At 49.6% G+C, this 230686-nt stretch carries 107 protein-coding genes and 7 pseudogenes (2 of these 114 running past the window's edge); 52 read left to right on the forward strand and 62 right to left on the reverse strand.

Annotation, left to right across the window (positions count from 1 at the left end; genetic code table 11):
• The 6 genes from Pan161_RS07010 to Pan161_RS07035 all read left to right on the forward strand — a co-directional run.
• Window positions 1-548: the 3' portion of a serine/threonine-protein kinase gene (locus Pan161_RS07010; RefSeq protein ID WP_145225376.1), read on the forward strand. It extends 2614 nt beyond the left edge of the window; 548 of the gene's 3162 nt are visible here — the last part of the coding sequence; the start codon falls outside the window, past its left edge; its stop codon occupies window positions 546-548.
• 374 nt (window positions 549-922) lie between these two features.
• A complete protein-coding gene (locus Pan161_RS07015; protein WP_145225377.1) occupies window positions 923-1219 on the forward strand; it encodes an LEPR-XLL domain-containing protein in 297 nt (98 codons plus the stop codon).
• 48 nt (window positions 1220-1267) lie between these two features.
• The gene (istA, locus tag Pan161_RS07020) at window positions 1268-2971 is read left to right on the forward strand and encodes an IS21 family transposase (RefSeq protein WP_145223926.1); all 1704 of its coding nucleotides are present in this window, start codon (window positions 1268-1270) and stop codon (window positions 2969-2971) included.
• Window positions 2889-3599 carry an IS21-like element helper ATPase IstB gene (istB, locus tag Pan161_RS07025; protein ID WP_145223927.1) on the forward strand — a complete coding sequence of 237 codons (711 nt, stop codon included), beginning with the start codon at window positions 2889-2891 and terminating at the stop codon, window positions 3597-3599. The genes istA (Pan161_RS07020) and istB (Pan161_RS07025) overlap by 83 nt, the downstream gene beginning before the upstream one ends.
• A gap of 43 nt (window positions 3600-3642) precedes the next feature.
• Window positions 3643-15639: a PKD domain-containing protein gene (locus tag Pan161_RS07030; protein ID WP_145225379.1), complete on the forward strand. Its 11997-nt coding sequence runs from the start codon at window positions 3643-3645 to the stop codon at window positions 15637-15639.
• Window positions 15640-16085: 446 nt separating this feature from the next.
• Entirely contained in the window at window positions 16086-16331 is a 246-nt protein-coding gene (locus tag Pan161_RS07035; RefSeq protein WP_390620732.1) for an integrase core domain-containing protein, read from the forward strand.
• Window positions 16332-16477: 146 nt separating this feature from the next.
• On the opposite strand, the gene Pan161_RS07040 is transcribed toward Pan161_RS07035, so the two are convergent.
• From Pan161_RS07040 to Pan161_RS31275, 4 genes and pseudogenes are all read right to left on the reverse strand, one after another.
• Entirely contained in the window at window positions 16478-17866 is a 1389-nt protein-coding gene (locus Pan161_RS07040) for an arylsulfotransferase family protein (protein WP_145225381.1), read from the reverse strand.
• On the reverse strand, window positions 17856-19328 hold the full coding sequence (locus tag Pan161_RS07045; protein ID WP_232103647.1) for a hypothetical protein: 1473 nt from the start codon (window positions 19326-19328) through the stop codon (window positions 17856-17858). The genes Pan161_RS07040 and Pan161_RS07045 overlap by 11 nt, the downstream gene beginning before the upstream one ends.
• Window positions 19329-19905: 577 nt before the next feature.
• A complete protein-coding gene (locus Pan161_RS31340; RefSeq protein WP_145232532.1) occupies window positions 19906-20055 on the reverse strand; it encodes a helix-turn-helix domain-containing protein in 150 nt (49 codons plus the stop codon).
• Between the two features lie 21 nt (window positions 20056-20076).
• Window positions 20077-20220 (reverse strand): annotated as a pseudogene (locus Pan161_RS31275) (recombinase family protein); the annotation flags it as partial.
• Between the two features lie 204 nt (window positions 20221-20424).
• Between Pan161_RS31275 and Pan161_RS30450 the strand changes: the two are divergent.
• A complete protein-coding gene (locus tag Pan161_RS30450; protein ID WP_197995741.1) occupies window positions 20425-20859 on the forward strand; it encodes a DUF1501 domain-containing protein in 435 nt (144 codons plus the stop codon).
• Here Pan161_RS30450 and Pan161_RS07065 read toward each other — a convergent pair.
• Entirely contained in the window at window positions 20796-21293 is a 498-nt protein-coding gene (locus Pan161_RS07065; RefSeq protein WP_145225385.1) for a MarR family winged helix-turn-helix transcriptional regulator, read from the reverse strand. The genes Pan161_RS30450 and Pan161_RS07065 overlap by 64 nt on opposite strands.
• Before the next feature lie 129 nt (window positions 21294-21422).
• On the opposite strand from Pan161_RS07065, the gene Pan161_RS07070 reads away from it, so the two are divergent.
• The 7 genes from Pan161_RS07070 (at window position 21423) to Pan161_RS07100 (ending at window position 31066) form a co-directional block, all read left to right on the forward strand.
• The gene (locus Pan161_RS07070; protein ID WP_145225388.1) at window positions 21423-22667 is read left to right on the forward strand and encodes an NAD(P)/FAD-dependent oxidoreductase; all 1245 of its coding nucleotides are present in this window, start codon (window positions 21423-21425) and stop codon (window positions 22665-22667) included.
• A gap of 259 nt (window positions 22668-22926) precedes the next feature.
• Complete coding sequence (locus Pan161_RS30455; RefSeq protein ID WP_197995742.1) at window positions 22927-23874, forward strand: heme-binding protein; 948 nt, start codon at window positions 22927-22929, stop codon at window positions 23872-23874.
• Window positions 23875-24117: 243 nt separating this feature from the next.
• Window positions 24118-24321, forward strand: coding sequence for a winged helix-turn-helix transcriptional regulator (locus Pan161_RS07080; RefSeq protein ID WP_232103649.1), 204 nt, complete (start codon window positions 24118-24120; stop codon window positions 24319-24321).
• Between the two features lie 241 nt (window positions 24322-24562).
• A complete protein-coding gene (locus Pan161_RS07085; protein ID WP_145225390.1) occupies window positions 24563-25090 on the forward strand; it encodes a sigma-70 family RNA polymerase sigma factor in 528 nt (175 codons plus the stop codon).
• Window positions 25083-26747 carry a LamG-like jellyroll fold domain-containing protein gene (locus Pan161_RS07090; RefSeq protein WP_145225392.1) on the forward strand — a complete coding sequence of 555 codons (1665 nt, stop codon included), beginning with the start codon at window positions 25083-25085 and terminating at the stop codon, window positions 26745-26747. The genes Pan161_RS07085 and Pan161_RS07090 overlap by 8 nt, the downstream gene beginning before the upstream one ends.
• Window positions 26734-29646 carry a PSD1 and planctomycete cytochrome C domain-containing protein gene (locus Pan161_RS07095; protein ID WP_232103650.1) on the forward strand — a complete coding sequence of 971 codons (2913 nt, stop codon included), beginning with the start codon at window positions 26734-26736 and terminating at the stop codon, window positions 29644-29646. Before Pan161_RS07090 ends, Pan161_RS07095 begins: the two co-directional genes overlap by 14 nt.
• Before the next feature lie 10 nt (window positions 29647-29656).
• Complete coding sequence (locus Pan161_RS07100) at window positions 29657-31066, forward strand: DUF1501 domain-containing protein (protein WP_145225394.1); 1410 nt, start codon at window positions 29657-29659, stop codon at window positions 31064-31066.
• A 1558-nt stretch (window positions 31067-32624) separates the two neighbouring features.
• Here the strand turns inward: Pan161_RS07100 and Pan161_RS07105 are convergent.
• From Pan161_RS07105 to Pan161_RS07165, 12 genes and pseudogenes are all read right to left on the reverse strand, one after another.
• A pseudogene (locus Pan161_RS07105) lies at window positions 32625-32942 on the reverse strand (type I restriction enzyme endonuclease domain-containing protein); the annotation flags it as partial.
• Window positions 32943-33031: 89 nt separating this feature from the next.
• Complete coding sequence (locus tag Pan161_RS07110; RefSeq protein WP_145225396.1) at window positions 33032-36130, reverse strand: HsdR family type I site-specific deoxyribonuclease; 3099 nt, start codon at window positions 36128-36130, stop codon at window positions 33032-33034.
• Window positions 36123-37343 carry an AAA family ATPase gene (locus tag Pan161_RS07115; protein ID WP_390620744.1) on the reverse strand — a complete coding sequence of 407 codons (1221 nt, stop codon included), beginning with the start codon at window positions 37341-37343 and terminating at the stop codon, window positions 36123-36125. The genes Pan161_RS07110 and Pan161_RS07115 overlap by 8 nt, the downstream gene beginning before the upstream one ends.
• A gap of 389 nt (window positions 37344-37732) precedes the next feature.
• Window positions 37733-38944 carry a restriction endonuclease subunit S gene (locus Pan161_RS07120; protein ID WP_145225398.1) on the reverse strand — a complete coding sequence of 404 codons (1212 nt, stop codon included), beginning with the start codon at window positions 38942-38944 and terminating at the stop codon, window positions 37733-37735.
• Between the two features lie 5 nt (window positions 38945-38949).
• Window positions 38950-40512: a type I restriction-modification system subunit M gene (locus Pan161_RS07125; RefSeq protein WP_145225399.1), complete on the reverse strand. Its 1563-nt coding sequence runs from the start codon at window positions 40510-40512 to the stop codon at window positions 38950-38952.
• 385 nt (window positions 40513-40897) lie between these two features.
• Window positions 40898-41302: pseudogene (locus tag Pan161_RS07135) on the reverse strand (type I restriction-modification system subunit M N-terminal domain-containing protein); the annotation flags it as partial.
• A 98-nt stretch (window positions 41303-41400) separates the two neighbouring features.
• Window positions 41401-42552, reverse strand: coding sequence for a DUF4268 domain-containing protein (locus tag Pan161_RS07140; RefSeq protein ID WP_145225400.1), 1152 nt, complete (start codon window positions 42550-42552; stop codon window positions 41401-41403).
• Window positions 42553-42851: 299 nt separating this feature from the next.
• Window positions 42852-43343, reverse strand: a complete 492-nt coding sequence (locus Pan161_RS07145; protein WP_197995746.1) for a DUF1501 domain-containing protein — start codon at window positions 43341-43343, stop codon at window positions 42852-42854.
• Complete coding sequence (locus tag Pan161_RS07150; RefSeq protein WP_145225405.1) at window positions 43321-44418, reverse strand: M56 family metallopeptidase; 1098 nt, start codon at window positions 44416-44418, stop codon at window positions 43321-43323. The genes Pan161_RS07145 and Pan161_RS07150 overlap by 23 nt, the downstream gene beginning before the upstream one ends.
• Window positions 44415-44804 carry a BlaI/MecI/CopY family transcriptional regulator gene (locus Pan161_RS07155; RefSeq protein ID WP_145225407.1) on the reverse strand — a complete coding sequence of 130 codons (390 nt, stop codon included), beginning with the start codon at window positions 44802-44804 and terminating at the stop codon, window positions 44415-44417. Before Pan161_RS07155 ends, Pan161_RS07150 begins: the two co-directional genes overlap by 4 nt.
• Window positions 44805-45468: 664 nt before the next feature.
• On the reverse strand, window positions 45469-46551 hold the full coding sequence (locus Pan161_RS07160; RefSeq protein ID WP_145225409.1) for a DUF6807 family protein: 1083 nt from the start codon (window positions 46549-46551) through the stop codon (window positions 45469-45471).
• A 481-nt stretch (window positions 46552-47032) separates the two neighbouring features.
• A complete protein-coding gene (locus Pan161_RS07165; RefSeq protein ID WP_145225411.1) occupies window positions 47033-48463 on the reverse strand; it encodes a DUF1559 family PulG-like putative transporter in 1431 nt (476 codons plus the stop codon).
• A gap of 1329 nt (window positions 48464-49792) precedes the next feature.
• Here Pan161_RS07165 and Pan161_RS07170 point away from each other — a divergent pair.
• On the forward strand, window positions 49793-50779 hold the full coding sequence (locus Pan161_RS07170) for a hypothetical protein (RefSeq protein ID WP_145225413.1): 987 nt from the start codon (window positions 49793-49795) through the stop codon (window positions 50777-50779).
• Between the two features lie 130 nt (window positions 50780-50909).
• Window positions 50910-51221, forward strand: a complete 312-nt coding sequence (locus Pan161_RS07175; protein ID WP_145225415.1) for a hypothetical protein — start codon at window positions 50910-50912, stop codon at window positions 51219-51221.
• A gap of 386 nt (window positions 51222-51607) precedes the next feature.
• On the opposite strand, the gene Pan161_RS07180 is transcribed toward Pan161_RS07175, so the two are convergent.
• Both Pan161_RS07180 and Pan161_RS07185 read right to left on the reverse strand, forming a co-directional pair.
• The gene (locus Pan161_RS07180; RefSeq protein ID WP_145225417.1) at window positions 51608-52267 is read right to left on the reverse strand and encodes a hypothetical protein; all 660 of its coding nucleotides are present in this window, start codon (window positions 52265-52267) and stop codon (window positions 51608-51610) included.
• Window positions 52268-52324: 57 nt separating this feature from the next.
• Window positions 52325-52945 carry a hypothetical protein gene (locus Pan161_RS07185; RefSeq protein WP_145225419.1) on the reverse strand — a complete coding sequence of 207 codons (621 nt, stop codon included), beginning with the start codon at window positions 52943-52945 and terminating at the stop codon, window positions 52325-52327.
• Between the two features lie 181 nt (window positions 52946-53126).
• Between Pan161_RS07185 and Pan161_RS07190 the strand changes: the two genes are divergently transcribed.
• On the forward strand, window positions 53127-53411 hold the full coding sequence (locus tag Pan161_RS07190; RefSeq protein WP_145225421.1) for a hypothetical protein: 285 nt from the start codon (window positions 53127-53129) through the stop codon (window positions 53409-53411).
• Between the two features lie 114 nt (window positions 53412-53525).
• Here the strand turns inward: Pan161_RS07190 and Pan161_RS07195 are convergent, their stop codons facing one another.
• The 10 genes and pseudogenes from Pan161_RS07195 to Pan161_RS30925 all read right to left on the reverse strand — a co-directional run bounded on the left by Pan161_RS07195 (window position 53526) and on the right by Pan161_RS30925 (window position 70006).
• Complete coding sequence (locus Pan161_RS07195) at window positions 53526-53768, reverse strand: hypothetical protein (protein WP_145225423.1); 243 nt, start codon at window positions 53766-53768, stop codon at window positions 53526-53528.
• A 20-nt stretch (window positions 53769-53788) separates the two neighbouring features.
• Window positions 53789-54196: a retropepsin-like aspartic protease gene (locus tag Pan161_RS31345; RefSeq protein ID WP_145225425.1), complete on the reverse strand. Its 408-nt coding sequence runs from the start codon at window positions 54194-54196 to the stop codon at window positions 53789-53791.
• Between the two features lie 530 nt (window positions 54197-54726).
• Window positions 54727-56502 carry a hypothetical protein gene (locus tag Pan161_RS07205; RefSeq protein WP_145225428.1) on the reverse strand — a complete coding sequence of 592 codons (1776 nt, stop codon included), beginning with the start codon at window positions 56500-56502 and terminating at the stop codon, window positions 54727-54729.
• A complete protein-coding gene (locus Pan161_RS07210) occupies window positions 56499-60092 on the reverse strand; it encodes a DUF5682 family protein (RefSeq protein WP_145225430.1) in 3594 nt (1197 codons plus the stop codon). The genes Pan161_RS07205 and Pan161_RS07210 overlap by 4 nt, the downstream gene beginning before the upstream one ends.
• A 131-nt stretch (window positions 60093-60223) precedes the next feature.
• Complete coding sequence (locus tag Pan161_RS07215) at window positions 60224-61447, reverse strand: ATP-binding protein (protein ID WP_145225431.1); 1224 nt, start codon at window positions 61445-61447, stop codon at window positions 60224-60226.
• A 9-nt stretch (window positions 61448-61456) separates the two neighbouring features.
• A complete protein-coding gene (locus Pan161_RS07220) occupies window positions 61457-66529 on the reverse strand; it encodes a hypothetical protein (protein WP_145225433.1) in 5073 nt (1690 codons plus the stop codon).
• Window positions 66526-67446, reverse strand: coding sequence for a DUF4132 domain-containing protein (locus Pan161_RS07225; RefSeq protein WP_145225436.1), 921 nt, complete (start codon window positions 67444-67446; stop codon window positions 66526-66528). Before Pan161_RS07225 ends, Pan161_RS07220 begins: the two co-directional genes overlap by 4 nt.
• 250 nt (window positions 67447-67696) lie before the next feature.
• Window positions 67697-67816, reverse strand: a pseudogene (locus Pan161_RS30920) (IS3-like element ISBlma5 family transposase); the annotation flags it as partial.
• Window positions 67817-68022: 206 nt separating this feature from the next.
• Entirely contained in the window at window positions 68023-68937 is a 915-nt protein-coding gene (locus Pan161_RS07235) for an Imm26 family immunity protein (RefSeq protein ID WP_197995747.1), read from the reverse strand.
• Between the two features lie 10 nt (window positions 68938-68947).
• Window positions 68948-70006, reverse strand: a complete 1059-nt coding sequence (locus tag Pan161_RS30925) for a polymorphic toxin-type HINT domain-containing protein (protein ID WP_232103763.1) — start codon at window positions 70004-70006, stop codon at window positions 68948-68950.
• A gap of 123 nt (window positions 70007-70129) precedes the next feature.
• Between Pan161_RS30925 and istA (Pan161_RS07245) the strand changes: the two genes are divergently transcribed.
• Both istA (Pan161_RS07245) and istB (Pan161_RS07250) read left to right on the forward strand, forming a co-directional pair.
• The gene (istA, locus tag Pan161_RS07245; RefSeq protein WP_145223926.1) at window positions 70130-71833 is read left to right on the forward strand and encodes an IS21 family transposase; all 1704 of its coding nucleotides are present in this window, start codon (window positions 70130-70132) and stop codon (window positions 71831-71833) included.
• Window positions 71751-72461 (forward strand): IS21-like element helper ATPase IstB, encoded by a 711-nt coding sequence (istB, locus tag Pan161_RS07250; protein ID WP_145223927.1) that lies wholly within the window; start codon window positions 71751-71753, stop codon window positions 72459-72461. Before istA (Pan161_RS07245) ends, istB (Pan161_RS07250) begins: the two co-directional genes overlap by 83 nt.
• 112 nt (window positions 72462-72573) lie before the next feature.
• On the opposite strand, the pseudogene Pan161_RS07255 reads toward istB (Pan161_RS07250), so the two are convergent.
• From Pan161_RS07255 to Pan161_RS07265, 3 genes and pseudogenes are all read right to left on the reverse strand, one after another.
• Window positions 72574-72765, reverse strand: a pseudogene (locus Pan161_RS07255) (hypothetical protein); the annotation flags it as partial.
• A 695-nt stretch (window positions 72766-73460) separates the two neighbouring features.
• Window positions 73461-74777, reverse strand: coding sequence for a polymorphic toxin-type HINT domain-containing protein (locus Pan161_RS30930; RefSeq protein ID WP_232103651.1), 1317 nt, complete (start codon window positions 74775-74777; stop codon window positions 73461-73463).
• Window positions 74777-103219, reverse strand: coding sequence for a Calx-beta domain-containing protein (locus Pan161_RS07265; RefSeq protein ID WP_145225442.1), 28443 nt, complete (start codon window positions 103217-103219; stop codon window positions 74777-74779). The genes Pan161_RS30930 and Pan161_RS07265 overlap by 1 nt, the downstream gene beginning before the upstream one ends.
• 1705 nt (window positions 103220-104924) lie before the next feature.
• On the opposite strand from Pan161_RS07265, the gene Pan161_RS07270 reads away from it, so the two are divergent.
• Window positions 104925-121175, forward strand: a complete 16251-nt coding sequence (locus Pan161_RS07270) for a Calx-beta domain-containing protein (protein WP_145225444.1) — start codon at window positions 104925-104927, stop codon at window positions 121173-121175.
• A gap of 34 nt (window positions 121176-121209) precedes the next feature.
• Here Pan161_RS07270 and istB (Pan161_RS07275) read toward each other — a convergent pair whose 3' ends face one another.
• The gene (istB, locus tag Pan161_RS07275) at window positions 121210-121920 is read right to left on the reverse strand and encodes an IS21-like element helper ATPase IstB (protein WP_145223927.1); all 711 of its coding nucleotides are present in this window, start codon (window positions 121918-121920) and stop codon (window positions 121210-121212) included.
• Window positions 121838-123541: an IS21 family transposase gene (istA, locus tag Pan161_RS07280; protein ID WP_145223926.1), complete on the reverse strand. Its 1704-nt coding sequence runs from the start codon at window positions 123539-123541 to the stop codon at window positions 121838-121840. The genes istB (Pan161_RS07275) and istA (Pan161_RS07280) overlap by 83 nt, the downstream gene beginning before the upstream one ends.
• Window positions 123542-123757: 216 nt before the next feature.
• Here istA (Pan161_RS07280) and Pan161_RS07285 point away from each other — a divergent pair, with 216 nt between their 5' ends.
• From Pan161_RS07285 to Pan161_RS07325, 9 genes are all read left to right on the forward strand, one after another.
• The gene (locus Pan161_RS07285; protein WP_145225446.1) at window positions 123758-128122 is read left to right on the forward strand and encodes a Calx-beta domain-containing protein; all 4365 of its coding nucleotides are present in this window, start codon (window positions 123758-123760) and stop codon (window positions 128120-128122) included.
• A gap of 153 nt (window positions 128123-128275) precedes the next feature.
• The gene (locus Pan161_RS07290; RefSeq protein ID WP_145225448.1) at window positions 128276-128476 is read left to right on the forward strand and encodes a transposase; all 201 of its coding nucleotides are present in this window, start codon (window positions 128276-128278) and stop codon (window positions 128474-128476) included.
• A 641-nt stretch (window positions 128477-129117) separates the two neighbouring features.
• Window positions 129118-130245, forward strand: coding sequence for an SGNH/GDSL hydrolase family protein (locus Pan161_RS07295; protein ID WP_197995748.1), 1128 nt, complete (start codon window positions 129118-129120; stop codon window positions 130243-130245).
• 377 nt (window positions 130246-130622) lie between these two features.
• Complete coding sequence (locus Pan161_RS07300) at window positions 130623-130961, forward strand: ArsR/SmtB family transcription factor (protein WP_232103652.1); 339 nt, start codon at window positions 130623-130625, stop codon at window positions 130959-130961.
• Window positions 130962-131065: 104 nt separating this feature from the next.
• A complete protein-coding gene (gene arsD / locus Pan161_RS07305) occupies window positions 131066-132358 on the forward strand; it encodes an arsenite efflux transporter metallochaperone ArsD (protein WP_232103653.1) in 1293 nt (430 codons plus the stop codon).
• Between the two features lie 82 nt (window positions 132359-132440).
• Window positions 132441-134222 carry an arsenical pump-driving ATPase gene (arsA, locus tag Pan161_RS07310; protein ID WP_145225450.1) on the forward strand — a complete coding sequence of 594 codons (1782 nt, stop codon included), beginning with the start codon at window positions 132441-132443 and terminating at the stop codon, window positions 134220-134222.
• A 762-nt stretch (window positions 134223-134984) separates the two neighbouring features.
• Window positions 134985-137240 (forward strand): protein kinase domain-containing protein, encoded by a 2256-nt coding sequence (locus tag Pan161_RS07315; RefSeq protein ID WP_145225453.1) that lies wholly within the window; start codon window positions 134985-134987, stop codon window positions 137238-137240.
• A 161-nt stretch (window positions 137241-137401) separates the two neighbouring features.
• Window positions 137402-141208 carry a DUF1553 domain-containing protein gene (locus Pan161_RS07320; protein ID WP_145225455.1) on the forward strand — a complete coding sequence of 1269 codons (3807 nt, stop codon included), beginning with the start codon at window positions 137402-137404 and terminating at the stop codon, window positions 141206-141208.
• A gap of 92 nt (window positions 141209-141300) precedes the next feature.
• Window positions 141301-142605 (forward strand): DUF1501 domain-containing protein, encoded by a 1305-nt coding sequence (locus Pan161_RS07325; RefSeq protein WP_145225457.1) that lies wholly within the window; start codon window positions 141301-141303, stop codon window positions 142603-142605.
• A 278-nt stretch (window positions 142606-142883) separates the two neighbouring features.
• Here the strand turns inward: Pan161_RS07325 and Pan161_RS07330 are convergent, their stop codons facing one another.
• From Pan161_RS07330 to Pan161_RS07385, 11 genes are all read right to left on the reverse strand, one after another.
• Window positions 142884-144311 (reverse strand): DUF1501 domain-containing protein, encoded by a 1428-nt coding sequence (locus Pan161_RS07330; protein WP_145225459.1) that lies wholly within the window; start codon window positions 144309-144311, stop codon window positions 142884-142886.
• A gap of 9 nt (window positions 144312-144320) precedes the next feature.
• Window positions 144321-147536, reverse strand: coding sequence for a DUF1549 domain-containing protein (locus Pan161_RS07335; RefSeq protein ID WP_145225461.1), 3216 nt, complete (start codon window positions 147534-147536; stop codon window positions 144321-144323).
• A gap of 20 nt (window positions 147537-147556) precedes the next feature.
• Window positions 147557-149197, reverse strand: coding sequence for a FecR family protein (locus Pan161_RS07340; protein WP_145225463.1), 1641 nt, complete (start codon window positions 149195-149197; stop codon window positions 147557-147559).
• Window positions 149190-149717 carry a sigma-70 family RNA polymerase sigma factor gene (locus Pan161_RS07345; protein ID WP_145225464.1) on the reverse strand — a complete coding sequence of 176 codons (528 nt, stop codon included), beginning with the start codon at window positions 149715-149717 and terminating at the stop codon, window positions 149190-149192. Before Pan161_RS07345 ends, Pan161_RS07340 begins: the two co-directional genes overlap by 8 nt.
• Before the next feature lie 1721 nt (window positions 149718-151438).
• Entirely contained in the window at window positions 151439-155401 is a 3963-nt protein-coding gene (locus Pan161_RS07355) for a hypothetical protein (RefSeq protein ID WP_145225467.1), read from the reverse strand.
• Between the two features lie 83 nt (window positions 155402-155484).
• The gene (locus Pan161_RS07360) at window positions 155485-156216 is read right to left on the reverse strand and encodes a hypothetical protein (RefSeq protein WP_145225469.1); all 732 of its coding nucleotides are present in this window, start codon (window positions 156214-156216) and stop codon (window positions 155485-155487) included.
• A 74-nt stretch (window positions 156217-156290) separates the two neighbouring features.
• On the reverse strand, window positions 156291-157328 hold the full coding sequence (locus Pan161_RS07365) for a vWA domain-containing protein (RefSeq protein WP_145225471.1): 1038 nt from the start codon (window positions 157326-157328) through the stop codon (window positions 156291-156293).
• Window positions 157322-158242, reverse strand: a complete 921-nt coding sequence (locus Pan161_RS07370; RefSeq protein ID WP_145225473.1) for a vWA domain-containing protein — start codon at window positions 158240-158242, stop codon at window positions 157322-157324. The genes Pan161_RS07365 and Pan161_RS07370 overlap by 7 nt, the downstream gene beginning before the upstream one ends.
• A 149-nt stretch (window positions 158243-158391) precedes the next feature.
• Complete coding sequence (locus tag Pan161_RS07375; protein ID WP_145225475.1) at window positions 158392-159228, reverse strand: hypothetical protein; 837 nt, start codon at window positions 159226-159228, stop codon at window positions 158392-158394.
• 41 nt (window positions 159229-159269) lie between these two features.
• Window positions 159270-160130, reverse strand: coding sequence for a DUF58 domain-containing protein (locus Pan161_RS07380; protein ID WP_145225477.1), 861 nt, complete (start codon window positions 160128-160130; stop codon window positions 159270-159272).
• Between the two features lie 61 nt (window positions 160131-160191).
• Window positions 160192-161232 (reverse strand): AAA family ATPase, encoded by a 1041-nt coding sequence (locus tag Pan161_RS07385; protein ID WP_145225479.1) that lies wholly within the window; start codon window positions 161230-161232, stop codon window positions 160192-160194.
• A 337-nt stretch (window positions 161233-161569) separates the two neighbouring features.
• Between Pan161_RS07385 and Pan161_RS07390 the strand changes: the two genes are divergently transcribed.
• Window positions 161570-161941 (forward strand): hypothetical protein, encoded by a 372-nt coding sequence (locus tag Pan161_RS07390; RefSeq protein WP_145225481.1) that lies wholly within the window; start codon window positions 161570-161572, stop codon window positions 161939-161941.
• Window positions 161942-162593: 652 nt separating this feature from the next.
• Complete coding sequence (locus Pan161_RS07395) at window positions 162594-163940, forward strand: DUF1501 domain-containing protein (protein ID WP_145225483.1); 1347 nt, start codon at window positions 162594-162596, stop codon at window positions 163938-163940.
• A gap of 318 nt (window positions 163941-164258) precedes the next feature.
• On the opposite strand, the gene Pan161_RS07400 is transcribed toward Pan161_RS07395, so the two are convergent.
• Both Pan161_RS07400 and Pan161_RS07405 read right to left on the reverse strand, forming a co-directional pair.
• The gene (locus Pan161_RS07400) at window positions 164259-165008 is read right to left on the reverse strand and encodes a ZIP family metal transporter (RefSeq protein WP_261342945.1); all 750 of its coding nucleotides are present in this window, start codon (window positions 165006-165008) and stop codon (window positions 164259-164261) included.
• Between the two features lie 373 nt (window positions 165009-165381).
• The gene (locus Pan161_RS07405) at window positions 165382-166038 is read right to left on the reverse strand and encodes a class I SAM-dependent methyltransferase (protein ID WP_145232540.1); all 657 of its coding nucleotides are present in this window, start codon (window positions 166036-166038) and stop codon (window positions 165382-165384) included.
• Window positions 166039-166549: 511 nt separating this feature from the next.
• Between Pan161_RS07405 and Pan161_RS07410 the strand changes: the two genes are divergently transcribed.
• The 3 genes and pseudogenes from Pan161_RS07410 to Pan161_RS07420 all read left to right on the forward strand — a co-directional run bounded on the left by Pan161_RS07410 (window position 166550) and on the right by Pan161_RS07420 (window position 168470).
• Complete coding sequence (locus Pan161_RS07410; RefSeq protein ID WP_145225485.1) at window positions 166550-167305, forward strand: acetolactate decarboxylase; 756 nt, start codon at window positions 166550-166552, stop codon at window positions 167303-167305.
• Between the two features lie 140 nt (window positions 167306-167445).
• Window positions 167446-167727: pseudogene (locus Pan161_RS07415) on the forward strand (transposase); the annotation flags it as partial.
• A gap of 233 nt (window positions 167728-167960) precedes the next feature.
• Window positions 167961-168470, forward strand: coding sequence for a hypothetical protein (locus Pan161_RS07420; protein ID WP_145225489.1), 510 nt, complete (start codon window positions 167961-167963; stop codon window positions 168468-168470).
• Window positions 168471-168788: 318 nt separating this feature from the next.
• Here Pan161_RS07420 and Pan161_RS07425 read toward each other — a convergent pair whose 3' ends face one another.
• The 3 genes from Pan161_RS07425 to Pan161_RS07435 all read right to left on the reverse strand — a co-directional run bounded on the left by Pan161_RS07425 (window position 168789) and on the right by Pan161_RS07435 (window position 172867).
• Complete coding sequence (locus Pan161_RS07425) at window positions 168789-170108, reverse strand: hypothetical protein (protein ID WP_145225491.1); 1320 nt, start codon at window positions 170106-170108, stop codon at window positions 168789-168791.
• A complete protein-coding gene (locus Pan161_RS07430; RefSeq protein ID WP_145225493.1) occupies window positions 170105-171766 on the reverse strand; it encodes a PQQ-like beta-propeller repeat protein in 1662 nt (553 codons plus the stop codon). Before Pan161_RS07430 ends, Pan161_RS07425 begins: the two co-directional genes overlap by 4 nt.
• A gap of 99 nt (window positions 171767-171865) precedes the next feature.
• Window positions 171866-172867: a DUF1559 domain-containing protein gene (locus tag Pan161_RS07435; protein ID WP_145225495.1), complete on the reverse strand. Its 1002-nt coding sequence runs from the start codon at window positions 172865-172867 to the stop codon at window positions 171866-171868.
• Between the two features lie 125 nt (window positions 172868-172992).
• On the opposite strand from Pan161_RS07435, the gene Pan161_RS07440 reads away from it, so the two are divergent.
• Window positions 172993-173232: a hypothetical protein gene (locus Pan161_RS07440; RefSeq protein ID WP_145225497.1), complete on the forward strand. Its 240-nt coding sequence runs from the start codon at window positions 172993-172995 to the stop codon at window positions 173230-173232.
• Here Pan161_RS07440 and Pan161_RS07445 read toward each other — a convergent pair.
• From Pan161_RS07445 to Pan161_RS30935, 6 genes and pseudogenes are all read right to left on the reverse strand, one after another.
• The gene (locus Pan161_RS07445; protein ID WP_145225499.1) at window positions 173189-173866 is read right to left on the reverse strand and encodes a hypothetical protein; all 678 of its coding nucleotides are present in this window, start codon (window positions 173864-173866) and stop codon (window positions 173189-173191) included. The two genes, Pan161_RS07440 and Pan161_RS07445, sit on opposite strands and share 44 nt — an antisense overlap.
• 532 nt (window positions 173867-174398) lie before the next feature.
• Window positions 174399-176882, reverse strand: coding sequence for a DUF1588 domain-containing protein (locus Pan161_RS07450; RefSeq protein ID WP_145225502.1), 2484 nt, complete (start codon window positions 176880-176882; stop codon window positions 174399-174401).
• Window positions 176879-178198, reverse strand: coding sequence for a DUF1552 domain-containing protein (locus Pan161_RS07455; protein WP_145225504.1), 1320 nt, complete (start codon window positions 178196-178198; stop codon window positions 176879-176881). Before Pan161_RS07455 ends, Pan161_RS07450 begins: the two co-directional genes overlap by 4 nt.
• 826 nt (window positions 178199-179024) lie before the next feature.
• Window positions 179025-179222 carry a hypothetical protein gene (locus Pan161_RS07460; RefSeq protein ID WP_145225506.1) on the reverse strand — a complete coding sequence of 66 codons (198 nt, stop codon included), beginning with the start codon at window positions 179220-179222 and terminating at the stop codon, window positions 179025-179027.
• Between the two features lie 340 nt (window positions 179223-179562).
• Window positions 179563-182607, reverse strand: a complete 3045-nt coding sequence (locus Pan161_RS07465; protein WP_145225508.1) for a beta-galactosidase trimerization domain-containing protein — start codon at window positions 182605-182607, stop codon at window positions 179563-179565.
• 40 nt (window positions 182608-182647) lie between these two features.
• A pseudogene (locus Pan161_RS30935) lies at window positions 182648-182777 on the reverse strand (IS3 family transposase); the annotation flags it as partial.
• A 289-nt stretch (window positions 182778-183066) separates the two neighbouring features.
• Between Pan161_RS30935 and Pan161_RS07470 the strand changes: the two are divergent.
• The 3 genes from Pan161_RS07470 to Pan161_RS07480 all read left to right on the forward strand — a co-directional run bounded on the left by Pan161_RS07470 (window position 183067) and on the right by Pan161_RS07480 (window position 189024).
• On the forward strand, window positions 183067-184608 hold the full coding sequence (locus Pan161_RS07470; RefSeq protein ID WP_145225510.1) for a hypothetical protein: 1542 nt from the start codon (window positions 183067-183069) through the stop codon (window positions 184606-184608).
• A 319-nt stretch (window positions 184609-184927) separates the two neighbouring features.
• A complete protein-coding gene (locus Pan161_RS07475) occupies window positions 184928-185974 on the forward strand; it encodes a nucleoside monophosphate kinase (RefSeq protein ID WP_145225512.1) in 1047 nt (348 codons plus the stop codon).
• Window positions 185975-186366: 392 nt separating this feature from the next.
• Window positions 186367-189024, forward strand: coding sequence for a hypothetical protein (locus Pan161_RS07480; RefSeq protein ID WP_145225514.1), 2658 nt, complete (start codon window positions 186367-186369; stop codon window positions 189022-189024).
• 522 nt (window positions 189025-189546) lie between these two features.
• On the opposite strand, the gene Pan161_RS07485 is transcribed toward Pan161_RS07480, so the two are convergent.
• A protein-coding gene (locus Pan161_RS07485; RefSeq protein WP_390620745.1) for an IS5 family transposase occupies window positions 189547-190376 on the reverse strand; the annotation gives its coding sequence in 2 pieces (ribosomal slippage) (window positions 189547-189986 and window positions 189986-190376; 831 coding nt in all).
• Window positions 190377-190732: 356 nt separating this feature from the next.
• On the opposite strand from Pan161_RS07485, the gene Pan161_RS07490 reads away from it, so the two are divergent.
• The 8 genes from Pan161_RS07490 (at window position 190733) to Pan161_RS07525 (ending at window position 204205) form a co-directional block, all read left to right on the forward strand.
• Complete coding sequence (locus Pan161_RS07490; protein WP_145225516.1) at window positions 190733-191974, forward strand: hypothetical protein; 1242 nt, start codon at window positions 190733-190735, stop codon at window positions 191972-191974.
• A gap of 647 nt (window positions 191975-192621) precedes the next feature.
• Window positions 192622-193122 (forward strand): GNAT family N-acetyltransferase, encoded by a 501-nt coding sequence (locus Pan161_RS07495; RefSeq protein ID WP_261342974.1) that lies wholly within the window; start codon window positions 192622-192624, stop codon window positions 193120-193122.
• A 497-nt stretch (window positions 193123-193619) separates the two neighbouring features.
• Window positions 193620-194000: a BlaI/MecI/CopY family transcriptional regulator gene (locus Pan161_RS07500; protein WP_145225520.1), complete on the forward strand. Its 381-nt coding sequence runs from the start codon at window positions 193620-193622 to the stop codon at window positions 193998-194000.
• A gap of 84 nt (window positions 194001-194084) precedes the next feature.
• A complete protein-coding gene (locus tag Pan161_RS07505; RefSeq protein WP_145225522.1) occupies window positions 194085-196298 on the forward strand; it encodes a M56 family metallopeptidase in 2214 nt (737 codons plus the stop codon).
• A gap of 64 nt (window positions 196299-196362) precedes the next feature.
• Window positions 196363-197130, forward strand: coding sequence for a hypothetical protein (locus tag Pan161_RS07510; RefSeq protein WP_145225524.1), 768 nt, complete (start codon window positions 196363-196365; stop codon window positions 197128-197130).
• Window positions 197131-197422: 292 nt separating this feature from the next.
• Window positions 197423-198118, forward strand: a complete 696-nt coding sequence (locus tag Pan161_RS07515; RefSeq protein ID WP_145225526.1) for a spermidine synthase family protein — start codon at window positions 197423-197425, stop codon at window positions 198116-198118.
• A gap of 92 nt (window positions 198119-198210) precedes the next feature.
• A complete protein-coding gene (locus tag Pan161_RS07520) occupies window positions 198211-198855 on the forward strand; it encodes a class I SAM-dependent methyltransferase (protein ID WP_145225528.1) in 645 nt (214 codons plus the stop codon).
• Between the two features lie 514 nt (window positions 198856-199369).
• The gene (locus Pan161_RS07525; protein WP_145225530.1) at window positions 199370-204205 is read left to right on the forward strand and encodes a tetratricopeptide repeat protein; all 4836 of its coding nucleotides are present in this window, start codon (window positions 199370-199372) and stop codon (window positions 204203-204205) included.
• Between the two features lie 153 nt (window positions 204206-204358).
• Here Pan161_RS07525 and Pan161_RS07530 read toward each other — a convergent pair whose 3' ends face one another.
• On the reverse strand, window positions 204359-206212 hold the full coding sequence (locus Pan161_RS07530) for a hypothetical protein (protein WP_145225532.1): 1854 nt from the start codon (window positions 206210-206212) through the stop codon (window positions 204359-204361).
• A gap of 70 nt (window positions 206213-206282) precedes the next feature.
• A complete protein-coding gene (locus Pan161_RS07535) occupies window positions 206283-208955 on the reverse strand; it encodes a RyR domain-containing protein (protein ID WP_145225534.1) in 2673 nt (890 codons plus the stop codon).
• Between the two features lie 704 nt (window positions 208956-209659).
• Between Pan161_RS07535 and Pan161_RS07540 the strand changes: the two genes are divergently transcribed.
• Genes Pan161_RS07540 through Pan161_RS07555 form a run of 4 tightly spaced genes read left to right on the forward strand, consistent with a single transcriptional unit; the run spans window position 209660 to window position 215879 of the window.
• The gene (locus tag Pan161_RS07540; RefSeq protein ID WP_145225536.1) at window positions 209660-210052 is read left to right on the forward strand and encodes a BlaI/MecI/CopY family transcriptional regulator; all 393 of its coding nucleotides are present in this window, start codon (window positions 209660-209662) and stop codon (window positions 210050-210052) included.
• 10 nt (window positions 210053-210062) lie between these two features.
• Window positions 210063-213164, forward strand: a complete 3102-nt coding sequence (locus tag Pan161_RS07545; RefSeq protein WP_145225538.1) for a M56 family metallopeptidase — start codon at window positions 210063-210065, stop codon at window positions 213162-213164.
• Between the two features lie 51 nt (window positions 213165-213215).
• Window positions 213216-214607 carry a DUF1800 domain-containing protein gene (locus Pan161_RS07550; protein WP_145225540.1) on the forward strand — a complete coding sequence of 464 codons (1392 nt, stop codon included), beginning with the start codon at window positions 213216-213218 and terminating at the stop codon, window positions 214605-214607.
• 9 nt (window positions 214608-214616) lie between these two features.
• On the forward strand, window positions 214617-215879 hold the full coding sequence (locus Pan161_RS07555) for a DUF1501 domain-containing protein (RefSeq protein ID WP_145225542.1): 1263 nt from the start codon (window positions 214617-214619) through the stop codon (window positions 215877-215879).
• A 298-nt stretch (window positions 215880-216177) separates the two neighbouring features.
• Here Pan161_RS07555 and Pan161_RS07560 read toward each other — a convergent pair whose 3' ends face one another.
• The 3 genes from Pan161_RS07560 to Pan161_RS07570 all read right to left on the reverse strand — a co-directional run bounded on the left by Pan161_RS07560 (window position 216178) and on the right by Pan161_RS07570 (window position 225126).
• Complete coding sequence (locus tag Pan161_RS07560) at window positions 216178-216759, reverse strand: hypothetical protein (RefSeq protein ID WP_145225544.1); 582 nt, start codon at window positions 216757-216759, stop codon at window positions 216178-216180.
• Between the two features lie 359 nt (window positions 216760-217118).
• A complete protein-coding gene (locus Pan161_RS07565; RefSeq protein ID WP_197995751.1) occupies window positions 217119-218537 on the reverse strand; it encodes a TadE/TadG family type IV pilus assembly protein in 1419 nt (472 codons plus the stop codon).
• A gap of 205 nt (window positions 218538-218742) precedes the next feature.
• Entirely contained in the window at window positions 218743-225126 is a 6384-nt protein-coding gene (locus Pan161_RS07570; RefSeq protein ID WP_145225548.1) for a hypothetical protein, read from the reverse strand.
• Window positions 225127-226650: 1524 nt separating this feature from the next.
• Between Pan161_RS07570 and Pan161_RS07575 the strand changes: the two genes are divergently transcribed.
• Both Pan161_RS07575 and Pan161_RS07580 read left to right on the forward strand, forming a co-directional pair.
• Window positions 226651-227211, forward strand: coding sequence for an RNA polymerase sigma factor (locus Pan161_RS07575; RefSeq protein WP_145225550.1), 561 nt, complete (start codon window positions 226651-226653; stop codon window positions 227209-227211).
• 150 nt (window positions 227212-227361) lie between these two features.
• Window positions 227362-230686, forward strand: the 5' portion of a protein-coding gene (locus tag Pan161_RS07580; RefSeq protein ID WP_261342975.1) for a protein kinase domain-containing protein. The gene runs 755 nt beyond the window's last position; the window shows 3325 of its 4080 coding nt (coding positions 1-3325); the start codon lies at window positions 227362-227364; the stop codon falls past the right edge of the window.

Raw genomic sequence — 230686 nt, forward strand, 5'->3', positions numbered from 1 at the left:
GATTTAAGTATCTCTCTGCAATGCAAGGACTACAGAGCCTTGATTGTTCCGGGTCTCTGGTGACAAACCAAAGTCTTTCCATAGTAAAAAAATTACACGACCTGGTGTATCTCAATCTTCATAGTACCAGAGTCACCGACGAGGGAATACAATCAATTCTCCCAATGAAGAAGCTGCTGTATTTGAATCTCAGTGGGGTCAGCGATACCGGGGTGCGCCATCTGACTAAGATGACTCAACTCCAATTCCTTGTGATAGAAAGTAGAAATGTCACAGACGACGGGTTGAAGCACCTTGGCACGATGAAAAACCTGGTTAATCTTGCACTTACACAAGCTCAACTTACCGATCAAGGATTAGTGCACCTGACAGATTGTCACAATCTCAGAATGCTTGATCTTTCACAAACGCCGATTTCCGATTTAGGATTAAAACAACTCTCTAAATTAAAGTCTCTCACTAAACTCAGACTTCTAAGCACAAAAGTAACGGCCAAGGGAGTCGCTGAGCTGAAGAAATCCGTGCCTCAATGCACCATCGTTTACTAATTCTCCCAGTTGAGTGTTTTGATGTTCTACTCGACACAAATCACTTCTGAAGGTGCTAAGAAACTGGCCGATGGCCTTCCCAATTGCAAAATCTATCTTTCTGGTATCGCACAATTGGCAAGTCACTGACGCTACTGCTTTCTACACTCTGCCTCCCCCCTTGTCTCACTCTGTTGTGTTTCTGCAACGTGTTTTTGTGAAACGGTTTATGGATGATTTGATTGCATTAATCCGGATTTCATTGCAAATCTCGTAAACATGCGTTAGGCGCATTCGTTCTTGGAATTAAGAGAACCGCTTCGGCTGAATATTCTGCCGATTTCCCCCAGTTGCTCTTATTGACAGCCTGACTCCACACAACTCAGAGAATCATAATGACACACAAAAATTTCATGAAGAATCTCCGTAAACGTAGCCGCCGACATGCCAACAAACGTAACCGCAGGAATGCTGGCAGACAGCAGGTTCAGATTGAACAGCTTGAACCAAGGTTGTTACTGACGGCCGACTTATCGGCCAATCGGCTTGAAATGCTTCTAGATCAACATAGCCCGGAAGATTTCACTGAGGGGCTCAACGCATTTATTGGCGGCCTTGAGAACTTGGAGATTGGCGTGCAAAGCGGACCCACTTTGGGGGAGTTATTGGCGCGTAAAATGGACCCATCGTAGCAAGTTCCTGATACTGGAGGCTTTTGACCTTCAGTTTCGGGGTGAAGGATGCTTACGGTGGACGATTACGGACGTATACGGCGTGCTCATCGCGACGGGATGAGCATCCGGGAAATCGCTCGGACATTTCATCATTCACGGCGAAAGATCCGCGAAGTATTACACGGTGCAGGGCAACCGCAACAATATTCGCAGCGCCAGACTCAGGCGGCTCCCCGACTGGGCCCCTTCCATGAGACCATCCGACAGATTCTCGCCGATGATGAATCGCAACCACCCAAACAGCGGCACACAGCACAACGAATCTTTGAGCGACTGCGGGACGAGCACGGCTATCTCGGCGGTTACGATGCAGTTTGTCGATTCGTGCGGAAGCACCGAACCAATAAACGTGAAACATTCATCCCGCTTGATCACCAACCGGGCCAACGGCTGGAAGCCGACTTCGGCAAGATTTATGTCGATTTTCCCGACGGACGACGACGGGTTTCAGTGTTGATTCTGGTCTGGTCGTATTCCAACGCCCCCTTTGTGATCGCTCTACCGACGGAACGGACCGAAGCGATTCTGGAAGGCATGGTGCAGGCGTTCGAGTATTTTGATCGCGTTCCCAAAGAAGTCTGGTGGGACAACCCGAAAACGGTAGCCGACGCGGTGCTCAGCGGGCGGAGTCGCAAAATCAACCAACGTTATGCAGCCCTGGCAAGTCATTATGTCTTTGAACCACTGTTCTGCCTGCCGGCCAGCGGGAACGAAAAACCGGTCGTTGAGAATCGCGTGAAGACGTTGCAGCGGAAATGGTCGACTCCGGTTCCCAAGATGGAAGATTTCGAGGAACTCAACAACTATCTTCGGCAATGCTGCCTCCAGGAACAGCAGCGTCTCAGTAGTGGTAAGACAGAAACCATCGGCACACGATTGGAACAGGACAAACAAAACGCCGCCGGGTTGCCCAGGCACCGCTTTGATCCGTGCATCCGCCGGGAAGTAAAGGTCAACAAGTATCAGTTCGCCCGGTTTGAGAACGTGGATTACAGCGTGCCGCGACAGTGTGCGTTTCAGACGGTGAGCGTCAAAGGTTACGTTGACCGTGTGGAAATGGTCTTTAAGGGAACTGTGGTGGCAACCCATCAAAGAAGCTATGAGAAAGGGTGTCAGATTCTTAACCCGTTGCATTACCTCGCAGCTTTGGGGCGGCGACCGGCTGCGTTAGATCATTCCAACGTCTACCGTCAGTGGAAGCTACCGCCGGTGTTTGACGAACTTCGCGAACGGCTGGAAAACCGGCATGGCTTATGTGCGGGAGCAAAACAATATGTACGAGTGCTACAGCTATTGTCCGCACATCCAGTCCAGCGCGTCCAGAAAACCATCGAACAGTTGCGTGGCCCCGAAGGAGCGGATGCCGACCGGATCATTCGCCGGGTCAAACGCAGTACCGCGCATGCCCGCAATCAGCCTGATTTCTCTCCGGCAACTCTGAGCAAAGAAGAATTGAGTCGTCCGGAGGTCTTGTCGGTACAGGTTCCCTGTCCGAGCCTGAACCATTTTGATTTGTTTCTTTCTACGTCAACACAAGGAGATCATCGTGCCCCCACAAACAATACAGAAGAAAAACGATCCGAATCTACTGCTGCAGAGCAATCTCAAGCAGTTAAGGTTACCGGCCATGAATGCGGAGTTCGAGAAGTTGGCCCACGAAGCGGCCAACTCAAATCAGACGTTCGAGCAATATCTGCTGCAGTTGACTGAACTGGAAGTGGCGGCACGGTCCACGAATGCGCTGACCAGCCGGATCAAACAGGCTCAGTTCCCAGTGGAAAAAGGGCTGGAAGATTACGACTTCGCGGCCATGAAATCAGTCAACAAACAGAAGGTGTTGGAGCTGGCCCGTGGTGAATGGGTCCGGCAACATACCAATCTCTGTCTGCTTGGTCAGCCGGGAACGGGCAAAACCCATCTGGCGATTGCACTGGGCCTGGCCGCCTGTCGTGAAGGAATCCGAACGAAATTCTTCACCGCTGCGGCACTCGTCAATCAACTGGAAACCGCGCAACAGCAATACAGTCTGGAGCGTCTCCTGAACAGGCTCGACAAGCTCGATCTGCTGATTGTCGACGAGCTGGGTTATCTGTCTTTCAGCCGTGCTGGTGCGGAACTACTGTTCCAGGTGTTTGCTGATCGTTATGAAAGACGAAGTCTGCTGATCACCAGCAACCTCGCCTTCAGCGACTGGGGCCAGATCTTTCAGGGCGAACGGATGACGGCAGCACTTTTGGATCGATTAACGCACCATTGTGAAATATTTGAGATGAATGGTGAAAGCTATCGGTTCAAAGAGTCGATGAAACAAAAGAAGCCACCTCGCAAAAAAGCCTGAGTCGCTTCCACACTTTGGCATACTGACCACCACGTTACCCCACGTGGTTAACCCAACCCCAGGTGGGTCCCATTTCCGCGCCAAAGTGGGTCCGCTTTACACGCCAATCTCCAAGAACTCTTTGGATGCTGTCATCGACAATGTCAGCGAATTGCCTTTGATTGGTGACCGCCTGGCTGACACCTTTGATCCTTTATTTGTCACGTTAAGCAATTTACAAGAAGAACTACAGACCCAAATCAGTAATGCATTTAGCGATTCTGAATTAGATCCGACTTCCAGTCTGCTGGAGTTGTACGAATCGAGCTTATTTCGCGTGCTTGGTCCAGATGGGTTAGACATCCTGCAGGATGGTTCGGACCCGGATAATAAAATTGAAGTTTCTGATATCGTCCGTACCTCCGGTGTTGATACCACCGACGAGGGATTGGAACTTGAAACTACAGATTGGGTCCAATGGGATGTGCATCTGGGGCAAGAGTTCTCGGTTGATCTGCCTTTTGAGATTGGTTTTGATGTCGGGAATTTGCTCAATTCCGATTTGTTCTCTAACCTTGGGCTGCAAATTGATGCCAGTGAAGGAGTGCGTGCAGATGTTTTTTGGGATCTGCGTCTAGGGTTTGGGGTCACTTTGGGAAATGTGACAACGGAAGTTGATACCGGCTTTTTTGTCAATAGTGGCGCCGTTGATCTGTTTGGAGATGGTGTAGAAGAATTCCGAGCCGGAATCGACGTGTATTCGGCGCCCCCGAAAGACGCGTTTGGACAAGACATCCTTTCAGATGAAGCTGGGATTTCCGGTGATATTGCCTTGGGGCTGGTCAATGGACATGTTGAAGACGGCACTGTCGCCCGGGCACAGGTTTCGGCAGGTGGTGAAGCCGTTCTCGCCACTGATACGATCAGTTCATTGAACTATGACACAGAGTTCACGCTCACTCTCCAAAAAGAAAATGGAACCACCGAATCAAAGCTCATACAACATGCTGTTAACGGTGGTGAAACTTTTGCCGAATTTCTGGCCAATTTAAATCTCGATCTACTTGGTGCGTTTGGCCCGTTGCCTGAAGTCATTGCCTCGGCAGATTTCTCAGGTATCAACGGATTATTTGATCAGGAAGAAGGACAAGGCGGGCCTTCGCTAATCTTCACAGCCACGTCACCAGAGATTCAATCGATGACGATTGAATTTGCCACTCCACCGAACGACGTGGAAATTGGCACTCCCAGCAACACACTCGGATTTCTGCAAACGCAGTTTGAAGACGGTCGGTCGCAGGCCATTGGATTTACCGGCAACGAATCCATGTCAGGCAACGTGTTAAGCGCAGAAACCTTGGCCCCGGCTGATGGCATGATCGCTGAGGACATTGACTTTACATTGCTCGTGAACGGCACAAAAGTTCCGATCATCCTCCGCACGACCCTTGCGGAAGGAGAAGTAGAGAGTCTCGAAGATTTGCAGGCGTCGCTGGCTGAAAGGTTGAGCGATTCACTCTCGCAAGCGGGAATCCTTCCCCAGGACTTTGGACTCCCTCCAGACAGTGAAGTTATCGAACTCAGGCTGACCGGCGATACATTCGAATTCGTCTCCAATGCTCCTGGAGTGACTCTCTCTGTTCACGCAGACGGGCTCGAGAAATCGCGGCTTTCTGTGGTCTTCACTGTTGATATCGTAAATCCGGATGAAAACTTTGATCCGGACCCCGATCCTGTTGACGGTGATCAGTCGACACGGGACCGACTGACGTTTCAGCAGATAAACGAAAAAATCAACGATAACAGAGTCTTCGACGTGTTTACACCTGAATTGAAGGCAACGGGAGAAGCTCGATTTCATGTCAGTACCGATACCGATGATCTCAGCGGTTACGCAGAGCAGTCACTAGGCCTGACTGGTGGTTCGCTCGGATTGCCGGAAGTCGCATTCGACCTCAAAGTGGATGCATCTACCAGCCTGACATACGACCAGGATTCGGGCTTCGAAAGCGATGCGAGCATCGAAAGCCTGATCTTTGACAACATCACCCTTGACATTGGCTCCTTATTAGCGACTGTGGCTGCTCCCGTTGCCAACGTGGCGGGAACGACACTGGGGCCGGTCTTCGGTGTGTTGGGTGATGGTGTCGGAGCGGCGGGTGGATTTCTCAATTCACCGATTCCGCTGCTGAATATCATCGGCCCCGCCATGGGATTTGGCACACCGAGTATTCTTGACCTTTCGGGTAACACAGAGAATCTGAACAAGTTCTTCAACGCGACCGAAGGCCTGTTCAATTTCGGTAGTCAGATGAGTTCCTTCCTTTCCACTTACGATGGTCGCCCTATCAGTTTTGGCGGGCTAGAGTACGATTTCGATCTCGAAATACTCGTCCCTACCGAATTAGCGAGCATGGTCGATTCGATTGACGTGGATGAATTTCTGGCATTGCCCGATGCTGATTATGACCAGGGCGGATTTTCATACGATATTTTTGAGCCAGAATCAATCACCAACATGATTCTAGGAAACCCATTCGATATCGTCAGCTTCGTCCTGCCGAGTGCTGATTTGAGTCTGGGGGGAGATTTCGGTTTTGACTTCAAGGCACTGAATTTCAATCTCCATGCGAATGCAAATCTGCATTTGGGGGAACTGGCATTTGTTTACGATTCCACAGGACTCGAACAAATAGTAAGCGCAGCACGCGCTGGGGTGAATCCTGACTATCGCGATCTCCTGGATGGATTTTATATCGGCAATGAGGAAGGCGATGGTAAAGAACTTTCACTGACGATTGACGTTGGCGGAGGTGGTGGGGTGGATATTGAAGTATTCTTCGCCAACGCGTTAGCAAATCTGGGCGGCGAGGTCTTCTTTGATCTACAAGACCCCAACAATGACGGCCAATTACGGCTCAACGAGATTTTCGAAGTCACAGATGGATTCTCGAATCCACAGAAGATCATCAATTTATTCGATGCGGGTGTCGACATCGAAGGCAACTTTGATTTTGCGGGTGGCTTTCGCATCTTTTTGCTACTTAAGACAATCACACAGAGTGTTTCGCTCGGTGGAGTGGGAATTCCAGACAACTTTGACATCAGTTTGTCTCTCAGCGATATCCTGGGATATTCCGTTGATGAAACTCAAACTGCCGAGCCCCCTGCCCTGGCGACCGAAGTCATTGAAAATGGCGAACGTGTGTTGCGAATCAACACTGGCTCATTTGCTACCGACCGTATTTACGGTGACACAGATGACTCTGGTGGCATCACGGTTAGCGGCAACGATGGCAGTATTATCGTCACGGTTAACGTGCCAGGCGAAGGGGAAGTGGTCGAGACTTTCTCGAACAACTTTGATCGTGTTTTGATTGTCGGAACAGAAGCCGACGACAACATAGATTTTTCGGGTCTGAGTAACGTAGCCGTCGAAGTACATGCGCTCGGTGGTAACGACACGATCAAAACCGGCGGTGGAAATGATCTCATCTTCACTGGTACGGGAAATGACACCGTCTACGCGGGCACAGGGGATGACATCGTCCTGGGTGAAGATGGTGACGACACAATTTTTGGCGAAACAGGCGCTGATGTTATCGATGGTGGTCACGGTAATGACACGATTAATAGCGGCTCGGGTAACGACTTCATCACCGGCGGGTGGGATGACGACCTGTTGATCAGCGTCGCGGGGATTGACCAGGTTTTTGGAGATCGGGGTGAGGATACCATTCAAATTGACCACCGGTCTCAAGCCACTATTGATGGTGGACGTGGCTTCAACACATTATTGATCAATGATGCTCAGAACGATTTCAATAGCGATCGTCCACTTACCGCGACTCTCACTGCGAATACATTCGACGTCATCGGTGGCAGCACATCGACTTATTCAGATATCGACTTCGTTGACGTTTCGCTCGGATCTCTCGCTGACGTCTTGACGATTCATTCTACCTCATCATCGGTCCGAGTCGATGGAATTGTCGGCCTCACCGAATCCGATTCCCTGATCATCGATCGCACACACGACACAGTCGATAGAAATGGCGTACTCACAGGCGATACGATCACTGGCCTGGGACTCCATGATATCACTTATACCAACATTGAAAACCTCGCGATCAACCTTGGTAGCGGTTCTGACCATTTTACTGTCGAAAGTACTTCCGAATTAACGGCTACCACAATCAATAGCGGTTCAGGCGATGATACGATCACACTCAAATCAGTCGGCAGCACAAAGCTAACTCAGATCATCGGTAATGATGGAAGCGATGAAGCGATTCTACTCATTCCAGATAATCCATCAGAATTTGGGCAACTCGGCGTCGGCGTCGAACGGCTGGTGATTGACAATTCCACTGCGGGTGACTCGGTCTCTTGGGAATACAGCGATGGTCGAATTCAGGCAAATGGTAATCCCATTGTTGACGCCCTTGGGGCGGAGCTGGTTGTTTTCACTGCTGGCCTGGGCGGAGCCGATTCGCTGGTCGTGGAAGACAACGTTGACAATCCGCAGTTCATCACAATCAAAAACGATCAGGTTCAAATTCTGGAAGGGATCAACCTGCTTCAACAAAACGCAGCTCAGAATTTTTCGTTTGACACCACACAATTTCCAACTTCCGCACAAGGTATTGCAGGAGCCCGGGGGATCATCGATAGCCCAGATGGAAATCACGTCTATGTTACAGGTGGTTCACACATCGCAGTTTATCGACGGCAACTGGATGTCAACGGTAACAGAACTCAAAACCTGGAGTTCATCCAGGTTCTCGTCGACGGGATTAACGGTGTTGATGGACTCCATGGGGCGCAGGATGTGGTCGTCAGCCCGGACGGACGCCACGTCTATGTTGCAAGTTTCAACGACCAGAAGATTGCCATTTTTGAACGCGTTTCAGAAACCGGTCGGCTGATGTATAGAAGTCGGCTACACATGCCCGGTCAATCATTTACCGGCATTACCATGGGACTCAATTCGCGGGTTTATGCGATTGCTGGCGGGTTCTTGACTTGGTTCGAACGCGACCCCACAGACGGTCAGATCAGGGTTGGGGGGCTCCAAGTCCCCGGGGGCACGCTTACTGACATTACCGTCACGCCTGACGGTGGCGAAGTGTACGTGACGACACAAAATGGTATTCACCGTTACGACGTCCACTTGAACGGCCATATCCTCGTCGATTCACAATTAACCCCCGGCGAGAGCTTATTCCTGGGTCAGTCAATTTACTCTCCGAACGGTGCTGTACGGCTTACTCTGCAACATGATGGAAACCTGGTGCTGCATGACGTGAGTTTCCCTGCTCCCCGGTTACTATGGCAGCTCGTCACGCAAAATACGGGTGTTGTGCGCGCCACGATGCAGACAGACGGGAACTTTGTGCTCTATAGAGCCGATGGTTTCGCCGTCTGGGATTCCCAAACGGCGGGTCATAATGGACTTCGTGCGGTTGTCGAAGACGATGGAATCTTCAAGTTTCGTAACCCAGCCAATGTGGAGATCGTATCTGCTCGTGGTCGTTTAGGCCAGGAGTATTCATTTGCCGACAGGGCCGACAGTTTTCCTTACAAATCGGTGACTGCAACAAACCAATATGTGTATGTCGGAACGTCCACAGGAATTCGCCGCTACGATCGCAATTTGAATTTAATCAATACTAAATTTAGCGTACGAGGAACAGACGTTAGCACACTTGATATTCACGAGCCTTCCGGAACCCTGGTAGCCGGTTTCGACACTCGAACGACGCGGCCAATTGGAACTGATCAATTGATTGGCAACCAGGATTTACATCTGGGGCAGTCGATCTACTCTCCGAACGGTGCTGTGCGACTCACCTTGCAACCCGATGGGAACCTGGTGATCTATAATCTGAGAGACACCACTGGAAACCCGTTAATCTGGAGTCTCGGAACACAGGGCAGCGGCGCTGCTTTCCTCAGGATGCAGACGGACGGGAACCTTGTCCTCTATAGAGCTGGCGGCGCCTCCGTAGTTTGGAATGCCGGTACTTTCAATAGTGGTGCGGTACGTGCAAACATACAAGACGACGGAAACTTCGTACTGTATCGATCGAACAATACGATAGCCTGGGTAACGAATAGCGTGATTCCCCCAGCACCATATGAACCTCTCATTCCTGCTGAGATTCAAGTGTTCGACGGGGCGCTCAACCCAAGCATATTCAATCGTTCTGATCCTGGGGGAATTAACGGACCGACCACAATTCAAGACATCACTATGACAAGCGACGGCGTCAGCTACAGCATCGATCCTTCTCTCGCTTCGCTCTATGTGAATCACGCTCCTAACTCTGGTGACACTCTTAGAGAGGGACAGCCCCAAAATCAAAGTCTGTATAAAGCAGGCGAAGCGGACGCCAAAACTGTCGTTTTTGGAAACACGGCTTACACGCTCAGTTCAAAATTGGGCACGCTAACGATTACTGATGCCAACACCGGTGCGAACAGAGGACGTGTGATTATTTCCGGCATTCTGACCGCGGGATCAATTGCAGTCTCCGATAACGGGCAATTTCTCTACATCACGAATCCCACCGAAGACTCGTTGCTGATCTATAACCTGGATTCCGCCGGTAACGTCAGCGGGGCTCCGCGTATCCTGGCTGATGGTGTCAGTGGTGTCGACGGTTTGGACGGCGTGAACCAAATCGAAATCGTCGGCGATCGTCTCTTCGTTTCCAGTCCGGTGGAAAATACACTGGCGATCTATTCTGGTGCCAATAGTGGCGCGCTAACATTTCACTCGAAAACATCCACTGGTCTAAACGGACCGACTCATATAACAACCTCAGCCGATGGCTTACATGTTTATGTTTCCAGTGAGCACAATCACATTTTGGCAATGTTCCAAGTCGCAGGCAACTCGCTAGTGCCCGTGCAGTTCATCACCAACGGCGTCGATGACATTGTCAACATGGGTAGCCCGCAAACTTCCATTTTGACCCATGACGAGCGGTTCCTGTACGTAGGTAGTGGAGACGACTCGATCGCAATTTTTGCACGAGATACGGCCACCGGTCAGCTGACGTTCGTCGATTCGATTCGCAACGGCGTGAAGGGCATTCAAGGTCTCGACGGTTTGAGTTCGCTGGCACTGAGTGGTGACGACGACTATCTGTTTGCTGCAGGTGCTGACGCAGACACAATCGCAGTTTTCACCCGCGATACCGGTACCGGTAAAATTCGTTTTGTGCAGCGCGTACGTAATGGATCAGCGGGCGTCATTGGTCTCAATAATCCGACGGATCTGAGCATAGTCGGTAACCAGCTTCTGATAACGACTGGAGGAGAAGCCGGTCCTCTCAATGAAAATGGTGGTCTGGCCTATCTTCAGATTGACACTTCGCTTCCCAAACCAAACGCATATAGAGCCACATACACGGGTGTTGAAAGCTTGACTGTTCGCTCAGCCGATGCTCCTGATCAGGTAAGTATTCGTGATATCGTGATCGAAACCACCGTCGAAACCAAAGGAGGCAACGACGATGTCGTGATTCACCATGCCCCGGCAGGACTGAGCACGACCGTGAACCTAGGTGCCGATAAAGACAGCGTTGTTCTTCGAGAGAGCGGCGACGGGGCTCAAGTCTATCTCAACGGAGAATCAGGCGACGACACACTGACAGTCTTCTCCGTTGGTAGCGGCACCACAACGGTTTTAGATTCGGGAACAGGAACGAACCTGTTTGTGGTCGATGGTACAACTCTCGGAGCAGCCCTTCAGCTTGATGGGCATGAAAGTGGTATCGATACTCTACAGCTCGACACCAAAGGAATCACTCCCCCCTCAAATCCGAATCGTGTGGACGGTCCTACCAGCGACGATGGTATCCACTTCGAACCGAATGGATCAATCGTCGTGACAGGTGAAAGCTTCGGTATTAACTATACATCCATAAACGAAATAAGTCGGGTCGCTGCACCAACGGCTGCAGTGGATGGTCCCTACTCCATCGTTGAAGGAAATGGACTTTCTCTCGACGCGAGCGGTACGATTGCCCCCGCCCTGGGTGGTTCCGTCTCTTATAGCTGGGACATTAATGGTGATGGTCAGTTTGGTGACGTGATCGGACTTAGTCCTGTAATCAACTGGGCGACACTGATCGAATTTGGAATTGACGACAATGAAACTTATCAGATCGCCGTACAGGCAACCAACTCGGAAGGTTCTGATGAAGCGTTCACAACACTCATAGTGCATAACACCGATCCCATACTTAATTTAGTGGGTGGCAGCTCATCAACGCAGTACGTCTCCTATGTATTAGACCTTTCTGCAACTGACCCTGGCGATGACACAATCAGCGAGTATATGGTTGACTGGGGAGACGGCTCAAGCACCACTTTAACAAACGAAGCAACAACCAGATTGTTACACACCTATACGACAAGTGGAAACTTCACAATCACCGTCAACGCCATCGACGAAGACGGGGGCCCTTACACGGCAACGAACGATGTCAACGTGATCGCCGGACCGCCACCAACACGGACATTGAGCGGTGCTGCCAGCTTGAATGAAAGTGAATCCTTTGCGTTAACATTAACCTCCGCGGGACCAGGTACTGTGGCAAGTTGGCGGGTGAACTGGGGTGATGGAACCACATCCACGCTGAATAGCGCAAGCGGCTTACTCAACCATCTTTATGCCGATGACGGAGTTTACCAGGTTTCGGCGATTGTCACCGATAGCAATGGCGCCACAGCACTGGCTACGAATTCTCTGAGCGTTCGCGTGGAGAACATCGCGCCAACAGTAACCTATAGCGGCACCAGTTCTGCTGTTGAAGGTTCGCAATACTCGATCCAAAACATTTCAGCGACCGATCCCGGAGTAGACACCATTAATCAATGGATCGTTGAATGGGGCGATGGTCAGATAAGTCTGGTGAATCCCAATGAAACGAATGTGGCTCATATCTATCTTGATAATGGCAGCTATACCGTACGAGTGGGTGCCCGAGACGAGGATGGCATTTTTGTCAGCACAAATGAAGTCACGGTCACAGTCAATAATGTGACACCAACTTTGACACTGAGTGGAGACAGTCTGGTAGATGAAGGCTCGGTCTATACACTGAATCTCTCGGATATCGACCCCGGCAATGATACCATTAATGAATGGCACATCGATTGGGGTGATGGCACCTCGACCAACGGAGTGCCTGGTGAAATCGTTTCCGGTAACCCCGCCTCAATCACACATGTGTATGCCGATGGCGATAACCAGTATACGATTACGGCAACCGCAGTTGATGAAGATGGCACACATACCGCCGGCAATACCGTGACTGTGAACGTTCAAGATGTGTCTCCGACACCAACGGTCAATGGTAACACATGGATTACGGAAGGGTCTCAAATCGAGATTAACCTGACATCCAATGACCCCGGGCCCGATCTGATCAACTCCTGGACGATTGATTGGGGCGACGGCACCACGGCAGACGTGTTATCTGGTGATGCACTTTCAGCCGTCCATACTTATGCGGACGACGGCGAGTACAACATCGTGGCAACGGTCAACAACAACGATGGTTCGTTTGCTTCTGATCCACATGTTGTGACGGTCTTTAACGTCGCTCCCACAATCACAATCGCGGGTGAAGTGCAGAGCGACTCGACTCTACCATTCATGCTGACTCTGGGTAATGTCGTCGATCCTGGTGATGATACCGTGCTCGAATACCGCGTTGATTGGGACGATGGTTCGATCTTCCCCGACAGCGACGGCGATGGCGACGACGATACATTTGAAACCTTTATCACAAACGGCGTCATCGAGCACACGTTTGAAGATGGCAATGGCGCTCACTTGATTGTCGTTACGCTGGTTGACGAAGATGGAACGTTTCCGGTTGCGGCAACTTTGCTGACTGTCAATGAAGGCAGCCCGGCACCACTGCGGTTAAGTGCGTTGACTGCCCCAGAGAATCCAGGCGACCCTGAGAGCAGCTACATCATCGAATGGGGCGATGGCACTTCTAACACATACACAAACGCTGACGCCCTTCCGAACGGAGACGGTCTCCTGCTGATTGATGTGGACCATATTTTTGACAATAACGGTATCTATAGCGCAAAGGTCTTTATCAAGCATCCCAATAGTAGTGATCCCATTTTGGTGCATGAACTTCCTGTGGTAGTCAACAACGTTAACCCGGTAATAGATAATGTAATTATTGTCACGAGTACCCCTCAAGAAGGAGCTCCTGTTCAACTGGAAGTTAATGCTTCGGTCCAGGGAAGTCTGGACGTGCTAACTTATGAGTTTGATTTTGATAATGATGGTGTATTTGAAATCAGTGCCAGTGCCAACACAGCAAGCCACATTTTTGCAGACAATGGGTCGTTTCCCGTTGGAGTCCGCGTTGTTGATTCAAGCGGAGGTAGTAGTTCCCAAGTCATTTCGATTGATGTCGCCAATGTTGATCCCAAAATCAACTTGATCACGGAAAGCCCGCAAATCAATGAGAGTGCTTCGTTTTCCGTAACGGTTCAAGCAACTGATGCTGCCGGTGTTTTCGATCCGCTGACTTACGAATTCGATTTCGACAACGACGGCACTTTTGAAACCAGCAACACCAGTGGACTTGCCGAACATACCTATGCCGATGATGGACTGTTTATCGTCGGAATCAGAGTCTCTGACTATGACGGGGGTAGCGTGACAACAACGAAAGAAATCTCCATAGAGAATGTCGCTCCCATAATTGTATTCACGGGAAATTCCACAGCAACAGAAGGGACTGATTACAATCTCCAGCTGGGAGACATTGTCGATCCCGGAAATGATACTGTGATTGCCTATACCGTACTCTGGGGAGACGGTCAAACAGATCAGTTCCTGGGTTCTCCTGTATCCGGTAGTTTCGTCACTCACACTTACCTTGAGGGGCCCAATAATCACACGATTCAGATCATGCTCGAAGATGAAGACGGGACGCATCTGGTACCGACTGAAGTCAATGTGTCAGTTCAAAATATCTCTCCCGTGATTACACGACTCGAGACCAACGCGTTTGAATTGGGAGAAGTTGTTCTGACTGAGCAAACTACGATTTCCGCTGATTTCACAGACCTCGGGATTCTAGACGCCCATTCCGCCAGCATTGACTGGGGCGATGGCTCAGATCCGGAACTGGTTCCTGTTAATGGACTAGACGGGGCCGGCACACTGAATGGAAATCATGTCTATGCTCTTCCTGGTACATACACGATTACCCTCACGCTTACCGATGATGATGGTGGTACAACACAGGCGGAAGTCACTGCAATCATCGCTGGCACAGGTCTTTTCAATGGTACTTTGAGCCTGGTTGGTACTAACGGCAATGATAACATTCATGTGTTTCGTTTTTTCCATAAATATGTGGTGATTGGCAATATCTTCTCCGGGTTCCCAGTACGATTTTTCAATGTATCTGACGTTCAGAAAATCAGTGTCGTGGCCAGGGATGGCAATGATCATGTTCATATCAGCAATAATGTCTCAGTACCTGCCATTCTCAGGGGCGGCAATGGCCACGATTCCCTGATTGGTGGCTCTGGTAATGACACTTTGTTAGGAGAGAACGGCAACGATTATTTATCGGGTGAAAATGGGGACAACATTTTGGTGGGAGGTGATGGCAACGACTGGATCCGAAGTGGACGTGGTCGGGATATACTGATTGGTGGTCAAGGCAGGGATGATATCAAAGGTGGTTCAGAAGACGATATCCTCATCGGTGGATTCACCAGTTTCGATACGAACCTGGATGCCCTCAATGCTATTTCCACTGAATGGAATTCGGGAGCCAGCTATCAGTCGCGTATTAACAATCTACAAACTGGCGTCGGATCAAATTTCATCGCATTAAAAGCCAACGGTCCCGATGCCACCGTTTTCGACGATGGTGAGCGCGACACGCTCAAAGGAGAAAGAGGACGCGATTGGTTCCTGGGTGATAGTAACGATGATCGAATTAGAAACAGACGGGATGAAGTTTTCACTCACATTGATATCTTGGACCTCATTTGACGTTCAGAACAGATTCGTGTACTTCGCAGGCTATTTTGAGAACGTCCGTTACTGAAGTCATGAAGATATGCGGTCAGGATTTAATTCGGTAGTGTTAAACGCTAAATCGCGTAAGGTCAATATATTCAGCCAAGCGATACACGCTATAATGATTTGATTTCATACTCAGTATGAAAATTGAAACCACTTCCCAATAAGCGCTCGGGTGGCACTGTTGGCTCGCTGTAAATACTCGCCCAACAGTCATGGTGTGACTATCACATCTCACGTTTCACGAAGCATTCTAAATGATGTGCTTCTCCCCCCGCAGATGAAAATCCCGAACCCCTAAACACAGATCACGGGTAGCCCTGGATGCAATCCGGGGTGAGCGCAGCGAACAGGAAACCGTCAGGGCAAACGCACATTTCAGAGCCCCCCACCTGTTCAATGCAAAGGAACCGCGGGTGCGTGACTGGCTCCGTTGGGTCGAAGTGAAGACCATGTCCATTGAATCCTGCAACGGAAAGCTGAGAGTTGAATTGTTCAACGGGGAAATCTTCGATACGTTATGGGAAGCCAAAGTACTGATCGAATGCTGGAAAAGAGACTACAACTCCATCAGGCCACACAGTTCACCGGGCTACAGAGCCCCGGTGCCGGAAGCGAACAGAACAGCTATTGAAACAACAGAATACGAAGCGGCTGCGTAACAGTCAGGCGTTAAGAGAGCAGGTAGCGTCACAGATGACTATGGTTCAATCCAGTCTGGATCAGTTACTGGTGGACCGTTTCCGATAGGTCCACCTCACAGTGACCGGAAGTTAATCTGAAGGTTGCCGATTCTCCAGAGAGTCGTTTACTCCTGCAATACAAACTCTGACCCACTCTTGAGATATAAACGCGCCCAGTTTGGACTCATGGCGTTTGAAGGTTCGTTGTGGTACGGGATATAGAATTGGCAGCGAACGGTGCCAAAAGAATCTATGAAGAGGTATCTTCCCTTATTTGTCTCTTCGACCAGAATCCAATCGTCTACAGTTTGCGTTTGCCGCCCCTCTGTTTTCGAAGCGAAGAGACCTTTGCCGAAGTACTCTGTGGTCTTATCAGAGAAGTTAAAAAAGGCAATATTACTACCCCCTCCTTGAATGTCCGACCAGTCCCAGGACGTAAAGCTCACATTATTATTGAAAACCGAAATGGTCGACTCGTTCACGATGTTGATATCATGTTGTGCAAGCCACGGCCCCTGTTGGTACCACACAATCGAGCCATCTTGGGGCCGAAACTGAACGATCGCACTCTTATCGCGAAGACTTAAAAACAAATCTCCCTTCCTCCAAAACTTGCCATCACTCTTGACGGGCAACACATTATTCAGATGGTACGGATCCCGGTAGGGACCGTCTGGCATTATCGTCGCCGGCGTCGCCTCCAACAGCGTCTGAAGCAAACCGTTGTTTGAAAACATGTCGCTCAGTGAGTAGAAATGGAGCCTCTTGCCCTCCGCATCAAGGCATAACACTGCGTCCTCACGAAATCGCAAGTCTTTGGCGAGTGAGTGCCTCAAATCAACTGAGCAAGTCCAGATATTGCCGTCGTCGTCCAGTTCAATCGAATGATGAACAAGCTCCTCACTTTTCCAGAGCAGGTCTGATTTCTTGTCAAGCTTGTACATGTACCCCAGTACTCCGCAGTGGAATATCAGGGACAAGTCATCTCCGATAATCGGCGAAAGAATTCGAATCGCGGCGAGATTGTTCGGTAACCGCTTATGTAAGGAGACTGAGATTTCCTGTGCTTCGAAATCGGCCTTCACATCTTGTTTTAACCCCTGTATGTCTTCGAAGATCTTCCGTAGCGGAACGTGCCAGGTATGTGCCACTTCACCGGTCTTGATGTTCTGCAGATAAACGCTACCTTTATCGGTCCCTTCGTAGCGGTAGTAAAGCAGGTAGAGGTGGTTGTTCAGGTATTGAATATCAGAGAGTTCCCCCAGCCTGGCAAGACCAGGTTCTGTATTCATCACGAATTCCTGATGCTCCAGACCGGTCGATTTTACAGAGAACCAGAGTTTCACAGTTTCAGGGACGCTTGCGGCGGCCAGCAAGCCTTTATCCAGGACGTTTCGGTCGTTTGGCTGTTTTTCGACAGCTCTTATACTCAGCCAGACAAGCCCCCAAAGACAAAAGAACAGAGCCAGAAGGCGTCGAAGAACTCTGATTGCCTGGTCGCGATTAAACTTCATGATTGATGGCCACCTTTACCAGCTTGTCATAGAGTTGTCTGGAGTCTGAAAGAACAGTGGATTCATCCTGGTCGGAGCGAGTGCGTCGCCATTCCTTGACTTCAATAGTTTCGAATCGTTTGGCATCAATATCGAGAAACGGGCACAGACTCAACAACGACTCGCATGGATTTGCTAAATATTTCTCATAGCAAAAGAAACAGAAGTCGGGTTCGCCCGCGTAGAGATCGAATGCGTCGCGGTAGAAAACGTGCCAGATACGAAGCCAATTCTCAAGGCAACTCGGGTCAGAGGCTGTAAGCGATTCGTCATCACATTCGCCGAGTATCAGAGTTTTCGAATGGAGTCCGAACTCGTGGTGGACAAGGAGATCCATGTAGTCGAGGGCGAAATCGTCTTCCTTCTGCAATTTGGATAAAATATTGTGCTGCTCAAGTAGTGATTTTGCTTGAGCATACGGTTCTCTAAATGGGATCACGGTCCTCGTGGTCAGCCCGTTCCCTGCATCAAGTCGATGGAGTGACTTGGCACGCAGGAGATGATTGTTGTTCTTCATCAGATAGGTTTTGCCACCTGCAACCATGCTCCGAAACTTCTGATATTCAGCGTGGGTGTCTTCGGCAACGTGATGTTGAATCAAGCGTTCCTCTTGAATAAAGTCGGGCCCGGCGAAGTGTAGCCAAAATGGCTCCTCTAACGCTTCATAGGTGCTGAGGCGATGCAGCATTCCGTCCTTATGTGACCGCTCCCTCTCCTTGTCTGTCTTGCGTGAGATCAGTTTTGGGCCAGTACGAGGCATCAACACAAATGGCATGTTTCGATAGGAAAGGCTCACAAATTCTGGCAACTGACCCAGGTGCTGCATCAACGAGGTAGAGCCAGACCGTGCCAGCCCGGCGATGTAGACGTGTTGCAAAGGCGGAACGAGTTCCTTCCTGTTCATTATGCACTCGAACCGCCATTGGAGTCTCACAAACCCTCTGTTGCCGAGGAAGAGGTAGTGAAGAAATTTGTCCAGGGCAGAGTATTCCCAGCTACCAGATGTTTTCGGAAGAAAGGGCAATAAGATGAGTGGTAGCAAAGTCCCGGCGATGAAAGGCCAGTGCAGCAAGTATTGCGGGAAGGCCGACTCTCTCCAGAGCTCAGGAGAAAAAAAAGATTTTTGGTTTTCCCCTCTGGCCGACTCCAAAGTAATGGCCAATAGAGCGATCGTCGCGCTGACAAGCAGGACGATCAATACAATCCTGAAAAGCACCTGCAAAAAAGAGAGGACCACCGGTTTGTATGCCTGCTTAGCAAGTCTAAACCGTTGATCATCGTCAAACAGGGGATGACCGCTATGGTAGGCGAATTTCGCAATCGAAAGAATCCAACGGTCGACGGAACGACGGATCTTGAGCCCCTTGAGCACAATCAATAGAATCAGGGAGACCACAACGCCGAAAAGGAATTCATAAATCATGAATTCCTTTTCTCCGAGATCCGCTTCAGCAATCGTTTCATCGGGAACCACAGGAATGTGAATAGTGTAATTGCAATGAGTGAGAAAACTCCGATTACCACCAGTAGCGCTCCTGCGCCGAGACCAGGTCCGAGATATGCGAAGATCATTTTCAACAAGTCCTTTGTTTGGTTCCCGCGATGACAAAGAGTCAAAGCTGTGAAAAACGAACGCGATTCTTCGACTTCAATTCAGATGCGAATCAAGTCTTTCACATCCCATTCGACGCCTGCAGGTCTGCCATCGCAGAGTTTATCGAGTCAATCCTAGACAGATACTTAAAATACAATGGCTGAATCGACCTTTAAGGTTGGTAGATTTAGGAGATTTATAATATCTCATGTCAACGATGGGAGTCAAGAAAAGTCAGGGCACTTGCCCTGCTGAGAGTCGCCTTTTTTATGTGAAATAAGATTTCAGGAGCGAAAGCTGATGGCAAAGTCGGTGAACGGATCGTCGCTGGCGGCGTCGTATCCCGTTCAAGTCAGTTTCAATGCGTTCCTGCCATTGAAGAACCCCGACAGTTTGGTTGCATGGTTTATCCCTGCTCTCGAAACTCTTGTTTGATCCGTCTAATCCACGATTCACTGCATTGAACTTGCAATGCAATCTCACGGGTTGTTAAACCGGCTGCATACGCTTTCAAAACTTTGAGACGCCTTCTTTTGAATACATCAGTATGTGAAATCCTCCCTGAATTGAGATTTCACTAATTTACCTGCTCTCGAGCTCGAGCTGCGACCAAGCTTGCTTTAGTTCTTTCTTGTATAAGCCGTCGCTCGAATTGGGAGGGAGCAGAGAAGACGTGAAAGTTTAGTTCTCCTCAAGGTGTTGTAGTATCGATGACTCTATCGCAATCGTCCTCTGCACTTGCATGGGTTCACGTTAGATGGTTACACAATTCGATAAAATGATAGAATTCCAAATACGATACTGGCGAATATCTGAATAAGACATCGGTATGAGAAATACGTGATCTGATCTCTGAGATTGTAGACTGGAATTTCTTCATCTGCCTGACTTGCTCCCAGCAGGGATCAGACTGAAAAGGACGCCAATGTTCTTTGGGTTCTGCTTCATTTTCTCCAGACAGCAAATACGTCAGGTTGGGAAGCCCATTCCCCGACAGCGTTTCCCCGAAAAATACAGGAGCCAGACCGGCCTGGCGCTATACGGGATCAACGAAGATCCTACCGATGGCTTTGGACATCAGTGCCTCCTCGCTCGACAATTCGCGGAAGCTGGTATGCGGTTCATCGAACCGGGCCATGGTAGCTGGGATCAGTACAGCAATATTCAAACTGCACTCGCCAATAACTGTGCCGAATCTGACAAGCCGATCGCTGGACTGTTTGCCGATCTCAAACGTCACGATCTACTCAAAGATACGCTATTCCTCTGGGGATGCGAATTCGGCCGCACACCTTACTATGATTCCAGCCAGTCACAACTCGAATCTTCATGCGGTTTGCGTGCTTTTTTGAGTAGTTGAATCAGACTATTGTGTTCTTTTTTACTCAGATGTCCCAGTTGCCGACGATGCATTTCAACGACAGCCTTTTCCATTTTCTTGAGCAATGCCAGCCCCTGCTTTGTGATGGCAATTTCGACCACACGGCGGTTTTCAGGAAGCCGACTGCGTTTCACAAGTAATCGTTTCTCTAACCGGTCCAGCATCCTGGTGGTATCAGGGCAGCGGGAAATCAACCGACGCCCCAGTTCCATGGTCTGCAGGGTTTTCGGAGAATACATTTGCAGCAGTCGCAGGACATTATACTGCTGCGGGGAGAGTTCGAATTGCAGAAAAAGCGAGTCTTCCAACACCTTCAGGCAATCATATGTACGCCACAAGTGTAAAAAGGACTCCTGTTCCTTTGAGTCGAAATTCATTGGTTGAGAATCGGTAATTTTGTTTGATAATTCCATATTGCCAACTATGTGCGTTTAAACAATACTTGTAAAGACATATATTGTCTTGACATTTATTTAGATATTATATTAAGGTTTATGGCGGTTACTACTGATTCAAACTCTCCTCTGCATCGTGAGTCGAAAATGAATTCTACAAATCACAGTGATGTTATTGTTATCGGAGGCGGACCGGGTGGGACTACTGCCTCTACGCTAATCGCACAGCGGGGTTTTTCCGTTACATTATTGGAACGTGAGCTTACGCCACAATACAGGGTCGGTGAATCATTGATCCCCGAAACTTATTGGACGTTTAAACGACTTAAAATGTTGGATATTTTAAAGTCCAGTCACTTCGTGAAAAAGCATGGTGTTCAGTTTGTGAATTCATCCGGGCAGCTTTCAGCCCCATTTTATTTCCATGAACATAAACCAGGTGAATGTTCCCAGACATGGCAAATTCGTCGAATCGAGTTTGATTCAATGATGATACAAAATGCCAGAGAGCAAGGAGTCGCCGTCAATCAGGGAATACGAGTTCTGGATATTCTTTTTAATGGTGATCGGGCGGTGGGAGTCCTGGTGAAAGATGCTGATGGTAATCGAAAAGAATTATTTGCAGACGTGATCGTTGATGCCAGCGGACAAAGCTCCATGATCATCAACAAGTTTAAATTACGAGAACCGGACCCGTCTCTAAATAAGGGAGCCATCTGGACATACTACGAGGGCGCATTCCGAGATGAAGGAAAGAATGAAGGAGCAACAATTGTACTCAGCTTAAAAAACTCAAATGGATGGTTTTGGTATATTCCATTGCACGATGATATCGTAAGCGTTGGAGTGGTTGCTGACTTCGACTATTTATTCAAAGGGAGGCAGGATCATGAAACAACCTTTCATGAAGAATTACAAAATTGTCCTGTCGTTAAAAAACGAATTGCAACCGGAAAACAGGTAGCGACGATGAGAGCAACGAAAGACTTTACATACCGAACTAAACAGGCAGCAGGAAATGGTTGGGTCTTAGTTGGTGACGCATTAGGGTTCCTTGATCCACTTTATTCTTCAGGAATCCTGTTAGCTCTCAAGTCGGGAGAACTGGCTGCAGATGCGATCATCGATGGTCTCAACAGAAATGACACTTCGGAGAAACAGCTCGGAATATGGGCAAAAGAGTATTTCGAGGGAATGGACCGGATGCGGCGATTGGTCGTTGAATTCTATAATGGTTTTAATTTTGGAGATTTTGTGAGACGTTTCCCACATCATAAAGGCAATATCACAGATTTGCTGATTGGTGATTTATTCAAAGCTGATCTTGATCAAGTGTTTTTAGATATTGATCAAATGAAATCTGAGGAAAAATCAACCGCAAACAAACACTGACAGATAAGGGAGTAATTTCGACTTCCCTCTTGAAGATAATGTGGATGTTGCTGGAAGTTAAAATATGTACGTTATAAAAGATAAACAGGCATGAATGAAACACATCTGCCACGCTCCGGCGACAGGCGTTTTACTCAACGTCTGTTGCCGAACATGATTATTATAGGATCTCTGATTTCTAAGATTCTATTTGAAATCAGAAACCCAGAGATTCAGGTAGTATCGTTCAAATATTGACTGAAATTTAAAGGAACACCTGATGTTAAAAAATGCCCTACAGAGCTATCCCGTTTCCCCTTGGCCCCTCGTTTTGACTCTTCTGATTGGAGTCAACATGGCATCGGCACAACCGGACCAGGCAAAGGTCTTATTCGAAAATGAGCAGCCACTCCCACTCGTGCGAACCAATCGCGCACAATTGACGCTGGCGGGAGCTGAGCGGGCAATTGTTGCGAGTCGCAAACAAGCGGATGCGATGAGTATTCAGGTCAACATTGCTGTCGTCGATGATGGCGGACATCTATTGGCATTCGCACGCATGGATGGGGCCAGACCGGGAAGCGTTTACACGTCGATCACGAAAGCGACATCGGCGGCTACCAAACGAGGGCCGACTGGACCATTGCCAAACGCAGATGCAGTGAATACGCAGTTGAGTCTGGCTGTGGAGAACGCGGCAGCAGTCAGCGGCGGAAAGTTTACGACGCTAAAGGGTGGCCTTCCAATCATTTACGACGGACAAGTCATTGGCGCGATCGGCGTGGGCGGCGCCACTGGAGAACAAGACGCAGAAGTGGCAGCAGTTGGTGTGAAGGAATTGTCAAACGCTTTAGAGAGTGTCGAAAACTCGCAAGCACCGACGGAAGAAAAAGCAATCTTTGGGAAATGGCTGATCGAAGATATTGAAGGTCATGGTGTGATCGACAATGCTCAAACAACAATTCAGATAGCTGAAGATCGTTCTGTAACCGGCAACACTGGAGTGAATCGGTATATGGCTAAGGCGAAGCTTGACGGCCAGAACATTGAAATAGAGCCAGGACCAAGAACAACGCGCGCCGCCGGCCCGCCAGCGCTGATGGATCAGGAATCCAGGTTCCTGACAACGTTACAGAAAGTGAAAAAGTTTCACATCGACGTCAAAGGCTTGCTGTATCTGGTCGATGACAAAGAGAAAATACTTCTGCGCGCATCCAGAATAAAGTAATTTCTCGTGGTTGATGCGAATCGGGCTCTGCAACAGTTTTCCAGCTTGTTAATAAAGCCGAATCCGGTCGGGTTGGAAGACTTGCCCATACAAACAGTAATTCAGAAATCACAATGCGCGTCGGGGAATCCTACCTCAGATAATTCGAAAGCAGTTATTTCATCCGAGGCATCACAGAGGCTTCAATCTATTATGGTGGTAAGAGATTATCAACATATCATTTTACGCGGGTATTGAGAACTTGTGCGAATCTGCCTGAAAAATATGGCAGGACCTGATCTGGTGAAATGCACTGTCTATGCGGAAGTTCCTCCCCACGTGGAATATGGACTGACAGAAGCAGAGGAATCACTCAATCCCCTCTTGGTGGCTCTTAAGAACTGGGAAGAAACCTACACAATTATATTACGGGAAACGCGGGCAGTTAATCCCGGGAATGAAACCTGAGAATATCACTTTGATATATGAGGTTTGTTGCTCTCCTTCGAATTTCTATTAAAACATCGAGAAAGAAATAGGAACCATCCGTCAATTAGAACCATTGCAAAATCCAATTAGTACTGCCTGTCCCTCTCCCGGAACAGAGTCTTTGCCACCGGATTTCCGATTTTCTATCAAAATTTCAGATGTCTGCCAGTTTTTTTGTAACCAACTGCATACTCGCGGTAAGTACCTCTGGAGAGTATTTATGGACCAGACTCAAAACACCGAATTTTTTGTCAAACTCCTGACCGAGCATCAGAACCGACTTTACGGATACATCTATTCATTACTTGGAGATCGCAGCCGGACAGCGGACGTCGTACAGGAAACGAATCTGGTGCTTTGGAGAAAGTTCGCTGAATTCGATCCAGAGCGTCCTTTTCTGCCTTGGGCTTTCTCGATTGCCCGTTTCCAGGTACTGGCGCATCTACGCGATCACAAACGGGATCGCATGCTGTTGAACGAAGAACTGATTCAGACGCTCGCCGAAGAAACAGAAAAAGAAGCCGAACGACTCGGTTCCTTTCAGGCTGCCCTTCGCCAATGTCTGCAACAGCTACCCGAGTCTCACCAAAGCCTGATCGAACAACGTTACTTAAAGTCGCAACCAGTAAACTCGATTGCAGAGACATTAAACCGGTCGGCAGGAACCATCAAAGTTTCGTTATTACGTATTCGCAGACAGCTGGCTGAGTGCGTCGAAAAGCGACTGGTGGAGGGCTCAAATGGTTGATGTCAACGAGATCGACTCACTGTTGCTCGAATGGGAATGTGGTACGCTTGACGACCACGGAATCGAGTGTTTGCGCACCTTGCTCAAAACGAGCTCCGCTGCCCGCACCCGCTTTATCCAGATGCAGTTGTTGACGACGGCCCTGCATCTGGAGGCTGATACTGGAGCTGCAGAAATCGACACAAACATCGCTCCGGTTGGATCTACTGTAATTCCTGCAGCCCAGCCACGTTTCCGACAGAAGCGTGGCTGGAATCAACTGGCTTTATCCCTGCTGCTGATCGTCGTCTGCCTGTTGACAGGTTGGATTTTCTATCGGGAGACAGGCAGTCGGTTAACACGAAAAACACAACCAGTGTCCCCCTCGATGCCGAGCCAGCGTGACCCGGCTGCAGAAGCAACTTCTGAAGGCGTCGCACTGTTGACACGACTGGTCGATGTGCGCTGGTCTGACTCGCAGGCTCCAATCGAAGTGGGACAGGCACTCCCGCGCGGTTCGTTTCAGTTTGATCAGGGACACGCCCAGATTGAGTTTCTCTGTGGTGCCACCCTGATTGTAGAAGGACCGGCGCAGCTTGAGCTGGAATCGCCGACACAGGCGCGTGTTCATCAGGGACGACTCAGGGCTCATGTTCCTCCAGCTGCTCGCGGCTTTACACTGCAGATGGATGACCTGACGGTGGTGGATCTCGGAACTGAATTCGGGCTTTCCGTGACTGACGAGGGCACCGATGTGGAAGTCTTTGACGGCGAAGTCGAACTGCACGATCCTTCTAGCAGAATACAACGCTTAACGACTGGGCAGGCACTGCTCCTGACTGACGGAGGAGAATATCGAGAGAAGAAACCGGAACCGGAGAAATTTCTCGATATCTCTTCTCTGGAAGTCAAAGATCAACAGCTTCAGTCTGCCCGCTATGAAAGGTGGCACGCCTGGTCAAAGTCGCTGCGTAACGATTCGCGACTAATCGCTTATTACTCGTTTGCAGAACCGGGGGACTGGGAACGGCGGCTCGTCTGCAGCAAACTTCCTCTTGAAACGGACCTCGACGGCGCCATTGTTGGAGCACGCGAAGTCCCCGGACGCTGGGATGCCAAACGGGCACTGGAGTTCAAACAGCCTGCAGATCGTGTCCGCGTTCAGATCCCCGGAGAGTACGAGTCACTCACCTTTGCGGCCTGGGTTAAGATCGACAGCCTCGACCGCTGGTACAATTCTCTGTTCCTGACAGACAGCTACGACAAGGGAGAGCCCCATTGGCAGATTCTGGATACCGGTCAGCTTTACTTCTCTATTCGCCCGGTCGATCGTGGAGAAAAAGGACCTACCGATTTCAAAGCCTTGTCCCCCACGTTCTGGAACCCGTCACTGAACGGGAAATGGATTCATCTGGCCGTAACCTGTGATCTCGCGACCAGCACCATTACTCACTATCTGAACGGCACCATCCTGAGCAGACACAAAGTACCGCCGGAACAACTACCTGAAACAACCCGCTTCGGAGCAGCCTCTATCGGGAACTGGTCTTCGCCAACACTCCCCGGTCAGCGTTTCGCGATCCGCAATCTGAATGGTGCGCTGGATGAGTTAATCCTCTTCGCGAGCGCATTATCACCGGAAGAGATTAAGGAGATGTACGAACATGGAAAGCCTTAGGCAATGCCTGCAGATGAATACTGTGAGCCTCAGGGGAATCTCAAAATTCCTGAAGCCTTTGATCTGCCTCTTCGTACTCCTGTCGGCAGCATATTTAACAGCTGGTGAGACTCCCGATGCAGTAGACAAACACTTTACACTCAAGGTCCTGCCCCTGCTGCAGACAAAATGCTTCGGTTGCCATGGAAAAGATCCTCAGGACATTAGTGGTGAATACAACATGTTATCCCGCGCGGGGCTACTCACAGGAGGCGAATCGGGAGAGACATCGCTGATTCCAGGTAAACCTCAGCAGAGCTCGCTGTACCAGGCTGTCCTGTGGGAAGGCCTGGAGATGCCCCCTAAGGAAAATGATCGTCTGACGGCCGTGGAAACGGAACAGATCCGCAAGTGGATCGCAGCCGGAGCCCCGTGGCCCAGTCTCGAGAGACAGAACCAGATTCGTAAAGCAGCAGCGGCTGTTGTCAGTAATGCAGAAGGGCGAATTATCTCTACCAGCGGGGGAACCTCCGCGGAATGGACCAATCGACGCTATCAACCGGAGGACTTATGGGCCTTTGAAAAAGTCAGACCCGTCTCTGAGCTGCTGCCTGCAGAACTCACAGCAAATCAGGCCATTGATTATTTCATTAAACAGAAACTGGCAGAGGCAGATCTTCCCCCTGCAGCGGAAGCGTCACCGCGTCAGCTGATCATCCGCGCTGCTTATGATCTGACCGGCTTGCCCCCTGCTCCTTCTGAAATCGATGACTTTATCGCCGCTTACTCCCAGGATGCAGAGCACGCCTGGGAAGCGCTCATCGACCGCCTGCTGGCAAGTCCGCGTTACGGAGAACATTGGGGGCGTCATTGGCTGGATGTGACCCGCTATGCTGACACGGGGGGAATGTCGAACGACTTTGAACGCTCCAATATGTGGCGTTATCGGGATTACGTCATCCGTGCCTTCAATAATGATAAACCATATCACGACTTCATTATCGAACAACTGGCCGGCGACGAACTGGCAGACAGGTCCGTGGCAACGCGAACCGCTGGAGACCGGAAGACGGTGCATCAAACCCAGCTCTCGGGTAAGTATACGGTTCAGGAAGCTGAGTGGATTATCGCAACCGGGTTTCTACGGCTGGGGCCCTGGGATAATGCGATGGTCGAACCGGAAGAAGCCCGGCAGATGTATCTTGACGATCTTGTGAATAACACCGGACAGACATTCCTGGCACAGACCCTTCGCTGCTGTAAGTGTCACGATCACAAGTTTGATCCGATTCCCACCCGCGATTATTACCGGATTTATGCCGCCTTCTCCACAACACACATGGCGGAGCGTCCCGTCCCTCTGCTCTCCTGCGAAAACCGAGAAGGCTTTGAAAATGGGAAAGCGCATGTGGAGCGTATGCTTCAGTTCGCTGTTCAGGAGAAGAACCGGCTCATCCAAAAACGGGAAAACGCAGCACGTGCCTGGTTCAGGGAGCATGACCTGCCATACAAAAATGAAGCAGAACGACATAGTCTCTCCGACGACGCCAAACCGCCTCGGCACGTTGGCCTGGATCACGTCGAGCAGGGACAGCTCAAGGTGCGCGAACAGGATGAGTGGATCTGGACCCGCCGACTCGAACGGTATCAGCCTATTGCACAGAGTGTCTTTAATGCAGAGCATTATACCATGCCCTGGAACGGTGCTCGTAAGCTGCGTATCAAACGCAAGCCAGTAAAACAGCAGGTCGTCAATCATATTCTGACAGGTGGTACTCTGGATGCTCGCGGCGATGTCGTGCAGCCGGGAGTCCTCAGTGCCGTTTCTATTCCGGCAGGCAGTTCCAGTTCAGACCCCGGTCTGGTGACGGCAGCTACGGAAGGTCGGCGGACGGAACTCGCCCGCTGGATCGCTCACCCCGATAATGGCTTGACGACACGTGCCATTGTGAATCGGATCTGGCAATATCATTTCGGAAGCGGCCTGGCTGCGAATGCGAACAACTTTGGTGCCAAGGGAGCCAAACCGACTCACCCCGAATTGCTGGACTGGCTCGCTGACGATTTTGTAACGAATGGCTGGCGCATCAAACGCCTCCATCGCCTGATCATGCTGTCCGATGCCTATCGGCGGAGCTCCATCCCGGCTGATTCACAGCAACTGACACAGGCAGACCCGAATAATCGACTCCTCTCCTGCTTTCCGCGCCGGCGTCTGAGTGCAGAAGAACTGCGAGACGGAATCCTGAAAATCACTGGCGAACTGGTGCACTCAGCGGGAGGTGTCCCCGTCATGCCAGAAATCAACATGGAAGTCGCGCTGCAACCGCGGATGATTCAGTTCTCACTGGCACCCGCGTATCAGCCATCACCCACACCGGCAGAACGAAATCGACGCACAATTTACTCCTACCACGTTCGTGGCCAGGCCGATCCGTTTACGGAACTGTTCAATCAACCGAATCCCAACGAGTCCTGCGAACTGCGTGAATCAGCGGCGGTCACTCCCCAGGTATTTACCCTGCTCAACAGTGACCAGATGATTGATCGTTCCATCGCATTCGCCCTGAGGCTGCAGCTGGAACGCCCGACTCTGACCGAACAGATTAACCGGGCCTTTCGCCTGACACTGGGTCGATCTGCTTCGAAGCAGGAACTGAGTCGACTCCAGCAGTATGTCACAGACATGAGGGAATATCATGCGGATGTGGTTCCTGAACCAAACCGTTACCCCCAGACAATTACACGATCGCTGGTCGAAGAGTTTTCGGGTCAGCCTTTCGAATATCAGGAAATCCTGCCTGTCTTCACCCACTACCAGTCAGACAAAAAACCGGCAGATGTTTCCACAGAGACACGGGCGCTGGCAGATCTCTGCCTGTTATTGTTCAATTCTAACGAGTTCATGTACGTAGAATAGAATTCAGATCATGCACACGATACCACACCAGACACGTCGGGAAGCACTCTTCAGCCTGGGTGCCTCACTGGGGAGCCTCGCTTTCACTTCACTACTGGGCGCAGAACAGACTGCGGCTGCCAGCGATGTGGGACCGTTGACTCAGAAAACGCCCCAGCGCCGCGCCCGGGCTAAAAACGTGATCATGCTCTTCATGGAAGGAGGACCCGGGCAGATGGATACATTCGATCCCAAGCCCGAACTGACCCGGCTGCACAAACAGGAATCCAAACTGACCGGCGGCCTGGAAAAAGGCTTCAAGTTTTTCGTCGGCAGCCCATTTGGATTTCAAAAGCCCGCTGAGACGGGAATCGAAATGTGTGATCAATGGAAATACCTGTCCGATCCATTCGTCGCCAATGAACTCTGTAATTTCCGTGGTTGTCAGGCCGAATCGCTGAACCATCCGGAAGCCCTGTTTCACATGAATACCGGCAGTCGACTGGGCGGCGATCCTGCTCTCGGCTCCTGGGCGACTTACGGACTGGGAACCGAGAACCAAAATCTGCCCGGTTACGTCGTGATGACCGAACTCGCACTGCCTCAGGGTGGCCCCACCAACTGGAGTAACGGATTTCTGCCTCCCCATTTCCAGGGTACGCGTCTGCGTCCGGAAGGTTCTCCAATTCTCGACCTCGCCGCTCCGGGATATAAATCGCGACAACACCAGCTCCGCGCACTGGAGGAACTATCGCGTCTGAACGCAGACCATCTGCAATCGCTCGGCGTGCAGGATCAGAAACTACAGGCCCGTATGGAGAGCTATGAACTTGCCTTTCGCATGCAAACTGAAGTCCCGGATGTCCTGAATCTTTCACGCGAAACAGCCCGGACACAGGAAATGTACGGGTTAACTGAACCAGAAACCAGTGGCTTTGGGCGCCAATGCCTGATGGCGCGACGACTGGTCGAAAACGGGGTTCGCTTCGTGCAGATCTTCAGTGGCGGCTGGGACAGTCATGACTACCTGGAACGGGGCCACTCCGCGCGGATTAAAAGTGTCGACAAACCGATGGCTGCCTTGATCCGCGATCTGAAAAGCCGTGGCATGCTCGACGATACACTCGTCATCTGGACGGGAGAATTTGGTCGAACCCCGGACAATAATAAACGGGGCGGCGTCTATTCCCTGGGACGCGGACACAACAATCAGGCGATGACCATGCTGCTCGCTGGCGGAGGAGTGAAACCGGGAGTCGTCGGGGCCACCGATGAACTCGGCGCCCGCGCAGTGGAATGCGTACACCCAATTCGTGATCTCCACGTCACGCTACTGCATCTCCTCGGCCTGGATGACAATAAGCTGACCTATTTCCACGCAGGTCGCTTCAAACAGCTCAGCCAGTTTGGCGGCCAGATGATTCAGGAAATGATTGCCTGATGACTCAATCTTGATCTTTCTTCATGGCAGCTGTCTCAGCCCAAATGTCGAATTCAATGGAACTTACTGTGATATTTATCAGCCCGTAAAACTGCCTCAAGAGCGACACCCGCCGCCTCCACTTTCAGGCTGCTTATCTGTCACGGTAAGCAGCCTGTTTTCATTTCCGGTTCTCAGTGTTCACACTCTACCTCCCCTGCTCTTGCTCTGTTCCTGAAATGAACGCTTCTCTCATAGAGATCACCCACTGAAAAAATTCGACTTGACTCCCCCCTGCACCCAAACAGAATAAGCGTCTAAATGAGTCGCGCGCGTGACCAGTTTACAGTGCACCGAAACACACGCCACTTGTTCCCGATCTTCACCGCAAAACAGCCTGTTTTTTCCCGATTTGCACTGCCTGAAACCACACCTGTTCGTGATGTATGCCTGCGGGTCGCCGCACTTCGCAGTCTTTCGTCTCGGCATCGCCACTGCTCACCCCAGCATCGTGCCCGTATCAACATACATCGCCATATCGTTCTGAAATCCCCCTTGCTCCCCTCACGCCACTCCCTAAGATGATCCTCGAACATGACAAACCATCTGAATCCCAAATATTCCAACATCACAACCCTCGGCAATTAATCAGTAAAACGAGTTCCATCTCAAGGTGTCCCAGTTTGATACAACAACCGATTCCCTGTTCGTGTCCTTGCGTGTTTTTCATGGTAGCAATATTCAACGATGCGCGACGCACCAGCCCCCAATGAGCGCTCGGGTGGCACTGTTGGCTCGCCCAACAGTCATGGTGTGACGATCACATCTCACGTTTCACGAAACATTATAAATGATGTGCCTCTATCCCCGCAGATGAAAATCATGAACCACTAAACACAGATCACGGGTAGCCCCGGATGCAATCCGGGGTGAACACAGCGAACAGGAAACCGTCAGGGCAAACGCTCAAGCCATCTTTCATGTCACCAACCTGCCCCGCCGGAATGGCAGTCCTCAACTGTCCGCTCGACGCGCGATGATCGAACCAGTATCACACAGCATCGGAAACCAGTGACATACGTAATCGAGAATTTTCTACCACGAAAGACACGAAACCGCACGAATGCAAAAAATGGGTAGCCCCGGATGCAATCCGGGGTGAGCGCAGCGAACAGGAAACTGTCAGAGCAATCGCACAATAAAATCTAATCTTCCGACCACACTTGCGGTAGGGGCGGTCTTATGTGTCCGCCCGCCTGGCGAATATCAAACCCATTTCGCATCACATCGCAAACCGATCAAACTCTCGAACTGGAATTATCTACCGCGAAAAGCACGAAGTGACACGAAAGTAAAATCAGCCGCACGGCGTTAGCCGCGGTTAACTGTGATTCAAAGAAAATCGCCAGTTACCACAGTTCGCTCACCCCAATATGCCCGAGCAACCAGCCCCCAGAAAGGGTAAGCCCGGATGCAATCCGGGCCGAGCGCAGCGAGCAGGAGGTCGCAGTTACCCCGTTCAATCCAATACCAGGCAGCCCACTCACCCGGCTCAATCCAAAACCGATCCGCGAAATAATCAGTCCTCGTCGCGGTCTCCCTGGTACTTCTTGAAATTCTCCGCCTGTTCGAAGATTTCTTTGTAGACCTCGTCCCGGTCGATCGGCGGGTAGCCGTTACCAGCCAGTAGAATGATCTGATCCACCTTCAGCTCGGCTTTGATGTCGCTCCACTGGCTCCAGTCGGTGAACCGGGCCTTGTCGTCGACGATGATTTTTACCTTCTTCGCCAAATCGAGCAGCTTCTCTTCGGGGTATTCGAAATCATACTTCACCGTCAGGGATTTCAGGATGTCGTAAAACGCCTTCTCTTCGAAATCGATGCCCAGGTCGGGGGCGCCCCCCTTCATCAATTTGAAGCTGATCGAATGGATCAATGGTATCTAAATTGCCCTGAGTTTTCAGCAGCGAGTTATATTTGAGATCCTCAGACCTTGTCACCAACTTCTTTATACTTTTCTACAAACACAGCGATCTTCTGAAAAACGCTTTGCTTCTTCGTCAGGTACTGAGGATTGAGCGGGCTCATTTTAGGGAGAACGGCGTTGAGCTCGGTACCATTTTCGCTGGCATACCTTCGTTTTAGCGAGGCACTGATATATCGCCTGGCCGCTTCTAAGTTCAGGTTTTCGTCAGCAATCAGTTCCCCAACCTCGCGCTGTTGCTCTGCCCGTGCAAAGCTGTAAAAGGCATCCATCACGCTGGATTTATCGGGAAGTTCATCCAGATCCGCCTGGTTAATAAAATCAACTACCAGACTTTCCGTGGCGCGTATGTCAAAACTGGCACGAATCAAGCGACGCATTTCATCAACCAAATCCGCTTTGTTCTTAGTTTTCTTATTGTGCTCGAAAATCAGTTCCAGAATATAATCCAGATTGATCTCCTGTGACTTCAGCAGGTCGATCTCAAATACCACGTCAGTCCAATCAATCTTGGACTGCTCATTTTCACTGCCCGCCTTTTCACGCCGCAGCCAGTCCCGGATGTCGTTGTAAGTGGAGCGGTAATCCTGAATTTTACGATCGGCAGGTAGCGTAATACTCTGCAATGTGGCCAGATCATCATCGCTCAAGTGATGCTCAGCTTTGAATTCTTCGACTTGCTCTGGGCTATCCCAGTCGATGCTTTGCAACGCTTTCAGGCTGGCAAATTCGTCGTAATTTTGCAGGATATTTTCAACCCGCAAATACTGGCCAAACAGCTTCACGAATTCCTTCTTGTCTTTCTCTTTAACGATTTCTTCCGGGGCGGGAAACCGTTGTTCCAACTCCGCGACGACCTCCTTAAAACCACGCCGCGCTTCGCCGGTTACCAGATCGGTGAAGCCCTCCATGTATTCCTTGTAGCTTTTTTCAAGCACCACGTTCTTTGTGTTGCTGTCTCCAAACATAGTGATCGCGTCGATGGTGGCCGTTTCCAAATCGCGAAAGGTAACAATATTGCCAAACGTTTTGGTGGCGTTATAAATCCGGTTCGTTCGCGAATAAGCTTGAATCAAACCGTGATAACGGAGGTTTTTATCGACGAATAGAGTGTTCAGTGTCGGTGCGTCGAAACCGGTCAGGAACATGCCCACTACAATCAGCAAATCAATGTCCTGGGATTTCACCCGTTTGGCCAAATCACGGTAGTAATTCTGAAAGCCCTTGCTGTCCACACTGAAGCTGGTTTTGAAGTGGTTGTTGTAATCATTAATCGCCGCATTCAGGAACTCCTTAAAGCTGCTGTTCATTGCCGATACTTCAAAGCTCTCATCCTCAATATCGCCTACCGCATCCTGCTCTTCGTTAGCAGCAAACGAAAAGATAGTGGCAATTTTCAGACGTCTATCGCTGCCTGCTTGCAGATCGTTCAACTTTTCGTAATACAGCTTCGCCGCGTCCACGCTGCTGACCGCAAACATCGCATTGAACCCAGTCCCGTTCGCCCCTAAACGGTGCGTTTTCTGTCGGAAGTGGGTCAGGATGTATTGTGAGATCTCTCGAATGCGTTCCGGGTGCAGGAGTGCCTCACGGTTCTCTGCCGCGGTTAGCTTCTTCTCGTCCTGTTCGGTTTCAATCGACTTGAACTGTGGACGGACATCGTTGTAGTCCACTTTGAACTTGAGTACCTTTTCATCCCGAATTGCGTCGGTGATCACATATGTATGTAACTGTTGGCCAAACACGCTGGCAGTGGTATCAGCACCTGACGCGTTTTCCGGAAAAATTGGGGTGCCGGTAAAGCCGAACTGATAATACCGTTTGAATTTTTTCTGGAGATTCTTTTGGGCTTCACCAAATTGGCTGCGATGGCATTCGTCAAAAATAAAGACGACTTGCTTCTGGTATATCGGCAGCTCAGATTCGCTCTTCATCAGGTTGTTGAGCTTTTGGATCGTGGTAACAACGATCTTGTTGTCGTCCTTGTCCAGGTTGCGTTTAAGGCCAGCGGTACTGTCTGAACCGTTGACACTGTCGGGTGAAAAACGCTGGTACTCCTTCATCGTCTGATAGTCCAGGTCTTTACGGTCGACGACGAAAAACACCTTGTCGATAAAATCCAACTCGGTTGCCAGGCGGGCTGCTTTGAAACTGGTCAAGGTCTTGCCCGAGCCAGTAGTGTGCCAGACATAACCGCCGCTTTCCGGTTTGCTCCAGGTTTTAGCAACATAGGAGCTTTTGATTTTCCACATGATCCGCTCGGTAGCGGCAATCTGATAGGGCCGCATCACCAGCAGGGTGTTGCTGGCATCAAATACCGAGTAGTTAAGTAGCACTTCGAACAAGGTCTTCTTTTCAAAGAAAGTCGCGGTGAAATCCTTTAGATCCTTGAGCAGACTATTATCCGACTTTGCCCAGTTCATGGTGAAGTCAAAACTGTTCTTATCCCGCTGGGTGGTGTTAGCGAAGTAGCGGGTATCGGTTCCGTTCGAAATGACAAACAGTTGCAGATATTTAAATAGAGAGTTCTCGCTGTTAAAGCTTTCCTTACTATAGCGATGCACTTGATTAAAGGCCTCGCGAATCGCCACGCCTCGTCTTTTCAGCTCCACCTGTACCATCGGTAGTCCGTTTACCAGAATCGTGACATCGTAGCGGTTGGCATGGCTGCCGGTCTGCTCGAATTGCCCGATTACCTGCAGCTTGTTACGAGTCAGTTTTTTTTTGTCCAGCAGGTAAATGTTCTGGATGTGTCCATCATCAAAGACAAAATCGAGGATATGGTCATCGTGGATCTTGCGGGTCTTATCGACGATGCTCTCGCTGGGTTTATCGAGATAAGTCTCGACAAACCGCAGCCATTCCCCATCAGCAAATTCCACGTTGTTCAACTTCTGTAAGTGCGTGCGTACATTAGCAAGCAATGCCTCTTGAGAATTCAAGTCGGTCCGGTACTCATAGCCTTGGTTCCCCAGATCCTGAATGAGTTCCCGTTCCAGATCAGCTTCGCTTTGGTAGCTTTCGGGAACAATCCTTTCCCGATCGTATTTCTCCAGTATGATGAAATTTTTCGATTCGGCTATGGGGTTGTAATCAATCATCTGATTCTTGCTCCTGCCAGAACCGGTGTGTACTAACAATATGGTCTATTAACTGCTTCAGCACTTTTTGATCCTGTGGCTCAAGATCAGGTACTTCTTCTGCAGAATGTTTGGAATGACTTGAGAAATTCAAGATCCGCTTGGCATACGGATTGGGCCGACCATCTTCAGAGGACGGGAGTAGATGCTCCCACCGTTTATGTCCAAGAAATGTCGCCGTTTTTTCGAGGATATTCCTCAACAAACTGAAGTGATACTTTTCGACCTGTCCTGAATCAATCACTGCCTTGAGTTTTGCTAAAAGATGAAGATGGTATGAAAACGGAGAATCATTTGGTTGTGGAACAAGTAGATACCCACCTTCTTCTGATCGTTCCAGTCTTGATTTGCCAAACCACTTGCCTCGCCAGTAAGGTCGCCTCGACTTGTCATCACTTACAAGTTCATTGCAGAGTACGTTGTAGAAAACAGGATTGTGGGTTGATATGATAAACTTGACGCTTGATTCGTTCAATCGGATAAGCTCGGCAAGGTCAACGGCCAATTCAATCACATGGTTGTCATCTAATGAGCTGACCGGATCGTCGATAAAAATGTACTCCAGCTTATCAAAAACATTTGTCTCTCGCTCGTCTGGTTCGGGTACGTTAAGAATGGATACGACTTGCTCCAGCAGAGTATAAAAGACACTCCAGATAAAATTGCTTTCTTCACCCTTTGACAGTTTCAGATTACCTGAATCAACATTGTCACCAGTCTCAATGCTGAAGGTTACCTCTACGATTGATTGGACGACAATCTTCTTGCCGTTTTGGTGTCGCTCTCTGGATTCGGAATGAAATCGCGGTGTGAGTTTGTCAGAAGTGTAACGCTGAAAGTTGGCGATGACGTTTTGATCTTGCCCCTGGTCAACGAGAATCCAATCCGTGAACGAGTTCGGCTGAATCTTCAATTTGGGCTCGGCATCGAGGGTCAAATCGTTGTCCCAATAGAACAAGTCTTCGGTAAACGCGTTGTAGTAGAGAATCTTATCCCGCGACAACACTGTTTCGTCAACGTCATTCTTAGGTGAAATGAGTTGTTTGAACTCCCGAGACAAGCGGGTTTTTCCTGTGCCATTGAAGGCGTAAATCAGCTGCACCTTTTGGTCGGCACCTTTTAGTTGATGGACAATGCCTGTGAGGGTTTTTAAATACGCTTTATAAAAATTCAGGATATCACATTCTTTAATAGCCCAGTGGGTTCTATAAAATTCAAAATCAGACTCGTTAATGTTCAATTCCTGCCAATTCTTTTGTAGAACCCCTTTAGTAAGAGGATAATTCTCTTCACTGAGTTTGAAATAAATTCGCAATCTATTTGGCTGAACCTCAATGTTCGTGATTTTTCCTATTCTGGTGTCAGCATTTTCATGCTCAACAGAGAAAAGTGTTGGTAGTGTTTTTAGCTTATTACGAGCATCTTGATCTAATGTCTGGAATTGTTCTTTGAGATGATCTTCCGTGTATTCAAGAAATCTGTCTCTCGGGAAGTCCACATAACCACTATCGCCTGACCAAAATTTAGGGTCGCTATGCATAATGAGATTGTATAGTTTCTGGCTCATACCTCTGCCACCTTCACCGGTTTCTGGAAACTCAGCAGTAGATCACGATAGTATTCGTATTGCTGTTGACGCAATTCAATTTCACTCGGCAAGTCTTCGCTGATCGAGTTGGTCAGGGCGTCGAATTTGTCAAGGATATTAACGATGCGATTTTGTTCTGCAATTGATTTCTTAGGATTATTGGGATGCGGTATTGGTATTCGCACCTTAGACATCCCGTCCATTAGAAGTCTTTTAACTTTTCCTCTTGATACATGCTTTGCTTTCTCTGAAATGAACGTTTCTGTTTGCATGCAGTAAGATACAAATTTCGGGTTCAATGAGTGACGGAAAGCATAGCTATCATCGTGAATGGCAACGTTCTTATTTCCTAGCCACGCGACTGCCTTGCCGACGTCTTCGACCGTTTCACCCACACCTGCAATAACTACGTCCTCTGGATGAGCATAGCTCAATGAATCAGCCAATTCAGAGCGAACCTGGGACAGTGCTCTTTCGGCTGAAACACCGTAGTGTGTGTAGATCTCACCATAATGGATCACGTCAATTCCATCATGATCCACATAGTCGCGTTTGGTAAACCGTTTCCCACGTATGAATTCTCCTAGCTCCCCCAGCGGTTTCCATTCGACTTCGCCATCTTCAAAACTCAACAGATGATCGCGATAGTAGTTGTATTGTTTCTTGCGGGCGGTCAACTCGGCGGTCAGTTCGGCGGTCAGTTCGGCGGTCAACTCGGTAAACGTGTCCAGAATGCGGACAATTTCGGCCTGGATCTCAAGCGATTTTGTTTGATTTGACGGGCACGGGACTGGGATTGGTGTCTCTCGCGCCGTTGACCAGTGCCGTTTATAACTCAATTCTTTTTTGTAGAAATTTTGAAAAGCGTAATAGACGTACTTGGCGTTAGCGGAAATTGGCCTGAGCACCTTCAATCCATCGGCACCTTGGATGAATGGAAAATCTACGTACTTTATATGCTCAGAATGGTCGCCAAAGATTACATATTTACCAGTTTCAATTGGGGTTAAGTTTTCATCGGTGTAGCCAGCAATATATTCCACGCCCTGGTCAACGATTGGAAGTTTTCCTGTGTCGCGATAGGCATCTCGTTTAACCTTTGAAGGCGCTGTTATAGTTTTAATCAACTCCCCTAGCGGCTTCCATTCCACTGGTGCCCCATTCAGTAGCTTGTCCATAAAACTCATGTTTCTCAAGCCTCGACCTCCACTCCATCAATCTCCGCGACAATTGAATCGATCTCCGCACGCAATTGATCGATCCTGGCCATGGTTGTTTTGAGCTCGGCGTTGAGTTGAACAATATCCACCTTCTCGCGTGTATCATTGGGTTCGACATAGCTGCTGACCGACAGGTTATAATCGTTTCCAGCAATGGTTTCGAAAGAGACCGATTGGGCAAAGTGATCGATGTTCTCCTTGCTATCGAAGGCCTGCATGATGGCTTCGATGTGCTCGTCGGTCAGGATGTTGGTGTTGGTGGCTTTTTTAAAATAGTCCTCTCCACTCGCATCAATGAACTGAATGTTCGAATCGGTTTTGTGTTTGGATAACACCAGAATATTGACCGCGATGGTGGTGCCATAAAACAGGTTCGGAGCCAGTGAGATCACCGTTTCCACGTAATCGTTATCCACCAGATACTTTCTGATTTTCTGCTCGGCTCCCCCGCGGTAAAAAATGCCGGGGAAGCAGACAATGGCCGCGCGACCTTTGCTGGACAGGTAACTGAGGGCGTGCAGCACAAAGGCGAAGTCGGCTTTGGATTTGGGAGCCAGTACACCGGCAGGAGCAAAGCGATCGTCGTTGATCAGGGTGGGGTCGTCGCTTCCCTTCCATTTCACTGAGTAGGGAGGATTAGAGACGATGGCGTCAAAGGGTTTCTCGTCGCCGAAATGCGGTTCGGTCAGGGTATTTCCCAGTTGGATGTTGAACTTGTCATAGTTGATATTGTGCAAGAACATGTTCATCCGGGCCAGGTTGTAGGTCGTGTGGTTGATCTCCTGGCCGAAAAAGCCCTCTTCAATGACATGGTCGTCAAAATGTTTTTTGGATTGCAGCAACAGCGAACCGGAACCACAGGCAGGATCGTAGATCTTATTAACGCTGTCCTGTTTATGCATGGCCAGCCTGGCAATCAGTTTAGACACATGCTGCGGCGTAAAGAATTCACCCCCTGATTTGCCCGCGTTGGCCGCGTAGTTGGAGATCAGGAACTCGTAGGCATCGCCGAATAAATCGATCTGGTTACTCTGAAAGTCACCAAAATCCAGACCAGCCACTCCTTTCAGTACGTCCGCCAATCGGGAGTTTTTGTCCTTCACTGTGTTGCCCAGGCGGTTACTGGTAGTATCAAAATCGGCAAACAGGCCTTTGATATCCCCTTCAGACGGGTAGCCGTGGGCCGAAGCTTCAATGGCGGCAAAGATGGATGCTAAGTCTGTGTTCAAACTTTCGTTAGTGTTGGCAGCTTTGGCAATGTTCACGAAGAGCTGGCTGGGGTAGATGAAGTATCCCTTGGTTTTGATGGCATCGTCTTTGATCTCGGGGGTGATCACTGTATCGGGAAGTTCAGCATAATGAATGCTCTCATCGTCGGCTTCGATGTAAAGGGCAAAGTTCTCACTGATAAAGCGGTAAAACAGTGTGCCCAGGACATACTGTTTGAAGTCCCATCCATCCACGGCACCACGTACGTCATTGGCAATTTGCCAGATCTGGCGTTGCAGGGCGGCACGTTGTTGGGAAGCGTTCATACGATTGTTGTTCCTTCTTAATTATCTGACCTGTCACATGGGACATGGCTTACGTTTTGGGCTTGGCTGCCTTCTTCAAAAAAACGTCGAGGTCGCTCCGTTTGAACAGTCGATAGCCGTACGCCGGATTCCGATGCATCGGAAAGTCTCTATGAACCGCCCAGCATTTCGGCTGTCTTCATGTAATCGCTCAATTTTGGCATTTCAGTTTCCTGGGTTAATTCCAGTTGGTTAAATGCGACCGCTCATAGTCTACAAAAGCCTGCACGCCTGCGATACGCATTGAGTCTGATTTAACTGATGAAAAACCACTGCTGGAGAAAGGAAGTTCACTTCGACAATCAAGTTCCCAATGTTGATGCCACCGCGTGCACGAAGTAAACGCTGCAAAGTCGAGGCCCAGACGCGAGAAGTAGTTGTCCGGCAGGGCACCTTTGAGCGAGGCGTTGCTCTTTTCGACGGCGGTCAGAGCCGAGTCGATCTTGATGGCGATATCCCCCTGCTTGGCCTGCTGCTGGATATAGCTCCAGCGGGAGGTCTCGGGCAGGAAGAAGACGTTTTTCATGGCGTAGAATTCGACGAGGTCGGTGTATTGCGCTTTCCCCTCCGCGATGAGTTCCGCACGGCGTTCTTCGAATTGATCGGACACGAACTTGAGGAAGATCAGGCTGAGGACGACGTGTTTGTATTCGGAAGACTCCACACTGCCCCGCAGCCGATTCGCGGAATCCCAGAGGGACTCCTCAAACCCTTTATCACTCTTCTTGGGGGCTGCTTTTTTCTTCGCCATGGGGGTTCCTTGATGTTGCTCTCTGTAACTACTGCGAAAGGTTCAAAACGATTTCTACCACGAAATTCACGAAAAGACACGAAAGGCTGGCTGACTTATCAGACGGTGTTGACTGGTTCCTGCAGGGTTTTCTTCATCTGTTCTGCGGCTTCGAGCAGTGGCTGTTTAAAGGTTTTTTCCAGTCGGCTCATATGCTTGATCATCCAGTCAATCAGTTCCGGCCAGTTTTCTTTGTCGTAGCCATCAATCTCGAGCGGGTACTGGATACGCGAGACTTTTTTATCATCATTGCGATACCAGGTTAACGGATACCCGAACTTATCTTCCAGGATTTCTTTTTGCGAGGCTAACGCATCAAAGATCAATTTGTTTTCTTTCAAATCAGAACGTCCCATGATAACTTCAACGCGTGATTCCGATTTTCCAAAGATCAGGGTAAAGGTGCAACCACTGACACCTGAGCCGGCACTGATCCATTGGTCTTTACTGGGGCTGACATTTTCGAACAGGTGGCAATCACTTTTGTGTAAGGCATTGACTGCCTGCTCCCAGTATTGGAGACGAATACGATAGCGACTGTGCTGTTTACCGACCGTCTCTTTTTCCTCCTTGGCTTTCGCGTTGATGCTGATCATCAACTCTTCGGCTTCCGGCGTGGGGATGATCTGTTCGACGTTGAGGTACAGGTCGTTGTCATGGCGATAAGGAGTGACTTTCATGCACTGCAGCGAGATACCGTTACCCAGCAGCCAGAGTGCCGTGCTGGTGACCTCTTTACGGAAATTCGCGGCGACAAACATCAGCCGCTGTGTATTCGTGCTGTTGAGCACTACTTCTTCCAAATCGGAGAACTCCAGAAATTCGACGACATTTGCGGCGGCGTCTTCGTTGCTGCGGCCGCTTTTGCTTAAGTATTCCTGGTAGGCCTTGATGATTTGTTCTTTGGTGAAGGTGGAACAGTAGCTGGCGTATTTGAGGGCCTGCCAGACGACGTCGCGGCCGGAATCGTCCAGTTTGTTTTCGATGATGACCAGGTTGCCGTCTTTGTCGAGTGCCAGCAGATCCAGACGTTCTTTGGTGTCGTCGAAGCCGTCAAACTCTTTCTGGATGATCAGCAACTCTTCCCCCAACGCGGCGGGCGTGTGGGCCAGCCATTCCTGCAGGTGGTGCCGTTCGGTAAAACCGAGTTCTGAGAATTTGGGGGAGTCGACTTCAATAATCCGGTTCGCTGCCTGGTCGATCTTATACATGGGCCATCTCTGCTACTGCATCTACGAAAAATTCATCGGAGAGCCAATGAGGAGTCAAAGGTTGTGTGCACGAATCCCCAGTGTAGCAAATGGTTACCTGATAGCAAGTTAGCGGTTGTAAAGTGGTCGGTAGTGAGTACCACAGACAACGAGTTTCGCGAACAGAATTAAGAGTAAGATCCGCTCAGAGGACGTTTCAAAGTTGAGCGGAGATCTGAGTTGTCTTCACAAGAATTTCAATTGGACAAACGACCTAAAGTAATTGTTCCAAAGCGTCACAAGCTATTGACGTGCTCCCTTTAAACGAGATCCAACAGGACATGTCCCTTCCGGAACACCGGCAAGGGGCGGCCGGAACTCGTATATAACAGAGTGTCCGGGGCAATGCCCAGCTGGTTCAGAATTGTTGCATTCACATCGGCAGGCGAACACACTGCAGAGACAGGTTCCGAACCAGTCTGATCCGTCGCCCCGTAGACAGCCCCCTGTCGAAAGCCCCCACCGGCAACCAGGACACTCATCGTCCGCGCCCAGTGATCGCGTCCCCCCTGGCAGTTGACCACCGGAGTCCGACCGAACTCGCCGGCGCAGTACACAATCGTTTCCGACAACAGTCCGCGCGTCTTCAGATCCGAAATCAAAGCAGCTAACGCCCGGTCAAGCTGTGGCAGTAGCGATTCACGCAACTGGGCAAAGTAGGGATTCTGTTCCGATACCAGCCAGTCGTAAAACTGTTTCCGCAGATCCTCCTGCGGGTTGAAAGCATCGCTACCCAGTGCGCGTGGCGGCACGGACGTCCCCGCTGCCTGCCAGCACTGCGAGCACAATCCGTATTCGGCAGCGGCCAGAAATCTGAAATGAATCATTCAGCAGCATTTCCACCCTTCGATACAGACTCGATCGGGTTTCCGCCATCGTGAGTGCTCCCATGGATAGTTTGACTTTCTGTTGTGAGAAAGCCACCAAAGTCGCCGCGTATTCCGCAGGCTGGTCTGTCTGACAGGCGGCAAACTGATCTGCTATCTGGTCCTGGCTGAGCCGCAGCTCCCGTTTCAGTTTCCAGAAGAAAGGTTGTGGCCACAATAGAATCTGGCACAGACTGGCCAGCTGCCAGGTCATCAGGTCACGTCTCTGAATATGTGACCATTCATATGCCAGGCTGTGCTGGAGTACCAGCTCATCAGGGCCTTCGACCACGCTTCGCGGCAGCAGAATGGTGGGGCGGAAGACACCGCAGACCAGGGGCACCTGGATCCGGTCCGACATGCTAAAGCGAATATCGATACGCGATAAGAACGCGGCAAACAATGTCCGGACACGTGTACTGCTCGATCCTGTCAGCGGTGTTGACTGAGAGAGCAGTCGCCAGGTCAGAGCCAGACCTGTCAGGAGGTAAACCAGTTGCACTGCAGAAATGAAAACGAATCCCGCGACCGTCCATAGCTGGACCGTCTGCCACACTCCCCGGGCTGACTTCACTCGAGGAACGCTGGCCTGAGCAGTGCTGGCCGGCAGTGAAGCCCCCTCGTTCACATCAGCAATTGTGGTTTCAGCAGTAACAGCAGGAGGTATGTTATGTGCAATATGGACTCCCTCAGGTTCGATGCTGCTGACATCCGGTGCGGGAGTTTTGAGAGTTTCCACAGTCGTCTCAGCCGGCAAGATCGGCACCAGGATAGCTGGTAGCCAGCTGAAGTTGATCAGCAGCAGCACGGCCAACAGAATCGAAAGCGACAGCTGAATCAGCCGCACACGTTCCAGTGGCTGCGTTATCCGCTGGAGCAGCAGCAGGCTCACCCCCAGCAGACAGAATGCAGGCAGTGAGAATCGTACAATCAAATCAAACAGAAACTCGACCGATATCATGAGTCTTTCTCCCTGTTTTCCTGCTTGGCCTTACGGGCTTTTGCGATCAGTTTTTCCAGATCACGCATTTCTTCAGGCGAGACATTCTCTGCCGAAAGCATGCTGAGTACGAATTTATCGAGGGCACCATCAAACACTTTTTCCACAAACCGGCTGGTCGCCTTCTCCAGCGTATACACTGGAGTGTAGTAGTCTGTGCGTCCTTCACTCCGCTTTTTGACGAAGCCTTTTCTGCACATGATGCGCACCAACGTCTGCACCGTTGTAAACGCACATTCTCCCCCCGGGCAAAGAGCCTCGTGAATGTCGCGGACCTTAGCTTCGCCCAGATTCCACATCACTTTCAGCAGATCGAGCTCACGATCACTTGGCGTGAGGGTTGTCATCAGGAACCTCCATTTGAAATCTCCACACACAACTAAACTAATAGTTTAGTTTAGCAAGACCAGGTACTCTGTCAATACGGCATTTTGAGAAAATCTCAAAGACATCAGCAACAAATACCATCTCAGATACGAAGATGCGTGTGTCGCTTTGGACTTTGTATTGTCCGTCAGCAATCCACAGAACTTGCAGTTGAAATCCTGGGAGAAGAGGAAACCAAAATACAAGACAAGGGTCAGCCCGCGAATATGTGTGAGTTTCACTAGCGCATAGGGAGTCCACGAATTTGGTCGTATTAAGACACGTACCGGAATACATATGAGTTGACAGGATTACAAAAGCGACCGGGATAACGGGGGGCGAGGAGAGGAGCATGACTTCAGGACCGACTGCGCCGAGCCATCCCGTTGATCCCATTGTTATGTGCCGTTTCGAAACAGTTCAGGCTCGCATACAGCAATAAGCAGGGTACGAGGAGAGTGAGGAAATCACCAATGCGATCACAGTCCCTGCAGCTCAACTGAGTTTGGGATGTTCTATGAGTTCCGTGAGCAAGAGACTTTATTGATTTTACTCCGCAGAGAGACGCAGATGTTTCAGATGGTTTTCAATATAGAATATTTAATATGAATTGCCCCTGCATCGACATAACTGGTTTGTAAAGCGCTACTTCTCCGTCTCAAACATCTTCCGATAATCTACCGCCGCAAACTCATCAGACAACTCATCAGCAGTCTTCCCTGCTAACGCACCGTCATGAGCAACGAAGCGTGCAGCAAATTGTAATGGTTTGTCTTTGGTAACACGCACGTCGTGACCGAGTGTCGGTGAGAGAATCATCAGTCCCCAGCCGCGGCTGTAGAATTCATTGCGGGTATTGTTGGGGTGGCTAAACAGAGCGATCCCCGCTGTCTGATTGCCGATGCGTCCAGTGCAGTCGATCCAGCGAGGGGCTTTACGATTACCTGAGATATCCCAATAATTGCCATCAGGATTCTTACGTTTTTCAGAATCGTGCATCATGCCACCATCATCGGGATCGATTAAATCGTTCACGCGCACCCCCATTAGCGAATGTCGATCTGCTTTCAATGTGAGTGATTGTGAATGCGGGCTGAGTTGAGTGAATTGATCAATAATTGTATAGGGACCACGTTGGAACAGTTTGTACCGGCGTTGTTCGCTGATGACGGACTTGCCTCCAGAACTTTCTTTATCGCGTAATTGCCAATCAAGTATCAAACGCAGTTGAATTTGGTCTGTCACCTTCCAGTCTGCTTTTACAATCTTCTGAATGCCCGAAGGGCCCATCTGGAACAGGTTGTGTGTCTTGTGAAATTTGTCTATGCGTTCTGTATTGGGATAGGGCAATTGTCGATAAAAATCGACAGCATGATCAGTTCCGTCAACATGCACCTTGCCGTGACCGGTCATGATCGACTGATGGTGAATGAAGCAATACTGGTGCGTATCGGTCACTGGAACTCCTGATGGTGTGCAGACAGGATACAGTTCCGGTTTCAATCGAAAGTGCGTGGGATAATCGGTGGGGAAAATCAATGCAGCCATGTAGCGGTCACCCTGCATCAGTTTCAATCGACGCGTCTGCCCACGGAAGGCAACCTCATCAACTACGGCATATTTTTTCTCACTAACAGGTGCATCACCCCGCGTAAGTGATGTGAGCATCGCAGTCGAAACACCCGCTGCCCCCTGAGAAAGAAAATTGCGTCGTGATAGTTCAAACATGTAATCTCCTTAAACTGTGTTCTGGACCACGGATTACACGGATTGTATTTAGCCACAGAGATCACAGACCATACTCACGCTGTTCGCAGGATTTGCTGAACGCGTTGTTGGGGGTCACCATGCCAATGTGCTATGAGCTTACAATTTCAAACTACGTTCAACCATGAACGTCGTCGAGTACAAATAGACTGTCGAACCTTGAGTCTAACAGTCAATTGATCTTTGACAACAAAAATCAGGTAAAATAAGTAACGCGGATCGCGCGACTTTTTTACGAACAGAGTTGGGAATGGGGAGCCTTAAATTTGGGTGCGGAATAACATTGGGTTGAACGGGAACGCCGACAGGGATTCTGATCGACATCTTCGCGTGCCCCCTGATTCCGCGAAAAGGAATGGGTTCAGTTATCGCGTTGGGAGTCCGCGAATTGGGTATTTTTTCCGGAATCCAGTAATCGTATGAGTTTCACGAACAGAATCGCTCACTTCGTCCCGTCCCAGTCAATCTTGCAGTTCGGCAACGCTCGCTGGAGTTTATTGATACCTTCGTCGGCAACCGCTGAGCCGCGGAGGTCCAGCTTCCGGAGGCTGGCAAGCCCGGCCAGGTGCTTCAGGCCGGCGCTGGAAATCTGCGTGTTGGAAATCCGTAGCGTTCGCAAATCTTCGAACCCCCCGAGGTTCGCCAGGCCTTCGTCCATCAATGCGATTCCGTCCAGATCTAAGTAAGCCGGAGCCCGAACGGTTCCGAAGAGTTGAAACAGATCTCCTGTAATCGCAGAACTGCTCAGCTTCAACTGAAACCCGTGCGAGTTTTCGAGCTTCCACCCCCACCCTCCGGGGAACACAATCTGCATAGAATCTGACGAGGCGATCAATTCCAGCACACCACGAGGGGAAACTTGTGTGCCGCGGAGATTGACGGAATGCAGCTCAGGCAGCCCCTTTAGGTGCTCCAGGGCTGCGTCGGTCACTTCGGTACCGCTCAGGTTCAGCGAATAGAGATGTGTTGCCCCCCGCAGGTACTTGATGCCTGCATCCGTGACCTTGGAGCGACTGAGCCAGAGACCGCTAACCTTGTTCCAGTAGCTGAAGTCTCGCAGAATCTGATCGGTGACCGCACTGTGACCAAGACTCTCAAATCCGGTGTCGAGAAACTCCACCATGGAAATCTCATCGCCCGCCGCAATTGTGGTGAACGCCCTGAGTGTCTCGGGGGCGAGATTCCGACTCAAGGAATGAGAAGTGATGGGACCGGCCGTGTTCACACGCGGCCCTCGGCGGCGCGCACTGGAAATGCTCGGCAGCGATTCGTGGTTGACGGTAGAGCTCATGGTGTCGGCCGCGAGGTCGCGGGGCTCGGTCCAGAGGATATCTGAGTCGGCGATCTCAGCCACAAGAATGGTGTTTTCACGCCCGTCACGAAAGTCCTCAGATGACGTCGGCTGGTCGAACGGGAACGCCGTGTCCTTCCCAACAATGACAACGTAGCTCGTCACCGAGTCCGATTCTGGCTCGCTGGGACAATGATAGGTCTCGGGCATCTTGTGGGCCAGGCGGATGTTGTTCGGCCCATTCCATGGCTCGTCGAAACTGTAAGCATCGTAGAGCTGTTGTTCATCCATATACGGTAGGAGGAGGACCCGCCAGCTGTGAATGGGTGTGCCATCCTCGTCAGCCAAGTAGGCGGGTGGAAAGTGGCCGTGGACTGCATGATAGTTGTGCATCGCGAGGTGCAACTTGCCCACGGGCCAACTGCAACTGGAGTGAAGTGCCGCTTGGCGCGCGATGTCAACAGAGTGCCACAGGACGCCGACAAGCACTGCGAGTCCTATGCCGCTGACGACGATCACGATCCAATGCACACGCCGGGAAGCCTCACGGCCGGTCTTCTTGGTTCGTTTCGGTGCGGCCACGTCAGTAGATCCTCTCTTAGTTTCGTTCTGCTCGCAGGCTGAACTGATACCAACGGCATCTGGCTCTCGGTTCTGCCATGATTTCTCTCATGGGGCAAATCAGTTTCTCTGGAAGGCTGTTTCTTGAAAAGGTTCCGTTGTATTTATACAGCTCAAATTTCACGACTCTTCGACACATTGTACCATCAAGACAGCACTTGCAATATCTGGATGGCAAATTCTCAGGGCGGCTCAGAAAAGCCGTTTCCCGAGTTGTGCGAACAATGGTCGCCTTGGCAAAACGGTTACGCGGAAAGTTTTAATAGTCGTTTCCGGGATGAATGACGTTTCGTGGGCGTATTCGCCTCCTTTTTAATTATCCAGAAACCTGAATTGTTTATCAATTTCTGGATTCGGTTAAAGGGAGCATATCAGCGAACGTTTTCACGAACAGAATCACTCTAGACGGTTAGTCCTGGGCACCAATTGTTATCTATGGCCTGCTCTTTCCGCGGCCAGTTGTGGAGCAAGAAAAGGTCTTCATCGGCAAAGTAGTAAGGACCAGCCCGGGTTGAACAGCGTCAAATGTCGAAGTTCTCCGACAGTCGTTTCAGCCCGATAATGGCGACAGATCACTTTCCGCGAAGAACAAACCTCTGACCGAAAAAAGTCTGTCAATCGGGATCGTTCATGGCCATCCCAAACTTCGATGACTGACTAATCCAGTAAGGATTTCTCTATTTCTTCGATCTGCTGCGTTGTGATGTGTTGAACCTGACATGCCGGCAATGCCGTCTGCAATTGCGTAAGAAGCTCGTCAGACAGATCACAGTCGATGAACGTTAACAGAGACAATTTTGGAATGGCCTTGAATGACGTCAAGCTTTTCTTGGAAAGCTGTGTATTGCGAAGCGTGAGGAATTTCAGTCCCGGCAACCGGTGCAGCTGTGCAACGTTGTCAGCGTTCGCGTCATACAAATTCACTATCTCAAGCTTCGGACACTTTGCAAGATGCGCTATACCAGTTTGGGTTGGCTACTGAAAAATAATACGCTCGGCTGCGATTCCCGGGTCTCAACAACAGAGGTACAAAAAAAGTGATGAAAAATCACTTTGTTTTAGACACGGAAACCGCAGCGGTTACAATTAACGGTGATCCATACCTGGAGCGGTTCCAGGCTGATTCATATGGGAAATCTCAGTCTGGCTCAGCTTTCCAGAAAATTGATTGAATTGAGTATACAGGAGCTATGAATGTCTGATCTCACTGACTCGGATTCAGAAAATAAGTCGACGACAAAGGGTACCCGATCCCGAACTTTCTGGTATGCAGGGCTCTGCTGTACTCTCTTGATTTCGGCCTGTTATATTAACCGCCATCGATGGCCATTTTTTGTTTTTCACGTAGCGATATCTCCATCTGGAGAACAACTACTCGTCTTCCACAATACAAATTTCTTCATTCCCACTCTTGTTCCTTCCAAGCATCAGGTGTCCCTCTGCAACATCCGCAACCAGGAGGTACTATGGACAGCGACCATTCAAAGACGTTTTGTTTATCGACTGATGTTCTCACCCGAAGGGGCTCCGGTTGTCCTGCATCAGTCAGGGTATTACTCCGTCTATAATCAGGATGGTCAGGAAACAACGAAAAAGCTTGAAATAGGAGGAGCCATGCGTGATGCCATTATGGTCGGCAATGAAGTCTTTGCAATTAATCGACATGGCAAATGGTGTATTGGTAATCGGGTGGGGATATTTGAACCACAGTCACTGTTTGACTCAGAACGGGTGACCGCCTCTATCGCCCCGGGGGGTGAAATGATCGCGGCAATGGACCCATATTCTCGGCAATTGCACATCCAACTGATGGAGACCAACAAGACTCAAATGGTAGACTTTCCGGACAAGATAGAAGATATCGCTTCAATTGAGCATCGCCAAATTCTGGTCCTGACAGTATCTGGAGACTGTTTCCTGGTCGCCCTTGGAGAGGATGGGGAAGCAGCCGAAGTGACAAAGCTGATTTCCATTGATGACTATAACCCGGTCGGAACAGAAGGAATAAAAAGGATTGACAGTGTAAATGACGGCTCTCTATTCATACTTTATACATTACGTCAAAAGCCGATATTAAACATCTTTGAAAAAGAAGGGGGAAAGTATAAAGTGACGCGCGTCGACTGCCGTCCACAGCTTGACAGAGATGAGCACTCTGGGTTCAGTGAAGTAGTCTGTTCTGAAACGAAAGACTTATGTGCCTGGGCATCTTCTTTCAGAAAATTGGGCATTGTCAAAAAGAAAGAGGGGGCATGGGTCAGTGAATCCAGTTTCTGATTCAGTTTTACCTGTTTTTCTCAGTGAGAAGTACTCTTTCAATTTCATACCGTTCTGGTAGATTAATAAATGGTGACACCTCTTCCATTTCCGGGAATCATCCAGAGCTGAATTCGAAAGGAATTCCATCATGTCCCCCACCAAAATATTCACCTGGCTCTGTATCGGTAGCCTGTGCTTCAGCACGCTCTCGTCGTCGAAAGGAAACCAGGGGGGAGCCCAGATCCCTAAAGAATCAGCCACGTTAAGTGTTGTGCAAACTCCGGATGGTCCCCAATTGAAAATCAAAGTGGGTGATCTGGTCTGCACAACCCCGCAGCTGACAGCCCGCCGTAATAATGGGGAGCCGTGGACGATTAAACCTGTCGGTGGCCAGATCGAGATGCGACGCGGCACGGAGGTCACTGCAGGCCCCATCATCAAAGTATTATTACGATTTTGATTATCGTCACGATCTGACTTAGCGCCGATGATTTACGACTCAGTTCCCGCATCGACTTCGTCGATAAACTGCCCCTGACCTTCAGAGGGCATTTCATAAAATGTTCACATAGCTTCTCATCGACACAGGGAACCACTTCCTGGACACGCCGACAGGCATGCTGACCGACGTTTTCGCGTGATCCCTGATTCCACGAAAAGGAATGGGTTTGACGAGCGCGTATGGAGTCCGCAAATTGGGTCGTTTAAAAACGCAAACGCATTTGAGAAAACCGAACGAAGGCAAGAGTAACGTCTGGCATAACCAGGCCGACGCGGTTGTTGCTCCATTTGAAAACGCGCTTTCGGCGGCTCCGCGTTCATGCCTTTGTTATGCCACCCGCTCTACTATCGCCAATAGTAGAACAGGTTGCCCTTGTAGTTGTTGTCCAGATTCTCTTTGCTGTCAAACCGCAACCGAAACGAGTCGGCTGTAAGGTAGTCGAATTCATCGTATGGTTTTAAGGCGTTGAAGCACTGTTGGGATATCCGTTTGCATGTGTCGTCGGCCGAACATTTTTTGATTTCATCATCAGTGTACAGGAATACGACAAGTGCACGAGAGAAACCATCAATTTGCCATATCGTTTGCTTAAAGTCATTTGTGATTCGCTTGGCATCACGCTTTAGAAATGTGGAACAGGCCCTGCCAAGGCATTCGTCCGAAAAGTTGTCGAGTATTAGGTGTACGTTTTCAGATTCAAGGTCGGGATGAACGGAAGCAATCTTTTTGAAACGTCGTACGACCTTATCGCGGACATCGGAACGAATCGTTATGGCGTCCGTCTTCCACGAATCAAAGTCCTTGTCGGTTTCCAGAATCACATTGAGACGCGGGCGGCCTTCTGCAGGACCGAGTTCGATGTGATCTAGGACAATGTGGACGACGCTGACATTGAATTCACACGAAATCCAATCGCGTAACTCAGCCAAGCCTGTATGGAGACTGTATTCGCCGACCTTGGCGGAACGGGCGACGGCGAAGAGTTCAGAGTCACCGAATAGCATTGCGTCTTTCTTGTGGCATAACTGTTGTTAACCGGGCATGAACGGAAGACTTTGATATCAGTTGCCGCGCGAATGAGTGTTCCGGTTCGCAGCTTTGTTATCCGAGGGTTGTTTAGCGTCAGCTCCGGATACGAATGCAGCGAAGTGCTTTGCAGCGAGACGTTCTCTTGCCGGTAGCGTGAGCGAATCTGAGTCGGCGGCAATCCCTCCTTGTCTTGGGCGACTTGATATCGTGCGATCACGAATTCGGTGTATGTAAACAAATTTGCTGTCATCACGATCCGGGCGAGGGTAATACAGGTAGATGTCCACCCACCACACCGTGAATTCATAATCCCCGTTTGGAATCCAGCTTTGAGTGAACATTATCGCGGAATCGGCGGGCAATGTTTGTGTTTCCGCAATCCGATGAAAGACGGCAAGCAACCCAGGTTCGATCGGATTCCGTTTGCGGTCCCATGCACGAATCGACGCAATGATTTCGTCGACCGTTAGCGGTGGCTGAGCACGGCCAACCTTGCTGATACGATTGACTTGAGCATTGAACCGCTCCACTGCATCGGAGAGATCCGTCGTTTCTGTGAACTCCGCGCCTCCAAGCTGGCTGTTGTCAGCATTTGCGAGCCCAGGCAGGAAAAGCACAACTAGGAATAGCGATACGAAACAGACTGGTTTCATGTCTTTCTCCATTTTGGATAACTATTGATAGATAGAACCTGATTCTGTCTAAATCTATCTGGCTTTCTTTCTGGTGTAAATGGGCACAATGCGCATGTGTATGCTATTTGACCGAATTATTCAGCAAAGACCGACATGACAGTGGATGTTGATCCTCTCCACTCTATTAGGATCACGCAGCATGACCACTGCCATTCAGTTACATCAACTTCGGCAGTTTGAAGGTCGATGTAAACTCGCTTCGGTGAAACGACCGAAAGATGTTTCCCAGGAAACATCTGGCTTCTTGGGACACTTGTATTGTCCGTTTTATTATTCGATTGAGGCGACACCAAACCGACGAATTGAAGTGGTCAGTGAACTTCCTGTCCCGGAATACTCCAGAACACCGTTTCTCAGAACATTCCGAGCAATACCGGAAAACGTTAAATGGGTGGTTTTTCGCATCAATTATGAAAAGATTTGAGTTTATGAGACAGAAGCGCGGTTAACGTCCAAAATCACCGGATTGCCGCCAGCGACGTTGATTTTAATTTCGGCCGGGTCGGCAACTCCTGTGCATTTATTTTTATCGGGCAATTCAAGTTGCAGAACCCAACTCGCAATTCCATACGAACGGGTAATGATAGTCAGTGTATTGATCGAGCTGTGATTCTGCCATTTCTTTCGTGTCGAACGGTCCAGCGAGAATCATTTTGTGAGCGCCCTGATTGTGCCGGACCATCTTTTCGATGTCCTCAACGTTAGGCGGACTGAACATCGCCTTGAATCCCTCGCTGATATACCATTTGTCTTTCTCGAGGGTGATGTCTAAATAGGGCATATCATTTTCCATTGAAATAGTTATGGGAAATTAAGTTGAAATGTGCCATTTAGTCCGTTGTGCGAAAGGACGCATAATTTGAGTACATCTTGGCCAATAAGTGCGACGCACCCGTGTGGTGCAATGCCTACAACTCTGATTATGGAAGCAATCTGATTTGCGGCGGCACCAACGGCCCACAGGCTGACGTTGTATTCTGCGGCCCTGAGCGTGCCTCCTGCGGTCACCACTGGAGCTGGCGGACCACCGATAGGAGGCAAGCCGAGCGTAGTCATGACCGCTGGGCTTATTGCGGTACGACTGGCGCCGGTATCGACGAGGCAATTAATTCCGGGTGTTTGTGGTGCGGAAGCGGCCTGCGGTCCTGCGACTTGGATCGCGATTCTGGGGCCAGTGTTTCCAATGGTGCCGTGAAGTGTAAATGCCATCGCAAGTTCCTTTGCGGGAGCGTCTGCCCGATAATTTATTATACACTTGCATGGAATTGTTCATATATGAATCTGATATGGAACAAATATATGCAAAATGACCGGTTTAAGTTCTGACATGATGCCCCTGAGGCATCATGTCACACATGGATACTGGATATGATACCTAGCATCACTAACATTTCAACGTGTTACATCCCTGTAGTATTGTATTTATAGTAAATCTATGCAGATATGAAAAAACAGAATACAGAACAAGGTGTAAAAACAGTATGAAACTCATTGAGCAACTCAAACAGAAAACGTTCGTTTTTGCGGACAGATTGAAATTAACAGATTCTGCATTTTAATCTATCCATATTAATTCCGTTATTGCTGTATGTGAAATCTAAGTGACACAAATTGGTCAGCGGAAACGAATACCGGAATAGTTTCGAGCATCGCTTCCAGCCCAAGATCAATCTCCAGCCAATTTCTTCAGCCGCCCGTTAAACTCTTTCACGACTGGGCTTTCTACTTAGCGAACAATATCAGTCCTCAGATGCCAGTCGTTCAAACGCTACTGATTTAATCAACTCGTGTTGAGCATGCTTCAGGTAAACAGCCGTCGCCAGAAAGACATCGACGATAGACGGTCCTTCTCCCGAAGCAACTCGGGAAAATTGATCTAATAAAGCGGCTGCCGTTTCGAAACCATTCTGCTGCAACAGTCTGATCTCGTCTCTGGAAGTACTCTGGGTTATTTTTCGCTGCGCTGCAACTCCCCCGATCATCAGTGCCACCCAGCGGCGTTGCAGTCTGCTTAGATCATCAGATTCCTCAGCCTGCGGATACTTGTGAAAAAGGAATTCGTGGGCTTCTGCATTCACCAGATGACTTCTCTGTAACTCATCAAAACCCAGCAAAAGACACCCCTGCAGTTTCTCAGGCAACTCCAACCGAGGTTCCTGCGCTGCAGGAGCCGGGTCAATATGCTGCGTGACTGCCAGCGGAAATATTCTGTCAGGTTCCTGTAACCTGACTCGCGCGATGATCTGTAAACGCAGGCCGGGTGCATGACTGAGCATACGCAGATTCTCCCGATAAAAAAGGGCCGGATGCTCATTTTCGATCGCCAGTTTCAGCACTGCTCCGTTCTCCGCAAGCTGAAACAGAAGCGCCGAGCCATACGCCCCCTGTACGCTACCTGTAAGAAATACCAGATCCCAGCCGGCAGGTTGCTCCACTTCAGGAAGTACACCTCTCTGAAACACGACATTCCACTGGTCAAGCACTGGTCGCTGAAACAGAGCCTGGACCTCCCGAGTCTGCCACGACGCTGTCCCCTGCTCAATGATCTTCACTTTTTTTCCACGTCCCAGTCGTCCCTGTAGCGATGCCGTGAGATCGGTTCCTACATAAAGATTCCGTGCCAGTTTGTGTGCAGGCTGGATCAATGAACCCATTTCAACTCCACCTCGATAGGCGTCCCGCGCCAGTTGCTCATCGCCGGGACGGACCTCACCAACAGAATAAAATCGACCATCTCCTCCAAGAAGTACTACAGTCGCCCCCGCGTAGCCACTGCGAGTCAACACAGGTTCGGCCAGCAGCCCCTGTAATTTTCCGGGATCAACCGGAAATTGTGTGCGACGAGAGCTCCCCACCCAATAGGGGGCAACCGAATTTTCATTCTGCAGCCGCCGTGTGGTCTCCAATGCGTCTGCAAGATCCAACGCCAGTTGCAATGGATCAGACTCGGGTGAACGCTTACGGAATTCCAGCGTGCCGGTCATAATCCTTAACCCGGTCGCGGCAGCGCGGTGCAGACCTTCGGCGCGGCACTGATGCACGGAACGTAGTAGCTGTGAATGCAGCAGTACGCCGGTATTGCTCACCCCCGTTTCCAGAATCCCAGTGAGGGCTCGCGCGAACTCTGAAGCGGCTCGCCAGTGACGGGGACTGAGCTCCATTTCTACGACCTCCCCCTGCTCTTCGGAAGGCTCAGTACTCTTCGCGGAAACGGGTTCAGCAGACGCGTCTGGTAAAACCACATCCAGGCTGGTCAGGCAGGCCGCAATATGAAAACAGTTCGGTGCCAACAGACAGGAGCAGACCACCTGCTCCATAGTTTCCAGATGAATTCCAGAGAGAACGACCGTTTCGTTTCCAGCTTCCACTTGCCAGGTATTCTGTATCCACTGCCAGCTCCATTCCTCGGCGGCTTGGGGATTTCGATCCAGGCGTCTCCGGACCCGGTCCGGCGTTGCATCAATGATTGCAGAAACGACATGGGGGGCAACAGTGGGGCGCGGGGCTTTGGTCATGCTGTCCCTCCGCGAATTTGGTCACCAACCCACTCTGCCAGACGTTCCGGGCTGACAGCTGCGACAGGCATTCCCGCCTGTACTACTGCTGCGGCTGTTCCTGTATGATAACGGGGCTTCGCCTCGTCATTCAGAGCCGCCAGTCCGATCAGCTTTGCACCGGAACTGGACAACATGACGACCTCAGACAACAACTCAGGCACCGACACACCCTCTTCAAAATCGGTCACAAGTACCACCAGCGTCCGAGACGGATTTTTAATCGATTCGCGCGCCGCACGCAGTCCCAGCCCGATATGCGTCCCACCCCCGATCTGGATCTCCATCAGAAGCGACAGAGGATCTTCTACTCTGCCGGAAAAATCAATCACCTGTGTGCTGAAGGCAAAGAACTTTACATCAATGGCGGGTAAAGCTGAAAATATCGCGGCCATCATCGAACTGTATATCACGGAAGCTTCCATCGATCCGGAAACATCCACCACAAAAATCAGATGCCAGTCCATCTGTCTTTTGGCAGGCAGGCGATAAACCAGACGCGTCGGAGCAACCGAGACCCGGCCATCACTTTTGCGATAGGCGGTATGTAAATTCGAATTCAATGTTCGGGCGAAATCCAGACGCGGACTGCGACGACGGGTTGGGCGTGCGGTACTCAGTCCATACAAAGCCGGTCGCAGACGATTCGCCAGCTGTTTTGCCATCCGCTCGGTAATGTTTCGGGCCAGTTTCCGTAACAGCCCCAGTTCACGTTCTGAAAGTGCGCCGCGCATTGAGAGCACCTGTTCCAGCAGTTCGACCGAAGGTTTCACCGTAGTATGATTCAAGTGCTCCAGAACCGCAGCCCGACCATTGACAGCAGCCTCACCCAGAACTTCTTCACAAACATCTTTACCGAATAGCCTTTCGACATCAGAAATCCACTCCCGAACGGAGGGTGCTGCAGCTTCAGTCCCTCCCCACTCAGATGCTAGATCTCCCTGCAAACCACGGTCCTCTCGCTCCGAACCGCCATACAGCTGATCCAGGGTCCCTGCCACCTGCTGGCTCTTGGGAGTCGAGCAGCCTTTCACTCCTAATATCAGCCGCCAGCGATCAGCCAGGGGAATCTCTCCAGGAGCTTCGGCCACTCGTATCGGTTTCGCAAAGGCATCATTTTTGTTTAACTCTCGCAATGGAAAATCCGGAAATAAATTCGCAATTGCTTCACGACCTTTGCGATCGGCGACCAGTGCCTGAGCCAGACGTTCCGGATTATTCACACTTTGCAGTTGCGAGCCTCTCGGGCCATCCGGTTCTAAATTGAGCAGAAGATCCTTCAACAAGCGGACCCGGTCAGCCGGTGAAATCGAAAGAAAACCTTTCCGCAGGGCTGGCAGACGAACCAGAAATTCGTCATCTGCTGAATCGCCCAATCGCTCTGCTAAGCCTGACAACCAGGCCGGATCAACTGATATCAGCGGCAGCAGGGGTACGAGCAGGCCACTCAGCCTCAAACCGAATTGCGTTCGTCCTTCATGGGTACTCGCAGCATCATACCAGCCTGCCAGACAGGCCTGATAGGCATCCGCCGCAATCAGTTCTGCTGCAACCTGCGCCCCCCAGGCGGCGCCCTGCATCAGAGGTGATCCCTGCCTGCTCAGCCGTGCCAGCTGATTCCGTAACGCAGGAAGCAGTGAGGACAGTTCCTGATTCCCAGCCACACCGCCAGAAAGATTACCGGTAATCATCGCCGCCAGATCAGTCAGCAGGATGACATCGGCAGGGTCAGTAGAACCGAGCAGCCCTTTTAAATGCGAGAGTGCCGTTTCTACCAGTGGTCGCATATTCAATAAATCAGGTTGTACCTGAAACAGTTCCACATCCGGAGGCACTGCGTCATCCACATCCAGTGGTAAACCAGAGATATGACCGGCAGAAATGCGCTGCAGGAGTGAGGCGGCTTCGATGAGTTGTGAAGGAGAAGCAGCCTGCATGAACGTTGCCTGCAACTCAGATAGTAGTAATTTCGTCATGTGCCCCAGCCCGCATTCGGCGGCAGCATTCAGACGTGCCAGCAAAGTCGCCGGATGCTGTGTCTCACTTTCGACCCCCTCTGCAGCCTGATTCTGAAGCCGTTGAATGAGCACCTCGCAGGCCTGGTCGAGGGTCGCCCCATTGATGCCGGATGCCTCGACCGTCGCAGAAGTCGCATGAGTCCATTGCACGCGCCAGACTTCGGTCAGATTTTCCCGGTGTCCTGTTTGTGCCGAATCCTTTCGCTGGGCATAAGACAGGTTGAGCAGACATAAACGACGCAGCACAACTGCGCGAGCACGATCCAGGGGAGAACGCAGTGGATCAAGTCGCAATTCCCGAGGCTCATGACTCACAGAATCAGGGCCCGGCAGTTTCAATCGCTTGATCGCTGCTTCAATCTCCAATGCCAGACCGCTGCGTGGTGTCCCTGCGGGTAGTCGCCCTGTTTTCGATCCGACTAATACCGTCTGTGCCGCCGCCGCTACAGCCCGCCCCCGTCCCAGCAGTTCTCCCTGTACCAGAGCAGTCTCGACCGCTTCCAGAAATTCCGCTCGCCCCGGCACCTGGTACCCCCGAAGCCGTGATAAATCACGAGCGAAACGCACGACTTCCATCGCATCCGGCGTACCTGCCACATGTCCTGCCTCTCGAAGTTCGCGGCAAAGCTTCACTGCCAGATCGACTACCAGTTCATTTCCTGCTGCTACCGTTTCCACCTGCAGCATACTCTGCTGCCAGACCGGATCTACAATCCCGGCAGGATAGCCACTCCGCTGATCGAGTTGGGGAAAAGAATAAGGAATCAGCGAAGTATCCAGCGTCTTGAGCGAGGCTCCTGCTGCCTGCGGTTTCAGAGGAGCAGGCGCTGACCAGAGAACCGGTTCGGGCAAGAGCGCTGCCGCATGAAACGCTCCTACGATCACCGCGGTACGGGTGGGAGCAGACTGGATTGCAGCGCGCATCGCCGCTTCGCGATGTGCATCATGAAAAGAGGCGCCCCCGGAGGAATACCGGATCATCCAGCCAAACTGCAGGGCGGCCCGGCGAATCGACTCTGGTGTGGAACTGACAGCAGGCGTCTCCACCAATTTATCCCACAGTTCCCCGGTGTCGCGCATCCCCGTTTTGGCCAGCAGTCGTTCCAGCCAGTTGGCAGCTGTTGACTGGTTCTTATCCGGAATTTCCTGCGAGTCAAGCAACGCCATCGAAGCCAGATCAAGATCACACAATGTCACCGGAACATCATGCCGATCAGCCCAGCGTATGGCTGCCAGTTCCGGGGAAAAATCCGCCAGCGGATAAAAGGATAACAGCTTCGCATCACCACAGGCAGCCAGCGCAACAGGCGCTTCCAGTTCTGGCAGGCCCAGGTAATGCAACCAGCGCTGGAAATCGGGTGGCATCTCCAACAGGATTGCTTCAGGCTGATACTGGTCCAGCAGGAAGGTCAGCCCCCGTGCCAGCGCAGCAGAATGGTGACGGACCCCAATCAGCCACGGGGTCGTGCAATCGGTCATCTGCTTGAGAACATTTTCAGGCAGGTCATCCCTGTTGGGTGGTGCACTTCCCATTGAATTTCTGTGTTCTTCCTTCGTTCATATCCGGTCCAGTCAGGCGTGCCTGTGCATAATCCTTTACGACTTTCAGACTATGACACCCGTATTATTGCCCCTGGAAACGTGTTCAAAAACTTGAACACAGCTTAAATCTCCAGCTCTGCATCTTCCAGTACATGTCGCAATTCATACATCCGCTTCCAGAGCGCATCGCTCTCACTACGCCTGCGAACCGGCCCATCCCAATACGCCAGCAGTCGATCCCGGTCGTCCGAATTATCTTTGAAGACCACCCCCAGCAGATATCCGGGAACCAGCGAGACGGGATCTTTCTGAGAGGCAAAAAACGCACCTTGTCGAGTGATGGCCGCAGCAACGGTCACTGCCTCGGCTGTGCTCATCACAGCTGCTGGTCGTTCCACCGACCAGCCTTCATCCGTTCGTCCGTCCCGGAGGTCACGAAAGGTCGTCACCAGAATCTCCAGCAACCGCCGATCCACTTCTGGAGTTATTCCGGATTCCTGCAGGACCGCCCTGGCTCGATCACCAACCAGTAGAACTTCCTGCTGCGGATCGGAAATCGGCATCACGGTTTCAAAATTAAACCGGCGTTTCAAGGCTGCCGACATTTCTGAGACTCCCCGATCACGCAGATTGGCGGTCGCGATGAGATTAAAACCCGGAGCGGCAAAGACGCTGCCAGCTTCTCCACTAAGCTCGGGAATCATCAGGCGACGTTCGCTGAGAATGCTGATCAGCGCATCCTGCACTTCAGGCAGACAACGGGTGATTTCTTCAATTCGCACGAGTGCCCCCTGCTTCATGCCTGTGAGTACAGGCGAAGGGACAAGCGCCTCTGGTCGCGGCCCCTGGTCGAGTAACATCGCATAATTCCAGCCGTACCGCAGATGATCTTCACTTGCCCCCGCGGTTCCCTGAATCGTGAGGGCGCTGGTTCCACTGATCGCCGCCGACAACAGTTCCCCCAGCATACTTTTCGCTGTACCTGGCTGCCCGACGAGTAACAGTCCCCGTTCACCCGCCAGTGTGACCACACAGCGTTCTACCAGAGATCGCGGACCGACAAATTTCGCTTCCAGTTTCATGGATCTGGAAGTATCCGCGGGGAGTTGGGCAGCAGCCGGAGCACGAATCGATTCCCCATCAGTACCACATAGAAAATCGACAACCCGCTCCGGTGAGAGCTGCCAACCGGCAGGTCGGGGAGCTGAATCAATGGCGCGCAGAAATGCGAGCTCCTCCCCATAGCGTTCTTCCGCGGGCGCTTGCTGGCGTGCTGAGTCCTGTGGAGAAGCGGGAGATGCCGCTGTTTCCGCCTTTGTCTTCCTGACTGCCTTTTTCTTGGCCATATTGTTCGCTTACTTTCTACTGCGTTTCCGTTTGACTTCTTGATAACGCGGTGCATCACCTGCTTTAACCCGTTCCCAGGCGGCGGTAAACAGTTCGTCGAAAGGACGCAATACCAGCGGGCCACCAACAGGAAATAGTACCGGATGCTTCAGAGCCGGTTCAACCAGTTGCTCGATTTTCCAGGTTTCCAGAGGCAGCAAGGGTGCTTTCAATTCGGTCCATTCACCGGGCAGGAAGATGTTTCGCCCTGCTCGAGCCCGTTTGGCTTCCAGTACGAGTTCCTTGTCGATCAGTTCCGTTGCTGCCTTTTTAATCTGGGCCAGCTTCCAGCCATTCCAGGTCCGCAGATTCGCCGTCGAAGGATCGGGGAGTGCCAGCAGTTGAGCATACAAAACGGCGGCGTCTTCTGAAATCTTATATTTCTTCTGAATCTCTGCCACAACATCAGGAGCCGTCAACAGTGGATTCTGCAGCCACTGGTCCGCTTCATATCCGGAAGCAAGAATTGATTTTTCCAATTTTTTAAAGCCCGGGCTCAGTAAGAGGACCACAGTCTGCAGACTGTACTGCAGGCCTGAATAATATTCATCCTGTATTATCTGGTTTTCGATTGCGAGCAGTCGGTTCATCTCAGCAGGGCTGCTGAGCGCAGGAGGGTGAAAGGCAGTCAGCACCTGATGAATCGCATCACAGGACGCGGCAGAAATCAATTCATCATCATATCTGTAAATTGGATGTTTTTTATCTTTTTTTCCTTTTCCCAGATTCTGATTCAGCCACTCCTGGGGAGTCGGTATTTTTCTCTTCTCGTCATGATTGTGCAGATAAATAACGCGTAACGGGATCAACGTTTTAGAACTGTTTAATAACTTGTGAACCTGCTTGATCAAGGGAGGCATCATGCCGCGTGCTGCATGACCCGTTGGTGTGAAGTAATGCACCAGACCCACCAGCTGAGTAATCGATTTGAGCATATCAGGTGTGATCGTGATCTGCCGTTTCTTTGCGAAGACATCCAGGTCTGGAACATTCCCGTCTTCCGTATATTCGATACGCATTTCCAGTAGCTGCAGCAATGGATCTCTCCCGGGATCAGCAGCCAGACTGAGCAGTTGCTCGTGGCTGACACGCTGCCATGTCGACGCTTTTGCCAGAGCGGAAAGCCGTTTCTGCAGCCCGGCATCCAGGGGTAAACGCCGGGGCATACTGGATTCCCAGGTCTCGATCAGCGAATCAAAAGCTTCTGTATGATCTTCCGCAAAGGGCGCGGCAGCGTTACGGGCGACCAGGGACCGGCAAAGCTGGTTGAACAGATCCTGGTTCATGTTTTGCAATGACTGTCTGGCAGCGCTGACTTCCGTGACTTTCAATCCCAAAGCTTTGCGGATCTCGGAAGGCATGAAATTATTCGCATACGCGTCCATCTTCAAGCCTGCCAGCCAGATCAAAGCAATTTCCGCAGGTGTCACCCCCAGTCGCTCGGCAATCGTTTTTAATTCCGAACTGGAAGGCAACGCGAGCCCTTCTTGTTTTCGTGCGGCTTGGGTGAATTCAGCTGTTTCTTCGAAACCGAGATCCGGTTTCAAGTCACGGATATTCTCCACTTTCATTCCAGGAGGTTTGCCGGGAGTCCTGGCTGTCGAGTAACGCAGAATTTCATAAGGCATTTCGTTATAGCGTGAACATTCCAGGACGATAAACTGGTCTTTCCCCTTTTCCAGTGTGTAGGACGCGCCCCCCTCGACGTCAACATCATAACCGCCATACTGTTTCAGCTTTGCTTTGGCAGGACAACCTTGCATGATACTGAATTTGCCCGGCAGCGCGGCCAGATTCAGCTCATTCCAGAATTCAAGAAATTCAATCCAGAGAATCTCAACATTCTCTTTTGATTCCAGATTTGAGGCAGCCGCCCGCCAGTAGGCGCGCCAACTTTGTAAAGCTAAGTCATTTAATAAGGTAAACCAGATCACTGGACAACCGGGGAGATCGCTTCCCGTCGACTCTCCCTTCAGAAATGCGGCCACGGCACTTAAATGCTTTTTCAGCGAAGCCCCCTCCTGGTGGAGACCATAATAATTAGTGCGAGGCAGATTCCAGGAAATACCAGCCGCTTCAATCGCCTGATCCTCTTTAGCAGTTGAGCCGAAATCTTCCTTTTCTGAACTCTCAATCAGGTCTGTCAGATTATCTTGAAAGGCTTTGATATTCATCGCAGCCTGGGCAATGTTGCCTGCCACTCCGGTCAATAACCGTTCCGGTGCCTCAGGCAGCCATTTTGTTAACTCAGAATGCAGCTGTGGAAACTGGAGTTCTTCAACTTGGATTTCTTTTTTATTTTTCTGTTTCCGCTCTTTTTTAATTTGATCCAGATCCAGATTGACCGCCTGCAGGAGTTTTTTACACTGATCCAGACTGGTTTGACGTAATTTACGCGAAGAAGCCAAATGTCGAGGCTGCATCAAATGCCAGAACGTGATCGGCAGCAGCACACTCTGACCGGCGGCAAACCCAAAATCAAAGGGCTGCAGGCGCGCAACCACTGTTGTGCCTGTCGGATCCCACACACAACAGACTCCACCGCGAGTGTCACCCTGCGCAGACACAGGTAGAAACGCGTCACCTCCCGGCTGTGTTAATAATCCAATAGGAGCCTGAGTGCCGTTATGACCATCGATCAAAGGCTGATCCCAGCGACGGCCATCAATCCCTTCTCCGTAATAAGTACCATCACTGCGTTGGACTGCTTTCCAGCCCAGCATACCACCCTGCGTGCCCAAAGGCGTGTGCTCAGTTCCCACAGGAGCGGGCAGCAACTCCGAGAACAGGTACTCTGTCTTTTCCTTATTCTCTGTTTCAAACCAGGCCGGCAGACTCGCGCGAATTTCAGCACCTGTCTCCGGATTGACTTCCAGCAACTTCGACCGGTATTCACTCGTTTCATAATCGAACTCCTGCGTGAACCGCCAGAACCGATCACCATCGTGGAAAAACCGCATTCCCATCGGAGGCTGCTTGTCTCCCGCATGGATGGTTCGATTTCCCCGAAACGCACCACCATCCGGCATCTGAACCGAAAGATGTTCTCGGGGATTACCAAGTGAAAAGTTGATCGAGTATATTTTTTCGGGGTTGCTCGACCAGTAAAAATAATCTGACCAGGATGTATCCCGGTAGCCAACCGCCAGATCTTCGCCAACCACCTCTATTCCTTGAACGTGGCAGTTGGCAGGAATTCGCAGTTCGTGCTTTTTGATTCTCCCGTCACCTGAGATCACATAAGCATGAGTGCTGTCATTCAAAACGATGGCAGGAAAAGTCAACGAGCAACAATGGACCCGATACGAATTGAGTTCCAGTTTGAGTTGATTTTCTTCGATCACCTGTTCCAAAGCAGGCAGACCATACTCATCAATCACTCCTGCCTGCAGAGTCTTTTGCATGACTTCTGTCGGATCAAAATCGGTAAGACGTTTGGACAGATCGGGAAACAGTCTTAACGTGTCCGGCCACAGGGTCTTTTGCAGCCGGACGCTGATATCGATAAAGCTGGCCAGTCCACTCTGTTCCAACTGATCAATCATTTCTGACGTGTGTTCGCGCCACAATCCCAGAATTCCCGGGCGGTCGCCGGCTGCCTGGGGAAAGAACTGGTGTTCGGCGGTGATTCGATATCCCCCCAGCACCCGCTCCCCCGGGCGTGGTATGAGAGCAGAATCCAGATCGTTCAGAATGACAGCGCGAAACCGCTCATCTTGACCGGCATACACAATATCCTGATTTCGAAATTCGTGTGCATTATCGATTTCAAGCCAGCCCAGAAAGGAAATGGAACAACCTCCCACAGGATCTGCGACGGGAATCCCATTCGCCAGAGCCGCTTCGAGCAGGTCCACATCATTACTGCGACCCCGATAGCGGCCGCTTACCTGCAAAGGTAAAGGAGTCTGTTCCTGCTTTAAACGAGGTATCAGTTTTCTGAACATCTCCAGGATTTGATTCGATGCGGGTACCTGTTCCCCAATCAGCCGCCCCAGCCAGATCGCGATTGGCTCGCCCAGTGGTGGTGCCCCCTGATATTGATCTTCCCAGAGAAATTCAAGTACCCCCCATTGTTCCAGCAGTTCCAGCCAGACATCCGTTTTACTTTCATAATAGCGATCGGCTTCCGGCTTGGTCTGCTGCAAAAGTGCAATGGCAAATGCAGGTTTCCGCGCTACGATCCGCTGACAATACTTACTGCAGGACTTCCAGAACTGCATCGAAGCCCGGCCCATCGCGGGGGCTTCCACAATCTCTTCCAGCCACTGCTCCAGTTCCGTATCGACATCCAAATCAGCGGCTTTCGCCAGCTTGATAAAATCTTTCGGCAGATTCGCCCACGGCGCCATTCCGCCACGCGTTCGTCGCACACATAAATCCCGAAAGATCTGAAAGGCCTCTTCTGCAGGGTACTGGTCTGAGAGATCCTGCGAATATTCAGACAACGCTTTTCCCGCCAGGCAGCCGGAAAGTACAAACTCTAAAACGACATCGCGGCGGCGCTCCCGATCTGATTCAAGAGCATGCACGCGTTCTGCTTCCAGAGACTTATTTAAAGACCGCGCGGCATAGGTCTGATTACCGAGATCTTTATAGGTTCTCCCTACCTCTTCCCAGTAAGGCGGTAGAAAATGTCGGGCAGAACGCCCCAGTTCCCGGGCAATTTCCACATACGCATCCCAGGCATGTCCCGGTTTGGATTTTGCCCTGCGAGCCGTCCCCTTCATCTGTTTGACCAGGTCCAGCGCAAACCGGGCATTCTCCGGATCATTAATCAATGCCCAGGCCGCGAATCCCAGGCTCCCTCGCTGCTGCACTCCCACTGCCTGAGAAATCTCCGGTGGTTCAAAGCCCAGAAATTCCATCGCCAGATCTTCCGCTTCACCCAGTCGCTCAGACGCCAGTCGGATGACAGGTCGACCATTGAGTGCCGGATGCTGATAGCTGCGCGCAACAATCGATTCTGTGGTCACCGCATCTGCCTTGGTTTTTATCGGCAGAAGTCCCCCAGCGGCTAATTTAATGGTTGTTGTACTCATGAGTTGTCAATTTCTTCTTTCTCAACCTGACGCTTGGCGTAAATTTGTGAAGCCATCAGCATCCCTTCGCTGAAGGTCACCGGTCCCACATCCTCTATCTTCTGCGGAACCTGTTCCTCGTTCACGAAAATCAATTCTCCAGTAGATGTTTCCGACTCGGGATATTCGTCTCCCACCCAGAACCGCGCTTCCAGCGGGATGGAGTTCTCCCAGATTTTGTTGCAGGCATAACCACCTCTCACCGGATTTCCCAGGCGTTTACAAAGGGACGTCACAAAATTGAGTTGCGCGAATCGCCCCCCCTGAAAATCCGTGATGCGTGTTAGATCCTGTTGTGCTGCGGTCGCAGAAAAGACGGTGCGGAACAGTTGATTGATCGCCTGTGAAAATTTGAGATCGACGGCGATTTCACGTAAATCTTCCAGACCATCAATCAGGATTGGATGCGGAATCAAAATCTGGGCAGCTTTGATCCATTGGGTTTCGCCATCGCGGTCGACAACGCCTATTCCCTTTTTCGCCACCACATCTCGCAGCAGCCCGGTCTGCTCAGTATTCGCCTTACCTTTAGCATCCAGCGGTGTCACGACCATATTGCGTAATGCGTCGGACCAGACAGGGTCAGCCCAGACTGCTTCTACCGCATCGCGGGGTACCGGCAGTGATCGCAGCATCCAGGTTTCGATACGGTGTTGGCATTCCATTTCATGATCGGCCAGCCACTCGCACAGCGCCAACAACTGCTCGGCCAGTTCCGTTTCTTTGAGCCACTTGGGCACGGCGCTTAATTTTTTCCCTTTCGGATTGCGACAAACCAGTTTTCCCTGGTGTACTCCTAATGCATATTCTTTTTCTGCATCCAGCCAGGAGATGTCTTCGATCGCTTTATTTTTGAGGCTCGATTCCGCAGCCGCCATACCTGTCGACTCCAAGTGAGAGAGGATTTGATCTTATTCGATGTGAATAGAGAACATTATGACCATATTTACATCTGTAGAGCAACTCACCTCTTTTACCTGAAATCCGATATTTCCATATTCATAGAATCTTAAATTGTTTTGCCGTTTTGAAGTCCTGAAAAGTTGATAGCCGCTCAACCCCATTGCCAGAGAATTCCACCGTCAACAAAAGCGTGAGCAAGAAGCCCAAGCCGCTGCCGTCAGGCGTACTGACCTCCAGGGTCTGCAGCACGGAAGCCAGGTCTTTACCGGCATTCAGCATCGCATCCGCATCACGCAGCTTGCGGACAATCTGCTCGGGGTTGTGACGTTTTCTTCGCTTGTTCATCAAAAGTTCTCCTCGTCAAAAGGACGCTAAGAACCTTCATAACAATTGGACCAGTTTTTGAAAAGCAGACCAGTGTAGCGTTTTCGTTTCATAGATCTGATCCTTTTCTTGAATACAAGATAACAAATTCTCTCGCATTCCGCATGGATCAAGAAACGGGGGGAAGGTCAAATGCCAGGCGTGTTGCAAATAGGCGTTGCTCAAGATCACTCGATCACATTCCCTGTGGAATCGAATGCATCGGGAGCCGAATGACCGCAGAAGTCATCGTAGAAACTACCCTCTCCATCGGATTCCACATCGGAGTTTTGGAACGCAGCAAGCCGTTCATGAAAATCGGTGATGCTAGATTCTGCTGCCTGCGAGTTTGCCTTGGTGATGTACTCAGCAAGAGCTTCTTTGACAGCGAGATTGGCTTCTGTTGCGTATAGTCCGAAATCGTCAGCCAAAACGAAGTCACCCTTGTTTCGCACAAAGCCATCCATCACGGCGTTGCCCATGCGTTCCCTACATTCCGTGTCGTACAACTCTTCGTGATTGCTACCGACCTGTTCCAATCGATTCAACAACTGACGAAGCAATTCTTCCATTCCCAATGCTCCTAAAATCCGAAGTCGGCAGTCATCGCCACCTAACCTCGCTAAATCAACGACAAGATCGTAGCGGAGATCATCATACGCTGGATGCGGTTCTAGTACACCGTAGTGGGCCTTCAATGCCTTTTCTAATCGGACTGGAGCTACTGTCTTGCGAAATCTCAGTTGCTCAGCTTCTTCTGCGGTTGCGCAGCGAGACCAACTGCCGTCGTGGCTCTCAATATGCATCTCGCCCGAGATTCTCACCTTCGATAATGGGAGCTTGATGTTGGCAAGATTATTGGTGACGTTGCCAATGACTGTCCAATCACCGTGATGTAGCTTGGCGTCCAGAGTTAATGACGCAAACAGCACTTCTTGGCCAACGGCATCCTGAGGACAAGGCGGGGAGCTTGCATTCCATATGTTTGCATAGATTACCACGTAGAGCTCCGATTGCAGCACATCAACTATCTGCCCAAGCCCAACCCGTGTGCTATCGATCGGCAATAGAAATACGTCGCCCTTGTTCCACGATTCAGCCACGAATAATCTCCTAGTAATCTCTCGGTTCAGACAGCCCAAGGCGGGGTCTTCGAGCCGAGCCAACCGGATCCTTATTGTTGGATACAAGCCGTGACTTTCGTGCCTTCACGCCATCAGTCAACTCTTGAATGAAATTATGCTCCGCAGCGTCCAAAGCCTCACCCGGCTGGGCTCGGTCAACGATCTCAAAGTCAAAGTCAGAGTCTGGATGTTTCCGAGCATGCTCCGCTTGGCGTTTAATGAAGCGTTGCTGGCTCTTCGCTTGCCCGCCATACGGTTTTAGTTTTCCATTCAAGTCAGTTCGCTTGTAGACGATTCCCTCTGGGGCCCTTAAACCTACCCCACCAACTGTATCAGCCTGAGAGACAAGCCGACTGCTTGGCAGCACGTCATACGTTCCAAAGGTGGCGCGGAGCGTGTCTGAGAACTCATCAGCGGAACCATTGACGATGCCGATATAGCCCGAATCGTAATGCCCGCGAGGGACGAGGTCACAGGGGCCTGCATTATGGACCAGCAGGCCGGAGCCGGTGACGCTGTAGACGTGTTCGCCGGCAATTTCCAGGTTGTAAACCGGTTCCGGTCCGGCGCGGATTTCGATGGAGGTGATGCGGACTGTCTTACCCACCGCAGAACGCAAACGTTCGCCGGGCTGTAACTGGTCCGTATGCACAAACGCCTGGCGGTCTTCGCTCCAGATCGGATGTCCGGCGGTCACGCCGATCGGCTCGGTTTCCCCTTCCACATAAAGATTCAGGACGTTGTGCGAAACGTTTTTAAATGTGGAGATGACCACCGGGCCGTCACCCGGATCGATGGGCGAACAGTCTGATATCGAGAGCACTTCCGCCGCCCCCACCACATGCAGTTCCGGCATGTTGAGCATGATAACCGCTCCCGGCTGTGCGCGGTGGCGATAAATCCAGCTTAAGGGCCGCAGCAGTTCGGCTTCGAAGTAAGTCCCATCTTCTTTCAGCATGCGCACCGAAACCAGCCGCCACCCTTCCGGCGTCGGATCGATTGTCGGTTCTGTTTGAATGCGAAGCGGATTCCGACCGACAATCCGCATGCCCGGTTGGAGATTGGCGTGCAAAGCGGACCCACTTTGGGGGAGTTATTGGCGCGTAAAATGGACCCATCGTAGCAAGTTCCTGATACTGGAGGCTTTTGACCTTCAGTTTCGGGGTGAAGGATGCTTACGGTGGACGATTACGGACGTATACGGCGTGCTCATCGCGACGGGATGAGCATCCGGGAAATCGCTCGGACATTTCATCATTCACGGCGAAAGATCCGCGAAGTATTACACGGTGCAGGGCAACCGCAACAATATTCGCAGCGCCAGACTCAGGCGGCTCCCCGACTGGGCCCCTTCCATGAGACCATCCGACAGATTCTCGCCGATGATGAATCGCAACCACCCAAACAGCGGCACACAGCACAACGAATCTTTGAGCGACTGCGGGACGAGCACGGCTATCTCGGCGGTTACGATGCAGTTTGTCGATTCGTGCGGAAGCACCGAACCAATAAACGTGAAACATTCATCCCGCTTGATCACCAACCGGGCCAACGGCTGGAAGCCGACTTCGGCAAGATTTATGTCGATTTTCCCGACGGACGACGACGGGTTTCAGTGTTGATTCTGGTCTGGTCGTATTCCAACGCCCCCTTTGTGATCGCTCTACCGACGGAACGGACCGAAGCGATTCTGGAAGGCATGGTGCAGGCGTTCGAGTATTTTGATCGCGTTCCCAAAGAAGTCTGGTGGGACAACCCGAAAACGGTAGCCGACGCGGTGCTCAGCGGGCGGAGTCGCAAAATCAACCAACGTTATGCAGCCCTGGCAAGTCATTATGTCTTTGAACCACTGTTCTGCCTGCCGGCCAGCGGGAACGAAAAACCGGTCGTTGAGAATCGCGTGAAGACGTTGCAGCGGAAATGGTCGACTCCGGTTCCCAAGATGGAAGATTTCGAGGAACTCAACAACTATCTTCGGCAATGCTGCCTCCAGGAACAGCAGCGTCTCAGTAGTGGTAAGACAGAAACCATCGGCACACGATTGGAACAGGACAAACAAAACGCCGCCGGGTTGCCCAGGCACCGCTTTGATCCGTGCATCCGCCGGGAAGTAAAGGTCAACAAGTATCAGTTCGCCCGGTTTGAGAACGTGGATTACAGCGTGCCGCGACAGTGTGCGTTTCAGACGGTGAGCGTCAAAGGTTACGTTGACCGTGTGGAAATGGTCTTTAAGGGAACTGTGGTGGCAACCCATCAAAGAAGCTATGAGAAAGGGTGTCAGATTCTTAACCCGTTGCATTACCTCGCAGCTTTGGGGCGGCGACCGGCTGCGTTAGATCATTCCAACGTCTACCGTCAGTGGAAGCTACCGCCGGTGTTTGACGAACTTCGCGAACGGCTGGAAAACCGGCATGGCTTATGTGCGGGAGCAAAACAATATGTACGAGTGCTACAGCTATTGTCCGCACATCCAGTCCAGCGCGTCCAGAAAACCATCGAACAGTTGCGTGGCCCCGAAGGAGCGGATGCCGACCGGATCATTCGCCGGGTCAAACGCAGTACCGCGCATGCCCGCAATCAGCCTGATTTCTCTCCGGCAACTCTGAGCAAAGAAGAATTGAGTCGTCCGGAGGTCTTGTCGGTACAGGTTCCCTGTCCGAGCCTGAACCATTTTGATTTGTTTCTTTCTACGTCAACACAAGGAGATCATCGTGCCCCCACAAACAATACAGAAGAAAAACGATCCGAATCTACTGCTGCAGAGCAATCTCAAGCAGTTAAGGTTACCGGCCATGAATGCGGAGTTCGAGAAGTTGGCCCACGAAGCGGCCAACTCAAATCAGACGTTCGAGCAATATCTGCTGCAGTTGACTGAACTGGAAGTGGCGGCACGGTCCACGAATGCGCTGACCAGCCGGATCAAACAGGCTCAGTTCCCAGTGGAAAAAGGGCTGGAAGATTACGACTTCGCGGCCATGAAATCAGTCAACAAACAGAAGGTGTTGGAGCTGGCCCGTGGTGAATGGGTCCGGCAACATACCAATCTCTGTCTGCTTGGTCAGCCGGGAACGGGCAAAACCCATCTGGCGATTGCACTGGGCCTGGCCGCCTGTCGTGAAGGAATCCGAACGAAATTCTTCACCGCTGCGGCACTCGTCAATCAACTGGAAACCGCGCAACAGCAATACAGTCTGGAGCGTCTCCTGAACAGGCTCGACAAGCTCGATCTGCTGATTGTCGACGAGCTGGGTTATCTGTCTTTCAGCCGTGCTGGTGCGGAACTACTGTTCCAGGTGTTTGCTGATCGTTATGAAAGACGAAGTCTGCTGATCACCAGCAACCTCGCCTTCAGCGACTGGGGCCAGATCTTTCAGGGCGAACGGATGACGGCAGCACTTTTGGATCGATTAACGCACCATTGTGAAATATTTGAGATGAATGGTGAAAGCTATCGGTTCAAAGAGTCGATGAAACAAAAGAAGCCACCTCGCAAAAAAGCCTGAGTCGCTTCCACACTTTGGCATACTGACCACCACGTTACCCCACGTGGTTAACCCAACCCCAGGTGGGTCCCATTTCCGCGCCAAAGTGGGTCCGCTTTACACGCCAATCTCCACCCGGTCGCATCTGCTGAATCGGCGTCGTCACCACCCGCGGCGGTGAGAAGGAAGGACTTATCGCCGCCTGCGCCGAGGGCAGAATCTCAGTATCCGCACCACCAATCAACCCCGCTCCCGCTTTCCAGAAGCAGAAACCGGTGAACAGCAGGCAGCTGAAGATAGCTAGTTTTCGAGTGAGGTCAGACATGAATTCGATTACAATAACATAATAAATTGTCCAGCAGAGTTTAATCTGCAATTAAACTGGTATTGAATTTGTCAGACATCAAACATGCCGGTGTTCAAGCCGTGGAAGCCTGCTCAACCGGCCAAGCTGCAACCCTTCAAACCAGCACAGCCTGCGAAGATCGTGATGCAGAAGCCGAAGAATTGACCATGGTCATAGAACCACCACCGTTTTGTCAGGCAAGATACCGCAGGGCCAATGGCCTTGGTGATACAGATTCATGATTGAACACCAGAAGCCACAGTCATCTAGAAGGATTTCATACGCTGCTCGTCGGGCCGCAAAGACGGCTGCCCCACAAGCGGCTTCAGTGAAATTGTGCGGACCTACCTGCAACGCAGAATTTCCGTCGAAACCTCGCAGTGAAGCCAAGGCTTTCTTGTAGATGTCGAGGCTTTGGCGAGAGTATTCCGTCTTCATACCAAGTTGTTCAGAGCGATCCTCCATTGATCTACCATGAACTGGGTCGTCTTGGTCTCTCGAACTCGGCAACCAGTCCATTTGATCGGCGATTTGTTCGAGACGGTCATCCCCAGTGGGAATGTTTGCCCAAGGCTCCAAGCTCCGAATCTGCACGACACTATCGTTCGCCAAAGGCTCACAGAGACGCTCGAACCACTTAGTCCCCTGTAACAATGATTCCAATTCCGTAATTGTCACTGTGGTCTCCTCAAGTCAGTGGTTGTCCCCGGAGGTAACGCACGCCGACCTTGCTGAATTGTGTCACGCAGTACACCGCCAGCGGCGTGTGGCCCAGGAATACCCGGCAACGAGTGATTGGGGAGCCTGCCGTGAGTTGGCATCAGGTTCCACCACGCATTCGCACCGCCGCTTTCAAGCGGAATGACATGGTGAGGAGTCGCCCCTTCCGGCCACGTCCGTCCTGTCATTCGCTCCCAGTCCGCAATGTGGCGAGATTGATCTCGTGTGAACTCGCTGCGAAGCACACGGTTCTGAAATGCCGACCGACGTTGAACAACGGGAAGATTCTGACGGAGTGCCGTGCGCTGGGCATCTGTGATTGCCCCTCCCGGCGAAGCTACACGGTTGGCATCGCCAACAATGTCGTCGAGGAGGCTATTCGGAATGTTTTGCCTTGTTGGGGCATTTATCTCCCTTGAGGTTACTAACCTGGCACTTCTGCTACCCTCATCGAACACATACAAATCAGGATTGCACTGCCCCGTATTGTGCACCAGCAAACCGGAACCAGTAACGCTGTAGACGTGTTCGCCGGCAATTTCCAGGTTGTAAACCGGTTCCGGTCCCGCACGGATTTCGATTGAGGTGATGCGGACTGTCTTACCGACCGCAGAACGCAAACGTTCGCCGGGCTGTAACTGGTCCGTATGCACAAACGCCTGGCGGTCTTCGCTCCAGATCGGATGTCCGGCGGTCACGCCGATCGGCTCGGTTTCCCCTTCCACATAAAGATTCAGGACGTTGTGCGAAACGTTTTTAAATGTGGAGATGACCACCGGTCCGTCACCCGGATCGATGGGCGGACAGTCCGATATCGAGAGCACTTCCGCCGCCCCCACCACATACATTTCCGGCATGTTGAGCTGAATGACCGCCCCTGGCTGCGCGTGGTGTCGATAAATCCAGCTTAAGGGACGCAGCAGTTCTGCTTCGAAGTAAGTGCCATCTTCTTTCAGCATGCGTACCGAAATCAGCCGCCACCCTTCCGGCGTCGGATCGATTGTCGGTTCTGTTTGAATGCGCAGCGGATTCCGACCGACAATCCGCATCCCCGGTCGCATCTGTTGAATCGGCGTCGTCACCACCCGCGGCGGTGAGAAGGAAGGACTCATTGCCGCCTGTGCCGAGGGCAGAATCTCAGTATCCACACCACCAATCAACCCCGTCCCCGCTTTCCAGAAGCAGAAACCGGTGAACAGGAAGCAGCTGAAGATCAATAGTTTGCGAGTGAAACCAAAGCTGGCGGGTTGTCTTTTTTGGATTAATGGCATCAGACATCACCTCCTTTCTGCTGCGGAGAAAGGAAGGCGTTTTCTTCCTCGGGCGGTGGTTGCTCGTCGACGGGTACGTTCGCAGCAGGCAGCGAGATGGACAGACCAGTGGCTTCATTGACGGGGAGAGTCTCATTCGGCGTTTTCTGACTCGTGATTACAGGAGCCATCTTCCACAGACAGAACCCGGCGAGCAGAGTCAGTGTAAAGAAAACCATTTTCTGCAGGACTGATTTTAAGAGCGATTTTTTCTCCACATGTTTGGAGTCACCTGCGATCACCGGCTGGTTTTGTTTCGGCACAATCGCTCTCTCACCCTTCCGAACTGGATTTGTCTTCTCCCGAGCTGGCAACGCTGTCTCTCGAACGGGTAACTGCCGGGGCCGCGTCGCAGCGAAACTGGAGCGACGTTCGCTGCCCATCAGGAGTTCCTGGCAGATACCGTCAATGTCGTCTGCAGACAGATCCCATTCCGCTTCTTGATGTGTTTTTTCAGGGACAGGGATCAGACGCGTCCAGTCGTTTTGTTCCAGCCACGCATCCGGTTCGAACGCGCGGGGAGTTGCTTTCCGTTTGAACTGTTTCTCTTTGCGATTCGTGAGTTGCTTCAACGTAATCAACCCGGCGATTCCCCCCACGAGCCAGATGGTCGTCCAGTTTTCTTCCTCACTGGTGGCAACAGGGGCCTCCACCAGCAGCCTGGTATCAGATTCAAGACTTCTCATCACAGGAGTATTCGCGACAAAACATTCCAGTGGATTGAGAATCTGATCGACAAGTTTCGGTTGGGATGTAGCGTTAACAACTTGAGTTGTAGGTACATTATCGATACTTTTGGCAAGTTGGCTTACTGGAATATGATCAGCGGCTCTGGCAGCAATGACAGCAATTTTTCCTAATTTCTCAAACCCAAAAGGAATTGCAATTCCTGCATAGGATATTGCTGCCAATTTGTTTTCGCCTAATGCCAGGTAAGCTGTACCAACCAGGAAATCAGAAATACCAAATGGATCAACCAGACCAACAACTTCAAGTGGCGTTAATGCAGCTCGAAGGGCAATTTCCGTATAACTCCCATTGAAATATACATCGTCACCAACCAGCCATCCGACTGTCTTATAACTGAATGATGACAGAACAGGATTCTCTACAGGGTCATTTGTTGTGTAGCTTTCGGGTACACCAGGAATATTAGGAGTAACTGGCGCGTTCACTGCAAATGAGTATAAATTTCCTGCGTCTAAACCAGCGACATGCTCTGTCAGGTAACGTTTAAAGTGTGGGTCATAAGCTCGGTTGCCAACGAAATACATACCTGTTTCATCATCATAGTGATTTCCCCGAAATATGGCGGGTAGTATAAAATGTGAATCACCTTGATTCACAATAGAAACGACACCGTGTGTCGAATAGAAATACTCATCGGGAGTTGGAGAATACACTAAATTATCTGGAATCGGGCCATCTAGCTCGAAGTACAGAGGATACCAAAAAATGGCGCTTCCTTGATAATCATAAACAGCCCAATATGTTTCTAGAGAGGTATCACCATCTGCTTCTGACTTAGGTTTGATAAGAGAATCAACTGCAAGTGTCTGACCAAACGGTGAGATCAAAAAGCCCTTTGTATTATCGCCAAGTTGCAGAACAAGTTCATTTCCATCGTAAGTGTAGGAATTAAAGCTAGTCTGAACCAGGTTATCATCGATGAGCGTTTTTACTTGCTGGCCGACTCGTTGATCGAAGGCGTTATAAAAATAGTTTACTTGCTTAATAACAGGTCCAGCATCAGAATTTTTATACATCACTGAAGTCAGACGCCCGCGATAATCCCAATCGTATTCAGTAACAGGTGGTGTATCGAGACGAACAATTTTGATATTTGAGGCAATCGCCTGCTTACCTCCAGGAACATGAATTTCAATTGTAAGCCACCCAGAAGTTGAAGTGATTTCAGCAATGAAATGTTCCTTAAAGATTCCATTTCCTGTACTTTGATCGGCATAGACACTCGCAAGGATTTGCCCCCCTTCTTTAATTACATAAATAGCGCCTTCATTTACTCCCCCTTGCCAATCCGCAAAGATTTGATATTGCCCCCCTGGAATATAACGAAATGTGTAAGTTGCAACTGGTTCTACGCTGTTTGTACTAGTTGATCCGCCAGTAGTACTTCTGCGATACCACTGATTCGATCCAGAATTGTAAAAATCATCCCACCTGTTCCCTGTCAACTCCACGTTTTGTGGTTTGCTGGAATTAAATTCAATAGTTTGCTCTGTCTTACCTGCTGCAAAAACATCTCGGACAATGTCAATACGTCGAAGTCTGATAGCATCTAATGCAAGATAGGCACCGCCATAGAAGGAAGTTCCTCCAACCTGAACAGTAATTTTCCCAGAAGAATCAGGTCGCACAGTATTAAGACATATCCAGTCCACTCCATCTTCTGTAAGAAAATGTTGATTCTTATAATCAGGATTTTCTGGTAGAAGATTATGGTAGACAGGCTTTGTGAAATCGATCGAAAATTTCTCGATTTTTTCTCCGTTAACTGTAAAATACTCTCCTGCTGTGGCACCATTACTAATTGGGACCCAAGTAACATAAATCTCGTACTCTCCTGAATCTAAATCTTCAATCGTAAATGTTGCAGTATCATTGACCGTCAATTTATCATACCAGACAATCTGAGATCCATTAACAGCATGCGCATCTTCCACTTCGCTAATTGAATTATCAAATGTATCATTGAGTGTAAAGTTTGCATTTACCCACTCTGAACTTGAATTTGATACTTTTGCATCCAGCACAATATCGTACTGAGATCTAAAGATACGTTTAATTATTCTGCCTTCATTATCGTATTCATAATCGTACAACTTATCGCTATGAACCCTGTCACGTAAACCAATTTTGGTTTCTGCACTATACACAATATTTCCTTTTTCGTATTCGAAGGCTGTATTAGTAGCAGAACTCAATGACTGATTGGGACTCACTGTTTCAAGTTGATTTTGATCATCAAATCTGAATGAAGTCGTAAGAAGTGAACCTCCAAAAAATGAAGTCTTCACTCCTGAAAGTTGTTCATCAAAGTGTATTGTTTGCGATGTACTGTCAGCTTGGCCATTTCGATACTGCAGAAAATAGTCTGAAATTTTTGATACTGTGAATGGGGCAGTAGTACCTGCTTTTATAAAAGCATAAGAATTAATAACGGCACTGAGTTTACCATCTTTCTCATACGCATAATTGGTCAAGATAGATGCCTTTGGACCAGAGATGTTATTTACGATATCCTGAGTACCATTTACCTCCTGGATCTGTCCATCACGGGTGTACTTAAAGGAAACTGCTTTATTTGATTTTTGAGTTTTTTTAGATGGATTCATATAACTTGACTGCGTCATAGAAATGATACGATTACCGTTATCGATAACATAAGAATTCGTGAAACCAATATTATCGGTAGCGTCAAGTTCAATCGTATAATTCTTTCGGATGCCGCTATCGTTATACTGATAAGTTTCACGAATTGTAGAGCCTTTATAATCAAAGCCTATATCATTAGTGACTTCATTACTGAAGAGAACCGTTTCTCTTTTAATAACTCTACCAAGGTCGTTATAGGTCAACTGAATATCAGAAACATTATCTGCGGTATCTGCAGAAATTATCTCTCCAGCTGAATTAAATAAATAAGTGGCATAGAGCAAGCCATCCCAGATTTCTCGTTTTTGGCGATGGATTAAATCAATGTCGTAATAGACTTCCTCTCCATTAAAATTCACATAAACAATATCATTTCCGTGATATTCCCAGGAGCGCACGACTTGACCTGGACCTTCGGGAGAGCCATAAGAATTAAAGGTATCGATAGTCGCGATTTCCAATAGCACCCGATTCAATATATCATAGGTCCAGGTTTCAATATCACTGTCTACATTTTTTTGATAGGTTCGATTACCCGCAGAATCATATTTAAATTCTGAGGTACCTGCGACTGTAGTAACCGTTTCCACCAGTCCGTGCAGGGAGGTATAAGTGTATGTGGACACCTGACCTAACCCATTTGTACTTTGAACGACCTGTCCCAGCGTGTTGTACTCATTTGTCACGAGCTGATCACCATCGGTATCCGTCGTGGATAAGACCCAGCCGAGTGCGTTGTATAGAGCGGTTGTCGTACGTGTCTCCTGGGAATTGACATCGCCACTGGGGGTGGTGATCTCTACCTGATATGTGGAATCGCTGTTATAGATTGTTTTGATCGTGGTGATTAAATCTCCCGGGTCATCCGGTTTCCCTTTGGGGCTTTGGAGCACCTGGCTCCCTTCAGCGTTTTGTCCTGTGAGGGTTGCTTTTGTCGGCTCTGCAGTGCTGGCATATTCCGTGGGGGTGAGAGCCTCAAAAGAAGCTGATACCCAATAATGCTGCACATTATCGACAGTAGTCTTGTTTTGACCGGGGTTGAAATAATCGATCGCGGAATAGTATTGTGCAATTCCCAATAAATTCTGATACTCCACTGCTCTTAGACGTCCCAGCCCATCGTAATGGTATTCCGTATTGCGAACAGTGGCATCTTGATCATTTTGGGCAGGAGTGAATCGTTCATGCTTGAGATTACCGACATCGTCATAGGTATAAGTTGTTATTCCACCATATGCATTCTGATCCTTGACCACCCGCCCTAAAGCGTCGAACCATTGAATGGTGACGATTCCCGTTCGGGAGGTAGAGGTGACGCGGAGTTTCTGTTCCGCTGTGTCATAGTCGAAGACGAAAGTTGCAGGGTAATCAATGTCGGTATCGCTCTCGGCGGCGATTGGATCAACGACTTTCACGAGCCGACCGCGTTGATCATACTCATAACTGGTAGTATAGATCTTCTCGGACCAGCTTTCCGTGGTGGCGTCGTAAGTCCACCGGTGCCCTATCTGTTCTGTAACCTGCCCCGCTGAATTGGTGACATATTCATACTTGGCGCCATGTGGATCTGCGAGACCAGACTCGATCAGATTGCCCAACTTATCATACGTCTTGATCGAGGCTGTGGTATTTGCTCCCTGCTGATTTTCATAAATCAGATTGCCACGGTTGTCATAGCGATAGCGCATATCGATGGATCCCTCAGATCCATCTTTATTGAGCTTGACTTGCGTCTTCATTTGAGTGACTAAGTTGCTCTGCTGTTCGTCATACTGATATTCGGTTTCAAGGCCTGTCAGCAGGTCTTTTTCTATGTCAGTACGTCCGAATTCATCTGTTGTGATTTGCGTAACTTGTGCTTGAGCCTGATTCTCTTTTGTATAAATCCATTGCTGGTGATTTTCGGGATCATAATAGAATTTTTGAACGGTCCCCTCGGAGTTCTCATTATTGACTGCAACACTTTTCAGGGCGCCACTTGCGTAATATTTGTAGTTCGTGACTTGTTGAATTGCCAGACTGGTATTTAAATAATGTGACTTATACGTTTCACCTTTCGCATCGATCGTCTGTTTCAGCAAGCCACGTGTATCGTAAGCATTGATTGTTGCGATACCATCCGCGTTAACGATTGCTGTGAGAGCTCCATATGCATCATAGCTAAATTGCTGATGGGAGAGGATTTTGGATGTACGATCCTTGATGATCGTGTCACGCAGATTTCCGGTTTTGTCATAGGTGTTAAAGGTCGTCGAAAGTAAGTAAGCATCGTCCCCGTAATAGGTCTCGACTTTTGCCAGATTACCGTAAGTGTCGTAAGAATACTTTGTGGAGTCTGTCTGCCCGGTTACAGTATCAACAGTCTTAATCTTATCCACCTGGCGGTCCATGACGCCGTTGATTGTCGTATAGATATAGTATGTTTCCAGCCCCAATGTGTCGGTGTACTTCTTAAGTAATCCTTCAAGTACACCATCGGTGCTGTCATAATATTTATATTTTTCAGTATAGGTATACTTATCGCCGTGAATCGAAGTGGATGTGAGCATGCCGTTTGAATCACGCGTGTAAACCGTCTCCACCCCTGCATAATTAACTGTTCTTAACAACGTTCCTACTGCGTTCTCTTCTTCGTCATCTGTTTCATATTCAAAGATCGTCTTACCATCATTGTTATTAATCTCTACAACATTGCCTCTGTAGTCATCACGATCGTAGCGCGGAGAAGGATCTTTCTCATCACTCTTGTCACTGTCACTATTCTTATAGAAAGCAGGAATTTCGTAGTCGTAACTATAATACGTCATGTGTCCGAAAGGGTCGGTGTAGGTTTTAACTGATCCCACATGATCGTAAGACCATTTTTCTTCTCGAAGTGAGGTTTCGTTAAACAGTTCTTCTCTACGAACCAGTTGACCGTTTGTATCGAATTCATATTTCGTGATGGATTTACCCGTATTAGGAGTGCCACTTTTTGTGTCTGCCACATATTTTTCCAGATCTGATTCTTCGACCGTGACAGAGGCAATCAAATCGTCTTTTGTAATGAGTGTAGTCGCATTTTCATTCAATCCTGCTTGAGCAACAGCTTTGATGTCGTAAATGATTTCACCATCATTAGAATTTCCGTAGATAATTTTGTTGAGTGTTCCCGAGACGATATCATGCTCATCTTTATCCTGAGTCGTTGATGTCTCATACTCATAACGGGTGGTTCGCTCCAGGTTGATATCAGTAACAGAACCGGAATACCATTCCTCTTTCGTTAATAATCCGTCAGACAGATATTCAAACTGATGAATACGATCCGGTACTGTTAACTGAGCATCTGCAAGCGAGCTTAAACTTGCGGGAGCGCCTGAATTAAATCCATTGACTTCCTTGATTTGCTCAAGATTGTGATCTGCATATTTGAATTCAATCACACGACCATCAAAGGCGGTTATTGTTTGAACATGATCAGTTCCACCATAATCGAGTTTGAAGGTGGTCTTATCAGAAGCCTTGATGGTCTTTAGCAAACCATTCGCATCACGTCCGAAGACCAGGCCTTCAACGGAACTGGAGTTCGCCTGGACATAAGACTCCACACTTGTGATGCGATAGACTTTATAGTCTTTGACACTCGATGTGATATTGTATCGGGTAAAGGTATAGCGGGTGCCAGACACATCGGTATAGACAATTTTATTCCCACCATCGATTGTTTCGAGTGTGCCAAATTCCCCTGGATCAGAATCAGAACCGAAACCGAGATTACTCCATTGTGAGGAAGAAGCCCCGAAACCATTGACTTGATCTATGGCGGCAAAACGAGAATAAACATCCACGGATGTAAATTGCTGCTCTCCATAATCAAAGCGTTTTGGATTCGCATTCGTCGGTCGAAATACTTGAGGTGTACTGCCTGGAAAACTGAGAATGATCCGGTCATCTGCAGTTTGCGTATTGCCATGTTCGTCAATAAACAGAGTGGGAATGCCTGCCAGTGACCAGCCATTTCCGAAAATCGCATCTGTCGGCTGCTTTACTCTACCTTCACTTGCGTAATCAGTTTGTTTGACTGTTTCATTAACCACTACTGGAACAGCACCACTTTGTTGCAGTTTCAGGTTTTTCTCTTTGGCATCAGCAAATTCAAACTCCAGTTCAAGCTCCCATCCATACACACCTGTCACCAGTGGTGAAGTATCTGGCTGAATTGCAATCGTATAATTGGAATCCTCGTCTTTGGAAACAGAATTTGCGGCAATGGTGTAAGTTTTTGTCGAAACGACCACTTTGTCCTGATTATTTTGATGATCGATCCAGGACAGGGTCGCTGTTATAGATACCGGGACAGGCTGGTCTGCTTTACGTTTTACAACAGCTTGAATTACAGGACGTGGATTGACTGTGCCTGAATCATAAACAAGACCCGGGATCATATTCTCAGATGGGACCCCTGCCCCATCCAGTGCAAGATCATGTCCAACCAGAAAAGTCCCTCGATTCAGATCGACCGAAACTCCACCAACATCCTGGTAGTCGCTGGAACCTTTTCTGGATGTTCGCGCCGCTGCATCAAGAGACCACTTGGAATTATCTACTGTAAATTTTTCAGCCTCTGTAGCATTCTCGTCTTGAGTTAAATGACGTGTTACAGTTACCGCAAAAGATTGATCGAGGTGAGTCTCGGGAATCGGTTTACCCACGGATCTTGTAGAAATTAATAAATCTTGCTGTCCATTATTATTTAAAACCCCGTCTGTCACTGTCTGTCCATCCGACACAGTGATTAGAAACGACTTTGTCAATGCAGTAGCGCTGTAAATACCGGGAGTTCCTTCTGTATCATTGTCGGTCTCTTTTAAATCATTGAAGAAACGTAACTTTGACTCATCAATGACTTCTACATTCAGGTAACGCGCACGCTCAAAATAAGTCCCATCCTGACTCCAGTTACCTAATTCGACTTCCATTGCTGTACCAGCATCAGCTTCCGGAGCTCCGAAAAGTCGAATTCCTTCTATAGTGATTTCGTCCCCATCCGGGTCATAGAAATATTTCGAAATATCGACAATGTAGTCCCCACCAGAATAAATTTTGATTGCGTTTTGAATCGCCGTTGCTAAGTCCTGGTCGCTTTCATTCACCAGATCATCATGGAGACGGCTGCCAAGAAAAACCGGTAATGTATTAGTCACAGCCAGAGTAAGACTACGGTCGCGAACAAAAGCTGGCAGACCTGAACCATCGGAATTTTTGATAAAGAGTGACAGAACGAATGCTTCTTCTCCGATAAAACGGATGAGATTGTCATTTCCATCATACTCGGGTTGCAGTATCTCCCCGGTTGTCCGTGAAGTCAGATTATCATCGGGGGTATACGTTACAGTTAATTCATCCTGATTGATCGTTAATGTACCATATTTCAAAGCCAGCGAAGTGGTGCCACTTGCTGCACCAGAAAAGGCAAGATAGTATTCATCCGCAGAAGAAGCCCCGGCTTCTCCAAATGGAGTGAATGTCGTAATCCCAGCATGGGACACATGAAAATCGCTATCCGTGATTCCCGTAATAGAAGTAGTTACACTTTTTCCTTTGTCTCCCCCGGTGCTGACAGTGCCTTTAAGAAATGTACCAGTTGCAGAATCTTTAGTAATCGATAAAAAGTCTCCGGCATCATGTCCATTAAACTGTGGACTGGAAATTTCGAGTGTAAAGGTAACATCATTAGGCAAAGACTCAGTTTCGGACAATGAAATCGTGACCACCTTAGAGATGGCTCCGGCGGGGATGACGATCTCTCGATCAAGGAGAGCATTGATCAGATCGGAACCGCTAGTATTCGCGATAACCGTTATGGATTCACTGGCGGCATTATCAAGTTTAATTTCAAAACTGACAGTACCATCCTCATTTTGCACTCCCTCATTTAGAGTGATCGCAACACTGTCATTATTGATGATCGTGCCAATGCCGACACTATCCTCGATATTCAGTGCAGATACTAAATTAACAGACTTGTCGTACTGAGCATTCGAGAGCTCGATCCCAAACGTTTCATCTTCTTCAACGATATTGTCATCGAATGTATTCACTGTGATCGTTTTGGTCAGTGCTGTCTTCCCGGTATACTGATCGACTGCAAACTCGATCATTCCAGCTTCGTTAACACCATTGATCGTTCCATACTCTGAACTGCTGGCATACCCAGAGACCAGATCTGCTTTCACCAGAATCGGTACTAATGACGCTCGATCCAGGGAAACTGTAAATGTCAGTACTCCTCCCTCCTGGGCTGTTGCATCGCTGATCCTGATCGTTTGCACGAAATCTTCTATTGTGCCGATTCCGACCGCATTGGATAAATCAACATATTGAGCGCCCAATGCAGCTCCCTCTTCCGTACCGTACTCGGCTCCCGTGATGACCAGCTGAAATGTTTCATCTCCTTCCGCAAAATCATTCAAGCCCAATGGCACAGGGAGATTGACCGATGTATCCCCTTTGACGATCGTGATTTTCTCATTCACAATCGGGTCGAAATCTTCCTCAAGAGCTGCAAATCCATAGCCGGTTCCTGTCGCCTGCGTGCTTGCATACAGAATCACATCTTTATCAGCCGCTTGATCGAGTGAGATTGTGAAGGTCATCGTTTGATCTTCCTCAATTCGTTCATTCGAGATGGAAACGATGTACTTGTCGTCATTCAGAATCGTAGGGGTTGCTGATGAGTATTCATCGCTCAATAATTCAGGTTTTAAATCTCCAGTCAGTTTTGCCTCAGATAGCTCAACTGTAAATGTTTCGTCGCCTTCCACGACGTTGTCATCATTCACAATAACTGTTACCGTTTTAGATTGTTCACCCGCATTAAATACGAGTTCCTCACTCAGAGCCGTATAGTCTTCTCCGACAGTAGCAGTACCGAAATCTCCCCCCGATTTTGTTTCCACCTTCACTGAAATCGTCTCTGATTCGGGTACTTGTTGATTCAGTGAAACGACGAACGTAAAAACTCCCCCTTCTTCCGCGGTGACTGAACTGATGCTTAATTCGAGTTTGAAATCAGAAATCGTTATGACTGCAGACCCTTTGTTAATCTCAACATCTTCCCTGCCCTGGCCGTCGTCGATATAAGCTTCGGTGATACTGATTTGAAATGATTCGTCTCCCGAATCATTCTCTACATCATTATCGAGATTGGTTTTGATTTCGAAGCTCACAGAAGTCTGACCGGCAGGAATGATCACTTCCGAAGGAACTGTTTCATAATCTGCGGCAGATGCAGAGTCAGGACTAACACTCAGCTTGACCGTCACATCACGACTGACTGGATTTGTAAGCGAGATGATAACAGAGGCAGTGCTTCCTTCGATCACAGTGGTGTCAGAAATACTCACTCCTGCGACATCATTGTCTTCAATGGTTCCTGTTCCCACTCCGGCATCCACAGAGATCTGTACCTGTCTGGAGTTCTCATCAGCGCCATAAAATGCATCAGAGAGCGCCACTTTGAAGACCTCCGTGTCTTCAACATTGGTATCATCGAGAACATCGATGGTGAAAGTTGCTGAAGTTTCTCCGGCAGGAATGATGATCCGTTGCGATTCTTGAGTGGCAAAGTCGGCAGCAGTCGCGGAACTGAACTCTATGGAAGCCAGGACGGAAATGTCTTTTTCCGCTGCTTTATCCAAAGTGACTGTAAACTCGAACGTACCTTCTTCCGATTGAGTCACATCGTCAATGCGGACTGTCACAACCGATTCGGGTACCTGCTGCGAATCTGCCAGATCTGCTTTATACTGGTCAATCTGCCGTAATACTTCGAGTATTTCATTTCGAAGTGCTTCCATCTGGACTGCGAGATCAGTTCCATTTTCTGAATCGGAAGGATCCTGTTGAGCCAGTATCCCGAGTTCCGTGAATTTGCTGGCAACCAGTTGCTGCAGATCATGTAATTCGTCCGATTCACTATTACCACCTGTCTGAATATAGGTGATATCCACGTCGTAGCCTGCGGACACATAGAAGTCATCGTCGTAGATTGTACCCTTTCCGGCGATTCCCCGGATTGTGTCAGAACCAATCGTGAGTTCCTCTGATTTCAACTCAAACGACTCTTTGTACTTCGCAGTGGGAGTCCACTCTTCAATACGATCATTGATCAGTTCAACCTGAAAAGTGATGGTTTCGCCATTGTAGCCATCGAAATCCAGAGTCAGGGGATCGAAGATATAATCCACACCATTGACGGCATCCTGGTCAAGCGCATTCACGACCGTTGAAAAACCGCTTGGGATATCTCCCGCGAGGATCGCTGTAAACTGCAGAAAACCGGACCGTTCTGAGCCAGAGACTCGATTGATGGTCACACTGGGAGAATCGTCATTCTGAATCGTGCCGATGCCGTCTTCCAGAATGAAATCTTCCTCTTCTCCGTTCGCTATCAGATTCGAAAGCACTATTCCGAAGAACTCGTCATACTCAAAATCGGTATCATCCTCGACATGAACTGTGAAGCTCTGCTCCCGCTTGCCAGTCAGATCAATTTCAGGATTTACCTCGAACGATAAGGTTATCGAGTCGACAGCGACCCCCTCGTTCTCCAGATAATAATCGTTCCCTTCACCTGCAATCGCAGTCCCATCAATGGTCGAAACATCGACCGTCACAGCCCCCGTGTATTTGGTGAGTTCGACATTGAAAGTGAAGGTACCATCTTCACTTTCAGTAACGTCCACCACTTTCAGTCGGGGAGCGTCGTCGTCCAGGATGGTCCCCACACCATCCTGTAGCGAGAAGTTTTCTGAACTCAGAACTCCAGTACTCAGATTTGAGAGTTGTACGAAAAAGCTTTCGTCGCCTTCCAGTAGCAGATCTTCAATCACAGGAACGACAATTTGTATCGTCTGGTCTCCCTCTGCTGTAAACACCAGCGTTCCGGATTGAGGCACATAATCCTCACCACTCACTGCCGTGTGATTCACAGTTGTAAAATCGACTGTAACTGTATCAGCTACGGAATTCGTAAGAGTGACCTGAAAAACAAGTTGTGCATCTTCTCCGTTGTCCCCTTCCAATTCCGTCACATTACTCACAACAAGAGATGCTTCATCGTCATTTGTAATCGTGACTAAGCATTCATCGCCCCCGCCTCCAATCGAAATATCTTTGGTGGGGAGCAAGATGGACTGCAGACCGGAAATCGTTACCTTGAATTGTTCATCCGTTTCCACGGTGCTGTCATTGAACACTTCAATGGGAATGAATTGTGACGTTTCACCGGGTGCAAATACGATTTCATATTCATCAAGAACAGTGAAATCGGCGCCTCCGGTGGCGGTTAAACCCACGGTATCGGTACTAGCCAGCACCCGGATTTCCTCTCCCGCAGCATGATCCAGAGTCACTTCGATTCCGAAGGTTCCATCTTCTGACTGTGTTAACTCACTGACAATTGAAACGATAATCGGATCATCATCGTCATCCTGAATCGTTGCTTCTGAGGAGACATCTGTCAGTGGGATAAGCGTATTAAGATCGTAAAGTACTATCCGAAAGCTTTCATCTAATTCAGGGAGAGCATCAGAAGTAATGTGAAAAACTAATTTTCGATCATTTCTACTTTTAAACGAAAGTTCGCCTGTCGGATAGCTCTCGTAGACCTGTCCCAGAGACCTATTAAAGAAGTCCGAAGGACCGGCAGAGTGCTCGCCAGCAGGTTCTATGTAATAGCCGATCTTCTCAGGTGCGTATTCTGGATCCGTTCGAGTGATCTCAAAGATCACATCTATGTAGGCTCCCTCTGCTGTACCTTCCGGTATGTCCTCACCTTCGTAGTCTGGTATCTCGATAATGGGTTCACTGATCGAAAATGGAGGAGTAGCGAATACACTACCTTCGTAGGCACCAATATCAAGCGCGTCTGTCTGATACATGCCAAGTTTCTGATATCGAGGATTACCGAGCTGATCAATGAGGACGAGGACTTTAATCCCGGAAAGTTCAGGATCTTGTAACCCTAAGAGATGAAAGCTGACAGGATTAACATGCGTTTTTGCAGATGTGCTATTAACCCCCCTCTCCACTGTGAGAACAGTATCGTTAATCTCCGTAACAGTCATGATTTCTTCATCACCACTGTCAGGATTATCGGGAGTCGCATCTACCAGGATGTTGAATGGGACGGCGGGAAGACCACTAGTATCTCTCACTTGAATAAAAATCTCGTTTTTCCCAATATGCAATGATTTCAATTCCAGAAGAATCCCGCGATATTTGGATAATCCACTACCTGCATCTATAGCCGGACTACCAACTTCCAGTGCATGAGTAAGAGTCGTTCCTCCATGATCACCCAGACTACTGATAACAGGATCAATCATGGCTCCACTGGTTCCAAATTGGTCACCCAGCCCTGAAGAGAAACCGGTGGCCCCCTCGGCGTTTCCAATCAGATTGTATCCATCAGAATCAAAATGCCCTGAAACATCTCTGTCACCCTGGTTTAACGCAACGAGGGTATTGATGAGTTTTACAGAACCGAAGTTAAGAATTCCGGCCCCCTCAGCACCATCATTTTTTACAATGGTACTGCTCGATACATTCAATGTACTGAATGCACCGTTATAGATTCCGCCTCCTTGAGTGACCGTACTTACCCCATTCCCGGAGACAGTACTGTTGCTCATAATCACATCGCTATTGTAACTGGCGATAGCCCCGCCAGTTGAAGTGGCACGTGTGGAATAAATCGTACTGTTATCTATTCTGACCGTCGCACCATTCGCCCAGATCGCTCCTCCATGCTCAGCCTGAGTGCCAGTGATCATATTGTTAATTAAACTCAACTCTCCCTGATTGACACGAATTGCTCCTCCATCACCATCGAGGCTATGCTCAACACCAACTCCCGTTTTGAGTGTCACACCTTCCAGTGTCAGTTTAACTCCAGGAAAAATATCGAATATGCGGTCAGTATTATTGGCAATAATAGAAGTGGTATTTGCCGCGTCACCAATAATGGTCAGATTGCTGAGGATATCCAGATCACCAGCAAAGTCACCTTGATCAATCCCGCTCAGATCCAGAGTATATTCCCCCGCGGGCAGGTAAATTGTTGCAGGTCCATTTAAGGCATTGGCTTCCATGATAGCCGCCCGCAATGAGAATTCTCCCGACAGAGCGGTATCAACAATTCCGTTACCAGGATTTAGATCAATCGTGTCAGCTGTAGAATTGACCTGAAAATAGGCCGCTTCCGCTGCCCCGATATCCATATGGGCGATCGCGTCTCCATTCGAGTCAATATTTCGATTGGAATTATTCTGGTCTGTGATCAGTAACACGTTGGAATCACTCACGTGAATCGCAGCGGAGGTGCCATTACTACCTCTCTGAACCGTAAGAAGATATTCATCTGCAGACTCATCATAGGATACATGAGTGACTCTCAGTTGTTCGTCATTAATTTGAATTTCGAAAACACCATTTGTCGGAATTCCGGTCGCCGCTCCCACTCGAATCAAAGTCTGATCCATCGTTGAAATATCTGCGACTAATACCGTCTGGATTCCAGAAAACCCTTGGATGAGGCTGGCACCAGCGCTGTGAGAATAAGTCTGCGTTCGGTATAAACCACGCTGAACGGTTAAAGAACCTGCAACCTCATTTACACCGGTCACCAACATCATTTCTGAACCGACCTGAATCTGGAAGGGTATCACTTCATCATCTTCGTCCCGTTCATAGTCGAAAACAGTAAAATCGGAAACCAGCAGGATGTCGCTGTCATAGTCGCCAGTTATAGCAACCGTTAAAGTGGTATTATTACCCGTGAAACTATTAGAGTTCCCCAGTCCAATCACGGGACTACCCGGTAAAGGAATGAGAGAAAGCGAGGAAGGACCTGTATACTGCAATGACCCCAGGAGTGGATCGAGGCGATGACTCAAAACTCCATAGTAGTCATTTGGTTTTAAGGGAAGACTTTCATCCAGATGAAGGACTAAAGCTCCATCACTGATCGCCATGGCAGTTGTTTCGTTGAATCCCCGTTCCACGGTCAGGAGATACCTGGTTTCGTTAGTTAATTGGACGGTATTGATTGCGGTAACTTTCATCTCCTCAAATGCAAAACCATCCTGCGCCCAGATACGAATGACAAACTCTCCCTGATTCGGGAACGAACTGATACTGTCTAACTCAATGACTGTTGCAGACTCGTTGATGCCTTCAGGAGCATCTACAGTTGTAAATCCTAATGCAGACGCACTGACAAAGTTATTCCCACCAGAAACGAAATCACCATATATGTCATATAGATATGGAGCATCTCCCTCCCACAATTCCGGTTGTAAATCGACTTCCGCTGAACCAGCGAAATTAGCTTTGTACCCTTCTGCTAAAATATTATTTTCCAGATAGGGAGAACTGGATTTCTGTCGGGCATTGACAAATTCACTCGACATCTGGTCCGAAGTAACCAGATGACCAAACCAGGCAGATGCCCCTTCATCGGCAGCATTCCGGTAAAATGTACTGTTGCTGATGATGGTGGGTGCGGTGACGATATCAGTCATACTGAATACCCCTCCCCCTTTGGATACATACCCGAATTCGGATACTCCATTTAAATCCAAGGAAGAATGAAGAACATTTGCTGCCAGGGTCGTATTTGAGATCGAAAGTGAACCACTGATTACATAAACTTTGCTCCCCGTAGAATGATTCGCAGAAATCGATTGATTCCTGCCACGCTCAACTGCCAGTTCATATCCTCCAGCAACACTTGTGATCTGTGTAACAGTGAGGATTTCGTCTTCGATCAGAATATCAAACGGAACACGAAAACTGGTAATATCTTCATTAATTTGAAGATGGGGGTCCAAAGCACTGATATCAGAAACAACGATCTTATCTGCCTGGCTTCCTGCTTCCGTCGTCAAATAGGTAATTTGTTTTGGCGCACTATAATGCAGGATTGCTGCACCTTCTGAATTTTTATTAGCAGTTACGTTTTGATAAAAACTGCTGTTGTCAATTATTACATTACCATTGGTATTCCAGATCGCACCTCCCTGTAGCTGGCCAAAATTATTTTTGAACAAAGAATTTGTTACAATCAGTACAGCATCAATATTAAAATTGACAATTCCCCCACCAGACGTCAATGATCTATTATTCGCGAAGACCGTGTTATCAATGGTTACCAGACCGCTATTATTGAAGAGACCTCCACCGGGTCCGAATGTAATTTCGTTATTATGGAGAATAGAGTCTTGAATTGAAATCTCGCCACGATCATTGTAGATCCCTGCCCCTGCTCCTTGCCCTTGCGGTGTTTGATTTCCAGAGATTTCGCTTCGATTAATCACAACCGTTCCGGATTCTGCATTAAAAATGCCGGTACCACGACCATCAAAGAGGTAATTATTTCTTACATAGGAATCGTTGATCTGCAGTTGGCCTGCGTTATAGATACCCGTTCCAGAATAAGAGCCTGAGCCAGTCGTCATGACGGTAGTATTACTGTCGACCTGACTTCCCTCTTCGATTGTCAAATCTGCAGCGTTGTAGATGGCCCCGCCATGTCCTGAGGATTCCAGATAGGATGTATTGTGATGAATACTGGAGCCACCACTGATCGTCACAATCCCCCCCGCCAGATACAGACCAATCCCCTCAGTAAAATCGATCGTCTGAGGGCTGTGATTGGCAATCTGACTCTCATCGGTAATCAGTAGTTCGCCATCTTCCAGATAAATACCTCCCCCCTGATATGCGACAATATTGCTCCCCACAATAGACTTGTCTGTGACAGATGCCATGCCGGATTCAATATAGATACCGGCTCCCTGATTAGACCTGTTGGATTCTATTCGGGAATTGATGAGTGTGACTACGGCGGTGAATCCACCCTCATTCTTAGAATAGATGCCTCCCCCCTGCAGGTCCGCGTCATTTCCCGGACTATCGAACTCATCGCCTGCCAATCCTCCACCTGTCGTGCCGATGACTGCATCAACGAGGGTCAGCCCACCCCCTTCATTAAATATACCCCCCCCCTTCCCAGAGTCTTGCTGATACACGACTGGTTGCGCATCGATACCGGGGTAGGCCAGGCGGAGATTAATCGTGTTTGGTAAAACCAAATTCCCATCCATGTCCTGAAACATTAAATCATTGACTCTGTCCTCATCAATCACGATACGAAATTCATTGCTTCCAACAGTAAGAATCTCCTCAAGGTAATAACGATCTGATTCCAGGCTGACCTGATCGAAATCGTAATCGATATCAATCCACGATGCATTTGTATCAACCCCAGAGTCGACAGTGCCCGCAAGAACAAGGCTTTGATCATCACTGTAAAAGAATCTGAGATCTGAAAAATTAGGCATCTCTACATTCGTTACTGGATCTTCATACCCCTCAGTATCTGCCCCGCTCGTATCAACTGCAAACCAGCCGGTCGTAGCGGTGCCGTCTATTTCCTCGACTGCATGCCCCTCGATAACGGATAACTGTTCTAGTTGTAAACGGGCCCCCGCGTGGACGTGGAAGATACGGTCTTCCAGAGCTGGTGAAGTGACTACGGTCAGGGTTTGTTTTTCGCCGTTTTCATCCTCTTTTGCGACCGAGGCTGTCGCTTCTCCACCACTGATATAGGTGGTACCGGAACCCGCTCCCCGAATCGTCACGTTGCCATAGATATCCAGGTCACCTGTTCTGCTGAAATCTTCTCTAGTGACTGTTGTCGAATCGCTGGCAGAACTCCCCTCAAGGTAATAAAAAGTCGAGTCCGTGTCTGAGAAAATTATATAAGCATCGAAAGCACCACCGTCATGATTAACTCCCGCTAATGCATTCACTTCAAGAATCGCTGCACGGAGTGATACCTGATATCCATCATCTTGACTGACATCGATAATCCCATCGTTATAAACTTCAGGACCTGCATCTGAATCGGGAATCGGTGTGTCAAAAAGTGTATTGACGAAAAAGGAACCAAACTCAACCGCACCAATATCAATTCGAGCTTCTGTGTCATTGGTTTCCGGATCTCCGTCCCGGTCGACGGCTTCCAGACCATCCAGAACACGCGGCGCGCCGCGTTGATCTGTTGACGACTCACTATCTACTCCTCCCTTATCAATGGCTACACTGTCCGGTAACAGAAGATGTGTTTTTGTGAACCCGCCGTTATAAGCCAGATTTTCATCCAGGAGTGGATCTACAGCTGCGGTCCCCAGGCCATACAGATCGAATAGTAATTCGTCATCAAATCCATGAGACTCTCCTGCTGGATTCTCATCCACGATCCCGATCAGGTTGTACCCGTTCGATTTAAATTCACCGCTGATATCCTGATTGTCTGAATTTTTAGCGACAATCGTATTTTGCAACCGGGCAGTATCTTCTGTTACATTCCCGTTATAAATACCTGCTCCAGTTCCCGTCGTGACTGTATTAAAGGCAATCGTATTGCTGGTGACTGTTAACTCTCCGGAGGCAGCGTTATAAATCCCCCCACCATTGGTGTCTGCAGTATTTCCGGAAATCGTACTACTCTCTGAGATCAGAACACCGGCATTATAAATTCCACCCCCATTTCCTGTTTCTGAGATATTCCCGGAAACAGTACTTCGATTGATCTGAATGTTTCCGCCGGATTCATTAAAAACCCCAGCTCCATTTCCAGCCGCAATATTATTCTCTATAGTACTGCTGTTTAAGATCAATACGGCGGTCGCTGTATTATAGATTGCGCCACCTTCTCCTGTAATACTGTGTCCAGAAACCACGCTTTCATTCAGTGTTAATGTCGCATTCTCGGCGTTAACGATTCCGCCTCCGCTTCCATTGATTTGATTACGAACAAAGCCAGGCTCGGTTTCGTCAACAGATGCTGTTACAGAGACGTTAATGAGTGTCAGATCACCTGCGTTGGAGAGGGGAAGAACTCCTGAGTTTTCTCCATCTATGATCAGATTTTTTAACTCCGCTGTGGTATTGGTTTCATCATCATCACCATGCGTTGCTTTGACCATAATCATGGGCCCCTCAAAATCGGTTGCTTCAGGAGAGATGACAAAACGAACCCGGGAGTTGACCGTGAAGGTTTCTGTCCCGTCGGGGATATAATCTCCCACATCAAATGCACCTGCCGTCTGTGTTGCGGTGCCACTAACCAAGCGATCTTCTTTCCGCTGTACAGAGCCATCGATAATCACATTCGAGTCGATCGTAATCGGCGTCGTCAGTATGATCTGAACTTCCTCATTTGAAATTATTCCCGGATCAAAGCGGATAATATCAATCTCAGAGCTATTGATACTGGCCATTTTCAGAGCTTCACTGAATGTGATTGTCGGCAGGTTATTATTGTCTGCATCTTCAAAATCATTGACTGTGATCACATTGTAGACGGGATCATCATCATTCAGGATTGTTCCCGTTCCGTTTTCCAGTGTGATGTTGTCCAACCTAGCATCTGCAACCAGATTGGATAACACGACCTGAAACGTCTCATCAGCTCCATTTTCGTATTCCGTATCGGAATTCACCTCCACCGTAAATGTTCTGGTGCCCGTTTCATTGGCGGCAAAATTGAAGATTTCAGAATTCGCAACGTAGTCGTTATCAGACACGGTTGCTGTACCGTCCACAGTAGAGACTGTCACACTAATGGGAATATCGATGGGCTGATCCAGGGAAACTGTGAATTCGTATTTCGTTGTTCCTGACTGACCTTCATATCGGGTGACATCATCGAGTATGGAGAGTTTCGCTGTATCATCATTTATAATCGTTCCCGCCACAGACGTTGAAGCAAGGGTCACTTTGCTCAGCAGGCTCGCATCAAGATTCAGCAGGTTACCCAGTTGCAGAATGAAATTCTCATCCCATTCAACGACATCATCCGCTTTGACCTGGACCACGATGTCATGGCTCTCTCCCGCCGTCCCGGCAAAGGAGAGAGTGGATGAGTCTGGCAGGAGATAGTCATCATCAGCGAGCGTGGCAGTCCCATCCTGAAGGGTAAACGGCAGTTCGAAGCCCCCTTCCACTTCCCCCGTAAGGACGACTGTAAAGATAAAATCGGTAAATTCGCCCATCGACGAATCTCCCTCATTCTGTGAAATGGCAGACACGTCCAGAGAAGCAGAATCATCCGGATCTGGCGCAATGATCCCCTCTGCCCGTCCCAGGATTCCAGTATTGGCTTCAAGATCAGCCGGGTATGCAGGATCTGAGACGTAGATTGTAAATCGTTCCGCGGTTTCGACCAGACAGTCGTCGAGCAGGGTCACAGTAAATTCCGCCTCGCTTTGACCTTCCAAAATAGTAACAGTGACAGGGTCGACTTTGCCGTCCGTGATCGTAAGCGGTTCACCATTGAAATTGGAAAAATCTTCAACTTCTGCATCACCTAAATCAATATATGCATTGACTGAAATGCCACCAGCAGGTGCGACTGCGCCGTCGTTCAATGCAATCTTGAATGTAAAGTCATTGTCGCCTTCCTCCGTACCGTCGCCGGGTAAGGTTTCATTGGTGACCGTGACCCTTGGTATCTCGGGATGACCGGTAGTCTGATAAGTCACAACGATTGTCTGCCATTCCCCTTCCAGGGTCCCTTCGACAGCCCGTACCTTAAACGTTTTCTGTTCGCCATCCAAAATGATGTCATTCGTCCGCAAATCATATGAGAAAATTTCTTCAGCCGACAAACTGACATCCGCCTCACCATCTTGATCAGTATCAATCTGCACTTCATAGCTGCTACTGGAATGATCGTGGTCCAGAATGCGTCCGGTGATCACAGGATACGAGGTAACTCCATCTGTCTCTTCTCCAGGCCCCTGGGTATCACTCACTGTGTCAATGACTAACTGCAGATCCTGCACCTGGGGAATCCGTGATTTGACTGTCAGCGAAACCAATCCCGTGTAAATTCGACCGCTGGCATCCTGTACCTGATAAAAGAACGCATCGTCCTGGATGTCAGCGGGAGGGGCTGTGAGACCAAAATTGGGGCTATAACTGATTTGAGTTGCCGTTCCGATCTCAGCGCCATTATGGGCGACCGCTACCGATTCCTCAGTCAGAGCAGACAAACTGACCAGGGTGACGTCGGCACCGTTTTCATAACCGTCGTCAACCAGTAAATCTGCGACGTCAATCTGATTCAGCAGATCGTCAAACACAACCAGACTATCATCCCGCGCCAGATTGGCCTGCCTGGTCAGGAAAAGCGTATAAGACTTCATTTCAGAGGAGAGATTACCCTCTGAGATTTTGAGATAATACGAACCATCTGCTGTTGCTTTGTAATATTCTGTGCCATCAAAGGGATTAATGATCAGCTCCAGAGGATCTCCATTTTCATCAACAAGTGAAACAAGAAATTCATCCGAGGGATCGTCCGCCTGAAAATCCACAATAATGACTTCATTGGCATTCAGGTCAAAGCCGAGGTAATCGACATCACTCGAACTGTCGAACCTGGAAATCCCACCATTCAAATCGACCGTTTCATTGAAAGCGAGCTCGATCTCGCGGGCCGTCGCGATCGAATCATTGGTGGGAGAGACTTCCACAACCATCTCCGTTGGTTCCTCTGTACCATCGGGATAAGTGACAAGATAGGTGAATGTATCCTGGCCAATGAATCCTGCAGGTGGTATGTATCGAACGGTTCCTGCCTTTCCAGGTTCCATGGAGACAGTCCCCCCATGCCCGGTGGAGGCAGCAGGCAGAGTGAAAGACATACTCAAATCACCTGACGCAATATCCTCATTCAGCAGTGAAATCAAAACTCCCGTCGTGTCCTGCTCAACATATCTGTTGGTCGACTCTGGTGGATCATACGCTGAAATCTGGAATGTATAAGACTGGGACTTGTCGATTCCCCCATACTCAGTTCCTCCGCCATCGTTCAGCGTAATCATTATTTCAGCGGTGCCCGCGACATCAGCTTTCAGCGTAAAGGCCAGTGCGCCATTATGATAACCTCCGGTTACGGGATCGTACGTAAACGTGTACGATCCGGAATCTACAGTGTCGACGATCCGGGGAGTGCCACCTACGGCGAAAATATCGTCTGAATCATCCGATATCTGAATATCAAACGTGAGTACCTGTTTTGTTTCATGATCAGGGTCGATGCTGCTCGCCAGAATTTCTGTAATCCAGTCGTCTTTCTGATACGTGGTCGGCCCCGTAAACACTATATTTTCGGGCTGGTCTGCTCCTCCCTCAAATTTGAAATCCGGCGAGTGATTGATTTCCTGCACATACACGACTGGAGTGAGGCTGGTAAATAACTGATAGCCATTGACCTTGTAAATTACATTAAAAATATGATTACCGGGAGGCGTTTCTGCAATGTCTGTATTCCAGGTAATCACTCCGTTCTCAATCTGCATCCCTTCCGGAGCATGTGATAATTCATACGTAACAACATCATTTTCATGAAAAATGTGTGCACTGCCCCACTGGTGGGAGAAATGGCCTGTCACATCGTACTCGAATGTCTCTCCCTCTAAGATGGTCTGCACTGCGATAGGGGTCGCCGTTACTTGCGGTGCAATATAATCCCCAACGGATACCTTAAAACTCTGTGAAGAACTAGATACATTCGAATTCAGATGAGCGTTTGATGTGACAGGAAAGACAGGCGTCGTGCCAGGAACACCGGATAGAAACGCATTGGCTCCCAGATGGTCGCTGTCCCCCGCCTGTGGAAAATAAGTTGTCACGGTGTAGTCATAGATTTGACTGGCATCATTTTGTCCAAAATAATACAGCTCGTTTTTTTGCAGTCGAAAAGTGACAGAGGCATCACCACGATTCAATAAAATAGAACGGGCAATGTCGGGAGTATCTGCGTTTCCGTCACTGAACACAAACACGGCAGGGCCAGTGAGAGCCGGATCATACTGAGATTTGTACTTGGCAGTAAAAGCCAGTTGGTCATACACGTCCACAGAGAAATCAGAAATCGCCTTCAGTTCTAATGGTTCAATGTCACCGACGGTAATATTGATTGTCTGAGTATCAATCAGAACGCCATCTCGATACAGGCCGATCTCGGCGATCGTCGTTTTGCCGGCATATTCCGCTGCTTCACCATAATCGAGGCTGTGTGGGTCCCAGCGAAACAGATTCCCCTGGTTGACCATGATCATGCCATGCTGGCCTGTCATCGCCGCTCCGCCATTGGCAGGCTGGCCTTTGACGCGAAACGTATAATTCCCCAGTGGATCTGTGACTAATTGCTCAAACTCAATGCGCTGTTCAACGACTTCACCAAATTCGACCTGAATATCTTCCACATCATTAATACTGGCCCACGGCGCTCCCTCAGGGTTAATTACTGCTGGATCTACGACTTCGATAGAAATACTGACCCAGTCCCCTCTGAGCCCGGTCGTCTGAGAGTACGCCTGGAAATTGATGGTTGATAAAACTGTTAAATCTGCCCCCCAACTGGCAGGATCAATGACAAATGCACCAGTCAAATCAGGAATCACGACAGCATCAATATTCCCATTTTCATCCAGATCGACAGCAACATAAACCTTATCGGCACGAATACTCCCCTGGTAGTTAACGACACCGCGTACTCTTCCATCTGCGGTGACGTTATCATTCGAAACCCCGGTGTCGTTGATCAGTTTCAAATCCCGAACTTGTGGAATCGCTACAAAGTCGGTTTCTACCCAGTCCGAATAAACCATCTCTCCCGTAGCGAGATTCTCGCCGCGGACACGAATTTGCATGGTCCGTCCCAGCCCCAGCTTGCTCAATTCAATCTGAGACTGAAAATCAGTAGTTTCTGAAACCACGATTTCATCGGCCACACTGTTCTGGCCATAATCCAGTTCGACGTAATATTCTGTGGGAGTAAAATTACCTGTGATGCTTCCAGACAAGGATCCGGAATTCGTCAGGTTGAGTTCGGAAAGCTGGAGAGACGGATAATCATTATTCAAAATCGTTCCCGTAGCGGTTTCTGTAGCACTGCCTCCGGCAAAGCTGACATTGAAATCACCGGCATTCAGATTCGATAACTCAATCCCAAACGTTTCGTCCAGCTCAATTTTTGAATCACCAGGAATCGTAACAGTCAACTGAGTACTGGTCTCACCAGCGATAATCGTCAGGGTATTATCATGTTGATTGAAGTCTTCTCCAGCCAGAGCTGTACCGTTCACTGTTGTAACGTCAAACGTAATATTGCGATCTACAGGAGCGCTCAGAGTAACCGTGAACGTAATACTGTTCGTTCCAGAATCACCTTCAACCACTTGCATATCTTCGATGCTCAACACGGAAGAATCATCGTTCAGAATCGTTGCGGTGGCGGTTTCGGTACTGGAACCGCCGACAAAACTCACATTCAAACCGGACGCCATCAGGTTCGAAAGGACCAGTTGGAAAGTCTCATCCGCTTCCACTTTCACATCGCCGGGAACACTCACCGTGATCTGCTGAGTCAACTCACCTGCCAACACGGTAATTTCCTGACTGTATGCTTCATAATCATTGTCGGAAAGAGTGGCGGAACCTTCGAACAAATCTGCATCAAAAGTCAGATCAACGTCGACTGGATGCGTGAGTGTGGCATTAAAGGTGAAAGTGGTATTACCGGCAACTCCTTCAGCAGCCTCGATGTCAGACACAGAGATCACGGCACTATCATCATTCTGGATGGTACCTGTTGCCGTTTCCGTTGATGTCTCACTCTCAAAGACAACATTCAGGTCACCGGCCATGAGATTGGAGAGAATCAGCTGCAGGTCTTCCGCACTTTCCACTTTCGTATCGCCAGAGATTTCCACCGTGATGTCCCGGCTCAACTCGCCCGCGATTATCGTATAAAAGCCATCAATGAACGTGAAATCATTATCCGAGCGACTCGCGGTCCCATCTATCACCTGGGCTTCAAAGGTGACATCGTTTTCAATGGTATTAGAAAGAGTCGCTGTAAAGGTCAACAGAGTGGAGCCGGAATTCCCTTCGACCACGCTTGCATCTGAGAGACTCATGGTAGCCGCGATATCATCATCGAGAATTGTCCCGGTTGCAGAAATGGAACTCCCCCCCCCTTCAAATGTAACGGGAAATCCACCTGCATTCAGATTTGATAATACCAGTTGCAAAGTTTCATCTAACTCAGATACCGTATTGCCCAGAACATCAACAGTGACCATCACATTATTGTCACCGGCGGAAATAATGTAATTCTGATTAAAAGCCGTATAATCCCCATCGGCGACAGTCGCTGTTCCGTCGGCAGTGACTGCTGTAAATTGAACGGCATCATCGACTGGATTCGAAAGCGAAACCAGAAAATTCAATGAAGTGACTCCAGAATCACCTTCAGCAATACTCACATCCCCGACAGACAGTACCGCAGAATCGTCATCCTGGATAACAGCTTGTGCCTCACCATCTAAAATAATATCTCGCTCATAATCATCAGTCGCAAATGCAAAATTTATGGTAAAATCTTCATCCGCTTCAACAAGATTGTCATCATAGAGATTGACATCAAATGAAAAACTGTCCCCTGCCCCATACAGAGTAAATTCGGGAGGCAGAAACTCAGGCCCGGGCCCCAGAACTGACCAGAAGTCATAACCTTCAGGAGGATTCACTGCATACCCGGGAGGGGTTCCCGTCGCTGTATTTCCTGTAGCAACATAGGACAGGGTAATAGGAATATCGACATCCTGATTTAGCGTGACAACAAATGTAGCAACACCAGCTGATTCAGAAACGGTGACATCATTGACGGTAATTGAAGCAGTATCGTTATCCGTGATCGTTGCCTGGGTATTCAGATCATCGATGGTCCCATCGCTGAACTTCACCTTGCTGATATCGGAAATGCCTCCACTTCGGGGATCAGAAAGAACAAAACTGAAGACTTCATCAGCCTCGACCAATGCATCGTCATTGACTGTCACAGTCACCGTTTTCGTTGTTTCTCCAACGGCAAACGTAATCAACTGATTAGAGATTTCGGTGTAGTCATCGGAACCGGCGGTTCCAGCGAGAGTACTTTCCAGCACCGTGATTTCTTCAGTAGCCTCACTGTCGAGAGTCAGAGTAAAAGTAACTGATTGGTCTTCCTGGACCGTAGTCGCTCCCGAGACACTCAACACTCGGGTCGGCCCAATGACATTCACTGTCACGCTGCCTGTCTGTTGAACCCCCTGTTCATCTTCAACAATGTAGGAAAAACTGTCCACACCTGAATAAGAGGAATCGGTACTCGTATATTTAACAATATAGCCGACGTCATTTCCCGTCTGCTGGGCATACGCTTCCCAGCCCCCTTCCATGTACATATCCTGCACGTATTGATCGATTGTGTATCCGTTTGACGCGTACCAGCTACCGTCATAATCTGCCTGAAGTTCCGGAGGGATATTGCGTTCAACGACAATCGTGCCGTGTGCGGCTGGTCCGGCTGAGATTAACGTTAATTCTGTCCCCTCCGGGTCAGTATCATTGGAGCGAACATTGATCAGAACTGTCTCGCCCGCTAATACCTCAGCGGTATCATCTACCGCGACAGGCGGCTGATTCGCTTCCACTGTGACGGTTACCGTTCCCGTCTGCTGGACACCATGCTCATCTTCAATAACGTATGTGAAAGTATCTGTCCCAACATAAGAGGCATCGTTACTGGTGTAGCGCACGTCAAATTCATCGATATCAACGGTGATAAAGTAATTACTCTGCATATAAAATGCATAATTTTCCCAGCTGCCATACTGACCGTACACATAATCTTCGATCGATTGCCCCATATAAGCGTTCGATGCATATTCCGACTGCAGCTCTGTTGGAATCCGACGTTCCAAAGCGACAGTCCCATGTGTCGCGCCACTCGCTGAAAGTAATGTCAGTTCGGTTCCTTCCGGATCGCTGTCATTATCACGTACATCAATCACTGTGGAAAAGCCTGCGATCAAGGTCACGTTGTCTGCAGTCGCGACTGGGGGAAGATTCGCTTCGACTGTGATCGTCACTGTTTCAGTACTGGCATTTCCCTGTGCATCTTTTACCACATAAGTGAAGGTATCGGTTCCGTTATAATTTGCATCAGTGCTGGTATATTTGACGCGAAAGCTGACATCATTACCTGTCTCTTGCGCGTACTGATCCCAGCCTCCTTCCCAGTAATTCATCCAGATGTAGTCGTCAATGGTGCTTCCAGGCATGTCATTGGAAAACTGCTCGAAATCAGCCAGTAAAGACGCTGGGTAATTACGTTCCAAGCTTACAGTGCCATGCATCGGCTGGGTGAAAGAATCTAAAACTAATTCTGTCCCCTCAGGATCATAATCGTTTGCACGAACCTGCATTTTGACAAAATCACCGGCCGTGACCGTAGCCGAATCAGGGCTGGTCACTGGCGGCTGATTCGCATTGACAGTGAGAGTTACGGTTCCGGTGTCTTGATTGAGATCAGCATCCTGAACCACATAGGTGAAGGAATCTGTTCCGGTGTAGTTTGCATCAGTACTCGTATACTGAACGCGAAAGCTAACATCATTTCCTGTCTGTTGTGCGTACTGATCCCAGCCACCTTCCCAGTAATTCATCCAAATGTAGTCATCGATCGTCGACCCAGGCATATATTCAAGAAACTGTTCGTATTCCGCCTGGAGAGCAGGAGGAATATTTCGTACGAGAGACGTAGTTCCATGTGCCGTAGGGGTACTGGAAGATAACAGGATCAGTTCCCCCGCTTCAGGATCCACATCATTCAGCGTTACATGAATGACTGTTGATAATCCCGCGGTGACCGTATCAGTGTCTGAATTGGCTACCACAGTCAATAAAACGCGATCTTCCAGCACTTCCGCAGTCGAAATTTTATTACTTTTAATCTGTGCCCAGGTCCGCCGTAATTCACGTCGTTCGCGCGATCTGAAACGAGGTCTGTTTCGGATTCGCGACGAAATAGATCGAAGCCAATGCACAAGAATCATATGCTGATATCCTTAGCTCTATTACTGATTGAAATACTCAATCCTTACCTTGCTCACAGATTCGGTTAATCGCATTTCAATTCAGTCATTCACATTCTTTGAGAGAAGAATTAATGAATCGTTCTGGTTTCGCAGCGTTAATCAGTTTTCTGAAACACTGATACAGTGAATGCCCGGGCCGGTGTTAATTTCAAATGCAGCTAACAATACCCGGTGTTCTAATTGCTTTTTTTTGTGATGAAAGCTCATATTTGGCTTAAAATCCCCACCCATTTCGCAAGCGAAACAGCCATAACCTCTGCGCAGACTGCCCATTATAACGGCCCCTTTGCTCATTTTTTACGCGTTACCAACTCCAGATAACAAAAGCTCGACATGCGGTTTTCTAACACTATTTCCGGACTTTTTTGATAGTTTTCTATTATTTAACGACTCTAATTAACTGTCTTTTCGCACACTTCCGTAGTGAGTAATCACCTCATATTACACCTGAAATGACGGCAGCATGATCTGTATCACTTAAACCAGTATGTACACACTTAGTGTACATGTCAGAAAATGATAAACCTACCAGCGAAGAGCAAAGTATACAAACAAAAAAATCAGAATAAGAGATTTTTTAATAAACTGACCGCCACAAAGCAGGGCGTTTTGGACGGCCAGTCCTGTCCTTTCAGAGGGAATATGCAGGAAGAATTTGCCAGGAAAGTGACAATGATTTTTATTATTTTAGGCTGTTTTTTTTGGAGTTTACAACCGGATTAAACAAGATGAAATTAATTCGGTTGATGAGGAACCGCACTTCATTTTGCACCGTTTTACTTCGCAATATATTTCTTAATAATTTTTTTTGGTTCCCTCGGACATTGATACCAGAACCATAATCGAACCTGATGACCGGCCGGGCCCATGCATCATTTTTTCATTCGATTTCTTACTCTCAATCAGCACTGCCGCATTTTTTTTTGTCTCACTCACTAAAATTCGGAACAATGCAATAAAACCTTACCCTCAAAACACACACGTGTGAGAATACAGTCCAAACTACCTGAAATCCACTTTTATACTATTATTATAGAGTAATATCATAATTCACCGTCCACTGAGTATACCCACTTGAACCCGAGCACCACCATGAATCCTACATAAACAGACTCTGAACTGTTCAAATCAATGTGGCTCATTTTCCAGAAACCAATTGCTACAACGCGTGCAATTCAGCCCTTAAGTTCAGAATGCTCCCCCTGACAAACAGTAAATTGATTCTGTTGAATAAACATTCGATTATTGAGATCTGAATGTTTTATCCAGAGTGCTGATCCAGGATCTCCCGAACGGCGATCATTCGTTATCACTCACTCCCGATTCTTATATTTTGCTCAATCTCAAAAATATATTTCAGCTGAAAAACGAAACGATCTTTCATCGCTGCTTTGCTGAAACCTGAAATGAATATTCAATTTAAATTGTGCAAAGTACGCTTTGAAAACATTCGCAAAAAGAAATTGCGATCAATTTTTCGATTATTCCAATTTTTTGTTTGTACAGGCAGCTTTTTGCTGGTAGCTTCTTAAACCTCGACCTAGTACATAATGTACAAATCACCTAATCTGTGAATGGGTCAAGGTTAGACTTGTTTTTTAAGCCTGAATACAAATCATCATACTGCTTGCAGCTATGGTCAATTTGAACAGAAAGTATCGATATGGCAGTAAGTAAAAATGGCTTGCTTTCGTCCATTTGTCACCCGATGTCACTTCTGAAATGCTTAAAAAAAGGGCATAACAAACGGGTTTTGAAGCAGAAAAGGCGATTTTCTTATCCCCTATTAAATGGGGTGGAACTGCTGGAAGACAGGACCTTATTGTCCGGAACATCGCTCATTTCCGTGACCCCCAATTCAGGTGATGAACTTTATGATGGCGTGGTACTCAACGAGTCTCCTGCAGAGTTAGTTTTCAAATTTGAAGCCGGAAAAGAACTCGACCCGAGTACCCTGGGAGGAATTCAGATCACACGGGGTGCATCCAGCGATATCACCGTTTCTCCCACCTACGTGGGAATTGGTGACACACCAAATGAAGTCATCGTTCGATTTGGCGAAACGCTTCCGGAAGACGTTTATCAGATTACGGTATTTGGTTCGAATGCGAACCCATTGATGTCTTACGAGTCCGCCAATGCAGAAGCAGAAGAATTTCTGAATGGCTTCGATACCACGTTAAATTTTGAACTTGATCTGGCGCCCAAAATTACCGCTGTGGTACCACAGCCTGTGACGCGTTCAGACGGAAGCATTGATCAGTCGCTTAATACGATCGAAATCTACTTCGAAGGTGAAATTGACGAAAACTCTGCAATTAATCCAGCCTTCTATCAACTGATCAACACCACTGATAACTCAATCATCAGCCCGGAAGATCTCACAGATGAATTTGATGCCGTCGTTACTCCTGCCGTTGTTTATGATTCTGCCAGCAATAAAGTCACTCTGACTTTTGCTGAAAACCTGTCAAACGGTACATATCACCTGCGTGTCGGTGAGTCTATCGAGCCAGCTTTCACTGCTGCTGTCGAAGTGACGATTTCTGATGATGACAACTCAAGCTTCGACTCGACCCCGGAAACGACGGGAGAATCCAACCTGGGAACGCTCGGGTCCGCAGGGCGGGAATCAATACACCTCAGTTCCAGTATCGAAAAACAGAACGTCGCTTATCCAGATCCTGCTGGAAGTGAAGCAGAACCGGGGCATCGTAACTCGGTTGATTCCCACTACGTCAACGAAGACACATACGGAAATCCTGAAGGCGAGATCAATACCGTTCAGTTTTATTTTCCGCAAACCTACCAGGATCATTTAGGTAATACCCGTACGAACCAAATTACAGAAGCACAGAAGCAACGCGTCCGGGAAATCTATGAGTTGTTTGCATCAGTTTCCGGACTCGAAGTCCAGGAGATCAATGATCCACAAACGGCAGATTCTTCAGCCACGAAAATCATCACCGGTGATGTCAGAGCAGTCTCGGCCAGTTTGCCTACCTCAGTAACCGGTGGAAGTCTGCGAGATCTCGTTGTAATCAACGGCGGCTTAGACTGGGGTAACAGCGAGTACGGTGGAGAGTGGTTTAAAACAGCCTTACATGAAATCGGCCATTCACTCGGCCTGGGCGATGCAAACGATCTCCCTTCCATGATGAATTCCAATGGAAGCAGTGCCGCTCAGATCAATGAATCCATTTATCTCACAGATCATGACATCGTCCATCTGAATTACCTGTATCCGGCACAAAGTAACGACATCGATTTATATAAATTTACGCTTGAAAATGCAGGAATTTTAAATGCGGAAATCACAGCGGAACGAATCACCAATGATCCAGAACTGAAAAGCCAGCTGGACAGTGTCCTTTCACTTTACAACTCAAATCATGAACTGATTGCGCGTAACGACAACTATTTTGGGAAAGACTCTTTTCTGGAACTGGAACTGGAAGCAGGAGACTATTACCTGGCAGTCACCAGTGTCGGTAACACGAACTTTAACCCGGAAGTTTCAGACTCCGGTGCAGGCGGAAAAACTGACGGACAATATGAATTGAATCTTAATTTCCAGAGACATGCTGATACTGGCAGCTACCTGGCAGATGTAAGCGGCACTCAGTTGGACGGAGACGGTGATGGTACGCCAGGCGGTGTCTTCGACTTCTGGTTTGAAGTGGGTGATACGATATTTGTAGATAAAGCCAACACCCAGGGAGGCCAGGATGGAAGTTTAATGTCGCCATATCAGACTATTTCTGATGCCATCGATGCGGTCACGATTGATGGATCGACAGCCAAGATTATCCGAATCATAGGGAATAATGGCTCAGATGGTATGTCCGATACCCTGAGCGACAATCTGGCGTATGAAATCGGTTTCGATGATCAATTCCAGCCAATGGCTGACGGCGTCACATTCGAAGTGCCCGCAGGTGTCACTGTCATGATTGATGCCGGCGCGATTATTAAACTGCAGAATGCGAACATTGATGTCGGTTCCAATTCCCTGTTTGACTCACGTAGCGGTGGTGCGTTACAGATTCTGGGAACGCCGGACAACCAGGTGTATTTGACCTCGTTTAGTAATGACACCATCGGACTGGATTCAAATCCAACCTCTGACACACCGACAGCCGGAGATTGGGGCGGTATTGTCTTCCGTGCCGACTCCGATCGGGAAGAGAGCGGGATCTTTTTAAATTCTATCAACAATGCGGATATCAGCTATGGTGGCGGGCGCGTATTCGTGAATACCGCCTTTGAAGATTTTGCTCCCATCCAGGTGGAATCGGCTCGACCCAAGATCTGGAACTCCTCAATCACGCACAGTGCGAATGTCGCCATCTCTGCCGACCTGGACAGTTTTGAGGATTCACGCTTTGTTAATGGCTCTTTTACTCTCAATCGTCATGGACTGGAGATCAGAAACAATCGGATTACCGATAACAGTGTCAATGGTCTCTTCGTTCAAATTGATACGCCACTGGGAGGCGAGATCGATAAACTCGATCTGCCTGCGATCTTTGATGATGACATCACCTATCTGATCAACGAAAACCTGCACATCGCAGGCGCCCCTGCCGGTCAACTTGTGGATGGGTTTGCTTCAGTCAATGGTCGCCTTAAAATCGCAGCGGGGACTGTGATTAAACTGGACGGCGCCCGCATTGAAGCCGAGCGTGGTAATTCCCAGATCATTGCAGAAGGGACTGCAGAGCATCCGATAATCTTCACTTCCTGGAATGATGATCGCTATGGTAAAGGAATTACGTTCGATACCACCAACGACGGCTATCACGACTACTTCAGTCCGGGTAGCTGGGGCGGAATCATCTTCAATGCATCCTCCAGGGGAAGCATTGATCACGCACTGATCACCAATGCCGGCGGAAACACACCACTGGATAATGGATTTGCCCAGTTCAACCCAATTGAAGTCCATCAGGCGGATTTGCGTTTAACCAATTCGCTCTTCGAAAATAATAGCGGCGGATTTAATACTGACGAGCAAAATAACTATGATGATCGAAATGGGAGAGGTGTGAATGAAAGCGCAACCATATTTATCCGTGACTCACAATCGATTATTGTCAACAATTCCTTCCGCAACAATGCTGGTGCAATACTCAGTATCGACGTCAACTCTTTGAATTCCGAATTTCATGAGGATTATGGAACAACGACAGGCATTCTGGATTCCTTTGACACATTCGCTGATAACCAGGGGGCGCTGGTCCGTTTAAACCGCATGGACAATAACGGGATGAACGGGATGAAAGTTCGCGGTGGCGTCCTGACGACCGAATCTGTCTGGGATGACACGGACATCGTCCATATTCTGCAAGACGAAGTCGTAATCGATCAACACCACACTTACAGCGGACTGCGACTGAAGAGCAGTCACGATGCCAGCTTAATCGTGAAACTGGCAGGCGATGCTGCCGGCTTTACTGCCACGGGAATTCCGCTGGACAGTGAAGATCGGATTGGTGGAACCATTCAGATCATTGGTCAACCGGAATACGCTGTCATCCTGACATCTTTGAACGACGACTCAGTTGGTGCCAGCCTGACTCCAGAGGGCATATTACAAACGGATACCTGGAATGATGGTTCCAGCACTCCCTCAGCGGGAGACTGGAGAAGCATTCGGCTGGATAGTTTAAGCAACGACCGGAATGTAGTCGTTCGTTTTGAAGAAGAAAGCACATACACCGAGGGAGAAGATCTCAATAAAACCCCGTTTTATGCACAGAAACTCGGCATTCTAGCTCCAGATCAATTGAGTGGTGACGAAAATCAGGTTCTAGGTTTTGAAGTTCATGGCAGTATCAGCGCGGATACGACGGAACCAGATCAAGACGTCTACAGTTTCCAGGCTATGGGGGGAACAGAAGTCTGGATTGATATCGATCGATCGTCGAGTTCGCTGGATACGGTTGTAGAACTTGTTGATATTTTTGGAAGATCACTTGTTCTTTCGGATAACTCAGCTACAGATGCATCACCCACAGTCAGTAACAGGATCAATTCTGCTGACACCGGAAATTTAAAACAGACGGATTACCTGGGTGGAGATTACTATAGTCAGAACAAAGGAGACGCCGGATTCTGGGTCCGACTGCCCGACCCGGGAAATAATGAACTCGGGACCTATTTCATTCGAGTCACAAGTGCAGAGGAAAATGGTGAAACGACTTCAGGACAGTACCAGTTACAGATTCGCTTAAGGCAAGTTGATGAAAAGCCAGGCTCTACAGTACGCTATGCTGATATTCGCTATGCCACAAATGGAATTGAAATTATCGGTCTCCCTGCCAATTCTCCATTGCTGACAGATGCAGCAGAAAAGTCCGGCGACAACAATTCCATTGAAAATGCACAAAATCTGGGCAATCTGCTCACTCATGATCAGGGAACGATTTCCGTTTCCGGTACACTGAACTCATCGACCGACGTAGACTGGTACACTTTCGAACTGGGATACGACCTGATTGATGTTGTCAATGGACTGGATAACGCAGGAAAGTCACTCGCTACCATATTTGACATCGATTATGCGGATGGCCTCTCCCGACCTGATACGACCCTTTCCGTTTTTGATGAAAATGGAACTCTGATTCTGATCAGCCGTGATTCTAATATTGAGGACGATCAGGCAAACGGTGATCAGACCGATCTTTCCAGTGGAAGCTTTGGCACCTACGACCCCTACATCGGAGCGGTCAATCTGGCTGCAGGAAATCCAGGAAGTACTTTTAAATACCATGTCGCCATTTCATCTAACTCACAATTGCCACTCGCACTCAATGCGACCTTCTCTCAGGATGCAGCCAATCCACTGATTCGCCTCGAACCGGTCAGTTCCATCAAACGCATTGTGGAAGATCATATCGGTTTCACGGGGTTCACATCAGGTTCACCCTATCTTGACGCGCTGGGAACCGAAACAGTGGATCCTGAAAATGGCGCGATTTTTGATATCTCGAATGCCCAGTCACTGGATTCCCATGTCGCAGCGTTCACGCTGGCAGATGTAAAACTGTTTGTTTCCAGCAACAATCAACTGCTGCTGGTTGACCCGTACGATGGACGTGTGCTCGGCGATGCCAGCGACCCTGCCAATGCGGCCTTAATTGGAGCATTATCTACTGATGGTTTGGGAAAAACCCAGGATATCACGATCCGCTCTGATGGAAAACTCTTCAGTTACGAAAGCCTCTCTTCCCAGACAGTAGAAGACGTCGCAGGCCGATTGAATGAACTTGATCCAGGCTCAGGGTCAGTAATCAACCAGATGGCTGATGAGATCCCGGATGTTCCCGCGGGGGGGACAAAAAATGATCCTGTAGAATTAACCACTGAAAAAGTTGAAGCGCTGGCATTCCAGAGAATGGGAATCATCACCGAAACCGTTGATGGTTTACCAGTCTCCAAAGTCGACTACAACCTGTTCTACTCCGTCTATAAAGATGATGATACAACAACACTCTATCGAGCTGATCCCACCACAGGTCAATCAGGGGAAGAGAGATTGGATTCTGGAAACAATCAGCAAGAAGGAGATGACAGCAACGACAGTGGAAGTGGGTCCCAGAACTCTTCAGAACCTAAGTACTCTGGAAATTTATATACTGTCATCGGTGATATTGTTGGTTACGATTCATTAGGTGATGCGATTAATCAGGCTCAAATGGGCCGCGTCACGGGTATGACTTTTGCCGGCGTGAATGCGACAATCGATCAGGCTGTCCTGTATGGTATTACCTCCACCGGTTTATTTGTCTCCATCAATCATGATCTCGTCGAAGAAGATCTCTCACTCTCTCCTGCCATCGCAGCCACAGTCATCAATGACCTTAGTGCCCAGATTGAAGGGAACTTTACAGGCTTAACGACGGCTCCTCAAAACCTTCATAACGGTGCTTTCAAAAACTTCCTGTTCGCTGTCACTGATTCTGGAAATCTTTATGCTATCAATCCCTTAACAGGAGAACTGATAACAGAGGTCGATATCAACCCGGACCCTGGTACGGAAGAAATGATTTCCGTATTCACGGGAGGTGCCACGCATATCAATATTGGTGTGAACGGCGCCACCGGCCTGGCATTTTCACCACTCGACTTTAACCTCTGGCATCCCACATTCAAGCAGGGAGATGCAGCCGGTCATGGTATCAACAACACCTACGACCCGAGTGCGTCTCTGGGTGATACGACCCGAACCGATGCCGAGAATATCTCCCGAACCATTTCTGACCTGGGTATCAATCAGACAGAACAGGAGGGTGGTGCCAGCTTCTATTTTGGATTTGAAGAACTGACTGCCGATGGACATTTCATTGAATACACCGAGGGAGTTCAGTATGGCGTTCAACAAGGTAACTTCCAGAAAGATCTGGCGACCAATCCAGACGTAGCGAATACCTATAACTTCGCAGGGGGGGCACACGGAAGCCTGATCAGCAGTACGTTTGACCTGGGTGATCACGATCCTGCTGATAAACCAACTTTGTACTTCAATTACTATCTTGAAACAGAGGACGCAAACTCACTTTCAGGTGATATGCAGGATGCTGCCCGCGTCTTCGTCGGCTATTATGACGAATTCAACGTTTATCAGTGGGTCGAAGTCGCAACCAATAATTCAGTGACCGCGAGCCCACTGTCACCCGATGATGGCGAACTTTCATCCTTCCTGTCTGCTTCTGCCCGTGAGGGATCAGATAGTACAAACGGCCTTTACGAAAACCAGCATGTCCAGGAACTCTTTGAACCTGTACGTGATGACCAGGGTAATTTAATCAACGCCACCTGGCGCCAGGCACGGGTGGATCTGTCTGCGTTCGTTGGAAAAGGAGAACTGAAATTACGCTTTGATTTCAGTACGGCGGGAGCCATTACTAATGACCAGAGCATGCCCGGTGACGAGTTTGGAAACTTCAATGGCAATGGTCAGGCAAAAAACAACAAGTATGAAGGGTTCTATATTGATGACATTATCGTCGGTTTTACGGAACGTGGCGAAACAGTTACAGGTGCCACATCAGGGCTGACCGGTTTCACTTCTACCCCCTCTAATCCACACCCCAGTGCCTCGCAGGACATTGCCATTGGTCCCTACCTGCTGCAAATCCGTCAGGCCAGTAATTATGCAGTTCAACCCAATGGGAATTATCCAGGCACTGTCATTGAATCGCAATATGATACCAATGATCGATTCGTTCCCGAACTTGGTTTACAGGGCGACCTCAATCCAGTGAAACAACAGGGACAGATTGTTATTGAATCCAATACAATCAGTTACTCTGAAGAAGACGCGATTTCAGTTGATGCTGGTAACATTGATGAACACCAGACCGGCTCCTTTGCAGCCCCCTCCAACAATGCTGTTTTCGATACTGGCACAGGGATTGTCGGGTTTGCTCCCGGTCTTACGATCCAGAATAATGTTCTCTATGAGTTTACAGCAGCAGGGATTCATATTACCGGGGCCAGCAACGATGATGAAAACAGCTCCCCGGCTGCGGTGACTTACACCAAAATCATCAACAATACCATTGTCGGCACAACTGCTGAGACAGGTCAGCAAGGTACGGGTATTCTGGTTGAAGATTTCGCCACAGCAACAATCATCAACAATATTGTCACTTTCACAAACATGGGTATCGACATCGATGATGATGAAACCAGTGTCCCCAGTGTGATTGGCGCCAACCTCTTCCAGAGCAATCAATCGAATGGTGATGTGGGAAATTTCCCCATTGTACTGGATCTCAGCGACCCTCTGTTTGTCAGCAGAGAGGAAGAAAACTTCTATCTCGCAGATAACAGCCGCGCCATCGACAGTTCACTCAACAGCCTGGCCGATCGGGTCCAGTTTGTCACGATTCGTAATTCTATTGGCATGCCTAACTCCGATACAGTTGCCCCCACGACAGATCGCTATAACGATTTGCGCGTAGATGATTCCAGCCAATCCCCGCCTCCCGGCCTGGGTGCCAATATCTTTAAAGACCGCGGTGCGCTCGAACGTTCTGATGTTACCGGCCCTGCAGCCCGGATATCGGGCCCCGCTAGCTCTGTGTATGGGTCAGATCCGACTGAATTTGTCGTCTCTGATCCACAAAGTTTTGACCAGATAACCATTGATCTGACTGACAATGGGACCGGCATTGATGATGCGACAGTGAACGCCTCTCAGATCATACTGACACGCCAGACCAACTCAACTGCTCCGATAATACTCGAAGAAGGCATCGATTATTACTTTACGTACAATGCGGCTACCGATCAGATCCTGCTCACATCGGCTAGTGGACTCTTCCAGACCGATGCGAAGTACACCGTGGAAATCACTGATGATGACTCCCCCATTTCGGACCTCGCCGGCAACGCACTGCTTTCTAATCAGACAGACCCTGAAATCCTGGTTGAGTTCAGCCTTTATGTGGCAGACGGCATCAATCAGGCACCTGTGAACGTCCTGAACGGGACTCCCCTGCCCGATGACCCCAACAAAACAGTCTCAACGGATTCCAATGTCCCCCTGGTATTCTCATCCGCCAACGGCAACGCCATCACAATCAGTGATCGTGATGAAGTCTCAGGTTATGAAGTAAACGACTTCAGTAACCCGGGTGAGTATTCGGTCACCTTGACGACTCAAAGTGGAACTCTGTCCTTAAGCACAAGCGCTACCCTGATTCCCGATGTCGACACTGGTACCACACTGACGCTCACAGGCACTATTGCCGATATCAACACCTCTCTAGACGGCCTCACCTGGACTGCCACTGCGGAGTACTATTCTTCAAAAAGTGGCGTCTCACCTGCCTCGATTCAAATCACAACTACGGAAGTCACCGCGAAACCAGGATTAGTCGAAGGCGATGTTGCTAAGACTGATACGGACGTGATCGAGATCACGGTCAATGATCCCAAAACCATTTCATTTTCTTCAGTGAGCTATTCTGGCTATGAAGACGATGGCACAATTACTGTTACGCTGACCCGCGAAGCGACCGACGCCAAATCCTATTTCAATCTGATCTTAACTCAAGGCACAGCCACTGTAGCTGACGGTGATTATGTCAACTCTGTCGTTCAACCAGTCGAATTCCCGGAGAATGAACTAACATTCACAATCGATATTACCATAACTGATGACAACGTTGTCGAAGCAGACGAAACATTCTTCCTGCAACTGCAAGACTTGCAGGATCAGACTGGCCCTGGTTATGGAAATGCCTTTGTCGATACTCAAACGGCCACTGTCACCATCCTGAATGATGACACTGCTACGATTTCCGTGGCGGATGTCGAAGTGAATGAAAGCGCAGGAGATGTCCTGCCAACCACCTCATTCGTACTTAATTACGACAGCATCACTCCCGAAATGACGCTGCAAAATTCAGAAATTGCCGGTGAGTCAGTATATGGTCATGTCGCTGAAACTACGAAAGGTGACTACGGAAGTAATGCAGTCTTCTTTATTTACGCATTACCTAACTTAGGCGGCTATGGGACCTTGGGAGCTGTAAACCTGATGGGGGACCCGAACGTCACCGGGGGAACATTCAAGCTTCATCTGGGAGAGTATTTCGACAGTCCATCAGTCACTCTGAACTGGGACGCCACACCAGAAGATATTATGAATGCGCTTTATGAGCTCATTACCACGGACGAACGTTTGAGCGACCTGGATCCGACCGATATCATCGTAAACCTCTATGAGAGCTCTCCCGATATGCAAGGCCAGAACCTTACGTATCCTGAAGAATCGGGAAGCACCGACCTCAATAATTATCTCAGGATCACCTTTAACTCTCGGTCGCCAGTTCAACACATCCGAATCAACAGTGCCGGTCTGGTGGGAGGTACCTATTGGGTTCAAGATGAATCTCTTAATTACAATGATGTTCCCGGTAACGGAATCTCTGTTGCGGATGGAACTCCATTCTCAGCCTCAACCAGTGTGCAAACCCCCTCAGGCTTTATTATCAACTTCCCGGAATACAATGATATTGCAGCTGAAGTCAGCCATTACGCCACTGCAGCAGAAATCCAGGCAGCACTGGAAGCCATCCCCGAGATCGGCGTTGGCAATGTCATCGTAGAAGGGTCACTGGAAGAAAACAGTGGCTCGACCGGAGGAGGCGGAGGTGGAATTCGCATTGAATTTACAGGTGATCTGGGACTGTCTGAAATTCCTTACATCGGATTCTCCCCGAATGTCCCCTCCCCTGCAGGATTCAATTATGTAACGCGAAAGTCGCATGGCGGCGAAACCGGATCCAATGAAGTGCAATCACTTTCACTTCCCAAGTATTTATCCGGAGGCACATTCACCCTCAGCTTTGAAGGGGAAGAAACAACGCCTCTCTCCTACAATGCATCAAATTCGGATATCAAGGCGGCACTCGAGGCGCTTTCTACAATTGGTACCGGTAATGTTCTGGTTTCAGGCGGAAACATCAATGGTGCCGATGTCTCAGTCACATTTGTAGGCGATCTGTCAAAACAGGATGTCTCCAGTCTCATCATAGACGGCAGCAATCTGAATTTTACCACTCCCCAGTCAGTACCATTAAGTTATGTGGACAATGTTTGGGATCCTATTTCAGTCAACTATTCAACAGATATAAGCACATTTACTATTACCTTCAACGAATCCACGACCGCCGCGTTACCTGTCACAACCACAGCAGATCAGGTGGAAGCAGCGTTACAGGCGATTGGCGCCTATAATGTCGATGTCATGGGATCCTTTGCTACCGGCAACATGTCCGTCCATTTTCTTGACTCTCGAGCCTATCTGGACGTTTCGGAAGGCCCCCAAACAATCGAAGTTACAGTATCTATCGATAAACTCCTGATTAATGAAAGTGAGGTTGATGTCACAGTAGATCAGGACCTGTTGGTCACATACAAGCTAGTGAGCGACTCCGCAGAAAAAGGACTCGACTTTGCTGAGACCGTTGGCACTGTCATCATACCTGCAAATGCAGATTCAGCGACCATTCTGATCCCTCTTGGAAACGACACCCTCATTGAACCGACTGAAGAGTTTAATGTTGTTCTGCTTGATGTCACTGCGATCGACAGTTCTGGGACTCCTCTCGATCGTAATGCCACATTAAACGCAACGACCGCTAATGCCACAGTGACCATTAAAGATGATGACGCAGCCATCGTATCAATCAATGCCCAGGCATTTGACGAAGATGCCGGCACTGTAACCATCACAGTCTCAATCGACAAAGCACTCGATTACGATCTCACTGCTGATTATGAATTCGTACATGGTTTAACCAATGCACTCGACTACAATGTGGACGCTGCATCCGGTAGCTTAATCATACCTCAAGGCTCTACTTCAGTTGATTTCACCCTCACCATTCTCGATGACAGCTTTGTAGAAGAAAATGAAACATTCGATCTGCTTCTCTCGAATTTTGAGGCGGGTGGTTTAAGTCTGAATGATGGCAATCAATCAACAATCGAAACAGGCGACACCCTGACCGGTACCTTTTCGATCATCAATAATGACTCTGCCAGCCTGTCGATTCAACAAGTCACAGTTCCACCGGTAAGTGAAGGATCAACCGAGTCAGCGACCACCAGCTATGTATACTCCGTCACTCTGACTGGCAACGTTCAAGATGGGCTGACATTGTCTTATCATACAGATGATAACACGGCAACAACTGGCGCTAATGACTATTTAGATAACGATGGCAATCTCACTTTCAGTGGCATCTCTGGTGAGTCTAAAACCATTACCGTACTGGTCAACCAGGATACTCAACTGGAAAGCGATGAAATCTTTGACCTCTTCCTGGGCTCAATCTCGAATGTGGGTGCGACCACAAACGCTGCAATTTCGGTTCAGTCCGCCCCCGTTTCCAGCACCATCGTTAATGATGACACAGCGACATTAAGTGTGTTGAATGTTTCAATGGAAGAAGCCGATGAAGGGGCAACATTAAATTACGTATTTAACGTAGTCTTATCGAATGCCGTTCAAGGTGGCTTAGAGATAAACTATACAACACAGGACAATACAGCCAGTTCTGCAACTGATTATACTGCCACATCAGGCATGCTGACGTTCGCTGGAACAGCAGGAGAAATCCAGACCATCACGGTAGCCGTTAATGGCGATGATCTGGTTGAACCTGATGAACTGTTTGATGTCGTCCTCAGTAACTTGAACATGCTGGGTACAGCAGATCCCAGTGACCTGACTATCTACAATGGTGTCGGCATGATCGAAAACACCGATGTCTCGCTTGTACTTGACACAGTGGATTCTCTGTTACGATCGGAAGACACTCCCGGAGTGATGACGTTTACTGTCACCTTAAGTGAAGCCCTCAATACCGATCTGACAGTCGATATCGACCTGATTCCAGGTACAGCTGACGCGTCTGATTATCTACCGGTGACGATGCCTGTCACATTTGCTGCAGGAGAGACCACACAAACCTTTACCGTCACACTGGTTGATGATGGCCTCGTCGAATCAGACGAAACCTTTGCAGTTTCACTTGGAACGATCACCACCAGTTCCACGAATAATATATTCGCAGACAGCAGTAACAGTAACGACTCTGTTGAAATCACGATTGAAGATGATGATGCGGCGACTGTATCGATTTCAGATGTGACCGTGGATGAAGACGCAGGAATCGTGACGCTGACCGTCTCCCTGTCATATTCTGTCGATACTGATGTCTCCATTGATTTTGCCACCGCCGATGGCACCGCAAACGATCTGTCTGATTACATGTCAAAAACAGGGACTATCACGATAGATGCCTTTACGGCATCGCAAACCTTCACCATTCCTATCAGTGATGATGTCATTATAGAAAACAATGAACAGTTCTATGTGAATCTGAGCAACATTCAGGCAAACAGCCTGCCGGTCACCTTCAGTGACTCTCAGGCAGTTGTCACCATAACGGAGGATGATACGGCGACTCTCTCAATTGCCGATGCGTCTGTTGATGAAGAGACCGGACAGATCACTTTCCTCATCACAGCCACGGGAAATATTCAGGATCCATTTAACGCCACGTTCTCCACTGCTGATCAGGCCTCGGCCCTGGCTGGCACCGATTACGTGCTACTGGATTCAGTGAACTACCAACTGGACTTCAGCAGCAGTCTGACTGATACGGTCACTGTCACCATCATTAATGACAATACCGTTGAGGTTGATGAAACATTCCTGCTGAATATCACCGCTCTACCCGATGCCCCTGCGGGAGTCACTATTGCTGATTCACAGGCTATCGGCACGATTGAAAATAATGATGAGGCGACTCTCTCCATTGCCGATGTAACGGTGGATGAAGATGCAGGCACTGCGACTCTGACAGTCTCCTTGTCGAATCTTGTCGATACTGATATCTCCATTGATTATGCTACCGCCGATGGCACAGCAAGCGTTCTGTCGGATTACAGTGCCACGAACGGCACCGTCACCATCGATGCGAACACACTCTCAAAGACCTTCACAATTCCTATCATTGACAATGTCATAATAGAAAGCAACGAACAGTTCTATGTGAACCTGAGTAACCTCCAGGCCAACAGCATGCCGGTCATGCTGGGTGACACACAGGCAACTGTCACGATTGACGATGATGATGCGGCGACTGCATCGATTGCAGATGTGGTTGTGGATGAAGACGCAGGAACAGTGACTCTGACCGTCTCCCTGTCGAACCCTGTCGATACGGATATCACCATTGATTATGCCACCGCCGATGGCACCGCAAGCGATCTATCAGATTTCAGTTCCACGACCGGTACTGTCACGATAGATGCCTTTACGACATCGCAAACCTTCACCATTCCTATCAGTGATGATGTCATTATAGAAAACAATGAACAGTTCTATGTAAATCTTAGCAACATTCAGGCAAACAGCCTGCCGGTCACCTTCAGTGACTCTCAGGCAGTTGTCACCATAACGGAGGATGATACGGCGACTCTCTCAATTGCCGATGCGTCTGTTGATGAAGAGACCGGACAGATCACTTTCCTCATCACAGCCACGGGAAATATTCAGGATCCATTTAACGCCACGTTCTCCACTGCTGATCAGGCCTCGGCCCTGGCTGGCACCGATTACGTGCTACTGGATTCAGTGAACTACCAACTGGACTTCAGCAGCAGTCTGACTGATACCGTCACTGTCACCATCATTGACGACAATACCGTTGAGGTTGATGAAACATTCCTGCTGAATATCACCGCTCTACCCGATGCCCCTGCGGGAGTCACTATTGCTGATTCACAGGCTGTCGGAACGATTGATAATAACAATGACACCGCCACCCTCTCCATTGCCGATGCCTCAGCTAATGAAGCCACCGGACAGATTACATTCACCGTCACCGCTTCCGACTATATTCAGGAAGCATTCACAGCTGATTTCACTACTGCTGATGAATCCACTCCCTCTGCTGTAGCAGATACTGATTATACAACACTCAACTCTCCTGATTATTTACTAGACTTCAGCAGCAGTCTGACACAGACTATTACTGTCAGTATTATCGATGATGACATCGTTGAACTGGATGAAATCCTCCTGCTCAACATGACGAACCTTCAAGGAGTAATCACGGGAGACCTTTCCATTTCCGAAGGAGAGGCCACCGGCACCATCATCAATGATGAGTCAGCATATATCTCTATCGCTGATGTGACAGAGAACGAAGGCCATTCAGGAGAGTTGCCTTTTGTGTTCACGATTTCTCTGGATAAAGAATTAGACGCGGATGTGACATTCCTAGTAAACACACTGCTTGATGGTTCGAACACATCTGCCGCCGCAGATTTTATAGACTTAGATCCCAAAAACCAGTCATACACAATTCGAGCTGGCGACATTTCTATTGACGTGAGTATCAACGTGAATGGCGATGCTGGCTTCGAACTCGACGAAACTTTTTTCGTACAACTGAGTTCCATCGATGCTGAAGGTCGCGATGTTCGAGTTCCCGAAAATCATAGGTCTGATGTAGGTTTGGGCACAGCAGGTGCGTTTAGTACGACAGGCAGTGCCAATGATATCGAGATCGCAGGTAATATCGCTTATGTTGCTGACGGATCTGCAGGACTCCGCGTATTAGATATCAGTGATCTTGATAACATCATAGAAATTGGGCACTATGATACCAGTGAAGATGCTTTAGTAGTCCGTGTCTCTGGAAGCACTGCCTTTGTTGCAGTCGGTGATGCCGGTTTGATTGCGCTGGATGTAAGTGATCCTGGTTCTGGAATCAGTCTCCTGGGATCTTATAATTCACCCGGCGAAGCCCAGGACATTCAGATATCTGGAACGACTGCCTATCTGGCTGATGGCTCTGCTGGACTGCTTGTGCTAGACATCAGCGACCTCGATATCATCAGCTTATCTGGTGCTTACGACACTCCAGGCAGTGCCTCAGCAGTCCAGGTAACGGGGACCACTGCCTATATAGCCGATGGTGATGCTGGTCTGATTGTGCTGGACGTAACGAACCCATCTTCAGGCATCAGTATGCTGGGATCTTTTGACACATCCGGGCAAACACTGGATGTAGAGGTATCTGGAACAACTGCTTATCTGGCCGATGGCTCCTCAGGACTCAAAGAGTTAGATATCAGTGACCTTGATATAATAACTCAGAGTAACTCCATTCCTCTTCCAAGCGGTCACATGCTACACAGTATTGAATTAACGGGGCACTTCGCTCTTGTCGCAGTAGGAGGATCAGCCCTGCAGGGCCTTCTCGTTTATGACCTGAGTGATAATTCGAATGGGGGTGGAGATTGGCGTGTAAAGCGGACCCACTTTGGCGCGGAAATGGGACCCACCTGGGGTTGGGTTAACCACGTGGGGTAACGTGGTGGTCAGTATGCCAAAGTGTGGAAGCGACTCAGGCTTTTTTGCGAGGTGGCTTCTTTTGTTTCATCGACTCTTTGAACCGATAGCTTTCACCATTCATCTCAAATATTTCACAATGGTGCGTTAATCGATCCAAAAGTGCTGCCGTCATCCGTTCGCCCTGAAAGATCTGGCCCCAGTCGCTGAAGGCGAGGTTGCTGGTGATCAGCAGACTTCGTCTTTCATAACGATCAGCAAACACCTGGAACAGTAGTTCCGCACCAGCACGGCTGAAAGACAGATAACCCAGCTCGTCGACAATCAGCAGATCGAGCTTGTCGAGCCTGTTCAGGAGACGCTCCAGACTGTATTGCTGTTGCGCGGTTTCCAGTTGATTGACGAGTGCCGCAGCGGTGAAGAATTTCGTTCGGATTCCTTCACGACAGGCGGCCAGGCCCAGTGCAATCGCCAGATGGGTTTTGCCCGTTCCCGGCTGACCAAGCAGACAGAGATTGGTATGTTGCCGGACCCATTCACCACGGGCCAGCTCCAACACCTTCTGTTTGTTGACTGATTTCATGGCCGCGAAGTCGTAATCTTCCAGCCCTTTTTCCACTGGGAACTGAGCCTGTTTGATCCGGCTGGTCAGCGCATTCGTGGACCGTGCCGCCACTTCCAGTTCAGTCAACTGCAGCAGATATTGCTCGAACGTCTGATTTGAGTTGGCCGCTTCGTGGGCCAACTTCTCGAACTCCGCATTCATGGCCGGTAACCTTAACTGCTTGAGATTGCTCTGCAGCAGTAGATTCGGATCGTTTTTCTTCTGTATTGTTTGTGGGGGCACGATGATCTCCTTGTGTTGACGTAGAAAGAAACAAATCAAAATGGTTCAGGCTCGGACAGGGAACCTGTACCGACAAGACCTCCGGACGACTCAATTCTTCTTTGCTCAGAGTTGCCGGAGAGAAATCAGGCTGATTGCGGGCATGCGCGGTACTGCGTTTGACCCGGCGAATGATCCGGTCGGCATCCGCTCCTTCGGGGCCACGCAACTGTTCGATGGTTTTCTGGACGCGCTGGACTGGATGTGCGGACAATAGCTGTAGCACTCGTACATATTGTTTTGCTCCCGCACATAAGCCATGCCGGTTTTCCAGCCGTTCGCGAAGTTCGTCAAACACCGGCGGTAGCTTCCACTGACGGTAGACGTTGGAATGATCTAACGCAGCCGGTCGCCGCCCCAAAGCTGCGAGGTAATGCAACGGGTTAAGAATCTGACACCCTTTCTCATAGCTTCTTTGATGGGTTGCCACCACAGTTCCCTTAAAGACCATTTCCACACGGTCAACGTAACCTTTGACGCTCACCGTCTGAAACGCACACTGTCGCGGCACGCTGTAATCCACGTTCTCAAACCGGGCGAACTGATACTTGTTGACCTTTACTTCCCGGCGGATGCACGGATCAAAGCGGTGCCTGGGCAACCCGGCGGCGTTTTGTTTGTCCTGTTCCAATCGTGTGCCGATGGTTTCTGTCTTACCACTACTGAGACGCTGCTGTTCCTGGAGGCAGCATTGCCGAAGATAGTTGTTGAGTTCCTCGAAATCTTCCATCTTGGGAACCGGAGTCGACCATTTCCGCTGCAACGTCTTCACGCGATTCTCAACGACCGGTTTTTCGTTCCCGCTGGCCGGCAGGCAGAACAGTGGTTCAAAGACATAATGACTTGCCAGGGCTGCATAACGTTGGTTGATTTTGCGACTCCGCCCGCTGAGCACCGCGTCGGCTACCGTTTTCGGGTTGTCCCACCAGACTTCTTTGGGAACGCGATCAAAATACTCGAACGCCTGCACCATGCCTTCCAGAATCGCTTCGGTCCGTTCCGTCGGTAGAGCGATCACAAAGGGGGCGTTGGAATACGACCAGACCAGAATCAACACTGAAACCCGTCGTCGTCCGTCGGGAAAATCGACATAAATCTTGCCGAAGTCGGCTTCCAGCCGTTGGCCCGGTTGGTGATCAAGCGGGATGAATGTTTCACGTTTATTGGTTCGGTGCTTCCGCACGAATCGACAAACTGCATCGTAACCGCCGAGATAGCCGTGCTCGTCCCGCAGTCGCTCAAAGATTCGTTGTGCTGTGTGCCGCTGTTTGGGTGGTTGCGATTCATCATCGGCGAGAATCTGTCGGATGGTCTCATGGAAGGGGCCCAGTCGGGGAGCCGCCTGAGTCTGGCGCTGCGAATATTGTTGCGGTTGCCCTGCACCGTGTAATACTTCGCGGATCTTTCGCCGTGAATGATGAAATGTCCGAGCGATTTCCCGGATGCTCATCCCGTCGCGATGAGCACGCCGTATACGTCCGTAATCGTCCACCGTAAGCATCCTTCACCCCGAAACTGAAGGTCAAAAGCCTCCAGTATCAGGAACTTGCTACGATGGGTCCATTTTACGCGCCAATAACTCCCCCAAAGTGGGTCCGCTTTGCACGCCAATCTCCATGGGGGCTTAGATAATTATAGACTCATCTTTGGAACTAACTCTACACAAGATGTACAAATTGTAGAAGACATAATCTATACCGCTTCCGGGAGTGCAGGGATGAGGGTCTATGATCTTGAAATTAAACCTCTGGCTCAGGGAACAATCCAGAACGACGACTATGCGTTCCTCTCCATCTATGGTCCTTCACTCGTAGTCGAAGAAGCCACTGATGTGGTCACTTACACTGTAACATTAGACCATGCACTTGATGAAGAGCTTTATGTCGATGTCAGATCGTCTGATGGCTCAGCCACAACCGCTGATTCAGATTATTTAGAAGTATTCGAAACTCTTCATTTCGCTGCAGGTGCCACAAGCCAGACTTTTGATGTGCAAATACTGGATGACATGAAAGTCGAAGACCATGAAACATTTAATCTGATTCTGGAAAATCTCAATTATATGGGAGATCAGCTCGTTGCGATCCACAATAGTCAGGACATCATCTCACCAGTAATCATCAACAGCGACGCGGCAACTCTGACAATTGCAGATGTCTCTGAATCAGAAGGAGACTCTGGAACTAAGATGTTCAGTTTTGAAGTCACGACGGATCACATAGTCGATGAGGATGTCTCGTTTGAATTCAATACGCTTGCCGGAACTGCTGACACAGACGACTTTGACTCCACCACCAGTGGTACCGCGACAATCCTTGCAGGGCAGAGCTCTGTGACAATTGATGTAGAAGTAATCGGGGACACAATCGTCGAAATGGATGAACAGTTTACACTCGAATTATCCTCTCTGATTTCAGGAGGACGTAATGTCCAGTTCGAAGGCGGTGAATCAACACTACAGGCTACAGGCACCATCACTAACGAGGATACGGCATCTATTACAATCATTCAGTCAGATGTCTCACATTATGAAGGGACTGATGGTTTAACGACAGACTTTGATTTCACTGTTCGTCTCTCAAATGCCGTCCAGGGCGGCTTTGACCTTGCCTATACAACCAACGACGGTTCAGCAACGATTACTGATAACGACTATATTGACAACGATAGCACGCTGTCTTTCGCAGGTACAGCTAATGAAACCCAAACCATCACTGTGCAAGTTAACCACGACGCTGTAGTTGAACCAGACGAGACCTTTGATTTACTGCTAGGCGCATTATCTAATCTCAATATCGCAATCGATACTGATGATATTACGATCCAATCCGCCGCCGCCACAGGTACAATCAAAGAAGATGATTCCACAACACTGACAATTACCGATGTACAGAGATCAGAATCAGGGACCATGCGGTTTTATGTTAATTCCTCTCTTGCATTAGATACCGCATTTACTGTCGAGATTGCCACATCAGACGGTACAGCCACAGTGGCCGACAATGATTATATCGCAAAGAGCCAGGTCCTCACTTTTAATCCGGGTGATACCTCTGAATACTTTGACGTTGTGATCAATAGTGACTTAGTAGTTGAATTAGATGAAACTTTTACTGTTTCGCTTAGTGGAGTTTCCGGGAATATACTGCCTGTATTTTTAGGTAACAGTGCAACAGGAACAATCATAAATACTGACAATGCCTTACTTTCAGTAAATGATGTAGGGATCGACGAGGCTTCAGGTTTAATGACATTTACAGTCACATCATCAAAGCCAATCGATACTGCAATAAGTTTTGAAATCAACACACAAGATGGAACAGCGATAGGCACATCGCCTTATTACAAAGACTATGAACCACTTAGCACTACACTCACTCTAGATACTGGAACTCTAACTAAGACATTTTCAGTGAATATAAATCATGATCAAGGAAATATAATCTACCCAAATGCTCGGGTAGTTGAGCAACAAGAATCTTTTTTTGTGAACATGAGTAATTTGACTGACTCAGGTAGAGCTGTTTCGATTTCTGATGGAGTTGGTGAGGGAATAATTTACGATAGTGATTCAACTGAATTATCTATCCAAGCTCAAACGGCTTATGAAAATGACGGCTATTTTACATTTATAGTCCAAGCAACTCCTTATATTACAGGTCATCATTTATATTCAGAATTTGAGTTAGATATTCAGTTGCATCTTACTGGTGGAACTGCAGATGTGAGCGATTACGAATCTATCGATGGTAGAATAGTGCCCCTGAACTTTCATTACTCTAATAGTGCATCTTTCACAGTGCCAATTTATGATAATGCTTTAGTTGAACCGGATGAGATTTTTACCTTTTTTATAACTATACATGATGCTAATGGTGTCAATGCAACCATAGATGACGGGTTGGCTCAAGGAACTATATTGAATGATGATACCCAACAAACACTTTCAGTTTCTTCACCTTCTCAAACTTTGTTTGAAGGGATTCCACCTACCCCAGAACTATATTACATCCCTGTGTCGCTTGATGAACCAGCGGCGTATGGTATTAATTTTAACTATAATTTTACTGATGGAACTGCGATTTACGGAACAGATTATTATACTTCTGTTGGCCCTTCAGGATCTTCTTTTATCCCAGCTGGACAAACCGTTTTAAATATCCCTTTATACATAGAAGGTGATATCGTATCAGATATTGATGAAACTTTTACTTTTTCGATCTCAAATATCACATCAATTAGTGATATTATCTCTGGTAATACTTCTATAGTCGGAACAATCAAAGATATTCCTTTTGAACTTCTTGAAGGTTCCACCTCCCCCAACACGACCATCAACACTTCTCTTGTCATGACCCCCACAGTTACTGATGCCAATGGTGAAACAGCCGTGGTGCCGGAGAGTGAGGCGTGGATTCATGAGTGGGACAGTTTCTGGGTGGAGGTCTGGGGGAATACGACTGATGGAACCGGCTTCAGTGGCGGGGTTTTTGATTTGGATTATAACACTGAATACTTTACCGCCACCGAAATTGAATACGGGGCTGCCTTTGGGGAAAACTCCACTGCCGTGATTGATGATGAAACAGGCGTTGTGTCCGGAATCAGCGGTTCGAACAGTCTCGATTCCCTGGGGGGCAGCGATCAGGTGCTGCTGGCTCGGGTGAAGTTCGAATCGCTGGTCGATGACAATGTCGCCATCGATCTGGAAACGGGCTATCTCGGACCACATGACCTGGGACTGCGGGTCAAAAATGCGCACCTTGGCATCGTCGATGAAGAGAGCGTGAACCCCACCATCCAGACCAACCCGGCTACCGATCTGTGGGCAGTCCCCTACGATGTGGATGACAATGGCACGATCAACTACCGCGATCTGATCGAGCTGGTTAATACTTTCAATGACTCTGTATTTGATGCTGAAGCCAATCTGGCCTGGACACTGGATTTTGATAAAAGCACGAAAGTGAACTACAGAGACTTAATCCATATGGCCTCGAACTATGGGAAATCCAAATTCAAAGATAGTGACGTCATCTTACCCGTCAATTTCCCGCAAAAATGGTATGGCCCTGAAGTGGAAGCTGAGGGAGAAGACACATTTGATGATGTCATTGATGCCGCCGTTGATGAATGGAAAGAAGAACTGGGAGTGGAAGATCTCAGTATTCAGGTCGTTGTAGCCGATCTGGCTGACCAGCAACTGGGGGGTGGCCAGATTCTGGAACTCGATGAAAACGGTATCCCGATTCGCGGGCGCATCTATATCGATGATGACGCCACGGGGATTGGCTGGTATTCATCCATCGAAGGCGCATCATTTGACGAAAACGGACTGGCACTGCCCGGCTCTGCTGCCGAAGGACATTACGATCTTTATAGTGTGCTCCTGCACGAAATCGGTCACGTGGTTGGCTTCACCAGTACCTACACTGCCTTCAGTGATCTGGTCGAAACCAATGAGAATGATGAGAAGCTGTTTGTGGGATCCGATTTCATAGTCCAGTTGACCGATGATGGAGTCCACATCGATCAACCCGTCGATCTGATGAATCCCACATTAGATCCCTCCACGCGAAAAACGATCTCTGCTTTGGATATCCAGATTCTACAAGAGGTTTACGCCAATGCTGCAGGTGCTTCTCTCAACTCATCTGCACAGGCCATGATTGATGCCCATCTGCATTTAACGGGTACGAATCCAGCAACAAAGCAACCTGCGATCAAACAAACCGACTCGGAAGCAGAAGTCTTTAATGCTTCCAGCTATTACCAGGAAGTTCAGCAACCTGCGTATATTGAAACAGACGATAAACTCTATCAAGGCCTGATTTTGACTGCGGATCCATTGCTGTCAGCATATACGACCAGTAGGAATGATGAGTTCGATGGCTCCCTGCTGAACATGGTTGAAGATTCTGACAGTCTGATTGCAGTCGCTGTAGAAAAGTCGAATCTCAATGATGACATCCTCTCCCGCTTTGATTTCGACGATGAAGAAAACGAATATGATTTCGAACAGGAATTGGCTGAAGAAGAGTTGAACAGTGTCTTCTCAGACTGGACAGGACCGATTATTTAAAGATCTCGCATTGTTGTTGAAAATCGTTTAAATATCATCGTGTGATGCGCTCTGGAATCTCGGATTCAGAATTTTGATTCAGGTCTCCTATTCAAAAAACTGATCCAGTTGTTATACAGGTTCTTAGCGTCCTTTTGACGAGGAGAACTTTTGATGAACAAGCGAAGAAAACGTCACAACCCCGAGCAGATTGTCCGTAAGTTGCGTGATACAGATGCGATGCTGAATGCCGGTAAAGATCTGGCTTCCGTGCTGCAGAATCTCGAGGTCAGTGAATCCACTTATCAGCGCTGGCGGATTCAGTACGGGGGCATAAAATCGGAAGAAGCCAAGATACTGATCGAGCGTTGGTGAAGAGATCACAATGCGATCAGACCACACAGTTCATTAGGCTAGAGAGCCCCTGTGCCGGAGGCGAAGCTGCTCTGTTCGCCTGCTTCCGCTCCGCTTCAGAATTCTTTTCCACGGCGATGCCCATTACACCGTCTGATCCTGACAAGTCAAACATACAAAGTCGTGTGACTGGTGTCATTCGTGGGGGCACGTCAGGACTGCAAGAGTAGAGACGGGCATGAAATCATTTGTTGAGTTTCTTCTGGGAGGTATATGAAATAATCACCCCAGACCGCTGGGCGAGGTGAATAGGAAGTTCACAGAATTAATATGCTTACTAAAATGCGTATAAAACTTTTCCGGAGGAAGTCCAATATACACAGTGCTGTCGGTGATTACTTTTTGATTGGATACAAGAGGTCTCCCCACTAAGAAAAAACGACTGCACCGCCCGTAGTTGCGGCGACGATCGAGAACGTGATGTGATCAGACCTGTATAGCTGGAACTTTGTGGGACTGGATTACATAATAGGGAGCCATTGAGAAATCCTGGTAAGAAGAATACCGTGGAACACAGTTAACATAGTCAGCTAATCATGCCTGGAGCGGTTTCAGGCTCAACACCAATGGAAAATCCCGGTTAATATCAGATTGAGTGACTCGTGCAAAAATTAAACACCCCCCGATTGCTGATCCGTTTATCGTTCCTCTTACTTCTGTCAGCGTTACCCGCCGCCGCTGCAGAGAAAACAAACTCTCTACAACTCACGTTACCGTCCACGCTTTATGCAGTGCCGGGCGTAGAGATGAATATCTACTACGACAACATCGTGCTGACCGAAACACCAGAAAAATATCGGTTTGAAGTCAGTTGTAAAATCGGCACTGCCGAGCAGGACCACTGGACCGTCACGCCAACACCGTCCGATGTGGGACAGCATCCGTTGTCGGTCAAAGTGACTGACGCCAACGGAACGATCCTGGGAACGGCGAAAACAATCCTGCATGTTTCGGCCGCCAATTCGGGTTCCCATCGCGACACGTTTCGGTTGTTAATTATCGGCGACAGCTTAACACACGCAACCACATATTCGAACGAAATCGCCCGACTCCTCTCGACACCCGGCAATCCGAAATGGCAAATGCTGGGAACACACAAACCGAAATCCGCCGCTGCGGGTGTTGCCCATGAAGGTTACGGCGGTTGGACCTGGCAACGGTTCGTCTCGCAGTATGAACCAAACCCCGATGGTACTCACCGCAAACGCAGCAGCCCATTCGTGTATCTCGGCAAGGACGGCAAACCGGGCCTGGACTTCAAACGCTACTTTAAGGAAGAATGCAACGGCAACACGCCAGACGCTGTGGTCATTATGCTGGGCATCAATGATTGTTTCTCAGCGAAACAGGACGCCATTGATGCAAAAATCGATGGTATGTTCGCCCAGGCTGATATTTTAATCAAAGCCCTGCAAGCCGCCGCGCCGCAGGCAGAGGTGGGGATTTGTTTGACCACGCCCGGGAATTCCCGTCAGGAAGCATTTTTTGCCAACTACAAAGACAAATACAGCCGTTGGGGCTGGAAAAATATTCAACACCGACTGGTGCAACGGCAAATCGAAAAATTCACAGGCCGCGAAAAACAAAATCTGTTTATCATCCCCACCGAGTTAAACCTCGATATCGTCAACGGCTACCCCGTCAACAACGGCGTTCACCCCAACAAAGTCGGTTACCAGCAAATCGGGGCGAGTATTTATTCGTGGTTAAAACATCGGCTGGAAGAGTGAGGACGAACTCCCCCGGGCATTCGCAAAAAAGACTCTGTCCAAAGAAAATACCAGACAAAGTACTGAATGCTTTCATAATCTCCCCAACCAGGAATACTTTCGTGGTTGGGGCGGTGCCCAATGAGTCTCAAAATCAACCCCGCCTGTGCAAACCAAGATACTGAACACAAGACGTGAGATCAGATGGAGTTAACCCCCCTCAGCGCTGGCGGCGCAGAACCAAAAAGATCTGGTGGAAGTGTTGCCTTGAAAACACTTTTCGAATTTCGCTGTATGAGATTGGCATTTTTTCATCTTGACAAAAAACATGCAGTAACATATCGTTAATCGACGATAACGAATATAGCAAGTCTGGATTTGACAGGCAAAGGTCAAATATGATGGTCAAAGCGAAAGTAAACTCCGAAAAGTGCTGTACCACCGGCGAAAAACTGGCATTGCCGGATGTCGCCTGGGCAGAGGATCTGTCCAAGCTTTCCTGGGCTCTGGCTCACCCGGCCCGCGTGCGCATCGTTCGACTACTGATCAACCGGACCGCATGCATGTGCGGTGAGATCGTCGAGGAGATGCCTTTGGCTCAGTCAACGGTTTCTCAGCACTTAAAAATTCTGAAGGAAACAGGCCTGGTGCAAGGCGAAATCGATGGCCCGCGCGTTTGCTACTGCATCAATCAGGATATGCTGACAAAGCTGAAAAAGCTGGTCGCAGAGTTGTAATGGAATTAGTTAAACGCCAGTGGGCTCTGGCCAATTACTGGCAAATATTTTAACCATACCTATCGCCATTCGACGATAGGCGATTTATAATAAAGGAGCAGTCAATGACTGAGCGAAAGATAATCGATGACGTGCGAGACCAATACGCGGGTGTCGCACGAGGTGAACTCTCCAACGAGTCGACCGCCGTGCGATCCATCGCGAACGCCTTTGGTTACTCGGAGGATGATTTGAACCAGTTGCCTGCTGAAGCCAACATGGGGTTGTCTTGTGGTAACCCATTGGCGCTGGCTGGCATTCGTGAAGGGGAAGTGGTCGTAGATCTCGGTTGCGGTGGTGGTATGGACGTGTTTCTGGCCGCAAGAAAAGTGGGCGCTTCGGGTCGGGTCATTGGCATCGACATGACGACGGAGATGCTGGAGCGGGCTCGTGCTGGCCAGCAGAAGCTGGGATTGAGCAACATCGAGTTTCATCAATCGACCATCGATCGCATACCACTACCAGACAACTCAGTCGACTGTGTGATCAGTAACTGCGTGATCAATTTAGTGCCCGACAAGCTGGCTGTCTTTCGCGAGATCCTGCGCGTTCTCAAGCCTGATGGCAGAGTCGCTCTGAGCGATATCGCTTTGAAGCAGGAATTGCCGTCCGAAGTAAAGCAAAGTGTCGAAGCCTATATCGGTTGCATCTCCGGTGCCATTCTGATCGACGAGTATCGCAGCTTACTGAAGCAAGTAGGCTTTGCTTCAGTGGTCGTAACAGACACGGGAGCGGACCTGAATGCGTATGCGATGGCAAGCGATGACGGATGCTGTGGCGGTAGCTCTTGTGGTTCCGATGCAGGTGGCGCGGTAGCCGATGCCGGGCAGAAGTCTCTCCACGACGGTCTTGCCTCTGTCATGCAATCGTTTGATGCAAACGCGTTTGCCGCGAGCGTACGGGTACACGCTCTGAAACAACCATCGACACAGCCTGTGAATACGATTCCCGTTTTGAATATTCAACCAACCTCGAAGGAGAAGACTATGAAAACTGTGCAAGTCTATGACAAACCGATGTGCTGTTCGACCGGCGTGTGTGGTCCCGATGTTGATCCTGTGCTGCCAAAGTTTGCAGCGGACCTGGACTGGCTCAAGAGCCAGGGCCATCACGTAGAGCGATATAACCTCGCCCAACAGCCCCAGGCTTTTATCGAAAACAAGGAGATTCACCAGCTGTTGAGTACCACTGGAACAGACTGCCTGCCTGTCGTTATTGTTGATGGGAAGATCGTCAGTCAAACCGTTTATCCCTCGCGCGACGATCTGGCAGGCTGGGTGGATGGTTCACCGGCCAGGCAATCGTTGCCCCTTGCCGAACCAGAGAGCGGGTGCTGCGGAACGAGTGGATGTTGCTGACGTCGACCAGCGAAGACTCGCGGGATGAAATCTCGACGCTGCCTCGCTATCAATGAATCAATACAAACAAGGAACGTAAATCATGAAATTTTTAGATCAGGCGACCCGCAACCTGTTCTTCACAGGTAAAGGCGGTGTGGGAAAGACTTCGGTAGCCTGTGCGACTGCGGTGAAGCTGGCCGATGCAGGCAAAAAAGTTCTGCTCGTTTCCACTGATCCCGCCTCCAACCTCGATGAAGTGTTAGGCGTCGCTCTGGGAAACCATCCGACAGCAATTCCAGCGATCCCAACCCTCTGCGCCATGAATCTCGATCCAGAGCAATCGGCGGCCGAGTATCGTGAGCGAATGGTCGGGCCATATCGCGGAGTGCTCCCCGATGCCGCGATTGCCAGCATGGAAGAGCAGTTCTCCGGCTCTTGTACGCTCGAGATCGCTGCCTTCGATGAGTTCTCGCGCTTACTGGGCGATCCCGCTGCCACAGCGGAATTTGACTACGTGATTTTCGACACAGCCCCGACGGGGCATACATTGCGTTTGCTCACACTGCCGTCAGCCTGGGATGGCTTCATGGAGCAGAATACAACGGGAACCAGTTGTCTCGGGCCGCTGGCTGGTTTGCAGGCACAGCAAAAGCTGTATCAAGAGTCGGTAAAGGCGCTCAGCGATTCAGCCGTAACCACGCTCGTGTTAGTGGCTCGGGCTGAGCCGAGTGCCCTGCGCGAAGCAGCGCGCACCAGTGTTGAACTGGCTGAGCTTGGTGTTCAGAATCAACATCTGGTCGTCAATGGTGTGTTCCAGGCAATCGATTCGAGCGACCCTTACGCAGTCGCGCTCGAGCAGCGAGGGGCCGCCGCACTGAGCGCGATGCCAGCAGGTCTGAAAGCGATTCCACAAACGATTGTGCCGTTGAGCCCCAATGGCATTCTAGGTATCGATTCATTGCGCCGTCTCGGCACGGTCGACTTTACATCTGTCACAAATTCAACAGACGAACGCTTTGAAAACGCTGATGAGCAACCGTTCCTGGCGGACTTGATCGATGGCCTGATCGCTCCAGGGCATGGCGTCATTCTGGCGATGGGCAAAGGGGGCGTTGGCAAAACCACAGTGGCTGCAGCCATAGCAGTTGCAATCGCCGAACGGGGCTACGAAGTACATCTATCAACCACCGACCCGGCAGCCCACATCGCAGCGGCGCTGAACGATGAACGTCTGCCGAACTTGTCCGTCAGTCGCATTGATCCTGCAGAAGAAACCGCCAGGTACTCGGCTGAAGTATTGGGGAATGCGGGTGCGAATCTTGATGAGCAAGGCAAATTTCTTCTGGAAGAAGACCTGCGATCACCGTGTACCGAAGAGATTGCGGTATTCCGCGCATTCGCCGATGCTGTTGCCGCTGGCACAAACAAGTTTGTCGTGCTTGATACGGCTCCCACTGGTCACACGGTCTTGCTGCTCGATTCGGCGCTGGCTTATCACCGCGAGGTGTCACGGCAATCAAGCGAAATGCCCGAAGCGGTTGAAAACCTGCTCCCACGACTGCGCGATCCGGACTTCGCACGCGTGCTGATCGTCACGCTCCCTGAAGCAACTCCGGTGCATGAAGCGGCCGCGTTACAACGAGACTTGCGGCGAGCGGAGATTGAGCCCTACGCGTGGGTGATCAATCAGGTCCTCAGCCCGCTGCCACTGAGTGATCCTCTGATGCAACAGCGGCAATCGCACGAGCAGAAGTACTTGCGCGAAGTGAGCGAAGTGCACGCCAGCCGCACGGCCATCATCCCGTGGCAGATCGAACCACCAGCGGGGCTTCACGGGCTAAGCCGACTAACCCACTCTGATAAAAGCACCTCGACATCATAAGGAATTTCAATCATGGCCCAAGTTCAAGTCCTTGGTATCGGAGGCACTTTTTTTCGGCAGTTTAATTCCATTAGCTGTAAAGAATGATTCGAGTGTTTTCCTACCCGCGTTGTACGGTATTGGCACCGGTGTGCCTGTCCTGATTTTGCGATTCTACTGGTCTTTGGCAAGCAGTCGTTCTCAGCATTCTTCAGGAAAGTAACGAATGTCGAAACCTGGCTGCGCCGCATTACCGGCGGCAGTATATTGGCAGTGGGCATCTACATCACGATTCAAGAGATCTATTTGAGTTAAACAGATTGCATCATGAATCCACTCTGAGTTTCGAACAAGCTGTTATGCTTCCGGCGAGCGCTCATAAATCATTTGTGCCTCAATGGGACACTAACACTCCGTTACTTGAAACAGGATGAATTATCACGCATTGCCACCCAGATGTTTGTCAGGACATTCCAGACATTCACGCGTCTGGTAATACCGCCTCAGTTGGCTGCGGGGTACGATTTGTGAGCTTCTCCGGCGATTCCTAACAGCGAGCCACAGAATAAAACTGCTTGAATCCAGTGTTGATCTATAAAAAATGATATACCTGGCATTGAACTGGGGATCTCAGCAAACGGACAATGAACTGAAAAAACATCGCCCCACATTGGACACAGGGAGGTGGCGATGTATATGGTAGTTAACTACTTGGTCTTGGAACGGTTTCAAGTTCAACCCAAATGGGAATTCCCGGATAAATCTCATCCCTGAAAATATAAAATGTCACCATCAGACAACAAACCGGACAGTGACAAGCCACAGGGAAATCAATTCAATCCTACAGTGCCGCTGGACAAGGTTGAGTCTTCTGTTCCGCCTCCGGATACGACCTTCATCCCACACATTGATCTTGCGGCAACCATGATGGAAGACTGGCAGACCGCACTCGGCGATGATGTCGCACCAGGCAAAACAATCAAAGTGCCACGATCCGATTCTGACAGTTTAAGCAATACCGTTAAGTTGAGCGACGAGCTCGATGCCACTCAGACGTATCCTACAGGGACAGGTACCGATGACGATTTTGTGATTGGTATCGGCTATGAAGTTGACCAATTGTTGGGCGAAGGTGGGATGGGCGTTGTCTATGCAGGGCGTCAGCAATCGATGGATCGTCCGGTTGCCATTAAGGTGCTCAAGCCAGAAACCGAGCAGAGCGATGGTAGTCAACGGGCCTTTACTTCAGAAGCGATTATTACCGGTGGTCTGGATCATCCAAATATTGTACCCATCTACGATCTGGGCAAGCAGGCAGACGATGCATTATTCTATGCGATGAAGCAGGTAGAGGGAGTCGAGTGGAAGGATCGGATTGCCACGAACAGTCTCTCTGAAAATCTGGATATCCTGTTGCGTGTTGCAGATGCGGTTGCATTTGCTCATGCACGATGCATCATCCACCGTGATCTGAAACCAGCCAATATTATGCTGGGGTCGTTTGGTGAAGTTCTGCTGATGGACTGGGGGTTGGCGATGCCCACGCAGGATCATCCACGGCGTGAACTCTACCATACGCCAGCACCCGGTGGGACGCCATATTACATGGCACCGGAAATGATCAATGGCGTAGAACAGGTCGACCGTCGCAGCGACGTGTATCTACTCGGTGGTATTTTGTTTGAGATGATCACGGGCAAACCTCCCCATACGCTTGATGCCCCCCCTGAGACTCAGCGCGAGCATGTTGTGGCCTGCCTGGCGGCCGTTTCTCAAAACATGATTGCAGCAACTGAAAAAACAGGCGAATTGCTGGACATTGCGCGGAAAGCGATGGCCACTAATCCGGCAGATCGCTATCAGAGCGTGCCGGAGTTCCAAGAGGCTATCCGTGGATATCTTTCGCATGAAGAGAGTATTGAACTTGCCGCGCGGGCAGCGGAGCGACTGGATGTCGCCCGGAAGAACGGTGATTATGAAGAATTCAGCCGAACACGCTTTGGATTTGAAACGGCGCTGGAAGAGTGGCCGGAGAATGTGCGCGCTCAAGAGGGGTTGAAAGCAACAAAATACGATTATGCAAAAACCGCCCTGGATCGTGGCGACCTGGATCAGGGACTGTCACTGCTGGATGAAACCAATGCGGAGCATTCTAAGCTGCGGTCGTCAATCCAGACAGCGATAGTCAAACGTGACACGCGGCAGCAGCAGGTGCGTCGTTTGAAGCGTGTCAGTTTTGCCGCCAGTCTGGTGGTCGCCCTGGTTGCCAGTGTGGCTACAGTGTGGATCAATTCCGAACGCGATAAGGCACTCGTTGCACAAGATAAAGCCCTTGCCGCCCAAAAAGAAGAAGCGATCCAGCGGGAACAGGCGCAGCGTAGTGAGCAGGAAGCACAAGAACAGCGTCTGCTTGCCATTGCCGCCAGAGAGAAAGCCCTCGTCGCCCAGAAGATCGCACAGGAAAATGAAAAAAAGGCGATTGCTGCTGAGGCAAGAGCGAAGCAAGAGGCGCAAAAAGCTCTACATAATTTTAAAATTGCTGAACGGAATGGTTATTACTCAGACATGCTATTGCTGCAAAAAGCATGGCAGGATGCAGATCCTTTCAAGCTTATACAAATTCTAGGCCGGTATCGGAAGCGTGAAGATTTACGAGGATTCGAGTGGGACTATTGGAACCGCATGAGTCAAACTAACTTGCTGAGTTTCCGAGAACACTCTGGTAAAGTTACCGATATTGCTTACAGTCCGGATGGCACGAAGATTGCCTCAGCCGCTACTGACAAAACGGTGAAAGTCTGGGACACACGGACCTGGACAGCTAAAGTGCAAGCGGAGTATTATGCCAGAGGATTGTTAATCTCGCTGCGGCAGCGTGTCGAATCGCTGGAAGAACTTCAGAAGCGTGTTCAAGAGGACAAGACACTCAGTGAGGGAGTTAAAAACCAGGCATTCGAATGGGCAGAGCTGTTCTGGAAAAACCGCGTTGTTCGGAATATCCCTCAGCCAGAATCTGGTAAAATTGAAGCCCCTCTATGATAACATTAAAATTCACTTTTTGGCGAATGCAACCGCGTCTGATTGAGTTAACTGACATAAAGGCGATTAAGGCAATGACTACGAGCGAGGAATCTAAGTCAGGTACATTCTCGACACTTTTCATCCGCATTAAAGACGTGGTGGGCGAAGGAAGCTTTCCCATGACAGAACTGACGGTCCAGATCAAACGCGGTGCTGTCCCGGTGGCTTTCTTGATTTCAGGAATCGTCGCGCTGTTACGGCTTGCACTAATTTTATCTTTGACGTCTATCTACGTCTGCCCCGTACATGCCGGTGATGCAGCACCGGTCGCCAGATGGGATTTCTCGACGGAAGAAGCGACTCCCTTGTCCGTGCATGGCAACGTGACCCGTGATCAGGCTGGTCCTGTTCCGCCTGAGTTCCCAGACTTTGCAAAGGATAACACGGCAATTCGCCTTGATGGCAAGGGCGCATACATTGCCGTCAATGACCCCGGGGACAAGAGTATTTTCGACTTCACAAATGGTGATACGATGACTGTCGAAGCCTGGGTAAAGGTCGCGAAAATTCGTAATGGACAGCCGATGTATGTCATCGGGAAAGGACGGACTCACTCTCCGCATGTTGCGCCTGACAATCAGAACTGGGCACTGCGCGTGGTGGGTGCCGGTGATGCAGCGAAACTCAGCTTCTTATTCGCAACACCCACTCCCCCCGGTGCCAAAGGCCCTCACTGGCATCGCTGGACATCAAAATTAAAATTTGCCGTAGTAACTGGTTGGCATCATATTGCGGTAACTTATCAGTTTGGCCAACCCGATTCCATTCAAGGCTGGATTGATGGTCAACCCACTGACGGAGTATGGGATCTGCAGGGGGCAACCAAAGCGGCTCCCGTAGTTGACAACGATCAGATCTGGATCGGCTCATCCATGGGAGGCAATACCGCCAACAGCTTTAACGGCTGGGTAGATGCAATTGCAGTCTATCGGGCGAGATTAAATAACAAGGTCATCGCATCTCATTTTCATCGACTCGGCGGCCCGCGTACTGTGGGACCTGCGCCTGAAAAAATGCCCGAGATTTCCGATGTGCCTCCCGGGAAAGTTCTGGTTACATTTTCCGAAAGCATGCCTGCCTCTGATCGCTGGTTGAATACAGGCGAGAAATGGCCACAGGAGACGTCCCGCTGGCTTGGCACGGAATTTCTGCTCCCGCGAATTCCATTGCGTTACGATGACTGGGGCATTCGCGCCAGCTGGAAAGCGCCACTGCTGGTGCGCATGGTGGCGGATGTGGAACTGCAACCGGGCACACATCGGCTTTTGCTCCGAGCGCGTGCCCTGGGACGATTATGGATTGACGGCAAGGTTGTGGCACGCACGAAAGCGCTCACATATCGTCCGCCTAATGGTGAAGAACCGATTACGCCTCTGGCTGATCCCCCCTTGCCTGGTGCCCGTGTGAAGGGTTATCGGATGCAGGAAGTCTTTGGTGAGATCACAATCCCCCATCATGATGATGGCACAACCCGACTCTGTCGCGTTGTGCTGGAACTCGTAAGCGGTGGAAAGAGCTTGCGGACGGAAACTGGTGAAATCTGTGTGGCGATCCAGACGGACGATGGAAATTCTTATGCGGTCATACGACCTCAACAACAGGATGCTCTTCCCTTAACAGATACTGCCGTTAATCCTGTACTGGCGCAAATTGAGTCTGCGATTACTCGACTGGAAGATGAGACCCGACTCAAGGCGGCTGCGAGCCAGGACGCCTTCTGGCAGACACGACATGCTGCCGCCCGCGCATGGACGTCACAACACCCTGCTCCTGAAATTCCCACCGTTGTAGATTCTGATATCAACCACCCGATTGATCGCTTCCTGGCCAGCAAGATCGATAAAGCACTCTTAGAATCTTCGGCCACGGATCGCAGTCAGGCAGAACACTTTCACAAGACAATTCTGCCACTTCTGCAAGAGAATTGCTTCCGCTGCCATGGAGACAAAGACAAAGGCGGATTAAGACTGAACACCAGAGAGAATGCATTGAAGTCAGGCCATTCCGAAATCCCGGCGATTGTTCCCGGTGATATATCTGCCAGTGAACTGCTGGAACGCATCCGAGCGGAAGACGAAAGCATTCGTATGCCTCCGACTGGGAAACCTCTCAGTAAGCGAGAGATTGCGGAACTGGAAAAGTGGATTCAGCAGGGAGCGATCTGGCCTGCCGTTCCATTGGAGGCTTCAGAAGTGGCGCTGGCAACGGTGATCAACGATGAAGCATTCCTGAAACGGATTTATCTCGATACCGTGGGTGTCCCGCCTACGTTGGCTGAAGTCAGACAGTTTCTGGAAGATTCCAATCCGGACAAACGCAATCAACTGATTGACCGCCTGCTGGAAGATGACCGCTTTGCTGACCATTGGGTGAGTTATTGGATGGATTTACTGGCTGAGAATCCGACCTTACTGAATGCATCGCTGAACAGCACAGGCCCCTTTCGCTGGTTTCTGTATGATGCCTTGCGAGATAAAAAAGCCTTCGACAGAATCGTGACGGAACTGTTACTGATGCGCGGCAGTCCACATGAAGGTGGCAGTGCCGGTTTTGCAATCGCTGCAGAAAATGATTCCCCTTTTGCTGCCAAAGGGCATATCGTCGCGTCCGCATTTCTGGGAATCGAACTCCAGTGCGCACGGTGCCACGACTCCCCTTATCACAGCACGACTCAGCGCGACTTATTCTCGCTGGCAGCGATGATGAACCGTAAACCTTTAACGGTTCCCTCGACAAGTCGCGTGCCAGATGCCTTCTTTGAAAAGAAAGACCGAGAGTCTCTGATCCGGGTCACGCTGAAGCCGGACGAAACGATTCAGGCTGACTGGCCATTTGCAGGTGTTACCGGAGCCGTTGATGATTCGAAAATTGACTCACTCATGCACAACCCGCAGGATACACGGGAACGGTTAGCCGCGCTGATCACTGCTCCGGAAAACGAGCGTTTTGCCAATGTGATCGTCAATCGTTTGTGGAAGCAGTTGATCGGGACAGGTCTGGTGGAACCAGTTTATGACTGGGAAGGCCGCAAACCAAGTCACCCGAAGATGCTGGACTGGCTGTCACGCCAGTTTGTGACTCATGACTATGATCTGAATCACGTCATTCGTTTGATCGTTACTTCACAAGTTTACCAGCGTGAAGCGACCGGGAATAACGGGAATAAATCTGAAACGCTGCGGTTCTTTACTGCTCCTGAGAAACGCCGACTGACTGCGGAACAAATTGTAGACGCCATGCATGCAGCGACCGGAAAACAGTTGGACGTTGAAGAATTGACCTTTGTGCACGATGGGCAACGAGACGTCAGTAATCGCCTGTCATTGGGACGCCCCAGCCGAGCCTGGATGTTTGCGGATTTAAAGAACGAGCGAGACCGACCGAGTCTTTCTCTGCCTTATGCCCGGACCGTGACCGATGTTCTGGAGGCGTTTGGCTGGACTGGATCTCGTCAGAAACCGATCATGCATCGCGAGTCGGAGCCGAATGTCCTGCAACCGGGAGTATTAGCGAACGGCACTCTATCCATGAATCTCATTCGTGTGTCAAATCAAAGTGAACTGGCTCAGTTGGCGGTCGACAGCAGGCAGCCTGAGGAAATCATTGAAGCGTTATATCTTCGTTTTCTGTGTCGTCTTCCGAATCAGGAAGAACTGAAGACCTTCAGTCACGCATTGGCGCAAGGGTTTGATTCCCGTCTGCTGCCGGCAGACGAAATCGTTCCTGTTCAAGAACCAGCTCCCTTACCGCAGGTAACCTGGTTTAATCACTTGCGACCGGAAGCGAATACGATCCAACAGGATGTGGAGCGACGTGTCCGCAAGGGACCACCGGCTGATCCCCGTTTACGTCCCGAATGGCGGGAAGTTTATGAAGACATTATCTGGAGTCTGATGAATCATCGGGAATTTGTCTGGGTTCCCTAGTAGCTACTGTTGTGCTGCTTCGATCACCGAAAAGATTCAGGTTTTTATTCTCGATTTAACAAACTCCAATCGCAATATAACGAGACGCAATCATGAAATACCAAAATACATTTCCCTCTTTCAATCGACGCGAATGTCTGGCCGCGGGAGTGGCACTGGCAGGTGGACTGGCAACTTCGCAACTCAGCGTGGCAGAAACAACGCCAAAACTGATTCGCGGCAATACAGAGCATGTAATTTCGATCTGGCTCGGCGGGGGGATGGGACAAATTGATACCTTTGATCCCAAGCGAAAGGGAGATCCCAAAACCAGGAAGGCGGGAGCATATTATGACTCGATCGATACTGCCGTGCCGGGTGTGCAGCTTTGTGAACATCTCAAGACGCTGGCCCCATTGATGGATCGTGTCACGGCAATGCGAACGGTCAATCATGAATCGATCGACGAACACGCTGCCGCCACAAATCGCATGCACACCGGTCGCCCAATCAGTGGTACGGTCACCTATCCCTCTCTTGGTTCGCTGGTGACTCACGAACGAGGCGCGGTCTCTGACGGCGCGCCCCCTTATGTCTTAATCGGATATCCGAATGTGACGCGTGGTCCAGGCTTTCTGGGTGCCAGCCATGGCTATCTCTATCTGACAAATACTAATGAAGGTCCAGCAGGATTGTCTCGACCTGATCATATTACATCCGACCGACAGGCGCGACGAGAATCATTCCTTGCAGTTTTACAGAAACAAGGAAAAGCAACCAGCGAACAGAGGGTACGCGACTATGAAGCCGCCATTCAACAGAGTTTGAAGCTGAGTGGACCGGAATTTAATCAGGCCTTTCAACTGGATAAGGAACCAGCAGACCTGCGGACAAGGTACGGTGGAGAATTCGGTCAACGCTGCCTGTTAAGCCGTCGTCTTGTGGAACGAGGCGTTCGATTCATTGAAGTCTCACACAACCTGAACTTTCTAAACGGAGCCGGCTGGGATGTGCATTACGAGGGAATTTTGCTGCAGCACAAACTGATCCAGGAAATGGATACCGCGGTCGCCACCTTGATTTCCGATCTGGAACAGAAAAAACTTCTGGACAAGACTCTGATCGTCATTACAACGGAATTTGGTCGTCCGCCGGAATTCGACAGCGGCGGCGGACGCGGACATCAGGGAACCGCGTTCAGTTGTGTTCTCGCCGGCGGCGGTCTAAGACACCGGGGCGCGTGGGGAGTGACCGACGAGCTATCAAAGAAAATCGTCGAAAACCCGGTGGGCCTTCCGGATTTCTTTGCCACAATTCTCGCCTCTCTGGGGATCGACTACACGAAGAATCTCTATGCTAACGATCGGCCAATCCCCATCACAGACGGCGGCCTGCCTGTCAAAGAACTGTTTGCATAGGCCGTTATCGAAGCGATTTTATACCCGATAATCGATCATTCACTTTACGTGAATACGATCCCAGGTCAACTTTAGTTGCCGAGCCATCTGCCATTTTCCTTTGGCCCATTAATTGGTCAGTTATCCAGTTATTTTCAGTGCAAAATCAAAACCTTCTGTGCCACCCAGACTGTGTCCAGTTTTACCGTAGCGTCTTCAAGGCCATCTGGACCGAGTATCATAGATTGAGAGACGCGATGGTTATATGTGATGCGATCTCGAATCGCATTTCTCGTGACCTAACCTGTCACCAGTTTTGTTTGGAACTGACCTTCATTTATTGTGGGACGTTCAGGGCGACCGTTGTATTCATAAACCAGTTTCATACGGTCCAGCCCCATTAAGTGCAGCATTGATGCGTGCAAGTCGTGAACGTGCATGCGATCTTCAATGGCGCGCAGGCCCAGTTCGTCGGTGGTTCCGATCGTCTGTCCGCCTTTGACTCCTCCGCCGGCCATCCACATGGTAAATCCAGTCGGGTTATGGTCGCGGCCAGTTCCTTTTTCCGACATGGGGGTCCGACCGAATTCGCCTCCCCACACAACGAGCGTCTCATCCAGTAAGCCTCGTTGTTTCAGATCTTTGATCAAGCCTGCGACCGGATGATCCATTGTTTTACTGAGCTTGGCGTGATTCTTCTCAATACCGGAGTGCGCGTCCCACTTACTGCCTGCGCCATGATAAAGCTGCACAAAGCGGACTCCCCGTTCCACAAGCCGGCGCGACATCAGACACAACCGACCGAACGAAGAAGTGTCTTCCTGATCCATGCCGTAGAGCTTCCGGGTGACTTCGGTCTCCTGGCTCAAGTCGACCGCCTCGGGGGCTTCGGACTGCATACGAAATGCCAACTCATAACTGGCGATGCGTGCTTCGAGTTCGGTCTGTCTGGCATGCTGGTCTGTAAATCCCTGGTTCAGCGATTTGAGTAAGGATAATTTACTGCGCTGGCGGGTGTCGGTCATGCCTTCGGGATTATTCAGATTCGGGATCGGTTGCTTTCCTTCCCGTAATTGAATTCCCTGATAAACTGCCGGCATGAACCCGGTTCCCCAGTTGCGCGGCCCGTTTACAACCTGTGAGCGGTTATCCTGCATGACGACAAACGAAGGTAGATTCTTATTTTCCGATCCCAGGCCGTACGTCACCCAGCTTCCCAACGAGGGGCGACCGCCGATCAGCGAGCAGGTATTCATCTGGCAGACACTCGATGAATGATTCAGTCCATCTGCCCAGCAGGAACGGATAACGGCGATATCATCAACACAGGTTGCGATTTCGGGCAGCCAGTCGGAAACCCAGGTGCCCGCTTCGCCATGTTGTTTCCATTTCCGTTTGGAGACTAACAGCGGTGATCGCGATTCCCCGGCTGCGGTAAGGATTTCACCAAAACTGTCGGGAAGCGTCTGGCCTGCGAGCTTGTTTAACAGTGGTTTGGGGTCAAACAGGTCAATGTGGCTGGGGCCGCCTTCCATGAACAGGAAGATGATATTCTTCGCTTGTGGTCGATGATGCGGTGTCTGACCGGCGGTAGAACGGAATGGGTTGGGAGCAGCTTCTGCCTGGGAGAGCAGGCTGGCCAGCGCGAGGCTGCCAAATCCTAATCCACTCGTTTCCAGAAATTCCCGGCGGTTTTGCGGTATCTTTATATGGGTCGTAGAGAGCATATCACTGCCTTAATGGACGTAGAAGAATTCATTTGAGTTCAGCAGAATGTGACACAGATCAACAAATGCTTCCTGGCGCGGAGTAACAGCCGATGCCATCCGATCGTTCTGTGAAATATGGTGCTGATTGGTGGAGCTATCTTGAAACATGCCTGGAACAGGGTCGAATTTCCAATAGCCCAGCGTATCCTTCGTCACAGATTCCTGTGTAAAGAGCAGCGACTCCGCGTCCAATGCCTGCGAGGAAATCCGAATATCATCAATCAGGCCGTCAAAGAAACTTTGACGATTGCGAACCATGCGACCGAAAGCGAGTGGCAAATTATTATCCTGAATGCGGACGATCCGGTGTTGTTTGGTGATTCGGCCCAACTGCTCATCATCGTTCGATAAGTCTTTGAGATAGAAATCGATCGTGCCGGCATGCTCACCGGTGACGTGAAAAGTGACCGCGGCATAATACGGTGTATTCAATACAATGTGTTGATCGGAAAACACGATCTCGTCGCCAACAGTGCCGTCGCTTCTATTTCCAAAAGTACGAAAAACAAGTGTTTGCGGTTTACGGCGCGAACCGCGGCCTGTGACTCCAAAGATCCAGCCCGGTTCGGAGACTTTGCCACTCCACTTCGAAGCAAGCGTACGGACGGCCCCTGATTCATAGATCGATCGAATCTGGAAGAAGACTTCGATAGTATGGTTCGCCAGTTTTAAGTGTTTATCATCCGCGACATAGAATGGAGATGGTTTATCTGCATGAAATACAATCGATTGACCATTGCGGTACGGCATAGTCGCGGTTTTCAGTTGCTGCAGATTCACTTTTGTTTCCCGCTCAGATAGCAGCTTTGATTGATGAGTAAGGAATTCGTTAGCAATTGATAGTTCCTCATCGGTAATCGCACGTCCAAATACGATCTCCCATGCTCTTCGCAAAGCGGCTGTTTCTTTGTTCGCATCAGGAGCTGCCTTCGATTCGTCAATTGACCGTTTCGAAAGCTGATCGGCAAACCGCAACATTTGCTGGCTGTTAAATAACTGTAATGATTGAACGGGAGACGTAGTCGTATCGCGGCCAGGTACGCTGACAAAAAAGCGTGGTAAGTCAAAGACTTCTAATAACGGATCACTGCTGTTTCTCATCATCCGTAAATAGATAGACCGCCTGGGGACACTGGCAGCGACTCCGGGGCCACCGGCTTGCAGGTTGAGTTGTCCGGTCACTGCCAGGATGGAATCGCGAATTTGTTCTGCGTCGAGGCGACGTGTCTCTGCGCACCAGTAATACTTGTTTGTCGGATCGATGGCGGTCATCGCTGCTTCCTGTGGGTGCAGCGCAGATTGACGATAGGTCGCAGAGGTGACAATCAAACGATGTAGACTCTTGAATTGCCAGCCGTCTTCGAGGAACTTTTGTGTCAGCCAGTCAAGTAATTCAGGATGCGTGGGTAGTCCTCCCAGGCGACCAAAATCACTGCTGTGCGGCGCCAGGCCTTTGCCGAAGTGATACTGCCAGACGCGATTTACAATCACGCGCGTCGACAGTGGATTGCTCGGCTGAGTGAGCCAGCGCGCCAATGCACTTCTGCGGCTGGTGGTATCGTTCCTTTGAGAGTCAAGAAACTCATCAGGTGTTTCATTCAGGATCGCCAGGAAACCGGGATCACATTCTGTACGTTTTTTGGGAATGGTTGTTTTGGGCGCCTGCGGGCCGATATCACTGGCCTGTTGTGCAACGGGGAGCGGCGCGGGTTTCAGCTTGTCGAATTTTTTCAACTGGCGTCTCAGCTCCAGAACCTTTTCTTTATCTGCCGGCTTCAGTCGACTGTCGAGCCTCTCGTAATTGTATTCCACCTGACGCCATGCCAGCTTGACCAGTTGTTGTTCACGCGGAGCGCGTTCCTCTGCTGTTTTTTTAATCATCGCCTGAATGTTGGGCGGAAATGACTTAACGACGGCTTCGGCTCCCGGTCGATAAGGTGCCTGCAGCGCGGTGATTTTCAGGCGAATTTCTTTCGTGGCCTGTTCCCAGGTGGCCAGTTCCCGCTGGTATTCCTCTTGTTGCTTCGCGGAGGCGGCTACCCGGCTGGTTTGAATCTGAATCGGTTCAAAGAAAGCCCTTAGCTGAAAATAGTCTTTTTGCAGAATGGGGTCGAACTTGTGATCGTGACATCGGGCACATTGCAGGCCCACTCCCAGGAAGACGTCACCGACCGTATCGGTTAATTCGTTGAGCATGAGATTCCACTGACCGGCGACATCGCGGCTATTCCATTCATAGATTCCATGAGTCAGAAAACCTGTTGCAATTTGTGCATCGACATCATCGGGGAATAGTTCATCGCCGGCTAACTGTTCCAAGACAAACCTGTTGTAAGGCTTATCCTCATTGAGGGACCGGATCACGTAGTCGCGATAACGCCAGGCATGGGGGCGATAGCCGTCGGCGCGATAGCCGTCCGAATCAGCATACCGCACAACATCAAGCCAATGCCGCGCCCAACGTTCTCCATAGCGCGGGCTGGACAGCAGGCGATCGACAAGTTGCTCGTATGCATCAGGACTCTGATCATTCACGAAATCCTGCACTTCCGCCGGTGTGGGTGGCAGGCCATGCAAGTCAAAATAGACCCGCCGTATTAATGATTTCCGGTCTGCTTCGGGAGCAGCCTGCAGTCCCTGCTGTTCCAACTTTGAATTGATGAAGTGGTCAATTTCATTTATAGCCCGGTGTTTCGAATTTGTTTTCGGGACAGCGACCTGCACCAATGGCTGAATCGCCCACCAGGTACGGTCCTCGCTAGAGAATACCGGTCCCTGTTCCTTGCGAACCGGAATTGAGTCGTCGGCTCCCGGCCAGGGGGCGCCCAGGGCGACCCACTTTTCCAGAATCTTGATCTGTGCATCCTTCAGTTTTCCTGAAGGCGGCATTTCGTACGCTTCATACCGAATTGCCTCGATGAGCAGGCTTTCATCCGGTTTACGGGGAACGATTGATGTGCCTGACTCTCCTCCCAGTAGCATATGTCTGCGTGTGTCGAGACGCAGGGCTCCTTTCTGCTCCTGTTCACCGTGGCAAGACCAACAGTGTTCCGAGAGCAACGGACGCACTTCTTTTTCAAAGAACTTCATTGCTTCCGGTGATAGATCGGCGGCGTTCGACGACGATATCATCAGCAAGGAACTGAAAACGATACATACGATGTTTTTGAATTTATGAAGCATGAAATCAGAATTCCAGCGGATTATTTAACGGGCGGGAGACCGACGATGACAACCGGGTCAATATGGTCTGTGTCGTCCTGAGCATCTTGAAGAAACAGTCCGGTGATCGATCCTCCTGGTGGAATATTCATGTCAGCCAGATCGATACCAACGGCAAACAGGCGCGAGGGGACTTTATGCACCAGCTGTGACCGTGCCACTATCGGAAGAGGAGCACCATCGTTGGCGAAATCCGGGCTCAATTGAGTCAAACGACATCCGGTCATAATTTGTGCTTCGGCGGAATGACCATCGATGTCGTATTTCCGGATGGTCATTGGTAGAGCATCAGGGTGGCCTGTTCGCGGGTACAAATGGAATACATCGCCTTCGAGAGAATGAGCGATCGACTGTGCGTCGAAAATAATGAGATCAGGACCGGGTGAATTAATCACAGGTTGATCAAAGACCAGATTCATGCCGGGAGTACCATCACGCCCCAGAATGATTTCTCCTTCATGCCACTTGTTCTGGCCACCAGGATTAATGAATCCTGAAGCAAACAAGAGATTCATCAATCCAAATCGATTGTATTCATCAGCGGGAGAATTGGCTGGAACGATTCCAAAAGCGTTGGACCCGGGCCGGTAATGATTGACTCTTGGCAGAATAAAATCGTTACGATGATAGGTGCGACTTATCCCCCCACGTTGCACAACCAAAGTCGAAAGCTCTTTCGCCTGCCCCAGGTCGTCTTGAATGGATTGATAGCCAATCAGGTGATCGGGGATTGAGGCTACATAAATATCACCTGGCGTATGATTGTCTCCCTCCATTAAGTTCAGATCAGTGCCCACGTAGGCGGTATCGCCTTTGAACAATGTCTTTTTGCGGGGACCACTGAGAGTCGAGATTTCCGCCTCACCATCCACGACAGCCACATTCGACGCTCCGTCTTCAGATACAACAACGGAAAAACGAGTTCCCAAATCAATTACTTCACTTGTTGGCGTACTGACTTCGAAACCCTCGGCGCCCTCTGGTGCGTAAACAGAGCACTTCCCAAGGTTAACAACCAGCTTCTCGTTATGCACGACCTGGAACAGCGCTGGCGCACTGAGAATCACTTCAGCGCCCGAGGCAAAAAGAATTTTTATTAACCCATCTTGCAGCATATAATTTTCTGAGAATTTTAAACAACTGCCGATCGACGTGGGAGAATGAGTACCACGAAAGACTGCACGATGCCCTGCTATGATTTTGGCCTCGGAAAGTATCTCTTGCCCTATACTTCGTTCAGTCGTTTGCACAACCCCTTCCAATTGCTTTGTTGTTTCCTGTTTCGCTAACTGCTTTTGTTGATCTATGTAGGATGTCACAAAGCTGGTTACCGCAATCAGGCAGAGCATAGCGCACGCTGCCAGAGCCCAAACGCTGAATGGCCCCAGGCGTTTTCTTCGTGGGCGACCAAAGGTGAGTCCGGGAACGGTTTTGCTGACTTCCCCCAGTTCAATCAGTGACGAATCCAGTGACATATATTCCAGGTACAACGATTGACGCTCTGGCTGATCAAGCATTAATGACTCCAGGCGATCTGCTTCTGAATTTTCAAGCGAACCATCCACGAGCTGCCGCAGCAATCGTTCAAATTCTGCATCATTATGCTTTTCGTTATCAAACATGTTCCACCTCCGCAATACGTCGCTTTACACACTCCCTTAACTGACTTCGGATCCTGCCAACCCGGTCATAGATTGCGTTGATTTTCATTCCCAATTCTCGTGCAACCGACGAACATTTGCGCCGTTCCCAGTAGACCTGCTCTACAAGCCACAAATCTTTTTGTCGCAATGATTTCAAACAATTCTCCAGTGATGCCAGTTGTACATTTTGAACGCTTTTTCCGTTTTGCATCCGCTCGAACAGCTGATTAAGAAGCTGCTCAGAGAAATAGTGCCGATCACGTGATGATACACGCAGGAAGTTTTTCACTTCATAAAACGAGATTCCCATCGCCCACGGCAGGAAATCACAGGCAGAGTCGTACTGATCAAACTTGTCCCACATTATCATGCTGCAACGCTGATACACATCTTCAGCGTCAGCGTGATCCCCCAGCAGTGAGTAAATAAAAGCATACAGCTGGCGGCGATGAGCCGTCAGAAATGTTGTAAACTGTCGTTCTTGTTTTTTCTGTTCCATGAATTATTTCAACGATCATTCAAGCCTGACAACACTCACTTTCCTGTTCTATAAGTAATCGTACACTCATTGAATTTTTCAGGTCGAGTTTTAAAGAGAATCTGCATAATATCCACAATTATCTGTAGTTTGAAGAGTCTCACCATTCAGACACAGTTTTGTTATCCTGTTTGAAGTTAAAACCTTACAGCAAATAACGTCTAGTGTCAGACGGTTTTGGGAGAGACCAGATTCAACGTCTGGCTGATTGGAAAAAACAAGAATGGACCCAACTCACAATCTGTGAGCGGATTCAGAAAAGAAGAAAGCCAGGCATGAATACAATGGTTACGATCCTGACGTCGAGTTCCCGTGGTTCAAAAATGACAATCACACTGATCTTCAAATTGGGGTAGTCCAATCTCAGTTTCCACGCTCAGGCAGACTGGACACCGCCTCCGAACCAATCAGAAATCGATGTTATCAGTGCCGTCATCCAGATGGTTGAATCAGGCGCATTGATCTGGTGTTATTTCCTTGTTCAGTTTAAGCAGGAAGGAAGTAGTGGGTTTTATTCTACCCAACCAAGTGTACGAAACACTGGTGAATTTTCAGCAGGACTAAAAAATTACTCATGCGCGCTTTATCAGGCAAAGAAATCAATTGAGGAATCGGTAGTCCGAAATCCGCCTCCCCTGCCCTTGTTCTATTCCTGAAAACAACGCTTCTCCCGCCGAGATCATTTACTGAAAATATTCGACTTGACTCCCGCCTGACACAAACCAGAATAAGCGTCTAACTGAGTCGCGCGCGTGCCCAGTTTACAGAGCACTGAAACACGCGCCACTTGTTCCGACTCTTCACTGTAAAACAGCCGGTTTTTTCCAGATTTGCACTGCCTGAAACCACACTCGTTCGTGATGTTAACCTGCGGGTCGCCACACTTCGCAGTCCTTCACCCCGACACCATCCTTGTCTCGCCCTATATCGCACCCCTGTCGTCAAACATCGCCACATCATTCTGAAAACCCCTTGCTCCCCTCACGCCACTCCCTAAGATTTACCCTCGAATATGAAATCAAACCTAATTGAGAAATCCCCCGCATCACTCAATCCTTTCGTGTCAATTCGTGGGTTTCGTGGTAGCAAAAATAATCCTGAACCAATACAACTGGGAAAGCGCACAGTCCGTGTGCCTGACAGAAATCTCATCACCCTGACCTGCTGTATCACAAATTATAAAAATCGGCACCCAGCCTCACAGATGAAAATCGCGAACCACTGGAGCGCATCACATTTAACCATAGCGTCACTCAATCTATTATAGTCGGTCCAAATGGCCCTAAAGACGCTACAGTAAAACTGGACACAGTCTTGTTATCCAGAGACAGATCGGCGACCAGTTATTTCATTCATTTGTTCTCGGCTTCCAGTTATTTGAGGCGCCTGACTTCTTCCGATTTCATGCCGTCGTACTGATTCCGCCAGCGTTGAATCGCATTGGAGACGAACTGCCGTCTGTGCAGAGGGCAGCATCAACACAACGGCCTCGCCGACCAAACCCCTTCCCGCGATCCAGAAACTGGTGAAGAGGAAACAACTGGGAATCAGCAGTTTGCAGATGAAACCAAAACCAGATTGTTGTGTGCTATGAAACATTGGTGCAGTCATTACCTCAGTCGCATTGAAGAAAAGTGCTACCTTACACACTCTGGATTCGATGCCTTTATTTGTGACGTACTCTAACGAGTCTGGTTTACCCAGCGATGGACGACCGCGTTTAAGTCGGGTTCTTCACCTTCGGGAGTTTCGAAGTAATAATGCTCCAGGCGCGATATCGAGACGCCCAGTTCCTGTTTGCCTGTGGGGCTTAACCCATTGGTGCGTTCAATATCTTTCAGAAGTCCGAGGACTGTAAACGGGGTGATATTTTCCGGCACCTGATAACGGGCAGATGTGACAACCTGGGTTTTGCGGGTACTCAATCGGTAAACAATCACAAGTAAAATCAATACTGCGAACACAACAGAGGCAGGAACAATCCATGACTTTTCCGGGGTGCCGTATTCCTGTTGCAGCATAATCTCCGGTTCAACCGAAACGAGGTCGGCATCATCGAATCGCTGGTAAGTCACTTCATGATCTTCCTGTTTCGGCAATCCAAACGAAAATGTTTCAGGATGCCTGGCGAGATCCGGGCGCGCTTCCATCGAAACCAGCCAGAGCCTTTCGGAATTGACGGCGTTTTCCGGGCTCGTTTTGTCAAATTGAGAAACCGAGACTCCTTCATTTTCGACCGAGGTCACGTTAAATTCTTGGGGCTTCAAATCCACAATCTGATCCAGATCAGGAATCAGTCCAACACCGGTCACACGAACTTCCAGCTTCAATTTACCTGCTTTGGCTTCGCGTTCATCAAGTGTCTGTGTAATCTGCAGATTCTTAAATGGTCGCACATCTCCCTGCTCCGACGAAGCGTCAATGGGTAGGGGAGCCGAATTGACAGGGACCACCGCGTAGCCGGAAGTATCCATGAAATCCATGTCGAGAGTCAGGCTTGGAATCTTATCGACTTCCGGCCCTTTGGGCTTCAACAGGAGATACGCATAAGGAGTCATTCTCCAGCCATACTCTTCAGTAGCACGGGAATGCACGTCTTCGCTCTGAAATGTGATGGAGAGAATTTCAAAATGTTCTTCCAGGGCCTGTTTGGCGGCCTCTTCAAATTTATCCCGATAATTTTCCAGCGGACGACCATAATTGTAATAGTAATAGCCGCCTTGATTCTGGTTCTGCAGGTACTTGGCAAAGCCCCCCGACTCACGTTCAATTTCTTTGGTATGCCGCAGATTGACGAACAGACCAAACGGTGCTTTATGCCCCACGACATCGGAGCCATCAATGGTAGTTTCCAGCTTGATTTCCGTCACGAGATCCTTGTAATAATCATAGACTTTCTTCGCTTCCCGTGCCTGTTCATGATCGCCGACAATCTTGAATCCGGCTTTGAGATAACGAAACTTGACACCGGGCTCCACTGCACTGAGCCGTACAAACAGCGCATTGGCAAACTGATCCATATGACGTTTGCCGATTTCGCCCGGCAGTCCCTCGATGGCTGCGCGGATTAATGGATATTGTGTGGGATCGGAAACCGTCGTATGCGAGATCTTGCCCAGGTCCGGTGCACCCAGACTGGCGTAGAACCAGGTTTCGTAGACGGTTGATTCCTGTTTCTCTTCCTCCAGTGTCTCTACTTCAGTCGCATACAGTTCCGCTGCCTTCTGGAACCCCTCCAGCGAAATCTGGCGTCGCTCGGAGAATTCCGTAGTGCGGTTCAGTTCCTGCTGAAATTCATTTGCATCATGGTCCAGCGCAGCTTTCGCGAGCTGAACTGACCAGGACTTGGGATATTTCCTGATGGCTTTGCTCAGAACCAGTTGAGCCGTCGCATAACCTTGTACGACTTCGCGTTCAATGTCTTTTTGCTTGCGGTTGGTTTTTGCCGCTTTCTGCGTGGCCGGTAACCGCCAGACTTTGCCGAGATTGGTGCGCATGGTTTGAATCAGTGATGCCAGAGTATTGGGGTTCAGTCCGTCCACGGTCCCGTAGATTTTTTCAATGGCATCCAGCTGATAAACTTCTGCAGAGCTATGGACCTGCGTGAATGCCTGAGTAATGAGTTTTTCATCAATTGGTTCAATCGGTAGATCGTTAATGCGTTGAATCCATCCCGCAAGTTCTTCCAGGTTGCGAACCTGTTTGGAGCGTGTGAGTGGAATTCCCTGGGCACGCTGATTAAAGCCATAGGAGAACATATAAATGCTCGTCCGCTGCTGTTCGGAATTGGGATTATGATTTTTCGTCCAGACCCGCAAAAACTGTTCGGCAAGCGACTTCGCCTCGCGCGGATTCAGGGAAGCCAGTTGTTCAATATAAGGAAACGCTTCATCCTCTTCTTCCACTTTCAGATAGAGTTTTGCGATCGTTGTCTGGAACTCCAGGTGCAGTGACTGTTCAATCAACGCCATCCATTTCTCATCGGGAAGCATTTCAAGAATTTTCCCGGTCGCGATGGCCTGAATTCGATTCTGACGCTGCATTTGCGGTTGCATCATCATACTCTCGGTATAGTAATAATTGCCGTAATAATCCCGCTGCATCATTCTGGAACGGCTGGTGGAATAATCATATGTTTGAGAGATTTGCGCTTCCCGTAACCAGTTGGTTGCCATCATCTGTAACGTCGGCTGCCATTCGCGGGCCTGTTCGGGAGCCGCTTTCAGCAAGGCATCGACGGCTGTTTTCTGTAATTCCAGACTCTTTAGTCGATAGTGACTGTTCGCACTTTGCGCCTGTATTCCCATCGCGACTGCCGCACCAATGGTCGAAAGAATTTCTTTGCCCCGTTCAGGACGTTTGCTGAAACTTTCGCTCAGCCAGGCTTGCCCCAATTCCTCTTTGATGCGCGGCGTCAATTCCACCGCACGTTTTAAGGCTTCTTCTTTTTCGGATGCACTGATCTCACCGACTGCAAGAACAGCCTGCAGAGCCGCCCATGCTTTTTCCAGATGTTCATTTTTTTTCTCGTATTGCGGAAGTGCAAGATAGTAACGCGATAATAAATTTAATGCTTCGCGATCATCCTGTTTGACAGCCTCTTCAAGGTCAGGCAAAAACTCTGCCAGATGCTGAGCCTGTCCGGAATCTGCCAATAGCCTGGCGATCTGGCGTTGCGTCAAGAGCGTCTTACCGTCCGCGGACTCCGACTTCGTCCCCTCTTTTTCTGGTTGTATTTCGCGAAACCGGGTGAGGTACTCTTCGATTGAAAAACCGTTCTGAATCGAGATTCTGAACACACCAGCCAACTGACCGAACAAGGTATTTTTCTGTTTCAGCTGGGCAGCGAGTTGCGGATTCTGCTGCAATAGCATCTGCATCTGGGCAGAATTGCGGGAATTTTGAGGCAGGTTCTGCGATTGAATTTTTTCAGTTGAATCTGCAGGTAACAAGGCGGCCAGTTCGAAAAAGTCATCCAGGGTGATCACATTCTTTTCTGCAAACTGAGGAAAGCGCGAGCCTGGTTGCTGTACAGGGTTCTGCAATGATGACAGTAATTGCAGATAAAGTGCCTCATATTCTGCTTGCGGAAGCGTATTGAAAAACGTTTTCACTTCGCCCCAGTTGCCGAGTGTGACGTTTTGCTGCAGCTCTTTCAGCTGCTTTTCAAACTGCTTCAACTCGGCATCCAGTTTCTGCTGATGCGCTTTTTTATCCGCTTCAACCTGCTGTTCTGCAGTAAGCGGTTTCTGCGCTTCAAGGGGCTGGTCTTCAGTCTGCGCTCCCTCTGATTTTGATTCGTCTTGCTCGTCCGCTGGAGTCGCCCAGACTTTGATAATGGCCGAAGAGCGTCGATCAAACTTCAGTTTTTTAATCGCCGCCAGTCTTTTCTGCTCATGTGCTTTGTCCTGCGCAGCGCTGGCTGAGGCCTGTGCGGCGGCAGTCGTTCCTGATGAAACGGTAGAACTGGTGGCAACTGCCTGAGTCTTTACCGGTGTGGCAGAAGCGGGGGCAGACGGAGGAAAGACTTGTGACGTCCGTCCCGACGAAGTCACCGCGCGGCCCTGGGCAGAACAGACACCCGCAGTTACTGCAAGAATGAACGTTGCGAATGTGATCGAAAGAGCGAGATGAAGTCGCTGCATCGGTAGTCACCTTTATCAATACAGAATCAAATTGACAGAATCGTAATTAGAAGGTCGATGGTTTCAGAATTATCTCGTGGCTATCATGAGCCACTTTTGTCAGGCGGCGGTCCGGAGCTGGCTCCCCGATTGTCCTTGGGCTTCTTCTCTCCGGTCCCTTTTTTCTTACCTTTCTTTTTGCCCTGTTTGTTACAGACACCATTACAGCAGCCTTTGCATTGACATTGCTTCGGAATCGGTATTCCCTGCAGATCGGTAAGATCGAGACTGGCCAGTCGAATGACGGCTTCCAGATTTTCCTGCTGCTCTGTGAATTCATCCTCACTTCCCGACAGTGCAGCATTTTCCGCCAGCAGGCGATAGTTCTGACGCGCCGATTCAATGATTGGTTCCCAGCCCTCTTTGCCGACCCCCTCAAGCCGCAAAGTCCAGGTCACATAATATTCAGCATTGGCCATCGCGGAACGCGTTTCTTTAACCAGTTCCGCATCTGGCTGAGGTTCCGACTGCAGTTCTGTTAAGAGTGCCTGCAAATCAAGATAGGCATCGGGCAACTGTCCATTCAGCATCATCGCTTTATCGCGTTCCAGCCGCAATTTCTGTGCTTCTTTCACACGTTCCGTCGGAACCAGCGGTAATGCTTCATTATAAAGGAGGACCGCCTGATCCCAGTTCTCCTGTTTGCCCGCAGCCTGCGCAGCCTTGATTTTCTGGTCCACCTCATCAAGTTTAAGCTGTGCCTGCCCCGGTCCGTAATGATAGGCCCCTACAAAGCACGGGACCAATCCCCAGCAAAGCAACATCATGATTCTCATTGGACTTTCCTTCCTGCAATCAGTTCCAATTGCACAAGAGACGAATTTGTTTCCTGTTTCCATTTACCCGACGGTCATGAGGCCGCGGGCTGCCGTTGTTTTGATTTCCGGGAGCGGTCCGAGTTCTGACTGGACTGCTCCCTGTTTCTTCGACTCGTTAACACGCCTGGTTTCCAGCCAGTCCCCCAATAATGGAGCAACCAGGGTAACAGCGCATAAATTAATGCAGATAAGCCGCAGGCAGCCAGCGCATACTCGCGGCGGGTCAATTTCTCGAAGGGATTCTCTTCTCCTCCAACTGCCAGATGATCAATCAGATCAGTACTGAGATGTTTCTCATTTCCGTTATGATAGGTGCCATTTAAGCGAATTGCCACCTGCCGCAGTGTCGAGACATCCTGCCGGGAATGATGTCCGTTGATGAACGATCCTTTCACTGAATCTCCTACGCCGATCACAACAGCATTCGCAACCGAGACCGGCATTTTCGGCATGCCCACGCCGGGCACCGTATCGCCATCGCTGATCAACAGCAACGTGGTACTGCGGGGATTCCAGGGTTTTGATAATTCGCCTGCTTCCTGCAACCCTGAAAACAAGTCGGTCTCGCCTGAAACAAACGCATGATGCATCGGCAGATCATTGAAAATATTGCGAATGACTTCCATATCTTTTGTTTCTTCGACAACCCGTTTCGCTGAGTTATAGACGGCGATAACGCTCGTACGATAACGATGCATGTTCGCCCGTGCGAAGAATGAATTCATGACCACGGCAGCACGTTTCATACGCGTCTGATCTTTCTCCTGTCCGGCATCTGCCAGACGCATACTGGGAGATACATCCAGGACAATCAGCAGATGCTTCATTTCGCTGTCATCGATCTTTTCTGCGACGTGAATTTTAGGAGTCAGCAACATTAATGTGATCAGGCCCCAGCAAAGCGCCGTCAGGGACAAAACCCGCATCACCGGAGCAAATCTGGCCCAGCTGGCTGCCTGCGCAGCAGGACCGAAAACCAGGGGCGCAATCCGTCTGATGCGCCGGGCATGGAGCTGCTCTGCTCCAATGGCAATCACAAATACAACCAGTGCCGCCAGCTCTGCTACCAAGGTGTGTACCTCAACCCGAATAATGTAAGCGTGCTGCTGCCAAGCAGAATCAGTCCTGCCAGGCTGTAAGGATAAAAATGATCCATCGATTCCGCGGCGGTCCGCTCCATCCGCGTTTCCTGCATCTTATCAATATGCTGAAAAACCGTTTCGAGCGCCGCGGGGTTTTCCGGCTCAAACACTTCGCCCCCCGTCAACCCTGTAATATTGACTACAGAGCCCGGAACTTCGCTGGACGCAATATGAATCGCATAAACTACAATCCCGTCCTCTTTCAGCTTACTGGCAATCTCCAGATCCTGCCCGTTCCCCAGATCAAAGCTGTATCCATCTGACACCAAAACAATCATCCGGTCCCCTTCTTCACGGGAGATCAGGACTTCACGACAGGCCCGCAGGGCTTTCCCGATGGATGTGCCTCCCAACCAGTAGGGATGCCCTGGGCTGAGGGGGTCCATAAAGGGGGGCGCACATTTGATTGCAGAGACATCCGTAGTCAAAGGCACCCAATGTAGTACTTCGTTTCCAAAAAATGTCAGACCGAACGCATCGCCTTCACGGTAATCGAGAAAATTATTAATCGCAGCCATCGAGGCATCGTAGCGTGTTCCTTCTCCGAATGAGGCGGTCATGCTGCCTGAAACATCGACGCACAGTTCGATATTCGTCAGTACCCGTTTGGATTGAGGGGCACTCAACTGCTGTGGCCCCGCCAGTATCAGGACCACGACCCCCAGAATCAGAGCCGGTAATGACTGCGCAAAATTGACCAGGGTTCCCAAATACCGTCCACGCGGTTGAATTCCATGGTCAAAAGGCATCACGACTCGACCACCTTCACGCCGCCAGACCCAGATCAGGAGCAACACCGGAAACACTAAAAACACGAGCACCCAAGGGTGAGTGAAACTCATTGTGACTGACTACCTCTTAAAGAAATACATGTTCCATTAATACAAATTACTGGGCTCTCACCAGGTTTTCGTCCTTTCATCATATCATCAAAATACATCACATTATTTTTCAGCACGTTCTCTGAACTAAAATTGAACCGAATCGCCTGTCAGGAAGCCAGCGCAGCCAACTCCTCATCCAGGGCTTCGGCTGGCAGATGCTGATACGGCTCCAGAATCTTCGCTATCTGAGCGACATCCACTTCCTGGTCCGTATGGGGACGGTGCAATAGAATTTCCAACTGTTGCAGTAACGGCCCGGCTTCTGCATGTTGTCTCAATGTTTGTGTCACCTGGGAGATATCAGTCTGCTCCAGATGCAATCGTTTACGCCAGTAGGCAACCAGCATCATCTCCAGTTCAGCCATCTGCGACTTGCTCAGTTTTCCGGAAATGGCTTTCTCCACCATCGGCTGCAATCGGTCCGATAAAGAAGGTGGTGGCTGATCATTTTCTGCAGCCTCTGCAGGAGTCTTTCGTCTGGCGAACAGAATCACGAGGATCCCCAGTATCCAGGCAACGAAGATCAGTGTTAACCAGAACCGATATCCGCCTATTCGGGGAATTGAGACTGCAGCAGGGCTGTTCGGCTCTACTCGATCCGCGGCCAGAATCGAGTCGATCTGCACCGGGATCGCAGGAACTTCGCCGAGGGAGCTGTGATCTTTCCGTTCCAGAAACTGAACCAGATTATATGCGCCTGGTTTCAAGCCGTAATATTCCAGCTCATACCGGAACATGTCCGGACCATGCGGATGCGTGCTGATGATTCGTAAAATAATCGGATCGTCGTCTGCGATCTCTTTGACCTGTAATTCCGATCCGGGCAGAATCACCTGTTCAATCCGCGCCGCCATTCCGACAGAAGCAGCCGACTGGTTCTCAGCCAGGCTGGTCTGGGTTGAGCAGAGGCAGAGCGAAAATATGGCGAAGGAAAGTATAACCATGATCAAAGTTCTGACGGAACAGATTTGTTGATGACTACGCATTAGCGACTCCCCCGAGACAGGATATCGCGTGCGGAGAAGAACTGTCGCAGCCGAGGCACAAATGGTTCATCTGTCTCTATCAGCAGATGGTCAATCCCACCGCGTTTCAGCTGAAAATCCACCTGCTCCTGATCGAGACAGCTCTGTCGGCCGTGGGTGACAAAATCGCTGCCGGTCTCCGCTTCCTGGGCCCGCATCAGACCAGCGCCGCGCAAGCCGACTTCTGCCGGGTCGCGAAACTGAATCACAACCGTGTCGTGGATTTGTGAAAGCTGTTTGAGCGCCGGTATTGCACGCGGATCATGCAGATCGGAGAGGACGATTATCAGGGCCCGGTTTTTGAGACTCGGACTGAATTCAGCAACCCGCTGTCCCAGTGTTGTCTGTTCGTCATAGCGGTGACGTCGCAAGCGGACCAGCCACTGCATGACCTGGTCTTTGGACAGGCTGGGATGAACCCGAAAATCGGTTTCGCCCACTCCTAAAACACCAACTGGGCTGACGCGTTCCAGGCACGCGAATGCAAGTCCTCCTGCGATGTGTAATGCCAATGCGTATTTACTTTTTGGCGTAGAGCTGACCATCATTGAGGCTGAGGTATCGATCAGCAGATAACAGGGAAGCCGTTTGGGAGTTTCGTACTCTTTGATAAAGAGCTTGCCCGTCCGGGCGGTCACACGCCAGTCGATACTCTTGATCGGATCACCTTCCTGGTACGGTCGCGACTGAAAGAATTCCAGCCCCGAACCGAGGAAGGGAGAACGGTCGGTGCCATAGCTCAGACTGTCGGCCAGCCGTTTCACCGCAATATAAAACTGCCGTGCATTCAGCGGATCAAACTGTTCCAGCAAGCCTTCCATGAGTAACCTGTTTCAATACAGAGAGGAAATGGTAAAACCATTAATTGTTGAATAATGTCGGCTAGGCCTCCCGGGAAATCAGGGATGGTGTGGCTCCCAGATCTCGCAGCATATCCTGCAGAACTGACTTACCGGTCAGACCATCGGCCAAGGCTTCATAATTCAGCCGTATGCGATGGAGAATGACATCTTCTGCCAGGACAAACAGATCTTCCGGAATCACATAATTGCGACCATTGATCAACGCCCGCGCCCGCGAGGCCTTGATCAAGGCGATCCCGCCACGAGGACTGCAGCCCAGTTCGATATTCGGATGATTTCGCGTGCGGTTAATGACCTCAATCACATGCTCCAGAAATGTATCGCTGACATGAATGTCATTTACTGCCTGCATGCAATTCACCAGATCTTCGGCCGAGCCGACCGGCTGTTGTTTCATGACATCAAATTCGGTATTCACAACCGCCCCCCGGTCTTCTTTGCGAATCCCGAGTGCCATATTGCGTTTTAAAACTTCGCGTTCTTCTGAGGGATCGGGATAATCCAGACGGTGACACAGCATGAACCGGTCGAGCTGCGCTTCCGGGAGTTCGAATGTCCCGGCCTGTTCTACCGGGTTTTGTGTGGCGATCACCAGGAATGGTGCAGGCAGGGACATCGTCTCGTTTCCGATGGTGACTTTTCGCTCCTGCATCGCTTCCAGCAGAGCTCCCTGCACTTTGGGAGCTGCCCGGTTGATTTCATCTGCCAGCAACAGGTTGGTAAATACCGGCCCTGTGCGCGTCACGAACTCATTGGTCTTCTGATCCAGGATCTGCGAGCCCAGGATGTCAGAAGGCAGCAGGTCAATCGTAAACTGAATCCGGGAAAAATCGAGGTCAATCGATTTGGACAGCACCGAAACCAGCAGCGTTTTAGCCAGTCCGGGGACCCCCTGCAGTAGAATGTGCCCGCCTGTGAAGAGGGAGATTAATAATCGTTCGACGACTTCATCCTGGCCGACCACCACGGTCGCCACCTGATTCCGCACATCCTGAATGAACCGGGCATTTTTGAGGACTTCTTCTGAGTTTTCAGTATGACTGGCAGCAGATATATTCATAAATAAGATCGTTCCAGACAGAGTTGAGAATGCTTTCACAGAGAAGGTAGAATCTCTGGTTAATAGAATCACACATAGCAGGTTGTGGTTCTACGAGTCATAGAATGGCGATAGCGATCTAGACAAAAGTCCTGTAAAATAAACAAGAGCACACTATATCTTAAAAATGAAGTTCTATGGCTGTCAACTACTTTCGTTTCATTTTCCTGACGTATCTGAAGCAGTGACAGTTCCACAAAACCGATCTATCGATGTGCACAGCGGAAATAAAACGATCCTGCAGGACAAATTTTTCCCAAAGGATGTAACTCTTCTCTACTCTTTAAATGACGATTAATTGATTCTGGTCTGGAATCAGTCAAACCTTTTCGGCAATGAAACTCAGGGCATCATCGCCGACCGAAATGACTGTTCCAAGGCGAAACATCGTTTTCGGGATGAAGTCGCCGTTGGAGACCACCAACTGCATAGCGCCAACCGGTTATATCACAAAGACCAGAAGAATAGTGAGGAGCGCGACGGCAGTGCCGATGATGAGTGTCCAGTAACCGAACTTCCTGAAGCCGGTCGTGTAATCGGCGTCCTGGTCGGTCGGTTGGTAATTTGCGTTCACAGCTTCATGTTCTGCGATGATTGCTCTGGCGGCAGTCGACTGATCCTGCAGCACCATAACCTCGACAGCCCCAGGGGCTTCTGCCCGGAATTGTGAGGTGACCCCACCGGATTACGTGGCGTCGATCCCCTGCTCTGCGAGCAGATTGACGAGCAGTACTGCTTCCAGTTCCGTGGAGACCGAAGCGACCGTGATCAGTGATGCAGTGTTTGGATTCATGGTGTCTGTTCCTGACTGTTTCTGCCAGTAAGAGACAAACCGGTGACGAAAGTCGGTTGTCTGATTACCAGGTAATACTCCTGCTTCAACGACTGCGAACGATCTGCTTTATTTCTTCTTCAATGACCGGTAACACAATGTCCTGAAGTCAATTCGAACCTGCTGCACCGCTGTTTTATCTGCTGGAGTACCATCTTCACAGTGGTATGATTAAGTTCGTAAAAACCAAGGACTGCTGTCATCCGATATTTCTGGTGAGTCCTGTTTCTGTTTGACCCTGTCTGTATCCATCTATAGTATACTTTTATATTATTTTGTATTCAATCTGTTTCTGAGTCCTGGTTGAGTCTGCTAACGTACTGACGACTTTATGGGATCAATACATTTCACTCCATTGCGAATTCCGAGCGATTTCAGTCTCACCTCAAATGGGAAATGTCGATATAATCCTGGTGTCTTATTCAGTTGACAATTTAGATATTTAATTCAGTGCAGACTTAAGTGTATCTAACTGCTTGGAACATCAAACATGTTGAGAATTGAAGACAGTGCAACACGATTCTGTGATCGTATCCCGCGCCGCTCCTTCCTGCAGATCAGTGGGCTGGCGATGGGCGGCTTGTCGTTGCCACAAATTTTGCAGGCACAGCAACAGAACGGGCAGCATAATTCTCATAAAGCGGTCATTATGATCTACCTGAATGGGGGCCCCCCGCATCAGGACATGTTTGATTTAAAACCGGATGCGCCCGCCGAGATTCGAGGTGAGTTTCAACCTATTCCGACCAATGTGCCAGGCATCCAGATCAGCGAGTTGATGCCCCGCGTCGCGGGGATGATGGACAAATTCTCGATCCTCCGTTCTCTGGTTGGCTCTGATGGCCGACACGATTCATTTCAATGCTGTACCGGCCATCAATTCCGTGATCCCAAACCGCAGGGGGGCTGGCCGTCCATGGGTTCAGTACTCTCAAAACTGCAGGGCCCGATTGATCCTTCCGTGCCACCCTATATTGACCTTTCGCAAAAAATGGCTCATGACCCGTACAACATGAAAGGCGCAGGTTTTCTGGGGATGGCGCATACTCCGTTTCGCCCCGATGGCGAGGTGATGAGCAACATGTCGCTAAACAACATTTCCACAATTCGTTTGCACGAACGGACCAACCTGCTTAAGGAACTCGACACATTCCGAAAGCAAGTCGATCATCAATTATCAACCGATAGCAGCGCGAACTTCACCGAACAGGCTTTGGGGGTATTGACTTCATCCCGGTTACTGGAAGCGTTGGACCTGGAGAAAGTCGACCCGAAAGTTCGGACCCGGTATGGAATCGACGATCCCAAAGTGCTCGGCTTTGATCCAAAAATGGGATACCAGGCGCTGATGTCCCGGTTTCTGCAGGCGCGGCGTGCTGTGGAAGCAGGCGCTCGGATGGTGACCTGCAGTTTCGCCGACTTCGATTACCACAGCGATAACTTTGGTAGAGGCCGTAAAGTGATCCCGTTACTGGATCAGGGCGTAGCCGCGCTGGTCGAAGATCTGCATGAACGCGGCCTGGAGAAGGACGTGACAGTTCTCGTGTGGGGCGAGTTTGGACGGACTCCCAAAATTAATAAAAACGGCGGGCGCGATCATTGGTCACGCGTGCATGCGGGCTTGATGGCTGGCGGCGGTATGCAAACCGGCCAGGTGATTGGCTCCACAAATAAATGGGCGGAAGAGGCAGTCGACCGCCCCGTTCACATGCAGGAAGTATTCGCAACGCTCTATCACAACCTGGGAATTGATACAGCGACCACTACAATCCCTGACAACAATGGCCGACCACAATATCTGTTAGAACGCCATCAACCAATTCAGGAACTGGTGTGACGACGAGACCTTCAGTTCCATGCCGCCCCGGATTCGAATTTGATTCCAGGAACCTCGAAATCAAAGAGTGGAATTCCGGTAGCCCAATCAACAATCATGAAATAGAACAGGCGCCAGGGTTGCAGGTGGTAACTCGTAGACGGCCAGATTGTGTGAATGTTTTTGGGATCTCTCACAATCAGGGTAATTTAAGATTACAGCCACTCTTTGATTGACCCAATACAAAAAGAGAGTCGACAGTTACGATGCGCACACGGTGAGATCATCTTGGCACTGTCTGCGGTTTAGCAAATCGGCTGATCACCGCCATTGGTGAACTCAGCTGCTGCCTTGAATAAGAAGTCGAATGATGAGTAGTAGAACCAGACCCGATATAAAAGAGAGCAAGTGCACAATATTTGTGCGAACGTCTGTCGCCTGTTTGATCTCGGGAATGAGGTCGGCGGCACCGATGTAAATGAAGTTGCCAGCAGCGAAGGGAATGAGCAATGCTACATCAATCTGCGCTGAGACTGTATAAGCAATTAACCCGCCGAGAGGAAAAGTTAAGGCGGAGAGGAAGTTGTAGATAAGTGCGTTGGATTTCTTCCAACCTCCATGCACCAAAACCGCAAAATCTCCCAGTTCTTGCGGTACTTCATGTGCTGCTGCAACCAGCCACGTTACAATACCCAATCGAATATCGATGATAAAGGCAGCTCCTACAGAGAGTCCACCGATGAGATTATGCAAGCCATCTGCGATGAGAATGAGGTATGTTAATGGCTGTTTGCGTTGTTCAACTGGATCGTGCGAATGATGCCAGTGCATGAATTGCTCAAGAACAAAGAATAAAACGAAGCCAGACATGAGCCACACGTAGAGGAATATTTCATTGCCAAAATGTTCTACAGAAGCGGGAAGCATATGAAAGACAGCACCGCCGATTAGCGAGCCAGCAGCGAAAGCAACGAGTGGGAGTAAGATTTTGTTGAGAGTGTTTTCATGTAGCACAAGCGTCAGACTACCGACAAGTGCAATCGCACTCATTGCTAGTCCCGATCCGATTATCCAAGTCAGTATTTCCATAATATTCAATCATGAGGGATTGGGGTTCTATCTACTGTTACCAATCCATTAATAAATCATACTTTGTTGTCAAATCAGGAATCTGATTAAGCAGAAGGTGTTCTTGAAAGAATCCCTCGCGAGAGATGAATAGAAAAATAAAGACTAAAAAACAGTCCTATTACAACGATGGCCATAGACGAGAAACCAAATCGCCTGTAAAAGTTCTGAACTTCCCCCCCACTTTTGACCACTCTACTTATCGGACAGTTGAATCAATTGACCATACGACTTGAAAATAGAGAACTGGTTGAACCGGATTCGTGCCGAGGAGTATCATGTGGATTCTTATCAGGTAGTGGTGTGTTGGACGCCAATCTGGTTTTATTCGCCACTACTTCCTCATAAAACGCAGGAAGTAGTTTTCCTGGAAGGCAGGGAGCTTCACTTCTTCTACAAATTCGAAGCCGGCTTCTTCAACCTCTTTTCGAAATACTTCTTTCCCGGCGCGGACATGCCCCAGCGTCCATTCTCGAGATGTGCCGGGAATCCGTTCGAAATCAATCAGGATCAACTGGCCTCCCGGAACCAGGGCCTTGCGAATGGATGCGAGCGAGGCGGCCGGGTATTCAAAATGATGATAGACATCGCAAATGAAAGCGACATCAATGGAACCGGGCGCGAGGCGAATATCGTTCTGCCCACAGAGGACTGGTGTGACATTGGTCAGATTGAGGATGTCCGCCATTTTTTCGTATCGTTCGACAAATTTCGGAACAATATCCAGGGAATAAACCCAGCCTTTGTTACCGACGGCCATCGAAAATGGTTCGAGAAACAATCCTGTTCCCGCACCGACGTCAGCAATCCGATTTCCCGGAGAGAGTTTCAGCTGCTTAACGATCTGCTGTCGACCGCGAAAGACTTCCCGACTCTCGACTTCGAAACGCTTAATCCATTCATTCACATCCAGCTCAGGATCGAGGAATTTCTGATTGATTCCCGGCTTCACGCTTTGAGCAGGAGTAGAGGGAGCCGATTCCTGCCCCATAACAGGGGAGAAGTGCAGTGAAATAAGAGCCAGCAGGGCAAATAACAAAACTCGCATCGGAGTTTCCTCAAATAAGAGACGCGAAGCGGGAAGACCAAATCTTCTTTTACATATCATAAAAAAAGTAAACGAACTGCGAGGGGCTGTCAATTCATACGAAGGTACCAATCACGAATTCCCCACCGCCCCGCCCCCCCGACAAAGTGCCTGCGGTCCAGCTTTCGTCAGATGCTACTCCAGAACAGCCTGACCATACGTAGCGAGGAAGTAAATAACCGAAAGATTTTTGAAGAGGCAGATGAGACCTGGGGGATTTCCCTATTGAAGAGGGGGCTGATTTCCGGTTTTCGAAGGAGTACGGGTTTTGTAACGTGATACATATCAAAAGGGATCATTCAGAAGCGGTGACATGAGTGTTACCAGCCATTGATGACTGATTTCTGCTTCATTGATTTTGTAATAACGAATAATTTAATTGTATTGTGATCCAGAATATTAGGGAGATTCTAAAATGAGTCGACGAGCACTGGTAGTCCTTTTGGGACTTCTCGCCGGAATGATTGGAGACCTCAATGGTGCTATCGCTGAAGAGGCAAAAGACTCAGACTTCGTTCAATATGGCAAGATGCACGAGGTGATTGGCCAGCAAAAGCATCAAGGCCGTGTCAAGTTTGCTGACCTGACCGCGAAACCACATTTCTATGGAGTTGCAGCATTAGAATCTCTCGCTGGTGAGGCGACTGTTCTTGATGGACAGGTCACTCTGACGAAGCTGAATCCCGATGGTGTCCTCAGTTCAGAAACGCTTTCCCCTAAAACACAAGCCGCGTTGCTCGTCGGAGCTTATGTTGAATCCTGGACTAAGCATCCAGTTACTAAAACGATTCAATCTGACGATTTCGATTCTCTGATTGAACAAACAGCAAAGAATACAGGAATTAATACGGATGAACCGTTCATGTTCGTCATACAAGGTGACTTCCCCCAAGTCCGTTTTCACGTGATCAACGGGGCTTGTCCGCTACGAGCACGGATGCGAAAAGAGGTTCTCCCTGAAGGAAAGAAACCTTACGAAGCAGACCTGATGAATATCACAGGAAAGCTTGTGGGTGTCTTCGCCAGGGATTCTGTGGGTAATATTACACACCCTGCAACATCAACCCACCTACACCTGCTCTATAAAGATGATGAGAGTGGCGAGATGCGGACCGGGCATGTTGAGCAAGTCACGTTACAACCAGGTGCAATTCTGTTGCTGCCAGAGTGAAGTAATGGATCAACAGGATTGATCGAAGCTCTACGATGTTTGATCTGATTGTAAGTCGCGGAAACAGGAATATTTATACCCACTTTGCAATTGGAATTTGCCAGAGCGCATCACATTTTAGTATAGTTTGAATGTGGTAAAGCAACCAAGTTCGGTTGCAACTGATTGCGTTGGCTTACAACCTGGGAAACTTTTTGCGGCGGCTGGCCTTGCCGAATCCGGTGCGGCACTGCTTGTTGATAACGCTGCGAGAAAAACTGATCAAGATCGGAGCGAAGGTAACACGCCACGCAAAGTACGTGAGGTTCCAACTTGCCGAGGTGGCTGTGCCACAGATATTGTTCGCCGTGATTCTTGATCGGATTGCAAAATTGGCAATTCCACCACCCTGGGTCACTCATGAAGGGAAGTGTTTTAAATAGCTGAAAACGGGGGGCCTCACAAAAAAAGTCTGCGCAGAAACTGTGTTGACTTTTGAAAAATGATTCGCTCGGCAACAATTCTCGGATCTCAACAACAGCAGGACAACAAAAGTGGCGAAACATCGCTTTGTTTTAGACACGAGGGACCGCAATGGTTATAATCAAAGGCAATCCATGCCTGGAGCGATTCCAGGCTAATACAAGTGGGAAATATCGGATAAAGGAATGGTACGATGGATGAGCCCAATCTTGGTGAGCCTGACGCGCACGTGATGATGCGGCATGCAAAAACGGTACTGCGTTTTCTGCTGATCGTTGCACTGATTGCTACGAGCGTACTCTTACTATACCTCCCTCCGGCGGCCTACCTGGCTGCATTGGCAGTGCCTTTGTTGTTTCTTGGTTTCGTATTCGTGAGTTATCTGGAACGGAAATCAAAAGCTAAAGTGCTTCGCAGCAAAAATCAGTCGAATATTTCAAAAGAAGAAGTTGAAATGGATGTCCAATACGCGGGCATTTATACCGCCATGGCCTTGGCGCTGTTCTTAGCTTTGGCGGTTTTCATCATGGCAGCGACTATGGTCGAAGATTGGTCGATGGTGGGTATGGTCGCAGCAACCTTCTTTCTCCTTTCGATCTTTCTCTTGTTCCCTTACATCCCACTGTTTATTGAAGAGGCAGAGCACGACGAGCGCGACAAGATTCAACACGAAGCTGAGGTTCATCAAGAGCCAAAACAATGAAACCGCTATCAAATGGATTGATCAATAGACGAATCGGCTCTTGTTTGCGAACCTTGAGACGATAAGCAAAGCATGATTGCGACGATATCTGTTTTTTCACGCGCAGTGGACTACCCAGGGGCTAGCAGGACATCCCGTTTCAGGTGAGCAGCTTCTTTCATTTCGTCGAAAACCTTATCTTCTGTAGTGCGACCGCCGCCAGTTATTCCAAATCAAAAATTCAGCGGCAGTGCCATTCACTCCTGCCCCCTTCTGATTGCCTTTAGTGGTGGTTCCTTATTGTTCTGATACAAATTGCATTTATTCTGATGATTCATGTTATCCCCCTCTCTTCACACCAGTTTGATCTTCGAGCAGAAGGTCTGGTAAATCTTGCAGCAACACTCTCTGGTCAGCTCCGGCATCGTCATCCGGATCAATAGCAGCACGAAGCCTTTTGTCGATCTGTTTCACGATGTGACTGCGAACTGGAACGGAGAGGGCTCGAAAAAACGTAGAACCAATGGTGTAACTCACTGGAGATCGAAAGACCCGTGTTTTCAGATCCAATTGACGTAGTTGGCTTCCCTTGCCTTGGAACAGTTCTCGTTGAGAGAATTCGTCGGCGAACGAACTTGTACCTTGAATAGGCTGATTGAAATGCAGTTGCGTGGTAAACAGCAATTGATCGATCAGGGCATCGGCTTCCTGTTTCCATCGCGCGTCTTCTCCATTCTCTCTCTCCTGATAAACATCAATTTGCCACGCGTAGTTTGTGCGAACCATCAGATTATGAGCATCAATTTGATGCTCAAATACCATGAGGGCAACCAGATCGCTATGGGGTGTCAATTGTTTGCTCAGATCGGTGAGTTGCGAAAGATCTATAACATTGACACCTGTGACATTGTCAATGGGCTGCTGTGGTCGCTTCTTGTCTGGTAATTGAAAATTGCCCAGATGATGCGCGTCACCGTGTGTACCCGATACAAACCAGCCGCCCCAACGTTTTTCGAAGGGGCTGCTGTGGTCCGTTCGATAACTTCCTGCGGACAGGACTGGCTCGCCGCCTGGATCGGTCATCATCGAGCGGACTTGCAAACCCGGAATGTTTTTGGTGCGTGATGACGAATGGCAGGTCATGCATCGCGAAACCTGACGTTCGAATCTTGGCTTTTCGGAGTTCTGCTCAAGTGTGTAAAAGACCATCCCCAGTTTCTCGTCTGGGACAATGATTTCCAGCATACCGTCCGGGACATAACCGACATAAGCATCATCACCGAAATACAAAGCGCGTGCATTCTTCGGTGCGATCAACGGCCGTTGCAGGCTACTCTTGAGAAAGGTGAGCATCTGCGAGGATTGAGGGACATCGAGTTCCTTGAGTACACCACGCAGATATCCAAACTGATCTTCGTAGGGAAGAATTCTCTCCCCGCTGTTGATCGCGGCTTGCAATCGACTGATCGCATTGTTCGGAGCTGAGTGAGAGTAGTTAATCGGTTTACTCTCAAAGTCGAGTGGCGGTGCAGCCTCGCCGATGGTGGAAAGACCTGTCAGAAAAAAGGTGGTCACCAGAGCAACGGAGAGAATTGACCATCCGGTGAAATCCACTCTGGTACTGCTGCCCGCAGGGTGTGAATTAAATTGACGGATCATTTCACGACCTCCTCTGCTGCCAAACTGGTGTTTTTTCGCAGGCAATACACTTTGCCCCCAGTACGAATTACCAACGAACCGTTCACAGCGGCATAACCGTATTGAACAGGATCAGCAAACGTGCGGCCTCCCCGAGTTCTGGCTGCCCCTCCGTCTTCCTGCGATTCACCATCGCCAGAGGGCCGGTTTGGGCGACCGCCTCGACCAGGTGATGGAGTTGCTCCAGCAACAGATACTTCTGCAGGTTCTGCTTGTCTCGAAACCTGACCTGGAGAACCACCGCGACCATTTCGGCCAGCCTGACTTTCTGATCCAATTGCAGGTGGATCAACTGCCACTCCGGATTTGGATGCCCCTGCACCTGATCTACCACCATGCTGATGTCCCCGCAACTCACGTCGTCGAATATCAGACTCACCAGCCTCAGTTGCCCCTGCGAACAGTTCGTTCCTGGCAATGACTTTGAATTCGCGCCCAGCGGCGATGACAGTCGTCAAGCCGTCTTTTCCGAATAGATAGATGTGATTGCCAAGCCCCAGAGGAGTCGCCCAGCACAGTTGCCCTGACCTCCTGGTGTAGACGCGTTCGCCACTTTCCGCGTCGAAGCAGTACAAGACACCGACGTTATTGACCCAGTACGCTAGCCCTTGATGAACGATTGGTGATCCGAATGAAGGCATGGCCTTTTCAGTTTTCCACAGAATTTTGGTCTGGAAGCCGCCAGTAGTTTTTTCGATATGCATCGCAAAATTGGATTTCCTGGCTTCAGCGAGATGTTTATCATGCATTCCCGGTGCAGCGCTGATCAGCATGCGGTTGTTGGCAAAGGTGTGAGGGGTCGTGCTTCGATTACCGCCGACACCTTCCATCGTCCAGAGTTGCTTGCCAGTCTGTGGGTCGTAACCATCAACAGAACCGGCAGAGCTGACGACAATCTGAGACTGACCTTCAATCTTCAGGACGGTCGGCGAGGCGTAGCTTTGACGACTGAATCGTTTGGTAAACCATTTGGTCTTACCCGATTCCTTGTCCACTGCGAGCAGATAAGACGGACCTTCATGATCGACGAGTACAAAGATGCTGTCGTTGGATTGGGCCACGGAGGCAGCCAGACCGATCCGAACTTCGAATTCCCCAAACTCATCTACCAGATTGCGAACCCATTTCTCCTTCCCCTCATGCGTCAGTCCGACGAGTATTCCAGTTTCAAAGAATGCATAGACACCGTTGGCATCAACCGCCGGTGTCGGTGCTGACCGGCTCTGAAAGTAATTGCTGCGGACGGGTTGAGCTGAGTCCCTCCTGTCGTCCCAGAGCTTCTTTCCATCGGCCAGCGATATCGCGGTGACATGGCAATTTTCCTTCATTGTGCCGTCAATCGAGGTCACAAATACTTTACTACCCCAGATAACGGGGCTTGACTGCCCCGTTCCGACCAGTTCGGTCTCCCAGCAGATGTTTGACGTGGGAGACCACTCCAGCGGGAGAGAATCCGGATTCAAAGTTGTTGCACCAGATCCCAGGAATGCGGGCCAGCAATCGGTAACAATGTTTTTGTCACCAGCCTGTAATCCGGAACTAAAACAAAAACAGAATCCACAGGCGATCAACGTTGCTCGCGCAAAGAAGAGAGAGAAATAATTTGACGAGTTGTGCATACAATAAACTCCTCATGTATACTTGATGATTATTGCCATGTCATTTCATGGCATTGACTAAAACTATGTTAAGAATTTTCAGGGTGGATTGATTTCAGTTCAGAATTCGCCAAGCACCTCGCCGCCACTGCGTGTGGAAAGTGCCTGCCAGAGTTCGTGATTCACGTTTTCGCTGATGAATCGCACTGATCCATCGCAGAGTCCAATCTGTACGCCTCCTGTATGCCAGCTGCCCGCTTTAACAAATCCCATGCCGTTTGACACACAGTCGACAACCATCTGATTCGGCTGATAATGCGTATTGAATACGCTGTTCATACCGTTTCCCCGAATCCATTGCCGCCCCCGTTTCCCGGCGTAGGCGCTATACCCGAGGCACTGTGCGTCGGACACCTGACTGGAACCTCCCACCGAGATCATTTTCCTTTTGAGATCGTTTCCGGTCGGTGGAGTAGAGGAAGTCATACCGTCTCCGATCGGGGCTTCAGCGGAGAGTATCGTATTGCTCAGGCCATCGGTAATGTGAGCCAGTTTTGTTGAAGATGTGTACCAGAACAGGCCGTCGTTGGGATTCTGAAGTTTATATTGCTGCACACCGCCTGAGGTATTTTCGCCAGTGCCAGCATTCACCATGTAACTCACCGGTGCCCAGAAACCGTCATCTTCATAGACCAGCGAGTTAACAGGGTCCGATGGGCACAGAAAAAATGGCACGACTGTCTGAGCAGCCGCCTGTTGAACGGGATTAATGTATTGAGAGCCACCCGATCCGAGAGACAAGGGGGAGTTGAAGTCAATCAGATTCTGCAAATTTGCCTGGTCACAGAAGGGCAGTATTTTGGATTGCGGAGAAAACGCTGATTGAGTCGCAGCAGAATTAATTCCGGGCAACGTCCTGTAAGTGCTTTCGTAATTGTGCATGGCCAATCCGATTTGTTTCAGGTTGTTCTTGCACTGCGACCGTCTGGCTGCCTCACGAGCCTGCTGCACAGCGGGGAGCAAAAGCGCGATCAGGATGGCAATAATCGCGATAACAACCAGTAGTTCGATAAGTGTAAATCCGCGTAACCGCGTTTGCGAAGTTTGTGGTATATTTATCATTGTTTATGTCTTTCACAGATACTTTAATTGAGTCTTGAACAGGGAAGGAAATTCCCTGCGCGCAATAACTCAGCGCGCAAAGAGATCCTCAATGCTTATGGGCATGTAAGAGCACAGGGACACCGATGAAATCTACCCGTTCGCGCGACCTGTGGTGGCACGCTCACAACAGGTATTTCAACCAACTTTGTGAGGAGCGAGCCGAACCCCGCGTGAGCGTGCAAGCACAAATCGCGCAAGCCCGCGCTGCATTTAGCGCAGACGGCAACCGCGAAGGCGGACACGGTGCGGATTCCATCGGAATCGTTTATAAAGCGGCCTTCAAGCCAGGCGTGGCGGAGGCTCAGGTGGCTCTGCAGCGATAAATGCTGCGATGACGGATCGAGGGCGGTCCCAGTTTCCGGGGTCAACGACTAACTTCGGAACAGGTACAACAGGAATCACAGCCCACGGAAGCGAGTTCCAGAACAGTCCCTGACCACGGCAGTTCATCATCTCAATGCCGATGACGTAACGCGTCGAATCATCGGCCGTGGATAAAGTCTCTTCAGGTTGATGCTCCGTGCTGTGACCGGAACTTGTTGAGCAGCAAGTCGGGCGACTGCGGGTCTCGCAACAGGCAACTCCGTTCTGAACTGACGTCGACTTCACACAATGCGAACATTGCTTCTTGACCACTGTTTCGGCTTTGACGACTTTCGCCGTGAATTCGCTCTGGGCAGCTTCGACGACGTAGTCAGGGGGTATGATACCGTTGTCTCGTGCCCAGACGATTTTCTCGGCATTCGTGAAACAGCAGCACTGTTTCCAACACTGCTCAGCAGAGGCACAGCCGCAAGGACGGTGCTGGCAGGGAAACGGCTGAGACTGATCCTTCTCTCGCGAAGGAATGCTGCCAAGCGGAAGTGGCATGAAGGAAGCGCAAACGGAAACGAGCGCTGCAAGACCAATCAGTCTGCGCGTCAGGCTTTTTCCAAAATACGATCGCGGACGAAACATCGAACCTCCCAGCAATCCGGTAGTGGGATCACTGAGTCATAATGCTGCCTGCTCGCTCCTCACAATTACAATATACCGAGACGCACCAGAGGTTGCAATTCCATCGGGCCTTTTCCGTAATCCTGAGAGATGCATGTCCAGAGGCGGTTGATAAGCTCTCCTTCACCTGAACCACATCGCACAGCATCTATTATCAAGGTGAAGAGCGACAACGAGCTGGTTCTCTGATTGCTGTTGGGCTCCCAGACGACTACTTGAGGCCAGAATCACCGTCATAAATTGCATCGGTATAAAGACACTCGCGGTATCAGAATGCGGGATAGTCCCATTTCATATTCGCCAAAATTGTCCCATGTCTGATGTGCCTGATCTTTTCGACTTTTGAACAAATCCGCAAAAGCCGTGAGCAACTTAAGTAATTGAACGTGGAGACTTACGATCATATTTTAATTGAAAACCCACCTTCCCGCCGCCGCCATAGATCAGGAGCTGTCTGTTCTTGACTGGCTCGGCTCGGATTAAGCAAACACTCCTATTTGGATTCCGTTAACGCGGCTTCGCTTCTGGTGCGATAGAGAAACGCATCTGAGGTGAGCAGTGATACGAGCAATGCATTCATACTGCCGCCGTTGTCTTTGTAAGCACGATGCGCTGCCTGAAGCACGGGGGCATCATTGAGGGTTTCATTGCGTCCGATCCAGAAACGAAAAGCGTGGCGGACGAAGACCTGCTCGGATCGCTCGCTTTCCGCAAGTTTTTCGATCAACTCGATTGCGTTGGCGACAGGACCATCGAGTGTGGGGTCGCCAGAATCGATGATCTCGCCATTTGTTTCGACCGGCTTGTCGAGCTCCGTCTCTCGATACAGGCCAGCATGGTTAAACATCTCAAACGGCAGTCCCAGTGGATCCATTTTCTTGTGACAGGTCCAGCAATAGGTTTGTCTGGTGACCCGCATGCGTTCACGCAGGGTATTTTGTGGCTCATCCGGCAGCATGGCATCCACGGTGATGGGCACATCAGGAATGCCGCCACCCAGCAATCTCTCGTGAATCCAGCGGCCGCGACGGATAGCGTGATTATCCATGGCATCGGAATGAGAAACGAGCCAACTCGGATGGGTCAGGATCCCCAGGCGTTGACCTTCAGGCACACTGGCTAGAATACGTTCCGGTTCCATCGACCCGTTTCCAAAGCTGCGTCGACTGACACGCGCAAAGATCTCCGATCCAGACAAATCCGCCGGGGTGACACTCTGATTCACTTTCTGTTGTTTTTTCCTGCCAGGCTTGGGTGGCTTCGTTTCGGGGTTAACCCCCTCTTTGCTGGCAACTTCCTGAGCAGCTTTTCTGGCCGCAGCAATGGATGCGACTTCTTCTGCTCTGGAACGTCGTTTGCCAAAATAGATCTTATCTGCCTTGGTGGCCACAACTCTTTCCGTGGTCAGTAGTTGCTTCAACACATCCTTGTCTTCTTTCAGAATCAATTCGATCAGTCGATCCGTACTCGCCGTCGCATCGAACATGGCACGATAATGTGCCTGCCCCCGATTGCTCACACCCGTTTTCGCCAAAGCCCTGGCATCTTTACAGATGTAACCACCCAGGTCATAGTCAAAGTAATCACGAAAGAAACGCACGATACGAGGCTTCCTGATGCTGTTGTCTGCCAGCATACGCGTTATTTCACGTTTGACATCGGCCCTGGTCCGCATCCGCCCTTCGACAATCGCCTGCCGTAATTCTTCGTCCGGCTTGATGTAGCGCAGCGCATGATTGACTGCCAGTCCCAGTTCCCAGTCCTGAAGCATGACACGTCCATGCCGATCTGGATTCCCGGTCGCGGCGAGTTCCGGTCTGAAAAGCGCATCGCGATCGAGAAAGAGAGACGATAAACCAAGGACTGCGCCGTCTTCCTTACCGAGTTTCGCGATGGACTGCTTCACGATCACCGTGTACTCGTCTAACTCTTTTTTGTTCGGAGGACGGAAGGTCAGCATTTCGAATAGATAAGCGACCGCAGCCTGCAAACTCTCATCGGTAACGACCTCTTTTTGCATGAGGTCATATACCGGTGTCATGGGACGCGCGATCTTCGTGCTGTAAACAATACTTGTGGGCAAGCCGCGAAGATCGCCTTTCATCTTGTCCGCGATCGAGCGGGGATTATCTGTGATCTGATAAGGTTTGGCGATGCTCAAGGGGCCATACGCCATGTAGCGAATCAGGTCCTCAGCTACCCCCATAATCTGTGTGGCTTCCGCACTATTGACAGAGTAAAAGTCGGGATAGTTTTCCAATCCATGGGTGCGCGCTGACGACAGAACAGCGGGGACACTCTTGACTGCCGTCGCGTAAGCCACGGTCCCGCCTTGCCATTTGATGATGCGATCTGTACCAAAGTAGAGCTTGAGTTCACCGCCATGGTTTGTGGGAACGACATCACCATGGGTTCGCAGACCAGGCTTCGCAGGATCGTACTCCGGCTCTTTATTGATCAATTCATTCAGGCGCGTGATGTGTTCCTGAGGCGTCAGTCGCCAGATGCGTGCCGGTGATGAGGTTGGTTTGAGTTTGATATCATCAGGCAGTTGACCAAACAGCAGTTGATGGTCGACATAGTTGCCTTTATTCGGGTCAAGGTGATCATGAAATCCACCCTTATCACTCATTTCACGTGTCAGTTCAGCGACAATCCAGTCTGAGAACTGCAGCCGCTCTACCACTTTCGGCTGAGTCATATCCTTAGGCGGCATCTCTTTCAGGGTGACCTGTGCCCACACACTTCTCCAAGTGGCGGCATTGACTTCATCTACGGGCCCCAGATCCTCAAGCGAGAGGTCCCCTTCCGGTTCTGTCTTACCATGACAGTCGATGCAGTGTGTGGCCAAAAATGATTTTGCAAAGGTCTCAAAGTCTTTGGAAACTTTTTGTCCCGGCGTATATGTCTCACCGTTTGCCACGGGGAGCAAACTGCACAACAGCACGAGAATCAAAACAGTTCTGAACCCGGTCATACCAGCAGTTCCTGGATGGGGCCTGAACCGGCATCGAACTTTCTGGCCAGTTTGTCATTCATATTAAAGTGATCACACGAAACACCCGCGGCGTGCAGAAGCGTTGCATAGAGTGAGTTGATGGGGCGTTTCCCATCCAGTTGCGTAAAGCACCCCGTCTTGAATGTACCATCGAAATTCCCCAGCAGCATGACCGGCCAGTTGGCACCGCTGGTGTGCTGCTTGTCGGCATTGTTACTGGTATACACAATCAACGTATGATCCATCATCGTGCCACTCCCTTCAGGAACACGTTCCAACGCTTCCATGATCCGCACCAGCATACGGCTGTTGTATTGGCGGATCTTAATCCAGATGGGATTGCCAGGTTGAGCCATATGCCCCAGGTTGTGCCCCTGTTGCTCGACGCCAAGTCCCTTCCACGCGCCAAAGATTTCACCGCGCCCCGAACCAATGGTCAGTGTATTCGTAATACCCGAGGTGAGTGACGAGATCCCCAAATCCAGCAAAACATCATGCCAGTCTGTCTCAAACTCGGGCTGTGTGTAGCGCGCGTCCACCTTGGGAGCGAATTGACGCAAGTGATCAGCAACGGTGTCAAGGCGATCGCGCAGGCCGTTAACTTCCTTGAAGCCCGCAACGAATTGACCGTAACGTTGCTGGTCTGTAATCGGCAGCGATTGGCCTTTTGAAGCAGCTAGCTTTTCAATCTGATTGAACACATTGGTTCGTGCTTCGTGCTGGCGTCGAATCTCTCCTGTGGAGATGCCACCATACAGCATCTGATAGAGATGATTCGGATTGGAATGCATAAAGATCGGCTGACCTGCACCGCTGGCGGAAAGAGTGGCGATCGTGGGCTTCGTCGTCATATTCTCAATCGAGTCCATGCCGATACACAGATGCGGCAGAAGTGTTTGCGGCAGGACCTTGCTCAGTTCATAATCGATGGTCGCTGCGCTGGGCGGCACTCCGTCACTGCCGCGATAGCCGCCGAGCGCGCCAAAGAAAGCACTGTGCGATGGGCTGGTGTGGATGCCATGCAGACCATTAATGATATGCAGCCGTTCTTTGTAAGGTTCCAGTGGACTGATTGGCTCAGGGAGTTTGACTTTTGCCAGTGAGCCACTGCGTTTCATCCCCTCTGGAATGCAGGTCGCCGGATCGAAGCCCTGGTTCTGCATAAAGAAGATGATCCGCTTAGGAGTGTCATGACTGGCGGGCATTGCCAGGAGACGTTCGGGAAGAAAGGAGAGGCCAAATGCAGTACCTACACCAGCCGCCATACCTTGAATCATTTTTCTGCGATTAAGCATGATCAATCTTTCAACAAACGAGACAGTGAATTATCTGCGCTCTGAGTATATTGCGGGAGTTATTCATATTTTCAACAATCACGTTGAGCTTCAACACACTCCGTCGCAGATAATAAGGGAACAGTGGCAGGCAACTTTAGAACAGAGGCAGGATTTTTAAGCTAGTGGAGTGTCTTTTTTAAAATTTGGGTTGATAGATATCACGAGAGTGCGACAACGGAGCACGTAAACAACACCCCCAACCCTCAATTTGTAGCTTGACAAAGCACTAGAGCGCATCACATTTAAACATAACGTCTCTCAATCTATGATACGCAATCTAAATGACCCTGGAGACGTTACAGTAAAACTGGACACGGTTTAGTGTCTGGCACTATAGGTAATGTCTGGAGACTCAATTGAGCGTTTGCGGTATCAACTTTATTTTACCTTATTCCAGAGTCGACGCAACCTACATCCCAGACGATATCTGCCTCCATCCACGAAACATAGCCCCTGTCTGACAGATCTGGTTTCGCGCCTGATCTGTACATTTTTGAACAACACCTGAGAAACTGCGAATCACATAACCAACTGACATATTAAGTTTTACGACGACAGCAAATATCTTGACATCTGCCTTCCCGCACCCACTTTCAAGCTGCTGATCCATCGGGGCAAGCAGCCGGCTTCCTTTCCTGCGCGGAATCTTTTTTAACCTCACCTGCCCTTGTCCTCCTCCTGAAAAACGGCGCTCACTCACTGAACAGATTCGACTTGACTCCCACCTGCTCCCAACCAGAATAAGCGCCTAACTGAGTCGCGCGCGTGCCCAGTTTACAGTGCACTAAAACACGAGCCACTTGTTCCAGGTCATCACTAATAATAAGCCTGTTTTTTCCAGATTTACACTGCCTGAAACAGCACCAGTTCGCCATGTATGCCTGCGGGTCGCCACACTTCGCAGAACTTCGTCCCGGAACCGCTTCAGTACCGCCTCATATCGGGTCCCCATCAACACCGATCGCCACATTTTATTGTTCATCCCCCTTGACCTCCCCATGCCCTTCCCGAAAATAAGCCACCATGCAACGGAACACAGACAGCAGATCGCTCCCCCAACAATGTTAAAAAGACTCAAGGTCATTTCACGCACCCGGGTGACAGAGTTGGCTTGCCCAACGGTGATGGTAGTCACAGCTTCCTTACAAGTTTCTCAACGAATTATAAAGATCGGCTCCAATCCCCGCAGATGAAAATCCCTCACCACGAGAGCGCATCACATTTAACGATCCCGTCTCTCAATCTATTATACTCAGTCCGAATGGCTCTGGAGACGCGATCGTAAAACGGAACACAGTTTAGTCTGCGATCCGATTTTATGATTATCGATAAATGATTTTCAGATAATCAGAAGCGTCCAATGGAATAGCAAACTTGACGGCTCCATCCTGTGCAGATTGAAAGTCAATATTTCCCTGATGTACGGTTTTGATTCGCGCGACTGGTCGATCAACGTGAACGGTGAATTCCACACGGTTAAGTGAATCCAGCGTATAATTCGCAAGTGGAATCACAATGCCTTTCTCCGATTTCAAAACGACGGCATCCACCAGAGGCACACTGCACGTCAGCGGTTTATTGATACCGACTTCCCGTACCGGCCGGAGAATGAATTTCCTGACCTCCGCGGAAAACTCCCAGGGATTATAAGACCGTTCAAGCCTGGATCTAATCACCTGGGGCGCGACTACTTTCCCAGCCAAATCCAACGCCGGGGTTGGGTTTTCGTCCTGCTCCCCGGGCGTGACCTCTTCACTCTGCTGCAATGCCCGGCGAGCATCGACTGCCTGTTTGATATAAGACAGTCCTGGCAGAAATCCCATCGAATAGACCTTGCCTTTACCCACTGCTCCAATCACAACGCCCGCATCGCTTTCGATCTTACGCTCAGGCCTGGGCGTTTGTTTTTGAGAAACGGAAAGCACTTCCATCTCCGTTTGACCGGCTTTGACGATAGATACAGGTCGTAAAATATGCACATATGAACCAGAATTCAGAAATACCTGATGCTCTGTTACCGCTTCCCGCATGACAGGTAAATGGTCGTTGAATTCTGTAAGGGGACGATTAAATTCATCCCGCATGGCCGCCCCCGCTGTGAGTACCAAGACGCCTCCCCCCTTCACCCACTCTGTCAATTTTTCCGCCGCTGCCCGTGTGAGGTTCGGCCCGGATGCATAGCAGACTTTGTAATCTGAAAGCAGTCCTCGCTCAAGTTGTGCTTCACCGATAAAATCCACGGGAACCTGTTCGTGAGCCAGTGCCATCCACGTGTGCATACGGTTGAAGCCGTAAGCATGATTCCGCTTGACTGTCCAGGCATCAGACGACGATGAATACAAAATGGCAACTTCCGCCGGATCGGCGGCCGCATCGATCAGCAGGTCTTCCGCACCACCAATCTCATAAGTCACTTCTGCATTAGCCCGCCAGGTTTCGGGGTGGTTGTACCAGGTATGACTCTTCCACGCAGGTCCGCCTTCATGGCTGCCCCAACTGACCCCATAAGAAAAGTTCTTCCAGATCCGGATTCCGCGTGCCGTCTCGCTCGCTGCTTTTGTTTTAATATCCCAGGGCTTTCGTCCCGCATGTGCAACCAGATAATGCCCCAGAGTCTGCCCGTGCTCGCGCGATGCCGCACGCATCAGATCCACATTGTAAGCACCACATTGATAGCTCGATGCACCGTTCGCCCAATCCTCACTCCAGATCGCATTCTGGTTTTCGACATCAAGAAGTTCAAAGTAATCGACTCCCTGAGAGTAGAAATTCGCGGCGTAGGTAGCACCGTCACTGAAATTCACCAGCGTTGGCAATTCTCTGCCGTAAGATGATTCTAATATCTCACGTTGGGCAGCCATGAAGTCTCCCAGCGCCCGGGTGCGAAATCGCTGTGTGAAATAATGCAAGGCAGGAAACTGATCACGGTCGCTTTCTAAAACCGGTTTCACGGCATCCCAGTTCTCAACCAGTAAATCAGCAGGAGTTTTATCGAGTTTTTTTAGCCAGACGCGGAATGCCTGGTGATACGCCGGATCTGCCACCATAAAACTGGCAGGCTGCCCCGTGGGCTCATCGGTCAGCATACAGTATACAATGTCTTCAGTTTTCTTTCCCGATTCGAAAAACTCATGCGCATGGACTGCTGCTCTGGTACGCATTGCTTCCAGATCTGGTTGGCAGAACGATTTATTCTTGCTCAACCAGATTCCACCGTGTAGATAATGCTTGTCTCGATTGGAAAACCCAAAGTAATCGAGCGTTTTCCACTCGCGATCGATGATCGATTGATCGACTTCAGTGCCATAACCGCCGACTGTCGCACTGACAAAAAAAGGAATTTTGTCTGGTTTTTTTCCTGTTTGAGGCCAGTCATACGCGTCCGCTATTTTTCCTGTCGCCTCCGCAAACTCCTTGTCTCGTTTCATTCGAGACAGATTCTCAGCCGTCAGCAAATTTGGTGGCATCACCACCACCAGGCCATTCGGCTGACTGTCGACCTCCATCGTTCTGACAATCGCCGCATCCTCTGGCGCAGTCGCAAATTCGAATTTTGCCTGGAGTCGATCTGCCCGATCCGCATAGGTATAACGCGCAGTAATATTCAGAATCGCACCGCTGTCCTGATACAACATCGGCGTAATATTGCACCACGGGGTTGTCTCACCACTTGCCAGTAACTGGTCTTGTTCCGGCCGCAAGCCTGGTTTCGCTCCTGCCCGCGAAAGATGCCAGTGTCCGTACCAGGGAGAACGATAGTGATCCGCAAAGATATGAACCTGGAGAGGTTTTTCATAAATATCCGCCAGTCTTACCCGCAACCAGGTTTGTGGTCCATAAGGGGAAAAATCGGGCTTGGCTGCCTTATCCGTTGTGATCAGAAAACAATCGACATTTCGTACATAGCCTGAACAGTTTTTCGATTCATATTTACTCAATGTCAGAGTGTGCTCTCCGGCTGCAAGAGGGGTATCAAGCTGATCCCAGACATAAGCCCAGTTTTTAACGCCTGGCCTTGTTTCCAGATCAAAGACTTTCCGGGCGATCATTTTTTCATTCGAAGAAACTGCGACTTCAAATGGGCCGCGCCGCGTACTGCTGTAGTTGTGACGCACCCAGATCCGATAGTCTCCCGCTTCTGGAACAGTGAACCTGGCTGTCGCTAATCCGCGCGTCTCTCCGCTCGAACCATTCAGCGCCTTGACCCCCGAAGCCCCCCGCGCTGTAACATTGACTTTCCAGCCATCGGAAGAAATCGTAAATGCTTCTGCTTCTAAAAATGTGGGCTCTGCGCAAAACACGCTTTCTGAGTTGACAGCGAATCCCACAACCAGGGCCAATATTCTGACTAACTGTTTATTTTTCATAACTTCCGATGATACTGGATTAGATTTGTCTCTGTATCGAATTCAAACATTCCTGACGGACTCGGCCGTTGAACGATTCAATATCTGCAATATTCGGACGGTATTCCCAGCCGACTGAAATCCAGAGTAACCTTGTTGAAGTAAGTCCACCAGTCCAAACTCTTCGTTACGGCTTTCACGCTGACCGATTCTGGATTTCGTGAAACCAAAGAAACTCACTAGATGAGATCTGCTGCAAGGAAGATCACCGCAGGTTGATCAAGTCGTACGCGCGTTTGATTCTGACAAGGCCAAAACCAACAGCCCTTCACTGCAAAAGTGCTCCGCCCCGCATCATGGTGTAACATGCTACTATTTCATTGCATTCGCACAGCAGAAACCGCTACACTAACATAAATACTCATCCATGTGTCACTGCCTCAATCGATAGATTAGTTTCCTCCAACCCAGGAGCACTCCATGATTCGCTTGCTAGTGTTCGCGATCGCATTTGCGCTGACTGCTTCGGTGCATGCTGAAGAAATATCTGAATACGACGTCAGCCTGTTCTCTTTTGACGACCACAGCATCCCGTGGAAATCGAACCTCAAGCTGACGATGACACCGCCAGAGAAGCACCCGGACAATCCACTGATCCCGATCGGTGAAAAGGGAGCATGCGATGAAGGCGGCGTTCAATTCTACGGTTCGATGCTTGAGCACGATGGGAAATATAAACTCTGGTACGTCGCTCTGGACGATACCGTTTTCAAGCGGGCGTACAAAGGCCTGCGCGTCGCCTACGCGGAGAGCGACGATGGCATTCACTGGACTAAACCCAATCTCGGACTGGTCGAATATCGAGGCAACACCAACAACAATCTGGTCGCCGTTGATCCTCCAGAAGCCTGCACCATTCATATGATCGTACTTCACGAAGCGGACGAGCCCGATCCCACGCGCCGCTTCAAGATGATGATGAATGTGCAGACCCGACTGGCCGCGCGCAAGAAAAACGTCGCCACATCGGTTGCTTTCTACAGCGCAGACGGACTGCGCTGGCGGGCTGCCACGAAGATGGAGTTCCAGAACGGCCAGATTAAAGATGAGTACCGCACCTTGCCGCCTGTGCATTTCGAGCAGGGCGGGCTGTTTCGCTGGAAGGGCATGTATCACCTCACCGGCCAACAGATTACTCCCTGGGTGTACCAGGCCGATGGCAAAGTGTCGGGGAGAGTGATGACAACATACCGCTCGCCGGATTTGATTCACTGGCAGGAGGCGCCCGCTTTCGGTTTCATGCGCGGCACCGCCATCGGCATTCCCGGCAAACCCGCTGAAGATGAGGAAGCACACTTACCCTCGTCGGTCTGGCATCGCAATAATGTACTGCTGGGCGTCTACGGGATCTGGCGGGGGGCTCCCGAGTGGAAAGATCGCATCATCGATCTTGGCCTCAATATCAGCAACAATGGCATTCACTTCCGCGAACCGATCCGCGACTACGTGCTCATCAAAGCCGGTCAAGCTGGCGAGTGGGACGTGGGCGGGCTGCTTCAGGGACAGGGCTTCGCCCATGTCGGCGACGAGACCTATATCTACTACGGGGCCTGGGATTTGACAGTGGCCCCGAAATTCCCACCACGTGGCGGCGTGGGAGTGGTGAAGATGCGACGCGATGGCTTCGGTTATCTGTCGCGCATCGACGAAAGTGCCGCCGCGGTTTTTGACACCACGACAATTCATCCACAGCAGAACGGTGTCCGCCTGATTGCCAATATAGACCAGGCGAATGTCGGAACCCCGCCGCTCGTCGAACTGATCGATGACCGGGGCAAACCGCTCGCCAACTATTCCGGCAAGAACGCTGCGAAACTCAACCGGAACGGCACACGTCAAGATATCGTCTGGCCCGCTACCAACGGCACCGAGATTGCCGTCACCGAACCGTTCTCAATTCGCGTGACGCTCGCTAACGACAGCGGCGCTCACATCTACGCGCTCTACGTCGATCAAAACTGAGTTGGATGATCTCTGTTTTTCCGTATCATCACCACTACGCAAGTTGACATCAATCTTCAAAAGGCCGAAATTGGAACGACCTATGGATTCCTGTTATCTCATCCGAATTTCGGCAATCATAATGATCGATCGGTTTTGAAGACACTTTCATCCCATCGAACTGGTCTTCGGCTGTGATCTATTGGCGCGCCCTATGCACCTGCAGCACGATGGTTTATAAAAGTAACCCCTACACACTGATCGCGTTCGACACCCGGTCAAATTCACTGATTCAGCCTAACCGTATCTCCAACATAATCATTTATCAGGAAAAGAGACAATGGTCGAAAGCAATGAGCAAACCCCCAATACTTTTTTTATCGAAGTGTCTGGATCTGGTCTGCCTGAAGTAGATGGTCTCTTCGTTCCTTCCACGGCACCGCCTGCGAAATCGGAATCGGGAACCATATCCAGCCTCGGCTACTGGAACGGCAAAATGGCGTGGGATCGCGCGGATGGAAAGTCTGCCAGAAGCCCTGCGCTCTCCTATTCCAACAGCTACACATCCTGGAGAATCTGCCGTCTCGATGGTCATCTGGCATACGACATTACCTGTGAAGATGCGCTGCCACCCACCGACAGAGAATGGCACGTCTACAAAAAAGGAGTCGCACCTGCGCCTCAAGTCGTAATCCACCACTACGATCCGCGAGAGCCCTGCCCCGAGCCCAACGTTGTGTTTGTACTGGGCGGCCCCGGTGCTGGAAAAGGCACGATGTGCGAGCTTGCCGAGTCTCAACTGGGCTGGACCCACTTATCCACGGGTGATCTTTGCCGAGCCGCGCGTCAGGTGGGCGGTCCGAACGCCGTCCTCATCGAAGAATTCATCACGGCCGGAAAGCTGGTACCCAATGAAATCATTGTGACACTGCTGAAAGACAAGATGGAAACGGTTATTAGAACAACAGGCAGGAACAACTTCCTGCTGGATGGATTCCCCCGCTCTCTGTCCAATCTGGAAGCGTGGCATGCGATCTTCGGCAAGGAAGCGGAACTGCCAAAACTTTTGTACCTCGAATGTCCGTACCCTGTTCTTGAGCAGCGTATCCTGGGCCGAGCCAAATACTCCGGCAGAAGTGACGACAATGTTGAGAGTATCAAGCTGAGATTCGACACCTTCAAGGCAGAAACGCTGCCTACCGTTGAACACTTCAAGAGCAAAAACAAGTGTGTCGAAATTGACACCAGTCAAGATCGTCAGGCCGTCTATTCTCTCGTCGCCAGCAACCTCGCAGAGTACACCGATCCCAAGTTCGCTGCCAGGCCGCTCACCGAAAGAGCCGAGATGCTTCTCGGTTTAAGAGCTTATCCCAAACAGGAAAAATAATAAGGCGGTGCTGATCCCGAGTGCGTTTTCCAATTGTGTGACATGCCATAAAGGCTGCATACACATCCGGATTCAGTCATGATTGCGGATGTCTGATTTGTCATTTTTCCTCAGTCAAGATAGAAAAGAACTGCTATACAAGGAACTTTACTGGATTCATTGCAGTGTGTCGTTTACGATAATGTTATCAGGCGATGGCGTTTCAGGGCTGCTAACCTGACGAGTCGCCAAGGCCTCATTCCCCTGACGGCATTGTCTTTACGCAATTACTAGGGCACATCACATTTAACCATCGCGTCTCTCAATTTATTATACTTGATCCGATTGGCCCTGGAGACACTACAGTAAAACTGGACACAGTCTAATCACAGGTTTGAAAAGCGAGCTCTCCCATGCGGTTCCTGTTTGTTCTGCTCTCCGTATCATTACTGATCGTCACGGATGCCCTCGCGGGAGATCCGATTCAACTGCCAGTGACCAAAGACAACTCGATCGTCATGGTGGATGGCGAGTGGTCGCTGAACGCCGGTCAACAGGGGCGAATTCGCATCAAAGGCAACCAGCATATTGTCGCGATGGCGTTTGACACGTCTGCCATCGCAGGAAAACGAGTGAAAAGCGCAACGCTGGTTTGTGTGCCGGGGAAACAGGATATTTCTGGTGTTACCATTTCCACAATTGCCACACCGTGGAATGAACAACACTCAAACGGCCTGACTGCAGGAATTGACGGCATTGAAGACTGGGGGTACAAGGGAGCTCGGTTTCCAGCGGTATGTGGCGGCAACGGATTTACGCTGGTACACAATACGAACACAAAAATGCGTGATGGCAATTATCATTGGGATGTGCCTCCCGATATGATTCATGCGCTGGCGATTGGCGTCGCTCATGGATTGGCCATTCATGAACACAGTGCCGACACCCGACGCAATCCGACGATCTTTGCGCATGAGCAATCGGGAAAGAAACCCTATCTGATAGTTGAACTCGACGATCAGGTTGAAGCCGTTCCAGATGCTGCAACAGAGCTGCGACTGGCTTCGGCAGATGATACCTCTGCGCGGCTGACGTTGAAGTCTCCCCTGCATGATGGGTTTGCTTACGAAGTCACCATTGATGGTAAATCACTTGGCCGACATAATATTCCGCTTGTGAAGAATGGACATAAGCAGACCATTCAACTCCGAGACCTCCCCTCGTCCATCGCCGTGCATCAGCCATATGAAATCAAGGTCGTCACGCTGAATCGTACAGGACAAGTTTCACAACCTGCGAAGTTACGTGGCGTGATTCTGAAATCCGTTTCGATCGATAAACCAAATGTGGCCTTTTCACCAGCGCAATCGTCGCCAGTTCCTGGTCTAAGTGTGATTCCAGTTACGGACAAGTATGACTCTTCCGGAAAGTCTGTCGGCGAACTGCCGGAAGATTACCGGACAGATAACGCAATCTTCGACGGTCAGCGAGTTCGGCTGACAGCCGCTGCGGGCGAAGTAGTCGGATTTCAGTTGCTGCTGCGAGTTGACAAGAACGAAGAAGTGTCCGTCAAAATCCAACTGGACGAACCTGAACCACGGATCGATCTGCATCAAGCCGTCTACGTTCCGTCAAACGGTCGCTTGATTCCCGATCCACTGCTGCCGATGCCTGATTCCATTTTGCTGAAACCCGATACGGATCATTCCGTGATTGCCGATATCTATCTTCCCTTCGATGCATCCCCAGGCCTTCGTCAAGGGAAGATCACAATTTCTGACGGACGCGTGGTGCCGCTGATAATCAAAGTTCTTCCCTTCGCATTACCTCGTCAAGCGTCGTTCTCCTGTGAGATGAATGGCTATGGATTGCCGGATCATGTCAACGAATACTATGCCCTGCAACAAATCGCATACGACCATCGAGTCCACGCCAATATTCTGCATTACTCGCATAGAACTGCTGCCCCGGGATCAAGGAAAAGTAATCTTGATATGCGTCTTCGTTCCGGCAGACGGATGGACAACAGACGGTACGATAGTATTCAGCCGGGTTCAAAGACCGGTTTCTGGGACGATTTTATTGAAGCCTTTGGTCCGTACATTGATGGCTCATTATTCAAAGAGGGTCATCGTGGACCGATTGCGGCACCAGGCTTCTATCTGACGTTTCACGAAAGCTGGCCGTTGAATTGTCGATCCTACTTCAATGGCAATCCAGACGCATATCATTCGTTTGCTGAGCAGCCGGAGTATCGTCGTACGTTTGTTAATATCCTGCAGGATTTTGCTCGACTTGCAGAATCCAAAAGCTGGAAGCAAACCGGTTTTCAGGTGTACTTCAACAATAAGGGATCTCTCAATGAGAAGACCAAGGCTCCGTGGATTTTGGATGAACCAGCAAGCTATTGGGATTACCGGGCGTTGCAGTTCTATGGAGAGCTGACTGACCGAGGACGTGATGTAGCACCAGGAGTTCAGATTGATTATCGCATCGACATTTCGCGCCCTGAATACTGCCGGGGTCAGTTAAGTCGACGCGATGATCTGTGGGTTGTGTCGGCGACGGCGTTCCAGCATTATCGTCGTCTGGTAAGCGACCGCATGCAGTCTGATGGTCTGAAGACGTGGGTTTACGGGACATCGAACCATGTCCACGAAACGAATCGCAACGTACAAGCTTGGGCGCTGGATGCCTGGCAGGCCGGAGCGACTGGCATTGTTCCCTGGCAGACGGTCAACAAATCGGGAAGTGCCTTGACTGAAGCGGATCAACTGGGATTGTTCATTTTCGATAAAAACACTTCTGACGAAACTGTCATTCGACATTCGATGCGATTGAAAGCTTATCGAGATGTGCAGCAGTTGATCGAGTATCTCAATTTGCTTCAGCAACAAAAACGTTGGTCACAGAATCAAATGCGACGCTTCGTCAATCAATATGTAGATCTGGATGCGGAGGTCAACAAAACCAATGAAGCGGACGCAGGCACGGCGGCGTATGGTCGGCTGTCCGCTTCGGGCCTTGAGACTCTCAGGATAGCAGTATCAAAGCTGTTGGCAGCGCAGTAGTACTCAAAGTCATCGACTCCGTTGCCACGCCGGTTCTGTATGCTGGTCTCCGTGTAGCCTGCAACCTGACTCACTTCGACGACGGCTTCTTGCGCGATCGCCGTTATGTCAACATGGACCGTGACAGGAAGTTCTGCGAGTCGTTTCGCATGAACGGCAAGTGGTATTTTCTGCCCGCCAGGTTAACTGAAACAGTTAGCGCCCGTAGTATTAGAAAACTCCGCTAATGAATCTAGAGCGCATCACATTTAACCATCGCGTCTCTCAATCAATTATACTTAATCCAAATGGCCCTGGAGACGCTTCAATAAAACTGGATACAGTCGAATCACCAGGAATCAATGCTTGATACACTTCTAACGCCTGATATTATATACAGCAATCGGAAACCATATTCAGACTCTATCTGTGTCAGGAAGCCTCTGAGGCATCCTGTCCGAGCAACCACTGTTCCTTTCGCATGTTTTTGTTACCCGTCAGCTTCATTGATGAGCAAATCCATGCAGGTGACTAACAGTGGTTTCATAATTTATTTAGTAAGGTGAACACGCCCGCGAGTTGTGCGAATCCTAAAAACAAATGACTGTATCTTTCATACCGTACTACCAGGCGACGAAAGTTGAACAACCAACTGATGGTGCGTTCGACTTTCCAGCGACGTCGATATCGCCGCAAAGCACGCCCGTCTTGCGTCGCTGGTTTGACACGGTTCTTGCGATGCGGACAGATCAGCTCTATCTGCCGTTTCGCCAACCGTGTGCGCAGGGGGTCGCAATCGGCCACACGATCATAAATCAGGCGATCGGGGTCGCGTGGCAAAACGCGCTGGTCCAGCAGGGACTCAATCAGCTTCACCTCTGCCGGCGAGGCACTGGTACGATCCAGAGCGAGAGGGAGCCCGTTTCCGTCGACCAGCAGCATAAGCTTGGTTCCCTTTCCCCGTTTTGTCTTGCCGACATCGGCGCCTTTTTTTTTGCGGGGCAGAATGTGCCTTCCCCGAATGCTTCTGACCAGACCACCAGCTTTCGGCGGTCGAAGTGTTCGAGCAATCGCTGCCACGCTTCGAGGAAAACACCCTCTTCGGTCCATTCCTTGAAACGACGCCAGCAGGTGCTGGGAGATGGTAAAAATGTTGGTAAATCTTTCCATCGGGCACCGGTCCTTAATACCCAAAGGATTCCTTCGAGGCACTCGCGGGCAGCCACTCTGGGCCGCCCTCCGGCTGCGTTTGCCGGTGGTTCTGGAAACAGATCTTTGATCAGAAGCCATTGCTCGTCCGAGAGTTGTGGTTTTGGTTCCGTCCTGGACCCGGTAATGTTGCGACCTGTGGCAGGTCGGGACACGCGGGTCATGGTCATAATGAGACCTCCTTTGTGAGGTACTCCTACAAATACTATACCAAACTGTTTACGTAATCTTCGGGTTTGAAACTACCTCTAATAAAATCACTTTATCATTAGTCTGACTGGAAGGTGGGCTTGAGGCAATATTTCTTGGCAGACGCTGTTTTCTGATAGTGGACAATATCAGAAGATTCAGGATGGATTCTGAAGACTTCAACCGGAACGACTAACTGAGTTTGAGAGATTCAATTGAGTCTAAAAAACAGAACGAGATTTATTGAAATTGTTTCCAAATCCAGTCAATCAAGGTTTAAGTCTATTTCTATTTGTTGATTAATAATTTGTGTCTTTCTGAGGAGAAAAACATGTATCAAGGATGGTATGCAGGCATCAATAAATTGACTTCGCAAACTCAATCAGTCCAATTTAAAGTGCCGATTTTATTCATTTTCGGATTCGTTGCCGTCATGTTCACTCCGCTTTCAAAAAGTTGGGGCCAGCCGTGGAAGAACGGTCTTCGTCCGAATCAGATCAGTCCTGAAAAAAAAGAGACTTCTAATAGAACTTCGTCGGTGGGTACTATTGGAAGTTCTGCCCCCACTCTTCCACGGGAAGTCAAATATATTAATTACTCTCGGGCCGAGGTTCCCAGCGAAAATGCTGTCTCCATAAAGTCAATTAATGATCTTCCGCCAGAGAAAAGAAAGCAGTTTGATCAGGCTTACGAAAACTGGCAATCGGCCCTGAAATATGAGCGTGAGTTGGAGCATAAAATTCTGGATGAGAATCAACTTCTTGGAACAGCCGTCAAGAAACTCAATGGTGGATTGTCGACGAGAGAATCTCAGCTCAAACAAGAGATAAGGAAGTTGCCCTCCGACTGGAACACAATTCTTCAGCCAAAGAATCCCCCAGAGAGACAGCGATGGGTGGTTGCGTTCCATCGAGCCAATCTGAGCAAGGTGTACCAGGAATTAGCAGAAGATGAGTTATTTCGACCGTTGCTTGCCTGTTGGGCCAAATCCGTATTCACGGATGATCATCTGAAATCATTTGTCTTTGAAGAAGACCTCAAAGGTTCGATTCTTGAGAATCAAAAAAACGATTCAACTCTAACAAACGAAGAATATTTAAACGCACTATTGGCAATGTATGAACGGCATAGCAATCGCTATGCAGAAGAGTTGCGTTCTGCTCAAAAAGACTTACAGGTCCCAGACGAGCTACCGAAGTTGCTGACGGATTTAAGCCGCATCAATGCGCGGCATCTGATTTGTTCCACTTACAAACGGCTGAGTGTTCAACCACCTGAGCTGGTTACTGCCAAACAGAACAGGGAACAGGCCTCTCAAAAACTAACACAAATCTGGCCTCAGTGGCATCTCTATCACAAAGAAAGATCAGAGCGATTATTAGTAGAACTTGATAAAAAAAATCAGCGAATAGCAAGACAAAAACTAGAGAGGAAGAATCAATCTGCCCTCCAGAGCACTTCCTCCAATCGATTCATCTGGCTTTTAGGTGTCAATTTAGTGGTCCTGTTATTTGTCTGTATTTACCTGGTGTTTTTCAAAAAAAGAAAATCGAAATCAGATATTGGAAACTAGATCCTCTAACAATATTCAATTTTTATCATGACCAGACAGCTCCCCTCCACAATAAGGAAAACCTATGACAGACCTCAACGATGAAGAGAATCCGAATTTGTCAGGAGAGTCCCCTGAAAAAAATGAGTCGACCCCCAATGAAAATTCTTCCAGGCGAGAGTTCATTCGGTCTGTCGGCACGTTTTTGTTCACAGTGACAATTGTTGATATTGCTGATCCGAAAATCACACTCGCTGATACTTGTGGGGGAGGTACCAGCCCCATCGATGAAACATGTACATCAGGTACGGCAGGAGTCGGGCATGATCCAGACGGTAATTGCGGCGTAACTCCTGCAGGTGAGGGACAACTGACTGATCAAGACAATGCATGCGGCCCGCTTAGTCCTCCATTGACTCAGGCGGATGTTGATGAAAACTGCGGAATTCAAGGAACAACGGATCCATCCCATGATAAAGACGAAAGTTGTTCAGCTGGGAGTGTGATAGAAGCAGATCAAGCATGCGGGGATTGTGATGACAACCATGACTCTGACGAACATTGCAGTTCGCCCCTGGGCCCCTCAAATATCGATCCTGATGAACTTTGCGGGCACGCACATGTAGTTGGTGGTGATACGGATGATAACTGCAACGCAATAAATCAAGATCGATCCTCAACTTCATGACGAGATTACTGCTCTTCGAAATGATTGCTTTCCTGAGAATTCACAAGCAAGATCGTATTTCAAACAGTTGCCTCATTTTAGATTTTTAGCGTATGAAGACGGAATCCTGGTTGGACATATGGGGATAGATCATCGCATGATATCAGTAGGAAAATCAGTGTTCTCTATCTTTGGAGTGATCGATTTATGTATTTCCAGCGGTTACAGGAGAAGAGGAATTGCTTCAGAGATACTGGATCAACTTTCGGCATTGGCGAAAGCGAAAGGAATCGATTTTCTGTTCCTCGTTGCCGATGATCATCGCCTGTATGAAAAAAATGGATTTCGATTAATTTCGACCGACCTTACCTGGCTCAAAATTGATGAGCACAAGAATTATGGAGTCGAAACTGAACGAATCGAAAAAGAATTAATGATAAAACAAACAGGAAAAAAGGTTTGGCCAGATGAACCAGTTGACTTGCTTGGTTACCTCTTCTAGTGCGCATCACATTTAACCTTCGCGTCTCTCATCCGATGATACTCGGTTCAAATGGCCCTGAAGACGATACAATAAAACCAGACACAGTCCAGGACCGGTCAGTGGTGAACCAGTTCCGATTGTAAACTGCCCGAGGCACTCGTGATATTTTTGTTCGCGAAACTGGTTGAACGCAGGCGACTGCTTTGGCATGCTGGAAATTGAGGGTTGTGGGTGTTGTTTCCATGCTTCGTTGTCGCACTCTTGTAATGTCCATCCACTCATTATTTAAAACAGCACTCCACCGGCAAACCAAAACGAGCATTATAGCAGCACTTCAATCAAACGTTGATGACACAACGAACCGCAGGGTCTCATTCATGCGAACTTGACCCCCACGCTGGAATCCATCCTGCAAGTGACCAGACGGAATATTTCAACTTTTCTATTGCTATTTTATTAGCACTATGCTAAATTTTTAGCATACATGAGTTCGATATTGAAAATGGAGCATCAACATGGTTTCACCCGGAAGACTCAGTCGTCGCGAACGGCAAATCATGGATATTATTTATCGAATCGGGCGAGGCACTGTGCAAGAAGTGCTGGTAAGCCTCGACAATCCTCCCAGTTATTCATCCATCAGGGCGACAATGCGGTTGCTGGAAGAAAAAGGGCACCTCAAACACATCAGCGATGGCCCCAGGTATGTTTATTTACCTACTCGGACACGAAACAAGGCCCGCAAGTCAGCGTTGCGGCACATGCTGGATACGTTTTTCAATAACTCAATCGAAACGACGGTTGCTACGTTACTGGATATGAAGTCGAAGGAGCTGACGGACGAGGAGCTCGACCGCATTCAGATCTTGATTGATGAAGCTCGTAAACACGAATGATGTCATGAGAAGAATCCCTGGACGGACTTAGTATAATAACATAAGGCTATAATTCGTTTTTTAACTGTTGAATCGGAGCGAGACATGTCAACCATTCTTTCCGAATTGAATTCTGACGGACTTCTGGGGGCGCGCCTCGTCGATGTTCTCATCCGTATCACAGCTGTGTTAGCTGTTGGTTACTGCCTTGGCATTTGCCTGTATCGACAGTCAGCTGCGTTTCTGCATGGGTTGTGGGTAACTACGTTACTGGCTGTGGCTTGTGTTCCTGTCGCCTCCATCGTGTTACCAGGTTGGGGACCGACTGCCCCCCTGCTCAGCCGCGTCGAGTCTAAGCCGGTTAAAACTACATCTGCCACACCTGATTCGACCATACAGAATGTGGCCTCGACCGATACCGTATCTCTCGTACCAGAAGATCTACCAACCGAAAAAATACACTATCGACAAGAACCGCTCACAACAACATCTGCCCCCATGGCTGGAATGAGTGAATCAATGGAAACAACCGATCGTGTCGGGGCGGTTGATCCGTTTCCAACAACAAAGTTTGCACACGAAGAGAGTCGAGCATGGGGAGTCGCGGCCTGGTTGTTAGCTCTGTGGTTCTTGGGATCTGTGCTGATTCTTGCACAGATTTTGTTCGGTTTGATCCGCTTATCGCGAATTCTCAAGAGATCTATACAGCTTTCTGATCAACAGTGGTGCGGGCTGGCTGCAGATGTTAAGTCGAAACTTGGATTTCGACGAAATATAGCGATTCAAGAAGCAACCAACGAAATTGGCCCTTTGACAGGTGGGCTGATCAATCCGTTCGTGATACTGCCATCCGGCTGTGATATCTGGTCGACCGAGTTAAAACAAGTAGTTCTACTTCACGAAATGGCCCATGTAAAACGCCGAGATGTTCTTTCATTATGGTGGTCGCGGCTGGTCGGAGCGACCTTATGGTTTCATCCATTGGTTTGGCTTGTCATACGCCAGTTGCAAATCGAACGAGAACGGGCATGTGATGATTTGGTTCTGGCCGCCGGAATTCTACCGCTGACTTATTCTCAACACCTGGTAGATATCGCATCCACTTACCGAAGCCCTGAGGGGATTACTGCAACCGCGATGACCATGGCTGGCAAAAGTCAGCTTGCAGATCGTGTTCGGTGTGTGTTAGATGACAAGCGAAATCGACGCAGCATGACAACCAGTGCCGCTGTGATCGTCGTGCTCCTGGCGGTTGGAATTACGACGACGGTAGCCACTGCGGGCCGGGTCATCGAGCGAGATGCTGGAGGAAATCTCGTCAGGAATCTGGAGACTTCCGAGGGAGGATCGATGACATCTGAGGCTAAAGGGAAACCGGTCTCACAACGTGTAGCACAGCAGGAAGCCACTACGCGTGTTGCCGAATTACTGCAATCTGACAATGACACGCTACCGGCGAAAACCAGGGAATTGAAGCCAGCGAAACCAGAAGTTTCAGAACCGAATGAAGTGTTGGATCAGCCTGGCACCTATCTGGCTCAAGCTCAGGTATGTTCAATCTCAATTTACGTTTCAAAAGATGGGCTATTGTCGTACTACGTAAAAGGACCGGCTGGCACGTTTTATCTCGCACCAACGAACTCCTGGTCTGATAATATTCCCTGGATCGAGCCGAACATTCAGCGTAAGAGGCCACGTATTCTCTCTGAATCGATCAAGCAACTTGCCGCCGATAAAACATGGTTTGCGTGCTGGGACCAGAGTAATCGTCTCTGGTGGTATCACGAGGAGACGGGTGTGTTACGGATGACCGTCATGGGATCCATTCTTGCGCTGGAACGCCGTGATGGGTTGTTGCGCGATGATTGGGAGTCGGCTCCCGATGCATTTCTGAAGCGGCTGCCGGAAATGCTTCGTACAGTCGCTGACGATCATTCTGACAAGCAGGATTCTGATACCGTTCTCACTGAGCTTAACGGAACATGGCAACGGTTCATACCAGGTGAACGGGCCGTGCGTGAAAACATGCAAATCGAGGGAAATCGTGAGACGATCACGCGCACATGGCTGGACGGAACCCAGCGACTGCTCATGGTTTCGAGGATCGAGCGGACTGTGGAAGGTGATGTTCCGATCTACAATCGCACCGTACTGGAATTCCGGCAGAACGGTAGTACTTTTGACCAAATCCCGGAACAACAAGCTTTCGTCTACAAACTGTGGGAAGGTTTGTTTTACGAGATTCCCGGTCTGTTGCAGGGCCGCAAATCGATTCGCAAGGACACTGCGGTAATCCCCTGGCATAAGGCAGCGGGCTGATGCAGACACTGGCACAGGCTGTGAGAAACTACACACTCGACAAAAACACCTCAAGGACATATCCATGAATCGCCCGCGAACAAATCTAGCCGTTGTTTTGGCACTTCTCGTTGCGTTGCCTTCGTTTGCACAAGATGCAAAAGTGAATGAACCGTGGATTCCTGACGATCCGGACCTTCGTAACGACCTGGCGACAATGCAAGGGCGATGGGAGAGGGTCACTCGTGATGAGAATGGCAAAGTCGTTTATCGCCAGGAAAAATTGATTAAGGACGATCTGGAAATTCTGACAAATATGAGTGTCGATGGAAAGTATATAAGCACCTACCGGCAAACAAAGTTTCACTTGGAAAAACATGGACCAGTGCGAGTGTTTTATTGCGGTGAAGCGACGATGTTAAGTGGAAAATGGCAAGGACGTACGTTCCCAATGGATTTTGCATTCCTCTATCGAATTGATGATGAAGTGTTTCTAGACGCTCCCGGTATGTTCGAGTCGCGCCGCACGTATCAACGCGATCCGTCGATTTATATCTGGAAGCGAATCAAAGACCGCAGCAAGACCCACAGCGTCAGCGTGGATAAGCAGGATGATGGCTCTGTCCGAATGGGGCTGACAATTTCCGATGACGATGCAGCCGGCGAGACCGCAGAGAAGCTTGTGGCAATTCTCGTCGGTGCCGATGGAAAGGCGCTTTCGCAACCGCTGAAAATGAATCCAGCTGGTCAACTCGAAGCCATCATCAAACCGACGTCCACGGGCCGGCACAGCTACTACATCCGCACGGAATCTGGCGACCTGGTCATTGGTGGTGAGGCTGAAATCGATTGACGATGCGTGCAGAGAGTCAGCGGCGTTTTTCCGAACTCTCTGTGCAGATGCGCTGCTGTCTTGCAAGAACTCAGGACAGACTCTGTCACTGCCTGTTGACTTAGCAACTTCCTGTTCGTTACCATTTGTCTACGCGGCGAAGTGGTCTCTAGAGCACATCTCAATAAACCATAGCGTCTCTCATTCTTATCTACTCGGTCCAAATGGTCCTGGAGACGCTTCAGTAAAACTGGACACAGGCTAGCGTGACGTGTCAGGCTCCGCATTCATACTTAACGAAACCAGTTTTTCTATGAAACCTCCACTCTTCGAGATTCTCGCCTACGAACCTACCGAGCTCGGTATCCTGTGTTTGCGGCGACGCGAGCTGCTGTGCGAGCCTGGAACGATCGTCACGGAAGTCACGCTCGATCACGAATTCCTGATGAGCAGTTACCTGACGGCTTCCGAGAAGGCACTATCGGAAATCGCGCTGCAAATGCACTCAGGATCCCGCCTGCGCGTGCTGGTCGGAGGTCTCGGCCTGGGTTATACCGCTGGGACAGCGCTGGAATCGGATCGAGTTTCACAATGCGAGGTTGTCGAGTTTCTTCCACAGGTGATCAACTGGATGGAGCAAGGGCTGGTCCCACTGTCAGACAAACTGAATGCAGACAACCGGCTCAAAGTGACTCAGGGTGACATCTACCAGCGTCTCGCCAGTCCGCCGGAACAGAAACATGACCTGATCCTCATCGACGTGGATCATTCACCGGATGAGAACCTGGGTGAAGCCAACGGTCAATTCTACACGACCGATGGGTTGCAGCATGCGAAACGCCATCTTGCAGAAGACGGACTGCTTGGCGTCTGGTCGTACGCTGAGAGTTCACCGTTTGTCGATGCACTGCAAAAGGTATTCCGCGAAGTTCGTATCGAACCCATAACCGTTTTCAACAATCTGATCAACGTACAACAGACCGACTGGCTGTTTTTTGCTCGTGACTGAGTCTGCTTCAGTCAACTCTGAATCAACTGTTTCTATATACGCAGGGGCGAGGTGCCTCGCACTGAACCGAACTTCTTTCAGGATTACTTGATGTGCCTTTGGTGGAAATTGAAATTTCGAAAAACGATTCGATTTTGCCCGACGAGATCGTTGCTTTTCTTCGCGAAGCTGATTTGAGAGTCAGCCAGTATCTCCAGAAGAGTCCACGCCGCGCCACTGGCTTCGTCCCGAGTGATTTCAAAACGGTCTACCACGCTCTGCAAGCCATCATCGACACAAATCTTGCCACTGGAAATTCGTTCTGTGAATGGGGATGTGGTTTCGGCGTGGTAGCGTCTTTAGCGTCGATGCTTGAGTTTATGTCCTGTGGCATTGAGATTGAGGAAGAGCTGATCGATGCATCGCGAAGTCTGGCAGATGATTTTGGTCTACCCGTGGAATTCGTTCAAGGCAGCTTCATTCCCGCGGGCGCCGAATCCTGTGTCGAGGCAGCCTATGCCGAGAACAACGCCTCGTATTCCTGGCTCATCACAGATGCGGAAGATGGGTACGAAGAACTGGAACTTGGTCCCGAAGATTTTGATATAGTTTTTGCCTATCCCTGGCCCGGCGAGGAGAATCTGATCTCGAGTTTATTCGAGAAATATGCCGCCGAGGGGGCACTGTTGCTGACGTACGACCACCTCGATTCAGTGAGTCTTCAACGGAAGTTGAGTGAACAGCCTTGTGACACGTAAGACATTCGGATTTCAATCAGCAAGACCAGACAACAATCTCAAGCACGGGAGATTGCTTTTCCGTGGAAACGACTTGCGGCTGCTGCGGTTGTACCGAGTTAAATAGTACAATAGCTGCGAGGCAAAAATATGTTGTGCTCTCGTTTGGGAATTATACGATATCGAGCAGACATCACGGCTGACTGGCGATAATGCTGTGGCTGCTTTGTATCGAGCCAAAAAGATTCAAGGCAGATCCAGACAATACATATGGATCACGATCCCAGGTTCATTTCAAATGAGTTGGGCGTGGTGGGCATACTTCAATCTCTTTACTCTGGTTTTCAGTCAGCGGGAAAAACAGACCTCGATAGCGTTCTCGAAGCATTCCTGCTTGGCGTATCAGTTTTTTCTGTACCCAGGGTCCATGCGATGGTTGAATTCGGCTTATTGATACCTGATAATAATGTGTTCCCTTCAATCAAACGCCTGATTGTTTTCTACTACCGATCGTGTCAGCCTAAGGTTTACTACGATGACGTTTCAATGGAAAACTATTCGTGTTTTCATTTCTTCTACCTTTCGCGATATGCAGGCAGAACGCGACCATCTGGTCAAGTATGTCTTTCCCGCATTACGAGCGAGGCTGGAACCGCATCGCATCCGCCTAATTGAAATCGATCTGCGGTGGGGACTCACCAAAGAGCAGGCAGAAAGTGATCAGGTCCTTGACCTCTGCTTACAACAGATTGACCATTGTCGACCTTATTTCATCGGTCTACTGGGAGAGCGATACGGTTGGGTTCCCAGGTCACTCCCCTCCGAGGCGACCGCGAAATATGAATGGCTCAAGGAACGTGAATCTCATTCCATTACAGAACTGGAAGTCTTGCACGGTGTTCTCAACCACCCCGAAATGGACCGGCACAGTCTGTTTTATTTCCGGGATGCGACACCGATAAAAACAATACCATCCGACCAGCAGTCCCTGTTACTGGAGATGGCCAGCCAGAACGAGATCGAAGAGTTAGGCGAAGCTGCGGCACATGAACTGGTACAGCAAAGACGAGACCGCCTGAATACCCTGAAGCAGAGTATAAAGAATTCGGGTCGTACGATAGTAACAGGTTATCATTGGCAATACGAAGGGATGAAAATCAGATGGAGTGCAGCACAACTGCTTCTGGAAGATAACGATCGCGAACAACTTCGTGCCCTCGCTGAAGATGGAATGATCGACCCTGGTGAATATGCTTCACTCAAAGAATCGTCACCCCATTTGCAAAGATTCGTGGATCAATACGGTACAATCGCACTCAGCGGACTCGAGAGCTTTGGACGTCAGGTTTACGAGCAGTTCTGGGACCTGCTCTGTACCGACCCTCAGTTTGAAGGGCTCGCTGCAGCCGATGCTGAATCGCGTGGTGAAATCGCGACTCATGCCGAACCCGAGCAATATTCGATTCCGGAATTAAAGTCATTGTTGAAAGAATGGTCTCGATCTGCAGGCTTTGAGCAACTTGATCAGATTCTCGCTCTGGATGACCAGCAGTTTGCCGTCAACTGGATGTTGCTGTCAAATCATCCGCAACTGAAAGAGTGGATGGAGATGTTTAAACTGTGGATCTCCCGCCGCCAGAGCGTAAATTCAGAATCTCTCGAAGATTTGTCACAGTTAAATACGGAACAGGAATATCATCAGCGATTTATCGAATCTCGTTTACGGGTCTACGTAAAACGGAGAGAGGCAGAACGAAAGATTTTTGACTATCTGAATCATCCAGGTCAGGCACCGCTGGTTATTGTAGGTGACGCGGGAAGTGGAAAGTCGGCCATCATGGCCAAGGTGTGTCAGGTGATGTCCTGGCTGGCAAACCGGTCCTCACGCTTTTTTGTGATCGGACATTTTATTGGTGTCAGCCCCGACTCTACATCGGTTGATGGTCTTCTACGTCGTATTCTGCTCGAAATTTCAGCGCAGTGCGATCTCAGGCTGACGCTCGAAACGGAGACTTCCGCACTGGCCGATCAATTCAGGCAGGTACTGAAAGAGCTCCCCCCTGAAAGGCATCTGGTTCTGTTTCTCGATGCGCTGGATCAACTTGACGCATCACATCACGCATTGGATCTGCATTGGCTTCCCGTTCAGTTTCCGGAGAATGTGACTCTCGTAATGAGCTGCCTACCCGATAATTTCCGAGGAGCCGAAGAAAGCTCGCAGGTCAGAAGTGCATTAAATTTGCGTGACCATCGATTACTGGACCTCCGCGACTTTGTACTCACCAGCCAGGATTGCAGAAAAATCATTGAAGAAGTTCCCTCACTTGCTGCCAAGAGCCTGGATTCAGAGCAGATCGAATTACTCCTGACTAATCCGGCAACCCGTAACCCTCTTTATCTGATGGTAGCACTGGAAGAACTGCGCGGGTTCGGTTCATTTGAATTATTACGACCTCGTATTCAACTCTTTGAACAGGCAGACGATCCCACAAAACTGCTTTCTCAATTGATTACGTGGTTGAGTTATGATTTTGATAAATCACTGGTATCCGACGTTCTCTGTGGGATTGCTGTCTCTCGAATCGGGTTGAGTGAATCTGAATTGCATGAATTAGTCGTCCTGGATTTGCCTGCAGAAACTGAAGAAAACATGATTCAGAAAGAGTCGAGACAAAAAGAGATTGCCTCATTACTGCGACATCTGCGGACCTATCTTCAGAATCGAGGTGCCTTACTGGATTTCTATCATAGAAGTGTATTGCGTGCTGTTCGAAAAACTTTACTCACAGAAGAAGTCATACATGAGATGCATCGAAAACTGGCACGACTGTTCGATTTCCGCGAGACCCATCCGGACAGTGAAGGACGTGTTGCACCATTGCGATCGCAAACAGAACTGCTTTTTCACCTGGAGGCCTCTGAACAATGGGATCAGGTTCAAAATATATTGATGGAGTTGGACCTGGTGCAACCCAAAGCGATCAGCTCAAACTGGCGACAACTCGTCGATGAATTTTATCTGGCACTGCGGAACGCACCCCTTAAATCTGCACGAATATTGACCAGATGGCTTTCCCGCCTGACGATTGAGAACCGTGCCTTTCACTCGATCTGTCGTGATACCTTTATTCAACTTGCAGTGCATCATCCAGATCGTTTTCAAGAAGTGGTAGATCAACTGGATATGGGCAATCCAGACATCCGTCAGCCGCTCCTGGAATGTAGCGCGTTACAGATCGGTGCAGGAAACGGTAAGACGGCAGTCGTCATTTTAGAGGGAATGTTGTCAGCACTTGGTGAATCACCAGTGGATCAGAAAACTAAAGGCAGTATTTTTCAGCAACTGGCAGTCGCCTTCAGTGGCATGGGACATGAGAAGTTGCCTGAAGCGGAACGCGAAGCGCGTGCAGGCCTTAACCTGGCAATAGAAATCGACGATCAACTCCAGATCCCCATCGCGCAGACAACGCTCATCGAGATTTTGAGTCGGCAGGGAAAGTTTGAAGAAGCAAAGTCGATTGCCTGGACCGTGATTCAGGAAAATCAAGACGGAGCCATGCAACGCATTGTTCCACGAGCCTGCCTCTACCTGTCGACCGCGCTGCGTACTCTCAGAGAATTTGAAGGTTATGAAGAAATGATGACAGATGGGATGATGATTGGGAGTAAACTGGGACAAACTGAAGAATATGTCAGGTTGGTCGAGGAGTTATCCAGCTATCATTCCGAGCAGGGAAATATCAAGCAGAGCATTTCACTCCTGGAAGAAGCGATTGCCCTCCCCGTCACCAAATTCCAACCAAATACACGCTTGATGCTCATGCAACGCCTGGCATCCCGGTTGCTTCAAAACGGGAATTTTGAACGGGCGCGCCTGATTCTTGAAGAAGGACTTACCATTGCCACGCAACCAGTCTTACGGGCTTCCTTCCTGACGACCTGGATCACATATCACTGTGGCCTAAATCAGTTCGAAGAAGCCTGGAACTATGCAAATGAAGCGGAAGACGCCGCCCGCCTTTCACCCAATCGATTTCATAGTGTGGAAGTACTTCAACAAAAGATCCATATCTGTTATCTCGCACAATGGTTCGAGCGGCTGAGTGACGTTGCGAAACTATCTGAAACCGTGCTCCGTCAGTTGAAACAGGACGGTCTGGCTCATACTCCTGAATTCGAACGGTCTAAGAACCTGCTGGTCCAGGAACAGGTTCAAGTGGCTATCAAGGTCCTTGCCGCGGGTCCCCGCCATTCAAATCCTGACGCGCTGAATCATCTCTGGGATTTGTGCACAGAATTCGACATCCCTTCTGACCTGGCAGGCATGATCGCTGCGTTACAGGCGATCACCTATATCAATCTTGCCAATGAAGCAGAGGGGCGAATCTGGCTGGATCGAGCCAGCAAATTGAAACAATCCCTGGCACAGAATGAAGTCAGCGCCGATTTCCTGTTGATCCAGGCAGGTGCACAAAGCAGATTGGGTAATCACACGGAAATCGAAGTTGCCGTTGCACAGATGCTGAAAACGATTGAGACTGATCCTCATATACCCACCGTTGAATTGAAGCTCGCTTACATTCAATCACTCAGCGAACTGGCTAACAGTCTGGAAATATGGTCAGCCGTTGCTTCACTCTGCCAGAATTGGCTCTCAATTCAAGAGAAAAACGAAGAATGGGGGAATTCCCAAAAAGGATCGATGCTTTACACTTTTGCTGAAACCCAGCGACTGCGAGGCGCAACGGACTCCGCTTTGGATCTGATCCAGCAGTATATTGATAGCGTACTCAACTCATATGGCATCGACTCTCCCCATTTAATTCTGCCTTACTATCGCCTGGGTCAGATTCTGTCAGATAAAGGACAATTGGAAGCAGCTTACGAAAGTCTCTCACAAGGCCTTGCCCTTGCCCGCGTCAATGCTCAGAACGCTGATGATGCACAGGTTGCAACGGGAGAATGCTATCTCACATTGTTCGCCTGCAAATTGAATCGACTGGACGAGGCAAGAGAAACAGGAGAACGAATATTAAAAGATGACATACGATTATTTGGCCCTGATAATATCAATACTGCGATGAGCCAGTTCAATATGGCGCTGGTTGAAAAAGCAGAAGGACATCTTGAACAGGCAGAGATACTGCTGCGTCAGGCATTGAATGTGTTACAAAATAACCTGGCCGGCGACAATCCCAGGATTGGCGAGTGTCAGTCAAACCTGGCTCACATCTTATTACAGAAAGGGGAAACCGATCAGGCACGCTCACTCTTGTACGAAGCCCTCGACAATCAACGACATCGACTCCTGCCTGCGCACCCTGCACTGCAACAATCGGAAGAATGGTTAGCGAGCATCAACTCTGGCTGACTGGTATGCCTGTTTTCAGAACGCCTGTTCTGTTAGAGCGCATCACATTTAAGCAGAGCGTCTCTCAATCTATTAGACTCGGCCCGAATGACTCTGGAGACGCTGCAGTAAAACGAGACACAGTTCAATCTGTCTTCAATTGTTTGCCCGGAATCAGGCTGGCAGTTCCAGTCCACGAAACTGCAGCGAAATACACCATTCCAGATTTTCAGTCGACATGACAGATTCTGCTAGCTCGACGCATGTAAACAGTTCTTTGAAATCTGCTACTTTCTCCATCTGTAAGGCAATTCGTGCCAGGGCATTGGCCATTTCCTCTGATCGGCTGGCAACACGTTCCCTTTCCCGCAACAGATTGATAGCATGGGTCGCCGCTCCCCAGGCAGGCAAAATGATAGCCAGAGTGGTACTGAGTGGTGCAATCAGCCCCCAGGCTGAAGGTGGAGTGCCTTCCACATGATGTCCAATACCGGACATATGAATAACAGCCATAACCATCGTTGTCAGAAAGAGAATCAGGCCGCTACGGTGAACCCAGTGAAGTACTCTCTTCTTCTTTCTGGCGTTCTTCAGATGCCAGTCGATCTGGTTCTGTAGCCAGTGATGAATCAGAAATTGTTTCAGTACCGGGAATTCAATATCAGATTCCGAGATCGAATGGATTTGTTTCAGAATCTTCTGATGAGCCAGTTCCACCCAGTTCGGCGGACCGCTATAGAAGGAAAGTGGATTCGTCCGATCATATTCGGTCGATTCTGCATTACTCGATTTAACGGAAGGCAGTAGACTGGTGAAACATGAGATACGGATTCGTTCTGCCAGATGACGATCGTGTAGCCATTTTTCATGCCAGGCATGCTTTCTGCTGATACGGAGCAACAGAACCGCCAGCAGCATCGCCAGTATTTCAAACAGGATCAACCAGAGCTGGTGCGGAAAATACATGACCTGCACGACAGCAATCGTCACCGCAAACGCGGAGAGTGAATACAGGCCGACAGCTCCTGTGACATACAGGCTTTGATATCGAATCGCCAGTTGATCTGCGCGGGCATAGTAAGAAAGCTGGGGTTCCATCACAGACGCGAAGGCCACAGGTGAGAGATTCACTTTTGTAGTATCCGCTAAGAGTTCATGCTGAAGCTCCGTCCGAATCTGACGGCATTTTGAAGTATTACAGGCCGCATCTCGATTGTAGGAAGACAGCTGATGGAAGTTCAATGAAAGTTGTTTCGCAGTGGCGGGGATCGGCGCCAGCCAGGAACCGGGTAAAGGCCCCGCCTGTGCGTGATCTGACTGCTGGTCTGTAATTAACAGGGGCGCAGCCGCTGGTTGTTCGGAGTGGATCCACAGGACGATTTTATTTCGTTCCAGTGCATATTGCACGACCTCGGCAGTACCACCGGTTCCGCGGGCCGCTTTGCCATCCCAGACAGTGATCAGAATTTCGCAATCATTCACCACACGCTTACCTGCCGTCAGATAACCTCTATTGCGAACATCCTGATTTTCGGAAACCTGGGGATCATTGATCAGTGTGACAACCCTGGTCTGATCGGAATTCAAAAAACTCTGAAACTCCTGCAGATCTTCCGGTTCCGTAAAGTCTTTTGAATATTCTTCAACAGGAAACGGGAGCAGAGCCTCCAGGATGGCACCCGGTCGGCTCAATACGGCCTCCGCCACTCTCCGATCCGCCCCACTGGCCAGCGATGAAACCACAATCCACTCCAGTGGAGTTTGAGATTCAACGGAAATCTGTTCAGGAGAAACAGGCAGCGATCGCCAGACGACTTTCACACACCGTGAAAGCCATAAATCGATTTTATCGCCCCATGATCTGGTCGATCCACACTTACCATTGGGAAATTCCGTCGCATGTTCGCAGGTAAATTGAATGTGATTTAATAAGTTATCGATTGCTTCTGTTACGCCTTCGGGATCAGGTAAATGACGATGCCCGGTCACACCAACGCGAAGCTCATAAGGAATAGAAGGTGATTTCATAAACAGGCTGACTCATGGAATGGATTTAATATCAGATTGAGATTCGAATTGACGGGAGTGAGAGAACAGATTATCCCACTGCGTTCAGTTTTACAACTGCGTATCCAGCCCGGGAAAGAATCCGGGGAATGTCTTTCACCAGATCACGGTCACTCTCCCGAATGGAATCGGGGACATCCCTCCAGGGAACCAGATAAGGATTTCGACGCGGGTTCTCGGGAGTTTCTTCTCCCAGTTCGAAGCCATCTGCCAGTTTAGCTTCCATCCAGATTTCATGTTCCAATTCAGCCAGTTGCTCCAGATCGGCTCCAGGGAATTGCAGAGCAGGTTCGTTACTGCGCGCCGGCAGCATGACATAACCAGCCAATGCCAGCTTTCTTGGAATGGATCGCACGCTCACTCGGTTAGCTTCTTTAAACTGCTCCGGGAGTTCTGCATAAGGAATCAGCAAAGGATGGATTTTCTCCGCATCATTTCGCGTTGAACCATAAACCCAGCCATCACGTTCTTTTCCTTCCCGAAAAACTTCATGTGCCGCTTCAGACAGTGTTTCCAACAGTTCTCCATTCAAATCAATCTGCTGTACCAGCGCCAGAAATTCCCGGCCCTCGACATGCAAGTCCAGTTGTGCCTCGGCTGGCAGAGATGATCTTGCGTACTTTTTCTGATGCGAGAGATTGCTCATGGTAACAATCGATTCAATCGACCGAATTCCGTGTTTAAATTTCCTGGTCTGAATAAACGCCCGTAAGACACCAGGATCAATATTCAGACTTTTACTTCCCTGGAACTCATTGAACAGGAGTGGTGAATTACGCTCAAATATAGACCTCAGCAAAATCGCTCTGCGGATTTTAAAATAGGGATCGTCTCCTGAAGTCTGCCCCTGCTGATTCGGTCCCATGACATTCAAAAATCCTTTCAGGCGGCTGGTAAAATCGGGCAGTTTAACCGATTTGCGTTCGGAATCATCCGAGTCAAGCTGAGTCTCAAACTGAGACATCTGCTCGCTGGTGCCACCAGCAAATACAAAAATACAGCGTCCTACCGGATGCGTGATCTGGCCATCCTGAAAGGAACCATCTTGCATAGGGGCTAAGAAATATCTTAACCAGCCAAGTGGCTTTCCATCTAATGTTGAATCAAATTCGTCCCAGAACACGAGCGGAAGTTTACCCCGCAGTCCCACATCACGCACCTGATGTAAAGCTCCGTGTAAATCATGTGGATCGTCAAACTGAGAAATGTTAAATGTTAGAACTTCGATCTGCCCCGGTCGAATCGATTTCGCAACCTGCTCGACTCCAAAAGACTTTCCTGATCCTGGTGGACCAAACACAGCCAGAGAGAGCGGTTTCTTCTGCGATTGAGAACAGTACTCTCCCATCAGATTCTGGATACTTCGTAACGCCTCAAATTCAGTGCGATCAACGGTCGTTAATCCCCCGATTTTTCCGATCGGGACCCCCTTCAGGGCAGACTTAAGACCTTTCAATACAATTTGCTCAGCAACCTGGTCGAGATTTCCGCTGTATTGATCTTCCAGAATCGTCCACCTCCTCCGAGAAGTTGTTCTCACTTGAGCTCCCGTCTGGGGGAGTGTAAGCACCGGATTCTGTATTTCTGCAACAACCAGAAGAGATTGCGTCGTTTCCAGTTCTAGCACAACAGACTCAAATGGGAATGCCAGCTCAGCTTCTCTGTTATCTGAGTAGGTTCCATACCCCTCCTGAAACAACTTGCGCATGCCGGCCACACCAGATTGTATTCCCTGGCCAAGATCCGGAGCTTCCGGATGGAGCATCAGTTGTCTCACGATGGCGGCAGTCAGCGTGGTGTTATTTCCTATGACATTCCCCTGGTCGGGCTTGACCCAGCTCCCCTCAAGAATTTCAGGTTCAAAAAACAGCTTACCCTGAAGAACGCCGGTTTCGTCACGTGAAAGCAGGATTGCTCCATCCGCTCCAAACGAAACAATCGTATGTGCGCAGCGAGATAAACCATTGATTTGTGGATTGTGCGTGAGTTCCCAGACCACGTCCTGTGCTGTTCTTTCCCAAGAGAGCTGTCTGCTGATCTGCACATCAGAACGACGCAGATCCATTGCATTCATCACGACGATCAATCGATCTGCATAGTGTTTCGTCAAGTAATTCCATAATTCTCCTTGTGCAACCGGCTTGACATCTTTTAGAACAATCCAGGGGGCTCCGTTTTGATTTTTTATGACAGCAGGCCAGTTGTCAGAGGAACTGCGGAAGCCCAGGTTTGTGTCGTCAATTACAACGATGGAACAATCCGAGCCATCCCCTGTGAGTTCCTGGTTGTTTGAGACTGCTGAACCTGACTGTTTCTCATTCAGATCCAGCCCCAGAAATTCCTTGACCCGCCATACTTTTCCGACATGGCCTGAAGTCTTTCCCGGATTCTGGTCTGGATCAAAGAGTGACCACATGGCATAGGAGTGATGAAAGGACCTGTCTGTTTTAGAGATGTCCGCGAGAGGAGCGCTGCTCTGAAGAATTTCGTGACGGGTACCTGCCTGCTGCGAAAGACGATCGTTGACTGACTCAATCAGATCAGCCAGAAGTGCAGCTCCTCCCCGGTGACAGGAAACACGGGTCTGTTGGTCTGCAGTCCACTGAAAAGAAGATTCATCACCTCCCGGGATGTGGGCGATTTGCCAGTCCAGCGTTACATCACCGGCGACAAGAATTCGTTTGGATATCGATGTATCGCTCAAAATGCTCTCCACAATCAGGGGGAAGATATCCCGCAGGAATTTGACTATCTAAGAGAACGACGCGTGGAAGGGCACACAGCAGGCCCAAGGGGATATCCTATCAATTCAGCAAACGGTTTACCACTACTTGAGCCGTACCCCTTCGGCAGTCCTCAGCCAACTTTGGCTGAGCCAGAGCGGCAACGAAAGATGCGGCGATACGCCTTAAACATGTTTTGCAACAACGAATCAATAACGAGTCTGGTCCACCAGCTCTCAACATCGGGCACGACGAGTCACCAGGATACCAGTTTCAGTTCACCACCTTGCTTCCTCTCGACGGGTTCTGAAGCTTCCCGAGGCAGCTTTCTTCTAGAGCGCATCACATTTAACCAGAGCGTCTCTCAATCTATTCTACTCGGCCTGAATGACTCTGGAGACGCTGCAGTAAAACGAGACACAGTCTAATCTAAAGAGCTTGATACGGTTCGGCTGCTGTCAGTAACTTTTTAAGACAGTTGCCCTCTGTTTTAAACCCGTGGAACCGCTTCGCCTGCTTCTCCTTAAGATGGATCCTATCGTACTCGTCTTCTCAATAATTCAATACTTGAGAGAATTATCTTGACAGACAAACAAAGTGTTACTCTAATAACATGTGTTAATGAAGTAACACTTCAAGTTATTATTCTCTTTATTACGGTTCCAGTATCTCAACAGGATAGCAGATGGCAAAACCAGTGTATTTGAATCTGGGAGCCCGGGAGCGTCAGATCATGGATGCCGTTCATGAACTGGGTGAAGCTTCCGTTGCCGAGGTCCATGAAAAATTAACCGATGCCCCCAGTTACACCACCGTGCGCACGATGATGCGGGTGCTGCAGGAAAAGGGACATCTCAAATTTCGCCGCGAGGGGGTCAAATACATTTACCGCCCGACTGAAGCTCCCGCGAAAGCTCGCAAATCGGCGATGCAGCATCTACTGAAAACGTTTTTTAGCAGCTCGACCGGTGACGCCGTCGCTGCCCTTCTTGATATGTCGGGTGACAAGATGTCTCCGGAGGAATACGAACGTCTGGCAAATCTGATTGAAGAAGCACGCCATAACAAAAAGAAATAACAGGTGCACCATGCGAAATGCTCTACTGTCACTGCCCGGCCTGGAAAACGGATTTGCCCTCGATCTCGCCGTCAAATCCACGTTATTAGCGGCACTGGCCGCGGGACTGGTCTTACTTCTGAGCCGTTCTTCCGCCGCACTCCGGCATCGTGTCTGGACGCTGTTCTTTCTGACGCTGCTGATCTTACCGCTGGTTACGTTCTTCGCGCCGGCATGGAACTGGCGTGTCATTCCCCGAGCCTGGCAAGCCGAAACAATCACCGCCCCGGTTTCTCCGACTCCGCCCGTTGTCACTTCTGCACCAGCGTTCTCAGAAAACAGACTGACTCCCCCAATAATAGCGACTGACGTCACGAGAACCGCGGATCAAAACGAACTCGCAATTCAGTCTCAACCGATTCCACCCGTTATCAATACGAAAACGAACCAGGCTGTAAAAGCAGCGTCTGTTCCCATCCACACTTCCAATCAACCGGCAGCATTCGACTGGTCAATGCATACTCTCACGCTAATCTGGCTGAGTGGCATCCTGCTGACCTTACTACCGCTGGTGACTGGACTTTTGGGAAACTGGCGACTGCGTAAACAGAGCCGTCGTCTGAATGACGCTGACTGGCAGCAGACGATGACGGCATTGAGTGACCGCCTCGGTTTACAGCGTCCCGTGACGCTGTTATCAGGCGGCCCGCACCAGATGCCGATCACGTTTGGTCTGTGGAATCCATGCGTTGTGCTGCCCGACGATGCCACAAACTGGGATGAGGAGCGGCGTCAGGTGGTTCTGTTGCACGAACTCGCGCACGTCAAACGCTTGGATGTTCCCCTGCAGATGATCGCCCGCCTCGGCTGTGCGCTGTTCTGGTTTCATCCGCTCGTCTGGTGGTCGGCACATCAGATGCGTCTCGAACGCGAACACGCCTGCGACGACTGCGTCTTGCTGGCAGGTCAGGAACCCTCCGTCTATGCCTCGCAACTGTTGGAGATCGCCCATCAACTATCGAATCAATCTCGTTTCACGACAGCAGCGCTCTGCATGGCTCGAAAATCCCAACTGGAAGGCAGACTGCTGGCGGTTCTCGATACCCAACGCAGCCGCGCACAAGTCGGCCTGCTCCGCACACTGAGCTGTCTGCTGTTGGCACTGCTGTTGGTCACCACGCTGGGCATCGTGCATCCCACACTGCAGGTGGAAACCTTATTAACGGCGGCGGAAAAAGAACCAGCGCCTACTACTCCCACATCAGAATCGGAACAGTATAAACTAATGCGAATCACCGGTACTGTCCTTTCGCCCGACGGAAAACCGCAATCGGGTGCCCACATCGATCTGTTTTCTGATCAGCGCGGTACCAACTGGCATCGCAGCATTCCGGGAGTTGATGACTTCGAATCCTATCAGACGAAAACCGACCAGGTCGGCTGGTTTCAGATTGTGCTACCACACGATATTTCCCGTCCGCGCAAATATATGCAGATCATCGCCAGTGTCGCAGGTGGGCTGCTGGCGAAAAAAACCGTTGACCCACATCTGCTGCATCACCATTGCGATCTCAAACTTTCCTCTGCCAAAAAAATACGCGTACAATTGATTGACACGGTTGGTAACCCGGTGGTCGGAATCGAACCCTACCTGAGTGGCATGATGCTGGGCAAAGATAATTATATCAATATTCGCCATCCCAAGCCGGATTCGCTAGTCTCCGCGTGGCCTCGCTTTTCTAAAAGCGACAACGAAGGCTACATCGAAACCATGCTCCCGGCTTCGACGACCTTATTTGGCCTCTTGATTGATGACAAACAGGTTGGCGCGCACGCAATCAATGTGAATGTGTCTGATAAGCCAGTCAGCGTCGCCCTCAAGCCAGCACAATTTCTTAGCGGGAAGGTCATTGATGAGAAAACCGATCAACCCATTGCCGGGGCAGAAGTCATGATCCTCGAAAAACCTTATCGGATAGTTCGAACCAACGCGGACGGTAGCTTTCGAATCGCACGTGGAACAGCCCTCAACACCCTGTTTCCTTCGGGAGAAACGATCATAAATGTGTATCCTCCCTCGGAATCGGCTTATCTGTTCCATGCACTGGAATGGAAATGGCCCAACAACAGGCTCAGTGATGCCGACTTAACGATTAAAATGAAGACAGGTATTCTGCTAACAGGCAGAGTCACTGAAACAGAGACGGGCAAGCCAGTTCCCAAAGTGACTCTTTTTTTTGAATCTCAGGAATACAATAATCCGCTATTTGATAGTACCTCGGAGTGCCGTTTTTTTGGCGCCGATATGAAATATACAACCGATGCAGCAGGTCGGTTTCAAATGCCGGTCTGGCCCGGTCCTGGACGCTTAATCGTTACAGCACCCACGCTCGATTATGTGCATCAAGAGGACAGCATGGGAGACAAGTACTACGGCAAACCGGGGCTGCAGCGTGAATACTACGACGCAGTCACTCGACTGAATTTCAAGCCAAACGAACATCCAAAACCGCTGGAGATCGAATTGGAGCGTGGCTTCACGCTCCGTCAAATGATCGTTCGCCCGGATGGTCAGCCAGCAAGTGGAAAAGTGTTTGCCCGTTCTTATCTGCCCTTTAAAAATGATATCGATGCAAGCTTGCCCGAAATGCTACTTCAAGACGGGCAACTTGAACTTCCCGGTTTCCATCCCCAAAAATCGATGCCGCTCTTTTTTCTCGATTTAGAACATCACTGTGGAAAAATCGTCACTGAGTTCTATCCAGAAGACGCCCCCATTCAATTAGAGAAATGCGGCACGGCCACGTTTCAATTTGAAGATAATAACGGGAAGCCGCTGGTGGGGCATGAACCATTATTAATAATTATCGTAACGCCGGGGGTGACGAATACTGCCATGATCGAGCCTGAGCAACCACTGTGGTTTGAGCATATGTTCTGGCAGAACATTTTGCGACCAGATCGAATTTCGAAAACAGATGCCGAAGGACGTGTGACAGTCAATGACCTGATCCCCGGTGCCACGTACCAGTTACAGTTAATCAAAAAAGGACGTTGGGCAAGCGGGTACGAATTCACCGTTCGCCCCGGCGAAACCACCGATGTGGGAAAAGTTGTGCTGGAACTGCAGTAAGCCATGAACTATAAATGAGTTTGTGACGTTCCCGATTGAAGAGGTAGAGAGATGCAGTCAGACGCTGAGCATTGGGCGCCTTATGTGCCGACATCTGCTGACCCGTGGACTCTGGAAAAGGTGGCCCATCTGCACCGCCGCGCCGGCTTTGCAGCGAACTGGGAAGAACTGCACCGCGATCTCAAAGCGGGCCCCGCGGAAAGCATCGACAGGTTACTGCATCCGCCACCCGCACCCCAGAAATTCGTACGGGTGGCTGACGCGCTCAAAAACATTATTGAGTCTTCCGGTGACAGTTTTATGACGGCGGAAAGTTTATCTCCCCTGCAGGCCTGGTGGTTATTTCGAATGACTTTCGGCAGTGACCCGCTGGGAGAAAAACTGACATTGTTCTGGCACAACCACTTCGCAACCTCAATCTCGGGCGTCTATAACCTGAAACTGATGCTGGATCAGAATGAGCTCTTTCGCAAACACGCACGCGGCAAATTTGGGGATTTGCTACTGGCGATCGAAGCCAATCCGGCAATGTTGAAGTGGCTCGATGGAGGCGCCAACCAAAAAGAACACCCCAACGAAAACTTCGCGCGGGAACTGCTCGAACTCTTCACGCTCGGAGAAGGACATTATAGCGAGGACGACATCCGCGAAGCGGCCCGTAGTCTGACTGGCTGGAAACCGGGTCGGGACAGCCTGCTGAACGAGACCAACGAATTTTTCTACGACGAAACTCTTGTCGACACCAGTCCTAAGACATTTCTGGGACAAACGGGCTCCTGGCGGCGCGATGATATTTTCCGCATCATTCTTCAGCAACCCGAAGCCGCCAGATACCTCTGCCGCCGCCTTTATCGCTGGTTCGTCAGCGAGAGCACAATTCCCGATGATACCCTGATCGAACCGCTGGCCATTCAGATGCGCGCCAGCAATTATTCCATCGAACATGTAGTCGGCATTATTCTGCGCTCTCAGCACTTCTTCTCACCTGCCGCCTGTTGGCAGCGGGTTAAGTCGCCTGTCGAATTCTGCGTCGGCACCATTCGCCAACTGGAACCGAAGCGAATTCCCAACCTGTTACCGCTGGCGGCTCTCAACTGTGATCAGCAGGGACAAATTCTATTTAACCCTCCCAGTGTCAAAGGCTGGGAAGGGGGAACGGCCTGGCTCAATACCAACTGTACCCTGACCAGAATGAACTGGGCCGCGGAACTGCTAAACGGTAATCCAGACTCAGGCTTACCAACATATGATCCCAAACACTGGCTTAGAGAACATTCCATTGAACCCTCACAGGCAATCAAATCATTTTTCGAGTTACTTCTGCAAAACAGCCTCAACCAGGAATCAGCGGTCCTCGTAAAACGTCTGGCTGACAAAGGTCCGTCGCAACTGCGTGCTGCCCTGCAGGTTCTATTACAAACACCGGAATTCCAGTTAGCATAGGAGACGATCATGAGCTATAGCCGTCGAGAATTCCTGGGACTGGGTTCCACACTGCTCGCCACCAGCGCCGCGGTTCCTGCGTTCCTGAAGCAAACTGCCTGGGCTGCGGCGGGAAAAGAACCGACGTCAGACCGTGTGCTGGTCGTCCTGCAATTGACGGGCGGCAATGATGGACTGAATACCGTGGTCCCGTTCACAGACGAAAACTATCGCAGGCTGCGTCCCAAGTTACAACTGGCCGACGCCAAACTGCATCGTTTGAACGATAGGGTTGGCCTGCATCCCTCTTTGAAGGGATTAAAAGAACTGATGGATGAAGAGCAGGCGGCCATCATCCAAAGTGTCGGTTACCCGAACCCCAACCGCTCGCATTTCGAATCGATGGCGATCTGGCAGACGGCTCCCAGCGATCAGAAGTTGAGTTACCAAAAGAGCGTGTACGCGCGAGAAGGCTGGCTGGCCCGCACGATTAATCAGCGTGCGACAGTCGCACAACAGACAGCATCGGCGCAGGCATTAAATATCGGCCTCGACGAAATGCCCCAGGCATTGTTCGGCAGCCGCGTACAGGTGCCCTCGATTAAAAATCTCGCGCAGCTCAAACAGAACACTGGTCTCTTCGATCAAAAAACACTGCAGGCTCAAATCGCTGCCTGGAAAAACAGAACCGGTTCCACTTCAAACCCGCTTCTGAAAGCAGCCCTGCAAAGTTCGCTCGCCGTACATACGACGGCTGAGCAGATCCGAAAAATCAATCCTGACCAATCCACGACGGTCAAGTATCCCGACACTCCTCTGGCAGAACTGCTCCGGCTGGTGTCCCAACTGATTCATGCCGGATTTTCCACACCCATTTATTACACCGAGCACACGGGCTTCGATACGCATTCGCAACAACTCAATTCTCACCGCAATGTATTAAGCGACTTGGGACGATCCCTTAAGGCGTTCCTCTCTGATGTCAGCAAGCAAACCCCGAATCGGCCGGTGCTGGTTCTGGTCTTCTCGGAATTCGGACGACGTGTCGAAGAAAACGCCAGCGCAGGCACCGATCATGGCACCGCAGGCCCTGTGATCCTGGCTGGCAGTAACCTCAAGCCGGGAGTACACGGCTCCGCTCCTGATCTCGAAAACCTGGTCGACGGTGATCCTGTGTTCGGCGTCGACTTCCGCAGCGTCTACGCCACCATTCTGGAAAACTGGCTGAACGTTCCCAGCCAACCCGTCCTCGGCCAGCAATTCGAGAAGCTCGATATTCTAAAGACGACGTGACCCACATTGGTAGACTTTTATCTACCACGAAACACACAAAATAGACTGTCTCCGTTTTTACTGTAGCAACTCCAAGGCCATTTGGACCGAGTATCATAGATTGAGAGACGCTATGGTTAAATGTGATGCACTTGAGCGAATGAATAGAAAATCGAACTCACCAACCGATTCTATGAAGCCATGGTGATGTTCGTGCTTTGGATCCGTTACCGCACTTGAAATTCCCCGGACAGGTCTCCGAGGATGTTAAAATGACCACACTCTCTAAAAGTGTAGTTTATCATGCTTGGTCCAGAAATCAGTTACAGGTATATGCCGAGATCCTGACCAGTTTCGGTTTGCCGTCTAAACTATCAAAATAGGCAGTAGAAGATGCAGACACATCAAAAAGTGTAGCACCAAACATCGCTGTGCAAAACCCATTGAGGGGGATCGTCGCCTGTACTCTGACTGCGAGCAGGTTTCCAGTCGTTCCTGCATTGAATTCATAAACGGAACCACTGGAGGTTAAGTTGCCAAGGATAATATTACCCGCACATGTCTCGTTTTCATTTGGCGAATTTCCGGAATCGTAGTTTGAGGTAAGAGGCACAGGTACCCCTAAAACGGTGTTGGCCGCGGCATAATCGATGCCGACTTCGCGAGGAATTTCCGTCGAATAATTACTGAGATTACGCATTGTATTCCACTCGCTCACAGTAGCTAATGCAGCAGAGTCAAGCGCATCATTCAACTCAACCTGGGCTTCCCACAATGTTGCCAGTTCCAGGACTACACAGAAAAATGTCAGAAAAAATGACCCCCAGATCACCAGCCAGAGAATTGCAATTCCACGCCGATTCTTCTGAGTTCGGTTTTGCTTTGTATCAATTCGTTTCATGAAATAGTTCAACCGGAAACTAACGCTGGTTACATCCAATACAAACAAGCTGACAGCCGGGTTGCCTTAAAGAATTTAGTTACTGCCTCTTGGATTCACGAAGTAATCCATTCACACAAAAGGCAAAGTCATGATTTACAGGATGCTGAGAAACAACATCACAAAAGTGTTCCTGTCATTTTTCCGTTTCTAAAAAATGCACTTTTCAGGATATTAAAGTTATTACTATCTTTTTTTAATCAGAAAATGAATTTGATTTTCATTTGCTGCTCCGCATATCAACAGCCACGCTCTTTTAGTTTTTCAAGTGAAAGACAGCAAGACAATCCAGAAGAAATCGCAATATTTCGCTTCTGGTTCTAAGGTACAATGGTCAGATCGCGAATCCCCGGCCCATAGCTGGGGCCGGTGCCAGTAGAAGGTCCCGAAAACTCAGTTCGGTCTCCAGTTGTCGGGTCAATCGCAATGATCGACTGAAGTGCGTTATCAGATACGAGGATTGTCCCGTCATCCTGTTCGGCAATCCCCTGTGGTGACACAATGGGTGAACCACTCCCCTTGGCTATTCCAGAGATCTGTATTCGACTGACTGTGGTCACATTGACAGAAATAATATTGAGATTGCCGACAATCAGCAAATTATCAGACATGTCAAAAATAGCGTCTGTAGGATTACCCATCCTCTGTGTGACAGGTGTTGAGATCATATCCTCGGTGACAAGAGTACGGTTACCAGTGATGCTGTCGACTTGATACACCCCAGCAAAAGAGGCTTTCCCCACGACATAGATCCCCCCTGTGGAATTGACAGCAACAGTATCTCCCGTGGACCAGACGGGGCCGACCCCCACCGTTGAGCTGGAAAGCACCGTCCGATCACCAGTCGCTGGATTGATACGAATTAAACCAAACGGGTTAGTCAACGCCAGCAGTGTCCCCGAGGGTTCCAGGGCCAATCCAGTGATATTCAACAATGACGCCCCACTGCCAACGGGTGTACCTGGATGGGAAGAGGAAAGAATCGTCCGATCCCCCGTGGCAGGATCAACGGCAACAATCGACTGCTGATAGAGGTCCGAGTAAATAATCTGCTGATTAGTGGCATCCCAGAGAATATCCGTCGGCCCCAATGGAGTTGTTCCTGTTCCCGTACTGGAACTCGACGTAATCGAACGATTCGCAGTATCCGGGTCGACAAGTGAAATGGAAGCAGGACCAGGTGGGATGCTGCTGGCAACATAAACATTCCCGACATAATCCTGAGTTTGTGGCTCCCTATACGGCCAGGTTGTCGTTTGTGAGATTCTTTTACCCGAGAGTGAAAATCCTAAAGTCGCCAGGAGATCAGGCGCCAACTGATCCATTTCTACACAAACAGTGACACGAACAGCAGCAAGATTGGTCCCGGAAGGCATGTCAGGTGTAGCAGGAGTGGGACAATCACAGGGACCTGTCGTTTGAACAGGGTTGCCTGCGGAAGCCACATTGTGCTGCAGGATGACACGGCAGTAACCGGAAATATCACCTGTCTGCAATACCCGCTCTACTCGGCTTGCCACATCTCCCACTGAGGAAGGAAGGGCCGTTATTGACTGTTGAGCCGCCAGGCGGGCTCCTTCACGGCTGGCGAATTCAACCTGCTTCATCTGAGACAGTAACACACCAAACTCAACCATTGCTAATACACATATCAACAGGATCGGCAGAGTGAGAATCAGCTCGACAGTGATCACACCTCTTGGTTGTCTTTTTTTATTTGTCAGCTGGTCATTTTTCATTTTATCCTGCCTGAGATTCTGAATGTCTGCATCATTTTCAGTCCCATTTGCAATTTCCATTTCGACTGAAGATCAACCTGAAGTGCCTTAACATCCATTCATGAAACTAACCAACTGGTTACAACTTTTGGCACACACTAAAACGTTCAAAAGCCCAGATGCCTGACAGGCATCTGGGCAACCAGATTTTTCCCTCTGGGAAATATCAAATCAAAGCCATGATCCCTGCTGGATCTGCAAAGACGTCATCAATTTTTGCTGTTTCTGCTCCATTCCCTTCCAGACTCAGATTGGAAATGCTGCCTGATACTCCCTCTGATGCGAAAGCCAGAAATACCGGGAACAAAGAACTGTCATTCAAGCCAGGTGGAGGATTTCCGACATCAACCGTCACAGTATTTCCGGAATTCAGAGTCAGGGCCCCTGTCACAGTCAGGCTGTCAAAGACATTGCCCGGAGCGATCAGGTCGAAGATCAGTTCACCAGACGACGCGACTACCAGATCGCCTGTGATAAATCCCACACCAAAAAAGTCCAGTGATCCGAACAACGTCATCGTGGAAGCCTGAGCGATAAATACTCCAGAGGTGACATCTCCGAGATTCATATTTCCGGAGGCAGTCAGAGAAACCATTCCAAATTCCGAAACAATTTCACCTGTATAAATCAGGTTGCCACTATTTGCCGCCATTGTGATGGAAGCACTCCCTGAAACGGTGGACGCTGCTGAGCCATTGATTGCATCAGCTTCAACGTAAACCAGAGACGCTGTCACATCATTATTCCCCAGATTGATAGTGCCACCGTGGATACTAGTGACAGAGAAATTCCCCGCATTCAGATCACCATTCAGTGTCAGGTGGCGACCTCCCGCGGTAGAGATGAATCCATCATTGGTCGTGGCCGACTTCAAGTTGATGTCATGACTACCAGTGCCAGCCTGGAGATTGATACCCGCGAATAAACCGGTCGAAATGAGATCTGTACCTGACAGACTCAAATATCCTGTGTGATTTACGTTAATTCCATAACCAAACTTATTTCCGCTAACAGTAATATCCCTGTTGTTAGCCATAGTCAGATTGATACCATTCGACTCAAATGCACCTGCGGTCACATTGCCATTCAGCATCACACTACCGCCGGTATGATTCAGGTCTACCAGTCCCGTACCCGTACCAATGTTCGAATTGGCGAGAAAATTCCGTCCGCTGGTTGAGATAAAATCACCATTACTCGTCGTCACCGATCGCACGGAAACATCGCTGTTTCCGGTACCACCCACGATTTCAATACTGGCACCTGTGGTACTGGAAACCAGGTCAGTACCTGCCATGCTGATGGTGCCGGTATGATTGATGTCAATCGCTTCACCGCTGCCCAGAACTCCCGAAGTAATAATATCCCGTGTGTTGGCAACCGTCAGATGGATGCCGTCAGACTGGAACGTGCTCGCAGTCACATTGCCATTCAGCATCACACTACCGCCGGTATGATTCAGGTCTACCAGTCCCGTACCCGTATAGATGTTCGAGTTGGCGATGAAATTCCTGCCACCTGTCGAAATGAAGTCTCCCCCATCAGTGGTCACCGATCTCACTGACGTATCGTGATTGCCAGTTCCAGCAACAATCGTAATCGAGGCATCGTCCGTACTGTTTTCAGCCGAAAGGTCTGAACCACCGGCGCTGATTACTCCTGATTGATTGAACGCAATGTTACCATTCGTCGCAGTGATATCTCTACCGCCATTTACATTGAGATTCCCCCCGCTGGTTGTAACGGAAGCTGCGGTCAGACCAGTCTGCACATTTATGGTTTCGGCAGTTAAATCAATACCCGCTGTTCCCAGATCAAGATTGGCACCGTTTACAGTAATGGTATCCGTACCTGAGCCGCCATTGATTACCAGCAGGTCCGTTGGCGTGCTGAAAACAGTCTCTTCAATCGTAGATCCAGTCAGACGCGTGGTAGCGCCATCCACTCGCGAGAGGACAGCCGAATCATTTCCTCCCAGGAGGTTAAAGGTTTTGACGGCTGCAGTGGTAGTATCTGTAATGGGATCAAGTCCCAGGAAATTGACGAGTGAAGTGACAGCACCTGCAACAAATTCAATATTACCATCATTAGCATTGTCGTAATTGTAAGTAAGCGAATCAAAAGTGCCGCCCTCCAGGATCAGAGAGTCACTGCCTGCGCCTCCCAGTCCGTCGAAGGTCACCCCGTCTATCGGGATCGGATTACCTGCATCAGCGCCAACACCTGGTATGACAGGAAGACCACCATCAAAATCTATTGTGAGTGAATCGCTAGTCCCCTCGGCACCGGTGATAATGACCTCGCTGGTGGCAAAGTAGGCGCGACGGGCAATTTCTACTCCACCACGATACAGAGTGATTTCATCATCATTAGTGCTGGGAGTTCCCTGATCTTCGAGTTGCAGAACATAATCTCCGGCACCACTGACGATGATCGGCAGCAGAGGCGCCCCGGTCAGTCTGAGGATTTCACTGGAACCGGCTGGCAGAATGTCATATACAAACGCGGTATCATCCCCATTGGCATCCTGGCTGCTGTTAATGATCAATCCGGAAGTGATGACATCACCATGAATGGCTTTAATCACATCAAATTGATCAAACGGTGCCGTATCAACGAGATCGATGGCAGAGGTATCGACCGTCAGTACAGAGCCGCTCGAAAAATCGATATTACCGGAAGCAGTTGAGAACAAAACCGGGCCAAAATTGGGGCTGACGAGATGCAGTGCGATATTCAGGTTACCGCCGGCTGTATTGAGTTGACCGCCGATCGTCGTTTGTTTGTGGTCAAACGACGCCTCTCCGCCGAAGGTCCGGATGTCATCATAGGTCCCGGTTGTGAGATTTCCACTGCCGTTACCGGAAGTGAAATCGCCGCCTCCCGTGCTCACGTCACTTTGCAGAGTGACCTGACCATGATTCCAGGAAATATTCCCACCTGCTGTATTGACGGCGCCACCAATCGAGAGATCCGTTCCTGCAGAAGTGAAACCACCACCATCTGTGGTCACGCTGCCTGTAACATTAACTGAGCCCGCAGAATCAAGTGTAATCGCAGCTGTCCCGCCGCCGTTCTGTGCATCCAGCAGACCACGCACGTCGATCTTGCCAGTCGATGTCTTAATATTGATATCACCGTTCGAGACGCGAATATCATCATACGTCCCTGTGGAAAGGGTAGTCCCCTTGGTGGCGATGAAAGAACCGCCGGTCACATCACCATTCAGCGAGATCGCTCCCGTATGATCGTCCAGATCCACGGCACCAGCAATAACATAAATCGCTCCCCCCACAGACAGGTTTGTTCCAGAAGAAGTGAAACCGCCACCATCGGTCGTCACTCTGCCTGTAACATTAACTGAGCCCGCAGAATCAAGTGTAATCGCAGCTGTCCCGCCGCCGTTTTGAGCATCCAGCAGACCACGTACGTCGATCTTGCCAGTCGATGTCTTAATATTGATATCACCGTTCGAGACGCGAATATCATCATACGTCCCTGTGGAAAGGGTAGTCCCCTTGGTGGCGATAAAAGAACCGCCGGTCACATCACCATTCAGCGAGATCGCTCCCGTATGATCGTCCAGATCCACGGCACCAGCAATAACATAAATTGCTCCCCCCACAGACAGGTTCGTTCCAGAAGAAGTGAAACCACCTCCATCGGTCGTCACATTGCCTGTAACATTAACTGAGCCCGCAGAATCAAGTGTAATCGCAGCTGTCCCGCCACCGTTTTGAGCATTCAGATGACCACGCACGTCAATCTTGCCAGCAATAGTAGTGATGTTGATATTACCTGCCGTGGCATAAATATCATCGTAATTTCCCGTGGAAAGAGTATTCCCAGTAGATGTAAAAGAATCCACGATTACATCATTATTGAGAGTCACGGTCTCGGCATCAATGATTAAATCAAGATCCACAGAATAGATATTACCCGTCAGGAACTGATCCAATCCCCCTCCCCCATTTATCGTCAGTGAACCGGTGGGGTTGGTGAAAGTGGTATTCTCGAAACTACTCCCGCTCAGACTGGAGGTGGACCCGTTATCGGTCAGCGTAGCCACATCTCCCCCCTCGGTGAGATTAAAGACCGCGTTGGTGGTCGTACCAGTATTTGTAATGGGCTCCAGACCGACATAATTGATGCTCGAGCCATCCAGGCTGACGCTGCCATCGTGGGCATTCTCATAGTTATAGATTGTGTCGGTGTGGCTGCCGTGGGAAATCAGTAGTTCATCGGAACCACTGCCTCCTAAACCATTGAAGAACACCTCATGGACGGGAATGGGATCACCGCCACTGAAATCGACCTCCAGCGAATCACTGGAATTCGTAGCCCCGATCACGCGCACTTCACTTGTGCGGTCCATTAGCTGACTGGCAATGAGATTTCCATCCCGGTAGATTTCGACCTCATCATCGGCCGTCCCCGCTCCGAAATCATTACGGACCACGCGGTAATTTCCCGCACCGCTGACCACCAGGGGAACCAGGACCGATTCAAAATTCTGGATGGTGATACCATCCAGGGCTGAACTCGGGCCATCAGTCCCAAACGTGTAGGGAGTGGTGCTGCTATACACTGTAAAAAAGTCGGCCAGGGCGGCCTGCACGGCGGCGTCCTGTGCCTCGACATCGCTCAAGGAAAGAAACAGCGTGTCATTTCCGTGGCCCCCATCGTAGGTCAGGGTATGACCGCGATCCAGAGATGCCGTCACCGTATCGTTGTTGTTATTAGAATAAATCAATAACGTGCTGGAAAACTGGACCTCTTCTAAATTGAGCGAATCATTTCCACCCGTCCCATAAATCCTGACCCCCGTCTTCCCGCCATCATCAATGACATCGACATCGTTATCAAATCCGTCCGCCAGACCGATAACAGTGTTGTCGCTCAGTGCCAGAATCGTCGCGGTCTGACCACCATTGTTTCCAGAAAACGAATCAGAGCTGTTGTTTGTTCCCGAGTAGAGGAAGGTCGCATCGGCAGCGCCAATGATGAACTGGTCATCCCCGTGACCGCCCTGATACCGTACGCCAGCTGAAATATCAGATGTGGTAATCGTGTCGTTGTTATTGCCACCATAGATCTGGAACGTGTCATCATAGTTCTTGAATTCCACGTCGGCAAAATTCAGAATGTCATTCCCACCCGTTCCATCCACGCGCACGTTGCTATGACCATCGACGTCGATCTCATCGACTTGCACGGCTCCATCGTTGAAGCCACTGGCCAGGCCGATAATCGTGTTATCGCTCAGGGCCAGAATCGTCGCGGTCTGACCACTGTCGTTCCCGGAAAACGAATCGGAGCTGTTATTCGTCCCTGAATAGAGGAAGGTCGCATCAGCATCACCAATGATGAACTGATCGTTTCCATGACCACCCTGATACCGCACACCCGCCGAAATGTTGGAGGTCGTAATCGTATCGCTATTATTACCACCGTAGACCTGGAACGTGTCGTCATAACCTGTAAATGTCACGTCAGAAAAGTTGAGAATGTCATTCCCATTTGTGCCATCCACCCGCACATTGCTCTTGCCATTCACGTCAATCACGTCCACACCGTTATTGAAGCCGCTGGCCAGGCCGATAATCGCGTTATCACTCAGGGCCAGAATCGTCGCGGTCTGACCACTGTCGTTCCCGGAAAACGAATCGGAGCTGTTATTCGTCCCTGAATAGAGGAAGGTCGCATCAGCATCGCCAATGATGAACTGATCGCTTCCATGACCACCCTGATACCGCACACCCGCCGAAATGTTGGAGGTCGTAATCGTATCGCTATTATTACCACCGTAGACCTGGAACGTGTCGTCATAACCTGTAAATGTCACGTCAGAGAAGTTGAGAATGTCATTCCCATTTGTGCCATCCACCCGCACGTTGCTCTTGCCATTCACGTCAATCACGTCCACACTGTTGTTGAAGACGCTGGACAGACCAATCACCGTGTTGTCACTGAGTGCCTGAATTGTCGCGGTCTGACCACTATCGTTCCCGGAAAACGAATCGGAGCTGTTATTCGTCCCTGAATAGAGGAAGGTCGCATCAGCATCACCAATGATGAACTGATCGTTTCCATGACCACCCTGATACCGTACGCCAGCTGAAATATCAGATGTGGTGATCGTGTCGCTATTATTACCACCATAGACCTGGAACGTGTCATCATAGTTCTTGAATTCCACGTCGGAGAAGTTGAGGATGTCATTGCTGTTCGTGCCATCCACGCGCACGTTGCTTCTGCCATTCACGTCAATCACGTCCACACTGTTGTTGAAGACGCTGGACAGACCAATCACCGTGTTGTCACTGAGTGCCTGAATTGTCGTCAACCCGGAGCCGCTTGCCGTAAAGGAATCCGAACTGTTGTTGGTACCTGAGTAGAGAAACGTGACATCAGCATCGCCAGTGATAAACTGGTCATTGCCATGCCCCCCTGTCAACTGGGCCGTAATGCTCAAGCCGTCCAGATCAGACAGATCAACGGTGTCCTGGTTATTGCCACCATTGATGGAGAGGCTGGTGATCGATGACACAAGGAGACTCCCCCCCCCAGATCCGTCGAGTAAGCGCTCCCATTCGTACTGAATTCCAGGAGGCCAGTGCCTGACTGTTCGCGCAGAGTCAAGCTGTCATCACCTGAAGACCCCTGAAATGTCACATCCGTTCCGGATAAAATTGAAACAAAAGTGAGTAGTGTACGATCTTCTAAAGATTCAACTGCCTGAGCCCTGCCAGGCAAGTAAGCCCGAGATTGAAATCGACGACGATATTTCTGACTTTTGGTGGGGATGCGGAATAAATTTTTCAGCCAGTTCGTCAGTAACATCTTGTTTTCCTTCATGTGGGGATATTCAAAAATCTTGATGCAATTGATTCCACGTAGACTTGTCATTTCTGACGCAACTACTCTGCCAAATTATAAACCGGTACATTAATGAATATATATTCATTAATAATATTACGTTCATTAAATATTATATACTGCTGTACTTTTCAATGTAATAATTGTTAATTTAAGTAATTTTCACAAAGTTTTCAGGTCGTAACGAGTAATCAACAAGTCCACTTTCAAATAGGTGTCACGAACGACCAGATGTGTGACAGAAATATAGTTGCATCAACGAATAATTAAATAATATTGCCCATTTGGAATTTTCTAATCAGTTCTCTCCCCTGAAAAGACAATCTCCCCCACGCGCATAGAGACCGCATTTCAACGGTTCCCTGCCGCTGATCGCAGCTCGTTGAAACAGATAGAACGCCCCCTGATTCCTCTGCCAGTTCCTGACGAATCACAGGGTAGAAATGGAAGATTCCGTACAGTAATATTGCCTGAATCGATTGCAGTTTTGATCGGGTACCAGCATTGCCAGCCAGACTGATCGCACTGCCCTGACAGTCTGTTGAAAAGATCTCAGCGCAATCTCTCCGCCATTTACTTTTCAATAATCAGGCACTGGTCTCAGGGAAGACTATTGCAATCGCCTGCAGAAGCGGATCACTGCAATAATCGAAATGATGCAAGAAAAAAACCATACGCAGGGCATCAGATATGAACCAGGTTGTCAGCCCGGTACCAGGTTATCGGCGCATCGGTTTCTAAATCAGAAATTTGCTGCTCAGGGAAATATCTGGATTAAATGATCGTTCTCATCTTCACTCAACTCGATCCGCTGTTTCCCATCGAATGCAAATCTTCGACATTTAGGGACACTACGATGAGCAGGAGCTCTAATGTTTATCGTTTTGTCCTGCTCTAAAATGCAACCCACCTCGATCCATTTATACCCCTCGAGTTAAAACACAAACCTTTTAGCTTGCATCAAGCTATATGCATGGGTACAAGAGTGTAAAACAAATAAGAGAGATTAGCTCTGTATGTGCTTGCCCCCTGCCCGTAAAACAATCCGTCACTAAATCAAATAGAATCAGCAAGGCATTCGCTGTTAGCTCATACCCTGATAGGTGTAAGCGATGAATCGATTTGTGACAAAAAACTGGTTGTCTTAACAATTTTTCCTGAAACTGTCTCAACACAGAAGATTTTCACCCGGGCCATGAGTATCCCCACAATCTCTACCACGCTCATCAATCATGCTGCTCAGCGGGATCCCGATTCCTGTAACAGATTAATGGAACTTTCTGAGTGGATTTTATTCAGGATCGCCAGTCGTGTGCTGGACCACAGGGAGGATGTGGAAGATGTAGTACAGGAGACACTGGCTGCAGTAGTCAAGGTGATGTCGACGGAGAACCTGCATCTCGAATATGGTCGGCATAGTTATATCAGGCTGCTGAAAACATGTCTGCGCAATGTTTCTGCCAATCATTTTCGCAAAAAACAACTCACCCCCACTGGTGGCACCGACAATCTCATCCTCCTGCATAACCTGATCGATGACAACATTGAAACGGTTGAAGAAAAACAGGATATTGCCGAGGGAATGATTGAACTGGCCGGGTTGACAGAGAACGAAAAACAGGTCCTGAGACTGTATTTTTTTGCCGGAAAGACTGCCCGGGAGATCGCCGACGAAACAGGCATGACACCCGCAAATGCTCGGCAGATCCAGTCACGCGCGCTCCGGAAAATTCGCGATTTTCTCGGCGAAGATTGAAAAGTCTATATTTTCGATAGATTGGTTGTCACATTTCAGCCTGTCATCAACACTGTTACTTAAGCAAAAGATAGTTTACTGATGCTGAATCTGTACTAAGGACCTGAACTGGTGGTGGCCTCAAATCCCTCCGACTGCCCGAATATGGCGATGCTATCTGACTATAATCTGGGGAAGCTCGATTTTAAGCAGATCGATACGCTGACCCAGCATTTCAGAACGTGCGACAATTGCAGAGAAAGACTAGAAAGACTGGACGAAGAGTCTGATCCTCTGATCAACAGCCTCAAGGTTCCTCCGCTTTCGATTGGCCAGATCTCTCTCGAGTATGAAATCGGCTCGGGAGGTATGGGACGAGTTTTTAAAGGCTACGATACACGCCTGATTCGACCTGTCGCCGTAAAACTGATCAACGCAGAAAAACAAAAAGACTGGAAAGACCTGGCAGCACGATTTGAACGTGAAGTGCAGATGCTGGCCCGTGTTGAATCGCCTTATGTGGTCAAGGCACTGTTTGCAGGTGAAGAAAACGGCTTCACCTATTTTGTACAGGAGTACGTGGACGGTCAGAATCTGAAACAGAGGATGGAACAGCTCGGTTCTTCCCCCGCCCCTCCGGCCTGTGCCAACATTATCTATCAGGTCGCCTCCGGCCTGACTGCAGTTCACCAACTGGGCATCGTACACCGCGATATCCATCCTGGAAATATTCTGATCAACACAAAAGGTTATGTTCAGATTGCTGATTTCGGACTGGCGTTTCAACCCGAAGGCTCAGGCGATAGCGAAGAACTGACTGCGCTCAGACAGGGGTTCGGGCAACTCAGTTATGTTTCCCCGGAACAATGGAATTCGGCACGCAACGCGACTGCCAAATCAGACATCTACTCCCTGGGATGTATCTGGTATTTTCTGCTCACAGGCCACCCTCTGATCCGGGATCCGAAAACACTGGAAATCATCAATCCAGCCAGTCAGTTTCAGGAAGTGAACCGGGTTGATCGAAAACTGCTGAAGTCGATGTTGCAGCTGGAGCCCCAACTCAGACCTGCCGCAAACGAAGTCACCGCTGCATTGCAGAACCGGCTGGGGACAGCTGATTCGCTGGAATACATTCTTAACAACCAGCCAGTCCCGGGTCGCTTAGGCTGGAAACGTTATGGTGTTCTGGCATCCCTCGCTCTACTGGCCCTTTATTCTCTGCTACTGGCATTTCCGACTGCAGAGAGTGATTTAACAGAACAGACCAGCCAGATTCTACCAGCGGCCCCTCCTCCAGTACCTGTAGCCAAACCCATAAAGCGAGAGCAGTATGTCCTGCAGTTTGATGGCGCCGATGATTTCGTAGAAACCCCCTTTATCTATGACAGTGGAGAACCGATTACCTTTGAAGCCTGGCTGACACCGGACTGTGAAGAACGCCCTCGGAACATGGAAATCATTTCCAACGCGGAGACCGCAGGTTTCCTCATGCGTCTGAAAGACGGAACGATGCCCGAGTTTATGTTTCATGATGGTATCTATTACGCGAACCACACCAATTCTCATCAGATTGGGTGTGGCAAACGAGTACACCTTGCTGCTGTGTTCGATGGCATCAGTATCGGCATGTATGTGAATGGAAAAAAACAGGGGCTCAATTACCCCGTACGACGCCGACATCGCCATTCTCCCATTCCCATCCATCTCTGTGCCAATCCCGATCCGGCGCTGATTGGACGCCCCGTCGCCGAAAAAAAATCGTGCTTCGCCGGACTGCTGCATCAGTGTCGTTTTACCAAGGGAGCAATCTATCTGGAAGATTTCTCTCCGGAAAAAGAGTTGACTTCCAACGACTCGACCCTGCTGCTGTACCACTTCAACTCGGATACCGGGCGCGTCATACCAGATTTAAGCGGAAACGGCCGTGATGGAAAGATTGTCGGCGCGACCTGGGAAGAATTTGATCCCCGCAAAGTTCCTGAACAAAACAATGAGTTCAAATGGCCCGTTGAGATGCCGGACCCTGTGCTGGTCAACGATACGCCCGAGCGTATCCGGGAAGTTCAACAGGCCTGGGCTGACTTCCTCAAGCTGCCACCTCAATTGGAAATCCCCCTCGGAGATGGCGTCAAAATTGATCTGGAGCTGATCCCCCCCGGTGAATTCATGATGGGTACTCTGGATGAAACTCTGAAAAATTCGGCGGCGTCCACAAAACAACGGGAAATCAAATACCAGGTACTGACAGCCGACCTGCCCCACCATCTGGCACGCATTACTCAACCCTTTTATATGAGCCATACGGAAATTTCCCGGAAACAGTATCGACAGTTTGTTGAGCAGGCGCGATATCGAACCGATCCGGAACGCGATGGGCGGGGGGGCACTGACTTCAAAACATCTGAGACAAACTCTCAGATTACCTGGGCCAGTGATCTGGGAGGCACTCTCAGTGATGATCATCCCGCAGCCAATCTGACCTGGTATGATGCCCGTAATTTTTGCAGCTGGTTGACTCGCAAGCAGGCCCGACTTTCGTTTGATCTGCCTGCCGAGTCGCAATGGGAATACGCCTGTCGCGCCGGGACCGCCACACAGTGGTATCCCACCGGGGAGCAGCAGCTATCCCGCTATGGCTGGTTTGGAACAACACAAACTCACCCCTGCGGGCAACTTCAGTCAAACGCCTTTGGACTGTACGACATGCACGGAAATGTCGCGGAATGGTGCCGTGATTATTTCTCCAACGAAGAAAGTTTTTCCAATCCGGTCAATAATCCCTCCGGTCCACATACAGGGATTCAAAGAATGCTGCGGGGTGGTTCAGCCATCCAGGATACCCTCTCCTGTCGTTCCGCTTATCGAGAAGGTCGCCTGCCTGTGACGCGGGATGCTACAACCGGCTTCCGGGTCTGTGCCACACCCAATCCCGCTACCCAAGACCTGGACAGCCTCGACCGGTTTTCCCTGCACTTTAATGGAGTCGATGATACCGTTGAAGCCGTCTATGACTATCGCAGACCGAGCGATCCTTTAACCATTGAATGCTGGGCCGACATTTCCGAGGAGAGTATGAACGACCGGTTTTCCTCAGCGGTCATCTATGACCTGCATTCTAAACTGCGGGCCACATACTGCGTTCTCAGAAATCATCGCGTCCATGTCTATTATCATGAAGGCACCTGGACCTGGCATGCCTTCTCTGCAGAAATTACTCCCGGCAATCATCATATCGCGGGCGTCTTTGACGGGATAAATCTGAATGTGTTTGTGGATGGTCAGGGACCGGAAAAAGTAGCAAAGCAAAAATCACCGCGTGAAGCTCGCTACTTACGATCGCTCTTTCGTATCGGTACAGGCTCCATCATCGAAGACAGACAGCACCGTGGCTTTCAGGGAAATATTTCGCAGCTGCGCATCAGCGAAGAGACAATGTACGACGCTGCCTTTCAGCCACCCCCTCTGCTGATGCAGCATGAATCAACGGTCGCTT

Origin of the sequence: Gimesia algae (assembly GCF_007746795.1) — a bacterium.
Lineage (GTDB): Bacteria > Planctomycetota > Planctomycetia > Planctomycetales > Planctomycetaceae > Gimesia > Gimesia algae.

Coding starts and splice junctions, on each gene's coding strand:
- Pan161_RS07015 (WP_145225377.1), top strand. CDS start 923: ATGACACACAAAAATTTCATGAAGAATCTCCGTAAACGTAGCCGCCGA.
- istA (WP_145223926.1), top strand. CDS start 1,268: ATGCTTACGGTGGACGATTACGGACGTATACGGCGTGCTCATCGCGAC.
- istB (WP_145223927.1), top strand. CDS start 2,889: ATGAATGCGGAGTTCGAGAAGTTGGCCCACGAAGCGGCCAACTCAAAT.
- Pan161_RS07040 (WP_145225381.1), bottom strand. CDS start 17,866: ATGAAGTTTAATCGCGACCAGGCAATCAGAGTTCTTCGACGCCTTCTG.
- Pan161_RS07045 (WP_232103647.1), bottom strand. CDS start 19,328: ATGATTTATGAATTCCTTTTCGGCGTTGTGGTCTCCCTGATTCTATTG.
- Pan161_RS30450 (WP_197995741.1), top strand. CDS start 20,425: ATGTTCTTTGGGTTCTGCTTCATTTTCTCCAGACAGCAAATACGTCAG.
- Pan161_RS07065 (WP_145225385.1), bottom strand. CDS start 21,293: ATGGAATTATCAAACAAAATTACCGATTCTCAACCAATGAATTTCGAC.
- Pan161_RS07070 (WP_145225388.1), top strand. CDS start 21,423: ATGAATTCTACAAATCACAGTGATGTTATTGTTATCGGAGGCGGACCG.
- Pan161_RS30455 (WP_197995742.1), top strand. CDS start 22,927: ATGTTAAAAAATGCCCTACAGAGCTATCCCGTTTCCCCTTGGCCCCTC.
- Pan161_RS07085 (WP_145225390.1), top strand. CDS start 24,563: ATGGACCAGACTCAAAACACCGAATTTTTTGTCAAACTCCTGACCGAG.
- Pan161_RS07090 (WP_145225392.1), top strand. CDS start 25,083: ATGGTTGATGTCAACGAGATCGACTCACTGTTGCTCGAATGGGAATGT.
- Pan161_RS07095 (WP_232103650.1), top strand. CDS start 26,734: ATGGAAAGCCTTAGGCAATGCCTGCAGATGAATACTGTGAGCCTCAGG.
- Pan161_RS07100 (WP_145225394.1), top strand. CDS start 29,657: ATGCACACGATACCACACCAGACACGTCGGGAAGCACTCTTCAGCCTG.
- Pan161_RS07110 (WP_145225396.1), bottom strand. CDS start 36,130: ATGATTGATTACAACCCCATAGCCGAATCGAAAAATTTCATCATACTG.
- Pan161_RS07120 (WP_145225398.1), bottom strand. CDS start 38,944: ATGAGTTTTATGGACAAGCTACTGAATGGGGCACCAGTGGAATGGAAG.
- Pan161_RS07125 (WP_145225399.1), bottom strand. CDS start 40,512: ATGAACGCTTCCCAACAACGTGCCGCCCTGCAACGCCAGATCTGGCAA.
- Pan161_RS07140 (WP_145225400.1), bottom strand. CDS start 42,552: ATGTATAAGATCGACCAGGCAGCGAACCGGATTATTGAAGTCGACTCC.
- Pan161_RS07150 (WP_145225405.1), bottom strand. CDS start 44,418: ATGATATCGGTCGAGTTTCTGTTTGATTTGATTGTACGATTCTCACTG.
- Pan161_RS07155 (WP_145225407.1), bottom strand. CDS start 44,804: ATGACAACCCTCACGCCAAGTGATCGTGAGCTCGATCTGCTGAAAGTG.
- Pan161_RS07160 (WP_145225409.1), bottom strand. CDS start 46,551: ATGTTTGAACTATCACGACGCAATTTTCTTTCTCAGGGGGCAGCGGGT.
- Pan161_RS07175 (WP_145225415.1), top strand. CDS start 50,910: ATGTCCCCCACCAAAATATTCACCTGGCTCTGTATCGGTAGCCTGTGC.
- Pan161_RS07180 (WP_145225417.1), bottom strand. CDS start 52,267: ATGCTATTCGGTGACTCTGAACTCTTCGCCGTCGCCCGTTCCGCCAAG.
- Pan161_RS07185 (WP_145225419.1), bottom strand. CDS start 52,945: ATGAAACCAGTCTGTTTCGTATCGCTATTCCTAGTTGTGCTTTTCCTG.
- Pan161_RS07190 (WP_145225421.1), top strand. CDS start 53,127: ATGACCACTGCCATTCAGTTACATCAACTTCGGCAGTTTGAAGGTCGA.
- Pan161_RS07195 (WP_145225423.1), bottom strand. CDS start 53,768: ATGCCCTATTTAGACATCACCCTCGAGAAAGACAAATGGTATATCAGC.
- Pan161_RS31345 (WP_145225425.1), bottom strand. CDS start 54,196: ATGGCATTTACACTTCACGGCACCATTGGAAACACTGGCCCCAGAATC.
- Pan161_RS07205 (WP_145225428.1), bottom strand. CDS start 56,502: ATGACCAAAGCCCCGCGCCCCACTGTTGCCCCCCATGTCGTTTCTGCA.
- Pan161_RS07210 (WP_145225430.1), bottom strand. CDS start 60,092: ATGGGAAGTGCACCACCCAACAGGGATGACCTGCCTGAAAATGTTCTC.
- Pan161_RS07215 (WP_145225431.1), bottom strand. CDS start 61,447: ATGGCCAAGAAAAAGGCAGTCAGGAAGACAAAGGCGGAAACAGCGGCA.
- Pan161_RS07220 (WP_145225433.1), bottom strand. CDS start 66,529: ATGAGTACAACAACCATTAAATTAGCCGCTGGGGGACTTCTGCCGATA.
- Pan161_RS07225 (WP_145225436.1), bottom strand. CDS start 67,446: ATGGCGGCTGCGGAATCGAGCCTCAAAAATAAAGCGATCGAAGACATC.
- Pan161_RS30925 (WP_232103763.1), bottom strand. CDS start 70,006: ATGCGGATTGTCGGTCGGAATCCGCTTCGCATTCAAACAGAACCGACA.
- istA (WP_145223926.1), top strand. CDS start 70,130: ATGCTTACGGTGGACGATTACGGACGTATACGGCGTGCTCATCGCGAC.
- istB (WP_145223927.1), top strand. CDS start 71,751: ATGAATGCGGAGTTCGAGAAGTTGGCCCACGAAGCGGCCAACTCAAAT.
- Pan161_RS30930 (WP_232103651.1), bottom strand. CDS start 74,777: ATGCCATTAATCCAAAAAAGACAACCCGCCAGCTTTGGTTTCACTCGC.
- Pan161_RS07265 (WP_145225442.1), bottom strand. CDS start 103,219: ATGATTCTTGTGCATTGGCTTCGATCTATTTCGTCGCGAATCCGAAAC.
- Pan161_RS07270 (WP_145225444.1), top strand. CDS start 104,925: ATGGCAGTAAGTAAAAATGGCTTGCTTTCGTCCATTTGTCACCCGATG.
- istB (WP_145223927.1), bottom strand. CDS start 121,920: ATGAATGCGGAGTTCGAGAAGTTGGCCCACGAAGCGGCCAACTCAAAT.
- istA (WP_145223926.1), bottom strand. CDS start 123,541: ATGCTTACGGTGGACGATTACGGACGTATACGGCGTGCTCATCGCGAC.
- Pan161_RS07285 (WP_145225446.1), top strand. CDS start 123,758: ATGAGGGTCTATGATCTTGAAATTAAACCTCTGGCTCAGGGAACAATC.
- Pan161_RS07290 (WP_145225448.1), top strand. CDS start 128,276: ATGAACAAGCGAAGAAAACGTCACAACCCCGAGCAGATTGTCCGTAAG.
- Pan161_RS07300 (WP_232103652.1), top strand. CDS start 130,623: ATGATGGTCAAAGCGAAAGTAAACTCCGAAAAGTGCTGTACCACCGGC.
- arsD (WP_232103653.1), top strand. CDS start 131,066: ATGACTGAGCGAAAGATAATCGATGACGTGCGAGACCAATACGCGGGT.
- arsA (WP_145225450.1), top strand. CDS start 132,441: ATGAAATTTTTAGATCAGGCGACCCGCAACCTGTTCTTCACAGGTAAA.
- Pan161_RS07315 (WP_145225453.1), top strand. CDS start 134,985: ATGTCACCATCAGACAACAAACCGGACAGTGACAAGCCACAGGGAAAT.
- Pan161_RS07320 (WP_145225455.1), top strand. CDS start 137,402: ATGACAGAACTGACGGTCCAGATCAAACGCGGTGCTGTCCCGGTGGCT.
- Pan161_RS07325 (WP_145225457.1), top strand. CDS start 141,301: ATGAAATACCAAAATACATTTCCCTCTTTCAATCGACGCGAATGTCTG.
- Pan161_RS07330 (WP_145225459.1), bottom strand. CDS start 144,311: ATGCTCTCTACGACCCATATAAAGATACCGCAAAACCGCCGGGAATTT.
- Pan161_RS07335 (WP_145225461.1), bottom strand. CDS start 147,536: ATGCTTCATAAATTCAAAAACATCGTATGTATCGTTTTCAGTTCCTTG.
- Pan161_RS07340 (WP_145225463.1), bottom strand. CDS start 149,197: ATGTTTGATAACGAAAAGCATAATGATGCAGAATTTGAACGATTGCTG.
- Pan161_RS07345 (WP_145225464.1), bottom strand. CDS start 149,717: ATGGAACAGAAAAAACAAGAACGACAGTTTACAACATTTCTGACGGCT.
- Pan161_RS07355 (WP_145225467.1), bottom strand. CDS start 155,401: ATGCAGCGACTTCATCTCGCTCTTTCGATCACATTCGCAACGTTCATT.
- Pan161_RS07360 (WP_145225469.1), bottom strand. CDS start 156,216: ATGAGAATCATGATGTTGCTTTGCTGGGGATTGGTCCCGTGCTTTGTA.
- Pan161_RS07370 (WP_145225473.1), bottom strand. CDS start 158,242: ATGAGTTTCACTCACCCTTGGGTGCTCGTGTTTTTAGTGTTTCCGGTG.
- Pan161_RS07375 (WP_145225475.1), bottom strand. CDS start 159,228: ATGGTTATACTTTCCTTCGCCATATTTTCGCTCTGCCTCTGCTCAACC.
- Pan161_RS07380 (WP_145225477.1), bottom strand. CDS start 160,130: ATGGAAGGCTTGCTGGAACAGTTTGATCCGCTGAATGCACGGCAGTTT.
- Pan161_RS07385 (WP_145225479.1), bottom strand. CDS start 161,232: ATGAATATATCTGCTGCCAGTCATACTGAAAACTCAGAAGAAGTCCTC.
- Pan161_RS07395 (WP_145225483.1), top strand. CDS start 162,594: ATGTTGAGAATTGAAGACAGTGCAACACGATTCTGTGATCGTATCCCG.
- Pan161_RS07400 (WP_261342945.1), bottom strand. CDS start 165,008: ATGGAAATACTGACTTGGATAATCGGATCGGGACTAGCAATGAGTGCG.
- Pan161_RS07405 (WP_145232540.1), bottom strand. CDS start 166,038: ATGGGGCAGGAATCGGCTCCCTCTACTCCTGCTCAAAGCGTGAAGCCG.
- Pan161_RS07410 (WP_145225485.1), top strand. CDS start 166,550: ATGAGTCGACGAGCACTGGTAGTCCTTTTGGGACTTCTCGCCGGAATG.
- Pan161_RS07420 (WP_145225489.1), top strand. CDS start 167,961: ATGGATGAGCCCAATCTTGGTGAGCCTGACGCGCACGTGATGATGCGG.
- Pan161_RS07425 (WP_145225491.1), bottom strand. CDS start 170,108: ATGATCCGTCAATTTAATTCACACCCTGCGGGCAGCAGTACCAGAGTG.
- Pan161_RS07430 (WP_145225493.1), bottom strand. CDS start 171,766: ATGCACAACTCGTCAAATTATTTCTCTCTCTTCTTTGCGCGAGCAACG.
- Pan161_RS07435 (WP_145225495.1), bottom strand. CDS start 172,867: ATGATAAATATACCACAAACTTCGCAAACGCGGTTACGCGGATTTACA.
- Pan161_RS07440 (WP_145225497.1), top strand. CDS start 172,993: ATGAAATCTACCCGTTCGCGCGACCTGTGGTGGCACGCTCACAACAGG.
- Pan161_RS07445 (WP_145225499.1), bottom strand. CDS start 173,866: ATGTTTCGTCCGCGATCGTATTTTGGAAAAAGCCTGACGCGCAGACTG.
- Pan161_RS07450 (WP_145225502.1), bottom strand. CDS start 176,882: ATGACCGGGTTCAGAACTGTTTTGATTCTCGTGCTGTTGTGCAGTTTG.
- Pan161_RS07455 (WP_145225504.1), bottom strand. CDS start 178,198: ATGCTTAATCGCAGAAAAATGATTCAAGGTATGGCGGCTGGTGTAGGT.
- Pan161_RS07460 (WP_145225506.1), bottom strand. CDS start 179,222: ATGAACAATAAAATGTGGCGATCGGTGTTGATGGGGACCCGATATGAG.
- Pan161_RS07465 (WP_145225508.1), bottom strand. CDS start 182,607: ATGAAAAATAAACAGTTAGTCAGAATATTGGCCCTGGTTGTGGGATTC.
- Pan161_RS07470 (WP_145225510.1), top strand. CDS start 183,067: ATGATTCGCTTGCTAGTGTTCGCGATCGCATTTGCGCTGACTGCTTCG.
- Pan161_RS07475 (WP_145225512.1), top strand. CDS start 184,928: ATGGTCGAAAGCAATGAGCAAACCCCCAATACTTTTTTTATCGAAGTG.
- Pan161_RS07480 (WP_145225514.1), top strand. CDS start 186,367: ATGCGGTTCCTGTTTGTTCTGCTCTCCGTATCATTACTGATCGTCACG.
- Pan161_RS07490 (WP_145225516.1), top strand. CDS start 190,733: ATGTATCAAGGATGGTATGCAGGCATCAATAAATTGACTTCGCAAACT.
- Pan161_RS07500 (WP_145225520.1), top strand. CDS start 193,620: ATGGTTTCACCCGGAAGACTCAGTCGTCGCGAACGGCAAATCATGGAT.
- Pan161_RS07505 (WP_145225522.1), top strand. CDS start 194,085: ATGTCAACCATTCTTTCCGAATTGAATTCTGACGGACTTCTGGGGGCG.
- Pan161_RS07510 (WP_145225524.1), top strand. CDS start 196,363: ATGAATCGCCCGCGAACAAATCTAGCCGTTGTTTTGGCACTTCTCGTT.
- Pan161_RS07515 (WP_145225526.1), top strand. CDS start 197,423: ATGAAACCTCCACTCTTCGAGATTCTCGCCTACGAACCTACCGAGCTC.
- Pan161_RS07525 (WP_145225530.1), top strand. CDS start 199,370: ATGACGTTTCAATGGAAAACTATTCGTGTTTTCATTTCTTCTACCTTT.
- Pan161_RS07530 (WP_145225532.1), bottom strand. CDS start 206,212: ATGAAATCACCTTCTATTCCTTATGAGCTTCGCGTTGGTGTGACCGGG.
- Pan161_RS07540 (WP_145225536.1), top strand. CDS start 209,660: ATGGCAAAACCAGTGTATTTGAATCTGGGAGCCCGGGAGCGTCAGATC.
- Pan161_RS07545 (WP_145225538.1), top strand. CDS start 210,063: ATGCGAAATGCTCTACTGTCACTGCCCGGCCTGGAAAACGGATTTGCC.
- Pan161_RS07550 (WP_145225540.1), top strand. CDS start 213,216: ATGCAGTCAGACGCTGAGCATTGGGCGCCTTATGTGCCGACATCTGCT.
- Pan161_RS07555 (WP_145225542.1), top strand. CDS start 214,617: ATGAGCTATAGCCGTCGAGAATTCCTGGGACTGGGTTCCACACTGCTC.
- Pan161_RS07560 (WP_145225544.1), bottom strand. CDS start 216,759: ATGAAACGAATTGATACAAAGCAAAACCGAACTCAGAAGAATCGGCGT.
- Pan161_RS07565 (WP_197995751.1), bottom strand. CDS start 218,537: ATGAAAAATGACCAGCTGACAAATAAAAAAAGACAACCAAGAGGTGTG.
- Pan161_RS07575 (WP_145225550.1), top strand. CDS start 226,651: ATGAGTATCCCCACAATCTCTACCACGCTCATCAATCATGCTGCTCAG.